This window comes from Eubacteriaceae bacterium ES3 (assembly GCA_030586155.1).
GTDB lineage: Bacteria > Bacillota > Clostridia > Eubacteriales > Eubacteriaceae > Acetobacterium.
Genome location: CP130741.1, coordinates 2,016,595 through 2,247,280, shown reverse-complemented (window position 1 = coordinate 2,247,280; position 230,686 = coordinate 2,016,595). Strand labels below are relative to the sequence as shown.

The 230,686-nt window shown below is 38.6% G+C and carries 204 protein-coding genes, 16 tRNA genes, 3 rRNA genes, 1 other RNA gene, 4 pseudogenes, 1 riboswitch and 1 other annotated feature (2 of these 230 running past the window's edge); of the genes and pseudogenes, 187 read left to right on the top strand and 41 right to left on the bottom strand.

What is annotated here, in order from left to right; translation table 11 throughout:
• The 13 genes and pseudogenes from dnaG to Q5O24_10235 all read left to right on the top strand — a co-directional run.
• Nucleotides 1-702, top strand: partial view of a DNA primase gene (dnaG, locus tag Q5O24_10295; protein WKY46746.1) — the 3' end only. Its footprint begins 1,047 nt before the window's first position; the window shows 702 of its 1,749 coding nt (coding positions 1,048-1,749); its start codon lies off the left edge, out of view; it ends in the stop codon at nucleotides 700-702.
• 2 nt (nucleotides 703-704) lie between these two features.
• Complete coding sequence (gene rpoD / locus Q5O24_10290) at nucleotides 705-1,868, top strand: RNA polymerase sigma factor RpoD (protein WKY46745.1); 1,164 nt, start codon at nucleotides 705-707, stop codon at nucleotides 1,866-1,868.
• A 1-nt stretch (nucleotide 1,869) separates the two neighbouring features.
• Nucleotides 1,870-2,583 carry a class I SAM-dependent methyltransferase gene (locus Q5O24_10285; protein ID WKY46744.1) on the top strand — a complete coding sequence of 238 codons (714 nt, stop codon included), beginning with the start codon at nucleotides 1,870-1,872 and terminating at the stop codon, nucleotides 2,581-2,583.
• Nucleotides 2,556-3,668, top strand: coding sequence for a Nif3-like dinuclear metal center hexameric protein (locus tag Q5O24_10280; protein ID WKY46743.1), 1,113 nt, complete (start codon nucleotides 2,556-2,558; stop codon nucleotides 3,666-3,668). The genes Q5O24_10285 and Q5O24_10280 overlap by 28 nt, the downstream gene beginning before the upstream one ends.
• Nucleotides 3,669-3,710: 42 nt before the next feature.
• Nucleotides 3,711-4,044: RNase P RNA component class A (gene rnpB / locus Q5O24_10275), an RNA gene on the top strand.
• A 59-nt stretch (nucleotides 4,045-4,103) separates the two neighbouring features.
• Complete coding sequence (locus tag Q5O24_10270) at nucleotides 4,104-5,690, top strand: phosphoenolpyruvate hydrolase family protein (protein WKY46742.1); 1,587 nt, start codon at nucleotides 4,104-4,106, stop codon at nucleotides 5,688-5,690.
• Between the two features lie 63 nt (nucleotides 5,691-5,753).
• Nucleotides 5,754-5,918, top strand: a complete 165-nt coding sequence (locus Q5O24_10265) for a helix-turn-helix domain-containing protein (GenBank protein ID WKY46741.1) — start codon at nucleotides 5,754-5,756, stop codon at nucleotides 5,916-5,918.
• 170 nt (nucleotides 5,919-6,088) lie between these two features.
• On the top strand, nucleotides 6,089-7,297 hold the full coding sequence (locus Q5O24_10260) for a Tm-1-like ATP-binding domain-containing protein (protein WKY46740.1): 1,209 nt from the start codon (nucleotides 6,089-6,091) through the stop codon (nucleotides 7,295-7,297).
• A gap of 71 nt (nucleotides 7,298-7,368) precedes the next feature.
• Nucleotides 7,369-8,188, top strand: a pseudogene (locus Q5O24_10255) (phosphoenolpyruvate hydrolase family protein).
• A 135-nt stretch (nucleotides 8,189-8,323) separates the two neighbouring features.
• Nucleotides 8,324-9,847 (top strand): FGGY-family carbohydrate kinase, encoded by a 1,524-nt coding sequence (locus tag Q5O24_10250; GenBank protein WKY46739.1) that lies wholly within the window; start codon nucleotides 8,324-8,326, stop codon nucleotides 9,845-9,847.
• A 119-nt stretch (nucleotides 9,848-9,966) separates the two neighbouring features.
• On the top strand, nucleotides 9,967-14,196 hold the full coding sequence (locus Q5O24_10245) for an acyl-CoA dehydratase activase-related protein (protein ID WKY46738.1): 4,230 nt from the start codon (nucleotides 9,967-9,969) through the stop codon (nucleotides 14,194-14,196).
• Between the two features lie 379 nt (nucleotides 14,197-14,575).
• Entirely contained in the window at nucleotides 14,576-15,268 is a 693-nt protein-coding gene (locus Q5O24_10240; protein WKY46737.1) for a response regulator transcription factor, read from the top strand.
• An 8-nt stretch (nucleotides 15,269-15,276) separates the two neighbouring features.
• Complete coding sequence (locus Q5O24_10235; GenBank protein ID WKY46736.1) at nucleotides 15,277-17,022, top strand: ATP-binding protein; 1,746 nt, start codon at nucleotides 15,277-15,279, stop codon at nucleotides 17,020-17,022.
• Here Q5O24_10235 and Q5O24_10230 read toward each other — a convergent pair.
• Entirely contained in the window at nucleotides 17,006-17,530 is a 525-nt protein-coding gene (locus Q5O24_10230) for a Gx transporter family protein (GenBank protein ID WKY46735.1), read from the bottom strand. The two genes, Q5O24_10235 and Q5O24_10230, sit on opposite strands and share 17 nt — an antisense overlap.
• A 1-nt stretch (nucleotide 17,531) precedes the next feature.
• Nucleotides 17,532-17,873 (bottom strand): NusG domain II-containing protein, encoded by a 342-nt coding sequence (locus Q5O24_10225; protein ID WKY46734.1) that lies wholly within the window; start codon nucleotides 17,871-17,873, stop codon nucleotides 17,532-17,534.
• 147 nt (nucleotides 17,874-18,020) lie between these two features.
• Between Q5O24_10225 and Q5O24_10220 the strand changes: the two genes are divergently transcribed.
• The 28 genes from Q5O24_10220 (at nucleotide 18,021) to Q5O24_10085 (ending at nucleotide 34,328) form a co-directional block, all read left to right on the top strand.
• Entirely contained in the window at nucleotides 18,021-19,082 is a 1,062-nt protein-coding gene (locus Q5O24_10220; GenBank protein ID WKY46733.1) for an FAD:protein FMN transferase, read from the top strand.
• A 20-nt stretch (nucleotides 19,083-19,102) separates the two neighbouring features.
• Nucleotides 19,103-20,260, top strand: a complete 1,158-nt coding sequence (locus Q5O24_10215) for an amidohydrolase (protein WKY46732.1) — start codon at nucleotides 19,103-19,105, stop codon at nucleotides 20,258-20,260.
• Nucleotides 20,261-20,272: 12 nt separating this feature from the next.
• On the top strand, nucleotides 20,273-21,016 hold the full coding sequence (locus tag Q5O24_10210) for a class I SAM-dependent methyltransferase (protein ID WKY46731.1): 744 nt from the start codon (nucleotides 20,273-20,275) through the stop codon (nucleotides 21,014-21,016).
• 63 nt (nucleotides 21,017-21,079) lie between these two features.
• Nucleotides 21,080-21,155, top strand: a tRNA-Val gene (locus tag Q5O24_10205).
• 13 nt (nucleotides 21,156-21,168) lie between these two features.
• Nucleotides 21,169-21,245 (top strand) — tRNA-Asp (locus tag Q5O24_10200).
• A gap of 164 nt (nucleotides 21,246-21,409) precedes the next feature.
• A tRNA-Phe gene (locus Q5O24_10195) sits at nucleotides 21,410-21,485 on the top strand.
• A gap of 5 nt (nucleotides 21,486-21,490) precedes the next feature.
• Nucleotides 21,491-21,565: transfer RNA gene (locus Q5O24_10190), tRNA-Gly, on the top strand.
• A 7-nt stretch (nucleotides 21,566-21,572) separates the two neighbouring features.
• Nucleotides 21,573-21,646, top strand: a tRNA-Cys gene (locus Q5O24_10185).
• A gap of 237 nt (nucleotides 21,647-21,883) precedes the next feature.
• Nucleotides 21,884-23,406, top strand: a 16S ribosomal RNA gene (locus Q5O24_10180).
• 149 nt (nucleotides 23,407-23,555) lie between these two features.
• Nucleotides 23,556-23,631 (top strand) — tRNA-Ala (locus Q5O24_10175).
• Between the two features lie 10 nt (nucleotides 23,632-23,641).
• Nucleotides 23,642-23,718 (top strand) — tRNA-Ile (locus tag Q5O24_10170).
• A gap of 190 nt (nucleotides 23,719-23,908) precedes the next feature.
• Nucleotides 23,909-26,772: ribosomal RNA gene (locus Q5O24_10165) — 23S ribosomal RNA — on the top strand.
• 69 nt (nucleotides 26,773-26,841) lie between these two features.
• Nucleotides 26,842-26,958: ribosomal RNA gene (rrf, locus tag Q5O24_10160) — 5S ribosomal RNA — on the top strand.
• Together the 16S, 23S and 5S rRNA genes with 13 tRNA genes alongside form the textbook arrangement of a ribosomal RNA operon.
• 8 nt (nucleotides 26,959-26,966) lie before the next feature.
• Nucleotides 26,967-27,041: transfer RNA gene (locus tag Q5O24_10155), tRNA-Asn, on the top strand.
• A 54-nt stretch (nucleotides 27,042-27,095) separates the two neighbouring features.
• Nucleotides 27,096-27,170: transfer RNA gene (locus Q5O24_10150), tRNA-Glu, on the top strand.
• 7 nt (nucleotides 27,171-27,177) lie between these two features.
• Nucleotides 27,178-27,254, top strand: a tRNA-Asp gene (locus Q5O24_10145).
• Nucleotides 27,255-27,290: 36 nt separating this feature from the next.
• Nucleotides 27,291-27,366 (top strand) — tRNA-Thr (locus Q5O24_10140).
• A gap of 20 nt (nucleotides 27,367-27,386) precedes the next feature.
• Nucleotides 27,387-27,471 (top strand) — tRNA-Tyr (locus tag Q5O24_10135).
• Nucleotides 27,472-27,624: 153 nt separating this feature from the next.
• Nucleotides 27,625-27,700 (top strand) — tRNA-Lys (locus tag Q5O24_10130).
• A gap of 229 nt (nucleotides 27,701-27,929) precedes the next feature.
• Nucleotides 27,930-28,289: a hypothetical protein gene (locus tag Q5O24_10125; protein WKY46730.1), complete on the top strand. Its 360-nt coding sequence runs from the start codon at nucleotides 27,930-27,932 to the stop codon at nucleotides 28,287-28,289.
• A gap of 3 nt (nucleotides 28,290-28,292) precedes the next feature.
• Complete coding sequence (gene tnpB, locus Q5O24_10120; protein ID WKY46729.1) at nucleotides 28,293-28,649, top strand: IS66 family insertion sequence element accessory protein TnpB; 357 nt, start codon at nucleotides 28,293-28,295, stop codon at nucleotides 28,647-28,649.
• Between the two features lie 99 nt (nucleotides 28,650-28,748).
• Complete coding sequence (locus Q5O24_10115; GenBank protein ID WKY46728.1) at nucleotides 28,749-30,404, top strand: IS66 family transposase; 1,656 nt, start codon at nucleotides 28,749-28,751, stop codon at nucleotides 30,402-30,404.
• Between the two features lie 102 nt (nucleotides 30,405-30,506).
• Nucleotides 30,507-30,582 (top strand) — tRNA-Thr (locus tag Q5O24_10110).
• A 20-nt stretch (nucleotides 30,583-30,602) separates the two neighbouring features.
• A tRNA-Tyr gene (locus tag Q5O24_10105) sits at nucleotides 30,603-30,687 on the top strand.
• Between the two features lie 12 nt (nucleotides 30,688-30,699).
• Nucleotides 30,700-30,775 (top strand) — tRNA-Lys (locus tag Q5O24_10100).
• Between the two features lie 183 nt (nucleotides 30,776-30,958).
• Complete coding sequence (locus Q5O24_10095) at nucleotides 30,959-32,209, top strand: glycosyltransferase (GenBank protein ID WKY46727.1); 1,251 nt, start codon at nucleotides 30,959-30,961, stop codon at nucleotides 32,207-32,209.
• Nucleotides 32,210-32,395: 186 nt separating this feature from the next.
• Nucleotides 32,396-33,913 (top strand): cardiolipin synthase, encoded by a 1,518-nt coding sequence (cls, locus tag Q5O24_10090; protein ID WKY46726.1) that lies wholly within the window; start codon nucleotides 32,396-32,398, stop codon nucleotides 33,911-33,913.
• A gap of 85 nt (nucleotides 33,914-33,998) precedes the next feature.
• Nucleotides 33,999-34,328, top strand: a complete 330-nt coding sequence (locus tag Q5O24_10085) for a hypothetical protein (GenBank protein ID WKY46725.1) — start codon at nucleotides 33,999-34,001, stop codon at nucleotides 34,326-34,328.
• 92 nt (nucleotides 34,329-34,420) lie between these two features.
• Here the strand turns inward: Q5O24_10085 and Q5O24_10080 are convergent, their stop codons facing one another.
• Both Q5O24_10080 and Q5O24_10075 read right to left on the bottom strand, forming a co-directional pair.
• Nucleotides 34,421-34,690: a metal-sensing transcriptional repressor gene (locus Q5O24_10080; protein WKY46724.1), complete on the bottom strand. Its 270-nt coding sequence runs from the start codon at nucleotides 34,688-34,690 to the stop codon at nucleotides 34,421-34,423.
• A 2-nt stretch (nucleotides 34,691-34,692) separates the two neighbouring features.
• The gene (locus tag Q5O24_10075) at nucleotides 34,693-37,272 is read right to left on the bottom strand and encodes a heavy metal translocating P-type ATPase (GenBank protein ID WKY46723.1); all 2,580 of its coding nucleotides are present in this window, start codon (nucleotides 37,270-37,272) and stop codon (nucleotides 34,693-34,695) included.
• Between the two features lie 233 nt (nucleotides 37,273-37,505).
• Between Q5O24_10075 and Q5O24_10070 the strand changes: the two genes are divergently transcribed.
• The 13 genes from Q5O24_10070 (at nucleotide 37,506) to Q5O24_10010 (ending at nucleotide 51,028) form a co-directional block, all read left to right on the top strand.
• Nucleotides 37,506-37,859 carry a hypothetical protein gene (locus tag Q5O24_10070; GenBank protein WKY46722.1) on the top strand — a complete coding sequence of 118 codons (354 nt, stop codon included), beginning with the start codon at nucleotides 37,506-37,508 and terminating at the stop codon, nucleotides 37,857-37,859.
• Nucleotides 37,860-37,882: 23 nt separating this feature from the next.
• On the top strand, nucleotides 37,883-38,929 hold the full coding sequence (locus tag Q5O24_10065) for a V-type ATPase subunit (GenBank protein ID WKY46721.1): 1,047 nt from the start codon (nucleotides 37,883-37,885) through the stop codon (nucleotides 38,927-38,929).
• Between the two features lie 20 nt (nucleotides 38,930-38,949).
• Entirely contained in the window at nucleotides 38,950-40,923 is a 1,974-nt protein-coding gene (locus Q5O24_10060; protein ID WKY46720.1) for a V-type ATPase 116kDa subunit family protein, read from the top strand.
• An 11-nt stretch (nucleotides 40,924-40,934) separates the two neighbouring features.
• The gene (locus Q5O24_10055; GenBank protein WKY46719.1) at nucleotides 40,935-41,375 is read left to right on the top strand and encodes an ATP synthase subunit C; all 441 of its coding nucleotides are present in this window, start codon (nucleotides 40,935-40,937) and stop codon (nucleotides 41,373-41,375) included.
• Nucleotide 41,376: 1 nt separating this feature from the next.
• Nucleotides 41,377-41,679 (top strand): V-type ATP synthase subunit F, encoded by a 303-nt coding sequence (locus tag Q5O24_10050; protein ID WKY46718.1) that lies wholly within the window; start codon nucleotides 41,377-41,379, stop codon nucleotides 41,677-41,679.
• Between the two features lie 12 nt (nucleotides 41,680-41,691).
• The gene (locus tag Q5O24_10045; protein WKY46717.1) at nucleotides 41,692-42,309 is read left to right on the top strand and encodes a V-type ATP synthase subunit E family protein; all 618 of its coding nucleotides are present in this window, start codon (nucleotides 41,692-41,694) and stop codon (nucleotides 42,307-42,309) included.
• Complete coding sequence (locus tag Q5O24_10040; protein WKY46716.1) at nucleotides 42,310-44,100, top strand: V-type ATP synthase subunit A; 1,791 nt, start codon at nucleotides 42,310-42,312, stop codon at nucleotides 44,098-44,100.
• Between the two features lie 9 nt (nucleotides 44,101-44,109).
• Nucleotides 44,110-45,495, top strand: a complete 1,386-nt coding sequence (locus Q5O24_10035; GenBank protein ID WKY46715.1) for a V-type ATP synthase subunit B — start codon at nucleotides 44,110-44,112, stop codon at nucleotides 45,493-45,495.
• A gap of 11 nt (nucleotides 45,496-45,506) precedes the next feature.
• The gene (locus Q5O24_10030) at nucleotides 45,507-46,124 is read left to right on the top strand and encodes a V-type ATP synthase subunit D (GenBank protein ID WKY46714.1); all 618 of its coding nucleotides are present in this window, start codon (nucleotides 45,507-45,509) and stop codon (nucleotides 46,122-46,124) included.
• 258 nt (nucleotides 46,125-46,382) lie between these two features.
• Nucleotides 46,383-47,171, top strand: coding sequence for an electron transfer flavoprotein subunit beta/FixA family protein (locus Q5O24_10025; protein WKY46713.1), 789 nt, complete (start codon nucleotides 46,383-46,385; stop codon nucleotides 47,169-47,171).
• A gap of 10 nt (nucleotides 47,172-47,181) precedes the next feature.
• A complete protein-coding gene (locus Q5O24_10020) occupies nucleotides 47,182-48,396 on the top strand; it encodes an electron transfer flavoprotein subunit alpha (GenBank protein WKY46712.1) in 1,215 nt (404 codons plus the stop codon).
• A complete protein-coding gene (locus Q5O24_10015) occupies nucleotides 48,377-49,801 on the top strand; it encodes an FAD-linked oxidase C-terminal domain-containing protein (GenBank protein ID WKY46711.1) in 1,425 nt (474 codons plus the stop codon). Before Q5O24_10020 ends, Q5O24_10015 begins: the two co-directional genes overlap by 20 nt.
• A 51-nt stretch (nucleotides 49,802-49,852) precedes the next feature.
• On the top strand, nucleotides 49,853-51,028 hold the full coding sequence (locus Q5O24_10010) for a hypothetical protein (protein ID WKY46710.1): 1,176 nt from the start codon (nucleotides 49,853-49,855) through the stop codon (nucleotides 51,026-51,028).
• A gap of 66 nt (nucleotides 51,029-51,094) precedes the next feature.
• On the opposite strand, the gene Q5O24_10005 is transcribed toward Q5O24_10010, so the two are convergent.
• The 4 genes from Q5O24_10005 to Q5O24_09990 form a co-directional block, all read right to left on the bottom strand.
• The gene (locus Q5O24_10005) at nucleotides 51,095-51,532 is read right to left on the bottom strand and encodes an amino acid-binding protein (protein WKY46709.1); all 438 of its coding nucleotides are present in this window, start codon (nucleotides 51,530-51,532) and stop codon (nucleotides 51,095-51,097) included.
• A gap of 12 nt (nucleotides 51,533-51,544) precedes the next feature.
• On the bottom strand, nucleotides 51,545-52,849 hold the full coding sequence (locus tag Q5O24_10000) for a phenylacetate--CoA ligase (protein ID WKY46708.1): 1,305 nt from the start codon (nucleotides 52,847-52,849) through the stop codon (nucleotides 51,545-51,547).
• 9 nt (nucleotides 52,850-52,858) lie between these two features.
• Nucleotides 52,859-54,532: a glutamine--tRNA ligase/YqeY domain fusion protein gene (locus tag Q5O24_09995; protein WKY46707.1), complete on the bottom strand. Its 1,674-nt coding sequence runs from the start codon at nucleotides 54,530-54,532 to the stop codon at nucleotides 52,859-52,861.
• A 128-nt stretch (nucleotides 54,533-54,660) separates the two neighbouring features.
• Nucleotides 54,661-55,764 carry an aminopeptidase gene (locus Q5O24_09990; GenBank protein ID WKY46706.1) on the bottom strand — a complete coding sequence of 368 codons (1,104 nt, stop codon included), beginning with the start codon at nucleotides 55,762-55,764 and terminating at the stop codon, nucleotides 54,661-54,663.
• A gap of 313 nt (nucleotides 55,765-56,077) precedes the next feature.
• Between Q5O24_09990 and Q5O24_09985 the strand changes: the two genes are divergently transcribed.
• The 13 genes from Q5O24_09985 (at nucleotide 56,078) to Q5O24_09925 (ending at nucleotide 68,888) form a co-directional block, all read left to right on the top strand.
• Nucleotides 56,078-56,245 carry a zinc-ribbon domain-containing protein gene (locus Q5O24_09985; protein ID WKY46705.1) on the top strand — a complete coding sequence of 56 codons (168 nt, stop codon included), beginning with the start codon at nucleotides 56,078-56,080 and terminating at the stop codon, nucleotides 56,243-56,245.
• An 86-nt stretch (nucleotides 56,246-56,331) separates the two neighbouring features.
• Entirely contained in the window at nucleotides 56,332-56,613 is a 282-nt protein-coding gene (locus Q5O24_09980; protein ID WKY46704.1) for a GIY-YIG nuclease family protein, read from the top strand.
• Nucleotides 56,614-56,684: 71 nt separating this feature from the next.
• Complete coding sequence (locus Q5O24_09975) at nucleotides 56,685-57,674, top strand: potassium channel family protein (GenBank protein ID WKY46703.1); 990 nt, start codon at nucleotides 56,685-56,687, stop codon at nucleotides 57,672-57,674.
• 31 nt (nucleotides 57,675-57,705) lie between these two features.
• Nucleotides 57,706-59,058, top strand: coding sequence for a MurT ligase domain-containing protein (locus Q5O24_09970; GenBank protein ID WKY46702.1), 1,353 nt, complete (start codon nucleotides 57,706-57,708; stop codon nucleotides 59,056-59,058).
• Nucleotides 59,058-59,828, top strand: coding sequence for a cobalamin biosynthesis protein CobQ (locus Q5O24_09965; GenBank protein ID WKY46701.1), 771 nt, complete (start codon nucleotides 59,058-59,060; stop codon nucleotides 59,826-59,828). The genes Q5O24_09970 and Q5O24_09965 overlap by 1 nt, the downstream gene beginning before the upstream one ends.
• Nucleotides 59,829-59,832: 4 nt before the next feature.
• The gene (gene mnmA / locus Q5O24_09960; GenBank protein ID WKY46700.1) at nucleotides 59,833-60,903 is read left to right on the top strand and encodes a tRNA 2-thiouridine(34) synthase MnmA; all 1,071 of its coding nucleotides are present in this window, start codon (nucleotides 59,833-59,835) and stop codon (nucleotides 60,901-60,903) included.
• Between the two features lie 149 nt (nucleotides 60,904-61,052).
• The gene (gene glmM / locus Q5O24_09955; GenBank protein ID WKY46699.1) at nucleotides 61,053-62,387 is read left to right on the top strand and encodes a phosphoglucosamine mutase; all 1,335 of its coding nucleotides are present in this window, start codon (nucleotides 61,053-61,055) and stop codon (nucleotides 62,385-62,387) included.
• A 243-nt stretch (nucleotides 62,388-62,630) separates the two neighbouring features.
• A complete protein-coding gene (glmS, locus tag Q5O24_09950; protein WKY46698.1) occupies nucleotides 62,631-64,454 on the top strand; it encodes a glutamine--fructose-6-phosphate transaminase (isomerizing) in 1,824 nt (607 codons plus the stop codon).
• Nucleotides 64,455-64,638: 184 nt separating this feature from the next.
• Nucleotides 64,639-65,301 (top strand): TnsA endonuclease N-terminal domain-containing protein, encoded by a 663-nt coding sequence (locus Q5O24_09945; GenBank protein WKY46697.1) that lies wholly within the window; start codon nucleotides 64,639-64,641, stop codon nucleotides 65,299-65,301.
• Between the two features lie 74 nt (nucleotides 65,302-65,375).
• On the top strand, nucleotides 65,376-65,660 hold the full coding sequence (locus Q5O24_09940; protein ID WKY46696.1) for a transposase: 285 nt from the start codon (nucleotides 65,376-65,378) through the stop codon (nucleotides 65,658-65,660).
• Entirely contained in the window at nucleotides 65,657-66,571 is a 915-nt protein-coding gene (locus Q5O24_09935; protein ID WKY49246.1) for an IS3 family transposase, read from the top strand. The genes Q5O24_09940 and Q5O24_09935 overlap by 4 nt, the downstream gene beginning before the upstream one ends.
• A 374-nt stretch (nucleotides 66,572-66,945) precedes the next feature.
• Nucleotides 66,946-68,469 (top strand): DNA methylase, encoded by a 1,524-nt coding sequence (locus Q5O24_09930; GenBank protein WKY46695.1) that lies wholly within the window; start codon nucleotides 66,946-66,948, stop codon nucleotides 68,467-68,469.
• The gene (locus Q5O24_09925) at nucleotides 68,466-68,888 is read left to right on the top strand and encodes a hypothetical protein (protein WKY49245.1); all 423 of its coding nucleotides are present in this window, start codon (nucleotides 68,466-68,468) and stop codon (nucleotides 68,886-68,888) included. The genes Q5O24_09930 and Q5O24_09925 overlap by 4 nt, the downstream gene beginning before the upstream one ends.
• Nucleotides 68,889-69,115: 227 nt before the next feature.
• On the opposite strand, the gene Q5O24_09920 is transcribed toward Q5O24_09925, so the two are convergent.
• The gene (locus tag Q5O24_09920; GenBank protein WKY46694.1) at nucleotides 69,116-70,027 is read right to left on the bottom strand and encodes a LysR family transcriptional regulator; all 912 of its coding nucleotides are present in this window, start codon (nucleotides 70,025-70,027) and stop codon (nucleotides 69,116-69,118) included.
• 293 nt (nucleotides 70,028-70,320) lie between these two features.
• Between Q5O24_09920 and Q5O24_09915 the strand changes: the two genes are divergently transcribed.
• The 11 genes from Q5O24_09915 to Q5O24_09865 all read left to right on the top strand — a co-directional run bounded on the left by Q5O24_09915 (nucleotide 70,321) and on the right by Q5O24_09865 (nucleotide 81,156).
• Nucleotides 70,321-70,710, top strand: coding sequence for a Rid family hydrolase (locus tag Q5O24_09915; protein WKY46693.1), 390 nt, complete (start codon nucleotides 70,321-70,323; stop codon nucleotides 70,708-70,710).
• Between the two features lie 11 nt (nucleotides 70,711-70,721).
• Entirely contained in the window at nucleotides 70,722-71,045 is a 324-nt protein-coding gene (locus tag Q5O24_09910) for a (2Fe-2S)-binding protein (protein WKY46692.1), read from the top strand.
• Nucleotides 71,042-72,619, top strand: coding sequence for an FAD-dependent oxidoreductase (locus Q5O24_09905; GenBank protein ID WKY46691.1), 1,578 nt, complete (start codon nucleotides 71,042-71,044; stop codon nucleotides 72,617-72,619). The genes Q5O24_09910 and Q5O24_09905 overlap by 4 nt, the downstream gene beginning before the upstream one ends.
• Nucleotides 72,620-72,634: 15 nt before the next feature.
• The gene (locus Q5O24_09900) at nucleotides 72,635-72,964 is read left to right on the top strand and encodes a (2Fe-2S)-binding protein (protein WKY46690.1); all 330 of its coding nucleotides are present in this window, start codon (nucleotides 72,635-72,637) and stop codon (nucleotides 72,962-72,964) included.
• Entirely contained in the window at nucleotides 72,964-74,091 is a 1,128-nt protein-coding gene (locus Q5O24_09895; protein WKY46689.1) for an FAD-binding oxidoreductase, read from the top strand. The genes Q5O24_09900 and Q5O24_09895 overlap by 1 nt, the downstream gene beginning before the upstream one ends.
• 152 nt (nucleotides 74,092-74,243) lie before the next feature.
• Entirely contained in the window at nucleotides 74,244-74,603 is a 360-nt protein-coding gene (locus tag Q5O24_09890) for a P-II family nitrogen regulator (GenBank protein ID WKY46688.1), read from the top strand.
• A gap of 59 nt (nucleotides 74,604-74,662) precedes the next feature.
• Nucleotides 74,663-76,105, top strand: a complete 1,443-nt coding sequence (locus tag Q5O24_09885; GenBank protein WKY46687.1) for an APC family permease — start codon at nucleotides 74,663-74,665, stop codon at nucleotides 76,103-76,105.
• A 13-nt stretch (nucleotides 76,106-76,118) separates the two neighbouring features.
• A complete protein-coding gene (locus Q5O24_09880) occupies nucleotides 76,119-77,258 on the top strand; it encodes a tyramine oxidase subunit B (protein ID WKY46686.1) in 1,140 nt (379 codons plus the stop codon).
• Nucleotides 77,259-77,428: 170 nt separating this feature from the next.
• A complete protein-coding gene (locus tag Q5O24_09875; GenBank protein ID WKY46685.1) occupies nucleotides 77,429-79,000 on the top strand; it encodes a DUF1566 domain-containing protein in 1,572 nt (523 codons plus the stop codon).
• Nucleotides 79,001-79,088: 88 nt separating this feature from the next.
• Complete coding sequence (locus Q5O24_09870) at nucleotides 79,089-79,757, top strand: response regulator transcription factor (GenBank protein ID WKY46684.1); 669 nt, start codon at nucleotides 79,089-79,091, stop codon at nucleotides 79,755-79,757.
• On the top strand, nucleotides 79,750-81,156 hold the full coding sequence (locus tag Q5O24_09865) for a HAMP domain-containing sensor histidine kinase (protein WKY46683.1): 1,407 nt from the start codon (nucleotides 79,750-79,752) through the stop codon (nucleotides 81,154-81,156). The genes Q5O24_09870 and Q5O24_09865 overlap by 8 nt, the downstream gene beginning before the upstream one ends.
• 891 nt (nucleotides 81,157-82,047) lie before the next feature.
• Here the strand turns inward: Q5O24_09865 and Q5O24_09860 are convergent.
• Nucleotides 82,048-83,991: an EAL domain-containing protein gene (locus Q5O24_09860; protein WKY46682.1), complete on the bottom strand. Its 1,944-nt coding sequence runs from the start codon at nucleotides 83,989-83,991 to the stop codon at nucleotides 82,048-82,050.
• 465 nt (nucleotides 83,992-84,456) lie between these two features.
• On the opposite strand from Q5O24_09860, the gene Q5O24_09855 reads away from it, so the two are divergent.
• The 10 genes from Q5O24_09855 to phoU all read left to right on the top strand — a co-directional run bounded on the left by Q5O24_09855 (nucleotide 84,457) and on the right by phoU (nucleotide 94,275).
• On the top strand, nucleotides 84,457-84,741 hold the full coding sequence (locus Q5O24_09855) for a hypothetical protein (GenBank protein ID WKY46681.1): 285 nt from the start codon (nucleotides 84,457-84,459) through the stop codon (nucleotides 84,739-84,741).
• 716 nt (nucleotides 84,742-85,457) lie between these two features.
• Nucleotides 85,458-87,008, top strand: coding sequence for a diguanylate cyclase (locus Q5O24_09850; GenBank protein ID WKY46680.1), 1,551 nt, complete (start codon nucleotides 85,458-85,460; stop codon nucleotides 87,006-87,008).
• 85 nt (nucleotides 87,009-87,093) lie between these two features.
• On the top strand, nucleotides 87,094-88,296 hold the full coding sequence (locus Q5O24_09845; protein WKY46679.1) for a C45 family peptidase: 1,203 nt from the start codon (nucleotides 87,094-87,096) through the stop codon (nucleotides 88,294-88,296).
• Nucleotides 88,297-88,361: 65 nt separating this feature from the next.
• The gene (locus tag Q5O24_09840) at nucleotides 88,362-88,925 is read left to right on the top strand and encodes an NUDIX hydrolase (protein ID WKY46678.1); all 564 of its coding nucleotides are present in this window, start codon (nucleotides 88,362-88,364) and stop codon (nucleotides 88,923-88,925) included.
• 126 nt (nucleotides 88,926-89,051) lie between these two features.
• A complete protein-coding gene (locus tag Q5O24_09835) occupies nucleotides 89,052-89,618 on the top strand; it encodes an HD domain-containing protein (protein ID WKY46677.1) in 567 nt (188 codons plus the stop codon).
• Between the two features lie 168 nt (nucleotides 89,619-89,786).
• Complete coding sequence (locus Q5O24_09830; protein ID WKY46676.1) at nucleotides 89,787-90,638, top strand: phosphate ABC transporter substrate-binding protein; 852 nt, start codon at nucleotides 89,787-89,789, stop codon at nucleotides 90,636-90,638.
• A 75-nt stretch (nucleotides 90,639-90,713) separates the two neighbouring features.
• The gene (gene pstC, locus Q5O24_09825; protein WKY46675.1) at nucleotides 90,714-91,595 is read left to right on the top strand and encodes a phosphate ABC transporter permease subunit PstC; all 882 of its coding nucleotides are present in this window, start codon (nucleotides 90,714-90,716) and stop codon (nucleotides 91,593-91,595) included.
• A 1-nt stretch (nucleotide 91,596) separates the two neighbouring features.
• The gene (pstA, locus tag Q5O24_09820) at nucleotides 91,597-92,802 is read left to right on the top strand and encodes a phosphate ABC transporter permease PstA (protein WKY46674.1); all 1,206 of its coding nucleotides are present in this window, start codon (nucleotides 91,597-91,599) and stop codon (nucleotides 92,800-92,802) included.
• An 8-nt stretch (nucleotides 92,803-92,810) separates the two neighbouring features.
• Nucleotides 92,811-93,569 carry a phosphate ABC transporter ATP-binding protein PstB gene (pstB, locus tag Q5O24_09815; protein ID WKY46673.1) on the top strand — a complete coding sequence of 253 codons (759 nt, stop codon included), beginning with the start codon at nucleotides 92,811-92,813 and terminating at the stop codon, nucleotides 93,567-93,569.
• 13 nt (nucleotides 93,570-93,582) lie between these two features.
• Entirely contained in the window at nucleotides 93,583-94,275 is a 693-nt protein-coding gene (gene phoU, locus Q5O24_09810; protein WKY46672.1) for a phosphate signaling complex protein PhoU, read from the top strand.
• A gap of 128 nt (nucleotides 94,276-94,403) precedes the next feature.
• Here phoU and Q5O24_09805 read toward each other — a convergent pair whose 3' ends face one another.
• The 5 genes from Q5O24_09805 to Q5O24_09785 form a co-directional block, all read right to left on the bottom strand.
• On the bottom strand, nucleotides 94,404-95,609 hold the full coding sequence (locus Q5O24_09805; protein ID WKY46671.1) for an aspartate kinase: 1,206 nt from the start codon (nucleotides 95,607-95,609) through the stop codon (nucleotides 94,404-94,406).
• A 144-nt stretch (nucleotides 95,610-95,753) separates the two neighbouring features.
• Nucleotides 95,754-96,506, bottom strand: a complete 753-nt coding sequence (dapB, locus tag Q5O24_09800) for a 4-hydroxy-tetrahydrodipicolinate reductase (GenBank protein WKY46670.1) — start codon at nucleotides 96,504-96,506, stop codon at nucleotides 95,754-95,756.
• An 8-nt stretch (nucleotides 96,507-96,514) separates the two neighbouring features.
• Nucleotides 96,515-97,393 carry a 4-hydroxy-tetrahydrodipicolinate synthase gene (gene dapA / locus Q5O24_09795; protein WKY46669.1) on the bottom strand — a complete coding sequence of 293 codons (879 nt, stop codon included), beginning with the start codon at nucleotides 97,391-97,393 and terminating at the stop codon, nucleotides 96,515-96,517.
• A gap of 11 nt (nucleotides 97,394-97,404) precedes the next feature.
• The gene (locus Q5O24_09790) at nucleotides 97,405-98,403 is read right to left on the bottom strand and encodes an aspartate-semialdehyde dehydrogenase (GenBank protein WKY46668.1); all 999 of its coding nucleotides are present in this window, start codon (nucleotides 98,401-98,403) and stop codon (nucleotides 97,405-97,407) included.
• 87 nt (nucleotides 98,404-98,490) lie between these two features.
• Nucleotides 98,491-98,664: riboswitch (Lysine riboswitch) on the bottom strand.
• A 106-nt stretch (nucleotides 98,665-98,770) separates the two neighbouring features.
• Nucleotides 98,771-98,968 (bottom strand): DUF1858 domain-containing protein, encoded by a 198-nt coding sequence (locus tag Q5O24_09785; GenBank protein ID WKY49244.1) that lies wholly within the window; start codon nucleotides 98,966-98,968, stop codon nucleotides 98,771-98,773.
• Nucleotides 98,969-99,163: 195 nt separating this feature from the next.
• Here Q5O24_09785 and Q5O24_09780 point away from each other — a divergent pair, with 195 nt between their 5' ends.
• The 7 genes from Q5O24_09780 (at nucleotide 99,164) to Q5O24_09750 (ending at nucleotide 105,157) form a co-directional block, all read left to right on the top strand.
• Nucleotides 99,164-99,445 carry an HPr family phosphocarrier protein gene (locus Q5O24_09780; protein WKY46667.1) on the top strand — a complete coding sequence of 94 codons (282 nt, stop codon included), beginning with the start codon at nucleotides 99,164-99,166 and terminating at the stop codon, nucleotides 99,443-99,445.
• A 159-nt stretch (nucleotides 99,446-99,604) separates the two neighbouring features.
• On the top strand, nucleotides 99,605-100,378 hold the full coding sequence (cobS, locus tag Q5O24_09775; protein ID WKY46666.1) for an adenosylcobinamide-GDP ribazoletransferase: 774 nt from the start codon (nucleotides 99,605-99,607) through the stop codon (nucleotides 100,376-100,378).
• Nucleotides 100,379-100,399: 21 nt separating this feature from the next.
• The gene (locus Q5O24_09770) at nucleotides 100,400-102,298 is read left to right on the top strand and encodes a YgiQ family radical SAM protein (GenBank protein ID WKY46665.1); all 1,899 of its coding nucleotides are present in this window, start codon (nucleotides 100,400-100,402) and stop codon (nucleotides 102,296-102,298) included.
• Entirely contained in the window at nucleotides 102,279-102,665 is a 387-nt protein-coding gene (locus tag Q5O24_09765; protein ID WKY46664.1) for a metal-dependent transcriptional regulator, read from the top strand. The genes Q5O24_09770 and Q5O24_09765 overlap by 20 nt, the downstream gene beginning before the upstream one ends.
• A gap of 99 nt (nucleotides 102,666-102,764) precedes the next feature.
• Nucleotides 102,765-104,135, top strand: coding sequence for a 23S rRNA (uracil(1939)-C(5))-methyltransferase RlmD (rlmD, locus tag Q5O24_09760; protein WKY46663.1), 1,371 nt, complete (start codon nucleotides 102,765-102,767; stop codon nucleotides 104,133-104,135).
• A gap of 357 nt (nucleotides 104,136-104,492) precedes the next feature.
• Entirely contained in the window at nucleotides 104,493-104,876 is a 384-nt protein-coding gene (locus Q5O24_09755; protein WKY46662.1) for a hypothetical protein, read from the top strand.
• A 29-nt stretch (nucleotides 104,877-104,905) separates the two neighbouring features.
• Entirely contained in the window at nucleotides 104,906-105,157 is a 252-nt protein-coding gene (locus Q5O24_09750; protein WKY46661.1) for a DUF4085 family protein, read from the top strand.
• A 256-nt stretch (nucleotides 105,158-105,413) separates the two neighbouring features.
• On the opposite strand, the gene Q5O24_09745 is transcribed toward Q5O24_09750, so the two are convergent.
• Nucleotides 105,414-106,292, bottom strand: a complete 879-nt coding sequence (locus tag Q5O24_09745; protein ID WKY46660.1) for a LysR family transcriptional regulator — start codon at nucleotides 106,290-106,292, stop codon at nucleotides 105,414-105,416.
• Between the two features lie 158 nt (nucleotides 106,293-106,450).
• Here Q5O24_09745 and Q5O24_09740 point away from each other — a divergent pair, with 158 nt between their 5' ends.
• Nucleotides 106,451-107,290, top strand: coding sequence for an aldo/keto reductase (locus Q5O24_09740; GenBank protein ID WKY46659.1), 840 nt, complete (start codon nucleotides 106,451-106,453; stop codon nucleotides 107,288-107,290).
• Nucleotides 107,291-107,463: 173 nt separating this feature from the next.
• Here the strand turns inward: Q5O24_09740 and Q5O24_09735 are convergent, their stop codons facing one another.
• The 3 genes from Q5O24_09735 to Q5O24_09725 all read right to left on the bottom strand — a co-directional run bounded on the left by Q5O24_09735 (nucleotide 107,464) and on the right by Q5O24_09725 (nucleotide 110,201).
• A complete protein-coding gene (locus Q5O24_09735) occupies nucleotides 107,464-108,264 on the bottom strand; it encodes an AAA family ATPase (protein ID WKY46658.1) in 801 nt (266 codons plus the stop codon).
• A complete protein-coding gene (locus tag Q5O24_09730) occupies nucleotides 108,257-109,516 on the bottom strand; it encodes a DDE-type integrase/transposase/recombinase (GenBank protein WKY46657.1) in 1,260 nt (419 codons plus the stop codon). Before Q5O24_09730 ends, Q5O24_09735 begins: the two co-directional genes overlap by 8 nt.
• 148 nt (nucleotides 109,517-109,664) lie before the next feature.
• Nucleotides 109,665-110,201 (bottom strand): transposase, encoded by a 537-nt coding sequence (locus tag Q5O24_09725; GenBank protein WKY46656.1) that lies wholly within the window; start codon nucleotides 110,199-110,201, stop codon nucleotides 109,665-109,667.
• A 489-nt stretch (nucleotides 110,202-110,690) separates the two neighbouring features.
• Here Q5O24_09725 and Q5O24_09720 point away from each other — a divergent pair, with 489 nt between their 5' ends.
• The 19 genes and pseudogenes from Q5O24_09720 (at nucleotide 110,691) to Q5O24_09630 (ending at nucleotide 135,067) form a co-directional block, all read left to right on the top strand.
• On the top strand, nucleotides 110,691-111,365 hold the full coding sequence (locus tag Q5O24_09720) for a hypothetical protein (protein ID WKY46655.1): 675 nt from the start codon (nucleotides 110,691-110,693) through the stop codon (nucleotides 111,363-111,365).
• A 75-nt stretch (nucleotides 111,366-111,440) separates the two neighbouring features.
• On the top strand, nucleotides 111,441-113,108 hold the full coding sequence (locus tag Q5O24_09715; protein WKY46654.1) for an antirestriction protein ArdA: 1,668 nt from the start codon (nucleotides 111,441-111,443) through the stop codon (nucleotides 113,106-113,108).
• Entirely contained in the window at nucleotides 113,105-113,386 is a 282-nt protein-coding gene (locus Q5O24_09710) for a DUF4314 domain-containing protein (protein ID WKY46653.1), read from the top strand. The genes Q5O24_09715 and Q5O24_09710 overlap by 4 nt, the downstream gene beginning before the upstream one ends.
• A gap of 108 nt (nucleotides 113,387-113,494) precedes the next feature.
• Complete coding sequence (locus Q5O24_09705) at nucleotides 113,495-113,824, top strand: hypothetical protein (GenBank protein ID WKY46652.1); 330 nt, start codon at nucleotides 113,495-113,497, stop codon at nucleotides 113,822-113,824.
• A 169-nt stretch (nucleotides 113,825-113,993) separates the two neighbouring features.
• Nucleotides 113,994-114,563: a restriction endonuclease subunit S gene (locus Q5O24_09700; protein ID WKY46651.1), complete on the top strand. Its 570-nt coding sequence runs from the start codon at nucleotides 113,994-113,996 to the stop codon at nucleotides 114,561-114,563.
• 47 nt (nucleotides 114,564-114,610) lie between these two features.
• Nucleotides 114,611-116,140 (top strand): type I restriction-modification system subunit M, encoded by a 1,530-nt coding sequence (locus Q5O24_09695; GenBank protein WKY46650.1) that lies wholly within the window; start codon nucleotides 114,611-114,613, stop codon nucleotides 116,138-116,140.
• Between the two features lie 13 nt (nucleotides 116,141-116,153).
• Complete coding sequence (locus Q5O24_09690) at nucleotides 116,154-117,422, top strand: restriction endonuclease subunit S (GenBank protein ID WKY46649.1); 1,269 nt, start codon at nucleotides 116,154-116,156, stop codon at nucleotides 117,420-117,422.
• A 22-nt stretch (nucleotides 117,423-117,444) separates the two neighbouring features.
• Nucleotides 117,445-120,600 (top strand): type I restriction endonuclease subunit R, encoded by a 3,156-nt coding sequence (locus Q5O24_09685; GenBank protein ID WKY46648.1) that lies wholly within the window; start codon nucleotides 117,445-117,447, stop codon nucleotides 120,598-120,600.
• Between the two features lie 9 nt (nucleotides 120,601-120,609).
• Nucleotides 120,610-121,335 carry a SprT family zinc-dependent metalloprotease gene (locus Q5O24_09680; GenBank protein WKY46647.1) on the top strand — a complete coding sequence of 242 codons (726 nt, stop codon included), beginning with the start codon at nucleotides 120,610-120,612 and terminating at the stop codon, nucleotides 121,333-121,335.
• Between the two features lie 24 nt (nucleotides 121,336-121,359).
• Nucleotides 121,360-122,121: a hypothetical protein gene (locus Q5O24_09675; protein WKY46646.1), complete on the top strand. Its 762-nt coding sequence runs from the start codon at nucleotides 121,360-121,362 to the stop codon at nucleotides 122,119-122,121.
• Nucleotides 122,118-122,912: a nucleotidyltransferase domain-containing protein gene (locus Q5O24_09670; protein ID WKY46645.1), complete on the top strand. Its 795-nt coding sequence runs from the start codon at nucleotides 122,118-122,120 to the stop codon at nucleotides 122,910-122,912. The genes Q5O24_09675 and Q5O24_09670 overlap by 4 nt, the downstream gene beginning before the upstream one ends.
• Nucleotides 122,913-122,965: 53 nt before the next feature.
• Nucleotides 122,966-123,187, top strand: coding sequence for a PC4/YdbC family ssDNA-binding protein (locus Q5O24_09665; GenBank protein ID WKY46644.1), 222 nt, complete (start codon nucleotides 122,966-122,968; stop codon nucleotides 123,185-123,187).
• A 118-nt stretch (nucleotides 123,188-123,305) separates the two neighbouring features.
• Nucleotides 123,306-124,313: a nucleotidyltransferase gene (locus Q5O24_09660; GenBank protein ID WKY46643.1), complete on the top strand. Its 1,008-nt coding sequence runs from the start codon at nucleotides 123,306-123,308 to the stop codon at nucleotides 124,311-124,313.
• 9 nt (nucleotides 124,314-124,322) lie between these two features.
• Complete coding sequence (locus Q5O24_09655; protein ID WKY46642.1) at nucleotides 124,323-126,059, top strand: ThiF family adenylyltransferase; 1,737 nt, start codon at nucleotides 124,323-124,325, stop codon at nucleotides 126,057-126,059.
• A 5-nt stretch (nucleotides 126,060-126,064) separates the two neighbouring features.
• Complete coding sequence (locus Q5O24_09650) at nucleotides 126,065-126,532, top strand: Mov34/MPN/PAD-1 family protein (GenBank protein ID WKY46641.1); 468 nt, start codon at nucleotides 126,065-126,067, stop codon at nucleotides 126,530-126,532.
• A gap of 64 nt (nucleotides 126,533-126,596) precedes the next feature.
• A complete protein-coding gene (locus tag Q5O24_09645) occupies nucleotides 126,597-128,282 on the top strand; it encodes an SAVED domain-containing protein (GenBank protein WKY46640.1) in 1,686 nt (561 codons plus the stop codon).
• Nucleotides 128,283-128,352: 70 nt separating this feature from the next.
• Nucleotides 128,353-133,410, top strand: a complete 5,058-nt coding sequence (locus tag Q5O24_09640) for a DUF4011 domain-containing protein (GenBank protein WKY46639.1) — start codon at nucleotides 128,353-128,355, stop codon at nucleotides 133,408-133,410.
• Between the two features lie 33 nt (nucleotides 133,411-133,443).
• The gene (locus tag Q5O24_09635; protein ID WKY46638.1) at nucleotides 133,444-134,568 is read left to right on the top strand and encodes a DUF4268 domain-containing protein; all 1,125 of its coding nucleotides are present in this window, start codon (nucleotides 133,444-133,446) and stop codon (nucleotides 134,566-134,568) included.
• A 91-nt stretch (nucleotides 134,569-134,659) separates the two neighbouring features.
• Nucleotides 134,660-135,067, top strand: a pseudogene (locus Q5O24_09630) (WYL domain-containing protein).
• A 135-nt stretch (nucleotides 135,068-135,202) separates the two neighbouring features.
• On the opposite strand, the gene istB reads toward Q5O24_09630, so the two are convergent.
• Together istB and istA are read right to left on the bottom strand one after the other, a co-directional pair.
• Entirely contained in the window at nucleotides 135,203-135,964 is a 762-nt protein-coding gene (istB, locus tag Q5O24_09625; GenBank protein WKY46637.1) for an IS21-like element helper ATPase IstB, read from the bottom strand.
• Nucleotides 135,957-137,480, bottom strand: coding sequence for an IS21 family transposase (gene istA, locus Q5O24_09620; protein ID WKY46636.1), 1,524 nt, complete (start codon nucleotides 137,478-137,480; stop codon nucleotides 135,957-135,959). Before istA ends, istB begins: the two co-directional genes overlap by 8 nt.
• Before the next feature lie 188 nt (nucleotides 137,481-137,668).
• Here istA and Q5O24_09615 point away from each other — a divergent pair, with 188 nt between their 5' ends.
• The 7 genes from Q5O24_09615 to Q5O24_09585 all read left to right on the top strand — a co-directional run bounded on the left by Q5O24_09615 (nucleotide 137,669) and on the right by Q5O24_09585 (nucleotide 148,957).
• A complete protein-coding gene (locus Q5O24_09615; GenBank protein WKY46635.1) occupies nucleotides 137,669-138,226 on the top strand; it encodes a WYL domain-containing protein in 558 nt (185 codons plus the stop codon).
• 36 nt (nucleotides 138,227-138,262) lie between these two features.
• Nucleotides 138,263-139,291 carry a DUF2220 family protein gene (locus tag Q5O24_09610; GenBank protein ID WKY46634.1) on the top strand — a complete coding sequence of 343 codons (1,029 nt, stop codon included), beginning with the start codon at nucleotides 138,263-138,265 and terminating at the stop codon, nucleotides 139,289-139,291.
• Nucleotides 139,266-140,843, top strand: a complete 1,578-nt coding sequence (locus Q5O24_09605) for a hypothetical protein (GenBank protein WKY46633.1) — start codon at nucleotides 139,266-139,268, stop codon at nucleotides 140,841-140,843. Before Q5O24_09610 ends, Q5O24_09605 begins: the two co-directional genes overlap by 26 nt.
• Nucleotides 140,836-141,570: a DUF6063 family protein gene (locus Q5O24_09600; GenBank protein ID WKY46632.1), complete on the top strand. Its 735-nt coding sequence runs from the start codon at nucleotides 140,836-140,838 to the stop codon at nucleotides 141,568-141,570. The genes Q5O24_09605 and Q5O24_09600 overlap by 8 nt, the downstream gene beginning before the upstream one ends.
• A gap of 31 nt (nucleotides 141,571-141,601) precedes the next feature.
• Complete coding sequence (locus Q5O24_09595) at nucleotides 141,602-146,014, top strand: hypothetical protein (GenBank protein WKY46631.1); 4,413 nt, start codon at nucleotides 141,602-141,604, stop codon at nucleotides 146,012-146,014.
• Nucleotides 146,015-146,046: 32 nt separating this feature from the next.
• Nucleotides 146,047-146,358 carry a hypothetical protein gene (locus Q5O24_09590; protein ID WKY46630.1) on the top strand — a complete coding sequence of 104 codons (312 nt, stop codon included), beginning with the start codon at nucleotides 146,047-146,049 and terminating at the stop codon, nucleotides 146,356-146,358.
• A gap of 517 nt (nucleotides 146,359-146,875) precedes the next feature.
• Nucleotides 146,876-148,957 carry a GTPase domain-containing protein gene (locus tag Q5O24_09585; GenBank protein WKY46629.1) on the top strand — a complete coding sequence of 694 codons (2,082 nt, stop codon included), beginning with the start codon at nucleotides 146,876-146,878 and terminating at the stop codon, nucleotides 148,955-148,957.
• Nucleotides 148,958-149,064: 107 nt separating this feature from the next.
• Here the strand turns inward: Q5O24_09585 and Q5O24_09580 are convergent, their stop codons facing one another.
• Both Q5O24_09580 and Q5O24_09575 read right to left on the bottom strand, forming a co-directional pair.
• A complete protein-coding gene (locus Q5O24_09580) occupies nucleotides 149,065-149,619 on the bottom strand; it encodes a recombinase family protein (GenBank protein WKY46628.1) in 555 nt (184 codons plus the stop codon).
• A gap of 95 nt (nucleotides 149,620-149,714) precedes the next feature.
• Nucleotides 149,715-150,968, bottom strand: coding sequence for an IS256 family transposase (locus Q5O24_09575; GenBank protein WKY49243.1), 1,254 nt, complete (start codon nucleotides 150,966-150,968; stop codon nucleotides 149,715-149,717).
• Nucleotides 150,969-151,552: 584 nt separating this feature from the next.
• Between Q5O24_09575 and Q5O24_09570 the strand changes: the two genes are divergently transcribed.
• The 4 genes and pseudogenes from Q5O24_09570 (at nucleotide 151,553) to Q5O24_09555 (ending at nucleotide 155,305) form a co-directional block, all read left to right on the top strand.
• Nucleotides 151,553-152,761 carry a hypothetical protein gene (locus Q5O24_09570; GenBank protein WKY46627.1) on the top strand — a complete coding sequence of 403 codons (1,209 nt, stop codon included), beginning with the start codon at nucleotides 151,553-151,555 and terminating at the stop codon, nucleotides 152,759-152,761.
• Nucleotides 152,762-152,841: 80 nt separating this feature from the next.
• A pseudogene (locus tag Q5O24_09565) lies at nucleotides 152,842-153,633 on the top strand (SAM-dependent methyltransferase).
• A 172-nt stretch (nucleotides 153,634-153,805) separates the two neighbouring features.
• The gene (locus Q5O24_09560; GenBank protein ID WKY46626.1) at nucleotides 153,806-154,261 is read left to right on the top strand and encodes a DUF3795 domain-containing protein; all 456 of its coding nucleotides are present in this window, start codon (nucleotides 153,806-153,808) and stop codon (nucleotides 154,259-154,261) included.
• A gap of 243 nt (nucleotides 154,262-154,504) precedes the next feature.
• Nucleotides 154,505-155,305: a cation transporter gene (locus tag Q5O24_09555; GenBank protein ID WKY46625.1), complete on the top strand. Its 801-nt coding sequence runs from the start codon at nucleotides 154,505-154,507 to the stop codon at nucleotides 155,303-155,305.
• A gap of 162 nt (nucleotides 155,306-155,467) precedes the next feature.
• On the opposite strand, the gene Q5O24_09550 is transcribed toward Q5O24_09555, so the two are convergent.
• Entirely contained in the window at nucleotides 155,468-155,863 is a 396-nt protein-coding gene (locus Q5O24_09550; GenBank protein ID WKY46624.1) for a hypothetical protein, read from the bottom strand.
• Between the two features lie 166 nt (nucleotides 155,864-156,029).
• Between Q5O24_09550 and Q5O24_09545 the strand changes: the two genes are divergently transcribed.
• The gene (locus Q5O24_09545) at nucleotides 156,030-156,413 is read left to right on the top strand and encodes a helix-turn-helix domain-containing protein (GenBank protein ID WKY46623.1); all 384 of its coding nucleotides are present in this window, start codon (nucleotides 156,030-156,032) and stop codon (nucleotides 156,411-156,413) included.
• A gap of 82 nt (nucleotides 156,414-156,495) precedes the next feature.
• On the opposite strand, the gene Q5O24_09540 is transcribed toward Q5O24_09545, so the two are convergent.
• Nucleotides 156,496-157,785 (bottom strand): APC family permease, encoded by a 1,290-nt coding sequence (locus Q5O24_09540; GenBank protein WKY46622.1) that lies wholly within the window; start codon nucleotides 157,783-157,785, stop codon nucleotides 156,496-156,498.
• 547 nt (nucleotides 157,786-158,332) lie between these two features.
• Here Q5O24_09540 and Q5O24_09535 point away from each other — a divergent pair.
• The 6 genes from Q5O24_09535 (at nucleotide 158,333) to Q5O24_09510 (ending at nucleotide 165,182) form a co-directional block, all read left to right on the top strand.
• On the top strand, nucleotides 158,333-160,222 hold the full coding sequence (locus Q5O24_09535; GenBank protein WKY46621.1) for a GGDEF domain-containing protein: 1,890 nt from the start codon (nucleotides 158,333-158,335) through the stop codon (nucleotides 160,220-160,222).
• Nucleotides 160,223-160,275: 53 nt separating this feature from the next.
• Nucleotides 160,276-161,295 carry a hypothetical protein gene (locus tag Q5O24_09530; protein ID WKY46620.1) on the top strand — a complete coding sequence of 340 codons (1,020 nt, stop codon included), beginning with the start codon at nucleotides 160,276-160,278 and terminating at the stop codon, nucleotides 161,293-161,295.
• Entirely contained in the window at nucleotides 161,288-162,187 is a 900-nt protein-coding gene (locus tag Q5O24_09525; GenBank protein ID WKY46619.1) for a hypothetical protein, read from the top strand. The genes Q5O24_09530 and Q5O24_09525 overlap by 8 nt, the downstream gene beginning before the upstream one ends.
• Before the next feature lie 49 nt (nucleotides 162,188-162,236).
• The gene (locus tag Q5O24_09520; protein WKY46618.1) at nucleotides 162,237-162,713 is read left to right on the top strand and encodes a pyridoxamine 5'-phosphate oxidase family protein; all 477 of its coding nucleotides are present in this window, start codon (nucleotides 162,237-162,239) and stop codon (nucleotides 162,711-162,713) included.
• 37 nt (nucleotides 162,714-162,750) lie between these two features.
• On the top strand, nucleotides 162,751-164,022 hold the full coding sequence (locus tag Q5O24_09515) for a 4Fe-4S dicluster domain-containing protein (GenBank protein ID WKY46617.1): 1,272 nt from the start codon (nucleotides 162,751-162,753) through the stop codon (nucleotides 164,020-164,022).
• A 284-nt stretch (nucleotides 164,023-164,306) separates the two neighbouring features.
• Nucleotides 164,307-165,182, top strand: coding sequence for an NAD(P)/FAD-dependent oxidoreductase (locus Q5O24_09510; GenBank protein WKY46616.1), 876 nt, complete (start codon nucleotides 164,307-164,309; stop codon nucleotides 165,180-165,182).
• Nucleotides 165,183-165,293: 111 nt separating this feature from the next.
• Here the strand turns inward: Q5O24_09510 and Q5O24_09505 are convergent, their stop codons facing one another.
• From Q5O24_09505 to Q5O24_09495, 3 genes are all read right to left on the bottom strand, one after another.
• Nucleotides 165,294-166,754: a hypothetical protein gene (locus tag Q5O24_09505; GenBank protein ID WKY49242.1), complete on the bottom strand. Its 1,461-nt coding sequence runs from the start codon at nucleotides 166,752-166,754 to the stop codon at nucleotides 165,294-165,296.
• Between the two features lie 165 nt (nucleotides 166,755-166,919).
• Nucleotides 166,920-167,465, bottom strand: a complete 546-nt coding sequence (locus Q5O24_09500; GenBank protein ID WKY46615.1) for a flavoprotein — start codon at nucleotides 167,463-167,465, stop codon at nucleotides 166,920-166,922.
• A gap of 211 nt (nucleotides 167,466-167,676) precedes the next feature.
• The gene (locus tag Q5O24_09495; protein WKY46614.1) at nucleotides 167,677-168,177 is read right to left on the bottom strand and encodes a hypothetical protein; all 501 of its coding nucleotides are present in this window, start codon (nucleotides 168,175-168,177) and stop codon (nucleotides 167,677-167,679) included.
• Between the two features lie 126 nt (nucleotides 168,178-168,303).
• On the opposite strand from Q5O24_09495, the gene Q5O24_09490 reads away from it, so the two are divergent.
• The 9 genes from Q5O24_09490 (at nucleotide 168,304) to Q5O24_09450 (ending at nucleotide 177,699) form a co-directional block, all read left to right on the top strand.
• Nucleotides 168,304-169,293 carry a guanosine polyphosphate pyrophosphohydrolase gene (locus Q5O24_09490; protein ID WKY46613.1) on the top strand — a complete coding sequence of 330 codons (990 nt, stop codon included), beginning with the start codon at nucleotides 168,304-168,306 and terminating at the stop codon, nucleotides 169,291-169,293.
• Between the two features lie 260 nt (nucleotides 169,294-169,553).
• Nucleotides 169,554-170,612: a bifunctional glycosyltransferase family 2/GtrA family protein gene (locus Q5O24_09485; GenBank protein ID WKY46612.1), complete on the top strand. Its 1,059-nt coding sequence runs from the start codon at nucleotides 169,554-169,556 to the stop codon at nucleotides 170,610-170,612.
• Entirely contained in the window at nucleotides 170,609-171,535 is a 927-nt protein-coding gene (locus Q5O24_09480) for a phosphodiester glycosidase family protein (GenBank protein WKY46611.1), read from the top strand. Before Q5O24_09485 ends, Q5O24_09480 begins: the two co-directional genes overlap by 4 nt.
• Nucleotides 171,525-171,977, top strand: coding sequence for a hypothetical protein (locus tag Q5O24_09475; protein ID WKY46610.1), 453 nt, complete (start codon nucleotides 171,525-171,527; stop codon nucleotides 171,975-171,977). Before Q5O24_09480 ends, Q5O24_09475 begins: the two co-directional genes overlap by 11 nt.
• A 198-nt stretch (nucleotides 171,978-172,175) precedes the next feature.
• Nucleotides 172,176-173,033, top strand: coding sequence for a DUF368 domain-containing protein (locus Q5O24_09470; GenBank protein WKY49241.1), 858 nt, complete (start codon nucleotides 172,176-172,178; stop codon nucleotides 173,031-173,033).
• 88 nt (nucleotides 173,034-173,121) lie between these two features.
• Nucleotides 173,122-173,354 (top strand) — a binding site (T-box leader).
• A 161-nt stretch (nucleotides 173,355-173,515) separates the two neighbouring features.
• Entirely contained in the window at nucleotides 173,516-173,875 is a 360-nt protein-coding gene (locus Q5O24_09465; GenBank protein ID WKY46609.1) for a hypothetical protein, read from the top strand.
• A gap of 3 nt (nucleotides 173,876-173,878) precedes the next feature.
• A complete protein-coding gene (tnpB, locus tag Q5O24_09460) occupies nucleotides 173,879-174,235 on the top strand; it encodes an IS66 family insertion sequence element accessory protein TnpB (GenBank protein ID WKY46608.1) in 357 nt (118 codons plus the stop codon).
• Between the two features lie 99 nt (nucleotides 174,236-174,334).
• The gene (locus Q5O24_09455) at nucleotides 174,335-175,990 is read left to right on the top strand and encodes an IS66 family transposase (GenBank protein ID WKY46607.1); all 1,656 of its coding nucleotides are present in this window, start codon (nucleotides 174,335-174,337) and stop codon (nucleotides 175,988-175,990) included.
• Nucleotides 175,991-176,172: 182 nt separating this feature from the next.
• Entirely contained in the window at nucleotides 176,173-177,699 is a 1,527-nt protein-coding gene (locus Q5O24_09450; protein WKY46606.1) for a 2-isopropylmalate synthase, read from the top strand.
• Nucleotides 177,700-177,821: 122 nt separating this feature from the next.
• Here Q5O24_09450 and zupT read toward each other — a convergent pair whose 3' ends face one another.
• Nucleotides 177,822-178,631, bottom strand: coding sequence for a zinc transporter ZupT (gene zupT / locus Q5O24_09445; GenBank protein WKY46605.1), 810 nt, complete (start codon nucleotides 178,629-178,631; stop codon nucleotides 177,822-177,824).
• A 265-nt stretch (nucleotides 178,632-178,896) separates the two neighbouring features.
• Here zupT and Q5O24_09440 point away from each other — a divergent pair, with 265 nt between their 5' ends.
• From Q5O24_09440 to Q5O24_09430, 3 genes are all read left to right on the top strand, one after another.
• On the top strand, nucleotides 178,897-179,709 hold the full coding sequence (locus tag Q5O24_09440) for an alpha/beta hydrolase (GenBank protein ID WKY46604.1): 813 nt from the start codon (nucleotides 178,897-178,899) through the stop codon (nucleotides 179,707-179,709).
• Nucleotides 179,710-179,775: 66 nt separating this feature from the next.
• The gene (locus tag Q5O24_09435) at nucleotides 179,776-180,906 is read left to right on the top strand and encodes a glycerate kinase (protein ID WKY46603.1); all 1,131 of its coding nucleotides are present in this window, start codon (nucleotides 179,776-179,778) and stop codon (nucleotides 180,904-180,906) included.
• A gap of 72 nt (nucleotides 180,907-180,978) precedes the next feature.
• The gene (locus Q5O24_09430) at nucleotides 180,979-182,178 is read left to right on the top strand and encodes a sugar diacid recognition domain-containing protein (protein WKY46602.1); all 1,200 of its coding nucleotides are present in this window, start codon (nucleotides 180,979-180,981) and stop codon (nucleotides 182,176-182,178) included.
• A gap of 79 nt (nucleotides 182,179-182,257) precedes the next feature.
• Here the strand turns inward: Q5O24_09430 and Q5O24_09425 are convergent, their stop codons facing one another.
• Both Q5O24_09425 and Q5O24_09420 read right to left on the bottom strand, forming a co-directional pair.
• Nucleotides 182,258-183,013: a flavodoxin family protein gene (locus Q5O24_09425; protein ID WKY46601.1), complete on the bottom strand. Its 756-nt coding sequence runs from the start codon at nucleotides 183,011-183,013 to the stop codon at nucleotides 182,258-182,260.
• 74 nt (nucleotides 183,014-183,087) lie between these two features.
• Nucleotides 183,088-183,750 (bottom strand): Crp/Fnr family transcriptional regulator, encoded by a 663-nt coding sequence (locus Q5O24_09420; GenBank protein ID WKY46600.1) that lies wholly within the window; start codon nucleotides 183,748-183,750, stop codon nucleotides 183,088-183,090.
• A gap of 333 nt (nucleotides 183,751-184,083) precedes the next feature.
• Between Q5O24_09420 and Q5O24_09415 the strand changes: the two genes are divergently transcribed.
• The 3 genes from Q5O24_09415 (at nucleotide 184,084) to Q5O24_09405 (ending at nucleotide 185,501) form a co-directional block, all read left to right on the top strand.
• On the top strand, nucleotides 184,084-184,575 hold the full coding sequence (locus tag Q5O24_09415) for a hypothetical protein (protein ID WKY46599.1): 492 nt from the start codon (nucleotides 184,084-184,086) through the stop codon (nucleotides 184,573-184,575).
• Between the two features lie 78 nt (nucleotides 184,576-184,653).
• A complete protein-coding gene (locus Q5O24_09410) occupies nucleotides 184,654-185,109 on the top strand; it encodes a DUF1801 domain-containing protein (GenBank protein WKY46598.1) in 456 nt (151 codons plus the stop codon).
• A gap of 35 nt (nucleotides 185,110-185,144) precedes the next feature.
• Nucleotides 185,145-185,501 (top strand): DUF2200 domain-containing protein, encoded by a 357-nt coding sequence (locus Q5O24_09405; GenBank protein ID WKY46597.1) that lies wholly within the window; start codon nucleotides 185,145-185,147, stop codon nucleotides 185,499-185,501.
• A 10-nt stretch (nucleotides 185,502-185,511) separates the two neighbouring features.
• On the opposite strand, the gene Q5O24_09400 is transcribed toward Q5O24_09405, so the two are convergent.
• The gene (locus Q5O24_09400; protein WKY46596.1) at nucleotides 185,512-185,793 is read right to left on the bottom strand and encodes a hypothetical protein; all 282 of its coding nucleotides are present in this window, start codon (nucleotides 185,791-185,793) and stop codon (nucleotides 185,512-185,514) included.
• A 171-nt stretch (nucleotides 185,794-185,964) separates the two neighbouring features.
• On the opposite strand from Q5O24_09400, the gene Q5O24_09395 reads away from it, so the two are divergent.
• From Q5O24_09395 to Q5O24_09365, 7 genes are all read left to right on the top strand, one after another.
• Nucleotides 185,965-186,396: a hypothetical protein gene (locus Q5O24_09395; protein ID WKY46595.1), complete on the top strand. Its 432-nt coding sequence runs from the start codon at nucleotides 185,965-185,967 to the stop codon at nucleotides 186,394-186,396.
• Nucleotides 186,397-186,405: 9 nt separating this feature from the next.
• Nucleotides 186,406-187,371, top strand: a complete 966-nt coding sequence (locus Q5O24_09390) for a bile acid:sodium symporter family protein (protein ID WKY46594.1) — start codon at nucleotides 186,406-186,408, stop codon at nucleotides 187,369-187,371.
• Between the two features lie 142 nt (nucleotides 187,372-187,513).
• Entirely contained in the window at nucleotides 187,514-188,416 is a 903-nt protein-coding gene (locus Q5O24_09385; protein WKY46593.1) for a YafY family protein, read from the top strand.
• Nucleotides 188,417-188,428: 12 nt separating this feature from the next.
• The gene (locus tag Q5O24_09380; GenBank protein WKY46592.1) at nucleotides 188,429-188,614 is read left to right on the top strand and encodes a hypothetical protein; all 186 of its coding nucleotides are present in this window, start codon (nucleotides 188,429-188,431) and stop codon (nucleotides 188,612-188,614) included.
• A gap of 21 nt (nucleotides 188,615-188,635) precedes the next feature.
• Nucleotides 188,636-188,959 (top strand): TfoX/Sxy family protein, encoded by a 324-nt coding sequence (locus tag Q5O24_09375; protein WKY46591.1) that lies wholly within the window; start codon nucleotides 188,636-188,638, stop codon nucleotides 188,957-188,959.
• Nucleotide 188,960: 1 nt separating this feature from the next.
• Entirely contained in the window at nucleotides 188,961-189,593 is a 633-nt protein-coding gene (locus Q5O24_09370; GenBank protein WKY46590.1) for a GyrI-like domain-containing protein, read from the top strand.
• 239 nt (nucleotides 189,594-189,832) lie between these two features.
• Nucleotides 189,833-190,798, top strand: a complete 966-nt coding sequence (locus tag Q5O24_09365) for an L-lactate dehydrogenase (GenBank protein WKY46589.1) — start codon at nucleotides 189,833-189,835, stop codon at nucleotides 190,796-190,798.
• A gap of 136 nt (nucleotides 190,799-190,934) precedes the next feature.
• On the opposite strand, the gene Q5O24_09360 is transcribed toward Q5O24_09365, so the two are convergent.
• Complete coding sequence (locus Q5O24_09360; GenBank protein WKY46588.1) at nucleotides 190,935-192,146, bottom strand: IS256 family transposase; 1,212 nt, start codon at nucleotides 192,144-192,146, stop codon at nucleotides 190,935-190,937.
• Nucleotides 192,147-192,229: 83 nt separating this feature from the next.
• Here Q5O24_09360 and Q5O24_09355 point away from each other — a divergent pair, with 83 nt between their 5' ends.
• The 12 genes and pseudogenes from Q5O24_09355 (at nucleotide 192,230) to Q5O24_09300 (ending at nucleotide 203,827) form a co-directional block, all read left to right on the top strand.
• Entirely contained in the window at nucleotides 192,230-192,835 is a 606-nt protein-coding gene (locus Q5O24_09355; GenBank protein WKY49240.1) for a flavodoxin family protein, read from the top strand.
• 369 nt (nucleotides 192,836-193,204) lie between these two features.
• Nucleotides 193,205-193,729, top strand: a complete 525-nt coding sequence (locus Q5O24_09350) for an FmdE family protein (GenBank protein WKY46587.1) — start codon at nucleotides 193,205-193,207, stop codon at nucleotides 193,727-193,729.
• A 48-nt stretch (nucleotides 193,730-193,777) separates the two neighbouring features.
• Nucleotides 193,778-194,872: an iron ABC transporter substrate-binding protein gene (locus tag Q5O24_09345; GenBank protein ID WKY46586.1), complete on the top strand. Its 1,095-nt coding sequence runs from the start codon at nucleotides 193,778-193,780 to the stop codon at nucleotides 194,870-194,872.
• Nucleotides 194,872-195,951 (top strand): iron ABC transporter permease, encoded by a 1,080-nt coding sequence (locus Q5O24_09340; protein WKY46585.1) that lies wholly within the window; start codon nucleotides 194,872-194,874, stop codon nucleotides 195,949-195,951. The genes Q5O24_09345 and Q5O24_09340 overlap by 1 nt, the downstream gene beginning before the upstream one ends.
• Complete coding sequence (locus Q5O24_09335) at nucleotides 195,938-196,693, top strand: ABC transporter ATP-binding protein (GenBank protein ID WKY46584.1); 756 nt, start codon at nucleotides 195,938-195,940, stop codon at nucleotides 196,691-196,693. Before Q5O24_09340 ends, Q5O24_09335 begins: the two co-directional genes overlap by 14 nt.
• Nucleotides 196,694-196,770: 77 nt before the next feature.
• Nucleotides 196,771-197,091, top strand: coding sequence for a hypothetical protein (locus Q5O24_09330; protein ID WKY46583.1), 321 nt, complete (start codon nucleotides 196,771-196,773; stop codon nucleotides 197,089-197,091).
• Between the two features lie 419 nt (nucleotides 197,092-197,510).
• A pseudogene (locus Q5O24_09325) lies at nucleotides 197,511-197,912 on the top strand (GNAT family N-acetyltransferase).
• A gap of 89 nt (nucleotides 197,913-198,001) precedes the next feature.
• A complete protein-coding gene (locus tag Q5O24_09320; protein ID WKY46582.1) occupies nucleotides 198,002-198,730 on the top strand; it encodes a DUF5131 family protein in 729 nt (242 codons plus the stop codon).
• Between the two features lie 102 nt (nucleotides 198,731-198,832).
• On the top strand, nucleotides 198,833-199,405 hold the full coding sequence (locus Q5O24_09315; GenBank protein WKY46581.1) for a DUF4256 domain-containing protein: 573 nt from the start codon (nucleotides 198,833-198,835) through the stop codon (nucleotides 199,403-199,405).
• 186 nt (nucleotides 199,406-199,591) lie between these two features.
• On the top strand, nucleotides 199,592-200,290 hold the full coding sequence (locus tag Q5O24_09310) for an ABC transporter ATP-binding protein (protein WKY46580.1): 699 nt from the start codon (nucleotides 199,592-199,594) through the stop codon (nucleotides 200,288-200,290).
• The gene (locus Q5O24_09305; GenBank protein WKY46579.1) at nucleotides 200,290-202,524 is read left to right on the top strand and encodes an FtsX-like permease family protein; all 2,235 of its coding nucleotides are present in this window, start codon (nucleotides 200,290-200,292) and stop codon (nucleotides 202,522-202,524) included. The genes Q5O24_09310 and Q5O24_09305 overlap by 1 nt, the downstream gene beginning before the upstream one ends.
• Before the next feature lie 121 nt (nucleotides 202,525-202,645).
• The gene (locus Q5O24_09300) at nucleotides 202,646-203,827 is read left to right on the top strand and encodes a serine hydrolase (protein ID WKY46578.1); all 1,182 of its coding nucleotides are present in this window, start codon (nucleotides 202,646-202,648) and stop codon (nucleotides 203,825-203,827) included.
• A gap of 238 nt (nucleotides 203,828-204,065) precedes the next feature.
• Here Q5O24_09300 and Q5O24_09295 read toward each other — a convergent pair whose 3' ends face one another.
• The 3 genes from Q5O24_09295 to Q5O24_09285 all read right to left on the bottom strand — a co-directional run bounded on the left by Q5O24_09295 (nucleotide 204,066) and on the right by Q5O24_09285 (nucleotide 205,557).
• Nucleotides 204,066-204,407 carry a phage holin family protein gene (locus tag Q5O24_09295; protein ID WKY46577.1) on the bottom strand — a complete coding sequence of 114 codons (342 nt, stop codon included), beginning with the start codon at nucleotides 204,405-204,407 and terminating at the stop codon, nucleotides 204,066-204,068.
• A 302-nt stretch (nucleotides 204,408-204,709) separates the two neighbouring features.
• Nucleotides 204,710-205,150, bottom strand: a complete 441-nt coding sequence (locus tag Q5O24_09290) for a hypothetical protein (protein ID WKY46576.1) — start codon at nucleotides 205,148-205,150, stop codon at nucleotides 204,710-204,712.
• A 17-nt stretch (nucleotides 205,151-205,167) separates the two neighbouring features.
• Nucleotides 205,168-205,557 carry a DUF2089 domain-containing protein gene (locus tag Q5O24_09285; protein ID WKY46575.1) on the bottom strand — a complete coding sequence of 130 codons (390 nt, stop codon included), beginning with the start codon at nucleotides 205,555-205,557 and terminating at the stop codon, nucleotides 205,168-205,170.
• Between the two features lie 320 nt (nucleotides 205,558-205,877).
• Between Q5O24_09285 and Q5O24_09280 the strand changes: the two genes are divergently transcribed.
• The gene (locus Q5O24_09280) at nucleotides 205,878-206,765 is read left to right on the top strand and encodes a fructose bisphosphate aldolase (GenBank protein ID WKY46574.1); all 888 of its coding nucleotides are present in this window, start codon (nucleotides 205,878-205,880) and stop codon (nucleotides 206,763-206,765) included.
• Between the two features lie 90 nt (nucleotides 206,766-206,855).
• Here Q5O24_09280 and Q5O24_09275 read toward each other — a convergent pair whose 3' ends face one another.
• The 3 genes from Q5O24_09275 to Q5O24_09265 form a co-directional block, all read right to left on the bottom strand.
• Nucleotides 206,856-208,442: a carbohydrate-binding domain-containing protein gene (locus Q5O24_09275; GenBank protein ID WKY46573.1), complete on the bottom strand. Its 1,587-nt coding sequence runs from the start codon at nucleotides 208,440-208,442 to the stop codon at nucleotides 206,856-206,858.
• Between the two features lie 142 nt (nucleotides 208,443-208,584).
• The gene (locus tag Q5O24_09270; protein WKY46572.1) at nucleotides 208,585-209,292 is read right to left on the bottom strand and encodes a TrkA C-terminal domain-containing protein; all 708 of its coding nucleotides are present in this window, start codon (nucleotides 209,290-209,292) and stop codon (nucleotides 208,585-208,587) included.
• A gap of 65 nt (nucleotides 209,293-209,357) precedes the next feature.
• Complete coding sequence (locus Q5O24_09265) at nucleotides 209,358-210,572, bottom strand: helix-turn-helix domain-containing protein (protein ID WKY46571.1); 1,215 nt, start codon at nucleotides 210,570-210,572, stop codon at nucleotides 209,358-209,360.
• Nucleotides 210,573-211,023: 451 nt separating this feature from the next.
• On the opposite strand from Q5O24_09265, the gene Q5O24_09260 reads away from it, so the two are divergent.
• On the top strand, nucleotides 211,024-212,100 hold the full coding sequence (locus Q5O24_09260; protein WKY46570.1) for a uroporphyrinogen decarboxylase family protein: 1,077 nt from the start codon (nucleotides 211,024-211,026) through the stop codon (nucleotides 212,098-212,100).
• A gap of 121 nt (nucleotides 212,101-212,221) precedes the next feature.
• Here Q5O24_09260 and Q5O24_09255 read toward each other — a convergent pair whose 3' ends face one another.
• Nucleotides 212,222-212,779 carry a DUF3793 family protein gene (locus Q5O24_09255; GenBank protein WKY46569.1) on the bottom strand — a complete coding sequence of 186 codons (558 nt, stop codon included), beginning with the start codon at nucleotides 212,777-212,779 and terminating at the stop codon, nucleotides 212,222-212,224.
• A 10-nt stretch (nucleotides 212,780-212,789) separates the two neighbouring features.
• Nucleotides 212,790-213,113 (bottom strand): DUF2325 domain-containing protein, encoded by a 324-nt coding sequence (locus Q5O24_09250; GenBank protein WKY46568.1) that lies wholly within the window; start codon nucleotides 213,111-213,113, stop codon nucleotides 212,790-212,792.
• A gap of 232 nt (nucleotides 213,114-213,345) precedes the next feature.
• On the opposite strand from Q5O24_09250, the gene dprA reads away from it, so the two are divergent.
• The 18 genes from dprA to Q5O24_09160 form a co-directional block, all read left to right on the top strand.
• Nucleotides 213,346-214,428: a DNA-processing protein DprA gene (gene dprA, locus Q5O24_09245; GenBank protein WKY46567.1), complete on the top strand. Its 1,083-nt coding sequence runs from the start codon at nucleotides 213,346-213,348 to the stop codon at nucleotides 214,426-214,428.
• Between the two features lie 94 nt (nucleotides 214,429-214,522).
• A complete protein-coding gene (gene topA / locus Q5O24_09240) occupies nucleotides 214,523-216,592 on the top strand; it encodes a type I DNA topoisomerase (GenBank protein WKY46566.1) in 2,070 nt (689 codons plus the stop codon).
• A gap of 39 nt (nucleotides 216,593-216,631) precedes the next feature.
• Nucleotides 216,632-217,174, top strand: coding sequence for an ATP-dependent protease subunit HslV (gene hslV, locus Q5O24_09235; protein ID WKY46565.1), 543 nt, complete (start codon nucleotides 216,632-216,634; stop codon nucleotides 217,172-217,174).
• On the top strand, nucleotides 217,175-218,569 hold the full coding sequence (gene hslU, locus Q5O24_09230; protein WKY46564.1) for an ATP-dependent protease ATPase subunit HslU: 1,395 nt from the start codon (nucleotides 217,175-217,177) through the stop codon (nucleotides 218,567-218,569).
• Nucleotides 218,570-218,713: 144 nt separating this feature from the next.
• On the top strand, nucleotides 218,714-219,487 hold the full coding sequence (rpsB, locus tag Q5O24_09225) for a 30S ribosomal protein S2 (protein WKY46563.1): 774 nt from the start codon (nucleotides 218,714-218,716) through the stop codon (nucleotides 219,485-219,487).
• A gap of 16 nt (nucleotides 219,488-219,503) precedes the next feature.
• Complete coding sequence (tsf, locus tag Q5O24_09220) at nucleotides 219,504-220,151, top strand: translation elongation factor Ts (protein ID WKY49239.1); 648 nt, start codon at nucleotides 219,504-219,506, stop codon at nucleotides 220,149-220,151.
• A 95-nt stretch (nucleotides 220,152-220,246) separates the two neighbouring features.
• Nucleotides 220,247-220,957: a UMP kinase gene (gene pyrH / locus Q5O24_09215; protein ID WKY46562.1), complete on the top strand. Its 711-nt coding sequence runs from the start codon at nucleotides 220,247-220,249 to the stop codon at nucleotides 220,955-220,957.
• 2 nt (nucleotides 220,958-220,959) lie between these two features.
• On the top strand, nucleotides 220,960-221,517 hold the full coding sequence (gene frr, locus Q5O24_09210) for a ribosome recycling factor (protein ID WKY46561.1): 558 nt from the start codon (nucleotides 220,960-220,962) through the stop codon (nucleotides 221,515-221,517).
• A gap of 103 nt (nucleotides 221,518-221,620) precedes the next feature.
• Nucleotides 221,621-222,124, top strand: a complete 504-nt coding sequence (gene rimP, locus Q5O24_09205) for a ribosome maturation factor RimP (protein WKY46560.1) — start codon at nucleotides 221,621-221,623, stop codon at nucleotides 222,122-222,124.
• 2 nt (nucleotides 222,125-222,126) lie between these two features.
• Complete coding sequence (gene nusA, locus Q5O24_09200) at nucleotides 222,127-223,290, top strand: transcription termination factor NusA (protein WKY46559.1); 1,164 nt, start codon at nucleotides 222,127-222,129, stop codon at nucleotides 223,288-223,290.
• Between the two features lie 56 nt (nucleotides 223,291-223,346).
• The gene (locus Q5O24_09195) at nucleotides 223,347-223,616 is read left to right on the top strand and encodes a YlxR family protein (protein WKY46558.1); all 270 of its coding nucleotides are present in this window, start codon (nucleotides 223,347-223,349) and stop codon (nucleotides 223,614-223,616) included.
• 25 nt (nucleotides 223,617-223,641) lie between these two features.
• A complete protein-coding gene (infB, locus tag Q5O24_09190) occupies nucleotides 223,642-225,948 on the top strand; it encodes a translation initiation factor IF-2 (protein WKY46557.1) in 2,307 nt (768 codons plus the stop codon).
• A 39-nt stretch (nucleotides 225,949-225,987) separates the two neighbouring features.
• On the top strand, nucleotides 225,988-226,371 hold the full coding sequence (rbfA, locus tag Q5O24_09185) for a 30S ribosome-binding factor RbfA (GenBank protein WKY46556.1): 384 nt from the start codon (nucleotides 225,988-225,990) through the stop codon (nucleotides 226,369-226,371).
• A complete protein-coding gene (locus Q5O24_09180; GenBank protein ID WKY46555.1) occupies nucleotides 226,352-227,317 on the top strand; it encodes a bifunctional oligoribonuclease/PAP phosphatase NrnA in 966 nt (321 codons plus the stop codon). Before rbfA ends, Q5O24_09180 begins: the two co-directional genes overlap by 20 nt.
• Nucleotides 227,310-228,212, top strand: coding sequence for a tRNA pseudouridine(55) synthase TruB (truB, locus tag Q5O24_09175; GenBank protein ID WKY49238.1), 903 nt, complete (start codon nucleotides 227,310-227,312; stop codon nucleotides 228,210-228,212). Before Q5O24_09180 ends, truB begins: the two co-directional genes overlap by 8 nt.
• 9 nt (nucleotides 228,213-228,221) lie before the next feature.
• Nucleotides 228,222-229,151: a bifunctional riboflavin kinase/FAD synthetase gene (locus Q5O24_09170; GenBank protein ID WKY46554.1), complete on the top strand. Its 930-nt coding sequence runs from the start codon at nucleotides 228,222-228,224 to the stop codon at nucleotides 229,149-229,151.
• Between the two features lie 146 nt (nucleotides 229,152-229,297).
• Complete coding sequence (gene rpsO / locus Q5O24_09165) at nucleotides 229,298-229,564, top strand: 30S ribosomal protein S15 (protein WKY46553.1); 267 nt, start codon at nucleotides 229,298-229,300, stop codon at nucleotides 229,562-229,564.
• Nucleotides 229,565-229,642: 78 nt separating this feature from the next.
• On the top strand, nucleotides 229,643-230,686 hold the 5' portion of the coding sequence (locus Q5O24_09160) for a polyribonucleotide nucleotidyltransferase (protein ID WKY46552.1). 1,038 nt of this gene lie beyond the right edge of the window; only the first 1,044 of its 2,082 coding nucleotides appear in the window; the start codon lies at nucleotides 229,643-229,645; its stop codon lies off the right edge, out of view.

Genomic DNA, 230,686 nt, shown 5'->3' with positions numbered 1-230,686 from the left:
GAGGCTTTTGAGGCGTTAACGAAAAATGCAATGACAGTGATAGAATATGAGTTGATGTTATTGAAAAAGCAATTTGATTTATCTCATACTGACGGGAAAATTAGTTATGGAACAGCAGCCATAAAAGTGCTGAAGGAGTGCTCCACAGCAGTCGAGATTGACTTTTACAGTCAAAGAATTGCACAAGAGACAGGCATCAACAAAAATGTAATCCGGTCAGAAATTATTAGGGCTCGATCGGGAAGAGAATCAGCAAATATAATTGAGACTGAAGTCAAAGGGGTAAGCGATAATGATATTCCGAAGGCCTATTATCTTGCTCAGGATTTGGTTGTCAGATATGTGCTTGAAAATCGTGAGGCAATTAATGAGTTTTCAACAGAAATCCTGACATTGAGTGAATATCGGGAATTTATCCGGGTACTAAAAGAAAATCCGGAAACTAAAGTGTCTGGAATATTGAGCCATTTTCCGGAGTCTTCAAAGATTAAAAGGCTGTCAGGTTTATTAATGGCTGAAGAATCAGTTTTACGAACTGATTTTGAAGATGCCTTAAAAATCTGCAGACGATTTTATAATGAGAGTCAATTGGAAAAGATTACTGGAGAAATCCAGATTGCAACACAAAATGGACAGGAAGAAAGAGTTGCAGAGCTTATGGAAGAGTTAATTAAATTGAAAAAGGAAAACGGGAGGCGTTAAGTATGGCCAATGAAAAAAATAAAAAAGCTGCTGAGGGGGAACAGGCAGCGGTTGAATCTGAAAAGTTTGATATAAAAGAACTGCCGGAGATCAAACTGCTTATGGAAGCGGCAAAAAAAGCCGGAACCCTTGACAATGCTGAAATGGAGAAAGTTGTTGAGAAGCTTGAAATAGAAGCGGAAGATATCGAAGTGATCTATGCTCAACTTCAAAAAGATGGCGTTGAAATTTCCTTGGCAGATCTTGATATGGATGATGATGATATTGATTTATCTGATGAAGAAATTGAAAAGCTGGAAGAAGAAAATCAAAAAGAGATTGACCTGGCTGATGCAGTGAGCGTTAATGATCCGGTTCGTTTATACCTGAAAGAAATTGGAAAGGTTCCCCTTTTAACCGGGGATCAAGAAATGAAACTGGCTAAGCGAATGGAAGAAGGCGATGAATCAGCAAAAAAAGAACTGGCAGAAGCTAACTTAAGACTGGTTGTCAGTATTGCTAAACGCTATGTTGGACGAGGTATGTCATTTCTTGATCTGATCCAGGAAGGGAATCTGGGGTTAATTAAAGCAGTAGAGAAGTTTGACTACACGAAAGGGTTTAAATTTTCTACCTATGCAACCTGGTGGATTCGTCAGGCAATTACCCGAGCCATTGCTGATCAGGCGCGAACTATCCGAATTCCTGTTCATATGGTAGAAACGATCAATAAACTGATTCGAGTATCTCGTCAGTTACTCCAGGAATTAGGGCGTGAACCTACTCCAGCCGAAATCGGCAAGGAAATGGATTTTTCAGAAGAAAAGGTCAGAGAGATTCAAAAAATTGCTCAGGATCCGGTATCATTGGAAACTCCGATTGGGGAGGAAGAAGACAGTCATCTGGGTGACTTTATCCCCGATGATGATGCACCAGCTCCAGCTGAAGCTGCGTCTTATGCGCTTCTAAAAGAGCAGCTGATTGAAGTATTAAACACCCTGACTGACCGTGAGGAAAAAGTGCTAAGACTTCGCTTTGGTTTGGATGATGGCAGAGCCCGAACGCTGGAGGAAGTCGGTAAGGAGTTCAATGTCACTAGAGAGCGAATTCGCCAGATTGAGGCCAAAGCGCTAAGAAAACTTCGACATCCTAGCCGCAGCAAAAAATTGAAAGACTATTTAACCTAAAATGAGCATAAAGTTGCCCCCTAGACTAAAAAGAATAGCGGAATGTGCAAGCGGTTTTCAGACGCTGGCTGATATCGGCACGGATCATGGATATATACCGGTTAAGATGATTCAGGAAGGCCGTGTTAAGGGCGCTATCGCCTGCGATATCAACAGAATGCCGCTTCAGAAAGCAGAAGATTTGATTCAGGCGAATCACTTGTCCGATAAAATTAAGACCCGACTTGGTTCGGGTCTTTCTGTGCTTGAAGAAAACGAAGCAGACCTGGTCGTTATTGCCGGAATGGGTGGGGTTCTGATTTCGGATATTCTTGAAGCTTCTGAAAAAGTCGCTAAATCGGTGAATACCCTGATTCTTCAACCGATGAATGCACAAAATGTTTTACGGCATTACCTTGAGGATAACGGATATAATATTGTTGGCGAAGCGCTGGCAAAAGAAGGAAAACGTGTTTATGAAATTCTGATTGTTCAGGTCGGAAAAATGAAGGTCAGAAATGAACTTGAATACGAACTTGGCATTGATTATCAAAAACGGTTAGATCCGCTACTGATTGATTTGATTGACAGAAAACTGGAACTTGAAATGCGGATTATTGCAGCAACAGAGGATAAAATTACTCCAGTTGCAAAAGAACAGTATAAAAAGAGCAAGGATTATATTGAAAAACTCAATGAGGTGAAGAGATGGCTGTCAGACTTGAACAAATTATAAAAGGGATTGAAACAGTTGCGCCGCGGTATCTTCAAGAATCATGGGATAACGTGGGATTGATGCTGGGTGAACGCAGTCAGATGATTGAGAAGATTATACTGACTCTTGATGTTACTGAAGCAGTGATTGAAGAAGCGATAGAAGAACAAGTCGACTTGATTATCAGTCATCATCCTTTTATTTTCAGCGGACTCAAAACGCTGTCTTGTGACACTTTAAAAGGCCGAATGATCAGAAGGTTAATTCAGAATAATATCAGTGTTTACTCAGCTCACACTAATCTGGATTTGGCAAGATTTGGTCTTAACGATTTTGTTGGCAATAAACTGGGATTAAAAAGCATGAAACCGCTGGAAAATTTTGTCGAAAATTATGTTAAATTGGCAGTATTTGTTCCTGCAACCCATGAAAAAGAAATACTAAATGCGTTGGGAAAAACTGGTGCCGGTGCAATTGGCAATTATGATTCATGCAGTTTTTCATGTTCTGGTACAGGACGTTTTCGTCCGCTGACGGGGGCAGATCCCTTTATCGGAACAGTTAACGAGTTTGAGGCTGTAAAAGAGCTACGCATTGAAGCAATAGTTCATGAAAGGTCACTTGAAAAAACTATTAATCAGGTTAAAAAAATGCATCCCTATGAAACCATGGCTTATGATGTTTATCCGCTAAAAACAAAAATGGAAGCGATCCACGGCCTGGGGAGGATTGGTGAACTCCAAGATTCCTGCAATTCTGATATATGGATTGAACAGCTAAAAAAAGCTTTGAACATTAAAATTTTACGTGAAGCGGGAAAAAGGCCAGCAAGAATCAAAAAAGTTGCCCTTTGTACTGGTGCTGGTGCTGATCTTTTATCGATAGCCAAAGCATTAAAAGCTGATGTGTTTGTGACCGGAGATCTCAAATATCACGACGGTCAAAGGGCTGAGGAATTGGGGATTTGGGTTCTGGATGCTGGTCATTTTGAAACAGAAAAATTCGCCCCGGACTGTTTAGAAAAAATATTAAATGAGCAACTTTCAGTGGATTGTCCGGCTATAATAAAGGCGAACAGTATGGAGGGTTTTCTGAAATTTATTTAAAGTGCTTTACTGTAAATTCAAAAAAGCGTATAATTAATTGATTTAGTAAATCATATAGTCGCAATCTTATGATTGAGGAAAGTCCGAGCTCCGCAGAGCAGGGTGCCGGGTAACGCCCGGTGGAGGCGACTCCAAGGCCAGTGCAACAGAAAGTATACCGCCAGCAATGGTAAGGATGAAAGGGTGAGGTAAGAGCTCACCAGCGGTATGGTAACATACCGGCTATGTAAACCCCACCTGGAGCAAGACCAAGAACGGATGTTAAAAGGCGATGGCTCGTCGCTGTCCTATGGTAGGTCGCTGGAATTTATTGGCGACAATAAATCGAGATAGATGACTATTTAAACAGAACTCGGCTTATAGATTTAGTAAATCGTTTTTGAAAACAAGGCATTGTGTTGGCACAATGCTTTTTTTTATAGGAGCAACCTTAAAATGAATAAACGGGAAAAGATTCTAAAAAAAATCAGAAACAGTTTGAAGATGAATAAACCGGTGATTGGTGTAGCAGTAGGATCAGGTCTCTTTGCCAATCAGGCAATTAAAGGAGGGGCAGATTTTCTGCTGGCCTTAAGTGCCGGAAGATTTCGGGTGGCTGGCCAGCCATCAATTGGCTGTATGCTTTCTTTTGTAAATAGTAATGAACTGGTCTTTGAATTTTCAGGTAAAGAAATTCTACCTCGCTTCAAGGAACAGTCAGTGATTGCCGGCATTAATGCTACTGATCCTAATTACACTCATGAGGAGCTACTTAAAAAAGTAGTTTCTAAAGGATTTGGCGGGGTAACTAACTTTCCCACAGTCGGTTTGATAGATGGTGTTTTCAGACAATATCTGGAAGAAAATGGATTTGGATATGAGCAAGAGATAGCATTTATGCAAAAAGCGGTGGCAGCTGACTTTTTTACAATTGCTTTTGTTTTTTCACGAGAACAGGCCAATAGAATGGCAAAAATTGGGGTCGATGTGATCTGCGCTCATTTTGGCTGGACAAGAGGAGGAGAAAAATCCGGAAAAGTATTTTCAAGCATAAATGAGTGTCTGGAAATGGCCGATGAAATATTTTTAGAAGCGGATCGTATCAATCCAAGCTGCTTTAAGATGATTTATGGTGGACCGATTAATTCACCCGAGGACGCCTATTATTTTTACAAGAATTCCCAAGCCATCGGATATATCGGTGGGTCAAGTTTTGAACGAATTCCCACTGAACTGGCAATTTCAGAGACCACCGATAAATTTAAAAACTATTATAAATTAAAACAGGAAAATAAGCATTTAAAAAAAGAATTACAGCGGAAAAGGGGCTTTGATGAAATTGTCGGCCAATCCAGCCTGATGCAAAATATGTATGAGGTTATCAATAAAGTTGCCAATAAGGATGTGAATGTCCTGGTTCAGGGGGAAAGTGGTACTGGCAAAGAATTAGTGGTGAAAGCCTTGCATTTTAACAGTAAACGTTACCTCGGGCCTTTAATTAAGGTAAATTGTGCGGCGCTTCCACCTAACCTTCTGGAAAGTGAATTATTTGGTCATGAGAAGGGGGCTTTCACAGGGGCTGATAAAAGAAGAATTGGGAAATTTGAATTAGCCAATCATGGAACGCTGTTTCTTGATGAGATCGGCGAAATGGAGCTTGAACTGCAGTCGAAAGTTTTAAGAATTATCCAACAGCAGGAATTTGAGCGGGTTGGCGGAGAAAAGACAATTTACGTTGATGTGCGTATTATCTGCGCAACTAACCTTGATTTAAAAACAGCAGTAGCACAAAATCATTTTCGTGAAGATCTGTATTATCGTCTGAATGTTATTGAAATCAATACTCCACCATTACGGCATCATCCGGAAGATATACCTTTGTTATGTCGGGAGTTTTTGAAAGAGTTTCAAGACAAATATCAGTCTGAAACTAAAAGACTGACACCTGATGCAGTAGATAATTTAATGTGCTACAATTGGCCGGGGAATGTAAGAGAACTTAAGCATATTATTGAACGGGCCTTTATTTTAAGTGATGGGTAGTTCATCAGACCGGAAGATCTTGAAATACAACAAACAGCGGTTCAGGCAAAGCCTAACAAAAATATGTCTCTGACAGAAGTTGTTGGCAGCAAAGAAGAGGTGGAATGTGCCTATATTATGGAGATTTTAGATGCCTGCCAGTGGAATAGGTCAATGGCTGCTAAGCGAATGGGAATATCTCGTCGTACTCTCTATAATAAGATTAAGAAATATGAACTGCAAAGCTAGCTAATTATATTTTCCCGTATTGGGAAAATATTACTCAGTGAGAAAGGCTTTGAGAAAACGTTTTCTCACTCATTCAATATCAATGTTATTAAATAGCCCTTTTGTAGTTCTGAGATGTTGGCATGGAACTTGCATTTATTGTTGTCATCAAAGGAACAGGGGGAATATTTATGAAAAATGTTGTACTTGTGGGAACTTTTGACACAAAAGGACAGGAATTTCAATTTGTCAAAGAGCTGATTGAAAAACAGGGTTTAACAACGACTACCGTAAATTGTGGAGTTATTGGTGAGCCTTATTTTACGCCAGATATTTCGGCTGAAGAAGTAGCTGAGGCAGGAGGATCTTCACTGGCGGCTTTGAATGAACAGCACGATCGTGGAATGGGTATCGATGTGATGATGGCCGGAGCCAGAAAAAAAGTGCTAAAACTTTTGGAAGAAAATAAAATTCAGGGAATTATCAGTCTTGGAGGTTCTGCAGGAACAACCATTGGAACCTATGTAATGCGGGCATTGCCAGTAGGATTTCCGAAGATAATGGTTTCAACAGTTGCATCTGGTGACACCAGATCCTATGTTGGCGAAAAAGATATCACAATGATGTATTCTGTGGTAGATATTTCTGGAATAAATGGGATTTCTAATCAAATACTTGCCAACGCAGCCCATGCGATTGCTGGAATGGTTTCTTTTGAAGTGCCGGAATTAAAAGAAGAAAAACCTTTATTGGCAGCAACGATGTTTGGTGTGACCACTCCATGTGTGACAGCAGCCAGAGAGTATCTGGAGTCTCAAGGTTATGAAGTACTGGTTTTTCATGCTACCGGAGCTGGTGGGATGGCAATGGAAAGTCTGGTAGAATCAGGCTTTATCAAGGGTGTCTTTGATGCAACAACGACAGAATGGTGTGATGAAGTTGCCGGTGGTGTATTTTCAGCGGGTCCTCACCGACTTGAGGCTGCGGGAAAAGCGGGCATTCCACAAGTCGTTTCAGTTGGCGCTTTGGATATGGTTAACTTTGGGGCGATTGAAACGGTACCGGAAAAATATAAAAATAGAAATCTCTATAAACATAATGCAAATGTAACTTTGATGAGAACAACTGTTCAAGAGTGTTCGGAAATGGGAAAAATCATTGCTGATAAACTGAGTTTGGCAACTGGTCCGACAGCCCTGTTTCTACCTTTAAAAGGAGTATCCGCTATTGACGTTGAAGGTGCACCTTTCTATGGCCCAAACGAAGATGCGGAACTTTTTAAACAACTTAAAGAAAATATTGCTTCTAATGTTGAACTGATTGAAATGGATACGGATATCAATGATGAATCGTTTGCTATTGCGATGGCAAAAAAATTATTAGACCTTCTGGAAAAATAGAATTATGTGGCTGCATAATTCAAAAGATATTAATATTTTAAATTTTAGGTCCAAATATAAAGGAGAAAAAGATGGCAATTAAACGTGAAGAAGTATTGAGACGACTAAAAGAACAGGCTGAAAAAGGCGTTTCTTGGCGCTGGGACTGGTATATCTGCTAAATGTGCAGAGGCTGGTGGAGTAGACCTGATAATTATTTATAATTCAGGACGTTATCGGATGGCTGGAAGAGGATCATTAGCAGGACTGCTTTCATATGGCGATGCTAACGCAATAGTAATGGATATGTCCAAAGAAGTGCTGACCATAGTTAAAGATACGCCAGTGATGGCGGGAGTTTGTGGAACTGATCCTTTCCGTGATATGGATGTATTTTTAAAACAGTTGAAAGAAGTAGGATTTTCAGGAGTACAGAATTTCCCGACAGTTGGTCTGATTGATGGCGTCTTCAGACAAAATCTTGAAGAAACCAATATGGGATATGATCTGGAAGTTGAAATGATTCGAAAAGCTCATGAGCTGGATATGGTGACGACTCCATACGTATTTAATGTGGAGGATGCAAAAAAAATGGCAGAAGCCGGTGCAGATGTTCTGGTTGCCCATATGGGGTTAACAACTAAAGGAAGTATTGGTGCAGAATCTGCTAAAACCCTTGATGACTGCGTTAAGCTTACACAGGAAATCTGCGATGCCGGAAAAGCAGTAAATCCTGATGTACTGGTCATTGTCCACGGTGGGCCGGTTGCTGAACCAGAGGATGCCGAATATGTATTGGATCGTACCACCGGCGTTTGCGGTTTCTTTGGTGCTTCAAGTATTGAACGTCTCCCAACAGAAGTCGCCATTACTAAACAGGTTGAAGATTTCAAAAAGATTAACATCAAATAAAATTCTATTAAATATTAAGACCTCCAAAACGGGGGTCTTTTTTTATTTAAAAATCGGTAAAGGATGATTTTTTAGATTTGCTTGTAAGTGATGTTTTGTTATAATAATGAAGACTTTGTGGACGGGAGAAACAAATTGGAAGAAAAGAAAGAACAGCTGGTACTAGCAATTGATTGCGGAACTGGTGGAATACGAGCAATAGTGTTTGATGCTTTAGGAAATGAACTAGGAAAGACAAATGCCATATTTTCTGGATACTATTCGCTAAAAGAAAGTTTCAGGGAAGCTGCACCAGATATGTTTTGGAATGCCCTGGTTTCAGTGGTTCGCCAAATGAAAGAAACTAAACCTGAAGCCTTTTCGAAAATCAAAGCGTTAACTATTGCCTGTCAGCGTGATGTTATCACCGTAGTTGATAAAACAGGCAGGCCGTTAAGGGATTTTATCAGTTGGCTTGATCGTCGGAAACTCACTAAGCCACTTCCTTTTCCCTGGCCTTATGCTCTGCTTTTTAAAGTGATTGGATTTACAGCTACAGCAAACTCTTTTAGTCGGACCTGTCATGCTCACTGGATTAAAGTATGCGAGCCTGAAATCTGGGAGAAAGCTGATAAACTTGTCTTTCTTTCTACTTATTTTATCAGCCGTTTAACTGGACGGATAGTTGAGAGCCGTTCATCCGTAGCTGGTCATGTTCCTTTTAATACCAAGAAAAAAGAATGGTGCAAAAAAACAGATGTTAAGGCAGCTATTCTCAATATTGAACCTGATATGCGCTTTGATCTGATTGATTCGTGTCAGGTTATCGGGCTTCTCACCGACGAAGTTTCAAAGGAACTGGGATTCGAAAAGCCTTGCCAAGTCATTGCCTCCGGCACCGATAAGGGGTGTGAAACCCTGGGGATTGGGGCACTAACACCGGAAACTGCCAGTGTTTCTCTCGGGACTCAGGCAACAATTGAAGTGACAACTGACCGCTACGTGGAAATTTATCCTTTTTACCCTTCCTTCCCGGCAGTTTCAAAACAAGCTTATAACCCTGAGGTTACCATCTATCACGGCTTTTGGATGGTTGACTGGTTTGTCAAAAACTTTTTATCTCATCTAAATCAGAAGGACGCTTTTGTGCAGCTTGAAGGGTATTTACAAGAGACGAAACCTGGAGCTGGGGGCATAATTCATCAACCCTATTGGGGTCGTGAGGCCTTTCATCCTGAAGCTAGAGGCGCACTGATTGGGATGACAGAGGGACATGACCGCAGGCATATTTATCGGGCAATTATTGAAGGCCTTGGCTTTGCCCTGCTGCAGGGAATTGAGCGAATTGAAGGAAAAACCAGGGTAGCTATTACTGAGATTGGGCTATCTGGCGGAGGCTCATCAAGTGATGAAATTATGCAGATTATGGCGAATATTTTTAATCGTCCGGTCTATCGGGTGCAGACTCGTGAAACAACGGGTTTGGGTGCTTCGATAGCGGCTTTTGTGGGTTTAGGTGTTTATAAAACACTAGATGAAGCATCTGCTGGAATGGTAAGAAAAAAAGATATTTTCTATCCCGATGCTAATATTAATGCATTATATGGTAAAATATATAATGATATTTATAAAAAAATGTACGGTCGTTTAAAACCGTTATTTAAATTGATAAAAATTTAAGAAAATAAGGGTATTATAGATTTTCGAGGAAAAGATCGAATCAGAAGCGTTAAACAAGAATTTATATTCATATACAAATAAGACGATGTGTCTTTCAATAAGAAGAGGTCATTTAATACATGAAAAATAATTATAAAATGGGTATTGATATTGGTTCCACAACGATTAAAATGGTAATTCTCAATAAAGAGGAAACAATTGTTTATCAAGCCTACAGACGACATTTGTCAAACATAAAAAACACTATAGTTGGACTTCTTAATGAAGCATATAAAGAAATGGGAGATTTATCGGCTCGAGTTTGCGTAACCGGTTCAGGCGGATTGATGATTTCCCAGTGGCTGGGAATAGAGTTTGTACAGGAAGTGGTAGCTGGAACTCGAGCAGTAGAGGAGCTGATTCCTCAGACTGATGTAGCCATTGAGCTTGGTGGAGAAGATGCCAAGATTACTTTTTTTAATGGCAATATCGAACAAAGAATGAATGGAACCTGTGCCGGAGGAACCGGAGCGTTTATCGATCAGATGGCAACACTTCTAAAAACAGATGCACAGGGTTTGAATGAGTTGGCAAAAACACATTCAACAATTTACCCGATCGCCTCTAGGTGTGGAGTTTTCTCTAAAACTGATATTCAGCCCTTAATCAATGAGGGGGCAGAGAAATCGGATATTGCTGCTTCAATTTTTCAGGCTGTGGTGAACCAGACGATTAGTGGACTCGCCTGTGGCAGGCCTATTCGCGGAAATATTGCCTTTCTTGGAGGCCCTCTCTATTTTCTTTCAGAACTACGTGAGCGGTTTATTAAAACACTTAAATTAACGGATAAAGAAGTTTTGTTTCCGGAAAATTCAAATTTGTTTGTTGCTATGGGTGCTGCTTTTCTGGCTAAGGATATTAATCCGACGGCTTTTTCGGATTTGGTATCGGCCGTGAGTCAGCTTGACGTAAGTATTGAAAATGAAGTGGACCGCCTGGAACCGCTTTTTTCTGACATTGATGACCTGGAAGCTTTTAAAGCGCGTCATGCATCTCGGGCAGTAAAACGAAAAGAATTGTCTGAATACCAGGGAATTGCTTTTCTGGGAATCGATGTTGGTTCGACAACGACAAAAGCGGTATTGATTGGTGAGAATGGAGAACTGTTATTCGATTATTATGGCAGCAATGAAGGAAGCCCATTAACACAATCCATTGTTATTCTCAAGAAACTTTATGAAATGTTGCCTTCTGACGTTAAAATCGGCAAGGCGACTGTGACTGGCTATGGTGAATCTTTGGTTAAGAAAGCCCTTAAAGTAGATATTGGAGAAATTGAAACCATTGCTCATTATAAAGGTGCACGTTTTTTCGAACCTGAGGTTGATTTTATTCTGGATATCGGTGGTCAGGATATGAAGTGTCTGAGGATTAAAAACGGTACAATTGATAGCATTATTCTCAATGAGGCATGTTCATCTGGCTGCGGTTCATTTCTAGAAACTTTTGCCAGATCACTGGACCTTTCCATGGATGAATTTGTGAATGAAGCATTAATGGCAAAACATCCGGTGGATTTAGGGACGCGTTGTACTGTTTTTATGAATTCAAAAGTCAAACAGTCTCAGAAAGAAGGGGCTGAGGTGGGAGAAATTTCCGCTGGCTTGTCCTACTCGGTGATTAAAAATGCGTTACAGAAAGTTATTAAAATTCATGATCCTAAGGAATTGGGACAATCGATTGTGGTCCAGGGAGGGACTTTTAATAATCAGGCGGTACTTAGAGCCTTTGAAAAAATAACGGGAAAAGAAGTAGTTCGTCCTGATATTGCCGGTTTGATGGGCGCTTTTGGTGCGGCACTGATTGCCAGAGAAGCTTATTTACCTGGCGAAACGACAAGCCTTTTGTCAAATAAACAGCTTGAGGGTTTTCAGGTAGATGTCAGTCATCGTCGTTGCGGTGGATGTACCAATAATTGTCTTTTAACCATAAACCGTTTTAATGATAAATCCCGCCACATTACTGGGAATCGTTGTGAAATTGGTGAAGGATCTGGGGCTAAAAATAAGGAATTACCCAATCTATTTGAATATAAGTATAAGCGTTTGTTTGATTACGTTTCATTAGACGAAAATATGGCTGAAAGAGGGAAAATTGGAATTCCTAGAGTTCTGAATCTCTACGAAAATTATCCTTTCTGGCATACTTTTTTCACAAAACTGGGTTATCAGGTGGTTTTATCACCAGAATCCAACCGACGGGTCTATGAAAAAGGAATGGAAAGCATTCCATCAGAATCCGTTTGCTATCCGGCTAAATTGGCTCATGGACATATTCAGGAATTGATTAATGCTGGTGTTTCGCTTATTTTCTATCCATGTATTCCTTATGAAGAGGAAGAATTTGAAAAAGCAGACAATACATATAATTGCCCTATTGTTATGTCTTATCCAGAGACAATAAAACATAATCAGGACGATTTAAACCGAGTTACCTATCTGAATCCTTTTCTGCCGCTTAATCATCCAGTCCGATTAGAAGAGCGTCTGATTGAGGTATTTAAGGATTTAGGTGTTGATAAGCAGGAGGTAGTTACCGCAATGGCGGTTGCTTTGGCAGAGAAAGAGCGGTTCAAAGAGGATATAAAAAGAAAAGGCGAAGAGACCATGGCTTTTCTAAAACAAACCGGTAAAAAAGGAATCGTTCTTGCTGGTCGCCCATATCATCTTGATCCTGAAGTCAATCATGGCCTTGATAATATCATCACGTCCCTGGGTATGGCGGTCCTGACAGAGGATTCCATCGCTCACCTGGCGCAAGAAGAAAAAGATGACCGTTTACGGGTGCTGGATCAGTGGAAATACCATAGCCGTCTATATCGGGCCGCAATGGTGGTGAATGACAGTCCTTTCCTGGAACTGGTTCAGCTGACTTCCTTTGGCTGTGGGCTGGATGCGGTTACCTCAGAACAAACTCAGGAAATTCTTGAGAGCAAAGGTAATATATATACCTTAATAAAAATTGATGAGGTTAATAATCTTGGGGCAATCAGAATAAGACTGCGTTCATTAAAAGCAGCAATGAGCGAAAGAGAAGTTAGTAATCATCCGGTTACCCCTAAAGCACTTCATAAACGGGTGATTTTCACCCGAAAAATGAAAAAAACCCATACCTTACTGGTCCCTCAGATGTCACCGGTGCATTTTGACCTGATTCAGGATGCCATGGAAAGCTCAGGATACAATGTCGAAATAATGCCCAGTGTTGACAACGCGGCTATTAATGAAGGGCTGATGTATGTCAACAATGATGCCTGTTATCCGACAATTATTACAACAGGTCAGATCATGGCGGCTTTAAAATCGGGTAATTACGATCTTGATCATGTTTCAGTTATGATGACCCAGACAGGTGGTCCCTGCCGGGCTTCCAATTATGTGTCCTTCATTAGAAAAGCATTGGATTCAGCAGGTATGTCCCAGGTGCCGGTGATTGCGCTTTCTGCTACCGGTATCGAAAAAAACCCTGGATTTAAGATTTCTTTACCTCTACTTAAAAAATTGCTGATTGGTGTCGTATATGGTGATTTGTTTCAGCGGGTTGTGAGCGCGACTCGTCCCTATGAACGATATAGTGGATCGACACTTGCGCTTTATCATTACTGGAGAAAGAAAGCAAAGAAAAATATTCAGGATGGGAATGTTAGTCGATTCAAAAGAAATGTTGTTCAGATAGTCGAAGAATTTGATCAACTCCCGAGAATCCCCAAAAATCTGCCTAAGGTGGCAATTGTTGGCGAAATTCTGGTTAAGTATCATCCGACCGCTAACAATAATCTTCAAAAAGTACTGGAAGATGAAGGGGCGGAAGTTATTATGCCGGAACTAATGGACTTCTTCTTGTATTGTGCTTATAATCAGGTTTTTAAATATGAGGAATTATCAGGTTCAAGACGTTCCATGAAAATCTCCCGCTTTGTTATTCACAGTTTGGAGCGCTTCCGTAAAGAAATGAAAAAAGCACTAAACAACAGTGAACATTTTTATGCACCATCAACAATTGAGAAGAAGGCTGCTAAAGCAAGTGAGTTGATTTCGCTTGGAAACCAGGGTGGTGAAGGTTGGTTCTTAACGGCTGAAATGATGGAACTGATTGAAGAAGGAGTTGAAAATATTGTCTGTGTTCAGCCTTTTGCCTGTCTGCCTAATCACGTAATGGGGAAGGGGATGATTAAGCCGATTCGGGAGAAATATCCGCGTTCGAACATAGCCCCCATCGATTATGATCCAGGTGCCAGCGAAGTGAATCAGCTAAATCGAATTAAGTTGATGATGGAAACCGCGAGGAAAAATCTGTCCAAAGAAAAATAAGGATTAATTATTCAAAAATTATCGATATAAAAAGAATTAAATAAATACAAAAGGCAGTGTCTATTGTTTCAAGAATACTTGAAAATCAGTGACACTGCTTTTTTAAATAGACCTAAATGCAGCAAAAAAAGAACCGTTACTAGACTCAGAAGTCCGGTAACGGTTCTTTTTTCTAAATGAAAAAGGGGAGTAATTCATTTAGGGATAAAGGATTATATGTGATATGTTTATTATAGAAAACGGACCTGAATAATACAATCATTATTTTTGCTTTAACGTTTGCAAATTTTAAAAAACGTTTACATTTTAATTTAAAATTAACATTTGCTTAACAGGACTTGTGTTATAATTATTAATTATATGAGAAAGAAGGCTGGGAATGAAGAAAATTCTGGTAATCGAAGATGAAGTAAATATATTTGAATTGATAAAATATAACCTTGAAGCGCAAGGGTTCGAGGTGTATGGTGTCCATGATGGTATGGAAGCAATGTCAAGAATTTTGGAGATTCAACCGACTTTGATTATTCTTGACCTGATGCTGCCAGGTAAGGATGGAATTAGCATCTGCCGGGAAATTAGGGAAAATTCAGCTGTATCTTATATTCCTATTGTGATGCTGACAGCTAAAAGTGAAGAGTTTGATAAGGTTTTAGGACTGGAAATTGGTGCGGATGATTATATTACAAAACCTTTCAGTGTAAAAGAATTATCAGCGCGGGTAAAAGCAGTATTGAGACGCACCGACCTGTTGCTTTCAAAAGATGAGGCGAGTATAGCAGTCGGAGATCTTTTAATCGAGCCAAAAGCATTTGAGGTCTATAAAAATGGAGAAAAATTAAGTTTGACTCTAAAAGAATATGAGTTGCTGGTGTTCATGGCTAAACATCGAGGTCAGGTTTTAACCAGAGACCAGCTATTGGATCAGATTTGGGGCTTTGATTATTATGGCGAAACCAGAACAGTAGATGTTCATATCAGATATCTGCGTAAAAAAATTGAAGACTCTGAGACCGATAAACACTATATTGAAACCGTACGAGGTGTTGGTTATCGGTTTATCGAGATTTAGGAGAAAATGTGAAAAAGCGATTAATTCTGGCGCTGACAATTGTCAGTGTTATCAGCATTCTAACCTGCGGAATTTTTGCGGCCATCAGTTATCGGGATAATTATTACGAGAATACTAAGCAAAGGTTAGTTCAGGATATCGATTATGTCAGCGGCAGCCTATTGTCTGATTTTTTGGAAACAGGAAAGACAGAGGAGCTGGAAGCCTTTTCGAATAGTACCTATATTCGAATGACGATTGTCGAAAGGGATGGCACGGTCTTGTATGACTCTCTTAAAGATGCCAGTGAGATGGAAAACCATCAGTATCGGCCGGAGATTATTGGTGCTTTTTCAGGGGAAATTTCTAGTGAAGCGCGTTACTCAAATACCCTTCTGGATGATATGCTCTACGTAGCGGCTCCTTATTATAATGATGTCGGTGAAATCAGTGGTGTAATTCGTTTGGCAATGCCTCTAAATGCTCTTGATACGGCTGTTTTTGAAATGATTAATAATATCATTTTTGTTTTACTGGCCACGATTATAGCAACACTGATATTGGTCACTTTTTTTGTCAATCGCGAATTAAGGCCGCTAGATGAAGTTTCAGTATTTGCCGAAGAAATTGCTGCTGGACAGTTTGGAAATGAAATGACCATGATTCGTGAGGATGAAATTGGAGAGCTGGTTGAGTCTTTGAATCAGATGTCCAGGCAGTTAAAAGGATTTTTTGAAGAAATGGACCATAAGAACTCTGAACTGACCTCGATATTGTCCAGTATGAATCACGGAGTTATTGCAATTGACGATGAGAATTATATCGTTCATTTAAATGATTCTGGGAAAAAACTTCTGAATATCAGGGATCAGGGAGATCTTACTGGTAAGAATATTCTGGAGGTGTATCGAGAATCATTTATGTATGAACTGATGGTAAAACTTGATGAAACCGGCACCGATAAAGTTCGATTTGAATCAAGGCTCAACGATAATCAGGTGATTCGTGTCAGCGTAAATCCGATGATAGAAAATAAAAGCGAGATTACTGGCCATATTATCGTTCTTGAAGATATTACCTTAATAAAAAACCTGGAAAAAATGAGACGGGACTTTGTGGCAAATGTCTCCCATGAGCTAAAAACTCCAATTACTACAATAAAGGGTTTTATCGAAACCATAAAAGAAAATGATATTAAAGATCAGGAGACGCTGGATCGGTTTTATAATATTATTTTTGAAGAAAGTAACCGCTTAAGTCGATTGGTGAGCGATATCCTGGTTTTATCTCAGCTGGAGAATAATTCAGGATTTGAAAAAGAAGAACAGCTGTTGAATATTCATGATGAAGTCCATCAGGTGTTTGATTTATTGGCTATTGGTGCCCGGGAAAAACAGATACAGTTGGAGCTGAGTGGGAATGCCAATACAAAAATTCGCTTTAAACCAGATGAGTTTAGGCAGATGATGATTAATCTGGTCGATAATGGGATTAAATATTCTGAAGCGAATGGAAAACTGGAAGTCTCTGTAGATGAATCAGAGAGTCAGATAGAGATATTAGTGAAAGATCAGGGTTTCGGAATTCCTGAAAAAGATATCGATCGCATTTTTGAGCGTTTTTATCGAGTTGATAAAAGCCGCTCAAAAGAAAAAGGCGGAACTGGTTTAGGTCTGGCCATTGTCAAACATATTATTATTAATAATAAAGGAACCGTGCGAGTAGAAAGCAGGGCCGGAAAAGGGACAACTTTTTTTATTAGTTTTCCTCTCTGATATTTTTGAAGTATGGTGTTTTTTTCAACAGGGACAGTAGCCCTCTGGCAGCTGTCCCTGTTACTATTCCTGTGGGAATGGCGATAAGCATTAGAACAGGAAAATAAGAAAAAATCAGATTTAGATTCTGGAGTACCAATGCAGCAACCAGAAGTTGACCAAAGTTATGGAATATCGATCCAAAAACACTGACAAGAATAATTGAAAATGAACGACGGTTCAATAAGGTCATAATAAGAAGACTAAGTAAACCGCCACACAGACTGTAAATAATAGAGAACATATTACCAAATAAAAAACCTGAGAGGATTACCCTGGCAATAACAAGAAGCAGCGTGAGCGGCCAGTTTAAAAGTATCAAAGAAATCATTGTTACAATATTAGGAAGACCTAGTTTGGCACCTGGTATGGGCAGCGGCATCGGAATAAAAGATTCAACATAGCTAAGTATCAGTGCAAGTGACAACAGAAGGCTTAAAAGCACGAGGCGGCTGGTTTTAGTATGCATTTTATTCACCGGATACTATTTCAACGATCAGCTTATGTGGAAGACAGACGATGGTTTCGCCTGGACTGGATATGGCATAGGTTCTTACACAAATCTGATCTGGACAATCGGCTTCGGTTATTTCGGCATGACCGCCGGAAATTGAAAGGGTATTAAATCCATTCTCCGTTTCAAAAATTTCGTTAATTTCAGAATTTAAGGGATATTTTGCGATTTCTTCGCCATTGACTGAGATGCGGACATAGAGGTCGGAATCAGTCATATTAAAAAGATAAAACAGGCCCATTCCGAGCAGAGAAATCAGAATAAGAGCGCCGATTATCAGCATTTCATTTTTTTTCATCAATTTTCCTCTTTTGAATAACAGAAGTTTGTTTAGTACAACCTATTTTATCGAAAAAACCAGTGATGGTAAAGGAAAAATATTTATGATTTTTTTAATGGAGTTTGGTATAATACTCTTATTTGTAACTTTAAATGGGGGTTTTTGATGAAGTTGGGAAAAAATAAAGCACTGGCAATAATTGCTACTGTCATAATACTACTGGTTATCACAATTGGCTTGTATCAGAACCGAACAGTAGAAACGGTGACGAAAAGCGGATTTTTGCTGGATACTTTCGTTAGCATCACCTTATTTGGTCAAACAGATGAAACACTTCTGCAGGAACCATTTGATCGCATTAAAGAGCTTAATGATGTATTGACTGCTTTCGAGGAGGGCAGTGACTGTCAGGAAATTAAAGAAAATGCGGGTGTGGCTCCGGTCGTAGTTTCTGATGAGACGATCGCGATTATTAAAGAAAGTCTACAGTTTTCACTGCTTTCTGATGGAAAGTTTGATGTAACAATTGGACCCCTTGTTGATCTTTGGGGGATAGAAAGTCCTGAAGTAAAAGAACCACCGACGGCGGAAGAGGTTGAAGCGGCAAAATCGCTGGTAGATTATCAGAAACTGTTTCTAAACGAAACTGACAAAACGGTTTATTTGGAAGAAGCTGGGATGGCTGTGAATTTCGGCGCAATTGCCAAAGGCTATATTGCTGATGAAATAATGGGAATGCTTCGTAATGAAGGCGTGCAACACGCGCTTATCGACCTGGGGGGCAATATACTGGTCATGGGTGGAAAAACTGATAGCCAGCCTTTTGGGATAGGTGTAGAAGATCCTTTAAACCCTGGTCAAGGATACATTGGCGTTATTTCTATTAGTGACGGGTCAGTAGTCACATCCGGGAATTATCAGCGCTATTTTACGGATTCAAGTGGGGTGCGCTATCATCACATTCTTGACCCGGATACTGGTTACCCGGCCGATTCAGGAGTTATACAGGTTAGTGTAATTGCTGAAAAATCGATTGATGCGGATGCCCTCAGCACGACATTATTTTTGCTGGGGACTAAACAAGGCCTTGAGCTAGTTGAGGGACTGGATCAGGTTGAAGCAATTTTTATAACAGATGATCATCAGATTGTCATGTCTTCAGGTGCAGAAAATTATTTCGTTTTTGATAAGGAGAATTATGGTGAAACTTATTCGATTAGTGAATAAGGCATAAAGAAAGGAAATCAATGTTAAAGGAAGCACTTAACGCTTATTTGAGCGAAGCAATAACTGTCCGAAGAGACTTGCATCAGATACCTGAAGAAGGATTTTCTCTTTTTAAGACCAGAGACTATATTTTAAAATATCTGAAAAACCTGGGCTTGTCGCCGGAAATCATCTGTGAATCAGGGGTAATTGTTTATATTAAAGGAAACAGCGATGAAGAAAATGCCATTGCTTTTCGTGCGGATATGGATGCACTGTGTATTGATGAAGAAAATGAAAAAGACTATTGTTCAAAACATCCGGGAATGATGCACGCCTGTGGTCACGATGGACATATGACTATGAATCTATTACTGGCAAAATATTTAGTTGATAATAGTGGAAGTATTCAGAGAAGTGTACTGCTGATCTTCCAGCCTGCGGAAGAGGGACCGGGAGGGGCAAAGCCGATGATTGAAGCTGGGATTCTTGAAAAGTATCCTGTAAAAGCGATTTTTGGATATCATCTGTTTCCCTTTATAAAAGAAGGCGTTTTAGGCACCCGACCAGGACCAATGATGGCGATGAACAGTGAATTTTTTATTCGAGTTCATGGTGTTAGTGGTCACGGTGCTGAACCACACCTGGCCAAAGATGTTATGATTGCCGGTGGGCAACTGATTATGGCTATGCAAAGTATTGTAAGTCGAGATGTCGATCCTAAAAAAAGTGCCGTGATTACTATTGGTATGATATCAGGAGGAACTAGAATCAACGTGATTGCGGATGAATTGAAACTATGCGGAACGATTAGGTCATTTAATTCTACAATTCATGCGATGATGCATAAAAGGATTACTGAGATGGTACGAGGCTGCGAGCTTACTAGCGGCTGCAGATTTGATCTTGAGTTTGTAGATATGTATCCGGAAGTATACAATGACGAGACGTTATTTGAAATTTTTAAAGAAGTTAATAAACCAGAAAAAACAAAAGTGATTGAAAAAATGATGTTGTCAGAGGATTTTTCTTTTTATCAGAAAGAAATTCCAGGCCTTTTCATTGGGATTGGTAGCGGAAATTCTAAAAAAGGTTTTGATAAAAATCTGCATACTAAAGAATTTAATTTTGATGAAAAAGTTTTGCTGACAGGCTTATCTTCTTCAATCCGTTTTGTTGAGTATAAAAATCTATATTAGTGGGAGAAAAATATGTATCAGGAATTTTCACAAGTTTACGATGAGTTGATGAAAGAAATAAATTATTCTGAATGGACAGATTATTTAAAACGTATTTTTTATAATAGTAAAAATGAAATAAATGAAGTACTGGAATTTGGATGTGGTTCAGGTAATATTACTCTAAAATTGGCGGAAAGCGGTTATCAGATGACAGCAATTGATATATCAGAAGATATGCTGACAGTTGCTGATGAAAAAGCTAATCAAAAGGGTATCAATAATATTTCATTCTATCTTGGAGATATGACAAATTTCATGCTTGACTATCAGTATGACGCTGTTATTGCTTGTTGTGACACAGTCAATTATTTAAAGGATATGGATGAGATACAGAGTTTTCTTATATGCAGTAGAGATTGTCTCAAAGAAGAGGGGTTACTCATGTTTGACATTAATACCTCCACCAAATACAAAAAAGTCATTAAGGATAACACTTTTATTTATAATTTAGATGATGTTTATTGTGTATGGGAAAATGAACCAGACTCAGATAACAACTGTGTTCATTTCAACTTGACATTTTTTGCGAAAAATTCTGACGGAACCTATAATCGTTATGAAGAAAATCAGACCCAATACTATTTTTCGCTGGAAGATATTCATCATTGCCTCCTTAACCTTGGGTATAAAAATATCAAATATTTTAACTTTGGAACTTTTCTTCAAGGGAGTAATGATGCCGATCGAGTCCAGATAGTCGCGGAAAAAAAATAAATTTGGAAAACTGTTGACAATGGGTTTGAATCCATGTATAATAACGTTCGTACCTTAAGTGCTGGTCGCATAGCTCAGCTGGGAGAGCATCTGCCTTACAAGCAGAGGGTCACAGGTTCGAGCCCTGTTGCGACCACCATTTTTACTAGGTTGGCCTGGTAGTTCAGTTGGTTAGAATGCCAGCCTGTCACGCTGGAGGTCGAGAGTTCGAGTCTCTTCCAGGTCGCCATTTGTGATTTGTTCAATTAAATGCCTTAGTATGATTATGGGCTTCGCGATATCAGATGTAATAATCTGCAGGAGTGGAGTCGTTAATAATGTTCGGGGGTTTAAACGATTACTTTCACCGGTACTATTTCTAACATCAAGAAATATTAAAACAAGCATTTAGTTGCCCAGATAGCTCAGTCGGTAGAGCAGAGGACTGAAAATCCTCGTGTCGGTGGTTCGATTCCGCCTCTGGGCACCATCTATGCGGAAGTGGCTCAGTGGTAGAGCATCGCCTTGCCAAGGCGAGGGTCGCGGGTTCAAATCCCGTCTTCCGCTCCAATTATCTGGCGCCATAGCCAAGTGGTAAGGCACGGGTCTGCAACACCCTCACCCCCAGTTCAAGTCTGGGTGGCGCCTCCAAATTTATTTCAAAATAAGCTTGACATTCGATAAATATGACGGTATAATAGAAAAGCTTCTTAAGAGAGGCGGCGGAAACTTAAACGTTTACGCAGGGTCATAGAAAAGAGAATAGTACCATAAAACCTGTAAATCAGTTGACTTAGGTCAACAACAATAAGAGCGGCACTCTTTAAAAAATGTCAACACGTGAAATCACGTTAAAAATGAGCTTAAGCCGAAAGGCTTTACAAACTTTTTATAGAGAGTTTGATCCTGGCTCAGGACGAACGCTGGCGGTATGCTTAACACATGCAAGTCGAACGAGAAGATTATGATTGAGCCTTCGGGTGAGAGAATAATCGGAAAGTGGCGAACGGGTGAGTAACGCGTGGGTAACCTGCCCTATGGAAAGGAATAGCCTCGGGAAACTGGGTGTAATGCCTTATAATATGCAGAAGTCGCATGGCTTTTGCATCAAAACTCCGGTGCCATAGGATGGACCCGCGTCCCATTAGTTAGTTGGTGAGGTAACGGCTCACCAAGACGACGATGGGTAACCGGTCTGAGAGGGCGAACGGTCACACTGGAACTGAGACACGGTCCAGACTCCTACGGGAGGCAGCAGTGGGGAATATTGCGCAATGGGGGAAACCCTGACGCAGCAATACCGCGTGAATGAAGAAGGTCTTCGGATCGTAAAGTTCTGTTATTGGGGAAGAACAAAGACGGTACCCAAGGAGAAAGTCCCGGCTAACTACGTGCCAGCAGCCGCGGTAATACGTAGGGGACAAGCGTTGTCCGGATTTACTGGGCGTAAAGGGCACGCAGGCGGTTTTTTAAGTCAGATGTGAAAGGTCCCGGCTCAACCGGGGAAATGCATTTGAAACTGGAGAACTTGAGTATTGGAGAGGCAAGTGGAATTCCTAGTGTAGCGGTGAAATGCGTAGAGATTAGGAGGAACACCAGTGGCGAAGGCGGCTTGCTGGACAAATACTGACGCTGAGGTGCGAAAGCGTGGGGAGCAAACAGGATTAGATACCCTGGTAGTCCACGCCGTAAACGATGAGTGCTAGGTGTTGGGGGAACTCAGTGCCGCAGTTAACACAATAAGCACTCCGCCTGGGGAGTACGACCGCAAGGTTGAAACTCAAAGGAATTGACGGGGACCCGCACAAGCAGCGGAGCATGTGGTTTAATTCGAAGCAACGCGAAGAACCTTACCAGGTCTTGACATCCTCTGACAATCCTAGAGATAGGACTTTCCCTTCGGGGACAGAGAGACAGGTGGTGCATGGTTGTCGTCAGCTCGTGTCGTGAGATGTTGGGTTAAGTCCCGCAACGAGCGCAACCCCTGTGGTTAGTTGCCATCATTAAGTTGGGCACTCTAAGCAGACTGCCGTGGATAACACGGAGGAAGGTGGGGACGACGTCAAATCATCATGCCCCTTATGACCTGGGCTACACACGTGCTACAATGGTCTGAACAGAGGGCTGCGAAGCCGCGAGGTGAAGCTAATCCCTTAAAACAGATCTCAGTTCGGATTGCAGGCTGCAACTCGCCTGCATGAAGTTGGAGTTGCTAGTAATCGCGGATCAGAATGCCGCGGTGAATGCGTTCCCGGGTCTTGTACACACCGCCCGTCACACCACGAGAGTTGGCAACACCCGAAGTCAGTGAGGTAACCGCAAGGAACCAGCTGCCGAAGGTGGGGTCAGTAATTGGGGTGAAGTCGTAACAAGGTAGCCGTATCGGAAGGTGCGGCTGGATCACCTCCTTTCTAAGGAAAACAGGGAGTCATGGTACTATTTTCTTTTGTATGACCTATGGTTATACAAATACATAAGCAATCAGCATAATAAGGAACGTAGTTTTTGTCAATTTACCTTGTTAATATAAGGGATGAAAGTTGTCATAAACGTCAAAAGTGGGGGTGTAGCTCAGTTGGGAGAGCACCTGCCTTGCAAGCAGGGGGTCAGGAGTTCAAGTCTCCTCATCTCCACCATTTTTTTACCGGGCTTGTAGCTCAGGTGGTTAGAGCGCACGCCTGATAAGCGTGAGGTCGGAGGTTCAAGTCCTCCCAAGCCCACCAGAATAACTTTTCAGGATGTTCTGTTTTATTTGAACGGAATGTCATTGGAAGCATGGTCATTGAAAACAGCATAGTGTATAAAAGAAAACATACAATTTCAGATGTAACAACATGAAAAACGTAAGTTTAAAGGATCGTAGTCTTTAGGGACTACAAGACTATTGACGAAGTTCTACTGTCAGTAGTTAAGGATCAAGAAATGAAGGGCACAGGGCGGATGCCTTGGCACTCAGAGCCGATGAAGGACGCGACAAGCTGCGAAAAGCTGCGTGAAGGTGCACATAACCGTTGAAGCGCAGATATCCGAATGGGGAAACCCGGCTGACAGAAGGTCAGTCACCATGGACTGAATACATAGGTTCATGGAGGGAACCCGGGGAACTGAAACATCTCATTACCCGGAGGAAAAGAAAGAAACATCGATTCCTTGAGTAGCGGCGAGCGAAAGAGGAAGAGCCCGGATTACAACAAATTTCTATTTTTAGCCGAACGGCCTGGGAAGGCCGGACGAAGAGGGTGAGATCCCCGTAGGCGAAAGGAATAGGAGTGGGTAATCGACGAGTACCACGGGACACGTGAAACCCTGTGGGAATATGGGGGGCCCACCCCCCAAGGCTAAATACTACTGAGTGACCGATAGCGAACAGTACCGTGAGGGAAAGGTGAAAAGAACCCCGGAAGGGGAGTGAAATAGAAACTGAAACCCTGTGCCTACAAGCAGCCGGAGCGCAAGTGACGGTGTGCTTTTTGTAGAACGGGCCAACGAGTTACGGTATGCAGCAAGGTTAAGTGCTTCAGGCACGGAGCCGCAGGGAAACCGAGTCTTAACAGGGCGACTAGTTGTATGCCGTAGACCCGAAACCGTGTGATCTATCCATGACCAGGATGAAGCTTGGGTAAAACCAAGTGGAGGTCCGAACCAGTGTCTGTTGAAAAAGGCTTGGATGAGTTGTGGATAGGGGTGAAATTCCAATCGAACACGGAGATAGCTGGTTCTCCCCGAAATAGCTTTAGGGCTAGCGTTGTAGAGAGAGTGATGGAGGTAGAGCACTGAATTGGCTAGGGGGCGTAGAGCTTACTGAACCATATCAAACTCCGAATGCCATACACTTATATACGGCAGTCAGACTATGGGAGATAAGTTTCATAGTCGAAAGGGAAACAGCCCAGACCATCCGCTAAGGTCCCGAAGTCCAGATTAAGTGGGAAAGGATGTGCAACTGCATAAACAACCAGGATGTTGGCTTAGAAGCAGCCATACATTTAAAGAGTGCGTAATAGCTCACTGGTCGAGTGGTTGTGCGCCGAAAATAAACGGGGCTAAAATCTGGCACCGAAGCGATGGATTATGGTACTACCATAGTGGTAGGGGAGCAATGTCTGCGGGGCGAAGCTTATTCGTAAGGATAGGTGGACTTCAGACAAGAGAGAATGTTGGCATGAGTAGCGAAAGTGAAGTGAGAATCTTCACCATCGAAAGCCCAAGGTTTCCTGAGGAAGGCTCGTCCGCTCAGGGTAAGTCGGGGCCTAAGCCGAGGCTGGATAGCGTAGGCGATGGACAACAGGTTGAAATTCCTGTACCACCTTTAATTGTTTGAGAGATGGAGTGACACAGAAGGATAAGCGAACCCGGCGATTGGAAGAGCCGGGCCAAGCGTCGAGGCTTACAGAGGAGGCAAATCCCCTTTGTTATAAGGCTGAGGCGTGATGGGGAACGAAAAACAAGTAGGGAAGTCGCTGATTTCACGCTGTCGAGAAAAGCTTCTATTGAGAGAGAAGGTGCCCGTACCGTAAACCGACACAGGTAGGCGAGGAGAGAATCCTAAGATGAGCGGGAGAAGTGTTGTTAAGGAACTCGGCAAAATGACTCCGTAACTTCGGGAGAAGGAGTGCCCCTTTAGGGGGGCCGCAGAGAAGAGGCTCAAGCGACTGTTTAGCAAAAACACAGGTCTCTGCTAAATCGAAAGATGACGTATAGGGGCTGACGCCTGCCCGGTGCTGGAAGGTTAAGAGGAGTGCTTAGCGGTAACGCGAAGGTGCGAATTTAAGCCCCAGTAAACGGCGGCCGTAACTATAACGGTCCTAAGGTAGCGAAATTCCTTGTCAGGTAAGTTCTGACCCGCACGAAAGGCGTAACGATTTGAGCGCTGTCTCGACAACACACCCGGTGAAATTGTAGTACTCGTGAAGATGCGAGTTACCCGCGACAGGACGGAAAGACCCCGTAGAGCTTTACTGCAATCTGGCATTGGATTCTGGTAGTAGACGTACAGGATAGGTGGGAGGCATTGAGTTTGGGACGCCAGTCTCGAAGGAGCCGCTGTTGGGATACCACCCTTGTACTATTGGAATTCTAACAAGTGTCCGTAATCCGGACATTGGACCGTGTCAGATGGGCAGTTTGACTGGGGCGGTCGCCTCCAAAAATGTATCGGAGGCGCCCAAAGTTACCCTCAGGATGGTTGGAAACCATCTGTTAGAGTGCAAAGGCAAAAGGGTGATTGACTGCGAGAGAGACATCTCGAGCAGGGACGAAAGTCGGGCTTAGTGATCCGGTGGTACCGAGTGGAAGGGCCATCGCTCAACGGATAAAAGCTACCTCGGGGATAACAGGCTTATCTCCCCCAAGAGTCCACATCGACGGGGAGGTTTGGCACCTCGATGTCGGCTCGTCTCATCCTGGGGCTGAAGCAGGTCCCAAGGGTTGGGCTGTTCGCCCATTAAAGAGGCACGCGAGCTGGGTTCAGAACGTCGTGAGACAGTTCGGTCCCTATCCGTCGTGGGCGTTAGATATTTGAGAGGAGCTGTTCCTAGTACGAGAGGACCGGAATGGACAAACCACTGGTGCACCAGTTGTCCCGCCAGGGGCATAGCTGGGTAGCTAAGTTTGGAAGGGATAAGTGCTGAAGGCATCTAAGCACGAAGCCCCCCTCAAGATAAGATATCTCACCGCAAGGTTAAGGCTCCTGGTAGACGACCAGGTCGATAGGCTGGAAGTGGAAGTATGGCAACATATGGAGCGGACCAGTACTAATCAGCCGAGGTCTTGATCCAAAAGAATTTATACACTGTGCTGTTTCGAGTGACCATGTCACTGGAAAGAAAAATAAATAAGCTAATTTGCTCCGTAACGATAGCAGAGGGGTCACACCTGTTCCCATACCGAACACAGAAGTAAAGTCCTCTAGCGCCTAAAGTACTTGGTGGGTGACTGCCTGGGAGGATAGGACGTTGCGGGGCATGAATATTCCTCAGTAGCTCAACGGTGGAGCACTCGGCTGTTAACCGATAGGCTGCTGGTTCGAATCCAGCCTGGGGAGCCATTTAGTCAAACAAGCGGGTGTGAGACACCGTTTCAGATCCGCTAAATTTAATAAGGCCCCTTGGTCAAGCGGTTAAGACACCGCCCTTTCACGGCGGTAACAGGAGTTCGATTCTCCTAGGGGTCACCAATAATGCGGCCTGGTAGTTCAGTTGGTTAGAATGCCAGCCTGTCACGCTGGAGGTCGAGAGTTCGAGTCTCTTCCAGGTCGCCATTTCTCAACAGAAGAATAGCAACACTATATATTTAAGCTGATGTGGCTCAATTGGCAGAGCAGCTGATTTGTAATCAGCAGGTTAACGGTTCAAGTCCGTTCATCAGCTCCATTTTTTTGTTTAAATATCGTGGGAGAATGCCCGAGTGGCTAAAGGGGGCGGACTGTAAATCCGTTGACAACGTCTACGATGGTTCGAATCCATCTTCTCCCACCATTTTTAATATATGACCCATTAGCTCAGTTGGTATAAGCAGAGAACCAAAAATGCACGACGACAGGAGTGAACATTTTTGTGTGAATCGCTAAGTCAGGCAGACAAAGTGCTTGTGCGTCCGGCTGAAGACGATCAAAAATTAAATACATTCATGACCCATTAGCTCAGTTGGTAGAGCATCTGACTTTTAATCAGGGTGTCGGGCGTTCAAGTCGCCCATGGGTCACCATTTCAATATAAAACGAGTTTAGCGCTCGATTAAGAAAGCAAGGAATTGTCTGTGACTGATTCCTTGCTTTTGTTTTTTTGTTTTAGTAGACCATTGACACAAAATAATCCCTTAATTTCCTGACTAAATCTGGCATTTATTTGTAAGCGTCAATTACAGACCACATACCAACCAAATAAAAAAACTGATACAATTCTTTCAAACTATTAAAGGAAGGATTGTATTTTTTATGGAGAAAAGTGAAAATCGGATACTCTGGGAAGAGCGGATCAAAGCACAATTGGCAAGTGGACTGACGCAGCGGCAGTGGTGCGAAAAGAATAATCTTGCTTTGAGTGCATTCCGATACTGGAAACTGAGAATCAGCAAAGCAAACCGGGATCTAAATGATCTGGAACCCCAGGAGTTTGCCGAAGAAACAGTCAACTTTGCCGGAATTGTTATTGCGCCGGAAATATCATTTAAAAAACCTTTATCTGGAACCCCAAAAGTAATAGAAATCCGGATTTCAGATGTGGTTGTTATGATACCGCCTGAATTTTCAGAGAATCATCTTACAAATATAATTAGCGCAATCAGAAAGGCCTGATCCATGTTGACAGGCCTCAACTCCGGAAATGTGCATATAGCTCTGGGAGCCACCGATCTCAGAAAAAGTATCGATGGACTGTCCCTGATTGTCAGGGAAGTTCTGAAAGAAGATCCCTTTTCCATGCACCTGTTTGCATTCTGCAATAAACGCAGGAATCTGATTAAAATCCTGGTATGGGATCAGACCGGCTTCTGGATTCATTATAAACGTCTGGAAAACGGCTGTTTCCAGTGGCCGGAAAAAAGTGGCGCCCCTTCCATTGTTGTGACTGAAAGAAGTTTCCGGTGGTTGCTGGATGGACTGACCCTTGATGAAAAACAGGCGCATCCGCCAGTGAAACAGCGGATTTTAATCTGAAAAATAAGGTTGAAAAAGCTTTTTTTGTCAGCTGATCTATGGTATAATAGCATCATAAAACGGCGATATTATGCCAATCATAAGTAATTGGAGTGGATAATGACAGGAAAGCGGTATAAGCATCAGATGGGTAAAGAAAACAGTTTAACAGAAACAGAAACACAAGATCCGGCACTGGATTTTTTATCTGTCATCACTGAACTTCAGAGTGAAAACACTCGGCTGAATTCAGAACTTGAAGAAGCGCAGGCAAAAATTAAATGGTACGAAGAACAGTTGCGTCTGAATGCCCAGAAGCGCTTCGGCAAATCCGCTGACACTGTCATAATTGAAAACCAGATCTCTTTTTTTAATGAGCCGGAGGTGACGAAACGCCCTGAGCAGGAAGAACCATCCATCGAAGTGGCTACCCACCGCCGTAAAAAGCGGGGACTGAACCGGGATTCTTTTGATGATCTGCCGGTTGAACGCATTGTTTATGATCTTAATGAAGATGAGAAAGTATGCCCTGTGTGTGACCATTCACTGCATCAGATGAAGGAGGAAGTGCGCCAGGAGCTCAAAGTGATTCCCGCCAAAGTGGTGCGGGTGGAACATGTCAGAAAAGTGTATGCCTGCCGACACTGTCAGGATCATGAGATCAAAACGCCGATTATTACAGCTAAAGCGCCCAATCCGGTTATTTCGGGCAGCTTTGTTTCGCCAAGTCTGCTTGCTTATATTCTATACCAGAAATTTGCGGCAGCCCTGCCTCTTTACCGGCAGGAGCAGACCTTTAAACACTTTGGCATTGAACTGTCCCGCGCGACGATGTCCAACTGGATCATCAAAGGCAGTGAGCGTTACCTTGAACCCCTCTACCGGCTGATGAAAAAACATCTGGAAAAAGAAAGCTTTCTGATGGCTGATGAGACATCACTGAAAGTTCTGACTAAAGATGGGGAAGCCTGTACCAGCAAGGCCTATATGTGGCTGTATCGTCCCGGGAAATACGGAAAACCCATGGCGTTGTTTGAATATCAGCCGTCCCGGAGTGGCAAACACCCCAAAAATTTCCTTGAAAATTTCAAAGGAATCCTTCAAACGGACGGTTATGACGGCTATAACAGCGTAACCGATATTACCCGGGTCTGCTGCTTTGCCCATGCCAGACGTCAATACACTGATGCGCTAAAAGCATTGCCAAAAGGGACTATAAAAACCGAAACCGAAGCCTGGCAGGCCGTTCAGATGATAGGTGAAATGTTTGTCTTTGAGAAAGCGCTGTTAAAAGAAGACCTGACCCCGAAAGAGCGTAAGGAGCGACGGGAAAAAGAGCTTAAACCGCTGATGACAGCTTATTTCGCATGGGTAAAATTAATGTCGCAGAATACCCTTCCCAAAAGCGCCTTTGGAAAAGCGCTCAACTACAGTCTCAAACACCAGACTGTACTGGAAAACATTTTGCTTGACGGCCAATGTGAACTTTCCACCAACATTGCCGAACAACAGATCAAGCCTTTTGTTGTGGCCAGAAAAAACTTTCTTTTCTGTAAAACAGCCAATGGTGCCAAAGCTTCCGCCACTGCCTTCAGCCTGATCCAGAGTGCCAAACTTAATGAGCTCAACCCTTATGAATATCTCAAATTTCTCTTTGAACGTCTGCCGGATATAAACTGCGATGACGAGGTCGCACTGGAACCTTTTCTTCCCTGGTCCGATCAGCTGCCCGAGATCTGCCGCCAGTCCTTGGCCCAAACTAATCAGCATCAATAAACCAATAAAGAAGTTCGACTTGCGAGATGATTTTTATCATTATCTCATATGTCGAGCTTCTTTTCTATGTGGTTTGTATTTGACGCTTACCTATATATTTAAGCTGATGTGGCTCAATTGGCAGAGCAGCTGATTTGTAATCAGCAGGTTAACGGTTCAAGTCCGTTCATCAGCTCCATTTTTTTGTTTAAATATCGTGGGAGAATGCCCGAGTGGCTAAAGGGGGCGGACTGTAAATCCGTTGACAACGTCTACGATGGTTCGAATCCATCTTCTCCCACCATTTTTAATATATGACCCATTAGCTCAGTTGGTAGAGCATCTGACTTTTAATCAGGGTGTCGGGCGTTCAAGTCGCCCATGGGTCACCATTTCAATATAAAACGAGTTTAGCGCTCGATTAAGAAAGCAAGGAATTGTCTGTGACTGATTCCTTGCTTTTGTTTTTTTGTTTTAGTAGACCATTGACACAAAATAATCCCTTAATTTCCTGACTAAATCTGGCATTTATTTGATATAATTAAATAAAACGAAAGGAAATAATTAGAGTATACATGAAAATTCTAATGCTTTCTATAGGTTCAAGGGGAGACTGTGAGCCTTTTCTTGGTGTTGGCGAAATGTTGCGTTCTTTTGGAGAAGACGTTATATGCGCCTTTCCTGAACAATACAGAAGTTTGGCAGAAGAATCCGGATTTTCATTCTATTCTCTGGATTCAGAGTTTATTGATTTATTAAATACAGACGTTGGCAGAGAGGCAATGGGCGGAGGCGGCAGTGGTTTAAGAAAAGCCAAAACGCTAATGGACTTGTCGAAAAAGTCCATGCCGATTCAGAAGAAATTGATAGATTTGCAGTTTGAAATTATTAAGCATGTTAAACCGGATTGTATTATATTTCATCCTAAGGTGACAGTGGCACTACCCTGGCATCTTAAAACTGGAGGAAAAATAGCAATGCTCTCGCCAGTGCCCTGTATGATTCATGAAGTCAAGGGCCACTCAAATGTTGGAATTAATAAAAACTTAGGGAGGCTATTTAACCCTTTAACTTATAAACTGGCGAATTATGGTACTGCAACCGCAGTCATGATGGCAGTAAAGAAATACTTTCCTAAAGAGTATTCGAAGAAACAGATTAATCGTGAATTGCTTAAAATGAAAATATTTTATACAGTATCCTCATCCTTGTTTAAAAAGCCTGTCTATTGGCCGGAAAATGCAATGGTCGCAGGTTTTTGGGAACGTAATAAATCTCATGTCTGGGAGCCTCCTAAAGACCTGTTAACTTTTTTTGAGCAGCACGAAAAAATCATATTTATCACTTTTGGCAGCATGGTGAATCCTAATCCAATAAAAATTACAGAATTATTTCTAGACGTATTAAATGAATGTGGCCTATCAGCTATTATAAATACAAATGGGGGTGGTTTAGTTCGTATTGAAAGTAAAAATCTCAAGAATGTATATTTTGTAGACGGGATTCCATACGACTGGGCATTTTCACATATGTATGCAGTAGTTCACCATGGCGGGGCGGGTACGACACATTCGGCAATTAAAGCGGGTTGTGCAACAATGACGATCCCACATACGGCAGACCAGCCTATGTGGGATGAAATAATCTTTACTTCGGGTGCAGGTCCTAAGGGAATTCCGATTGGAAAGCTCAACAAGAATAATCTAAAGTCAAATTTACTTGACTTGGCTAATAATCCTTCATACAAATTAAAAGCAGAAGAATTAGCAGAGGAGATGAAAAAAGAGAATTTTGATGATGAATTATACCAGTTTATAAAATCATGAGAATATTGGCTAATTCTTAAGAGGATGATATAGCTTTGTAATAATTATTACTTCATATAAAAAATATAAAATAATGGATTAGGCTTACATAAAGTATATTTTTAGTCTTATAGTTTAAAGTACCATATTAAAATTTAGCAAATATATTATTTTTTTCTGAAATTATATCATTGATAAGGAGAAGAAATGGGAAGAGAGTCTAACAACTATATTCGAAATATTATTAACATTATTTTAATTTTACTTCAACTGGCCATTTTTGGATTTGTTTTTATTCGGATTCTTGATTATGCATATCAGGTAATTTGGGTCATACAAGTATTAGCAATTTTATTGGTTTTAAGTATTGTCTACAAAAGAAATATTACATCATTCAAAATCTCTTGGATTATTTTTATTTTGACACTACCGGTATTGGGGATAATTTTATATTTATTATGGGGCAACAAACATATAACAAGAAAAAATAGAGAGACCTGGGAGAAAAACAATGAAAATACAATAAATCAACTAAAACAAAATCGGGAACTTTATACATCAATTAATAATCCCGGTTTTATTAAAGAAATCAACTTGATCAATCATTTAACAGGATTGCCAGTCTGGACAAATACCAAATCTACCTATTTGAAGCTTGGCGAAATCATGCATGAAGAGCATCTTAAACTGATTAATTCTGCAAAAAAGTATATATTCACTGAGTACTTTATCATGGCTCGCGGTAAAATGTATGATGAGATGATGGGTGCTTTAATCAAAAAAGCTCATGAAGGTCTTGAAGTTAGGATGATGGTCGATGAGATGGGAAGTTTTGGAGTTCTACCTAAAGATTTCTATAAAGTATGTTCTGAAAATGGAATCACAGTAATTCCTTTCAACCCTCTCTCTCGTTCCATATATAAATTTATCAGTTTTCGCGATCATCGAAAAATTACGATAGCCGATGGTAATAGAGCAATTGTTGGTGGTATAAACATTGGAGATGAATATATCAATGCAATAGTCAAACATGGACATTGGAAAGATATGGCAGTAAAATTAGAAGGGGATGCTGTCAATTCACTAGTTGCCCTCTATCTGAATATGTGGGATAATCTTTCCGGCCAACCCAGTGTTTTAGAAAGATATAGGGGTGAGTCTTTAAATATTGAAACTGATGACCTGGTTATGCCTTTTGGCGATGGACCAATGAATGAGAAAAATCCTGCTGAAAATATGTACATGAGTCTATTTGCCAATGCTAAAGAATATATTTATATTTCTACACCATATCTGATTTTAAATTCGGATATGATTAATTGCATTCAGATGGCTGCACGTGCTGGAGTTGATGTTAGAATTATGACACCTGGTATAGCAGATAAAGCGATTGTTCACAAAACAACCCGTTCATTCTATGGTGACCTGCTGGCTGAGGGTGTAAAAATATATGAATATACTCCGGGTTTCCTGCATGGAAAAGTATTGGTCAGCGATGATGAAGTCTGTATGATTGGTTCGATAAACATGGATTATCGCAGCCTTACATGGAACTATGAATCAGCAGCTTGGATTAATAGTCCCAGCACGGTATCAGATGTAAAACAAGACTTTTTCTCAATTATGGATGAGTGTAAAGAAATTAAGCTTGAAGATTGGGAAAACAGTTCATTTTTCACCCATTTGGGTCAAGCAATGTTACGGATCGTTGCACCGTTGATGTAATTATTTATTGTATAAATAATTACTTTTAAAGTCAGTGTTTGCGTGGGAAGCGGGAAGACGATTTATTTAAAACTAGGAGGATAAAATGAAAAAAAGAATTGGTTTAAGTCTTATCGTGTTATTGGCTTTTGGGTTACTAACAGGCTGTGCCTCTGATAGCAGCACAGAAACCACTGACTTGGCTGTAGATGGTATATCCTTTACTGCAGAGATTGATGAAGTCAGCGATACTGAACTTTTAGTAACGGTACTTGATGATGAAAACTATGATCAGGCGCGTATAAATTTGGATGGTTTAGAAGGTTTAGACTTTGAACCTGAAGTAGGGCAAACGATTGCCGTCACTGTAAAAAATCAGATGGGTATGAGTATGCCGCCCTTTATGAATCCCATTTCAATCGAACTAAAAAAATAAAAATAGTCCAGACGTTGATATGATCCCCTAAAGTAGAACGATAAACACAATCTACTTAAATGGGGGTCATATCATTGATTTCTGGACTGTTTTTATTTTTGGTAATATTTGTCTAGAATCAGCATGATTTCATCGATTTTTTCATCACCTTTTCCTTCTACAAAAGCTTCTTTCACACAGTTTTGCAAATGTTTTTCTAGAATTTCCAGATTTGCTTTTTTAAGAATCGCTGTTACTGCTAAAATTTGTTTAGAAATGTCGATACAATAACGGTCATCTTCAAGCATTTTAAGAATACCATCAATCTGGCCGCGGGCAGTTTTCAGGAGATTTGTTTCTTTAGTCCGGTCGATTTTTGACATTGCTATTCCTTTATAGTTGCGGGATATCCAGCGTCATTAATAGCTTTAACCAGTGGTGACAGGTCAGTATCCTCAGCTGCCATAAATTTTGCTTCTGCCTGTTCAAGTAAAACCTCAGGATTTTTGACATAGTCAAATTCCTGTAAAATTCCCATTACCCGTTTTACACAATGTTGACAGCTCATTTCTTTAACTTCAAGTACAAAATTTTTCATTTTTATTCCTTCTTTCTTCATTTCTGCCATTTCAGCATTTACCATTATGGCTGGAGGAACATCCTCTTTTTTTACAATTTCTGCTTTGGTTACAAACTTAGGTTTAAAAGCTTTAAGGGATAAAGCATTAAGGACGACTGAGACTGAGCTTAAACTCATAGCAGCCGCGGCGATCATCGGATTGAGCGTCAAACCGAGAGGGATATAAAGCAAACCCGCAGCGACTGGGATTCCAATGGTATTATAAATCAGAGCCCAAAAAAGATTTTGTTTGATGTTTTTCAAAGTTGCCCGGCTGAGTTGAACAGCAGAGACAATATTCAAAAGATCATCTTGCATCAAGACGACATCTGCAGATTCAATTGCAATATCAGTTCCGTTACCGATAGCAATTCCTACATCGCTTTGTGCAAGAGCAGGTGCATCATTGATTCCGTCACCAACCATGATGACTTGCTGTCCCTTGTTTTGTAAGGCCATAATGACTCCAGACTTTTCATCAGGCAGGACATTTGCTTTGACATGTTCAATACTGAACTTTTTGGCAATTGCTTCTGCAGTCCTTTCATTATCACCGGTTAACATATGTATATCAAGCCCCATGTTTTTGAGTTCTGCGATAGCCTGCCGACTGTTTGCTTTGATAGTATCGGCAACCGCTACAATCCCTTTTATCTCGCGATCCCAGGCAACTAAGAGCGGTGTTTTACCAGCATCGGAAAATTGATTATAAGCAGCAATAATTTCTTCATTTAAACTTAGATCATCATTTTGCATCATTTTTGGATTACCTATTAAGACAATCGTTTTATTGATTTCTCCAGAAATACCCATTCCCGGAATCGCTAAGAATTTTTCTACTGCGAGCAAAGGAAGATCGTTAGCATATTTTAAAATAGCTTCGCTTAGTGGATGTTCTGACATTTTTTCAATAGAAGCCATTTTAGTAATTAGTTCATTATCGGAAATATCTTTATCAAAAATCAATAAATCTGTAACTGAGGGCTTTCCTTCTGTTAAAGTTCCAGTCTTATCGAAGACAATCGCTTTAGACTTACCAAGTATTTCAAGAGCAGGTCCGTTTTTAAATAGGATACCTTTTTCGGCGCCCTTTCCGGTTCCAACCATAATGGCGGTTGGAGTGGCCAGTCCTAAAGCGCAAGGACAGGAAATAACCAGAACAGTAATACCAATACCAAGTGCGAATGAAAAACCATAGCCCAGCAATAACCAAATAAGAAAACTTAAAAGAGAAACGCCCATCACTGCTGGCACAAAATAGCGACTCACCTCATCAGCAATTCTGGCAATAGGTGCTTTTGAAGATTGCGCTTCTTCGACTAGTTTGATGATACGGTTTAAAGTTGTATCCTGACCGATTTTTTCAGCTTTAAATTTGAAAGCGCCGGTTTTATTGATGCTTCCGGCAATTACCTGATCACCTACCTTTTTTTCTACAGGAATACTCTCACCGGTCAGTAAAGACTCATCGATACTTGAACTTCCTGAGATAATTTTACCGTCAACAGGAATACGATCGCCTGGACGAATAATAATGGTATCGCCAACCTGTAGCGTTTCAAGAGTGACTTCGACTTCCTCACCGTTTTTTAGAATACGTGCAGAATCTGGTACCAGTTCAATTAGTTTTTCGATGGCTGATGAAGTACGTCCTTTTGCTCTCGTTTCAAAATATTTTCCTAAAGTGATCAAGGTCAGAATGACTGCTGTTGATTCAAAGTAAAGCGAGTGAGCATACTGGTGAATGAGTTCAGTATTCTGATAAGAAAAGCCATAAGAAAGTGCATATAATACTATCATCCCATAACCGAATGAAGCAGTGGTACCAACAGCGACCAAAGAATCCATGTTGGGAATTCTTTTAATCAGTGCCTTGAACCCATTTGTGTAAAATTGACGATTTATAATCATAACGGGAATCGTTAAAAACATTTGCGTCAGAGCATTGATTAAAAGGTTTTTTTGTCCAGACAAAAAGCCAAAAATTGGAAGACCGATCATTGGTCCCATGGCCAGATAAAAAAGCGGAACTGTGAATATAATTGAGTAGATTAGTCGCCTTTTTACCTCCATTAATTGCTGATTAACGTCTTGAGTTCTGGACTTAGGAGGCGGACCGTTTTCCTTTTTTTCCTGATTTAAAAGTGTCGCACCATAACCAAGCATAATAATGGCATCAATAATCTGTTCATAAGACACTTTACTTTCATCATATTCGACAACAAGGTTTTCGGTTGAGAAATTGATGACGGCGGTTGATACCCCTTCCATTGAAGAAACTTTTCTTTCAATAGCTGCCGCACAGGCGGTACAGGTCATGCCGTCTATTTTAAATTGTTGTTTCATATACAGTGCTCCTTTCCTACCCCTGGTAGGGAGGGGCAATTCAATAATACACCTATTTCTTATTGTTGTCAAGTTACTAAATCTTATTAATAATTCTTAAAGATAATTTAACTACAGCCATTATAGTAAATTTAAATTTGTGATTGATAGAAATATTATTAGTGCTATAATGAAATGAAGGAGTTTGGGTATAAATTTCTATAGTTAAAGGATCTGACAGAAAGGAGGCTTATATGTTACATAGTGATGATGCAGATATCAATAAAGTGATTCGCGAAATTATCGATCTTGATTCTAAAGCGGTTCGGATTAAGCAAAATGTAACGGCTCGAGCTGAGACTATTGTAACTCGTACAAAAGCTCAAGTAAAAGAACATGAAAAAACAGAACTTGAACAGGCGCATTTAATAGCAGATCAGAATTATCAGTCGCAGATTGAAAGTGCCAGACAAGAGCGTGAGTCCATTGTCAACGAAATGAAAGAAGAAATTAAAAGACTTCATGAAAGTTATGATGAGAAAAAAGACGAAAAAGCTGTTGAAGTACTGGAAAAACTGTTTAATATTTCACTGAGTAGCGAATTATAATTCTTAAGGAAAAGTGTGAAGATATGTCAAATAGTAAATTTTCCTGTGTCAATACGAAAGTTCTGGCTATGACAGCCAGAAAAATAAGAGAAGATCAGTATCAGGAACTGATCAAAATGAAAAGCCTAAGCGATGTATTTATCTATTTACGTGATCATACCTATTATGGCGAGTTTTTAAAAAATATGGACCCTCAGACGCTTCATCGAACTGAAATAGAAGCACATCTTAATGATCTGAAAATAAGTCAAATTGAGAAACTCATGCATTATCTTTCCGGAAATGACAAGCTATTTCTAAAAACTTTTCTGATTAGATCAGAGGTCGAGTCCTTAAGGGTTTTGATTCGCGGTTTGTCAAGAAATGAGGATCTGGAAAAGTTAAGCCCGTTAATGATTTATTCAAAAATTCATACAAAGCTCCCTTTTGATCGACTATTGAAAGCAAAAGATTGGGAAAGTTTTAAAAAGCTTACTATCGGGACTGACTATTATCGGGTATTGGAAATTTATAAAAATATTACCGATAATGAAGAGCTGATAATGATTGAAAAAAATCTTGACCGATATTATTATGATTTGTTAAAAAATCACCTACTTAAAATTGATCAAAAAGCAAATAAGGCTTTAATTCAAGTTCAAAGGAGAAATATTGATCTTTTAAATCTGATTTGGGTTTATCGTGGTAAAAAATTCTACGGATTATCCAGGGAGGAATTGATTGCCTATTCGCTGCGTGGGGGATATGAGCTGAATGAAGAAAAATTGAATGCGCTAATTACCGCGAAAAATGTTTCCGAAATGAAAACGCTGCTTGAGAATTCAGCCTATTATTTTCTTTTGAATCATGAAAAAACGATAGATCTGTTTATGGAAAGACGTCGCGAACGTTTTATGTACTATCAGTATATGAATCTTTTTGCAAAACGGGGCGACGGAATTTCTCTGGTGATCGCGTATATTCGATTACTTGATTTCGAAGTGGAAGATATTACGTCGCTTATCGAAAGCAAGCGATACAAAATGGAACCGGAGGAAACAAAAAAATATTTAATCAGATTCTTTGAATAGAATGTGAAAGGAAGAGTTTTATGGCAATTGAAAATGTAATTATGATGGATGTTGTTGGTAAGATTTCCTATGTGGATGATTTTGCCAGAGACATGTTTCTTTTCAATGACATACAAGTTGTAGATGCCATGCACGAAATTGATATCGGACGATTTATACTTCCGATTCGTGAAGAAAACATTGGTGAGTTATTGGGTTTTGCTCAGCTGATGTCTGGCGAAGCAATGATGGATGAAAAGAATTTTCTCAAAATAATTGATAAAATGGATAAACTTTATCAAAATAGTCTGAAACTGGATATGCTTGCCATTGCCGAGAAGCCTTGTGATTTGAAAGCGGCAATGGAAAATCTGAATCGATTTGAAGCTGTTTTGGGAAAAGAATATGCAGAACTTCAGGAAATGGAAAAACAATTGAAGTCCCTGGAAAAAAGCTGGACAGCATATTCCTATCTTGACGGTCTTGAAGTAGACATGGCTGAGCTTGATGGGATGGAGAACTTTTCATATCAGATTGGATCGGTATCAAAGGATAATGCATCCCGTTTAAAAAGCATTTATAATAGCGTGACTTCTATTGTTTTTCATGTTGGAAACACCAAGGACGGTAATGAAGAAGTATTTGTGATAATTTCTCCTAAGGATTTGGAAATTGAATCAGATAGAATTTTAAAAGCCTTGAACTTTAAAACAATCGAAGGTTTTAATGAAAAGTACAGTCGCTCCCCGATAGAAAATCTCAAACTGATCAAATCGGAAATCAGTGAGTTGGAAATCAAATACCGCAAACTTTCAAGCAGTTTTTCTAAACAACTCGAAGAAAATAGGGAAGCCGCTGTCGAGACTTACAATACCATTGGACTTTTTGCCAATTTAAGTGTTATTAAGAAAAGTATGGCATTTAGCGAAGAAAATTTTTATTTTTCAGGTTGGATTTCGGCAAAAGAGAAGCAGAAAATGGAAAAAATTCTATCTCGTTACCCTGATATAATTATCATGTTTTCAGATCCCAAAGACCGTACAGGAAAAACACCAACTAAGTTGAAAAATAACTGGATGATCAAACCCTTTGAAAATCTGGTAAAGATGTATGGGGTTCCCTCTTATAATGAGCTTGATCCGACCCCGTTTCTAAGTATTTCATATCTGCTTTGCTTCGGATTTATGTTTGGGGATGTAGGGCAGGGGATGGTAATGGCATTGGCAGGTTTTATTTTAGGAAGAAAAGGTGTTGAACTTGGAAAAGTGCTGATTCGTTTAGGACTGATAGCCTCTTTTTTCGGCTTTATGTATGGCAGTATCTTTGGAAACGAAGAGTTATTAACCCCTCTTTGGGTTTCTCCTTTTCACGATGAAAATACAGTATTGATTACCGGGGTAATAATTGGTATTGGTATGCTACTGATAGCGTATATTTACAGTATTGCCAACAAATTAAAAATAAAAGATTACAAAGAAGGACTTTTTGGAAAGAACGGTCTCTGCGGATTCTTCTTATATAGTTCAATTCTGGCACTGGCTGGTTTGAATTTGACAGGTATGTCATTCGCTTCAGTACTAAATCCAGTCCTGATCTTTACGGCATGTATTTTAGTCTTTATTGTATTAATCAGAGAACCCCTGGTTAACGCATTTATTTATCATAAACCATTATATGATGAAGGTGCATCTGATTATTATGTGGAAAGTGGGTTTGAATTATTTGAAATGTTGTTGGCAATGCTCAGCAATACTTTGTCTTTCATCCGAGTTGGTGCATTTGCTCTGACCCATGTTGGTTTATTTATGGCTTTTCAGACTCTGGCTATTATGGTTCATAATGAACTAATTGGAGCTGGAATTCTGATTTTTGCCAACGTTCTTATAATTGCACTGGAAGGTTTAATTGTCTTTATTCAGGCACTGCGTCTTCAATTCTATGAATTATTCAGTAAATATTATACCGGAGATGGTGTAGAATTTATTCCGGTAAGACTTCAGATTAATTTATTTTAAGGAGAATGAACATGAGTTTATTAACATTAATTACTATTGGAACAGGTTTGCTGGTGTTGGGAACCATTGCCTGCGGAATTTATTTTTTAGCTGCTGATTGTGATGCCCGTAAAGCAAAGCTGAAACGTTTTTTAAAGTTTAATCTGTCAACTTTTGTCCCCTTAGTAGCATTTGCCCTGATCATACTGGCACCAAATGCAGTATCAGCTGCTACAACTGGTGCGGCCGGTGGTTTTTCTGATGCAGGCTTTGGTTACCTGGCTGCTGCATTATCAACTGGACTTGCCTGTGTCGGTGCCGGTTATGCGGTAGGTGTTGTTGGTTCTGCAGCATTGGGAGCTGTTTCTGAAGATCAGAAAATTCTTGGGAAAACTCTGATCTTTGTTGGTCTTGCTGAAGGTGTTGCTATCTATGGTCTGATTATTGCTATTATGATTCTTGGTAGTCTTTAAAATGAAGTCTTTTTTAATCAGCGAAAACAGAGATTCTTTTTTAGGAATGCAACTTGCAGGAGTTGAAGGTGTTTATATCAAAACAAAACCGGAAATCGAGCAAGCGTTTAAAAATGCTCTGCAAAATAAGGATATTGGTATTGTTTATCTGACTGAAAAAGCATTTTTGATGATTGAAACGATGGTCATGGAAGCAAAAGCGAAAAATTTTGTCCCGTTGATTTCAGTGATACCGGATCGACACGGTTATCAGCGTGATCAGGGAATGATTACCCGATACATAAAAGAATCGGTGGGACTGTAAGGATGTGATGTGATGATTTCAGTAGAAGAGAAACTTCGGGTTTTTACCCAATATTTAATCAAAAAAGAACGGACCTGGGGCAAAGACATTATTCAGGAGGCCAGAAATAAACAAAAAGAACTCCTTGAGCAATCAGAGGCATTTTTAAAAAAGGAAAAACATGCCATTGAAGAACGAAGTTATCGCGTTATTTATCGTGATAAGAACAAAATTATTGCACAGGGAAAAAATAAAGCTAAGAATTTGGAACTGGCTGAAAAAAATATCATTCTCAAAGATTTTAACGAGCTGATCCTAAAAAAAGCTAATCAATTGATTAAAGGTGATGCCTATAAACAGTATCTGGAGTCTTGCTTAAAAGAGGTTCCGGAAGTGTTTAAAAATACTGATAAATTGCGAATCAGCTGCAATCAGAAGGATCATGAGCTGATAAAGGAGATTGCTCAGGATAAGCTACCAGCCTACGAAATAGAATACCAGATGGAAGACCATGAATGCTGTATTGGCGGTCTGATGGTGGAAGATGGCGAAGGCAGAATACAGATTAATTTTAGTATCGAAAATCTGATTCAGGGCAATTACAAAACCATTGGAATGACATTAAACGGATTTATGAAGAAGGTGAACTAAATGGCAGTAATTGAAGAAAAACAGTTTGAAGGGATCATCTCTGCCATTAACGGCCCGGTTATCAAAGGAAAAAATATGTCCTCCTTTAAAATGCGGGAAATGGTAATGGTTGGAGATTTGCGCTTGATTGGTGAGGTTATTGTCCTGGAAGGCGATATCGGAACCATTCAGGTCTATGAGGAAACTGAAGGTTTAAAAATTGGCGAGAAAATCATGGCGACAGGCCGTCCGTTGAGTTTGAAGCTGGGGCCGGGTATGCTAAAAAATATGTTTGATGGGATTCAAAGACCTCTTAAAAGAATACAGAATCTGTCACCGATTTTTATTCCTGAAGGAATAGGGCTTTTATCCATTGATGAAGAAAAAAAATGGGACACATCTTTAACCGTATCAGTGGGCGATGAACTGATGGAAGGGGCCATATTTGGGACTGTTCAGGAAACAGATGTTATTGAAAATCGGCTTCTGGTTCCGCCGGGGATTTCCGGAACGGTTTCTGAAGTTGTTCCCAATGGCAGTTATACCATTGAAGATGTACTGGTTAAAGTTTCAACTTTCGATGGACAAATGATTGATTTAAAAATGGCTCACGATTGGCCCGTCAGAACACCCAGACCGACAGCCTACCGAAGCGAAACACTTGTTCCTCTTATTACCGGGCAAAGGGTTATAGATATCTTTTTCCCCATTGCTAAAGGTGGTACTGCAGCTATTCCCGGAGGATTTGGAACCGGAAAAACAATGACACAGCATCAGCTGGCAAAATGGTCAGATGCAGATATTATTGTTTATATCGGTTGTGGGGAACGTGGAAATGAAATGACAGAAGTTATCGAAGATTTCCCTAACCTGGTAGACCCTCGTTCTGGAAAATCAATTATGGAGAGAACTGTACTGATAGCCAATACCTCTAATATGCCGGTTGCAGCCCGAGAAGCCAGTATCTATACCGGAATTACTATTGCAGAATATTTTAGAGATATGGGTTATGCGGTAGCGATGATGGCAGATTCAACTTCACGTTGGGCGGAGGCACTAAGAGAAATTTCCGGACGACTTGAAGAAATGCCTGCTGAAGAAGGCTATCCAGCTTATCTGCCCTCCCGAATTGCTGAGTTTTATGAGCGGGCTGGGAGCGTAGAAACCCTTTCCGGTGCAGATGCCTCCATTACCATTATTGGTGCTGTTTCACCGGCAGGTGGGGACTTTTCCGAGCCGGTTACTGAAAATACCAAGCGCTTTGTAAATGTCTTTTTAGCGCTTGATAAAAGTCTTGCTTACGCCAGACATTATCCGGCCATTAACTGGCTGGAAAGCTATAGCGGTTATATAAAAATATTGACCGAATGGTATGAGGATAATGTCGCCGACGATTGTATGCTTTTGCGTAACAAAATGATGGAACTATTATTTGAAGAAAATAAACTTCAGGAAATGGTTATGCTGGTTGGTGAAGATGTTTTGCCTGATGATCAGCGCTGGGTTTTAGAAATTGCCCGAATAATTAAAGTCGGCTATCTGCAGCAAAATGCTTATAATAAGGATGATACTTATGTTCCGTTGGAAAAACAGTATCGAATGCTTAAGATAATTGACCATTTATATGAAAAGGGGAAAGAAGGACTGTCACTGGGAGTTCCGACTTCGCAGCTGAAGAATGCAGAACTGGTTGGTCAGTTTATCAAGATGAAATATAATATTCCCAACGATGATTTATCAGGACTGGATCAATTGCAGGAAGATGTGGATACTTTCTACGATTCATTGTATGCGCGTTACGGGAAAAATTAGGGGGATGCTATGAAAAAAGAGTATTTGAGAATTGATAAAGTAGTGGGACCCCTAATTGAAATCTCCGATGTGGACGTTGTATTTTACGGGGAAGTTGTTAATATTGTTGATGCCCAAAGCGGTTCTGTTAAAAAAGGCAAAGTCATTAAGATTGAAGAAGACAAGGTGACGATTCAGGTGTTCCAAAATACCTCAGGTCTTGCCGCTGGAAACAGTGTCATTAAATTTACCGGGGAAGCCTTTAATCTTCCAGTTTCACTTGATTTGCAGGGCCGGATTTTTAACGGTATTGGCGAACCAATTGATGATGGTGCTGATGTATTTAGCGAGATTGAAGCGAACATAAATGGTCGTCCGATCAATCCTATGTCTCGGGAATACCCGCGAAATTTTATTCAGACCGGTATTTCTTCAATTGACACTCTGGCGACATTGATTCGAGGCCAGAAGCTTCCTATCTTTTCCGGTAATGGACTGCCGCACAATGAACTGGCAGCACAGATTGTTAGACAGGCCCGCTTAGGTGAAGGGGTAAAAGAGGATTTTGCTATTGTGTTTGCTGCGATCGGGGTAAAACATGACGATGAAAAGTTCTTTAGAAAAAGTTTTGATGAAGCCAATGTAATGGATCGGGTTGTCATGTTTGTAAACTACGCGGATGACCCTATTGCCGAACGTATCACAACACCCCGATGTGCATTGACAGCGGCTGAGTATCTGGCTTTTGAAAAAAATATGCATATACTGGTTGTTATGACGGATATCACCTCTTATTGTGAAGCCTTGCGTGAGATTTCATCCGCCCGTGAGGAAGTACCGAGCCGTAAAGGTTATCCAGGTTATATGTATTCAGATTTAGCGGCTCTTTATGAACGAGCAGGAATGCTTTCATCTCAGGAAGGTTCAATTACTTTCCTGCCGATTCTGACCATGCCCAATGATGATATAACCCATCCAATTCCTGACCTGACCGGTTATATTACAGAAGGACAGATAGTAATGGGCCGGGATTTATTCCAAAGAAGTCTTTATCCACCAATTTCAGTACTTCCTTCATTGTCACGTCTGATGAAGGATGGTATCGGCGAAGGCTATACCCGTGAAGACCATGCTGAAGTTGCTAACCAGCTGTTTGCATCTTATTCCAAAGTGCAGGAAGTTAGGGATCTTTCGCAGATTATTGGTGAAGAGGATTTGAGCGATACGGATAAACAATATATGGCATTTGGTCGTGAATTTGAGGCCAGATTTATCAACCAGGGTTTTGAAGAGAGCCGGACTATTATGGAAAGTCTGAATTTAGGCTGGGAGCTATTATCCCTCTTACCGGTTGCCGAACTGGATCGTCTCAGTCCGGAAAACATTGAGAAATATTTGCCTGAAGATATAGAATAGGAAGTGATTGTATGGCTCTAAAAATTACACCAACCAAAGCCAACTTAATCAAAGCTAAAGGGACTCTCAGTTTTTCGGAGAAAGGTTATGACCTGCTCGATAAAAAAAGAACAATTCTGATTCAGGAAATTATGCAGTTAGTTACTGAAGCGGAGTCCATCGAAAAAGAAATTGGAATATTGTTTAATGAAGCCTATGAAGCTTTACAGCAGGCAAGTATCAGCATGGGACTTAACCATCTTGAGGAATTTGCATTATCGGTAAAAAAAGAAGAGCCCTTTGATATTCTGGCAAAAAGTGTAATGGGAGTGGATATCCCGGAAATAAATTATAAAAAGGAATGTGAACTGACTTTACCTTACGGTTTTTATGAAAATAATCCGGCCCTGGATGTGGCAATCAGAAAATTTGACAATGTTCGATGTTTATCATATCATTTGGCTCAGGTTGAATCTACGGCTTATAAGCTTTCGTTAGAGATTAAGAAAACCCAGAAAAGTGCCAATGCCCTTGATAAGATTCAGATACCCAGGCTAAAGTCGCAGATAAAATACATTCAGGAAACGATAGAAGAAAAGGAGAGGGAAGAATTCTTTCGCCTTAAAAAAGTAAAAAGCAAAAAAAAATAAAATGATTAGAGATTGGTTATAGATGTCATCATAATCTGAAATTTGATTTTGCAGTAAAAATACACTAAAAAGTAGGGGAGATACCCCTTCTTTTTTTTATGCAGAAAAATAATTTAAAATAAAAAAATCAAGTTAAAAACGATGATTCTGCAATAAAAGATCAATTTTTTTATATACCCATAATATGTTACAATATGTAGTGCTGGCATACATTATTGTGCTAAAGTGAAGTATGAATGAGTGAGAAAGGTAAAATGAATGAAGATTATTGTTTGTATAAAACAGGTTCCGGATTCAACTAAAGTGGAAATAGATCCCGAAAGCGGAACTCTGATTCGAATGGGGCAAAGCTCAAAAATCAATCCTTATGATTTGTATGCGGTTGAAACAGCTCTAAGGCTTCGAGATAAAGTAGGAGGAACAGTAACTGCAATTACTATGGGTCCTTCTCAGGCTGAAGAAATGATGAAAGATGTATATATGATGGGGGTTGATGAAGCCGTGATTATGTCTGATCGAAAATTTGCTGGTTCAGATGTTTTGGCGACTTCCTATACTCTTGCTCAGGGAATAACACAACTTGAAAATGCAGACCTGATAATTTGTGGAAAGCAAACGACTGATGGAGATACTGCCCAAATTGGACCAGCTATGGCTGAACACCTGGGGATCCCCCATGTGGCATGGGTCTCAGGTATAAAAGCTATTGACGAGTCAAAGATTTCGGTTGAACATAAACTGACGGGGTATGTACAGGTGTCGGAAATGTCTTATCCTTGTCTGATTACTGTCGATAAGGACATTTATGTCTCCAGACTGCCATCATACCGACTGAAACTGGCAACAAAAGACAGGGAAGTAAAAGTCGTGTCTTTTTCCGATTTGCGAGACAAAAATCTGTCCCGATTTGGAATCATTGGTTCGCCCACTCAGGTTGACAAAATGTTTTCTCCTGAAGGAAATGCCGAAAGGGTTTTTATTGAGGGTGATAGTCAGACAAAAGCCAATCAGCTGGTAGATCTGCTGACTGGCCAGAAGATACTGTAGGAGGAAACCGATGAATTTTATACATTTTGATGTTGAAAAATGCACGCTATGCCGTTTGTGTATTGAAAAATGTCCATTTGAAGCGCTAAGTATGGGTAAAGAAGGCATTGAAGTTAACGAATCCTGTCGGATGTGCAATGTTTGTGTTAAAGTTTGCCCAGAAGGAGCGATCTTTTTTGAACAGAAAGCGGGACAGGTAGATAAAGGTCAGTGGAGTGGAATTCTTGTTTTTGCTCAACAGCAGCAGGGAGAAATTCACCCGGTAACTTTTGAACTGATTGGAGAAGCGCAACGACTATCCAGAAAAAACAGCTATCAAGTCAATGTAGTTTTGGTTGGTGGTCAAAAAACAGCTGAATGTGCTGAGGTTTTTAGATACTATGGTGTAGACAAAGTATTTGTTTACGAACACGAAGCCTTAACTGACTTTAGAGCCGATAATTATACAAATGCAATAGCTGATTGTATAACCAGAATGCATCCTTCAGTAGTTTTAATTGGAGCAACTGCACTAGGTCGTTCGCTGGCACCGAGATTGTCAACTCGTTTCCATACTGGGCTTACAGCAGATTGTACCAAATTGGAAATGAAAGAAAATACTGATCTTGTTCAGATTCGACCGGCATTCGGTGGAAACGTTATGGCTCAAATCTTAACAACCGATTCCCGTCCACAGTTTGCAACTGTTCGTTATAAGGTCATGGATGCGCCAGAAGTGGCAGAGGAAGCGGCAGGTGAAATAATTATCAGTCAGGTAACAGAGGAAATTATTACATCAGGCATCACGATTAAAGAAGTTTCAGCAATTGAAAAATCCCATAATATCGAAGACGAGGAAATTTTGGTAGTGGCAGGCCGTGGTGTTAAAGATGAAAAAGGAATTAAAATGGTTGAACAATTGGCTGAGGTCTTAGGGGGCCAACTTTGTTTTACACGACCGATGGTTGAAGAAGGTCATGGAGATCCCACCCATCAGATTGGTTTATCCGGTAGAACAGTTAAACCAAAACTTATCATAACATGTGGAGTATCCGGTGCCATTCAGTTTACCGCAAGTATGAATCAGGCTGACCATATTGTGGCGATTGATTCCAATCCTGATGCTCAGATTTTCAATTTAGCACACTATTGTATCAATGATGACTTGTATGAAGTCATTCCACCGTTAATTACACGATTAAAAGAGCAAAAGGAGGAGAAAGCCAATGTCTTTTCCCTATCATAAGATAAATGAACAGGATTTAGCGCATTTTAAAACATTTATCGATCCAGTACGAATCGTCGAAAAAGAAGATATTAAGAGCGAATATTATCATGATGAAATGCCAGAGTATGGCGTTTTTGCACCAGATCTTTTTATTGAAGCGATTAATAAAGAAGAAATCTCCAAGGTCATGAAATATGCCTATGATAATAATATACCTGTAACAGCAAGAGGTGCAGGTACCGGTTTAGCTGGTGGTGCAACCTGTAAGTACGGCGGAATTCTACTGTCGGTTATGAAAATGAATAAAATTTTTGATATCGATATGGATAATCTGACAATCACAGCAGAACCGGGAGCTCTTTTAAATGAGGTTGCGGCTGAGGCAGATAAAGTGGGATTGTTCTATCCGCCTGATCCAGGTGAAAGAACCGCATCGATTGGTGGAACAGTTGTAACCAATGCCGGTGGCATGCGGGCTGTAAAATATGGGGTAACAAGGGACTATGTCAGAGAAATTGAAGCTGTTCTTCCAGATGGGGAGATAGTAAATTTTTCGTCAAATGTTGTAAAGAACACCACCGGTTATGACTTGAAAGACCTGATCATTGGGTCCGAAGGAACTTTGTGTATTCTAACAAAGGTCACTTTAAAACTGATAGCTAAACCGGAAATGACCTGGTCCTTAGTGGTACCCTTTGAAACTGTTGAGGATTGTATCCATACAGTACCTAAACTTTTAAAAATGTCTTTTGTACCAACAGCCATTGAGCTGACAGAATCAGACGTATTAGATATGGTTGAAAAGCATTTACATAAGCCTTTTCCCGATCGTTCTGCTGACACCTATCTGATTGTTATGATCGATGCCAGCAATAAAGAGGATATGGAAAATATGGTGGAAGAGGCATCGGAAGTTTGTCTTGAATCCGGTGCGAAAGACGTATTGATTGCTAATTCAGCAGAACGTAGTGCTTCTGTCTGGTCAGTCAGAGCAGCGACCTTAGAAGGCTTAAAAGCAGATAGTGTATCCCAGGAAGAATGCGATGTGGTGGTACCCCGTTCTAAGATTGCTGAATATGTCATGGAAGCAAAAAAAATCAGTCAAAGGCACGGGATTCGAATTGTTACTGTGGGCCACGCTGGAGATGGAAATATTCATACAGAATTGCTTAGAGATTCCCATCTGACTGATGAATTCTGGAAAGAAAATACCCAGGCTTGTCTGGAAGAGCTTTATGCTGTATCAAAACGATTAGGTGGACAGCTTTCTGGAGAACATGGAATCGGAATTGGAAGAATCGAATTTATGCGGGCATTTATTGGTGAGCCCATGTACCGTTTATTCAAATCCATAAAACTGGTATTTGATGATAAAAATATTTTAAACCCTGGAAAAGTTGTTGCAGTTGAAGAAGTAAACTAGACAATGATTCCCAAAAATATAAAGCTAGAAGGGATATGAGGAGGAAAATTAATGGTTAACAAGGAGAAAATGCCGCTAGCAGTCGGCATAGCATTTGTCGCGTTTACGACACAGTTTGGAGGCGGTTTTGCCTCGGGAGCCCAGATTTATCAGTATTTTATCAATTATGGTATCTGGACATTGATTATGCCATTCGTGGCACAGGGATTACTGGCTATGTTTTTTTGGTATGGACTTCGGTATGCTTATGAAAACAAAACCTATGATTATCGAAGCTTTTCAGATAAGTTCTATGGAAGATATAAGAATATTTTTTCAAATCTTTATGAATTCATTTATTTATTCCTGATTTGTCTGGCGCCGGCAGTCGCTTTTGCAACTGGTGGGTCAACCTTGAATATGTTGACAGGAATACCTTATATGGTTTGTACTTTGATTATCGGCTTGGGAATATTTGTGATCGTCCTTTTTGGAACCGGGATGGTTAGAAAAGCGGCAGCGACAATTTCAGTTTTAATTATCTTGGGATTGGTGGTTGTACTTTTACCTAATATCATTTCTCAATGGGATCAGATTATGCTGGCAATCGACAATCTGAGTCAGGGAATTATGCCAGTTGCATCAACCCAGGACGGCAGTTTTGGAAGTGCGTTATGGCGTGCAATAGTTTATGCGCTTTTTCAATTGGCATCTGTTGGGTTAATGTATCAGCATGTGAAACCGGCAACGGACAAAAAGCAGATCAATATGAGTGTAATCTACATGTTTATAATCAATGCAGCATGTATGATGCTGGCAGTATTTGGCCTTTTGGCGATTGCCTATTTACCGGAACTTAAAGAAGCCACAGTGCCGATGGTGCTTCTGGTTCAGACTGGGGTAGGTTCATCAGTACTGACACCGATAATTTCAATTCTGATTATTCTAGGAGCGGTTTCAACGGGAGTAAATATGATTGCCGGTTTGGTAACTCGTATCGTAGATGCCCTTGAACGGCGCGATGAGAATGTGGAAAAATCTGATGCCAATCGGATGAAACGAAATACTATTCTTGCACTAGTAGTAACGCTATTTACTTTTGGGATTGCCCAATTTGGACTATTACCGCTGATTTCAAAAGGCTACGCTTATCTTGGCTATGGGACCCTGATTGCAGTAGGGATTCCGTTTATTATTCATTTTGTTTATCATAAATTTGTGAAAAAAGGCGACGAATTGGATGCCTAGGATAAAGATTGCATTAAAAAACCGGCTTATGCCGGTTTTTTAGATTGAAACAATAAACCTTATGGCCTATTTTTGTTGATAGACATTCTCACTTGGAATTAGAATAGCATCTGAAGTCTTTAGGACTTCAATAGCACGTTCCTGATCATCTGTTTTAAGAATAATTAGAGGAGCCCCATTATTGTTGGGCATTACAAAGGAATAGACATATTCAACGTTGATGTTTTGTTCATAAAGCAGACAAAATACATCATTTAAAGAGCCGATCTTATCGGTGGGATCAACAGCGAGAACCTGAGCAAGTTTAACCACATGGCCTGAATTGCGCAAAACTTCAGCCCCAATTTCAGGCTGATCCACAACCATTCTAAGAATTCCGAATTCAGAGCTTTCAAAGACTGAAATGGCTCGGATGTCAACACTGGCTTCCTTCAAGGTGTTTGTAATATCACAGAGACGCCCTTTTTTATTTTCGATAAATACAGATAACTGATTAATAAGCATTTTTGGCCTCCCTTATTTTTCGTTTCTCAGATCGATGACCCGTTTCGCTTTACCTTCAGAACGAGTCAATGATTTTGGTTCAACCAGATGGATACCGGCATGAATACCTAATACCGTCCGCAGTTTATTGGAAATTTCATTGTATAGGGCATCCAAAAGCGTTACAGAATCTAAAAGATCACTGTTGGCAACCTCAACATCAATTTCGATTTTATCAAGATAGCCTTTTTTAAGTACCCGAATTTGATAATTGCTGCCAATACCCTCGATTCCCAGAAGAACACCCTCGATCTGGGAAGGAAAGACATTGACACCGCCAATGATGAGCATATCATCGGTGCGTCCGGAAAGTTTTGCAATTCTAGTTGTTGTTCGACCACAGGAACAGGGCTTAGAATCTAATCGGGTAATATCTTTGGTTCGGTATCGAATTAAGGGTAGTGCTTCTTTGCTGATTGGGGTTATGATCAGCTCGCCAACTGAGCCTTCCGGAAGAACTTCCAGGGTATTGGGGTCAATAATTTCGGCAATAAAATGATCTTCACATAAATGCATTCCCGTAAGTGCCTGACATTCGCCAGCGACACCAGGACCGATTAGTTCGCTCATACCGTAATTTTCAGTGGCAAAAATTCCCCAGGCTTCATTTAATTTATTACGCATTTCTTCTGTTGACCCTTCTCCACCAAAAAGGCCATATTTAAGAAACAAATCATTTTTGGGATCAATACCCATCTCATAGGCTATTTCAGCCAGATGCAGGGCGTAAGAGGGGGTACCGATAAGGGTAGTGGTTTGAAAATCCTGCATGATCATGATCTGCTTTTGCGTGTTTCCTGAAGACATGGGAATAACACCAGCTCCTACTTTTTCAAGGCCTTGTTGAAGACCAAAGGCACCGGTAAAAAGACCGAAACCAAAGGTGATCTGCGCGGTATCAGCATCGGTAACGCCAGCCATGGTTACCAGGCGGGCAATAACTTCTGTCCAGACTTCCATATCTTTTCTGGTATAACCGACAACCGTTGGTTTTCCTGTCGTACCTGATGAGGCATGATAGCGGACAATTTCATTTTTAGGTTTGGCAAACAGACCAAAGGGGTAGTTTTTTCGAAGATCATCCTTAGTCGTTAAAGGAAGCAGATGCATATCTTCAAGACATTTTATATCATCGGGATGGACGCTATTATCAATAAACATTTGCTTATAATAAGGGACATTATCGTATACTCGGTGCAATGTTTCTTTTAATCGTGAAAATTGGATTGCCTTAATTTCATCACGGGATAAGGTTTCTTTATCTGACCAGATTTTCATAACGCCTCCTTAATTTTGTGGTTTCCAGGAGCTTTTAAGCGGTACGATCTGGTTAAAGACCGGAGCTTCTGGTTTTGAGTATTTGGGATCAGCCGAGAAATAACCGTTTCTTATAAACTGAAATTTTTCATAGACATTTGCAGCAAGAACAGCTGGTTCAGCCAGAGCTTTGACAATTTTTAAAGAGTCATGATTAATGGCAGAGAGAAAGGTTTCCTTAGTGATAGTTTCAGCATCGTCAAGAAGATAATCGTACTCATGAATTTCGACAGGCTTAGCGTGTGTTTTAGAAACCCAATGAATAGTACCCTTCACTTTACGTTCAGTAAAACCACTGCCTGATTTAGTAGCTGGATCATAAGTGCAATGAAGTTCTAAAATATTGTCATTTTCGTCTTTAATTACGTTGGTACAGGTAACAAAATAGCCACCTCTTAGCCGTACTTCGTTGCCTGGATAGAGGCGATAGTATTTTTTAGGAGGGTTTTCCATAAAGTCAGATCGTTCCACATAAATCTGTCGACTGAAGGGCGTCTGATAATCTCCCATTTCAGGGTTTTCCTGGTTTAGTGGGACAGACAGCCATTCTACTTCATCTTCAGGATAATTGGTGATGGTAACAAGAAGAGGATCCATAACAGCCATTAAACGTGGTGCTTTTAACTTTAGGTCATCGCGGATAAAATGTTCGAGCATGGCAATATCTACGGTCGAGTTGGTTTTGGCCACACCAATGGCTTCGCAGAAAGCCTGAATGGCTTCTGGTGTGTAGCCTCGTCGACGTAGTCCGGAAATGGTTGAAAGTCTAGGGTCATCCCAGCCGTCGACAATTTTTTCGTCAACTAACTGTTTTAGATAGCGCTTTCCAACGATGGTTTTAGTCAGGTTAAGTTTGGCAAATTCAATCTGACGGGGTGGTTCATTTTTAAAATCATCTATGTTGTTTAATACCCATTCATAAAATGGGCGGTGATCTTCAAATTCTAAAGTACACAAAGAATGAGTAATACCTTCGATGGCATCCTCAATAGGGTGAGCATAATCGTACATCGGATAAATATACCAGTCTTCTTCTGTCGAATGGTGTTTGGTGTGAAGAATTCTGTAAATAGCCGGATCACGCATATTCATATTAGGGCTTTTCATATCGATTTTTGCCCGCAGGACCCTGGATCCTTCCGGTAATTGGCCAGCTTTCATTTTTTCGAACAGCTCAAGATTTTCTTCGATGCCACGGTTTCTATAGGGACTTTCAGTTCCTGGCTCGGTTAAAGTACCGCGTTGCGTTCGCATTTCTTCAGCCGTTGAATCATCAACAAAGGCCAGACCCTTTTTGATTAGTTCTACGGCATATGATGCCATTTTGTCGAAATAACCGGAGGCATAGAAAAGCCGATCTTCCCAGTCGATTCCCAACCAGGAAAGATCTTCGATGATCGAATCAATGTATTCTGTATCCTCTTTTACGGGATTAGTATCGTCAAATCGCAAATTAAATTGTCCCTTATATTGTTTTGCAATTCGGAAATTAAGGAGTGAGGCCTTGGCATGGCCTATGTGTAGATAGCCATTAGGTTCTGGAGGAAAACGGGTATGAACCCGGTCGTCTGCATAGACTTTATTTTTGATGTCCTGATCGATGGCACTGGTTATAAAATTTGTGTTTTTTTCTGTAGATTCCATTAAATCCCTCCTGATTTCATATCGAATCATGATACCATAGAAACGGCGTTTTTTCAATCGAATGCGCCAAAAAGGCATCAAGGAAAAGGAATGACTAAATTGCCTTAACTTGATGCCCTGCAATAAAATTATTTGAGAAACTGACCGTTTCGATAGAAGCACTCACCATCAGCAAAAAGCTCGCCGCCGTTTTTCATGTCACAAAGCATATCCCAGTGCAGCAGGGATTCATTAACTGGACCGCACTCGGGGTAAGAACTACCTAAGGCAATATGGATTGTTCCACCAATTTTTTCGTCAAAGAGCATATTTCTGGTGAAGCGGTCGATTCCGTAATTTGTGCCAATGGCAAACTCACCGGCATAACGGGAACCTTCATCCGTATCCAAAAGTGATAAAAGCAGATCTTCACCTCTGCCGGCAGAGGCATCTGTTACTTTTCCGTCTTTAAATGTGAGACGGATGTCTTCAATTTCTTTACCACTGTAAATGCCGGGAAAAGAAAAACGAATATGGCCATCCAAACTTTCTCGAACGGGGGCGGTGAAGACCTCACCACTGGGGAAATTATGATGACCATCTGAGTTAACCCAAATGCGGTTTGCGCAACTAAGAGTCAGATCGGTGTCGACGGCAATAATTCGAAAATCACTTTTTTTACTTAGGAAGTCTGCCATTTTTTGTTGTTCATCGTGAAGTTTTTTCCAGGATTCAATCGGACTGGAGTGATTTAAAAAGCAGGCATCGTAAACAAAATCTTCATATTCTGAAAGAGACATTCCAGCTTCTTGAGCGCCGCTTTGAGTTGGAAAAAGACAAAGTGTCCAGTCCATTTCTCCTTGTGCAACCCGTTCTTTATAAATGGTATTAATAGGAGCTGAGGCTTTTTTCTGAAAAGTAATTCGCTCACCCGGGATGGAAGACAGTGCTTTTAAGTTCTGACTGCCTAGAATTGTCAGGACTTTGTCGGCCTTTCGATAGGCTTCCAGCATAATTGGTGAATTGAAACGCAGTTGTTCATCACTGCCTTCCTTTAAAAGTATTTCCGTTAAGCCTTCGGGTGTTAACATGACCGTTGGGTGACCGCCAGCCAATAAGACTTCCCGATATACTTCAGTAATCAGGGGCATGGTTATTTCTGAACCGCGGATGATTACCCATTCGTCTTTTTGAACATAGAGTGAATAATGAATCAGTGTTTTTGCGTACTGTTTAAGTCTGATATCTTGCATTTGTTTCTCCTTTTTGTGCCTTAAATATATTACAAAGATTAATGTGAATATGTTGTTAACAGTTTTTTTCTTGAACCTTTGAATTACTAATTTTGTTAATAGTAAGGTCTGTTTTTAATATATACGAAAGTTTAACTGAACTCAATAAAAAAGATAAAAAAATGATGACAAAATTTATGTAATCGTGTATAATGCTGTTAGTATAGAAATTGATTAAAAATTCGTAAATGGGAACTACATTAAGACTACTATGTCCATGCTCCATTTTAACAGAAATAATCAGCCCTGTACACAAATCTAATGGAGGTAACTCATGGAAGACAAGACTCTAATCTGTCAGGATTGCGGCGAAGAATTCGTTTTCACTGTTGGAGAACAGGAATTCTACAAAGAAAAAGGTTTTGATAATGAACCTAAAAGATGTCGCGAATGTCGAACAAAGAGAAAACAGACCAGACGACCAAGAAATAGTAGTTTCTAATTGATGTGAGAGAACAAGATCCCTGTGCTGGGGATCTTTTTTTAATGCAATTTCGTAAAATATTGTAGAAAAAGGAATTAAGAAAGATGGACAAAGCCTATGTATATATCGTAAAATGTAGTGACAGAAGTTTTTATACTGGATATACTACTGATTTAAAAGCCAGGCTTATAAAACATAATCAGGGACTAGGCGCTAAATATACTCGTGGTCGTTTGCCGGTAACACTTGTTTATTTTGAAGAACTTTCTGGAAAAAGTGAGGCTATGAGCCGCGAGGCTGCGATAAAAAAGAAGAGTCGAACTCAAAAAGTTAAACTAATTGAAACAATTAAGAACCAGTCAATTCTTGAAATATTAAGAGATTAGTAATCTCAAATTCAAGAAAGGAAATGTGTCATGAAGGTATTCTTGATATATTTAGAAAAGAGAGGGTAGAAATGGAAAACCTGATTACAGATCTGCCGGCAGATCAAAACTTAGCCAGTGGAAATGCTATCATTATTGCTTATGATATTTTCATTCTATGTCTTTTTTTATTTGAGATGTATCTTTTCAAAAACAGAAACCATTATAAAGAAAAGCTGAAGAACGATCCAAAATTAAAGTTGGGACCGGTACGAATGTTTTTTTTGCGGTTGGCAACCTCCTACCATCGTCGGGGAATGATAACAGCTGCAGCTATTTTATTTGTAATTTCGATGATTGTAATTAATAAGCATAAGTTGATAACGGCTTCCCAACTGGTTGGAATTGGTTTAAGCTATCTGATTTTTCTGACCATTGTTTTCTTCACACAGAAATTTTTCGTCCGTCTGGATCAGTTCCAGGATGACATTGTGTCAAGGCACGTGGACCTGATTAACTATCTCATTTTAGGTCATTGTTTTGTGCTGTTTTCAGGAATGGTAATCCCCCCCACTTTGCCCATCGGTTTAATAGGTCTGGTTTTTGCGTTGGGACTGATCTTTTCAGTGATGATTAGGGCAATCGCAAATCCGCACAGTATCAGAAGTTCGGTATCCATGCGCCGGAAAAATCAGGAGACAGCCAGTATTTTAAAGGGAATGCTTATTTTAGTGCTTTGTCAGCTGATTATTCTCTATCTGATGGTATATAATTGTTATAGAATTGAACCTGGATTTTATTATTCTGATATTAATCGTAGTCTTGGTGCCTTTGATATGTTATATTATCTGATAGTGAGTTTTTCAACGATAGGGTATGGTGATATATTTCCAGTTGCTGTTAATGGACAAGTTTATTCTCAGATTGTTGCAATGATCATCGGACTCTCCAGTCTCTTTAGTACAGCCTGCTTTGTGGGAGCTGTGGTGTCAGGGGCTGCGGAAGTTGCCCGTAACGTTTCTGAAGAAGATGAAATTAGTCTGGAAAAAATAAGATCCCGGCTCTATAATAAGAAAGAATAATATGTAAATGTGAAAGGAATAATAATTTAAAATGAAATTTTATTTGGCATTATGGCTGGCAAAAATAATAAATGTATTAATCAGCCTGGTCAGTAGGGATCGGGGAACAAATCTTCCCGGTGAAAAAGCATTAATATTTGATCCTATGTTTGTGAAACATTTTAAAAATATCGATTGTAATAATGTGATTTTTGTCACTGGAACGAATGGGAAATCATCAAGTACTAATCTGATTGTTCATATCCTGAGAAAAAGCGGAAAAAAAGTGATTTCCAACCTGGAGGGTGCTAATCTTTTAGCAGGGATTGCGACTAGTCTGGCAAAAGAAGCTAGTTTGACAGGCCGTTTGAATGCCGATTATTTCGTATTTGAAACAGACGAGCGTTATTTGCCGCTGATTTATGCCCAATTGCCGGCAAAAAATTTGATGATTACGAATTTGCAAAAGGATCAGGTGCAAAGAAATGGCGACCCTGATTTCATTGTGAGAAAACTAAAAGAAATAATTAATCCCCAAATGAGGCTGATTTTAAATAATGAAGAACCAAGATCCCGAGCATTTGATCAGATATCTAAAGATGTCATTTATTATGGTGTGGATCACCATCAGGAATCTTTTAAAAAGTCAGATGATTATCCAAGTATGGCTTGTCCGATCTGTTTTCATGACATTGAGTTTAAAGAATTTCATGTTGATAACGTAGGTCCTTTTATTTGTCACCACTGTGGCTACAAGAGCATGGAAAAGCCAGCTTATTATTTAGAGAATATTGATTACGGGAATAAAACATTTGCCATGGGAGATATTTCTTTTAAAATGCCCTATGATCTGCCCTTTATGCTTTATAATTATTCGGCAGCAGTTGCGGTTTGTGAAGGTGTATGTGGGGTTTCCAAAGAAAAGCAAACAAAAGCATTTGACAGCTTTAAAAATATTGGCGGACGTTTTGAAATTCTTCATTACAAAGGCAAGACAATTAAGTATATGCGAATTAAGCAGGAAAATCCTGATACCCTTCAAAGTGCACTAAATATTGTTGCATCAGATTCACAAGACAAAATGCTTGCACTGGGACTGTATAAACTATGTGATTTTGTTCCAGATTATGCCAATACTTTTTATGCTTTTGACTGCGATTTTGGTCCTCTGGTTAAATCCAGCGTGGAGCGTTATCTTTGTTTTTCAGAGCATGTTGCTTTTGACACGGCAAACCGCCTGATTTATGAAGGAGTGGACAGAAGGGCAATTACGATAATGAACAGTGATGTTATTCCGGAGATTTTTGCCGAGATTGAAAAAGCTAAAACGGATAATGTTTATCTGATCACCTGGCTGTCTACCTTTGAAAAAATGAAAAAATTTATTGAAGGGGGAGCATTCTAATGGCAACTATTATAAAAATTGGCTGGCTCTTTCCCAATACGTTTAATCTTCATGGTGATCGGGGTAACATGCTAGCCCTGGAGTTTGAATGTCGACGACGTGGATATGAACCTCAAATTGATAAAATAACCCTGGATACAAAAGATTTTCATCCATTGGAATATGATGTTCTTTTTTGCCCACCTGGTGAAATGATATATTTTGAAACAATCATTGAATACTTGAAACCGGTGCGAGAAGAGTTTTTGAGTTTTATGGAAAAGCGGCCTTTGCTGGTAACAGGGACCTCGATTAGTTTATTTGGAAGACTCATTAAAAGAGATGACGGCACTAATATTGAAGGGCTTCATCTGATCGATATTGAAGTAGAGGAGAAGGACCATGTTTACGGAGATGATCTTTATTTTTCATGCCGGTATCACGGGAAAGAAATGAAAATCATTGGCAATCAGATTCAGATGATGAATGTGGTTTTACGTGATGAGTCTCCTTTTGGTCTACTTCATTATGGATATGGAAATACTGGTGAAACACGCTTTGAAGGAGTAGCTCATGGTCAGGCTATTTTCACCAACACACTCGGGCCGATCCTGGTGGGAAATCCCTGGTTGACCTGTGAAATCGTAAATCTGATAGAAGAGAACAAAAATCTGCTAGCGTTTGATATAGAACGAGATAACCAATTGGAGATGGCTTCCATGAGAACTAAAACCGATCTGATCGAGAAAAAAGAATCCCACCTTATACCAGTCGCGGGGCGAATCAGGTAAAGCTGTGAAAAAAAGCGTTCTATTGGGAATGAGCGGTGGAATTGATTCCACCTGTTGTGCACTAAGACTCATGAGACAAGGTTATCGTGTGATTGGTATTACCTTTGATTTTCTTGGTAATCCGGAAATAGGTGATAAAGCGGCAAGTATTGCCAAAATATTGGGAATTGAGCATTACTATATTGACTGCTACGAAAGTTTTGAAGAAGAAGTCATAACACCTTTTATTGCGGGATATAAAAATAATGAAACACCGAACCCTTGTCTAATCTGCAATCAGAAGATGAAATTTCCTCTGCTTTTTAAGTGGGCTAAAAAGCTTAACTGCGAATATATCGCCACAGGCCACTATGCCCGACTTATACGAGATGGGAGAGTAACCCATCTGCTAAAAAGTCTGGACCTATCGAAGGATCAGAGTTATTTTTTATATCATTTATCCCAGGCAGAACTAAAAAAACTCTTGCTGCCATTGGAAGATTTTGAAAATAAATGGGCTGTAAGACAAGAAATAAAAGCACTTTTCCCGCAAATTGCTGATGGTGATGAGAGTCAGGGTATCTGTTTTATTCCTGACAATAATCATAACAGATTTTTAAAGGAACGATGTCTTGGCCCTGGTCCGGTAAAAAAAGGGGCATTTCTTGATCGAATAGGGAATCGATTAGGAGCGCATCGAGGGGCTTTAGGCTATACGCGTGGCCAAAGTGTCAGGCTTTCATTAGGTAATCAGCATAAAGATTATTTTGTGTTTTCGGTGGATACAGAAAATAATCGGGTTATTTTGGGTGGCGAGCAGGATTTATTGAAGTATAAAATCTCGATAAAAAACTTGTCGTTAAACGAAATTTCACTGGCTCAATTAGAAAAACTGGAAGATTTGTCCTTTGTGGTTTGTTGCAAGGGAGAAACTTATCAGGGCAAGATAAGTTTCGAAGATGAAATAATGTCAGTAAAACAGGAAAGCTTTCAAGTCATTGGTGAGACCCCTGTTAGAGCACCGGCAACTGGTCAGGCACTGGTTTTTTACCAGGGACAGAGATTGCTTGGTGGTGGGATGATTATTGATGATTAGGTAATTTGTTTAGATTGGAATTACCCTTTTAATAAGTTGGGTTAGGTTGGGGTTATTCTGTCTAAAAGAGAATAGTGCTGTATAATTTAAAAATATTTAAGAAGCTGCTGACATAAGTGAATTATGTTGTATTAGACTAAGGAGTTAGAATGGGAAAATTATTTGGAACAGATGGGGTTCGGGGTGTTTTTGAAGAAGAACTGACATTGGAACTGGCGAATAAGTTGGGACAAGCCGGCGCCAAAGTGCTCGGAAACAATGCTCATCAGCCAAGAATTGTGATTGGAATGGATACGCGTTCATCGGGACCATTACTTGAAAACGCGCTGATTGAAGGCATTATTGCAGTTGGCGGAGAGGCTATCTCTGTGGGAGTGATGCCAACACCGGCTGTGGCAGTCTTAACCAGAGAACTCGGTGCCGATGCGGGTATTGTTATCTCAGCTTCGCATAATCCGGCCAAATACAATGGAATTAAGTTCTTTAATCAATTTGGTTATAAGCTTGCTGACGAAGTAGAGGATGAAATTGAGAGACTGGTTCTCGAGAACATTCAGATGGAGAAAAAAGAAACTGGCAGACAGGTGTCGTATGAAAATCCAGAACAAATCTATGTCAATCATCTAAAAAAAGCAAACAGTGGGGAATTAACAGGATTAAAGTTGGTTTTGGATTGTGCAAATGGTGCAGCATCCCAAATAGGTCCGGAATTTTTTCGTTCTTTGGGGGCAGAAGTGGTTACTTTAGGTGATCAGCCCGATGGTCAGAATATAAATCATAATTGTGGTTCCACCCACCTTGAAGCGCTGACAAAAATGGTGCTGGAAACAGGTGCTGATATTGGTATTGCTCTGGATGGTGATGCTGACCGTTGTCTGGCGGTTGATAATGATGGCAATAATATTGATGGTGATCAGATCCTTAACCTGATTGCCGGCCAATTAAAACGCGATAATCGTCTTAAACAGGATACTGCGGTTGTTACTGTAATGAGTAATATCGGACTTGATCTGGCTTTTGAAAAACAGGGGCTCAAAACTGTTAAAACTGATGTGGGGGATCGTTATGTACTGGAACGAATGCAGGCTGATGATTACAATTTGGGCGGCGAACAATCAGGACATTTAATCTTACTGGATTATAATACAACTGGTGATGGAATGCTGACAGCATTAGTACTGTTAGAGATCCTAAAAAATGAAGTTCGCGATATGAAAGAGCTGGGACAGATGATGACGGTTTTTCCTCAGGTTCTGGTTAATGCCCGGGTCCCAAGTAGTCGAAAAAAAGATTATCTGACCGATGCAGTTATTCAGCAGGAAATTAAGGTTGTGGAAGAGCATTTTCATGGTAAAGGACGGGTTCTAATTAGACCTTCTGGTACTGAACCGCTGGTACGGGTGATGATTGAAGGAGAAAACCAGGCAGAGCTTAATCAGATTGCCAGTGATTTGGCAGCTTTAATTGAATCGCGTTTAAATTAACGTTGCTTAAAGCAACGTTTTTTTTTCGAAAAATTTTGAGTTTTGGCCGGGTTTGTGTTAAAATTTATCGAATGATTTTGGACCGGTTTTTAAGCGCCAGAACTCATGTGAGGTCCACACAGATTGAGTTGACGAGGTCAGGGAGTATCGAAAATTCGGCGGATGCCCTGGAGGTGTGATGTGCAAAACCAAAAAGTGATTTTTGGGACAAAGGCATCATATAGAAAACGTAAGGAGAAGCGTATGTGTGGAATTGTAGGTTATATCGGAGACAAACAGGCTCAGGAAGTACTTTTATACGGTCTGTCTAGACTGGAATACCGGGGGTATGATTCAGCAGGTATTGCAGTTAGTGAAAGGGACGGCTTAAAAATTAAAAAAAAAGCAGGGCGACTTGCCAATCTATCAGAAATGCTCGAATTAGCGCCCTTAAAAGGAAATCTGGGGATAGGACATACCCGTTGGGCTACCCACGGGGAACCTAGTGATAAAAATGCCCATCCGCATTTTTCCAGTAATCAAAAGATTGCTGTAGTTCACAACGGGATTATTGAGAATTATCGCGAGCTGCGGGAGATGTTAAAGGCTAAGGGACATCACTTTTTGTCTGACACTGATACTGAGGTAGTTGCCCATTTAATGGCAGAACTTTATACTGGCGACCTGGCAGAAACTTTGCGCTTGGCAATTAAGGAGATGGATGGATCTTATGCCTTGGGGATTCTTTCGGAAGATGAACCTGATCGTCTGGTAGCTGCCCGTAAAGACAGTCCCCTAATTGTTGGTCTGGGACAAGGTGAGAATTTTATTGCTTCAGATATTCCGGCAGTGCTTTCCTACACCCGAAAAATTTACCTGCTAGATAACGGGGAAATGGCAGTACTTTCAAAAGAACAGGTAGAAATTTTTGATGAAGCTGGGAATCCAGTCGAAAAAGAAATCTTTAACGTTGATTGGGATGCTGGAGATGCGGAAAAAGGCGGCTATGATCATTTTATGATGAAAGAGATTATGGAGCAACCCAAAGCAATTAAAGATGTTTTAACCGGTCGTTGTACAAAACAGGAAGTGGTCTTTGATGGGATCAACCTGGGTGAGAAAGTTATGAAAGGAATTAATCGGATCCAGATAGTCGCTTGCGGAACGGCTTTTCATGCCGGCATGGTCGGTAAATACTATTTTGAAAAGCTGGCCCGTATTACCGTTGAGGCCGAGGTGGCTTCAGAATACCGTTATAAAAATCCGATTATTGATGAAAATACGCTTTTAATTGTTATCAGTCAGTCCGGAGAAACAGCAGATACTCTAGCAGCTATCCGTCTGGCCAAACAACATAATGCTCATATTTTAGCCATCACAAATGTGGTGGGATCTTCTATTTCCAGGGAAGCAGACGACGTTATTTATACTAATGCAGGACCGGAAATAGCAGTGGCTTCCACCAAAGCTTATGTTACCCAGGTTGCATGTATGCTGATGCTGGCTGTTTATCTGGGTAAAATGAATGGTCAGCAGGCCGAGGATTGCCTGTCAGAATTTTGTGACAATCTTTCTGAAACGGCCAACCAGATTGAAGCCGCTTTTTCTTATAAAGAGGTGATTGAAGCCTTTGCCAATGAAAAGAAAAATACTGAAGATGTCTTTTTCATTGGACGTGGTTTGGATTATTATACCTGTCTGGAAGGCTCACTTAAATTAAAAGAGATTTCTTATATTCACTCGGAAGCCTATGCCGCTGGTGAATTAAAGCATGGTCCGATTGCACTGATTGAAGAAGGGACCTTAATTATTGCGGTCTGTACCCAGAAAAACGTTTTTGAAAAAATGCTCAGCAATATCAAAGAAGTCAAGGCCCGGGGTGCTTATGTTTTAGCGGTAGTTCAGGAGAAAAATAAAAGTATCGAATCGGAAGTGGATGCAGTCTGGACAATTCCAGATATGGATGATGTGATGACACCAATCCCAACAATTGTATATTTGCAGTTAATGGCATACTATCTGGCTGTGGCTAGAGACTGTGACGTGGATAAGCCGAAGAATCTGGCAAAAAGTGTAACGGTGGAGTAGTATATTTTGAATCCGGCAGAATGTTGTAGTTTTAAAACAAAGATTGATAATTTTAAACAAAGTTTGATAATCAAAAACAAAGTTTGATAAAAGAAACCGTTTAGTGAATTATATAACTAAACGGTATTTTTTTAACTTTAATCACATATGCATGTTAGATAATAAACTTTCTGGAGGAAAAATATTGGCGAAACGAAGTAGAAAAAATTCTATAGATAAAAAGTTAAAGGACGGCAGAGGAATTGGTGCGGGGATAGATTATAAACCTTGGCTTGTTATTCAAGATGTTTCTTCTTTAGGTAGATCAACCCGTTTAAAAGGGATAAAAATACCTAGACAATATGAATTTTTATCTGATTTGGAAAAAAATTATTTTTACTTGTTGGAATTTTCTGACTACGTAATAGATATACGAGAACAATATCCGCTTCTACCGCTTGAGGATACATTATTAATCGCAGATGAATTAGGTATTATACATCCTCGTAATCCACATACCAATGAACCAATTGTTATGTCAACAGATTTTGTTGTTACAAAGAAAAATGATGGAAGTATTAAAGATCATGCGAGAACAGTAAAAATGAAGAAAGAATTATCAAATGAGAGAATATTGGAAAAGTTCGAAATAGAACGTGTTTATTGGGATCGGCACCAGATTGATTGGGGAATTGTTACAGAGGAAGAAATTAATAAAACAACAGCACAAAATATTGGTTTTGTTCATTCGTATAAAGAGTTAACAAATTTAGATGATTTTAAAGCGTGCCCAGAAATTGAAATGGAGGACTTTTTAACGGATTATATTAACAGGATGTTAAACGAATTGCTGTTAGAATATAAATAGTACAAGTCAAAATGAGAAAGTCCAAAATAGAAAAACATGATAAAATAAACTATCAGTAAACGGAGGATCTCATTATGGCAAAACACTTTGAAAAACAGTTTAAGCTCGATGCAGTTCAATACTATCAGGATCACAAGGATCTTGGATTGCAGGGATGTGCATCGAATCTTTGTATCAGTCAGCAGACGCTTTCCAGATGGAAGAAAGAGCTGAAAGATACTGGCGACATTGAATGTCGGGGATCTGGTAATTATGCTTCTGATGAAGAAAAAGAAATTGCCCGATTAAAGCGTGAATTACGTGATACCCAGGATGCGCTTGATGTATTAAAAAAAGCCATCGGCATTCTGGGAGAATAACAGAAGCCATCTATCTGGAGGTTTCTGAAAAGGCAGAAATTACCCATCAGGAAGACCGCCGAGTTTCTGTCTCCGGAGTGCTGAAAATTTTAGGCGTTTCCCGGTCCGGATACCGGGCCTGGCTTACCCATGTGCCTTCTGATTTACAGAAACGTAAGGAAGCCGTAAAAAGTAAAATCAAAGAAATCTATCATGACTCCCATCAGAATTATGGTGCGCCTAAAATCAGGATAGAGCTGCAAAAGGGCGGTGAAACCATTTCAGAACGAACTGTCGGTAAATATATGAAAGAAATGGGCATCAGAGCTCAATGGATCAAACCATGGACAACGACAACCAGAGATTCAGATTTCAGTCATGAACTTCAGAATATCCTTGATGAACGCTTCAATCCTGAACGCCCAAATGCCGTATGGTGCAGCGACATCACCTATATTTGGACAACCAATGGTTTTGTCTATCTGACAAGTATTATGGATCTTTACTCCCGAAAAATCATCCCTTGGACGCTTTCAAAAACGATGGAAGTATCTTGTGTTATCGATACGATTAATAAAGCAAAAGCACGGCGTTATACTGAACTGCCACTGATTATCCATTCAGATCGCGGCAGTCAATTTGTTTCGAAAGAGTACCGAAAGGCAACTGCTAAAATGCAGCGAAGCTACTCTAAAAAAGCATTTCCGTGGGACAATGCATGTATTGAATCTTTTCATTCCCTGCTTAAACGGGAATGGATAAAGCGCTTTAAAATCTGCGATTTCAAGCATGCCTATCGGCTTGTATTTGAATATATTGAATCCTTTTATAGCACAAAACGGATTCACAGTCATTGCGATTTTATGTCGCCCGATGATTTTGAAAAACTATTTGCAAAATTGAACAAATCAGATTTGCAATTAGCTGGTTAAGATGAGGATAAACTTCTCATTTTAATTTGTACTAAATCTTGACAGAAGACCATCTATATTAAATTATTATTTGAGAGATACAAAATTTCCCGACTTTAATACATCTTAACAAATGTTGTTAAAATGAATTAAGGTTGAGAAACTAAATAGAGTTATACAAAAAATTACCGCTTGAAAAGAGTGGTAATTTTTTGTATTTAAAAGACCGGGCTCTATCAATTGCTTTTCTATTCGCCATTCAAAATAGAAATCAAATTTGCTCCTGCGGTGCTAGCATCAAGAAGCGGAACGAATGCATCACTCTCAGCGCTATAATATAGAAGCAAAATATGGTATAATATGTAACCTAAAACAAGTATAAGAGGGGTGTAGAAGTGAAAAACAGAACATATATTGCCATCGATCTGAAAAGTTTTTACGCTTCTGTGGAGTGTATCGAACGTCAGCTCGATCCTCTAACCACAAACCTGGTGGTGGCCGATACTGCGCGAACAGAGAAAACCATTTGCCTGGCGGTTTCGCCAAGCCTGAAAAGCTACGGTATTTCTGGGCGTGCAAGATTGTTTGAGGTGGTGCAGAAAGTGAAAGAAGCGAATGTCAAACGCAAGCGAAAAGCACCAAATCACATTTTTACTGGCGCCTCTTTTAATAACGCTCAACTTAAATCATCATCGGAACTGGAACTGAATTACATTGTTGCTCCGCCACGCATGGAGCTTTATGTTGATTATAGCACACGAATTTATAGTGTTTATCTCAAATACATCGCGCCTGAAGATATGCATGTGTATTCCATCGATGAGGTTTTCATGGATGTGACAAATTATCTGAGCACCTACAAACTAACAGCCCGTGAACTGACCATGAAAATCATTTTAGATGTACTAAAAACCACGGGAATCACAGCGGCAGCGGGCATCGGTACAAATTTATATCTCGCCAAGATAGCAATGGACATTGGCGCCAAGCATGTCAAACCTGACAAAAACGCTGTACGGATTGCAGAGCTTACCGAGATGAGTTATCGTCGTTCCTTGTGGGGCCATCGACCCCTAACTGATTTCTGGCGAGTAGGCAAGGCCACTGCCAAAAAGCTTGAGGCTTATGGACTCTTTACAATGGGAGATGTGGCCAGATGCTCCCTTGGAAAAGAAAGGGATTTTTATAATGAAGACCTGCTCTACAAGCTATTTGGAGTAAATGCGGAGCTACTTATCGACCATGCCTGGGGCTGGGAACCCTGTACGATCGCGGATGTTAAAGCATATAAACCAACCACTAACTGTATTAGCTCCGGCCAGGTCTTACAGTCCCCTTATCCTGTCGATAAAGCCAGGCTCATCGTACGGGAGATGGCCGACCTATTAGCCTTAAATTTGGTCGACAAACAAATGGTAACGGATCAATTGGTGCTAACGGTTGGTTATGACATCCAAAATTTGCAGGACCCGGAGCTCAGGCGATCTTATAAGGGTCAAGTCACTACAGACCACTATGGCCGACAATTGCCTAAACATGCGCACGGAACTGAGAATCTCGGCAGGCATACGGCTTCGACTAAGCACATAATTGATGCGGTTACCGTGCTCTTCGACCGTATTATAGATGCTCAACTTCTGGTACGTCGGGTGAACATAAGCGCAAACCATGTGATCTCCGAAGTATCTGTACCCAAAGCTGCTTCAGACGAACAACTCAATCTTTTTACTGATTATGAAGCCCTGGAAAAGCAGCAGGCAGCGGAAGAAACAGAGCTTAAAAGAGAGAAAGAAATGCAAAAGTCTATCCTCAAGATTAAGAAAAAATTTGGCAAGAACGCAATCCTCAAGGGAATGAATCTGGAAGAAGGGGCAACAACAAGGGAGCGAAATGCTCAGATCGGAGGACATAAAGCATAATGAGTTCATATGATGACATTATCCACCTGCCTCATCACGTTTCAGCTACACGGTCGCAAATGCCAATTACCGATCGGGCGGCGCAGTTTTCGCCCTTTGCAGCACTTACCAGACATGGGGCTGCTATCGTGGAAACAGAACGGCTCACTCAGGAACGCAAGGAGTTGACTGAAGATGCAAAAGTAGATATCGAGCAGAGGTTAAATCTGCTGGCCGAACAGATTGCCAGCCAGCCCAAAGTCTCCATCACCTACTTTCAGCCGGACGAAATGAAGGATGGTGGCAAGTATATCACCGTTACAGGTGCGGTCAAAAAAATTGATGTTTACGACCATCTAGTTGTGATGCTGGACAAAACCCAAATTCCCACAGTGAATATCTTTGAAATAAATGGGGCCTTGTTTGCGGGACTGGACTGACTTATAGGCCTTGCAGGTCTGGCTAGATTGAGAAAATCTGACTTCATATAGGCAGACAAACATTTACTCATATTTCATCAATGAAAAGTCAAAGTCGATGTAAGTTTTTTATGTGACATATGTAAAAATTAATACAACTAAAGAACAACGGAATGTGAGAAGGAGAAAAATGACCGTACGACTGAATATCGATAATTAATGCAAACATATTACGAATACATTATTATTTAAGGCCAACGAAAGAGCTGGTCCTTGTGTTCGTTCAACCAGTCAAGCAAAAAACGTCTGAATTTTTGAGCTTCAGCTCCAGGCGTTTTTTTGTTTTTTTGCACGACATAGAAGGTTTTCATCATTGTTTCACCGTCGAAAGGTAAAATCACTGTATTGGGGCGGGGGTCAGAAAAGGCAATGTAATCAAGCGATGAACCGATACATAAATTAGCTTCAGCCATATGGTGGATAATTGAATAATTGGAGGCTTCGATGGTTTGAATCGGAACAATCCCCCTTTCAGACAAAAGATTCTGATGGATGCCATAAAGTGAATATTCACGACCTCTGATGGCCAGGGGCTCTTTATGCAGGTCTTCCAGCCTGATACTGCTTTTTTGCGAGAGATAATGCGAGGTATTTATGACAAAACAATAATGACAGGAAAAAATGTATTCAGTTGAAAAAATTTCTGGATCCAGGGGACCAGGTAAAATGGCGATTTCAACCTCTTCGTCCTGCAGGATCTGCTGAGCGATTTTGTCGGTGGTTTCGTTGAAGATCGGAAGAATATCCGGGTGGGCTTTCTGAAAATCTTCTATAAATGCGACGGTTAGATAGCTTAGAACGTCACATGAAGTCAAAATTTTCAAGGGGATTTTTCGACTGGGGGACAAAAATTGGCGGGATTGAATTAGCTCATATTCGTCCAGGATCTTTTGGGCATGGTGTTTTAACACTGTTGCGGCTGGAGTGGGAGTCAATGATTTGCCTTTGCGATCAAATAGGACTTCACCCACTTCTTCCTCCAGAGACAGAATGGTTTTACTGATACCCTGAGGGGAAATATGAAGGGCTTCAGCAGCTTTACTGATACTTTTATATTGATAGACTTTAAGAAAATATTCCAGATGTCTTTGATTTATCATTTTTCGCATCCTTTTTTGAATTATTATATTCAACCATTTGGTTGATGTCAACAACTATCTTTCTGTTTTACAATTTTACGAAATTGCTTTATCATAGTGTCAAGTTAAGAAAAGGCAAGGGCGCCGAGATTATTCTCAGGCGCCCTTGTTTTCTTTTTTAGACATAGTATAAATAATAGAAGCATACAGAACAATTTTTCAAAGATAAGTGACGTTTTGTAAATACGAGAAAATCCAAAAATTGTTTTTTATAGGTCATTTAAATGTAATGGAAATATAAAAGGAGCAGGTTTATGAGCAGAATCAATTTTTCATCAGGCGCACCACTGGAAGATGTGGTGGGATATTCAAGAATGGTTAAAGTAGGCAATACAATTATGATTGGTGGAACGACTGCAGTGCAATTGGATGGCAGTGTCTATGGCGAGGATAGTCCCTACCAACAGGCCAGATACATTTTTGAAAAACAGGTTAAGCTCCTAAAGGAGGCTGGTGCAACGGCAGCTGATGTGGTGAAAATCGATGCCTATCTGACTAACATGAAGGATGCTGCAGAAGTAGGAAGAGCATACACTGAAATCTTTTATGATATACGACCATTGTTTACGGCGTTTGGTATCAACGAACTAAATCGGCCATCACAGCTTTGTGAAATTGAAATGATGGCAATTATAGATCAATAGGAGGGACTACTATGGAACGAATCGAAAAACATCCAATACTGGGAGAAACACAAAAAGGCGAATTAGTTAATTTTACCTTTGATGGTCAGACTTTATCGGGATACGCTGGTGAACCAGTTGCGGTTGCCTTAAAAGCTGCTGGGGTGATGGTTCACCGTTTTACAAAAAAAGAACATGAACCTCGGGGAATATTTTGTGCTATCGGTCGATGCACCGATTGTGTCATGGTGGTAGATGGCAAACCAAACGTAAGAACCTGCATTACACCACTGGTAGCAGGTATGACAGTAGCGACACAGGACGGCGTGGTGGCGAAAGAGGAGAGTGCATCATGAAACGGGCAGATCTAATTGTAGTCGGTGCCGGACCGGCGGGTCTGTCAGCAGCGATTGAAGCAGCCCGTCGCGGACTTTCGGTTATCGTTTTTGATGAGAATGAAAAGCCGGGTGGCCAACTGTTTAAACAGATCCATAAATTTTTCGGTTCAAAAGAGCATCGGGCTAAAATAAGAGGGATTCAGATAGGTAGTGAACTCCTGGCTGAAGCACATGAGTTGGGTGTTGAGGTCATGTTGGGAGCAACTGTAATTGGTCTTTATCAGGATAAGGAAATTGCTGTCCGTTTTGGCGAAGAAGTTGATTATTTCAAGGGAGATGCCATCGTGATGGCGACCGGTGCTTCTGAAAACATGGCTACTTTTAAAGGATGGACCCTTCCCGGTGTTATCGGGGCCGGAGCGGCTCAGACGATGATGAACCTACACGGGATTAAACCGGGACAAAAGGTTGTAATGCTGGGCAGCGGAAATGTTGGGCTGGTTGTCAGTTTTCAGTTGATGCAGGCAGGGTGCCAAGTTGTAGCAATAGTGGATGCGGCGCCTAAGATTGGCGGCTACGGAGTACATGCTGCGAAGCTAGCCAGGTGCGGTGTTCCCTTTTATCTTTCCCATGTCATTAAACAGGCAAAAGGTGAAGAGCAGGTTGAGGAGGTAATCATCACACAAGTGGACGCCTCATTTAAACCAATTGCTGGAAGCGAAAAGAAATTTGATTGTGATACCATCTGTATTGCAGTGGGACTATCGCCAATGTCCCAACTGTTAAAAATGGCTGGTTGTGAAATGATTGATGATCCTTCAAAAGGCGGAGAAGTGCCAGTGATTGATCAGGACGGGGAAACATCCATTAAAGGAGTTTTTGCTGCAGGGGATGTATCCGGTATTGAAGAAGCAAGTTCGGCGATGATCGAAGGGAGCATGGCTGGTATATGTGTAGCCAGTCGCCTTGGTTTTATAGGTTTAGAAGAGAAAGATACTGAATTGAAACGCCGGAAAAAAGATCTTGAATCGCTAAGACAGGGGATGTTTGCACCGGAGAACCGGGGCAAAATAATTGAAAAGACGGATGAGGGACATTTTGTTTCTTCTTCACTGCTGCAAAACGGTTATATTTCAGATGAAGAAATTGGTCGTTATCCTGGTGTGAGCAATGGTGCGGCTATTCATCCGGTGATGGAGTGTACACAGAATATCCCGTGCAATCCCTGTCAGGATGCCTGCTCTAGAAACTGTATTAAAATTGGGGAGAACATCACTGCTTTACCGGTTGTTAACGATGAATCCAAGTGTTCGGGCTGTGGCCTTTGTGTGGCTGCCTGTTCCGGACAGGCGATCTTTCTGGTTTCAGAAAATGCTGAAGAAGGTTTTGCGGAAGTAACTCTTCCCTATGAGTTCTTACCTTTGCCCCAAAAAGGTCACAAGGGCATCGCGCTGACAAGAAGTGGAGAAAGCTGCTGTGAAGCTGAGGTCGTTGCTATCAAAAGTTTGGCGGCTTATGACCATACCAATCTGTTGACTATTAAAGTACCACTTGAATATTCCATGAATGCCCGGTTTTTCAAGGCTATTTAAGAAGAGGAGTCGGATATGAAAAAAATAAAAGATCGCTCAGTCGAGCTCAAAGCATTCACCGCAGAGCCTGATGATGATATGCTGATTTGCCGTTGTGAGGAAATTACCAAAGGTGAAATCAGAAGAGCTGTTCATGACGGAATGTATACACTTACTGAAATCAAAAGATATTTGCGAGCCGGAATGGGCTTGTGCCAGGGACAGACCTGTCAGAAACTGGTTAAAAGAATTGTTGCCGAAGAACTTCAGATATCACCGGGTATGGTGGCACCGGGTACCAGTCGAGCTCCTATCAGACCCACAGAAATGAATGTTTTAGGCAATGAGAAAGGACGGAGTCGTTGATGAAGAATACAGCTGATGTGATTATTGTCGGAGCTGGGATTATTGGTTGTGGAACAGCTTATTATCTGGCTAAAAAAGGAGTTTCCGTCATCGTTCTTGAAGCTGCTGACCATATTGGTAACGGTGGTTCTTCGAGAAATGGTGGAGGTGTACGCCAGTCAGGACGTGATCCCCGGGAACTGCCGATGGTCATGTGGGGAATTAAAAACCTTTGGCCAGGACTTTCAGAAGAACTGGGCGTGGAGGTTGAATATACCCAGAAGGGTAACCTGCGACTGGGAAAAACTGAACAGCATCTAAAAATACTGCAGGGATTGACCGAACGAGCTGTTGCTTGTGGACTGGATGTTAAAATGATCGATGGTGGAGAAGTAAGGTCAATTAATCCCCATTTATCAAATGAAGTAGTCGGTGCCTCCTGGTGCCCTACCGATGGACATGCAAACCCCTTAACAGCAACCCTAGGCTATTACAAGAAAGCCAGAGAGCTTGGGGTCCGTTTTATCACCGGTGAGCAGGTTATCGGCTTGACAAAGATGAAGGGTCGGCTTCAGAAAGTGATAACCGAGGGAGATGTTTATGAGGCAAATAAGGTACTGATTGCTGCTGGTGCAGCAAGCCGCAAGATAACGGCTGATGTGGGAATAGACATTCCCATGCATCCAATCAAAATGGAATGTCTTGTAACGGAAGCCGAACCCTATATGTTCGAGCAGATGTTAGGTACTGCTGAAGCAGACTTCTATGGCCATCAGTCAACCCATGGTTCTTTCGTCTTTGGCGGATCGACCGGGCTGGAAGCCTATAATCGGGATAATGACAACCGGATGCTTTCCAGTATTGGTGCTTCCTGTACTTGTCGGGCCGTTATGGGATATTTTCCGGCTCTGGCCAACACCAAGATTGTCAGAAGCTGGGCAGGATATATTGATGAATGTGCGGATAAGATTCCGGTCATTTCAGAAATTGATGAAGTTCCGGGCCTTTATGTGGCATGTGGATTCTCAGGTCATGGATTTGGAATTGCGCCAGGTGCGGCTTATAATATCGCGCAAATGATAAATGGTGACGAGACTACGGTTGCAATGGATGACTTCAGGTATGACCGGTTTAAAGCAAAAATATGATCTGCTGAAAAGGACAAGGATGTCCGTGGAGAAGAATAAAATGATGATTAACAAGACAAAGGCGTCTGACCGGTTTGTTCCGGCGGCGCTTTGCGTCGTTTAAAGATAAAAATAAAATATAAAGATAAAAATAAAATATAAGGAGAAAAATGATGGAATTATCAAAGGTGGAAATTATTACAAGTATGGCAAAAGTAACGGCTCTGCAGGAAGCTTTCGGGCAGTTTGGAATAACTGGAATGACGGTTATGCAGGTAATGGGATGTGGCGTCCAACTGGGAACTCAGGAATATGAAGTTGACAAAAAATCATGCCCCAGCCTTTTACCCAAACAGATGGTAATGGTAGTTCTGCCGACAAAAGAAGTGGATCATTTCATGGAATTTGTCAAAAAGGAGCTTTATACTGGGCATATTGGCGACGGTAAAATTTTCATCTCACCGGTGACTAATGCGGTTCGGGTAAGAACAGGTGAAGAGGGAGAAGAAGCGCTCATCGAAGGGGATTTATAAAAAGTAAAACTTGTGTTAAAACATGAAAAAATGAATTGAAGAAAAGGAGGGTGAAGAAATTGAAAGAAAAAAATCTTGGATTGGGTAGCGTTATTGCAACTGGCGTAGGACTTATTGTGGCAACCAGCTGTCTCTTATCGCTGGGACAGGGCTCTGCGGCAATTGGCGAAACAATTATTATTTCTATGGCCATTGCCTGTGTGTTAAATATTTTAACAGCTTTGTCCATTTCAGAACTTAATGCCATCATGCCTAATTTGACCGGTGGTCTGGCACAGTACACTTTAGCCGGACTGGGGCCTTTTGTAACTGTTATCGCCATGGTAGGAGGTTATCTGGTTTGTAATACGATTGTTGGCAGCGCTGAGGTTGCGATGTTTGGAAATACCTTGAGCACAGTACTGCCGGATTTGAATATATCAGGAACAGCCTATTGTATTGGCCTGCTGGTTATTTTAATGATTGTCAATTTAAATGGCGTTGATATGTTTGCAAAAATTCAGAATCTGGTAGCCTATGGGCTGATTATTTCTCTGGGTATTATGGGTGTCATTGGGGCCTTAAAACTTGGTTCAGGTCAGGTGATCGAACAGCCGGCTGTTTTATCTTACGATTTTTCGGATATTGCTGCCCTTTGCGGCTTGACATTTTTCCTCTTCATTGGTTGTGAGTTTATTGTGCCGATTTCCAATCAGGTAAAAAATCCCCGTAAAAATGTCCCCCTGGGGATGATTTTGAGTCTGGTTATCGTAATGGTTATGCAGACCTTCCTCGTTTTTGGTTTCAAAAATTATACTGACTGGGCTGAGCTGGGAGCCAGCACGACACCACATGTTTTATATGGAACCCTGCTTATAGGCAACGTCGGAACCTTGTGGATGGCACTAGTATCGATTCTGGCAGTAACCAGCAGTATTAACACAATTATTGCTTCCCTGGCATATATTTGTGTAGGTATGGCAAAAATCAAGCTGCTGCCAGCGGTCTTTATGAAAACCAATAAAAAAGGTGCTCCCTATGTCGGTATTCTGACAGTTGGCGGCAGTATCCTTTTAATTGTGGCAACCGGCTTATCCACCACAGAACAGCTCTCATTTCTAATTCTAACCGGTTGTGTTTTCTGGATGGTAGCATATATTATTGCTCATGTTGATGTACTGGTTTTAAGAAAGCGTATGCCTAAGGTGCCAAGAACATTTAAGGTGCCGTTGGGTCCAGTCTTGCCGATTATCGGAATTGCAGGAATCTTATGGATGATTTACAATATAGCTTTTGATCCTTCAATCAGAGTAGAGATTTACAAGACAACTTCGATTATCTTCTCAGCACTCGCGGTTTATGCGGTGGTATGGATCAAACTGGTGATGAAGGTGAAACTCTTCAAACCCTTTGCGATAAAGGATGTCATGGCTATGGAGAATGAACTCTATCATGCTGTCCGGGACAAAAATTTTATTTCTGATGAAACTGAAAAAATTGCTGCTGATTCAGCAACTGAATAAAAAGGAGAAAAAAATGAATACACAACTTGATTTTATTTACTTAAGTGAAGCGGATATGTTAAAGGCAAAAGTAGATGATGTGGTGCGATGCACGGACTGCATGGAAGAAATGCTGAAGATTTTAGACAATGGTGACTATCGAATGGGAGGAGATAATGGAAACTCCCATGGATGCATGATTACCTTCCCTGATGAACCGGAATTTCCCAATATGCCTCGAAACACTCCTGATCGCCGCTTTATGGCAATGCCGGCCTATGTTGGCGGTAAATACGATGTAGCGGGAATGAAATGGTATGGATCCAATACAGATAACCGAAATAAAGAACTGCCCCGTTCAATTTTAATGGCCATGCTCAATGATAAAGACACTGGGGCTCCTCTGGCTTTGATGTCAGCAAATCTGTTAAGTTCATATCGGACAGCTGGCGTTCCCGGTGTAGGTGTCAAAAATCTGGCGGTGGAAAATGCCAAGGTGCTGGGGATTGTTGGCCCAGGTGTCATCAACCGGACTGCTATTGAAACATTTGCGGCCCTGCGTCCAAGTCTGGATACCTTAAAAATCAAAGGTCGCGGTCAGGCTTCTATCGATCGATGTATTGAATTTGTTCAGGAAAAATGTCCGCAGTTCACAACAATTATTGTCTGTGATACCCTTGAAGAATGCGTTAGAGACTCAGATATTATCAGTTTTGCTACATCAACGTCGATGGGGGTTGGCGTAAGTGCTTATCCTCATGTTGAGACAGAATGGATTAAACCTGGTGCACTTTTCTGCCTTCCAGGTGCAGCAGATTTTGATGATGATTTTCTTTTAAGCGGAAAAGCAAAATTGGTTGTAGACAATATTGAACTGTATGAAGCATGGGCAGAAGAATATCCCTATCCAACCTATGATATCGTCTATATTTTAGGATCCAAATTTATGGATCTGGCTCATGAAGGTCGTCTCGATAAATCAAAAATTCATGACTTGGGTGCCATCTTAAACGGCAAAGTTCCTGGCCGCGAAAGTGACGAGCAAATTATATTGTATTCAGTTGGTGGAATGCCGGTAGAAGATGTGGCCTGGGGTAAAGAAATTTATGACTACGCCATCGCTAATGACATTGGAACTAAGCTACCACTCTGGGATAAGCCAGCACTTTTCTAAAATATCAGAGCCGCGAAAGCGGCTTTTTTTGCGTTAGCGGCTTTTAGATCTAAGCGGGAATGACTGCTTACAAATGAAACGCTCATTACCTAAATGATAAAAGCTTCACAAGTATTTCACACAAATAAGTTAGTATATCATTATAGAAATCTTCAGGGAGGTTGAGGTTAATGAAAAGAAATGGATCAAGAATTTCAGTATTGATGATGGCTTTTATTCTGCTCTTATCACTGTTGACGTTCAATGATATTTTGGGCATAACTGTTGTAGAAGGGGGAACGCAGACTCAAATTAAGCAGGCAGCACCAAAGCTTGACTTACCAGTTAAGTCTCAGCAGGTTGAAACACTAAAAAGTGCGATTGATCAGTTAGTCGAGCAAGGAAAGATGACAGAAGCGCAAATGCTGAAATTTCTTTCCTATATAAAAGAACAGCCTGGAAAGGAGCCGATCCGAATGGCTGTTGAAGAAGGGGTAATTACAAAAAAGCAGGCTAGGGCATTGGCTGAGCTGCTCGGTGTAGGACCAGAGGAAAATGAAGAGAATCTGCCAGATGAGGAGAATACGGATGATGTCAATACGGCTTCAAGCTATCCAATTGTTGATACAGGGCAAACCGAATTCTATAATAATTCAGCCAAGACCATAACGCAGGAAACAGGTGATCTGTTTTATGGACAGGATGCCAATTATTCTGGCTTTCAGGCCAGTTACACAGATAATGGCGACGGAACAATTACCGACAATGTCACCGGCCTGATGTGGGAGCAGGGATTCTCCTTGTGTAATTTTGATGAAGTCCAAAGTTATGCCAATGCCTGCACGACAGGTGGATATGACGATTGGCGAATACCGACTATCAAAGAGCTCTATTCCCTTATCGATTTTTCCGGCAACCAGGGCACAGGTGAACAATCAGCTAAAACAACACCAGAGGATGCCGTGCCTTTTATCGACACGGGCTACTTCGAATTTGAATATCCCGATGATGGAGTGAAACGCTACATTGATGCACAATATATTTCTGCAACAGAATATGTCAGCACCACCATGAATGGAACGGCAACATTTTTCGGTGTTAATTTCGCCGACGGAAGAATCAAAGGCTACCCGCAGGAGCCCGGCAATAGGGGTTCATCAGGTCAGTACTATATCAGGCTGGTACGGGGCGATACTGATTACGGCATCAATCTCTTTGTTGATAACGGTGACGGAACCGTAACCGATGAAGCTACGGAATTGATGTGGTCGCAGGTTGATAGCGGTGATGATGGATTTGACATGAGTGCTTTCACAAACGATAATGGCAGCCTTAACTGGCAGGAAGCGCTGGAATTTGCTGAGAATGCCGAATATGCCGGATATGACGACTGGCGTCTCCCAAACGCCAAAGAACTTCAGAGTATCCTGGATTACGCCAGGAGTCCTGACACTACAAACAGCGCCGCCATCGATCCGGTGTTTGAATGCAGCCAGATATTTAATGAAGCCTCACAAGTGGACTATCCCTTCTTTTGGACCAGTACCAGTTTTAACCCGGGAAAAGATGCGGCAATCCTGTGTTTTGGCAGAGCGCTGGGGTATTTTAGTATTCAGGGTAATGACGCTGAATTCATGGATGTTCACGGAGCCGGATGCCAGAGAACCGATCCTAAAATAGGGAGCGCATCTTATGGAAACGGACCTCAGGGAGATGTCAGGCGGGTTTACAACTATGTACGTCTGGTGAGAGATGCAAATTAATCACACTGATGTGTTATAATAATGATAATTAATTCAGGTCAGAATCATTTATACTGATCAAGTTACATCAGGATGGGGAGTAATTTTTATGCCAAAGGTTTTAGTGATTGATGACGAACCGAATATCCGAAGAATTATTAGAGATTTTCTGGAGCATGAAGGATTTTCTGTTCTTGAAGGAGAGAGCGGGGAAGCGGGGATTCAAGAGGCGCTTGAAAACAGGGATCTGGATTTGATCCTCCTGGATATTAGAATGCCCGGGATGGATGGTTTTGAAGTTCTGGAAGCGTTAAGAGATTTTATTGAAGTGCCGATTGTATTTTTAACGGCACTGAGTGACGATTATCACGAAATCAAGGGCCTTAACCTTGGGGCGGATGACTATATTTCCAAACCATTCAATTACAATGTCCTGATGGCTCGAATTAAATCTATTCTCAGAAAAAATTCAAATAAAGACTTACCAGTCGAATTGGGCCCGGTGACGATCGAACGCTCATCCAGAACCGTTTGGGTTAGCAAAGAGATTTGCGAGCTGACAATGAAAGAGTATGAACTTCTCAATTACCTGTTTGATAACCGAGGAATCAGTCTTGACAGATTAAGGTTACTGGATAGAATCTGGGGATACGACTATGATGGGGATCCGCGGACGATAGACACACATATAAAAACATTAAGAGCTAAATTGGGTGAAGCGGGCAAATTAATAAAAACAGTCAGAGGAGTAGGGTACAGGTTGGATGAAAATGAATAGCATACGAGTCAGACTAATGCTTATTTTTTCGGTTACTTTCCTTTTGCTCCTGTGTTTGCTTCTGGCAGTTACAAAGATGTTCTTTTATGAATACTATATATCAATGAATGAGAAGACTATGTCCACTAATGTGGAAGGTTTTAGAGATAGGCTGATGACAGAGGAACAGCAGAAACTACTGGCGGAATTAAAACAGAAAACGGGTGCATCAATTTTTATCTATGACAGTGAGCTTAATCCTATTGGTCCACAAACGAATCCGCTATTGGATAGGCTGGGAGAAGATTATTTAAACGATATCGAGCATATAGTAATGGCAGGAGAAGAAGAAAGCTATTTTAATGTTACTTCTGATGGACATGGCAGTTTGATGGTATTTGCTGAAAGACTTCCTAAGGATGAATTGATAATACTTACCAAGCGTACAGGCCTAGCTGACGAGGCTGTCAAAATATTTTTTAGATTCGTCAGTATTACTGCGGTGGTAATCTTTTTAACTGGTATCGTAGTTACATATTTCATTACCCGGCGTTTAACGCGGCCGATCATTAAAATGGAATCAGTAACAAGAAAAATGGCTGGACAGGATTTTTCTGAAAAGCTGGATGTGAAAGGCAGCGATGAAATCAATGCGTTGATGGGTAGTATAAACAGGATGGCTGAACATTTGTCATCTTCCATAGCTTCGCTTAATATGGCAAATGAGAAACTGGCACAGGAACTTTCAAAAGAACAAAGGCTGGAAACGATGCGGCGCCAGTTTGTATCGGATGTCTCTCATGAACTAAAAAATCCATTGGCTATGATTATTGCCTACACGGACGGATTGAATAAGGAAATCCCCAAAACGGATGAGCAGCGAAAGGACTATTACAACATTATCTTTTCTGAAGCAAATCGTATGAATACTTTGGTTAAAGATTTACTTGATCTTTCGGGGTATGAATCCGGTACGTTCACGATAGAAAAAAGTAACTTTATAATAAACGATCTGATACAGGAAAGTATTGAACGTTTCAGCTATATAACAGAGAATAAAAAAATTAAGGTTGATTTTGAACCTTTAATTAATATTGAAGTGTTTGCTGACAGAATACGGCTCCACCAGGTCATTATCAACCTTTTAAACAATGCTTTTAAATATGTAGATGATGGTGGAATCATTCAAATCGAGATAAGTAAATTTGATGATAAAATGAAACTGCTAGTTGCAAATTCCGGAAAATTATTGCCGGATTCAGCGTTTGATAAGGTCTGGAACAGTTTTTATCAAGTGAATACCGAGAACAAAGGAAACGGCCTGGGATTGGCAATTGTAAGAAGCATAGTACAACTTCATGGAGGACGTTGTCAGGCTTATACAAGCAATATGATGAATTGTTTTGAGATTATTTTCTAGCAAGGCATAAAATAGATCGTTATCGTTGAGAATAACACAAAACTAAAAACGTTTACAATTATATTACGACAATCATATAAAATAAATACAAACGTTTACAAGAAATCTATTTACTTTTTTCAAGGAAGTGCTATAATTATCTTACATCAAAGATAAACAAATTTTTCAGAAAAATAACCACCAAATAATTATTGAAACAGCAGATCAGTTAAAAGCTGAAACAGTCACTCAAATTGTATTTGGTAAAGAATCCGAAAGAATTCAAAGAATTAAGAAAAGAAGGCAAGTAAAAAAGCTTCACGAAAAAGTTTAAGATTGCAAGAAAATTATCGAAAAACTTCCGAGCATTATTAAAGGAAGTTAAACTCAATAAAATTCGCTCACTTCTCCAAAAGAAAAGAGATTAAAAATCATTAAACTTTGAAGCAAAATGAAAACCAGAAAATCTTAAATAAAAAGGTTAACAATTAACTGAAAAAGAAAACAATCTTTGATAAAAAATCAATAGGAGGAATCCAAACGGATGACAACTGAAGAGATTTTGGACTAAGCCGGTTCAGCAATAAAAAAATGCAGAACCGGCTAAAGTCTTTTTTGCGCGAAACAACGAGCCATGCGGCTCTGAAAATATAAAAAGAACTTAAAGCAAACTCGTTTGTTTTAAGTTCTTTTTATATTTTCAGAAGGAAGGAGCCATAAGGCGACTGACGCGACGAGGTGAAGCGTCAGCGGAACCGAGTGCCGCAAGGTTCGTTTTTTCGCTGTAGTAGGTTCTAAGAGTCTAGTTGACTATGGGTATTAGAAAAATCTGTTAGCCAGCCAGTAAAGAGCGCAGGTCAGCGAACCGACTGCAGGGTTTAACTGCAGGGTTTAATTAAAGCTAGTACAGAATTAAGATGCAGTTTCTTCTTGAAGTGGATGGTTTTTTAAGAATTCAAGAAAAGCATCCTCGGAAATGGGCTTTGAGAAATAGTAACCTTGCAGGTAAGTAATATTCTGTTCTTCCAGAAAATCACACATTTCTTTTGTTTCAATACCCTCGGCTACAATTTTGACATTGAGTTCCAAGAGCATATTAATCATATTTTTAAGAATAGCCAATGACTTTTGGTTATTATCATTAGTAAAGCACGGCCAGATCAGGCTTTTATCGATTTTAACCAGATCATACACCACTTCACTCATTTTAGAAAGGTTGGAATAGCCGGTTCCGAAATCGTCCATAGAAAAACTGCATCCCAGATTTCTCAGGTCAACCATATTTCGATCTAGCATTTCACCGGACTCTACTGAAGCCGTTTCAGTTATTTCAAGATTTAAAAAGGCTGGCGGAATATGGTGTTCTTTCATAATTGACTCAAGTTGTCGAGGCAGGTCAGGGTGAACACATTGAATTCCTGATAAATTGACTTCAATATAGTCAAATTCTCCCTCATAGAGCTTGTTTTTCGACGCAAAAGTACAAACTTTTTCAAAGACAATCCGTCCCAGATCCATAATCAGCCCCTTACGTTCAGCAATAACGATAAATTCTTCCGGAGAAATAAATCCAATAGTTTGGTTATCAGTGAGCCGAACCAGTGCTTCAGCTGAACGAAAACCTTTTTTATGGACATCGAATATGGGCTGATAGACAACGGTAAAGCCATCGTGTTCAATGGCATGATGTAATAGTTTGTCGATTGTAGTATAACGTTGTTTTTGGGCAATAATTTCATCGTCCAGCAAATAAACTTTTTTGCCGCGAATTGCCTGATGGTGGGCGGTCATATAGTTCATCAATTCATAAACTTCATCACAGGATTCCTTAACAACTTCTGTATTGATTATGTCGATATGAAAGCGTGGCAATACACTGAATTGACCGACATTGAACATCTGGTCAAGATAGGCTTCCATTTCAAGCAATCTGATTTCTACTAAATTTTGTGGTTGATGCAAAATAACACTTAAGACATTGCTGCGGGAATGAAAGACATAGGTTGAAAAAATGGTTTGCATTTTATTTGCAATGACTTCCAGCAGTTGATTGACATTACTGTGGCCAATAGTAGATTGAATTTGCAAAAGATCATCTATGACTACCGAAACTAGGAGGATATTTTTTTTTGCATCATACTGATCATTTAGCATCAGATGAAAGGCTCTTTTATTGAGGGTACGGGTTTCCACATCAAAATGTTCTTTAGGGTTTTCAAATGAGAGATAGATAAAGAGCGTCATCAAGGCAACTGCCATGGATGAAATTAGTATATCCCTGTTAAAAAACTGAACGATAGAAGCAATAACCCAAATCATAGTTCCAGTGATCAGCGAAATCTTTCGTTCATGATGGATCGTATTTCCAGCAGTTACAATTCGAATGACGGTCAGGCTAATGTAAAACACGACTGAAAAATAGGTTATGATACTTACTGGACCAGTAGTGTAGGTACTTGTGCTATCGACATGATAATCGAGCGGCCCGAAAAAGACAAATGTTATCATTAAAATTAGGGGTGCAAAGGTAAATAACAGTCGCTTTTTAGATAGTTTTTTATGGTTATTGGCTAAGATTTGAACATAAAGATATAAAAGCATCAGGATAATAATGGTAGTGGAAATAAAAAGCTGATGGATCGTTCTAAGCAGTAGCGGAGAAACAGTATCCATATTAAGCCTTGTATAGACACCGGTAATATCCAGGATAAGATAAAGTCCAGTAAAAAAAAGCATGGCAGAGAATACTTTATTGGATAAGAGCGGTAACTTTAAATTTTTGAAGAAATCATAAACAATGATAGTAAAAAAGAGAATGGCAGCAATCTGAAATCGAGTATTTAATAAGAATATCAATGGAACCCTCCTGAAAAAAATGAATAAATTTTTAAGTGATTTTTCTGATAGATTGTTCTTATTATACACATAAATATAAGAAAAATTCATAAAAGATACTAAAATATTTTGAAAATATATGATTTGAGGCCTTTTAGAAAGATTATCAGAATTAAAATCAGAAATAGTGTTAAGACTGTGTAAGATAAATTAAAAATTATACATAAGCCTTGGTAAAGGTTAATAGCTTATGACTATAGATATCAAAAATAAAACTTTTGAGGTTAAAGCAAAAGTTCTGTTTTATTTGGATTTTGACATCAGTATGTTAGCAGACAGGAAAGCTGGGAAGGTCTGGAAGCAGCATAATCGAAAACAATTGTTATTTGAATTGATTTGGTGGTATATAAGTAAAACTAAATAATTATTTTGGACAGCGTTATGTAGTGTTCTAATTAAAAATATCGAAAGGTAAAGGAGAAGGAGATGAAGAATTTTAAATGGCTGCTCCTGGCGATTTTTTTCACAGTTAGTTTATTTTTTTCTACAGGCTGTGAATCACTAGGCCGTGATATTAAAACGACTCAGTCAGAATGGACTGGTGGATTAGATCGGCATATTTCTGTTTATTCTCAAAGTGGTACGCTATTAGCAGAATACGATGGAAAAGTTGATATTGAGGACACTGAGTATGGTAATAAGGTTCTGTTTGATCTAGAAGGTAAACGAACAATTGTATATAATGCAGTAGTAATCATTCAGGAAAAATGATAGATAACGTTTACAACAAAAATACAAACGTTTACAAAAAATCTATTTACTTATTTTTTAAAGGTGCTATAATTACTTTAAATCAAAGATCAACCAAAACTTTTTAGAAAAGAAAAATTGCTATCCAAATAGTCTAACAGAAGAAAACTCAGAGTAAAAAACTGAAAGCTCTTTTGAACAAAGATTAAGGGAAAAGAGTAAAAGTCATCAGAACCTATAAAACAAAAAGTGAAAGAGATAGATTTAAAGAAAATCTAAAGCACAAAAGAAACAAGTGTATAGAAAATCTGAAAGTCAAAATCGAGTAAAGTATAATAGGTGACGGAGACTAAAGTATTAAAAATAGCAATATGTAAACTAAAAAGGAGAAAATGATTTTTGATAAAACTCAATAGGAGGAATCCAAACGGATGACAACTGAAGAGATTTTAGACTGAGCCGGTTCTACAGATGAAAATGTGGGATCGGCTTAAGTCTGTTAAAAATAAAATTTAAAAAGAGAAAGCAGCAAGCGAAAATGAAGAAAAGCAAGCATTTTCTCTCGCTGTTTTTTTTGTATTTTGATAAAATTGCCTTGTTCCTTATATGGAGTTACTGTAAAATTAAGTTTAGGCTTTAAAGAATGATGGTTTTTAGTGAATTTATTATAATTTTGGCTATATATATAAATAAAAAGGATTTAAACCCAATCAAAATTATATTTAGCAGGAGCGGGTATGAAGAACCGGTATCGGAAAAACAAAACAATTATCGCAATGGGAATCATTATCTCCGTAATCTGGCTGAGTCTTAGCGGTTTTTTAAATCAAATCTATGAAAACCGCACTCAGGAATATTTAGACCATCAAAGTGAAATGTTCACAAATGGGATCGAATCGCTCATCAGCACTTATTCATCATATGCTGATTTTATTTTTCAGTCAATGTTAAATACACCGGATATTAGAGCTATTATTTCAGAAGCAAAAGATGCTGATGCTGAAACAAAAGCTTTTTTAAGAGCTGAGTTGAGTCAGAAACTCGCTGAGAACTATAAAATTCTACAGGACCATAATTTTCGACATCTGCAGTTTCATCTTTCTGATGGCGAGAGTTTTTTACGTCTACATAAACCCGAAAATTATGGGGATAATCTTTTATCAGTGCGTGAATCAATCAGACAGATAACTGTTTATCATCAATTTGTCGCCGGTTTTGAAGAAGGGCGAGCTTCCAATGGCTACCGTTATATTTATCCCTTATTTGATGGTGTAGATTACATCGGCAGTGTGGAAGTATCCCTATCACCGGGAACAGTGATTGAAGGGCTATACAACATGACTGAAAACCAGGGATTTGGTTATTTACTGAGAAAAGATATCATGAAAAATGTGGATTTTTCAGAAGAGCAGGATCATTACCGGGATAGTCTGACTTCAGATCTGTATGTTGTTGATCTTGACGTTTATCAGGTAATGATTAATCAGACCGGTATACCAGCCCTTTTTTTCGAGAATAATTTTGTCAGGGAGGTTAAAAAGGGCGTAGAAGATGATCTGGCCAGTGGGGATTCTTTTGTTTATACGTTTCTTTATCAGGACAGCTATTATTTAGTCCAATACAATCAGATTAGAGATATTTCCGGCCAGAAGATGGGCTATTTTTTCTCGATTAGCGAAGACGACCAGATTGAAAATTTAATACGAGCCAGGGATATTAGTCTGGTATTGGTTTCAACGATCTATTTTATGCTACTGCTGGTGATTTACTATGTCAGCCTTCGGGATAAAGAAATTATTCAGGTGGCGATGTATGATCAGCTGACCGAAATATTTAATCGCAGGGCTTTTTTTGAGCTGGCCAATATCGAAGTTGCCAAAGCAAAAAGAAATGACCAGCCAATGTCTTTAGCAATTTTTGATATTGATCATTTTAAACATGTTAATGATCATTTTGGGCACCATGTTGGAGATCAGGTGCTTAGAGAATTGGCACAAATTGTAAAAGCATCTATTCGTGGTTCTGATATTCTTGCCCGTCATGGCGGTGAAGAGTTTATTGTTTTGATGCCAGAAACTGACTTGAAGGCAGGATTTCAGGTTATGGAACGCTTACGTTGTGAGATTTCAGATCATATCTTTGAAATAGCTGGCAAAATTACTATCAGTATTGGACTTGTTGAAAAAACACTGGAAGAGAGTTTGAATGCCGCAATTATTCGTGGTGATTCAGCGATGTATACTGCAAAGAAAAATGGGCGTAATCGAACGGAAGTTTTAGAAGAATAAATAGAGTTTTTGAACAGGGAGTAATTTTGTTTTTAGTGAAAATTATGATATAATAGTTGGCATTAGGTAGATAAAGGAGATATGAATGAAGAAAAGAGAACGTTTAATAGTACTTTTTATCAGTTTATTAGTTGTCTTCACAAGTGCCTGTGCAAAAAATCAGGAAGTTGATGTAGCTAGCACTTTTGAAGGCGGCAGTGCAACGATGACTGAAGATCAGGTCTACTGGGTTCTTTCATTACAAGGGAGCTGGCAGGAAATGGGGCGACAGTACGGAAAATTGGCAAAAGAACCGCTCAATTCATTTTTTTCTGAAATTACCGCAGATATAGAAGAGCGTGGTATGTCTTTGGAAGAACAGTTAAATGAGGCTAAGAATATAGCCGAAAATTTAAGCCCGGAATTAAATGATCTGCTGACTGGTATGGCTGAAACCAGTGGTCTAACCAATGATGAAGTTTTACTATTGAATGCCGGGATGATCAATCTTACAGGAACGCTCATTTCCTTTGACCATGCTGATGCCTGCAGTGGAATTGCCGCCTGGGATGATTATACTCCAGATGGACAGCTTATTTTTGGCCGAAACTGGGATATTGATCGTGAGAATATGGCGGATTATATGAAATATCTTTCTGTTGTTGTTTTTCATCCAGAGGAAGGACATGCGTTTGCAAATGTACATCCACTGGGAAATGTTTATTTAGAAACTGGAATGAATGATACGGGTCTTTTTATTGAACTTGATAATGGTGAAGGTTCTGATCCAAATTTCAATCCCGAAGCCCAGGATACGGCTTCAGTTCTGGTTGATGTTTTAAATCAAGCCAATACACTTGATGAGGCAACGACCATGTTAATGGATACGCCTGCAGATTTATCTTATATTATTCAAGTTGCAGATACAGATTCCAGCGTTTCAGTTGAAAGGGCAACTCAGTATCCTCGAATTCGAACAGGTGTTTATGACGGCCTCTTAGTAGCTTACAACAACTTTATTGAACCCTATCCAGCTGAATGGGAAGGATTTGTCAACGCACCACCAGATGCTTCAATTGATCCGCGATATGTAAATCTGATTGAAACAGCGAATTCAGAAACCTTTTATGGTAATCTCGACCTGGAGGGAATGAAAGAACTAATGGCGCTGGACGTGACAGAAGGCGGGGCGGTACATGGTGGTACAGTATTTCAGTATATTGCAATTCCAGAGACTAAGGAATTGTATATTCATGGAATAGGTTATAGTGATTGGCAAAAAGTTGATTTAAATGAATATTTTTATTAGAATAATTTAATTTAATGGATATGGGCAATGTAGTAGATTACGCCCGTATTTCGGGAACGAAGCTTATGAAATATGATAAAGCAATTAAACTTTTTTCTTCAAACATAGAAGAAGAGATGAAAAATCGAGATGTTATACTTGATTTTATAAATGATCACTCAGATGTATTAACACGGAAAAATAATATTGCTCATTTAACTGGTTCAGCGATGATATTCAATCAGGATTATACCAAAACTTTGATGATTCATCATAACATTTATAAATCCTGGGGCTGGACAGGCGGTCACGCCGACGGAGAAGAAGATCTGCTAAAAGTGGCGATTAAAGAAGCTCAGGAAGAAACAGGTTTAAAAAAACTTGCACTTTTATCAGAGCATATCATTTCGCTGGATATTTTGCCGGTTTTTGGGCATTATAAAAATGGTAAGTATGTTTCGCCGCATTTGCATTTTTCGCTATCGTATGCATTACAGGCTAATGATCAGGAGCAGGTTTTTATTAAACCGGATGAAAACAGTGGTGTCTTGTGGATTCCTTTGGACGAAATAAAAACATATGTAAATGAGCGCCACATGCTGCCTGTTTATGATAAAATAGTCAGTAAAGTAAAGAGTACCCTTCAGTAAGCATGTTGAAAATCAGGAAGTGAAAATAATTGGTTTTACGCTTTGGTCCCTAGATAAAGGATTTTCTATGTTCTTTTGTACTAGCTTATATTAAACTTTTAAACCAAACAGAAATCAGGAGGATTTATGTCGATCTTAAAAGCGATTGAAATTGCAGCTAATGCCCATTTGGGATACTATCGAAAGGGTTCAAAAGTACCTTATATTACCCATCCCTTTGAAGTGGCAAAAATACTATCAACAGCAGTTGATACTGAGACTCATGAAGATCTGATATGTGCAGGTATTTTGCATGATACAGTAGAGGACACAGACACTTCCCTTGTGGAAATACGACGTGAATTTGGTGATCATGTGGCCGAACTGGTCTTATCGGATTCCGAAGATAAAAGCCTTCCCTGGGAAGCCAGAAAAGAGCATACCATTAACTTTCTAAAAAATGAAGCCAGTCACGAAATGCGATTGTTGGCTTGTGCTGACAAGCTTTCAAATATGCGCAGCATTCGAGACGATTATAAAAAAATGGGTGACGATGTTTTTGATATTTTTGTCAGGGGTAAAAATAAGCAAGCCTGGTATTATCGGGGAATTGTTGAAGCCTTGTCTTCTTTAGCCAATTATGAGATGTATCAGGAGTTAAAAAGTTTGACCGAAGAAATTTTTAAAGATACAAAAATTGCCCGTTGGCAATAATAGGAAAAGCCTTTGAAAACGCTATTATATAGCGTTTTTTTGTTACCTTATATAACTCGATTTAACATGTTCTTAACATAATCTTTACCTGTTTAAAACCAAAGGAAGCATTAGATTTGCTAAGATAAGTCTGTCAAACACATACTATTGAAAATTAAGGAGAGAACAATGACAAGAAAATTAAAAACGGTTTTAGTGAGCCTGCTCGTAGGAGCTTCGGTAATGGCTTTTGCAGGATGTGGATCTTCATCTTCAACAGATTCTTCATCTTCTGATTCAGCAGGAATTGCTGGTGAAATCAACGGTGGGGGTTCAACCTCAGTACAGCATATTATCGATGCAGCAGGATCAGAGTTTTCTGCTTTAAATCCAGATGTAACTTTCACTTATAGTGGAACAGGTTCTTCAGATGGTGTTAAAGGGGCTACAGAAGGAACATATTCTTTTGGATGTGCTTCTCGTGAATTGAAAGCCGAAGAAGAAATGGATAACTTAACAGCCATAGAATTTGCTTATGACGGTATTGCTGTTGTTGTCAATCCTGCTAACGGTGTTACAGCTTTAACTTCTGAACAGATTACAAGCATTTACAAAGGCGAAATTACTAACTGGTCTGAAGTCGGTGGAGCTGATGCACCAATCGTTGTTGTTTCTCGTGAGGATGGTTCAGGTACACGTGGTGCTTTCGAAGAACTGATGGGCTTTGAAGATCAGTTAAAAGCTGATGCTACAGTTAAAGAAGGTAATGGTAATGTTCAGACAACTGTTGCTGGTAACGAAAATGCAATTGGCTATGTATCTTTAACTTATGTTGATGATACAATTAATGCTGTGACTGTTGATGGAACTGAATGTACTGTAGACAATATCAAGAGTGGCACATATCCAGTAGCTCGTCCTTTCCTGATTATGTATCTGGAAGATTCTGTAGACGATGCTACACTGGCCTTCATTGATTACTTAATGACTGAAGAAGGACAGGCAATTGTTGAAGAAAATGGGGCAATCTCAGTACTTTAATTAAACTTAAGGCTCCTGCCGAAAGTCAGGAGCCTTTCTTTTTGTTTGAGAAATTCTTTTTAAGGAGCGATAGCTTTGGAAGAAACAAAAGTTAGTAAATTTAGAGAAAGAGTGATTGAAAGTTTTTTTCTGATATGCGCCTTTGTGGCAGTAATCAGTGTACTGGCAATTACTTTTTATGTGTTTTATAACGGACTCGCACCATTCGTGAGCGGATCTTATCCAATTTGGGATTTTATTTCAGGCGTTGAGTGGCGACCTGGTAACAATCAGTATGGTGTTTTTTATATGATCGTTGGATCGATCTTTGCGACCTTCGGAGCAATTCTAATTGGTGTACCCATTGCTATTTTAACTGCTGTATTTATTTCACAGATGGCTAAAGGATGGGCAGGTAAAATAATCAGATTTGCTGTCGAATTACTTGCTGGGATTCCCTCGGTATTATACGGTATTTTTGGATTAGGGATCATCGTTCCATATGTGCTAAAAATTTCGCCGATGGCACAGGGAGAATCTCTGCTGGCAACCATTCTGGTTTTGACAATCATGATTTTACCTACCGTTGTAAGTATTTCAGAAACTTCTATTTCGGCAGTTCCTCGGGAATACAAAGAAGGCTCATTGGCTCTGGGTGCAACAGAGATGCAGACAATTTTTAAAGTTATTATACCAGCCGGAAAATCTGGGATTATCACAGGAGTGATTTTGGGGATTGGACGAGCAATTGGTGAAACTATGGCCGTTATGCTGGTTTGTGGTAACCCCATCGCAGGTATTCCGACCAGTTTATTTGATCAGGTTCGACCGCTGACAACCAATATTGCTTTGGAAATGGGGTATGCATCAGGTGTTCACCAGCAGCTGCTGTATTCAACTGGGGTCGTATTATTTGTATTTATTATGATTATCAATGTAGTTGTAAACAGAGTTGTAAAATCTAAGGTAGGTAGCTGATATGAGCCAGAAACTAAAAGATAATATTTTAAAATCGCTGATCTACACAGCAACAGGCTTGACGCTGGCAGTTCTACTGTTTATAATTGGTTTTATATTTGTACAAGGGATTGGCCTTGTTAATCTTGATTTTTTAACGCGAGATTTTAATGAAAAAGTTTCCTATGTGTTTGTTGATTCCGCTGATATTCCGGCTACCGTTGATATTGAGGATATCAATGCCGAAAAAGAACTGGATTCACGCTATGAAACTTTGCTCGATGGACCAATCTATGTAGAGAATTTGGGGATTGCCATCTCACAGGTACACTACAAAAATCATACTACAGAGCGGGAACAATTTGTCATCTCTTACATTGAAGATAATTCACCAATGCTTGATGCAGTTATTTCCAATGGTGAGGCGGTTAAAATTGGAACAGACTATATTCTAAAGAGTATTAATGATGAAGATTTCGACGATTTAAGCCTGGAAGAAGTTGCCAGCGTTATAGAAAGTCAGTCCGGCGAATTGAAAATAAAAATTATTCAGCCAGGTGGCGGGATTTACTCTAACATTATTACCACTTTGTATATGGTACTACTAGCTTTAGCGATTGCATTGCCGATTGGAATCTTTGGGGCAATCTATTTAACGGAATATGCCAAGCCTGGAAAACTGGTTAATACGATCCGATTTGCGGCGGAAACTCTTTCGGGTATACCATCAATTATTTTTGGTCTATTCGGGATGGCATTTTTCGTAGTAGCTCTTAAAATGCAGATTTCATTGTTATCTGGTAGTTTAACCGTTGCTATTATTCTTTTGCCTGTCATAATCAGAAGTACAGAGGAAGCTTTAAAAACTGTTCCGATGTCATTCAGAGAAGGATCGTTGGCGCTTGGCGCAACTAAACTTCAGACTATTTTCAAAGTAGTTTTGCCTTGTGCTGTTCCGGGGATTGCCACAGCAGTACTTTTAAGCATTGGTCGTGTTATTGGCGAGTCTGCAGCGCTCTTACTGACTGCCGGAACAGTTGCTCAAATTCCTGAATCTTTGTTCTCCCCAGGTTCCACATTGACTGTTCAGGCTTATTATGTAGCGAAAGAATCTGGCAACATCAAACTTTCCTGCGCTATCGGAGTGATAATCATTCTGGTTGTTATTGTCCTGAATATCCTTTCCCGACTGGCAACAGATAAACTTGATGTATTCAATAAAAAATAAGGTGTAAAATGGAAAAAAAAATAAAGTTTAGCACGAGAAATCTTGATCTTTTTTATGGAGATTTTCAGGCACTCAAATCTATCAATATGGATGTTATTGAAAATGAAGTGACGGCATTTATCGGACCTTCCGGCTGTGGAAAATCCACTTATCTCAGATGTCTAAATCGGATGAACGACCTGATCGACTCAGTGAGAATTCAGGGCGAAATTATTTTTGATGGACAGGATATCAATGGAGACGTAGATGTCATTAATTTAAGAACAAGAGTGGGAATGGTATTTCAAAAACCTAATCCATTTCCAATGAGTATTTATGATAATATTGCTTATGGACCTCGCTGTCAGGGGATGAAAGACAAGAAAAAACTTGATGTGATTGTTAAAGATTCACTGGTTAAAGCGGCCATCTGGGATGAGGTGAAAGATCGATTGGATAAATCAGCACTCGGTCTTTCTGGAGGCCAGCAGCAGCGACTTTGCATTGCCCGAACTATAGCTATGAATCCCGAAGTTATACTGATGGATGAACCAACATCGGCACTTGACCCAATTGCTACGGCTAAAATAGAAGAATTAATGGCAGAGCTTAAAAAGGACTATACTATTATTATTGTAACCCACTCCATGCAACAAGCTGGGCGAATTTCCGATAAAACCGCCTTCTTCTTAATGGGTGAAGTGATAGAATTTGATGAAACACCGAAAATATTTACTAACCCTGAAGATAAGCGAACTGAAGATTACATTACTGGACGATTTGGTTGAGAGGAGTTGTTATATGCGTAAAAATTATGATAATGAGTTAACAATGGTCAAAGAAGATATTTTATTGATGACAACAGTAGTTGAAAAAATGGTCTCAGACTCAGTTCATGCACTGAAAAATAAAGAAATTGAATTGGCTGAGGACGTTATTAATCGGGACGATCTTGTTGATCAAAAAGAAATTGAACTGACCATGATGGTAGGAGAGATTATTGCCCGTCAAGGACCAGTAGCTACAGATTTAAGACGCCTGTCTTCCAGCTATAAAATTATCACTAATCTTGAGCGAGTTGCCGATTTATCAGTCAATATCTCTCAGAAAGTCCTTGAGTTGAAAAATACAACTTATATGAAAGAGCTGGTTGATATCCCTAAAGCTGCTGATTTGGCTAAGGAACTTTTAAAGATTTGTATTCAGGCCTATATTAATGAAGATATCTCACAGATCAAAAAGGTCATCGATCTGGAAAATGAATTGGATCAGGTTAATTACTTGATTCAGTCAGAATGTACAGAATATATGATTAAAGACCGACAAAACGTCGACCAGGGGTCTAAATTTATTTTTATCGGGAGCTATCTGGAGCGAATCGGCGATCATGCTACTAATATTTTTGAAACTGTTTTCTACATCAACACTGGAAAAATGATCGATTTTAATGATCTTGATGAAGAAGTGGTAAAGGGTGCTCTCCATATTGATTAAATGATTATCTTATAAATAGAAAAATTAAACCGGATATAAGTTAAGGAACAAATTATATTTCCTGAAACTTTTATCCGGTTTTTTATTAAAAAGATTTTTAACTATTATTAAGTAATCAGTTGTGAAAGTTATAGATTAAAAGCTTTTGAAGTTTCAGTCACTGCAAGATCACGGTCTTTTTTAGGAATAATGCAGCTGATTCTAATTTCTGAAGTGGTAATCATTAACATCTGGATAGAATTTTCAGATAACAACTTGAAAAACTGTGCAGCTACTCCTGACTGCGAACGCATACCAACACCGACAACAGACAGTTTTGAAATATCTTCATTTACAATGACGCCTATACCAGGATGTTTTGTCTGAAAAGCTGCAAGAATTTCTTTGCCTTCTTCCAAGTCTTCAGAAGGGGCAGTAAAAGAGATATTAATCAGTCCATCTATTGGTGCTGTCTGACTAATCATATCGATATTTATATTGTTTTCAGCAAATCGATTAAAGAACTGTGCGGTTATAGTGGTATCAAAAGGTATATTTTGAATTGTGATCATGATCTGGTCATTATCAATGGCCAGTCCAGTAATACTTTGTCCTTCCATGGGTTTCACTCCTTTTTTTATGATTGTTCCGGGTTTTTCAGTCATACTAGAAGATACGACCAATTTTGTATCATACTTACTGCCTAGTTCAATGGCTCGGCTATGCATGACACCAGCTCCTAAACTGGCCATTTCCAGCATTTCTTCATAAGATACTGAATCGAGTTTGCGGGCTTGGGGATAAAGCCTGGGATCTACTCCGTAAATGCCTTCTACATCAGTATAAATTTCACAGGGAGCATCCAGAACACAGGCTAATGCAACAGCACTGGTGTCAGAGCCACCTCGGCCCAGTGTAGTGACATCGTCAAATTCATTGACCCCCTGAAATCCGGCAACAATAACAATCATGTCATCATTAAGTGCTTCCAAAATTTTGCTAGTATCGATTCCTTCAATTCGAGATTTTGTATGCATTCCGGAGGTCATAATTCCAACCTGAGGACCGGTAAAGGAAATGGCTTTGTAACCCATTGATTGAAGGGTCATGGACAACAAAGAGATTGAAATTTGTTCTCCTGTTGATAAAAGACGATCCATTTCTCGCTTGGGTGGAGAGGGATTGATGTCATAAGCAAGTTTTACCAGCTCATCGGTTGTTTTTCCCATTGCGGAAACAACAACTACGATCTGGTGACCGTCATTATGTTTTTTAATTATGCGTTTAGCGACATTTTTGATACGTTCTACAGAGCCTACCGAGGTGCCGCCGTATTTTTGTACAACGATATTCATAGTTACCTCTTAATAAAAATATTTATAGTATAGATATGTAAAAAAGTGTATTTTAAAGAATTTTTAACAGTTAAAGCAGTTCTGACATTTGCCGGAACTGCTTCGAGATAGCGAAGATAGATGACTCAATTTTAAATAAAGCAATTATCCAATAACCATTGACATATCATAGAGTCCAGGTTGTTGTGAAACCAGAAATCTGGCAGCTTTAACAGCACCTTCAGCGAAGACATTTTTACTCATGGCAGTGTGTTTGATTTCAATAATTTCATCATTACCGGCAAAGATCACCGAATGCTCACCGGGGATCGTACCGCCGCGAATAGCATGAATACCAAGTTCATCATTAGTTCGTTTGGCTTCACGGCCATAACGGCCGTAAGTGTAGGTTTTCTTGTCAGCTAGACCATCGTTGACGGCATCTGCCAGTAATAAAGCGGTGCCACTGGGGGCGTCAGCTTTTTTATTATGATGTTTTTCAATGATTTCAATATCAAAACCTGATTCAAGGGTAGCTGCCATTTCTTTGAGTGCTTTCGCTAAAAGATTGATACCGACAGACATATTGGCGGTTTTAAACACTGGGATGATTTTTGAAGCCTCTTTTAAGGTGTTCTGATCATCCTCAGATAGACCAGTTGTAGCAATTACAATTGGAATTTTTTTCTCAGTTGCAAAGCTTATAATCGCTGGAAACGCAGAAAAATGAGAAAAATCAATGATTGCATCTATTTCTGTTGGACAGTTTTTAAGATCAGTATAGACCGGGAAAGGCAAGCTGCTATTTTCAACATGGTCAAAACCGGCAACAATTTCGGCATCGTCAGCCTGACCAATAATGGTCTGTAATTTTTGCCCCATGGCACCGGAAACACCGGTAATCATAATTTTCAACATCATTGCACCTATAAAAGCCCGTAAGCCTGTAGGGCAGCAATCAGCTTTTCCTTGTTGTCTTCATCCATTTCAACGAGTGGCAGCCTCATTTCCCCAGAATCCATCCCCATTAGACCCATGGCAGTTTTAACCGGAATCGGATTAGTTTCGTAAAACATAGCCAGGTTGATCAGGTTGGTTTTAAACTGAAGTTCGCGTGATTTTAAATAATCGCCTGATAAGAAGGAATCAACCAGGTCATGCATATCCTGTGGGATAATATTGGCTGAAACAGAAATAACCCCTTTCCCGCCAACAGAAAGAACAGGCAACACATGATCGTCATTTCCACTATAGATATCCAGATCATCTCCGCATACCCGGGCAATTTCAGTGATTTGACTGATATTGCCACTGGCTTCCTTAACAGCTGCCACATTTGGGATTTTACTGAGTGTTTTCATGGTATCGATTGAAATATTCATGCCTGTTCTACTTGGAACGTTGTAGATGATAACAGGGATGGTAATAGCTTCAGCAATTTTTTGAATATGTGTGATAATACCCTTTTGTGTTGATTTATTATAGTAAGGATTAATGATTAGTGCTGCATCGGCACCGGCTTTTTCAGCCTCAATTGAAAGCCAGATAGAATAAGCGGTGTCATTACTTCCGGTTCCGGCGATGTAGGGAACTCGACCATTGATGTATTTGCCGGCATCTCTTATTAATGCTAAATGCTCTTCGTCAGTAAGGGTGGAGGTTTCACCTGTTGTACCGGCAATTAATAAGGCATCGGTACCATTATCGATTTGAAAATCGATCAGCTGATGAAATCTGTCAAAATCTATTTTTCCATCTTTAAAAGGGGTGATCAGGGCTACGCAAGAGCCTGTAAAAATACTCATTTTTTTCTCCTTTATATTAAGTTTCTGTTGATCAATTCAAAAGCTATCTGGACAGCATTAGAGGCTGCTCCTTTTCTGATATTGTCGGCGACAACCCACATATTAAGCCCGTGATCAACACTGAAATCCCGTCTGATACGTCCGACATAAACTTCGTCATGATTTTCTGCTGTTCTGGCCAGAGGATAGACATTGTTTTCAGGATCATCCTGTAAAATAATTCCAGGTGATTTTTCCATAAGTGCCTGAACTTCAGGAACTTCAAAGTCTTTTTTTAATTCCACGTTGATGCTTTCGCTATGACTGTAATAAACTGGAATTCGAACAGTTGTAGCAGTAATGCGAAGACTATCATCATGTAGTATTTTTCTGGTTTCATTAACCATTTTCATTTCTTCTTTGGTGTAACCATTATCGAGAAAAACATCGATATGGGGAAGGGCATTATAGGCAATAGGATGTGGATAAAAACTGTTTTCTTCACCTTTTATGCCTCTTTCCAGATCCGCGTAGCCTTTAACACCAGATCCAGATACAGCCTGATAGGTTGAGTAAACGATTCGGTCAATACCATAAACATCATGGAGCGGTTTTAAGGCAACGACAGCCTGGATAGTAGAGCAGTTGGGATTGGCAATTATGTTTTTATGCCAATCTAGGTCTTCTGGATTGACTTCTGGTACAACCAGAGGAACTTCCGGATCCATTCTCCAGGCACTGCTGTTGTCAATAACGATAACGCCTTTTTTTGCTGCAACTGGAGAGAATTTTTCACTGGTGCTTCCGCCGGCTGAGAAGAGAGCGATATCAATATCTTTATCAAAAGCTTCATCGCAGAGTTCTTCAACCACATATTTTTTACCATTAAATGAAATTTCTTTACCGGCTGATCGGCTTGAAGCCATGGGATAAAGATTGTTTACTGGAAATTTGAGCTCTTCCAGGACTTGAAGCATTTTTTGACCAACCATGCCGGTTGCACCGACGACAGCAACATTATAAGTTTTCATAATTCCTCCAATATTTTGTTCAGATAATAAAAAAAGCCAGTACCATATGACTAGCTAAAATTAAAAAGAAATCTCTATAGAGATTAAACTTTAGATAGCACCCCATCATAATTATGATGACAGTCCGATTGTTATTTACAATCGGCCCAGGAAAATAGGCGGCAACATAAATTCCTTCGGCGAACTTTCCTTTTATCTACCGTCATCCCATTTGCCATGGTCAGGTAAATGACTGATAAAGTCCGCACCTCTATCGAAATGATTATTTATTTTTTAGTATTGTATCAGTAAACGTCTGTTAATACAAGTTGTTTTGTGAAAAAATTACATAAAAAACGCACTGGGACAGTGCGTTTTAAAAACAAACTTAAGCTTTTGTAGCATCGATTGCGTCAAGCGCATCATTAACAGATTTAATTAAAGCGTCCGGATCGATTCCGTGAGCCAAAGCACCTTCTTCGATACTTTCAAAGCGAGCTGCCATACAGCCGAAACAATGCATTCCATAGGCCTGAAAAACATTGACTGAATCCGGATATGCATTAACGGCATCAAGTATACCCATATCTTTAGTAACTTTCATTTTGTTCACCTCCCAAAAGAGTTCTATTGAATTAGTAATATCTTACATTATAAAGCTTAAATTTATATTTGACAAGAAAAAGTTGAGTTGAGTTTAATAAATGCATGGTTCAGCTTGATAAAAATGCATTATACCATTATAATATATAAATAGGGGAAATCTATTGAAAGGGAGTGGATGAGTGTGATTGTGGACAAAGTAGTGATCCAGAATAAAGCTGGGTTACACGCAAAACCGGCGTCATTGTTTGTGCAGCGAGCTAACGATTTCAAGAGCGAAATTTACATTAAAAAAGAAGCCACCAGAGTGAATGCTAAAAGCATAATGGGTGTGATGATTCTTGCTGTCCAAAAAGGCGATGAGATTGAAATTGAAGCTGTTGGTGATGATGAAATGAAAGCCGTCGAAGCATTGAAAGAAATGATTGAAAACCGGTTTGATTTTGTAGATGAGATGTAAACATTAACAATCTATAGTTTATAAACAAAAATTCAGGTTGTACGTTTGTACAGCCTGAATTTTTGCCGCTTTTTATGTTTTAAATAGGAGGTCTATTTTAAACCTGCTGTTTTTATGATATAGTTTAATCTGCAGTTTTGGATAATTAAAGGAGGGGTAATGAGAAAATTACTGATAGCAATATCTTTTTATACAAGAATTCCTATTAAATTAAAAGATGTTAGTGAAGAAGAATTTTATAATTCGATGATTTTAATGCCGTTTGTTGGGGTATTTATAGGAATAGTACTGTACGCGGCTTCATTTTTACTTTCGATGATTCATTTTAAGGAACTGGAAGCACTTCTTTTAATGATTGCCTATATCTGGCTGACAGGTGGTCTTCACCTTGATGGATTTGCGGATACAACGGATGCGCTATTTTCTTCCCGGGATCGTGAAAAGATGATGGTGATCATGAAAGATAGCCGACTAGGCGCTTTTGGCGCCATTGGACTGATTTTATTATTGCTGACAAATTGGCTGTCCATGACACTAATTGTATCACAATATACACAGGCACTTCTAATTATGCCTTTGTTTGGGCGGACCGCTGCTATTATGTCTACCTGTTTTTGTACTTATGCGCGTGGCGGTGGAGGTCTTGGAAAGAGGCTGGTTGAGATGACCAAGCCAATCCATTTTATTGAGTATTTTGTGATGCTTTTAGTCTATTCGACACTGATGATGGGTGTAGCAGGGCTATTAGTGGTGATGCTGAGTTTTATACCTGGGATATTACTGATGCTTAACCTGCAACGCAAAATTGGCGGGATGACAGGGGATACCATTGGGATGACCATTGAATTGAATCAGACTTTTTTTATGGTGATCTTTACAATATTACTGATTAATCTGCCTTCCTATTTTTCATTTTTTACCGGCTTTTTTTAAAATTCCAATGAAAGGGATTGAATGGATTTAAAGAACGAAACAAATAATAAACAATCTGATTTCAAAGACTATCTACCGATGTTCAAAAAGGATTTAAAGGCTAAAGGTTTGTCAGAGTGTGACTTTATAATTGTGACCGGAGATGCTTATGTTGATCACCCTTCTTTCGGGGCTGCGATCATTGGCAGACTTTTGGAGCGTCATGGATATAGTGTAGGGATAATTGCCCAGCCAAACTGGAAAATAGATGATGATTTCAGACGTTTAGGAAAACCACGTTTGGGATTTTTGATAAGCGCGGGCAACCTGGACTCCATGGTTAGTCATTATTCGGTCAACAAAAAAAGCCGACGAGAAGATGTTTATTCTCCAGGTGGTAAAACCGGAAAAAGACCTGACCGGGCGGTGATTGTTTATTGTCAGAAGATCAGAGCTATCTTTGGTGATATACCTATTATTATCGGTGGAATTGAAGCCAGTCTTAGACGATTTGCTCATTATGATTATTGGGAAGATTGTGTTCGAAAGCCAATTTTAGTGGAGTCACAGGCTGATTTACTGGTTTTCGGAATGGGTGAAAAAGCGATTGTTGAGATAGCAGAAGCATTGGCTTCCGGAATTCCAGCCAAGTTTTTGACTTATGTTAGGGGAGCCGCTTTTATCACGAATGAACTGGATTTTGATCAGGTAGTAAAGCTGCCATCCTGTGAAGAAGTTGCCAAAGACAAAGAAGCATATGCTCTGGCAACAAAGGCATTGAAAGGGGCTAACAATCCATTTGATGAAAGGGTGTTTATTCAAGCCTGTGGAGATGTTTGGGTGGTACAAAATCCTCCTCAATTGCCGCTTACACAGTTGGAGTTTGATGATCTTTATGATTTACCTTTCACCTACAATTGGCATCCATCCTATGATGCGATGGGCGGTATACCAGCCCTAGCTGAGGTGAAATTTAGTATTATGGCTAATCGCGGCTGTTTTGGTAATTGCAATTTTTGTGCAATTACCATCCATCAAGGTAAACTGATTCAGATGAGAAGCAAGGAGTCAATCGTTAGAGAAGCCAAAAGGATGATTAACGATCCGGATTTTAAAGGTTATATCCATGATATTGGTGGACCAACAGCGAATTTTTCCCATTTAGGATGTGAACGGCAGAAAACCAAAGGAACTTGTAGTAACAGAGAGTGCCTGACGCCAGAGCCCTGCAAGAATCTGAATGGCAATCATCAACCCTATCTTGATATTCTAAGGGCAGTTAGAAAACTTCCAGGGGTCAAAAAAGTGTTTATTCGTTCGGGGATACGCTATGATTACCTTAAACTTGACAAAAATCGTCAATTTTTAAAAGAGTTGGTTGAATATCATATCAGCGGGCAGCTCCGGGTAGCTCCGGAACATATTTCTGATGAGGCGCTTCAAATAATGGGAAAACCGTCCTTTGAAACCTATAAGGAATTCCTGAGATCTTTTAAGAAAGAAAATGATAGGTTAGGTAAGAACCAGTATGTATTACCCTATTTTATAACAGGTCATCCAGGAACAAATCTCCAGGATGCGATTAAACTGGCGGAATATATCCGTGATATGGGTTTTATGCCGGAGCAAATACAGGATTTTTATCCAACGCCGGGAAGCATGGCAACAGCAATGTACTATACAGGACTCGATCCACTGACAATGGAACCTGTTTATGTTCCAAAAGGACGAGAAAAGGCAATGCAACGGGCATTGGGGCAGTTTAAAAAGAGAGAAAACTATAAACTTGTAAAAGAAGCTTTATGTCTTTCTTATCGGGAAGATTTGATTGGAACTGGGAAAAAAGCGCTGATTGCCGGGGAAGCCAATAGGTCTAAGAATCAGAAAACACAAAATATCAAAAGAAAGAGCAGGAAAACTCATGGAAAAAAAGTTAACTGAATCAGTTGAAGATTATATTGAAGCTATTTATCTGGAGTATCAGAAAAACAGCGGAGGCGTACGAATTACCGATTTAGCGGCAACAATGAATGTGAGTAAGGCCAGTGCCAATGATGCAGTTCGAAAACTGAAAGAAATGGGTTATGTGGAACATGAGCGTTATGGACAGATTTATTTAACTGAATCCGGAAAGAAGCTGGCTACTGATATTTATGAAAAACACCGTCTGCTTAAACGTTTTTTACAGGAAGTACTGGGTGTTTCCTGCCGGGTTGCTGAAGAGGATGCCTGCGGTATTGAGCATGTGATTAGTCAAGAAACCTTTGATAAAATGAAGTCTTTTTTGGAAAATAGTATTGAAGAATAACTGGTAGTGATGGTGTCAAGTTGTTAAGTAAATATACTTTTTATCTGAGCATTGATGAATAATCAATGCTTTTAATCATTAAGAACTAAGGAGAATAAGATGAATAATAGCATAAAGTTAGGATCGCAACATCAGGTTGAAATAATTGACCTTACTCATACGGGCGAAGGTGTAGCCCGAATTGATAATATGATCGTTTTTGTGGAAGGTGGTCTGCCCGGCGATTTGGCTGAAATAAAAATTAATCAGATAAAAAAAACATACGCATTGGGACAAATGGTTGAATTGATCAGCGCATCGAAAGATCGAGTCGAAGCGCCCTGTCAATATGCTCTAAAATGCGGTGGATGTCAGTTGCAGGAGATGAGTTATGAAGGGCAGTTAGTAATTAAAGAGAAAAAAGTCAGAGATGCCCTGACACGAATCGGCGGGATGGAATCTTTAACGATTGAGCCTATTTCAGGAATGAAAAGTCATCAGCGCTATAGAAATAAGGCACAGTTTAAAGTCAGCAAAAAAGGTTGCGGCTTTTACGCCAGAAAATCACATGATTTGGTAATGATTAATGATTGTCTGAATCAGACTTCAGATACAGAAGCTGTGATAAAAAGTATTAATCAAATGATCGACCTCTTAGGTTTAAGTATCTACAACGAAAAAAGTCATAAGGGCTATCTGCGTGGGGTTTTATGGCGGACAAATCTATTAGGAGATCAGATGATTGTCCTAATTGTAAACGGAAGAAAACTCAGTCAGAAGGATGCAGTCATCGATATTTTAAGAGAGGGTATTCCAAATCTGAAAAGTATATTTGTCAATCTTAATGAGAAAAAAGGAAATACCGTGATGGGGAACGAAAGCCGTCATGTTTGGGGACATAAACGATTGGTCGAAAAAATAGGAGATCTGAAGTTTGCGATTTCGCCGAATTCATTTTTTCAGGTTAATTCCAGTCAGACTGAAGTTCTTTACAATGTGGTCAAAGATTTTGCCGGGCTCGATGGCAGTCAGTCAGTAGCCGATCTTTATTGTGGAACAGGCACGATTGGTCTCTATCTTGCAGGACAGGCTAAGGATGTTATAGGAATCGAAGTAGTAAGAGATGCAATTTTTGATGCCCGTGAAAATGCTGGACTTAACCAGATTGAAAATGCCCGTTTTATTGAGGGAAAATCAGAAATTGTTTTACAGGAACTTGCTCAAAATGAAGGTTATAATCCTGATCTGATTATCCTAGATCCGCCTCGTAAAGGCTGTGAAGGAGAATTGCTTGAAAAAATTATAGAACTTAAAACGAAAAAGGTGATCTATGTTTCCTGTAACCCGGCGACCTTGGCCAGAGATTTGAAAATACTGACGGATTCTGGTTATCAGGTTGAGAAAGTGCAGCCAGTTGACCTGTTCCCTAATACGACGCACGTTGAAACGATAATTCTGATGACAAATAGTGGTTCGAAGGCGAAAAAATAGAGTTTGACCACAAGATGTTGTGGTTTTGGAGTGATTCTGGGGTCGAAAAACGCACGGAAAATGACGTTTTTTGACCCTTAAAAATAGGGCAAAATATAGATGACATAGGGTGAATCACAAAATAATACGAAAAATGAGAGTCACCAATGAGGGATGAGACATGAGATATCTTACTAAAGAGTGGTGCAATTTATCTCAACTTACAGGATTGCATTTCGGCCTTCGGGCACATAAAGATGCAAGTGAATTGAATGAAAATACTTATCTGCGACTGAAAAAGAATAAAGAAAAGCCTTTCTAAAACAGGAAAAAGAAATATACGATATTGACCCTCGAGAATTATTTGAGGATGATGGTATGACTTTTGTTCGGGCTGACAAGTTTATATCCGGCGAAGAAATTCAAGATGAAGATATGATTGTATATGAAATGCCGGAAGAACAGAAGGAACATATTCGGAAACTTGTTGAGGCATACGATAATAGAGATCCTTTTGATATTCAAAAATGCAAGATTGAATTTGCGGATAGGCAAAAGTTGTTGATGAAAGAAAATGGAAAGAAAATACCTGAGGATATATATAAGCAAATTGCTGATCCAAGAGTGTTTGCTTTGGGATATAGTACGAAGGATATCATTCAGAAGCTTAAACAAATTAGTAGGAGAAATGAAATCAAAGTAGAGCAGCAACTTGTTGATTTTCAGCAGCACAACAAGCAGAAAATATTCCCGAGAACTTAAGAAAGCACTTTGGATTTCATGATTGCAAAGTGCTAAGCGTGGAGAAAACGAATGATATCACGATTCTCTTGGATCCCAGCGGAGGTTTTACAGAGGAAAACAGACTAAGATTTCATGATGCAAAAGTTATTCAAGAGGACAAGTCAGTTGATGGTTGCTGGTGGATTTATGAAGAGCTTTATAAAACACAAGATGGATATGAAGCACACATGATGTTCGCAGATGAAACCAATTCGTATATTGAATTAACGATAGTAGCAAAAGATATAGCGGTTGATTAAGTTTAAATATTGGGGTTATAAATTAAATAAAAAGCGGCAAGTTTATCGGTCAATTATTTGACCAATGACCTTGCCGTTTTTATATACCCAAAAAGAAGAGAAAGATAGGTTAAATAAAATGTCAAAAGTATTTATGTATGATTCTGAGAGCTAAGAGATTGAGCAACTGATGATGCTGGTACCAAATGATTTGCCAAAGAAAAGCGGGGTAATTGTAGTGTAGAGAATAAGAACTGAACTTGAGTGTTGAAGATATTTATTTGCTTCGTAACAATGTAGAACGAACAGAATTAAATACGGAGCTGTATTTATACTTTTCGGACGCAAGGCAAGCTATGTAATAGGTTACATGCGATTTATCATCATTGATTGGTATAGAAATACGATCAGGGATATCATAGCCACGCTTAAGCATCTGATCAGAGTTGAAAATAGGAAGTGATGAAGCTTCAACAAGTTCTGTCAAAGCATCCATATTGCTTTGAACAAGAAGATCTGAGGATGATAGTTTTTCTTTGCACACATTCATCCAAAAGCCCACACCGCCACTTACTAAGATACGAATTCCCAGAAGATCTTGGAATGAAACGTAGTCTTGTGTTGCAAGCGGATGGTCCTCTGGTATAGAAATATAAAGTTGTTCTTCAAGATACCGTTGTATAAACAATGTTTTATCTTCTGGCTTTTCATGTAATATGACCAATTGGTAAAGATTGTTTTTTAAGCCTGAAATAAGTATAGGATCATTTTCAATTTCGGAGGAAATAGTTTTTCCGATAAATTGCTCCTGCAAGACAGGGATTAACTCATTCAACGGAAATGGTGTACATGCACCGATATGAATGGTCCGAAGACTTCGGTCATAAGAAAGCACTCGCTGAATAAGTTCTTGATTGGATGCCAGAACTCTTACTGCATATTCTACTGCTACCTTTCCGGTTTCGTTTAATGATATTTTACTATTTTCCCTATGAAAAAGAGAAACCCCGAATTCTTGCTCGATTTTCTTCATGGATCTGCTTAGAGCAGGTTGAGATATATGTAATTCTTCGGATGCTTTTAAGAGCGTTCCACATCTTGCAAAAGTAACCAATTGCTCTAACAAATATATTTCAATCAATTTCACACCTCCCATTGTATAACTGCTGTTTATACCATTATAAATGAAAGGCAGTAGACCTACAAGATATAAACATTTAAAATGTAGAAGTAAAGAAGAAATAGGTATAATAAAAATGAAATGCATATATGAACTATAATTATATGAATTTAAGATTTAAAGGAGCGTAGACAATGGAATACTTTATTTTGAGTAATGGAAACAGAATGCCAAAGGCAGGAATTGGTGTGTTTACATTATCACCTGATGAAGCAGAAGTGGCAGTGGAAAGTGCGCTAAGAGGCGGTGTTCGCTTGATTGATACTGCTAATGGCTATATGAATGAAAGTGCTACAGGAAGGGGGATTAAAAACAGTGGGGTATCACGTGAGGATATTTTTGTTGTAACAAAACTCTGGCCGACAGTGTACAAAAAGAAAAATGCTATTGATGAAACCTTAAAAAGGTTAGGCACGGATTATTTAGATCTTCTGTTTTTACATCAGCCAACTGATAATTGGAGAGAAGGTTACAAGGCAATAGAAGAAGCCTATAAAGAGGGCAAAGTGAAGGCAATCGGTCTTTCTAACTTTCCTAATGAACTGTTAAAAGAAGCAATCGAAACGATGGAGATTAAACCGCACATGGTTCAGGATGAAGCGCATCCTTATTATCCAGCAACGATGATTAAAGAGATACTGGAAGAAAACCATATGGGGCTAATGGCATGGTTCCCGCTGGGGCACGGAGATAAAGCATTGATTGAAGAACCGGTATTTACTGAACTAGCCAAGAAATATACTAAGAGCAATGTACAGATTATTCTGAGATGGCATGTACAGAGGGGCAATATTGTGATTCCGGGATCAAAAAATCCTGAGCATATCCGTGACAACTTTAACATTTTTGATTTTGAACTGACGAGCGAAGAAATGGATGAAATATCTAAAATTAATAAAGAAATTCGTTATTATCAAGCATCACCGGAGTTATTGACAAGTTATGCAACCATGGAATTAAAAGAGGATATATGAGGTGATTAGTGTAAATTTTCACATTATTTCGGACTGAATTAGTCACAATAAATCGGATGAAAAAGGAAGAAATAATGCGAAAATAATGGCTTATTAAGAATATAAATCTCGTTTTTAATCACATAATCACGTTCCATTTTTCCAGAAAAAAAGGGAGATAACGCTGTCAGGCGTTAAATCCCGGCTTCTGCCGAAGCGGCAAAAACAATCTCTTCATCGATGAGATCAGTTTGCTTTTGAAAGGCGAGAATCAGACATTGGGTAACGAGATTGCCGACTAATCGAGGATAACCGCCAGTCGAAGACGAAATAGCTGCATAAGCATTCTCGTTGATCAGATTTCGTGAAACACCGGCATGTTTAAAGCGGTGTTTGATATAGTCTCTGACCTCATCCGGTGTCAGTGGTGAAAAATGAAAACGGGTCACCAGCCGCTGATCCAGCGAACGGTTCTGGTTTAAAGCCAGGCGGTTGGCCAGCGTTGGTAAACCGGTGAGTATCAGAATAAAAGGATTGCGTTTGTCCATGTCAAAGTTAAAAATGATGCTCAGATCGTGAAGAAACTGAGCTGAAGCCGACTGCATCTCATCGAGGATAAAGACAGGCGTGATGCGGCGCTTATCATAAAGATCGATAATCGCGTTCTGAATCTGAAAGAACAGCTCCACTTTGCGGAATTTCGGCTGTTCCCCGAGCGAAAAGGCCAGACCCCGGTAAAAGTCCATAGTTGTTCCGGAAGACATCGGGAAATACATGACCTTATATAAGGACGGATTCAAATTGTCGGCAAAGACCCGCAGGGTCGATGTTTTACCAACCCCGGGGTCACCGGTAATCAGACCAAAACCTTTGGTGGTTTTGAGATAATCCAGTCGGGCCAGAACTTCCCTGTAAGCTTCGGACTGAAAGAGCATCGATGAATCAATGCTTTTGTCAAAGGGTGCCTGCCGGAACCCGAAAAATGATTTATACATGAGGAACACCGCCTAACGTGCTGTAGCTGATAACATTGTTATTGCGTTTGGCAATGGCATTGTCCGCCATGATGACTTTTTTGCAGGTAAGAATCCGGACACTGTTTTCATAAAGATAGATCTCATCAGGGCATTCATTGGGATAGCGGATATCCACGCTCTTGCCGATAAACATTGGCGAAGCTTCGAAAAGGGCGTTGTGCAGCGAAATGGTGGCATCCGACTTGACCTTTCTGGTTGCCCGGATCAGAAAGGCTTCATCAATGATCCGGGGATCAGAGAAATGTTTGATTCGGTCGCTCCCCCGCATATAAAAGACCATCGGTGCTTCATTGAGACTTGAATGAAGCTTATGATGATAATCCCGGGCCAGCCAGGCCTCAAAGCGCTGGTTGAGGACATCCAGATCCATCAGGTCGGAATCCGTCAAAAGCGGATAAAAACGACTGCGGACGGTTTTGAAAAAGCGCTCGATTTTGCCTTTGCTTTTGGGATCGTAAGGTCTGGTATTGACCAGTGCAATGCCCAGAGTGGCACAGGAAGTATTCAGTTGGTGAGAACGGAAAATCTTGCCATTATCAGCATAAAGCATGGTGGGCTTGCCACAGGTAAGTAAAGCAGATTTAAGGACATGAAGGAGATCTTCATTCTTTTCAGCCAGCATGAACTGAGCCCCGGTAATTCGCCGGGAAGCATCATCGATAAAAGCGATCAGATAGGTTTTGCGCTTTTTACCGTTAAGAGTCAGATATGGGCCGTGGGAAACATCGGTCTGCCACAGGGTGTTGATATCAACATGGGCAAAACGGCGGCGGTCAGCCGTATCCGTCTGGGATGGCTTTAACAGCTGATGTTTTTTCAGCAGCCGATACACTGTGGAATAGGAACAGTCAGAGCTGGTGAAGTGCCCTTCATGAATGAGCCACTCATGGAACAACTTCACCGATAAATGGATGTTTTCCGTTCGTAACGTAAGGAGCAGTTTAGTCGATTCCGCTGATAAAGCCCGGGAAGAACCCTTGTCTGTCCGAACCTTGGGCTTGAGCGCATCAAAACCATGACGCCGGTACAGACGGAGCCATTCCAGCAGGGTTTTGCGGTTGTAGGTGCGCGTGCCATAATGCGGAACATCATGGGTTTTGGCACTGATCTCATCCAGATAAGCGGCGTGGGACGAGACGGTATCCGTAAGCAATGGCGCAATCAGGCCATAGCGAAATAAAGCAATCAGTTCTTTGTCTTTTTCAGTCATTGTAAAAAAACCTCCGTTTTTAAAGAATTGAGGTTTTAAGGATCCATAAAACTCAGTAAATAGAGCATAACGGATCAATGGATAAAAGGCAAAGCAAAAGCTCTGTGGGCTAAATAGTTCTTCAAAAAAATGCGGAAGGATGGTACAATTAATGTGCCATAAATCCTTTCTTAAAATGATCGTGATATCTTTTGCCGAAGATGGGGGGCTTGCCCACCGAGTAGACCATTTCAAGAAGCTTTATGGCTTTTTTATGCCAAAAATCAGGAAAGTCGATTAAAGGATCATGGCAGATGCGAAAAAATTCAATCAGCCGGTTCAGACAAAGTAAAAAACGCCGGGTGATAAAGCGACGATGCTGATGCGCTAAAGTATTGGCATAATGAGCCCCGTTAAAGAAGGCCCAAAGCAGTTCCAGCAGAAATGGAAGCGCCAGCTGAAATCCTGGATGACAGAAAGAAGGCAGGACACTGACTGTCTTACCGCAATGAATACAGTAATGACGTTGGACCGGAATGGAGAAGACATCCTCATACCAGATCACATGCCGGTGATAGATACCATGAAGATGAAGTCGATGGCGGGTGTAACAATGTGGACAGCTGTCAATACGAACTCTTTCAGTGGTGTAGAATTCGGTGATATAATCCAGCGGGTGGTCAGAAAAGTGTTCCAGATGAACCATGGTTTGTGCTTCCTTAAAGTGACTAATGATTAATCATTATACCATAATTGAAAAGCCAGGTTTGCCGGAATAATTTGATTAGTTCAGGGCTCTTTTGACATTTATAATTTGCTAATTAACAGTATATAATAAAGGAAACATAGTTGTATTCGCACCAGAACCTTACAGTGGATAACAGATTAAGATTTCATGATGCAAAAGGTACTCAATAGGACAAGTTAGTCAAAGGTTACTGGTGGGTTTATGAAGAGCTTTATAAGACACAAAATGGATATGAAGCACACAATGGGGTTCGTAGATGAAACCAATTCGTATATTGAATTAACGATAGTAACAAAAGAGATTATGGTAGATAAAGTTTAAAAATTGGTGTCATAAATTTAATAAAAAAGCGGCAAGTTTATCGGTCAACTATTTGACCAATGAGCTTGCCGCTTTTTTATACCAAAAACAGAGAAAGAGAGGACAAATGAAATGTCAAAACTATTTATGTATGGCTCAGAGCTCCAAGAGCTTGAGCAACTGATGATGCTAGTACCAAATTTTTTACCAAGAAGAAGCGGGGTGATTGTGGTGCAGAGAATAAGAAATGAACCTGAGTTTTTGCAACATGGAAATTGTAGAAAACGAATCACTGACTATTGTGCCACAAATAAAAGCTACACAATGTCAGAACAAATAACTGCCGGAGATATTTCCTATGAAGAATTACTTGCAAGATGCTTTGAGAATAGTGATTCGTATTCACTTAAGAAAAGGCTTGCTGATTTGATCAGAAAGAATGATGGAGAATTTTTTCTTAATCCGATTCATGAATCCAGATTCAATACCATCTGCCGATTCCAAAATCAGCCTATTGAAAGCCGGACAACGACGTATCTCGCAACACTGTTTCTTCTAACTGCCGATGATAAATTGTGGTGTGCCGCCAAGGATTATGTTTATCTCGATAGCTTTGACTTCAAGAGGATGCACCTGAATGGTATCAATACCGATGGCTATGCCCTATTTCAAATGGCAAAGACCTTGCAACGAGGACAAGAATATATCAAGTTGAATGAAATCTCTGATAAACATCTCATTGGAGACCGTGCCTTTAAAGCAATCATACATTCAGTCCTGATAACAAAATACGGAGCAGTAGTGCTTCAAATGAAATCCTAAAGAGTTACTCAATCTTTTAATGAAGACAGAGTAGCTCTTTTTTTGTGCCCGAAAACGAGAATGGAGGAATGAGAATTGTATTTTACAATCAGAAAAGAAAAGGATACCCATGAAAATCAGGTAGAAGCTTGGTTACCATTAGATGACCTGCAACTCATTAATATTTGTGATGATTTGGGAATCGGATTAAAGCTTACGGAGAAGATTCATATCGTTGATTCCAGCGATGCTGATTTAAGTATGCTAATCAAAGAAAAGTTCTGCAACATTGATGAATTGAACTTTCTGGCAAAACGGTTGGACAGCTTTGATGCAAAAGAGAAGCTTACTTTTTTTGCTTCTGCTGCTGCGACCGAGGCTGGTAATGTAAAAGATCTTATTAACCTGACCTATAATACACATTGCTATAGTGTCATCAGTGACTTCAAAAACCTGGATTCAATCGGTAGAGATCTCTATCTGAATGAAACGGGCGGTGCAACGATGGATGAACTTAATGCTGTCGATGGCAGAGTCATAGTTGAAGACCTGATGAACCATAGCCCGATGCAGGTGGTGACACCTTACGGTGTTGTTTATCAGAACAGAAATGAACCGGAAATGTTCTATGATGGTAATCATTTCCCAAGATATCATTGGAAGCCAGACGTCGCAACGATTACACTTGAGCATGATGGGAATCATGAATTTATTTATATGCCATGTCCAGATACTACCATCGCGAGAGTAGTTAGCAGATTGGATACTGAGAGTTTATCCGATTGTGTCATGACCATTGACAGTGATTATCTGCCTGAACAACTGATCCAATGGATTGCAGCTAAAGAATCGCCGGAAGAGAAAGTAATCCTTCTGAATGAATTCTCTAATAAATTCAAAGAAATGGGGGCTAGAGAAAGCAACTATTTTGAGAAGCTCATGGATTATGTACCGACAAAAAGCCTTGAAGAAGTCGAGGTATTACTGGATCATTTGTATGAATTTCAACTGTTCGATGATATTAGGTCACCAGAAGCCTATGGTCATTTTATGATTTGTGAGTCCGGTCACTTCGAATATGATGAAAACTTGGAAGAATACATCGACTTCAAAAGATATGGCGAACAAAGAATCCAAAATGAGAGTGGTGCGTTTACAAACAGGGGCTATATTGTCTATCGTGGTTTTGATCCTGTGGTACAAAACTTGTTGTCTGAGAAACTGGGAATGAAAGCAGACACAAGGCATTCAGTGACGGAGTTGAAACTTTATATGCCGCTAAGAGCCATCACGTATGATGTTGAAAATGACTATGGCTACATGGAACAGTCTGATTATGAAGAAGAGATACCTGCCCATGAACTTCTTACTTATGAAGATGATATCGTCGAAGCTCTCGAAAAATTCAAGATGCCCAATGAAGCGAAACGTGGCTTGATGGCTTATTACGATGAATGTGACAGTGTCAATGCAAAGGTTGCCAAATATGAATTCTCAGTTGAAGAAGTTGAAGGTGAGTTGATGGGTGTGGCAATTCTTACATTGAATGCACCACTGAATGAAATGGAAATGAATCAGATCAAAGAAGTAATAACCGGGCAGGCGTCTGACGGCGCTGGAGAAAGTTTTGAACAAAGAGAGATCAAGACAGCAGATCGCAGTATATACGTGTGTTTTTGGAATCCTACAGACTGGTCTATCATGATAGCTGAGGAACTGGGAATTACAAATCATGCACAAACAATGGGAAGAATGAAGCTATGAACGATTTTATGTCAAGGCAGCAGGTTGAAAGAATCAAACAACAGTATCCGATGGGTACAAGAATCGAACTTATCCATATGGATGATCCTTATGCGCCAATAGAATCCGGTACCAAAGGAACCGTGGAATGCGCGGATGACGCAGGGAACATTCATCTTCTTTGGGATAACGGCAGAACGTTAGCTCTTGTACCCGGCGAAGATCAATTTAAAATCATCAAGGGCACACCTGATGAATCCATGGACAACGAACAAAATATAGGAGGTTTAGGGATGTGATTACCACTATCCAATGGGGCCGGTTGAAAGCTGCTACATGCAGTAATCAGCCGGCCTTTTTTTATTTCCCAAAGTAATCAAGCAGAAAAAGAGAAGGAGGTCGAGGTGATGGAGCATGTAGATATCAATGAAAGATTACTGAACTATCTAAGAAATAATCACAGAGGTGCCAGAAAGGCAATACAAAGTAAAAGTCTGGCGTTGCGTCTTCAAATCAGCGGACGCAAAATACGAGACATTGTCAATACACTCAGGTGTGAGGGATACCCAATCTGCAGTGATGATGGCGGCTATTATTACGCTGCCAATAGGCAGGAGGTCATGAGAAGCATCCGACAATTAAGCGGCCGGATTGAAAAGATTGCGGAAGCAAAGGATGGACTGACAAAATCGCTTGTCTACTTGCCACGATTTAGCAGTAGTTTTGATAGACTGTAAAGTAAGAGCGTGGGCTGATATGCACAACTTGAAAAGTTATTTTTGAACTACGACAAAAAATATCGTGAAAATGATTGACAATTTTTGACGAGAGGTTTAAACTAAAAAAGAAATATTGTTGTAGGTTAAAAATGACAAAGGGGTGATGCGTGTTGTGAAATTAGATAACATGAAGTTAAATGATATCGCTTCAATAAATTCCGGGCTGGTCGTAAGGCGAAAGCAAGCTGAGCAAGAAGAAGAAATAGTAAAAGAATATCAGATGCTCACTTTGAAGAGTTTTGATTCTGGAGGTTGGCTAAATAAGGATGAGCTGGAATTATTCGTTAGTGCTGAGGATCTGGATAAAAAGTATTTAACTCGAGCTGGAGATATTATCATTAGGCTTAGTAGTCCCAATACAGCAATCACTATAAGTGAAGATGATGAAGGTTATCTTGTACCATCTTTATTTGCAATAGTACGTGTTGAATCAGATCTTTTTCATCAGGAGTATTTAGGAATATACCTGAATAGCCAGTATATCAAGAAAGTTTATGCTAGGAGCGCCGTTGGATCTACAATTCAAATAATCAAAACAAGTATGCTAAGAGAATTGGAGATCCCAATGCAAGAAGTAGAAAAACAAAGGCAGATCATAAAGGTGAGTAAGCTGATTATGAGAGAAAAGCACTTATTACAGTTATTGGTAGAAGAAAAGAATAGGTACCACGATGCAATCATGAAAAACCTGTTTTGATTAACAAATGTTGAACTAAAATGTGATATGAATTTGGAGGATTAGAAATGACTATTAATAAATTATCTCAGGAAGAAGTCAATGGAACACTTTGGAAAGCATGCGACACTTTCAGAGGAAAGATTGATTCATCAATATACAAAGACTATGTTCTGGTAATGCTATTTATTAAGTATGTAAGTGATATCTATAAAGAACATAGAGAAGCTATGATGGAAAAGTACGAGGGTGATGTTGAAATGGTTGAAAGACAAATGCGATACGAACGATTTGTCCTCGATGAAAGATCAACATTTGATTATATTTACGATAAAAGAAATCAAACCAATGTCGGTGAAATAATCAATATGGCACTAGAGCATGTAGAAGAAGAAAACAAGACGAAGCTGAGAGGTGTGTTCAAAAATATTGACTTTAACTCTGAAGCAGTACTTGGTAGTACAAAAGAACGTAATACAATGCTTAAAAATCTTTTGGAAGACTTTAAAGATCTCGATTTAAGACCCTCAAGACTGATAGGTGATGATGTCATAGGCAATGCCTATGAATACATGATTGGAAACTTTGCATCAGATGCTGGTAAGAAAGGCGGCGAATTTTTTACGCCAGCTGAAGTATCAGAACTTCTGTCAAGATTGGTAAAACCTGAAGAAAATGATCGTATTTATGACCCGACTTGTGGTTCGGGATCGTTGTTGATAAAGGCATTTGCAAAAGTTCCAAATGGTAAAGCGCAGATATATGGTCAAGAAAGAAATGGACAAACACATTCGCTTTGTAGAATGAACATGTTCTTGCATAAAATTGATGATGCGAAGATTGAATGGGGAGATACGTTATCTAATCCAAAACATTTGGAAAACGACAAGTTGATGAAATTCCAAGTGGTTGTTGCAAACCCACCGTTTTCACTGGATAAATGGGCAACTGGATTTGCCGGAGATGGTGATAGCAAAGAATTCAGTATGACCGAAGCAGCAGATCAATACAAGCGCTTCAGTTGGGGGGTACCACCAAAATCAAAAGGTGATTATGCATTTGTTCTACACATGCTTCATTCTCTGGCTGAAGGCGGAAGAATGGGCGTTGTATTACCTCATGGTGTTCTTTTTAGAGGAGCCAGTGAAAGTAAAATTAGACAGCAAATTATTGAAATGAATTTATTGGATGCAGTAATAGGACTGCCGTCTAACTTATTTTTTGGAACAGGTATACCTGCATGTATTTTAGTCTTTAAGCAAAATCGTGATAGAAAAGATATTTTATTTGTAGATGCTTCTGGCGAAGAATATTATGAAAAAGGAAAAAATCAGAATAAACTTCGTGAAGAAGATATACAGCGAATTGTCCATATATATGAAAACTATCAAGTGCTTGATAAATTATCTCATGTTGCTTCATATAGTGAAATAATAAAAAATAATTATGACTTGAATATACCCAAATATGTAGATACATTTGATGAGGTTGAGATTGGGGATATCGATGAAATAAATGAAAATATTAGAAAAACTAAAATTGAGTTAGATGAAGTTGAAAAACAAATCGATGATTTTTTAAAAAAACTAGAACTGTAATGGAGGGGTTGGTTTGTCAGAAAAATTGAAACACCTAATAAGAAAGTTTAATGAAAAAGATATTCCTACAGGTTATAAGCGGTACAGGGGTGTTATATATCCATCCGCTTGGAAACTTGTGAAATTAAAAGATGTTCTTGAAAAAGTGAATAATAGAGTTGAAGTTAAGGAGGAACAAATTTATTATCAGATTGGAATACGGTCGCATGGAAAAGGTATTTTCTTCAAAGATGCTGTCACTGGTAGGGAAATTGGAAGTAAGTCAATATTCTGGGTAGAACCAGATTGCTTTATAGTAAATATTGTTTTTGCATGGGAACAAGCTGTAGCTTCTACTTCTGGGATAGATAAGGGATTCGTAGCATCACATCGCTTTCCAATGTTCAAGTCAAAGGATTCAGTAATTAGTACAGCATATTTGACGTTATTCTTTAGAACAGAAATGGGGGTAAACCTACTAAAACTTGCTTCACCTGGAGGAGCAGGACGTAATAAAACATTAAACCAAGAAGAATTTTTGAATCTAAGAATTCCATTACCAGAAATCAATATACAAAGAGAAATCGTAGATATTCTCAAATTACTTGAACAAAGAATAGAATTAAAAAAGAAAATGTTAAACCTAAAGCATGAAAAGAAAAGGTGGTTGATACATAGTCTGTATAGTGGAAAGAAAAGAGTTTGTAGTTATAATGAAAAATGGAGATTGACGAAACTTAAAGATATTTTAGTTGAGCATAAAGAAAAAAACAGTGGTGAATACGAGGTTTTTTCAGTTACAGTTAATAATGGATTGGTTAATCAGATAGAGCATTTAGGGAAGAGTTATGCAGCAGAAGACACTTCGAAATACAATAAGGTCAAACCAGATGATATTGTTTATACAAAGAGTCCGACAGGTAAGTATCCGTTTGGAATAATTAAGCAAAGTATGTTGGAATCCGAAGTTATTGTGTCACCATTATATGGCGTTTTCTCACCAGCAAACAAAGATTTGGGAAGGTTTATCCATCACTATTTTAGTTTGGCGGAAAATGCAGATAGATATTTAAAACCACTTGCTACGAAGGGGGCAAAAAATACAATTAATATTTCAAACACTAAATTTCTATCTGGAAAACTATTGATTCCTAGTAATAAAGACGAACTCAAAACCCTTGTTAGATTAATGGATAAATTGAGCCTTGAAGAGAAAATAAGAACTAATGAGATAAACGAATTAGAAAATCAATATGAGACGTATAAGAGAATATTGATAAATGGGATATGTCGTATTGATTAGTGTTCTATAGGGAGGAATAAAAGTGTTGAAATTTAATGAATATGATGAATTGAATATATCGCAGATTCCCGCGCTTGAGGTATTGAATACGATAGGTTATACCATTATTCCACCTGAAAAAGCAGAACAAATGCGTGGGAATCTATACAATGTTATTCTAAAAGAAGTGCTTTATGATCGATTGAATGAAATAAATGGCTTTGAATTCAAAGGCAAGAAGTACAAATTTTCTGAGAAGAACATTCAGCAAGCGATGTTAGATATTGATGAAGCCCTGACGGATGGTTTGATCAAAACTAATGAGAAGATTTTTGACTCATTGGTTTTGGGGCGAAGTTATCCAGAGAATCTTTCAGAAATGGATGGTACGAAATCATTTAACTTGAATTATATTGATTGGGAACATCCTGAAAATAATGTATTCCATGTTGTTGAAGAATTTTCTGTTGAGCGGGAAGATGGGCAAGGTACAGTTAGACCGGATATCGTGACCTTTATCAATGGTATACCCTTCGGTGTAATTGAATGTAAGAAAGCCAGTATTTCTATAGCACAGGGCATCAGTCAAATGCTAAGAAATCAGGGGAAAGAATTTGTTCCACAACTCTTTAAGTTTGTTCAGATTGTAATGGCAACCAATAAAAATGAGACGCAATATTCTACTACAGGTACACCAAAGAAATTCTGGTCTGTATGGAAAGAAGATGAAGAATCAGATGAGTACAAATGGTTTGAAGAGACGCTTTCCAATGCTGTAAATGGCAGAATCCCAACGACTCAAGACAAGAACATTGTTTCAATATTTCATCCTAAGCGTATAGTTGAACTAATAAAATTCTTCACCTTGTATGATAAGAACATAAAAAAAATTGCTCGTTATCAGCAGTACTTTGCTATAAAGGAAATCATAAAGACAATACAAGAATCTGATAAAAATGGTAACCGCCAATCTGGTGTTGTTTGGCATACGCAGGGTTCTGGAAAGTCACTTACCATGGTGATGTTGGCAAGATATATTTTATCAGAGCTTGCTGCCGTACATCCTCAAGTTCTTGTTATAACAGATAGGATTGAGCTGGATAGTCAAATTCATCAAACCTTCAATCATTCTAGACTTAGAGCTGAAAAAGCAACAAGTGGAAGGAATCTGGTCGATCTGATTAATAGCAATGGAGCGGATATCATTACATCTTTAGTTCACAAATTTGATACTGCCTCGAAACACCAAGAACCGGTTAAGTCGAAAGATATCTTTGTATTAATAGATGAATCCCATAGAACACAATATGGAGAACTTCATATTAAAATGAAGAAAGTCTTTCCAAACGCATGTTATCTGGGCTTTACCGGAACACCGTTGATGAAAAAAGATAAAAGTACTATGTCTAAATTCGGTAGTCGTATGATTCACAAGTACACTATCAAAGATGGTGTTGAAGATGGTGCGATAGTGCCCTTGTTATATGAAGGTAGACTTGTCGAACAAACCGTAAACAGAAATGCCATAGATAAACGTATCGAAATGATTACACGTAATATATCAGAGAAGCAAGCAGAAGAACTCAAGAAAAAATGGAGTAAATTTGAAGCGATTGCTTCATCAGAGCAAAGAATAAGACTGATTGCAGATGATATATATGTGCATTATACAAAGTTTTACAAAGATACTTATGCTAAGGCCATGTTGGCAACAGCTTCAAAGTTTGATGCTATTCGCTATAAAGAGTCATTTGACGAATTTGGTGATTTGAAAACAGCAATCGTTATTTCACCTCCGGACCAGCGAGAAGGATACGATGAAGTTGACGAAGAGCCGAAAGATCGTGTGCTTAAATTCTGGAATAAAATGACGGAAGCGTATAATGATCCACAGAAGTATGAAGAGCATATGAAAAGCGAATTCATAGATGGCGACGAACTTGAGATATTAATTGTCGTTGATAAGCTTCTTACAGGATTTGATGCACCAAGAGCATCTGTGCTATATGTCGATAAGCCAATGAAAGAACATACTTTATTACAGGCAATAGCAAGGGTGAATCGTCTTTATGAAGGTAAAGACTTTGGTTTGATTGTTGATTACAGAGGATTGATTGAAGAACTGGATTCAGCTATGAGAACATATTCTGGTGCTGGTCTTGAGAATTTTGATGGCAAAGACCTTGAGGGGGCATTAGTTGATGTAATTAGTATTGTAGGGAAGTTAAGGGAGTCATATTCTAATGCGGTTGCTATCTTCAAAGGCATTAAGAATAAGCAAGATAAGGAAGAATATGAATTGTTACTTGCCGATGAAGCTATCCGCAATGATTTTTATGGTGAGCTTAGTAATTTTGGGAAGTATTTTGGTATAGCGCTTGAGTCTGAGCATGTTTACAATGCCCTTGGCGAAGAGGATATCAAGTTATATAAGCGTGAACTTAAGTTTTATCAAGAACTTAGAGCGTCTGTTAAGCTTAGATATTCGGATACGATTGATCATAAAGAGTATGAAGCAAAAATGAGAAATCTGATGGATACCTATATTGCAGCAGAGGATATAATTCAAATTACTGCACCAGTAGATATCTTAAACGAGAAAGAATTTGAAGATGAGTTAATGCGCCTTGGATCACCGAGATCAAAAGCAGATGCAATAAGAACGAGGATGACCAAGCGAATCAGTGAAAAGTGGGATGAAAACCCAACCTATTACAAAAAGTTCTCGGAACGTATCGAAGAGATCATCGAACAGTATAAAGAAAAGAGAATTTCTGAGGCTGAGTACCTTGAAAAGATGCGTTCAGTCATGAATGATTTCAGAAAAGGTTATTCAGGTACGACATATCCGGAAAAAATCAAACACAATATTCATGCTCAGGCATTTTATGGGGTGATCAAAGAGGTTTTAGAAGACAACTCTTATCAGGAAAATGAACAGGCTAATATGGCAGCGGAAGATAGTCCTATTTACAATTACGAAGGCATTTTAGCGGATATTGCGACAGATGTGGACATGATCATTGAAAGACATAGTAAAGTTGATTGGCATGACAATCCTGATGTGCATAAAAAGATTTCTCAAGAGATTGACGGATTGCTATATTTGGTGAAAAAGAAACATTTTCCTAAAATGACCTTTGGTCAAATCGATGCAATGATTGAGAATATTAAAACTGTTGCACTCAGAAGGTATTAGGTGACGGTTATGGAAAGGCATTCAATCATCTATGGTGGGAAAATCATTGAATTTGATTTAGAACGAAAAAATGTCAAGAACATCAATCTCAATGTGAAGCCAGATATGACCGTGGTTGTATCAGCTAATGAAAAAGTTCCCATTGATTATATTATTAGTTTTGTAAAATCAAAAGCTTCGTGGATTATCAAAAATATTGGTTACTTTAAGGATGTGCAATCGGAACATGCTGAAGAGAAGGTATATTTAAGTGGCGAAACATTTAAGTATTTGGGAAAACAGTACCGTTTAAAAGTTGAAGAAACTTCTGAAAGTGAAGGGGTTAAATACTACAGAGGTTACCTTTATTTAACCGTTAAGGACAAACAGGATTACAACCGAAAAGAAAAACTGATTAATGCTTGGTACAGAGAAAAGGCAATAGAGAAATTTTCGGAAAGTCTTCAAAGAGTGTATTCAGCAGTTGAAAAATATGGGATCGAAAAACCTGAGATTCTTATTAGAACTATGAAAGCTCGCTGGGGGTCCTGTACCCCGGAAAAAAAGTCAATTCTTCTGAATAGTGAACTGATTAAAGCACCGAAGCTATGCATTGACTACGTGGTACTTCATGAGTTGGCTCACTTTAAATACAGATATCATGACAACGACTTTTATGATTTCATTACATCTCTAATGCCGGATTGGAAACAGAGAAAAGAGATACTGGATGAGGAAATTGTAAGGGAATTATAACATTTAAAAGAAAGGGGTAATGTAATGGCAAAGTTTTCGCCGCAAACCAATTATTTTGAAACAGAACAGATATTATCAAAGGTGTATGATATTTCTTATTGGTTGATTTTTCTATTATCAATTGTGGCTACAGTCTTTAAGCTTGATGGCGTTGTCGATTATTTGGCCGTTATTTCAATAGTCTTCTTAGCCGTTTTAGAGGGCGTTGCACAAGATTTTAAGCTGCGTGCTGAAAAGATCAGAAGAAAAGATTTTATCGATAATTCTTTTGGGACGAAATTTGTACATGACTCATCAGATGAATATTATGATAATGATGAAATGGACATCGGCATGAAGAAAACTGTAGCAAACCTTTTTGAGAACACGTTTTTTTCCTTCAATGTATCAAAAGCTATGTTCAAAAAGTGCCTACCTGTGAATTTGATATTTCTTATCGTTATAATATTATTATCAGTTTATGGAATCAATAGGAATCAGTTCGCGATACCTATTCTCCAGTTGTTTCTGTCCAGATATTTTCTGTTAGATATTATCAACACATATCGCTTCAGAAACGAGGTTGAAAAAACGTTTGACGAGTTAAAGGACATAAGCAGCCACATTACAAATAGTTGCAAGTTAAATGAAAATGAAGTGAAATTTATTAAAACGTGGCTAGAATACGAAGTGTTAATTGCAGATACAAATATTAGGCTGGATTCGAAAATATTCAATCAGCTAAATCAGGAACTTACAACGGAGTGGAATATTCTAAGGAAAAAATACATGGAGGGAAATGAATGAGTGTAAATAGTTATGCTGAAACTTTATCGAGTAATTTGGTCTTAAGTGAAACCGAAAAGCAAAGTATTAGAACATCTATATCAACTTTGAGATCAAGATTAAGTGCCTATTTTGAAGATATCGAAGAAATGTTTGAGTTCGGATCATATACGCGTGGAACAATACTTCCAAGAAAAGCTGATAGTAACTCAGATATTGATTTTATGATTGTCTTCAAGAATGGTAGCGCTTATAAACCACAGACGCATCTTAATAGATTGAAGAAGTTTGCTGAAAAGTATTATTCAACTTCAGAGATATTCCAGTCATCTCCGACAATAGTATTGAGCTTGAATCATATAAAATTTGAATTGCTACCTGCTTATTCTGAGAATTTGCTATGGACAAAATCATATTATATTCCGGCTCCACAAAACGTGTATGAAGAATGGATCCTTACGAAGCCAAATGAGTTTAATACGGCATTGACAAATAAGAATGTCAATGAAAACAGTAAGATTAAGCCTATGATTAGATTAGCGAAATATTGGAATGCAAGGCAAAATCATCTTTATGCGTCCTATCTTTTAGAAGAGTATATAGTGAATAAAAGTTATGGCTATTATACCAGTTCGGTGTTTGATTATTTTGCAGAATTTGCATTAAGCTTGCCAACTGGCCATTTAAATCAAACTGATAGAACAAAGGTGGAGAGTTTGCAAAATAATATCGCTGAAATCAAGAATTTAAGAACTCAGGGATATGAATCTTCAGCAGAAGAGAAGTTGAAGAAGCTTTTGCCAACTGTGTAAATCATCAATTACGTTGCATTAATGGAAAATGAATAAAGAGTGGAGGTATTGAAATGGCAGAAATAAAATATGAAATCAAAGAAAATATTGGTGTATTGTCGGAATCAGCGAAAGGCTGGACTAAAGAATTAAATCTTGTGAGCTGGAATGACAAAGAAGCGAAATATGACTTAAGAGAATGGGATCCTACGCATCAAAAAATGGGTAAAGGGATTACATTGACTCATGATGAGCTGAAATTGTTAAAGGAAACTCTGATTAACTTGGAACTGTGATTTTTTATTCAAAACAGGGCAATGATTAAGGAATAGAGTTGACGGTCAGCGTAAACAGTTGAATATATGAAAATGAAACTAATAAATTTATTCTAACATGAAAGTGGTGAGGTGTAGAATGGTTAATTTACAAAAGGAATTTATTGATTTTCATAACAAAATCAAATTGGATGATGAAAATGCTACTTTGCGAGAAAAGAGAGATATTTTGTTGAAAAAGCTTAAAGACAATATATCTAAAGATGCAGCTGCATATACGACCTTTAATCAAGGAAGCTATGCTATGGGCACTGGGATCATTCCCGAAGATGAAGATTATGATATTGATGTTGGCATTAAGTTCAACATTAATAAAGAGGATTATTCAGATCCACTCGTGGCAAAGAAATGGGTTAGAGATGCCTTGAAAGGTCATACAAAGAGTGTTGAAATTCGTAGATCCTGTGTCACTGTTACATACCAAAAAGAAGGTGAGTCAGTTTTTCATGTAGACTTTGCAATATATGCGGCAGATAATGTTGATGGAAAACTGTATATAGCCAAAGGTAAAGAGTATTCTACGACTGAAAACAAAAAATGGGAATTATCCGATCCTCAAGGATTAATTACGACAATTAAAGGAAAACACAGTGGAGATGACGCAGCTCAATTTCGAAGAGTGATTCGATATATGAAAAAGTGGAGAACGCATCAATTCTCTTCAAACGGGAATGAAGCACCGACAGGAATAAGTCTTACGGTACTTGCATATCATTTGTTTTCAGTTAGTAAACAGTATGATTGGTCAACCAAAAAGTACGTGTATGATGATTTTTCAGCACTTGATAATATGGTAAAGAATATTGAAAATGAATTCACATTATCATGGAACAGTCAGGACGAAAAATACTATCATATTATTGCTACTGCCTTGCCGGTAGAACCCGGTAATGATTTGTTTGAAAAGATGACAGATAAGCAGATGGAGAACTTTTACCAGAAGGTTGCATCGATGAGTACAAAGCTTGATGACGTAAAAACAAAAGAAAAGAAGGCTGATGCATGTTCGACTTTGGTCAATTTATTCGGTGCAGATTTTCCTGTTACTGTTGACAAGAGCATGGTCGGTACATCTGAATCAGCGTAAGTGATGCCTATGACAAATGAGGATATAGTAGGTATCATTGATTATCTTAATATTCATCGCGATGTTTGTTTCAAACAAATTGAAAACTGCAATAAGAAATATATTGCAGAGTACAGCGGGAACATCCTACTTGAAAATTGCGATAAGATTGAGATGATAATCTCGTTTTCCACAGACTTCCCACTAACTTTGCCGGATATTTTTGTTGCCGATAATAATAAATTTCGGGCACATGTGGGGACAGAGGGGAAGATATGCCTTTTTGACTCTAGTGCAATATTAATCAAACAAGCTATGGCTGATCAGTTAGTACTTGATTGCTTTGATCAAGCTGTGAAGATTCTAAATATACAACCTGGAAGTAAAACGTATAATAATGAGGTTTGTAGAGAATTTGATTCGTATTGGCTTTCAATTCGAAATAAAATGGCATATTCTTGTCTTGATACAAAGGACATTAAATATGCTGAAATACCGATTGTCATATCACATGGAACTAGTATCATAGGCAATACAAAAGACGAAGCGGAGGTTATTCTGCGTAATAATTTTGGCCTTGCTCCGGATAAAAACGATTTCGAAAGAACCTGTCTGGTTATCAAAATTAGAGCAGGAAGTTCTATGATACCACTGGCAAAACAATTTAAGTGGAGCGTGGTTCGAAGGTACATTGTTGAGAATACCAGTTCATCTGTAAGGCGTCAGTTTAAAAAGTTCCTTGATAAGAAAGTTAAGCATTATATGCGATATATAATCCTTGCTTACCCGGCTGAAGAGGGGGATATATTATTTGGTTTCCGTATAGAATTTAATAATTCAAGGTATTTGAAGATTGGTTGTAACCAGATGTGCAGAGTAGAAAATGTTTTTGTAGAAAGAATTGATTTTGAGTATTTAACTATGCGGGGCGGTGCAATGTCAGAACTGAAAGAGAAACGAGTACTTTTGCTTGGATGCGGTTCAATCGGGGGCTTTATTGCCAATAATCTTTGCCAAGCGGGAATTATGAATATTGATATTTTAGATAATGATCTTTTCCAGCCAGAGAATGTACATAGACATTGGCTTGGTTTTGATGCAATAAGCCCTAAAAAGTATGGATATAAAGCTGATCTTGTTAAGGAAAAACTAGAAGCGATGTATCCTTATGCAGATATTGATCCATTAAATTATACAGATAGAAGTGCTCAAAAATTTATTTCCGATGAAAAACGATTAGGACAATATGATCTCATAATTTCAGCACTTGGTGAGCCAACGATTAACCTTGAGATAAACAGAATCTTAAATGACAATAATATTGAAACACCATTTGTATGTTGCTTCAATGAACCCTATGGTGTCGGAGGCCATGTGATATCAATAAATATTGACAAAAAATCATGCTTGCAGTGCCTGTATACAGATGTGATTTCAAGTGACTTGGTTCAATTTAGAGGTAGCTTTGTTGCTCCAGAACAGAATTTCAAGAAAAATCTATCGGGATGTAGTGGGGCTTTTGTTCCATATAGTTGCCTGGACTCTCAACAAACAGCGTTGTTGGCTGCAAGACAGTCTATTGGTATTTTGAATGGCACATATACTAATAATTCTGTGTCTTCTTGGATAGGAGAATCGGAAGAACTACTTGGACAAGGATTTTACTTATCGGAATGGTATTTGGCCAATATAAATAATCGTAATATTACCATAGAAGCGATTACAAACCAGAATTGTAGCATATGTAATCGAAGAGATAAGGAGTAAATCACATGGACTATTATTGTGAGAAGTCTATGGTTTTTTCTATAGATGAAGTTGTTTATCAAAAATGGACCAGTTATATCGACAATTATAATTTTGCAATTGAAAGCGGTGGAATTATCGTTGGAAAGCTAAATCCTGCAGAAAAACAAGTAATCGCTACTGATATAACAGTACCTCAAAAAAAAGATAAGTGTACCAAGAATAGGTATATACGTGCAGAGCTTGGACATCAAGAAATAATGGATAATTTGTGGAAAGAATCTGGATTTATAAAAACCTATATTGGAGAGTGGCATACCCATAATCAACGTGTGCCTCAACCATCTTGGATAGATCGAAGAAACTGGTTGCAGATATCAAAAAGAAAACAAAATTCGGTATGGCTTTTTTTTGTGATTGTTGGTACTGAGCAGATTGGTGTGTGGAGTGTATTGGACGGAAAAATAGTAAAAATGGAAACTCATAATACGTAGGAATGGTTTGCGTAACTAAAAAGTTTTATTATAGCTTTTATTTCGCTTGGATGGAGGGTTTTATATGAGATATAGATGGTTACATTTATCAGATTTACATTCGATAGCTTCAGGAATTAAAACCACTATTATGCGAGAAGCATTAATCGCAGAGATTCAAGACATTAGTCGACAGAGCTCGTTTGATTTTATTATTATTACAGGCGATGTAAGTGATAAAAATTGTGGATATCAAGATGCTGAGTCACTGATTAATAGGATTATTGCAGTTACTGATGTTCCATTACAGAAGGTTTTTATGATTCCGGGGAATCATGATTTGAATAGAAGTATACCTGACGATAGAAAACAAATCATTCGAAAAGCCTGGGAAATTGAATTATTTGATGAAGATGAATGTGTATATTATGACAAACTAAACAAGGCTCAATACGATTTTTTTGACACGTATGAAACTATACTGGGGAGAACATATCCTAAAGATAAAATCCATTTTGTTGAAAGTTTAGATGAAAATATTGGAATAATTCACCTTAATACTGCTTGGATGTGTTACGATTCAGAAAACGAATCAGGCAAATTGCATGTTGGGCTCAATAGCCTATTTAAATGTATTTCGGATCCGATAATACAGAAAAAACCAATTAAGATCGCAATTGGACATCATCGAATGAGTGATTTTAACAACTGTGTAGAGGCACATATAAAGAGTCTGTTTAAGACGATGGATATTGATTTATATTTAGGTGGTCACTGTCATGATGCCACCGTGGTTTTTGATCCATCTATTGATACAGAATTTTGCTCTTGTAGACAGGGAAGGGCTGAAGATAAAGATTATCCTGCAGGGTTCATCGTTGGAGAAATAAATACTGAAACAGATCAAAGTCATTTTCAATTTTATAATTGGGAAATTAGTCTTGCTAAATGGACATATGATTATAGAGTCACTCCAGCTAAACATGGTAAATACTATCTTCATGGAGAAAAATTTACGAAGATGCCAGAAGCCAGTAGAAACATTATTGTTGATTTTAAATTGTTTGGAGTTTCATTAAATTATGATTCCATAATGAAAGCTTTTAATATTGAAAATTCTGCGATCTATAAATCATCTATTCAAAATATAAGGCCTAAATCAACTGAAGAATGGAATGCATGTTTGAATGAAGTTATCAATATCTATGAGAGCATAATAAAGAATTCAAATAACGCAGTACATATATTCCCAATAGCAGCGATTCCATTACTTGTTGCTTTTGGATATTTGCTTCAAAATGATAATCCGAATATTAATATATACCAGTATTTTGAAAATGAAGATAAATGGGTTTATAATGAACAAGATGACTACATAAAAATTGTTTTAAATTCGAAAACAAACGGTTCAAAAATATTAGCAGTATCCGTCAATATAAGCGCACCTATTGATATTGTTGACATAGAGTCTGCTTTAAATGGTGAGTTTGACCTTCTGTCTATTGGAGTAGAAAAGCCGCAGTTATCATACTTAAATTATTATGCAGACGTTCAAAGATTAAAGAAAGCATTGAAGATTGAGTTGGATAGGATTTATTATAAATATGACGAGATACATCTTTTCTTAGCGGCTCCTGCGGGAGTATGTATTGAAGTTGGAAGAATAATACGTGAAAATATGTACCCGAGCACATTTGTATATAATTATCAAAGGGTATTGAAAGGAAATCAATACACAAGAATATATGATTTGAAGGCAATTCGTAATTGATGTTGATGACAATTTAGTAATTACAAAATAAATAACAGAATGTAATCATTCGTAGATAGGGAGTGGAGATATGGCTGTCATAGATTTAAAATTGGAAGCTTGGAAAAACAAACTACTTGACCTTGGAAAAAGAAACCGATTAATCAATTACAAAGAGACCAAAAGATCAAGTTTAAAGATTGTAAAACCTGATATTTTAAATCTATGGCAGGATTTTGTTGTGAACGAAAGGGCGATAGAATTTCCTTTTTTTGACGAAGAATTAGCAGATACAAGCGGTGGGCAATTAAGCCTAATTGATGAGGATGAATCAATTGACCTTCAAAGCTATATTCAGACCAATCAAACACTCAAAGAACAGCAAAAGACATTAAGATCTCTGAGAGAAAAGGCTAAAACAGCCATGGAAGAGCTTGGCGTAAACATTTTCTATTTATCCTTCGGCTTCTTAAAATGGACAGAGTCAGGAAAATCAGAACAGTACTTGATGTCTCCGCTTGTGTTAGTGCCGGCATCATTAACAATAGAATCCATTAATGATCCCTATATTCTCAATATTCATGAAGATGAAATTGTTATTAACCCAACATTGAAATACAAATTGGAAAATGATTTTGGTATTGTTTTGCCAGAGATAGATGAAGATCAAGACTTGAGAGCGTACTTTAATCAAATCAGAGAACTGATATCAAAGAACAAGTGGGAACTTGTTGAAGATGCCAGTTTTAGCTTACTGTCCTTTTTGAAAATCAACATGTACAGAGATATCGATAAGCATAAGGATAAAATTAAAGCGCATACTGTCATACGCACTATTTCAGGAGAAGCAGGTGCAACTAATTATGATGTCGATAGTATCAATAATTTTGATCATGATAAGCAAACAAAGCCCGTGGATGTTTTTCAAGTGGTTGATGCGGATTCCAGTCAACAGGACGCAATTGTAAGCGCCAAAAAAGGAATGAGTTTTGTATTGCAGGGTCCTCCTGGAACAGGCAAAAGTCAAACAATAACGAATATCATTGCGGAAAGCATTGCAGATGGGAAAAAGGTTCTTTTTGTATCAGAAAAAATGGCCGCACTGGAAGTTGTACATAGAAGATTATCCATGTCAGGCTTGGAAGATTTTTGCCTTACTTTGCATAGCCATAAAGCGAATAAAAAGGAAGTTCTGGAACAACTCAGAACCGTTCTTGAGTTTACCCAAAATACTGTTAAATTAAGCGATGAAGCGTTTCAAAAACTGGATCTATTACAGACGGATAAAGAAAAATTGAATGCATATATCGATGCAATCCATACAAAAATAATGCCTCTGGAAAAAACAATCTATGAGGTCAATGGCATATTGGCAAACTTAAATGGATATGAAGACATTATTTTTAACGTACCTAATGTGAATGAGATAACTTCTCAAAAATACAATCGATTTATAAATCTATTAAATCAGTTTGTTCATACACTAGGGAAAATGACAGATGACTATAAGGCGAATCCTTGGAATAGTGCAAATGTTCAAACCGTGACGAATGAGTTGCGACACGACATAGGCTCGAATCTGAACAAATTGATGCCAAAGCTTACAAAAGCAATCGAATTATTCAACACCATTGAAAGCACACTTGACATACAAGGGTTTCATTCATATGCAGATTTAAGAAATCTGTCTGATATTCTGGAAATTTCTTCATATTCACCCTTAGTTCCAGTTAGCTGGATCATCAGTGATGATTTGGCAGGGCTGTATAAAGAGATTGATGAATTTTCAGCACTCAAAAGAAAGTATCTTGAGACGAAGGAAGTACTCTTTGCTATTTATCTGAAGATCGAAAACATGGAATCTAATCTGCTTAATATCGAAGATCGAGAACTGCTTACTTCAAGTCAGATAGATTATGTTATTAAGAAACTGAATGACTATATTGGTAAAAAACAGTCTTATTCAACATGGAATAAGACAGGAAGCATTGAAAAAGCTAAAAATTTATATAGTACATTAAACAATAAATTAAATGACTATCGCACATTAAAAGAGGATTTGCTGAGTAGATTTGAGAATGAAATTTTCGCGGTTGACTATCAGGCTATGCTGCTTAGATTTAAGACAGAATATACATCCTTCTTCAAAATTTTTAAGAAGCAGTATAAATTGGATAAGAAAGAGATTTTGGGTAAATACAAAACCATTGTCAAAAAGATTGATGATGAAACGGTTGTACAAACCCTCATGATATTGAAGCAAATGGCAGAAATATCCGATTGGATGTCTGAGAATACATCGGAATACCAAGCTCAGTTTCATGAAGCATTTGAAAGAGAAAATACAGATTTGTCTGTTTTGGCTTCAATGTTGGAAATGTATTCAAATCTTGAATTTGGACTTGGCTCTTTGAATACCTTGAAAGAAATGACAAACTTGATCGAATTCAATGGTATTAAGCTTAAAAATCACTATGAAGGCTTGTATTTAGGACTGAATACGGATTGGGATCAAGTTAGAGAAACATTGGAATGGGCCAGTGAGTTTAGAAAAACAACTGAAATGTACAGTGTTAACCAGGAATTTATAGAAAACATTTGCAGGAAGAGTGACAAGGTAAGTTTATGCAATGGATTCTTAATAAATGTAAAAGATGCTTTACAGCAAATAGATCAAGAATTCAGTTGGTTTTTAAATCTTTTTGATGAGAAGGATGTCCTCCAGAAGTGTACCGTTAGTGCTTTGCTTGATAGAGTTGATAAATGCAAGAACGGTCTTGCAAGTCTAGAAGAATGGATCGATTTCAGAACCGCACAGGAAAACTGTATCAAGGAAGGCCTTGAAGATTATATTAGCAAGATGAAGGAAATACAGATCGAAACCAATAAAATTATACCAGTCTTTAGGAAACGGTTCTATCGTTTATGGCTGGACGCGATACTGCCCCAATATCCAGAGGTTATGAACTTCAGAAGAAAAAATCAGGACTTCATAATAAATGAATTTTCAACGTTAGATAAAGAACAGCTGGATATCGCTAAAGCTAGAATAAAGAAAAAATTGATAGAGAATTTGCCGTCGCTTAATAGGTTTACCAATGGTGCAGACGAAATAAGCATCCTTAAAAGAGAATTAAGCAAACAAAGAAGAATTATGCCTATTAGAAAGTTGTTTGCTCAAATTCCTAATCTGTTACTGACATTAAAGCCGTGTTTAATGATGTCACCGCTGTCGGTAAGTATCTTCCTTGAATCTGAAAGCTACGAATTTGACATGGTTATCTTTGATGAGGCATCACAAATTAATACAGAAAACGCTATTGGAGCAATTTCAAGGGCAAAGCAGGTTATTATTGCTGGAGACAGCAAGCAGCTTCCTCCGACAAATTTTTTCGCTGCGTCTGTTTCTGACGAAGACTTTGATAATGATGAAGATGATGAGCTTGATGATGTGAATGCATATGAGTCGATTTTGGATGAGGCTAACTTGTTGCCGGAAAGAACACTTTTATGGCATTATAGAAGTCGACATGAACATCTGATCGCTTTTTCGAACGCAAAGATTTATAAGAATAAGTTGGTTACTTTCCCGTCTAATACAGAAAAAGTTAATGACCATGGTGTTGAGTATATCCATGTGAAAGAAGGCTTTTATGACCGTGGCGGGAAAAAAGGAAACGTTGTTGAAGCACAAAAAATCGCTGAGATGGTATTTGATCATTTCAGAAAATTCCCTAATCGCTCATTAGGTGTCATTGCGTTTGGTGAGGTGCAGCAACAAGCCATAGATGGAGCAGTAAGACACCTTAGAATGAAAGAACCGTCATTTGAACACTTCTTTAAAGAAGATTCGGTTGAGGCATTCTTCATCAAGAATCTAGAAAATGTCCAAGGGGATGAAAGAGATACAATAATCTTCAGCATCGGTTATGCTAAACCACCTCAGGGTGGACAGATGCATATGAATTTCGGTCCGTTAAGTAAATCGGGTGGTGAAAGGCGTTTAAATGTAGCAATCACAAGAGCAAAGCATAATGTAAAACTTGTAGGATCTATCATGCCGACAGATATTGATCTAAATAGAGTATCATCGGAAGGTCCAAAGTTATTAAGAGGTTATATTGATTTTGCAATTCATGGTCCTTCTGTATTGCTTTCAGAAACTACGGAGAGTAATATCATCGAACATGATTCAGCGTTTGAGGAAGCTGTGTTCAATTACCTGGATAGAAAAGGGTATCAAGTGGGAACTCAAATCGGCTGTTCCGGATACCGTATCGATTTAGCCATAAAACATCCAACTCATAGTGGTAAATACGTACTGGGGATTGAATGTGATGGTGCTGCATATCATTCCGCTAGGACTGCAAGAGAAAGAGATCGACTGAGACAATCCGTATTGGAAGATATGGGATGGAAGATATACAGAATATGGTCTACTGACTGGATTAAAGATCCTGTGACGGAAGGCGAGAAATTGATTGAAGCAATTGAATACGCATTTTTGGAGTATGAGGTAGGAGAGGACGAGCCAGCTGTGGTTAATAATTCTGAAAATGAGGACGATAATTTGCTGCAGACATACTTAACCATCGATACTAAAGAATTGGACTTGGAAGACAATGAGAATCCATATCAATTTGAAATAAGGGATGAAACGGACTTTAATAGTCTTCCAAGAAATTCAGGTGGTTATTTAGAACTTGCCGATTGTATTGTTGAAGTTGTCAATAAAGAATATCCTGTTCATTATGACCTGTTATGTAAACGAATCGCTCCTCTGTTTGGACTGGAGAAAGTATCTTCGACCGTAAGGAAAGAGGTAGATTATAAGCTGCCTCATTTGAAAAATCATATCATTAAGCAAGGTGATTTCTTAATACCTAATAAAGAAGTTGCTATTAAACCAATGCATAATAACATCAGACCAATTCAGCATATTAGTACGGAAGAGCTTGCTGTTGCGATGTATCATGTAGCCAAAGTATGTGTGGGAGCGACTGTAGATTCAATTTGTTCAGAGACAGCGAGAGCCTATGGATTTAAAAGAAAAACCGAGAAAATTAACAGCTCTATGTTGGAGGCTTATGAACAATTAAAAGAAAGTCAAAAAGTCAAAGAGATTGATGGCAAAGTGATCGTCATTTAAAACATTACAGGACCATTTGAAAAGAGGTGGCATATGTATATTATTGATACAGACAACAAACAATCTAGGAAAATTGAAGCAATCACTTTCTCGTCCCTTGGATTAAAGGAACGAGATGATTTGCAAGAATGGATCGTCAAGGAACCGGCTATTCTAGGTGAAGAACTACTCATCATACAGAAGGAATTCAGTGGCTTCTTAGATACCAATGAGCGTCTGGATTTGCTAGCCATTGACCGTAAGGGAAACCTTGTCATTATTGAAAATAAGCTGGATGACTCAGGCAAAGATGTGACTTGGCAAGCAATGAAATATGCATCCTATTGTTCGACTCTTGGTAAAGACGGTATTCGAAAGATTTATCAGGATTACTTGAACAAAACGGAGCCTGGTATTATTGCTGAAGATAAAATATGCGATTTCTTGAACAAATCGGACTTTGATGAGGTGCAATTGAATCACGATTTATCACAGCGAATCATTCTGGTTGCTAGAGAATTCCGAAAGGAAGTCACGTCGACAGTTTTGTGGGCAAGAAAGTTCAGAATACAGATACAGTGCATCAAGGTCACGCCATATCTGTTTGAAGGACATCTGCTTCTTGATACTGAGCAAATTATACCGGTAAAGGATGTTGCAGATATTACAATATCTCTTGATGAAAAGGCTCATGATGAAGTGGCAACAGGCGCTCAAATTGCAGAAAGAGAATTAATCAGAGATCGTTTCTGGAAAGAACTGCTGCCTAAAATGAATGCAAAGTCTCAGCTGTATAGTGGTATCAGCACCGATTCCACTCATTATGATCACTGGCTTACAGCCGGAGCTGGCATGAGTGGCTTGGGTTACAGTTTTGTTATTACCAAAAAATATGCAGCAGTCGAGCTTGGAATCAATAAACCGGTTAAAGAGGATAACAAAGCAATCTATGACGAACTTATAAAGCACAAGGACGAGATCGAACAGATTTTCGGTAAAGAGTTGACATGGCAAAGGCTGGATGATAAAAAAATGTCCAGAATTACTTCTATTCTTGAAGGCGTCAATGTATTCAATGATGAAGATTGGCCGGAGATGCAGACATTCTTGGTTGAACATATGATTCGTTTAAATGAGGCACTGAAGAAGAGTATCAGCAAATTGAAACAAACATTATAGTCACTATCCGTTTTATCGTACACCTCTTCTGGTATTATGTTATCATTAGAGGTGTTATTTGTTTATGAAATCAATCTCTGAGGTGAAAACTATGGCCAAAAGCTCGAATCAAAAACTGAAGCTGTTATATTTGCTCAAAATGCTAAACGAAAAAACAGATGAAAATAATACAATGACCATCAATGATATGATTGCAGAGCTGGAACTTTACGGTATCACGGCAGAACGCAAATCCATTTATGATGACCTGGAAGCATTGAGGCACTATGGTCTTGATATTGGAATGCGGAAGACCAAGACGACAGACTATTATGTCGCCAGCAGAGTTTTTGAGTTGCCGGAGCTGAAACTGCTTGTAGATGCGGTGCAGTGTTCAAAGTTTGTTACCCATAAGAAAAGCAATGATCTGATTAAAAAAATTGAAAGCCTTGCCAGCCGTAAACAAGCACAATCATTGCAACGGCAAGTCTTTGTAACAAATCGAGTCAAGACTATCAATTGTTTTTTGCAAGTTCTTTTTGCAGAAAGTTGCAAGTGAAAAATACAGAATGTTGCATTCTGGAAAATCCATAGTTTTGCAAACTGAAATACAAAGCAATTTCAGCAGAAATTACCGCATTGCAGGCAATGTTTGTCAGTTTTTCGGCTGATTCTCCGAAATCGATCGATATAAGTCATTAATGCTGGATTCTCGCATCCGGTTACTGGGACCCGGGAATAAAATCAGATGACAGTGATGCAGCAACCGATCCAGCATGGCAGCCGTCATCTGTTCATCATAAAGGACATTGACCCATCGGGAAAATTCCAGATTGGTATTAAGAATAATACTTCTGTTCTGATAACAGTCGGAGATAATCTCAAACAGCAGCTGGGAGCCCGTCCGATCCAGCGGCACATAGCCATATTCATCGAGAATAAGCAACTCAGCTTTATTCAGTTTTTTAAGAAAAGCAGTCAATGTTCCGGCTGCTTTTGCTTCAGAAAGCTTATTGACCAGTGCCGCTGTTCGAAAAAATTTAACTGGTATACCCTGAAGGCAGGCTGCCACACCAAGGGCGGTTGACAACATGGTTTTACCGGTTCCGGTACCGCCGTACATGATGATATTTTTGTGGTCATTAATAAAAGCAAGTGATTTCAGGCTTTCAGGGGTCAGATCCGCAGGCAGCGTGATTTCGTCAAAGCGGTAGCCTTCAAAAGTCTGACGGCTGTAGAATCCGGCACTGTTGACCAGCTTTTCAGTCCGGGAGATCTCCCGATACTGGAGTTCCTCGCTGAGAATCCGGTACAGATATTCCTGATGACTGTCACCTTCGGCAGTCTGAGCCAATTCGGCCAGGTTCCGGCTGAGACGCAGTTTCCGGCAGCATTCAGAGATTTCATTGTCAAGCATGGGGGCTAACCTCCTTCTGATTAAGTAGCCGGTCATAAGCATCCAGATTCGGCATCAGCGGCTGCATTTGAGGAATTCCGGGCTGCAGATTCATGGCCGGAAGTTCAGGAACATCGGCATACAGCCTCCGGTAGAGACTTGCAAGACTGTCAGCATCCTTTACCTGACAGGCAATGGCATGATCGACTGTATTCAGAGCGCTCTCAAAACCGGATCGATTGGTCAGTTCTGAAAGCAGTCTGATGACCTGAGCGGTTTCACTGTCTGAGCAGGAGGCCAAAAAAGACCGCATGGTTTCGGGCATCATTTCATAAATTCCCGAATATTTGACCGCTCGTGGTCGCTGAGATAACTGCTTCAGATAGGGCAGCCAGTCCATCTGTTCCTGTTTGCTGTCACCGTATAATCGTCGATGGCGGACGATTTCTCTAAAGTTTTCATCCTGAATGATAACAGCAGCTGACGTCAGTACCAGATGAACCGAACACTGGGCATATTTAGGGGCCACTGAATAGGCATGCCTGCCTTTATTCAGATAAACCTTTGCCCATTTGTCGGCTTTCAGGGTCTTATGCCCATTAAGATTAAAAGGAACAGACGGCAATTCGCGCGATGCCTTCAGATCAGCCTGAAAACGCGATTCAATCGTCTCATCGTACCGGTAATGATCCCGCTGTGCATCCTCCTCGCATTGATTAAACAAACCACGATTATAATCCGGCAGTGACAGAAAGTGCGGAACCGGCACCAGAAAGTTACGGCGCTGATAGCCGACCTTGTTCTCAACATTGCCTTTTTCATGGCCTTCGTTTGGATTCATGAAGACTGCCTTGAAACCGTAATGTTCCCGGAAACGCTCGAATTTTTCGGTGAGTTTACGCCCACCGCCACGGATAATGTCCGTAACAATAACTTTTGTGTTGTCAAACCAGAGTTCAGCCGGAACACACCCGATATGCCGAAAGATGGCATCAAGTCCTTCCAGCAGGCATTCCATGTTTTCGCCGTAGAACAGCTGAAGATAACCTTTGTTGCTGTACGGAAAAGAGACCTCCAGGTATTTTCCGGTCAGCTTGCGGCCATTTTCATAAAATTCAGCAGTGCCAAAATCGACCTGCGCTTCGCCTGGTTGATGTACCAGTGGCAGAAATGCTTTTGGGTTCTGTTTAAAAATTTCTTTGTGTTTTTCTGCATAATAACTGGCAACGGTCCGATAGGAACAGTCAAAACCGGGTGTTTCTTTCTGCAGACGTTCAAACACCCGTTTGGCGGTATGACGCTGTTTTCTGGGAGCAGATTTGTCATTGAGCAGCCATTCATCGATGATCGCTTTATAAGGTTCTAACTTGGGACAGAATTTTTTTTCAACTGCCGGCCTGGGTGCCGGTTCGTTGAAATCCGTCTGATCAATATATTTGCGGACAGTCCGCCAGTCCATGTGCAGTGCTTCAGCGATTTGTGAAATATTTTCCCCTTTCTCATAAAACCGAAATCTGATATCATGTATTTGATCCATTGTGAGCATTCTCCATTTCCTCCTTGTTCTTTGGTCAGATACAAGGATATTTGATTTGAGTTTTGCCCGCAATGGATTTTTGCATTATTCTGGATTTTGCAGCTTGCAATACTCTGGATTTTGCTTTTGCAACTTTCTGTATTTATAGCTTACACTAAACAACTATCAATGAAAGTATCTATTACAACGTGGATAGCTTGCACTTGGCTATTGCGCAGAACAAGAAGGTTACTTTTAAGTATTTTGACTACGACATCAGAAAAGAAAAAGTGTTTAGAAAAAACGGCGGTAAGTATACAGTCAGTCCTTATGGATTATCTTGGGATGATGAAAATTATTACCTGATTACTTTTTCAACGAAATATAACGGATTTACCCATTATAGAGTAGACCGAATGAGCGACATTGATTTGACAGAAGAGGAAAGAGATCCTTTACCGGATAAAGAACACTTTGACATTGCTGAATATACCAAGAAGGTCTTCAATATGTTCAACGGCGAAGAGGTTATGGTAAATCTGCAGCTGGATAATTCTCTTGTGAATGCTGTTGTAGATCGGTTTGGAAAAGATATTCAGATTGGTAAAGTGGATGAGGATAATTTTAATATATGGATTAAGGTAGCAGTTAGTTCGACTTTCTTTGCTTGGATCACGCAGTTTGGGAATAAGGTGAAGATATTGTCGCCGGAATCTGTAAAAGAACAATATAAAGCGCACATGAGTGAAATTCTTGACTTGTATTAGAAAAGCTCACTAAGTGCCGTAATGGGAGCGGAGTACATGATAGAAATATTAAAGAGAAGCAGAAAGAAAACGATTGATATATATGACTTAGCTTACGAATATAGGAAAAAAGCATTTTATACTTGGTCGCATGAAGAGGTTCGTGAGTTCATACAGCAACTGCAAGAATTGAATGACAATAAAATAATTCAAATCACGCGTAGTAAAAAAGGTGAAGTGAACCTTGATGGCATACAAAGAAGAATTGTCATAAACACATGGAATTTTGCTGGGCAATCAGAGAATATGTCCTTCGATTTGATTAGTCGTGATTTAGGAATGGATGCATCCTTTTATTTGAAGAATCCGGATGAATATGAGAAAGACAGAAACCATATCAAAAGGCTTAGAGATTATTTGAAGAACAAATCAGGAAAATTGACGATCAATGAGATAGCCTATAAGATTTTTAAAGATGAAAAGGCACTAACTCAGATAGAGAAATCTTCGGTTGATGGTAAAAAAATATTAAATAAACTGTGTTTAGACATAGTTAGCCTTGATGGTGTTGATACGATAGCACCCTTTTATTTTCCAGTTTCTTCAAAAGGGGATACTGTATTAGTTGTTGAGAATAAAGATACATGCTTTTCATTGTTGCGGCTGTTAAATAACAGTCAGACCAATATTAAAGGCATAATATTTGGTGAAGGTAGGGCGGTAAACAAAATCTTTAACTTTTTGCATATATACGATCTGGAGCACGTCGGGTCATTCTTATATTATGGCGACGTTGATCAAGAGGGCTTTGATATTGCAAGATCTTTGATTGAACGTTATCCAGAGTATAATATTTCACTCTCAAAAGTGCTATATCATCACCTTGTGAAAGATGAAGGTAGAGCTTTAAATTTCAAAAGACAAATCGACACAACAAAGGCAGAAGGTATTCTTTCAAGTTTATATGATGAAGATAAGACGGTTGTTATGTCTATCTTATACAATGATGGTTGCATACCTCAAGAAGCTCTAAATTATGATGATATGAAGGTGATTATGGATGGACTACAGTATAGATTATTCTGATGCAAGTAACAGACAAGAAATTATAGGCATTTATTCCCTCTATTTTTATATTGTGACCACAACGGCATATGCATTTGAAGTAGGAAATCTGGTCATCTCTCTTTTGATATACATGGTTGAGGAAGGCCGGCTAAATGCATATGCAATGAAAGTATATGAAATAAAGACATTCATATATGAGTACTTAAAAGGGATTGATTTTGAAGAAGAATATAACCTTGATGAAATAGCAGAAAATTTGATATCCAAGCTTCAAGGGGCAAAACCCAATGGTGATCCAATAAAATTCGAATACTATGATCATGAAATAAGAACTAGAAAATCTGTAAAGATAGCATATATTGATTATAGTTTGAAGGATGAAGGTTTTAAGATTACAGATAAAGGTCTGGAATTTCTCATTTCATCTAAGGAAATTCCTCAAGAAGCGAAGCTGACAGTAGCACTATATCTGTTCAAACTTCAGCTGGAGAAGAAAAAGTACAGGGCTGCTTTGAATACAATCAAAAACATTAATCTGGAGACAATGAGACAACTGGATGTAAAAAACGAGATCTTGTCAATGAACAGATATGGACGTGATGAAGCAAGCCGCTTATATAAGAAATACTGGGGCGATTTCTTTGAGCTGCGAAACGAAGAAACAAGTCATTACGAAGGCGCTAAAGAACGATTAGAATTGTATAAAGAAACTGAATACCTGGAAAACAACAATATCAAATTGACACCTGAAGATATTGAAGTACTAAAAGCGATCGAAATGGAACTTGGAAAAAGTTCGAATCTTCAGGCGGTCTATACTAATGAGATTTCAAAAATGCCAGTGGAGATGCTTGAAATTGACAAATCATCAATGATCAATATTTTTCTGACACTGTTCAATTTAAAAGAGCATTTTGAAGAATTATCAAAAGTAGATACGCCGATTGAAGCATTTTTGAATTCGATACAACCCTTGTTATTGCCTAAGCGAAGTAAACGATTTGGTTTAACGACAGCATTATCGGGACAAAAGGTTTCAAGGCATATCGATATTCCCCCGGCAGAAGAGATCAATATTAAAACTCAAAAGCATGAAGATTATGAGATGATTTTTGAGGGACGAATGAAAAATAATTATTTGAAGCTGTTTGAAATATTGATTGAATATTTAATAAGAATCAATCAAGAGATTGAGGATATATCAGAATTCGTGACCTATGTAGAACAAGGAAAAGGCAACGCAGCGATTACATCGATAGACTTATTAAGCTTTTTATTAAGCTTGAGTTATTTGCCGGATGCACAGATAGAAAATACCTACGGAGCTGAAAACACTCAAGTGATTTCATTGAATGAAAAAAGATGGATTAAGGATAAGCCGATTGAGGTATTTCAAGTTCAAGAATTGTTGACTTTTTTTTGGTTTGATAAATTGAAAATGAACTATAATGCGGAGATTCATGTATCAACTGAACCAAAGAAAAAGATACAAATTAATGGGGATGTGGACAGGAGCATTGGTAATATAAGAATACGTCTGATTGAGAAAGGAAGTATGCAATATGGCTAAAAATATGGAAGCAGTAGGTAATGCGTTAAAAATACTCATTGAAAAAGGCAGCCTTTCTCGAGATGAATTCCCGGTTATTCATGAAAGAATCATAAGTGACGGAGATATTCTTAGTGATTTGGAGAAAATATGTCAAACAACAGGCCTTTTTCTTAATGAAAGGTCAGGGACCTTTTATGTATCTCCGGTACCTGGAATGCGGACATTTGGATATACAAATGCAGAATTGAGGAAAGAAATCTATTACCACTTTAGAAACGAAGATCTGTATACGGCGCTTTTTATCATTGCTAATGTTATAACTGAATTTTTTCCTGAAGCTAGTCCATCACCTATGAAGTCATTTCTTAAGAGCAATGATTTGATGGATGTAATTGATAAAAAGATCGAGATACTTTCGGAGCAAGTAAATCTCGATGAAATATCCTATGAAAAATCATATAACTTTGAAGTGATCGTTAAAAAGTGGATGGATTTACCGCGTGTAAAACTTGATAAGGGTGAAGGTGATAGTAAAAGGGAAGTTGGAAAAGCCTCAAAAATTCAAATTCTTAATACTACACTTAAATTCATGGAAAATCAGGAGTTGATCAAACTGGTTGAAATGAATGGAGACAAAGCCATCTATATTACAGAACGTTTTAATGCCACGATTCTCAATGCTTATAATGATGATGAAATACAAAACGAAATCTACGACTATCTGGATAATCTGATTCCGGAATAAAATGATAAAATCGGTGAAGGAAGGGTGAAGTATGGCAAGACTGCAAGGGTTCAGATTGGTTAATATACATGCAAATCATAATTCGATTATTTATCCCAATGAAAGTTTTTATGTAGATGGCAAAAATGCCTTGCTTGATATGAAGAATGGCGGTGGGAAGACGTTAGCAGCACAGATGCTGTTTCAGACAGTCTTGCCAAATTCATATTTTTCAGATAAGAATCAAGTAGTCAATTTATTTGATGGAGTCTCAAGTGGCTCTACGATACATACGGTATCGCATTTTAGCATAGAGGGTCAGCAATTCAATAATTTGTATCTGGGGTTTGCTGCGATGGCAGAGCCAAGAAACAGCGATGATAATCCGGATTCTGTTGATAATACGGATCTTGGGGTTAAATATATGAATTATGTCATTGCTGGCAATAATTTAGAGACAGATTCCTTGTCAATGGATATGCTACCACTATGTAAAAATGAAGGTGAGAACATTACCCCGCTAAGTTATAAAGGTTTAAAAGATTTCTTACAAGGAAAAATAAAAAGCGACAAGCATGGCCGGTTTTTCTATATCCAGATGTTTGAAAATGAAAAGGGAAAATATTATCAAGAATTGAAACGGTTCGGTATCAATTCTGAGGTTTTTGAATTCTTAAGAGAAATCAATAAGGATGAAAACTATATCAAACAGTTTTTTGAAGAAAAATGTAGGAAGCCTAAAGACCTACTGATGAACTTCATTGTTCCAAATACAGAGAAAGCGCTTGATTCAAGGGCTTTCGTTATGAAGTTGGAAAAGGTTGACAGATCTGGTCAATTAGCAGAATCTCTTTTTGAGAAATCACAGAGTCTAAATGAACTCAATAAGTTTCAAGCAGATAAAGCGGAATATGAAAGATTACGTGATGAAATCTCAATGTTCATTGAATTTGTGAACGGAAAAGTTCACTCCCTCGAAGCATATGATAAGCACCTGAGTGAATATCCGAATCAGGTAGCAGCGTACACATTTGCACTTAGACAATTAGAAGAGCTTCACAGAATTCATGAGGCAGAACGCATTAAGCTGGAAGAACAAAAAGATGGTCTGGATAATGACCTTGAGAATATTGAGATTCGAAAGCTTCAAATCGAACTTGAAAGATTAGAAAAGATTTTTTCACAAAAGAAGGATTTGCTGAATCAAATAAATGAAGAAATCGAAGAAAAGAACCTTGAAAGAATAAGGTTTGAGGCAATCAACCTTGTCATTGATTATAAGCAACATGAATCAGATAAAATTGGTATAGATGAAAGGCTTGAAAAGCTCACCAGTGCAAATTACGATGAGAAAAAAATCACAGCAGAACTTGCCAATACGATTTGCAAACTTGCTGAAAGTGAAAAAACCAACCTTACAGCTGAAGAAAAAAGTAATAAAGAAGGTCGAGATAAAAACGACAATTTGTTGGGTGATTTGAAAAATGCGGAAGGAAGATTGGAAAGTCAACTTGATCAATGTAAGAAAAGTCTTTTGGAATTTGAGCATAAAAAATATGAGACTGAGCGAGAATGGACCGATATTGAAAAGGAGCTAAGAGTATACCCAAATTACAGTAATTCTCTTTTCGATGAAGAGGAGCTTAATATTTTAGATGGCCTGAAAGTTAGCATTGAAGAAGATTTGATGAAGTTGAAAGAAGAATTGATTCAGAATAATACGGATCGTATTTCAGCTGATAAAGATAAGGAAAATACAGGGTCATTTATAACAGAAAAAGAAAAAAATCTAAAAGAAAAAACTGATTGGCTTGCTGACTTCAACGCTTCAGTAAAGGAAATTGTTCTTAAAACAACGGCAAGTGAATCAAATATTCAAGAATCATTTGATCAATTGAGATCACAACAGGAACAGCTAATTAAAGATGAAGTCCAAATCAATGAAATTATTGAAGATCGAGAAAATGAAATCTCAATACTAGAAGATTATGGCTTTCTCAGGGCTAGGTCTAAATATGATGCTTTGAATTCTATAATTGGTGACTGGAAGTTTGCCAGATTCGGTTCAGATTTGTTGAAAGAAATGGAAGAGGACAAGGTCAGAAGAATATTAGATCGATTCCCTGGATTTGCTGAAGTTCTAGTTGTATCTGATGATGAATTCAGCCGAGTTTCCATGGGTAAAAAATCTGTAAGTGTAACAGTTGCTAAAGAGAATTTTGTACTTATGCCTTGGTCTGTAATTAATAAAATTGATGATGGCATTAATTTCGAATCAATGTACCTTCTTACGCGTGATGGTGAGTATTATAAAAACCTTTTAAATCCAAATGAAGCCATCGAGTCCAGAAAAAGAGAAGTTGGCAAGCTGTTAGAAAAGATTAAAACATTAAAAGAGGATAAACAAATCATTGATTCTCAAAGTGAGTTAATGGGTGCACATCTTCACAAGTACCCTGTAAGGTTGGTGTCCAAATATTGCGAAGAAATAAAGAAACAAGAGAAAGAAATCTCAGATTTAAAAGCAAAAAAGCTTCAACAAGAACAACTGATAAGAGCATTGGAGCTGAAGTTTGAAACGATTAAAAGTCAACAAGAACAACTTGAACAGGAAAAGACTGAAGTTTTTGAAAAGTATGAATTATTGAGTAAAAAAATAGTTTTGGATAATAATATCAAAACTATCGCTGCTCAAATAAAAGGACTGCTAGAAGAAAAAGATGACCTTGAGTATGAATTTGATAATAATAAGGCTGATATTAGCAAAGCACAAAAAGGCAAGGAGCATTTTGAAGAAGTTCTTGAAAGGATCAAGGAATATATTCGCAAATTTGATGATTACATTAAAGAGGCTGAAGGATATAAAGGTGAGAGATTTAATTTTGTAGCAGATGAAGACATTACAACATTATATAGCAGGTTTAAAGAAGCAAAACGTTCCTTTGATATAAAAGTACAGGATTATGATGATTTAGTTGAACAACAGCGGAAATTGGATAGTTATATGAATGGTATACGAGATGATTACCGATTTTCCAAGATAGAATTCGTAGAGATATATGGACTTAATAATGTTGAAAAGATAGGTTCAAGAGAATTTGAACTCATAGAAACAAAAGTGAAGGAATTATTGGATGAAAAAGGTCACCTTGAAGATGAAAAAAATACTGCTGAAGTGGAAATGAAATCTTGTAAGAAAAATTATGAAAACCTAGAAGAAAAGATTGCGGTGTATTTTGAAAAATTTCTGGCAATGGATTTAACCGAATTAGAAGATCTTGAAAGAACATGTAACGATTCACTCTTCAAAATAATGGATCTACTTAAGGCGAACTACCAATCTATCTTAGAAGTAGAAGAGCAGCAGAGAAAAGATGATGGAGAACTAAAGCAATTTACTGTATTTTGTAATACGAACTCATTAAAATGGCAAACTGCTGAACAAGCTGATATCAAGTTTTCATATGAACAAATGTACGAGAGCTATGCCGTGATTAAATCTGATTATGATAAAGCCATAAGCAAAATCAATACAGAAATTAAAAAGCTTGATCTTACAATACAGAAACTGAATGTCAGCGAGCAACTAAAATCTAAGTTGAAAGAATACCTTAACATTAAACAGTCATTCAATGAAACAACACAGTTAATCAAGCTTCTCGATCAAACGTCAGATATAATCCGATCGACAATAAAGAATCTTGAGACATCAATAGACAATATTGGTCGGCTTGATGAAGAGATTGCAGAACAGGTATTCAGAATGCTAAAAACTATACTGGATGAAATTGCAAAAATTCCAGAATATTCAAAGTTTAAGTACGGAGAATATACAAGGGAGTCATTTAGAATTAACTTGAGCGAAGAGAACAGTTGCAGGATAGAAAATGATATTGCTTTAAACCAGCTAAAAGCTTACGTGTATGAATTAGCCAATTCTGTTCAAAACGAGGGGATGACAAAAAGAGATATTAAAAATCGATTGAGCATAAACAATATTATGCATTATGGAATCGATTTTGAGAAGCTTAATATTCAAATCCTAAAAATTGAGCAGGATAAGCCTAAGTACTACCGATGGGGTCAGCTTTCAGCGTCATCTGGTCAAAGCTATGTAACATACGTCATGTTTGCAATAACCATGATTAAATATTTTAATAACGTAACGATCATCAGTGATAAAATGAAAGCGCCGATTTTTATCTTTTTAGATAATCCCTTTGCATCTGCGTCTTCGATTGAACTTTGGGAACCAGTAAGGCGATTTCTTGATAAGAGCAATGCGCAATTACTTTGTGTTGCTCATAATGTGCCAAGTTCGGCGCAGATACTCTTTGATAAGCATATGATCATAGAACAAACCAAGAATGCAAAAGGTCAGTTTATCAATACGATACGAAATGAAAAAACGGAATCTAAAGAGATTATCCAGATGCAGTTGTTTGATCATATGGAGATTGAATGATTGTAAATTAGCAGATTATGGAGGATATAACGATGAGATTTACATTAGTATTTGAAAATCAGCAAGAAGGAATAGGTGCTTCTTATGATTTGCTTTTTGCACCATGTCCAATTTGGGATGCAGCTGGCACAGAAATAATAAACCTGAATCCACAGGATCCATACTTAAACCCTGGATGTGTTACAAGACTAATTGAGCACGAGCATCTTCAAGGTGTTGAAAAATGTATTATTGTTATCCATGCTGTTGGGCATGGAGATGAAAACAGCTTAGCAGTTATAAAAGCTGATTTAGAAGATCTGAATATCAAATATCGAGTCATTGATTTTATTGAGATAAAATAAATGCAATAGAGACAGTTGTGTTGAAGGAAAGGTGGAGATGTGTAACAAGGTAAATAGTTTTATTTACATGAATTTGCATGAAAATGGCAAATTGTAATACCGGGATTAAAAATAACAGAACTTCAAGTTATGAAAAATCTCGCTAATGAGTGTTTTCATCTTTGATACGAATTGGATTGGGAACTATCCCTTGAACACGCTTAATCAATCAATGCAGAATCCAATTTAATGATTATCCATGGATAAGTTCTCGTATTAAGGAATTAGATAAAATCAAAATTGTCAAGAGAATAAATTTAAATATAAAACGTGATTGACATTTCTTGGACAAGCAAATATAATTTACTTAACTGAATACGGTGTGTATTGCGAACTTCGAAAACGCAAATTTTGCACCCATATTAGTCTTTTCGTACAGACTACCGCATAGAATTTTTGGGATTTTAGGTATAATCTGTATTGGATTATACCTTTTTTTATTGTACGGGGAAATATAGAAAATTGGAGGATAAGTCATATGGAACAAAGCTATTTTGAAGGATTAAAAATGGATGAACATAAGGTAATTGCATTTTTGAACAAGCAAAAAAGTGCAGCAACGATTACCTTGATGGGGCCAACAAGTAGTGCAAAATCAACTCTCATTACAGAACTGTTGGAAGCATTAAGTAATAAGTTATTGGGATATAATGTGGGGGATACCGCACAGACTACGTTACTACGAACTTGTTTAATGCTTAATAGTAGGTTCAACAAGCATGAGGTGATTATTCAATGTATTCCTCACGAGAATGATGAGACTATACTTCTAAACTTCATATCTACATTAAAGAAGATACTAGCTGGGGCATTTTACGAACAGAGAGATGAACTTGATGTTTTTGATGTTGATGAGAGTGTTGTTAGAAATATATTGAATCCTATTGACCGAAGTTATCATGCATTTGAGTTTGTAAAAGAACAAGGACTTCTTGAAAACTTACGAGAAATGCTAAATAAAATTTCCAAAGAACTTGTAGACAACCCAATTCCATTTGATGAAGAAGCGAATAGGGCATTCAAGGAACGAAGAAAAGAACATAATGGCATTAAGAAAAGTGATATTTATGAAGAACTGTTCGATAGAAGATTTAATGAAATTTCTTCTCATAGAGAAATTTTAAAAGAATGGTTTATAGGATTACAAGAAAAAATATATGTTGATCTACAAGGGTTATGGTCGATTTCTAGTGAGGGTAATTTTATTTTGTGTGATTCGATACTTGAAAGAGGTAATGTTCATGAGTTAATGGCGAAGTTGTATAGCAAGAGTAGCGCATGTTCCTTAATATTTGAGGAAATTTGTTATGCAACAAGTCCTTCTGAAAAATTTGTGGAAGCATTTGTAAATCGCGGGCTTAATGTCTCCGGTCGCAAGTTAAAACTAAATATTCTTGACACGGTAGGACTCACGCAATCATCACAGGAAAAGGATGATATCAGTGACGCAATGGATAAGATATTCCAAAGGCAAACAGACGCAATATTATTTCTATGTGCTTCTGATGAGCAGCCGCTAGTATATGAAACGAGTATAATGTTATTGGACGAAAAGAAGCAAAAGTTTGAGTTTAAACCTATGGTGATTTGTAGAACAAAGGCAGATATAGTATTAAGAAACATTATGATTAATAAATGGAGAAAAGATACCGGTGTGAATGAAATCTCTGATGAAGATAATTATGCTCAATATTTACGTTATGCATTCGAAATGTTTAAAGAGGAGTTTTTATTAAGTAATTCTAATCATGAGGATAAGCTGTGTAAAGGATTGCCATTAGAGTTTATTTCAATGGCGCCAGATTATACTAAGGATATGAATAAAGTTTTAAATAATGTATTGAGCTCTGCAAAGGTGTTTGATATTTTATTAAACATTACAAATGAAATAGATAAACAATATTCAAACGATGGAAGTCGTCCATGGCTTTATAGTGACGATATTAATAGTTTGCCGCTATCATTGACCTGTAAAGCACACATGCTAAATAATACAATTGGCGTAGCTTTGGCGGCATATAACATACAACAAAGAAAGCAGTATATTCAGTATATTGATAGTAAAATTAAGTTTCATTGGAAATCAGTGGATTGTTTTCGATATAAGTTAAGTTATGGAGAAGGACATGAAACAAGAGCATATGTGTATGGAAGCTTTAAGCTGTTTATAAAGAATATGGTGGCGAAATGGCTACGAGCACTTGTTCCTATGGAAGATATGATTAATGATTTTGATATTTCGTACGTGCATTTACAAGGTGACTCAGAAATTATTGAAACGGTTAAGAACACATTTCCTATGCAATTTGATCAACTGATAAGAACCCGATGGGGAAGTATAATTGATAGTGTGGCAAAAAAATTGACATATGATTGTTTGCAGCCGGATTTGAATCAAATATTTTACAATTATTCGTGGGATAGTGCATTCAGAATAGGTTTGACATATATTGATAAGCAATTTAGCTCTGATAATTACTGGCAAGTAAATCTTTTGCCGCTTATAGAAAAGGAATTTGATGAGCTTCTTCAGAAGATGTATGTATATGATGAAGTATAAAATTTAATACTGTAACAATTTAGCAATTCACGAACTTCGAAAACGTGAGAAACGCTAATTGTGACATAAGTCGGCCTTGTCAACTGAAGTGTGTAAGTTAGGTTTTCCTACCCCAGTTTTTGCTTAGCTCGATAGATAGTACTGACCGATATTCCAGTCATTTTTGATACCTGGGAGTAGGAGTTGGTTGCAAGTAAATGTAAAGCATGTTCCAGCTGTTCACGCCCATATTTCAAGGGTCTACCGCCATAGTTGCCTGACAGTTTTCGTCCTTCTTGCGTACGTTCAACGATCATATCACGTTCGAACTCTGCAAAGGCAAAGAGAATTGTCCGAATCAGCTTGCCGGTGGGAGTGTTATCCATAAGTCCCATGTTTAGAACATGGACCTTGATTCCGTGACCAAGCAGCTGATCGATGAACAGTATACCCTGATGAGCAGACCGGGCCAAACGGTCCAATTTAGTGACCATAAGTGTATCGCCAGGTTCCAAAGCATGTACAAGTTCGTTGAGTTTTGGCCTGTCCAGCGTGGCTCCGGAGCATGATTCTTTATAGACGATTCTTGAACCGGAATCCCTTAGCAGTTCTTCTTGTGAGTCCAAACTGTTGCCATTTTTCTCCTGGATTTTTGTGCTTACACGAGCGTATCCACATACCATTTTCAGCCTCCTTTTTTTGACCATAAGATATGACCAAAGCTAAAGTATTGATTTTCCGTTTGTTGGAAAATCTAGTCAGAACTTATAAGTTTTGACTACTCGAATTGCTGGTAGTAGAGAACTCGATCCGATAGATCCTCGATCAGAATCATTTGGTTCAAGATATCTGCCCAGTGGGATACGGATCGTCTGGACCACTTTTCATAAAGCTCAAGAATTCGTAAATATAAGACTTTGAGGACTGCATTCTCATTTGGGAAAGTGCCTTTGTGTGTTACTTTTCTAAAGCTTGAGTTGACGCTTTCAATGGCGTTGGTGGTATACATGACTTTACGAATGGCTGCGGTGTAGTTATAAAGCTGTTCGACATGCTTCCAATTCATATCCCATACTCTGATAGCACCCGGGTAATCGGCCCATTGTTCTTTGAATTTTTCGAATTCAAGAAGAGCCACCTTTTTATTAGGAGCTTTATAAATCAGCTTCAAATGCGTTGTAAAAGCCTTGTATTTCTTTTGCGGGATATACTTTATCGAGTTACGGATCATATGAACGATGCAGCGTTGAATAACCGCTTTAGGGAAGATGGTTGATGCACCATCTTCAAGGCCAGGAAGGCCATCCATCGAGATAAAGCCAATGTCTTCTACACCACGGACTTTTAATTCATCGAAGATTTGCATCCATTGTGACTTGTTTTCTGATTCAGCGATCCATAAACCGAGGATATCCTTTTTACCACTCAGATCGTAGGCCAGAATAGTATAGATTGCATGATTTTTTGTTTCATATTCAGTGCGGATATTTACATAAAGACAATCTACGAAAAGAAAGGGATAGAACTTTTTCAAGGATCGAGATTGCCATGTTGCAAGTTCATCCAGGACACTGTCAGTAATGACGGAGATCTTTTGATGAGAGATACGAAATCCATAGATATCTTCAATGATATCAGCGATATCACGTTGACTTAAACCTTTAGCATACATAGAAAGAACCTTGCTTTCGATGTCGCTGACATCGGTGGTTCGCTTGGGGATTGCTTCTGGTTCAAAGGAAGCATCACGGTCTCTGGGGGTCTTTATGTTGATATCACCCATAGATGTTTTGAGTGTTTTCTTGCCGTGACCGTTACGGCGATTAGATGAATCTTTCTTGGAACGATCATTAGAAGCATAACCTAAATGATGTTCCATTTCACCATCAAGCATGCTTTCAAAGATTGGACCAAAGATAGATTTTAAAGCATCCTGAATATCGTCAGTTGTTTTAGGGTCATAAGTATCCATGATTGATTTGGCGATTGCCTCGCCAGGAGTTGGGTCTTTCTTTTTAGCCATTTGTGTAATTCCTTCCATGATGTAATCCTTTCATAAATCATAGTCAAAACTCATTGATTTTTAAAGAGTTTTTTGGAACTTACACACTTTATATTACAATGCCGATTTTTTAAGATTAATTGATGATTTTATTTCTACCGAAGAACATATATGTAAGTTTATTAACACTCACATTCAGAGTTAATTGATTTTAATAATTGTGCCGAATAAAGCTTTCAAGTAAGGCACAATTAATTGAAAGTTTTATTGCGCACAGTTTTACTGACTGGTAAAGTTGTAGCAGCACTATAGGTGCCGAACAGAAATGGCGTCCCGTTTGATCTTAAAAGGGTGGAAGTTAGGACTTGAAAAAACGGATGGTTTTAAGCCGTTTTCGAGAAAAATACTCCTCCGCCAAGGAACCAATGGGTCTTCACGACATCATTTTTGTCTACTCAAGGCATGTTGAGACGGTGGTATTGATGACACAAGTAGAAAAGTAGGAACGTGAAAAGTCCAGTAATACTGGGCTTTTTTATTTTTTGTGTTATAATTTTAATAAGTAAAAATAGACGAAATATGTATTTAACGTGAACTGTTTTTGGAGGAATAACATGGGTGAAATTGTTAACATTTATCATTCTAATGAAGTAGATAAAAAAGAAAAAGACTTAATAGAACTGACAGAAGAGATGCTATTAGATGCGCGTTCTACGATAAATAGTAAGAATACATTAAGCGTACCAATTGCAGAGTTATCGACGCTAGGGGCTGGGGTGGCATCACTAATTCCAGCATTGAATACAGTCACACAGACAACTACATTTGCCACTGAGGGGTTATATCAATTAGCAAATGCTGGTGTTGGCGATGTTCTCAAGGTTGCGAAAAATGGAAATTTTTGGGGAGCCTTCAAGACTGCTGATGGTGCATCAAAATTTGCACAGCTTCAAGCAGCAGGCCCATTATCTGCAACAACTACAACAGCGGCTGCAATTAACCCAGCCATAATGTTAATGTCAGTAGCACTTTTCTCGATTGAAAAAGAGCTTGGTAAAATTGCAGAAATAGAAGAGCAGATTTTACTATTCCTTGAAGTTGAAAAGGAATCAGAAATCGAAGCTGATATAGAAACACTGATGAATATTGTCACAAAATATAAGCTTAACTGGGATAATGTGAATTTTGTTGCGAGTAACCATAAGCTGGTATTAGATATTCAAAGAACTGCAAGAAAGAATATGAACGCGTATCAGAAGAAGATTAATGAAGCTGTTAAAGCGAAACAGTTCATCGTCGTTCAGAATAAGGTTAATTCGACATTGGCTGACTTAGAGAAGAAGTTTAAATATTTTAGATTATCGCTTTTCACATTCTCTTTGGCATCTCTGATGGAAATAATGCTATGCGGTAATTTTAAAGAAGAATACATTTTAGGAATTAAAGATGAGATAAGCTTTATGTCACAAACCTATAGAGATTTATTTGAAAAGTGTTCTGTTCGTCTTGAGAAGATGGGTAACTCCGCACTGGAATCAAATGTTATAAAAGGATTAGGCTCTGCGGGTAAAGCTGTTGGAAAGTTCATCGGAAATATTCCTCTTGCGAAAGAAGGGGTAGTTGATGAGTTTCTTCAAGATAAAGGCGATTATTTAAAAAGCAATGCTATCGAAATGGAAAAGAAATACGTTGGAGCTTTTGCGGCAATAGGTGATCCAGGTACAGGAATGCTTGTTGAAAAAATGAATGACATGGTTCAGATCTATAATCATACAACAGGGATATGCTTTGATAAAGAAAAGATTTATTTAATGACTAATTAGTAAAGGGTCAAATAATCAGTGTCGAAATATCAGACGAATAATAAACATGGAAACAGTATTATCCAGAGGCTCAAAGAGGTGTAAAGGATGAAATCGCAGAGCAAATTCTTCCTTTCGGAATGAAACTTTTCGTGAAAACTATGAAATACGATTTCATGAGGAATTGGATGGTGAATTCCAGTGAAAAGGGCCTTCCGGGTATTTGGGCAGGGATGATTTGTCGAAAAAAGTATTTTGATGACAAGGTGACTGAGTATAAGGATGATGTTGAGAGTATCGTCAATCTGGGAGCTGGGTATGACACAAGATTTTTGAGACTTTCAGGCCTTGATGCATTGAAACTGTTTGAGGTGGACCAGCCCAACAATGTCAGAAATAAGGTTAAATTGCTCGAACAACGTCTTGGCAGCATGAAAGAAAATATCCAATATGTCTCTGTGGACTTTGATCATCAAAATACACTTGATTGTTTGATTGAATGCGGATTAGACATAAGCAGACCGACTCTTTTTCTTTTGGAAGGCGTTAGCCAGTATTTGACCAAAGAGGGATTTTTGGATATATTAAAGATGATATCCAGTATGCCAGTAGGCAGTGGTCTGGTTTTTACGTATGTTCTGAGAGATCTAATCGAAGGTAAGGTCATGCACGGATGGGAAAAAGGTTACCAAAAATATGTACAAGAAGATAAAATTTGGCTTCTCGGATACAATCCGGAGGAGTTGCCAGAATTATTGTCAGTATATGGGTTGAAACTTGCAGAAGACAAGAGCTTCGAGGATTTAGCTCCCCAATATGTGGATGGTCTTAAGCGGAACCTTGCATCAACGGTTATTGAGAGAGTCGCTTATGCTGTCAGAGTTGACGATTAGTCTTTCAAGCATGGATCTAATGATTCGGCCTTTTAAAAAGAGTTTCATTAAAGGCTGGATATGGGATTGGTTTACAATTTTGCGGTCTCACCAATGTCCTTACATCGAGAGGAACAGACCTTAAAAGAAAATCGTGACGAAAGCGTCGCTAAATTTTGAGGAGGTGTATTTAATGGATGAAAATTTGATCGCCCCTTGCGGGATGAACTGTGCTTTATGTATCGCTTATCAATTTGGCCAAAATGATTTTAATAAACGGGGATTTCATAAAAAATATTGCCCTGGTTGTATTCCCCGTGGAGAAAATTGCAGGCACATGGCAGATGCATGCCAATTGCTGGCACAAGGAAGCGTTAGGTTTTGCTTTGAATGTGACAGATTTCCATGTAAGAGGTTGAAAGCTTTAGATAAGCGCTATCGCACAAAATATCATATGAGTATGATAGAGAATCTCAATTTCATTAAAGAATTTGGAATAGAGGAATTTTTAAAGCAGGAACAAGTCAAATGGGCGTGTAAAGATTGTGGAATGACTATTTGCTGTCATAACGGATTATGTTTGAATTGTAATATTGATAAGCTGATCATGAATAAGAAATACCACTGGGAAGATGAAAATGATTGTTAGGGATTTTTATTAAGAGTAGTTAAATTAAATAATGAAGAGCGATCAAACATATCTATGCAGGCGCTAAAGTAAATGATTGACGAAACGTTTGTTCCCTGTCAGTACTAATAATTTAAGCTAATATTACTGAAGAAATAAGAAGACGAGCTAAATGAATCTGATCTTAAGGCCCGGACACTATGCCTGAAACGTATTCGTGCTTTTTAAACAGAAATTGGAAAATATAAATAATGGAGAATATGGATGTTTAGAACAGAATTTCATATCAAAGAGATGGATTGTCAAGCTGAAGAGCAGTTGATTAGAATGAAGCTTGCGGATTTTTCATCGATAAAAAAGTTGTTATTTGAGATTGAAAATCGCAAGTTGATAGTTGTTCATACAACAGATATTGAGGAAATAAATGAGGCCATCAATTCTCTTGATTTGGGCTCAAGTCTGGTTGAAACGATTGAGATTTCTGATGGGGAACTTTATGAGGATAATGATTCAATCGACGCAAAACTGCTTTGGCTTGTCCTGGGAATTAACTTCAGTTTTTTTGTCGTTGAAATACTGTTTGGTTTATTATCGAATTCGATGGGCCTGGTAGCTGATTCACTGGATATGCTGGCCGATGCTTTTGTTTATGGCTTAAGTTTATATGCGATTTCTGGGACTTTGATTGTTAAAAAGAGAATTGCTGGAATCAGTGGTATTTTTCAAATGATCTTAGCCTTTTTAGGATTTGTAGAGGTTGTTCGACGATTTATCGGTATGGAAACGGTACCTGACCCACTGATCATGATCGTGGTATCTGTTTTTGCCCTGATTGCTAATTCTATTTCATTAGTGATTTTAAATCGTTCCAAAAGTAAAGAGGTTCATATTAAATCCAGTCAGATTTTCACTTCAAATGATGTTATTGTAAATATTGGTGTAATTATTGCGGGTATCCTTGTTTTTGTATTTAAATCAGGAATCCCTGATTTAATAGTGGGGATTATTGTTTTTTCTCTAGTTTTAAGAGGTGCAATCAGAATTATAACATTAGCAAAAGCATAATAAATTTTTAAAGCGACTGAAGCCGTCGCTTTTTGTGTGCAGAAGAATAAGCGAATTTTTCTCACCAAAATACAAACCCGGCACAGATTTAATGGTCTGCAACCGGGTTTGTATGAACGTTCAATAGCAATTATCATGATAGTTGCTATTTTTTTATAGTTTTTAGCAAATTTGGCTTCCAGCTTCAGGATTAGCACTTTGATTGAAAATAGCAGTCGGTTTAAATACCCATAATCCACTCATTGGTAAACCAATTTTTGCAAGTTCAGCTTTTACGCCTTCAAACATTTCACCTTCTGTTTGCTTTTCAATAACTTCTGCCTCGATTAAATAGGCTTCCATATCTTTTGTAACTAACACGGCTACATTTTTGTTTTCAGCTAAATTAGCAGATGATTTTTTCATCATGACTTCACCACAGCAGACAACTTCACCGTTAGGTGACATACTACTACCTACAACAATAGAATGCGGCATACCATTTTTACCTACTGATGATAATACTTTAGTAGCAGCTTGATCATTTAATAAATTTAATACATTTTGTGGAATACTCATAATTTTTCTCCTTTACATAATTAGTTTTTTGTCAATTGACTTTGAATTAATAACATTATATAATCGAAGTACGAAATTGACTAGTACAAATTTAAAACGTGTATAGCATAAAAAATCATACTGTGAGATTTTATAGTAATTATTTGCAATGTTAGGAGGGCATGATTTGGGACAATATATGCAAATGTGTGAAGAGGAGTGTAAAATAGAGGATAGTTTAAAACCGGATATTTGCACGGTCTGTATTACACAAAGATTAATGAATGGAAAATGGAAATGGTTAATCATTTATTTATTAAAAGATAAGAGGATGAGATTTTCTGAAATTAAAAGAGCTATTCCCAAAGTGACGCAAGCCTATTTAAGTAGTCAGTTAAAAGAGCTTGTTGAGGATAGCATACTGGAGCGATATTCATATAATGTTGTACCGCCAAAAGTAGAATATTATCTTTCAGAAGAAGGAAAACAATTCGTTGATGTTATTGAGGGGATGGGAATCTGGGGTGCTGGCTATTTGGATAAACATCTTATAATGAACAAAGAAGATTAAACGAATGATTTTGGGTTATGTTCAATTGCATAATAATAAATACTGACGAAGCGGTCATTTTTCCAGAATCGTTTCATTGTGATTAAGTCTTTTGCTTTTCCCAAAATTTATATAAAAATTCGATTAAAAAACTTAGTAGTATCATACCTATAGCAAAAATAACACCGCTTTTATTAGAAGCCCATTGTTGGTATAAAAGTCCCAGGAAAGCACTTCCGCATAAAAAAGTTGCCAAAGCAGAAATAAATGGGTTCGCTTTTAATTCCTTGTGTTTGCGAAAGACGACAAGATTAACAAACATAAAGATTAGCAGAAAACCGGCGCTTCCTGAGGTGGAAATACTTGACAGATCCAAAAGGTTTACGAGTATCAATGTCAGAATAGAAGTGATAAATAGGCCAATTGGCTCATTCCAGAACATTTTAGTGAATTCTCTTGGCATTTCATCATCCTTTGCTTCTTCATAATTCACTCTGGAGCCACCGTAAACAGTGGCGTTTATTGCTGAAAAAGTTGAGATTAAAGCGGCAACTGCAATAACCGTAAAGCCGATGTTTCCAAATACTGGTTTGGCAGCTTCAGCCAGAACATAGTCCTGAGCGTTTGTAATATCTGAAAATGCCAATCCGCCAACAGTTATGACCGCAATTAGAACATATAACAGAATAACCGCTATGGTTGAAATCAGGTAGGCGCGCATAATATTTTTATTTGGATTTTGAATCTCTGGAGAAACATTGGCGATCAGTTCAAAACCTTCATAAGCAACAAATATTACCATTCCACCGATACTTAAATTCCATAGATTGGGCCAGTTTTGAACAGACAGTTGAGAAAGATAATTTGATGATGTCAGTCCATAGAATCCGGCGCCAACAAAAATCAGTAAAATAATCATTTTTATGCCTACTGCAAAAGTCTCAATTTCACTGACGACCTTTACACTGTAGTAGTTAATGGCTGTGGCAATAACGATGATCATCGTAGCATATATATGATAATCAATAGCGGAACTTCCACTTACAGAAAAAAGGGTTGAGGCATAGGTTCCAAATGCGCTGGCATATAAAGACAGCATAATGATATAACTGATCCAAAGTAGGTTATTGATCCCTCCGCTAAAGATTCCGTTACCAAACCCCTTATTAATAAATTTGACGGTACCGCCACTACTGGGATACTCCAGAGATAGTTTACCGTAGCTGTAAGCAGTTAAAAATGCTATAAAACCGGCTATAGCAAAGGATAAAGGGGCACCGCCTTTTGATAATGAGATTGATAGGCCTAAAACAGCAAAGATTCCTCCTCCAACCATACCACCGATACCAATGCCAATTGCTCCAATAAGTGAAACTCTAGTTTTTTTCTTCAATTAATCCCCCTATAAATCAGTGCTATAATCCATAAGAAATATAATTTATTATATCCTTAATCATTTTAGTCCGCAACTTAATGAAATGGCCGCTATTTCAACTGTTCTGATGAAATTTTTAATAATGTTGTGGCAATAACTAAAAAAGCTGGAAATGTTATTAAAGATGAAAGCAGGATATATATAAAAGTAGCTTTTTAGAAGCATAAAATATTAGATACAATGAATTACAACTTCTAAATTATTTTTAAGTCGGCTGATCAATTAGTTAAAACGTAGATATTGAAATCTATTGATTGCGTTAAATTTTGTAGAAGAAGTATTGACCTGGTTTGTCTGAATATAGATTTTTTGTTATTAAATACTAATAATTTATAATAGGTTATCATTTAATTATATTGTAAATAATAATGAATTTTGCTATGATATACGATAATTTTTAAAGATTCAATATTCTGATGATTGAAATTGTAGATGGATTATCTTAAAATTATGGTAGTTCTCTGGCAGCAATTTCAAATTCTTCACGACGAAAAGAGGAAAGACAATGATTAATAAGAACCTGATCTTACATGAGATAGAAACATTAAATCATTGGATCAAAGAAAAGGAAATTACAACACTTATCAATGATTCTCGTTCTGTAATAGTTCAAATATTTTCTGCAAAGAACGAGCCTGAGTGGTTTTTGGAAATTGATTCAATCATCAGAACTGTTGTCCCCCAAGCAACCATTGTTGGCGCAAGTTCTATGGGAGAAATCTTAGAAGGTCGTTTATTGACAAATACCACAATTCTTTCCTTTTTATTTTTGGAAAGAACTCAAGTGCAGAGTTATTTCATTGAAACAGAAGCTCAGAATGAAAAAACATTAGGAAAAAAACTCGCGGAAGAAATTGAAACGGACTGTGATAAGATTGCCGGAATATTAGTCATGTCTACTCCTGCTACAACAAATGTTGCTGATTTTTTATATGGTTTTACGGTTGGAAGAAACGGCAGCTATCCAGTTTTCGGAGGAGGTGCAGGGGTTTATGATACTGGTCAAAAACCACTGGTTACTCTAAATCAGCAATTCTCTTCCAATGCAGTTGTTGCCTTAGTCTTTTCAGGAGATGAGATTTTTATCAAAGTCCATACTTATTTGGGTTGGGAGTCGCTTAGTAAAGAATTGACTTTGACAGAAACAGATGGTTTGTGGTTAAAAACAATTGATGATCAGCCAGCATTTGATGTCTATCACCGTTATTTGAATATTCATGATGATGAAAACTTTTTTTTAAATGTTCTGGAATTTCCGCTTCTTGTTGAAAGAAACGGAATTACTTATGCTAAAACCCCTATTTCTGTTAATGAGGACAAAGCAATAAAATTTTTGGCAGACATCAGACAGGGAGAATCAGCACGGATCGGTTATGGAAATCCGGCAGTGATAATTGAAAATGCCAGGGATATCCAAGAACGGGTTCAGTCTTTCAACCCACAAGCGATTTTTATTTTTTCCTGTACCTGTCGTCGTTTTTTACTGCAGAGTGAAGTAGAACTCGAAACTAAAGCATTCGAGAAAATTGCACCAACGTCGGGATTTTATACGCACGGTGAGATTTATTCTCCTGATAGAAATGTGATGATTCTTAATGCGACAATGGTGGCGGTGAGTATGAAAGAAAACATTTCCGAATCGTCGATGAGTACGTTGAAGGGTGGACATGCTCAGGAGGCTAGGGAGGCTTTCAAAAATAATAATGTTGAATCGCATCAGCTTTCATTTTCAAAGACAAAAACTAATGCAGCTAACGGCGGGGAACAAGTCATTGAAAAGGTAAAGGAAGAACAAATTTCTAGTGATCCATTTATTTATCAGAACAATCTGATTATTTCCCGTCTGGTTAATTTTATCAAAGCAGTTACTGACGAACTTGAGGTGGCTAACCAGACAACAATACGATTGGCTGAAAGAGATTATTTAACTCAGGTCTATAATCGTATGAAAGGACATAAGCTCCTAGTCCGTGAAGTGAGTAAATGTAATCAGCAAAATCTGAGATTATCTATTTTAATGATTGATGCAGATAGCTTTAAGAAAGTTAACGATACTTTTGGTCATAATGTTGGTGACGAAATATTGATTCAGTTAACAAGGGTTTTGAGTAATAATATCCGAAATGTTGATATTTTAAGTCGCTGGGGTGGTGAAGAATTTTTGATCATAATGCCGAACCTTGAAAGTGACGACGCCATCAGAGCTGGGGAAAGATTAAGAGCAGCATTAGAACAGACTTTGTTTACACATGATATTAAACAAACAGCCAGCTTTGGTGTAGCTACCTATAAAATAGGAGAATCCCCTGATGAATTGATTGATCGGGCAGATAAGGCTCTTTATGAAGCAAAAAAAATGGGGCGAAATCGTGTCGTTTTCAAAAGTGTAGAATAAGCATAGCTGAAATAATTCAAAGTTAGACAATAAAATATGAAAGGATTAATCATATGAAGACAAAAAATGTTTTTACCCTTGGAATTATTTGTTCGGTTCTTTTCACACTAATCATTGCATGGTTCGGAACTGGCTTAGGAGCTTTTCGCGAGACTTTATTACCAGATCAGGGGGCGGCTTGGTATTACTGGAAATTACCTGAGATTAGCCTTTGGGCTACCGTGACGATGTGGCTCTGTTATGGAATTCATCAGATTTTAGTATGGTTTTTTATCTACAAACTTCAGCATGAAAAACATAATCTTCAAAAAGACACAATTGGAAAATATAATGTAGCTCTACTGATTGCCAATGGTGTTTTTATTATTCTGCACGTATTTCAAACGCAATTCTTTTATGATGGTCTGGCGCAATTTGTCCCAGTAGCATCTTCTCAATATTCCGTTATTGTCATGCTTGTTTTTATGCTGATTTTACTAAATGGGCGACGCGGCTTATTCTTTGGTAAAAAGGTACCTTTGTCTGCAATTGCTGTTTCTGGTATAGCAAAAACCCATGGTTATTTTATTGCCTGGGCAGCAATTTATACCTTCTGGTTTCATCCGATGGAAAATACATGGGGCCATTTGCTTGGCTTTTTCTATATGTTTCTGCTGATGTTGCAAATGTCTTTTGCATATACAAAAATTCATATTAATATAAAATGGGTCACAATACTCGAGGTTTTTGTCACATTGCATGGGACTGTTATAGCACTCCAAGCCGGTCAAACGCTGTGGAGTATGTTTCTGTTTGGCTTTGCCATGATGTTCATTGTTACCCAAATGTATGGGGTTGTAAGATGGAAGTCATTGCGGATTGGATTTACCCTGGCTTATTTAGCCGTTGCAATTATTGTTTATAGTGGTATATTAGGAACAGGACAGCAAATATCCCAAATCCACCAAATTTTTTGGATTCCGGTTATTCTCTATGGCCTCGTTTTTGTAATAGTTGGCTCATACCATATAGCGATGAAAGTGTTTTTGAAAAAGCAAAAGGCCACCAAACAAGGAGCGTATTCACATGAATAAAGAGACCCTTCAATTTATTAAATATACTGAGAAAAAGATTACACCTAATGGCATAGCGGAGACTTCCAATAATGCAAAAAAATTATTGAAGTTGCCGAAATTTCTGCAAAATTTTATTATTAATCTGAATATCAAAAATAATGATTATATGGGATTTGTCGTAGAACCGTACAGCTTTTTTCTGGCATACGAAATAACTGAGGAAATGGTTAAAGATTACCTGCCGGATAATTACGAGCTGGTACCTATCTCGATATTTGATCATTCGGAAAGAAAAAATTGTGCCATTATAGGGTGTTTCAATGTACATACCAGTGTTTTTTGGGGCTCTCGATTTGAGTTGTATATCATTGCCAGGAATAAGGATAACGGCTTAATATCCTGGTTGATTGGTGATTACGAATCCAATACTTTTCATTATGATCCGGGAAAAGGGTTTTTACCGGAAACACTTAACAAATCAGTATTTACGACTTCTTATGACGGAAATATTATCTGTGACATAGAAAGTAAAAAAAGCAGTACTAAAATCGATTTAGTCGTTGATGTGAATAGAAGCAATTGTATCTTTTTGAATCAAAAGCTTTGGATTGAAGGGAATTTATCTATTGATTATTCCGGAGAACTTAATAATAGTGGAAAAGATCCCTTTGGACTTATTTTTGATCCGATGGAAATGAAGTGTGCACAACATATTCATCCAGATCAGATTCAAATCAATCATCTTGAATTTGGTTTTATTAAACCTGGTATGAAGCCTTATGAATCGTGCTGTTTTCCATTTGCACAGCATTATCTCACAACAATTTTTCCAGAAGGTCATATGATGAAAGATGAAAATGACCTGAATAATAAAATCAAAGAGATTGTAGCTGAGGATAAAGAAAAATAAATCTATATAAAAGAATGGTTAAGCGTATTATTTTTTAGGAGGCGAGAAAATGTTTCATAAAATGAGAAGATTTAAACAGGCTGTATCAGAGTCTGAATGCAGGAAGATCTTATTAGAGGAAAAAAGAGGAACTTTTTCAGTCATAGGGACTAATGGTTATCCATACGCACTGCCCATTAATTTTTACTATGATGAAAAAGATAATCGTATTTATTTTCATGGCGCTAAAGAAGGACATAAGTTTGAGGCGATAAAAAAATGTGATAAGGTCTGTTTTACCACTTGGGATAGCGGCTTTAAAAAAGAGGGGGCCTGGGAATGGAATGTTACCAGCGTCATCGTTTTTGGTCGAGCAAAGCTTATTGAAGATAGTGAAATCAAGGAAGATAAAGTTCGCAAGCTTGCTTTGAAGTACTATCCGACTCGTGAAGAGGTTGAAGAAGGAATCGCTCATGCTCTTGATCGCACACAGCTTTTTGCCATTGAAATTGAGCATATGACTGGCAAGCTGGTAAATGAAAAGTAAATAAGAAAGAGAGTTCGGGTATTGGAAAGGAAATTTAATGGGACATATAACGAGTAAAGATGCATATAAGAATCTTGAAGAAAGAATTAACTGGTTTACCCAGGGCGCCCCACCCACAGAAAGCTTGTATAAAATATTGCAGGTTTTGTATACACAAGAGGAAGCAAAAAAAGTTGCATTGTTGCCTGTTCGTCCATTTACGGCAAAGAAAGCTGGCAAAATCTGGAATATCAGTGAGCTGGAAGCCGAAGTGTTTTTGGAGCGTCTGTGCGAGAAAGCACTGCTGGTAGATTCCTTTTATGAAGGCCAACGGCAATTTGTAATGCCACCTCCGATGGCTGGTTTTATTGAGTTTGCTTTGATGCGTACAAGAGGAGATATAAATCAGAAGTATTTAAGTGAGTTATATTATCAGTATATGAATGTTGAAGAAGACTTTGTTAAAGATCTTTTTTACGCAACTGAAACATTTCTTGGTCGGGTTTATGTTCAGGAACCTGTTCTGACAACGGAACACACCATTCATATTTTAGATTATGAAAAGGCCAGTCATATAGTTGAAGAAGCCACTCATATTGGACTCGGAACTTGTTACTGTCGACATAAAATGTTACACACAGGACATTCATGTGAGATTGATGCTCCCTTAGATGTTTGTCTTACTTTTGGGAATGTTGCCCGCTCTCTGGCAGATAATGGTCAGCATGCCAGGTTAATTGACAAAGTTGAGGCAATGGATGTGCTGGAACGTTCTTATGCTGCCAATCTGGTACAAATGGGAGAAAATGTGCGGGAACATCCAGCATTTATCTGCAATTGTTGTGGTTGTTGCTGTGAAGCCTTACAGGCCGCAAGAAAGTTTAGTCCCATGCAGCCTGTGGCCACTACCAATTATATACCTGTTATTTCAGAGGAGTGTATCGGGTGTGGTAAATGCGAAAAAGTCTGTCCAGTGTTGGCAATTGCCATGAAGAATAAGCAAGAGGGGAAGGATATAGCTGAGGTAGATCAAGGTATTTGTTTAGGTTGCGGCATTTGTGTCAGAAGTTGTCCGAAAAAGGCTATTCATTTAGAACGAAGAGAGATACAAGTTATCACCCCTGTCAACAGCACGCATCGGTTTGTGCTACAGGCCATTGAAAAAGGAACACTTCAAAATCTTATTTTTGATAATCAGGCGTTTGCCAGCCATCGTGCAATGGCAGCAGTATTTGGTGTGATTCTAAAATTGCCTCCCATCAAACAGATTTTGGCCAGTAAACAGTTCAAATCAATTTATTTGGATAAGTTATTATGGTCAAAAAAGTAAATAAAAAAAAATGAAGCAGTATCTGATCTTTTCGGAAGCAACGAATAAAACTATTGCTCCGTTCTCAATTCCTATTTTTCTAAGGAGCGAAATTCTCCTTTTTCTTTCTTCAATGTTTTCTCCTCTTGGTTCCAAGTTAGTGATAATATTTAAGTGATTTTATACGGAATTCTAAGAAGTTTTAACTCTAGCTGCCTTTTAGCTCTGTGACATCATCACAGAATACAAATTAATGAATTGTTATACTATCAATATTAAATACATTTAAAAAGGTGGTAATCAATATGTCAAATGTTATCATAATAGGAAATGGACCAGCCGGTATTTCAGCAGGTCTCTATACTACAAGAGCGGGAATTGATACAACGATTATCGGAAAAGACTTCGGGGCATTGGAAAAGGCAACAGAAATAGAAAACTACTATGGTTTTGGAGAGCCAGTTGCTGGAAAAACTCTGGTCAATAATGGGATAAAAAATATTAAAAGGCTTGGAGCTCAGGTGATAACTGATGAGGTGCTTAGTTTTACATATGGAAGTAAAAAAATCGTTCAAACCAAAAATAATGAATATGCTGCAGACAGTATTATTCTGGCAACTGGTTCATCGAGAGCAAAGCCAAGAGTAGAGAATTTATTGGAATTTGAAGGCCGGGGAGTAAGTTATTGTGCTGCCTGTGATGGTTTTTTTCATCGGGGAAATGACGTTGCTGTTTTAGGAACAGGCGATTATGCGGTGCACGAAGCATTGGAACTTGTTTCTGTTGCCCGCTCGGTTACTATTCTAACAAACGGAAAAGAACCGACTACAATAATTCCTGACAATATTAAAATCAACAAAAGAAAGATAAGTTTTCTGGAGGGCGATGTGTCGCTTGAATCGGTTGTTTTTGATGATGGAACGTCGCTTTCACTATCAGGCTTTTTCGTTGCTCTTGGTGTAGCAGGAAGTGCTGATCTGGCTGTTAAACTTGGGGTTGCAACCGCGGACAGACTAGTTTTGACTGATGAAAATATGGCAACTAATATTCCAGGAGTATTTGCAGCCGGTGATTGTACTGGCGGTTTGCTTCAAATTTCAAAAGCGGTATACGAAGGTGCAAAGGCTGGAACAGAGGCAATTGAATATATTCGCAGTTTATCGGTGCAAAAAAGTGCCTGAATAAAATAATAAAAAGAATATAACCCGTATGTTTTATCAGCTCATTCGCTGATAATTAGCATACGGGTTAAACAATTTATTTTGTAGCCTTAGTTGTCCAATCTGGATGTATCAGCCGACCGGAGCATAGTTAAGTTTGATGTTGCCATTGTTATAAACAACATATTCGTAGGCATCATGAAGAACACCATTTCGCTCTTGGCTTCCGTAAATAACACGTCCGGATTCAGACTCCCAACCGATACATTTAGTCGTAATTCCTGGTACATATTCATAACAGGATTTTAAATAGGCGTTTAAATATTCAATGCGGTCCTGATCGGTTTCAAGTGAGACGGTTTGTCCCGTAGCGATATAATAAACAAAGCGGTTGTGTGTTATATCAAAGATACTTCCAATGGGAGAAACATAGTAAAGATGTTCTTCGTCAGCATTTTTCGCCAGAATAACATATCCATTGGATTCGTCATAACTCTGATAAGAAAATGACTCATAAGTGGAGTCATTAAAAAAATCGCTGAGGTACTGTACTGCTTCAGTTGAGTCAACTATTGCAGGTAAAGTTTCGTCGCCAACAATTGCAACGATGTATTCATTTTTGAATCCATCATAAATGCTGCCAGCAGGAGATACATAATAAGGTCTTTCTTGAGCCCCAGTTATGATTCCCAAAAAGCTGTAACCTTTGCTTTCATCATATCCCTGATAAGTAAATTCTTCGTAAGTGCCGTCACTGTAAGATGACAAAAATTCTGCCAGATAAATACTTGCTTCGTCGCTGCTGCAAACATAAGGCAGTGTTTCATCGCCAACTATTTTCACACGATAATATTTGCCTAGGGGATCATAAACGCTACCTTTGGGTGATACGACGAATGAATGTGGTTGTGAGCCGGTTGATTGACAGACAAATTCATAGCCTTTTGATGAATCGTATCCCTGGTAAGTATACTCTTCATAGCTTGAGTTGGTCATTTGTTTTAAATAGGTCTGAGCTTCTTCCATGTCTGTAAATTCGCGTCGCACATAGGCATTTTCGGTGTCACCAGGTGCATCAGAGCCAGAAGGTAAGATTAGAATTCTTATACCTTCTAAACGGTATCCAAATGCTGAGGTTCCAGCTGGTTGGCCGTTTTTAGCCCAGCCGAGCCAGCCGAAGTTTTGAGCATGGACCTCATAATAAACATCATATTGATCGGCATTTTCACCAGACAGATTAATCATAATGGCTTCAAGACGAAGACCTTCACCCTCGGTACCGGATACGTCACCATTAGAAATGATTGATGTTCCGTATTCTGATTCCCAGCCTAAATTTTGAATATGAGTTTCATAGTTTATGTCAACACCCTCAATGCTACTTTCAATCGTAATAGCTTCGAGGCGAAGACTCTCGCCAACGGTGCCAGAAATTGCACCATCGGTGACAGCATTTTGCCAGCCAGAATTCTCGATATGAGTTGCGTAAGTAACATTGGGGGACGAACTTTCTTCGTTAGTATCGATAGCCCAAACGGTTGAACCGGAAAAGATCATTAAAAGTGCTAAAACAGAAATAGATAACGTTCTCATAAAATTCACTTAATTCCTCCTTTTTAATCATAAACAAAGACCGCAGATATAGTTGATTGACGACCAGTTGGTCCACTACTAAATATAACTGTATTCCATTCTCCTTTCAAAATAAAGATTGTTAATCAAGCAAAAATAATTAAGCAATTAATTTATAGCTTACTTTTATAATTGAGTTTGGGGAGACAATTCATTGACGACTGCTTTGATGATTGCTTCAACCCCGGGAAATAAACTCTCGTATTTGATATTTTCATCAGGATGTTCGACAAAGATAAAGCCGTCCTCTTTTAACTGAGTTACGTTTCGTTGGACACTTTTTTTGCTGTACATGGCAGGGTTGATGTGGGTTGCAATCATAATCGGTGATTTAGCAGAAAGAACCTTACTTGAAAGCAAATTATCGGCTATACCATTAGCCGCTTTACCGAGAATATTTGCTGAAGCAGGTGCAATCAAAAATAAGTTGGATTGAGCGGCTATTGATTGATGATTAGAATCATAAACTTTTGGGAGTTCAAACTGTTCGATTAATACGGGTGTCCCGGCTTCTCGCTGAATAAGCAGCGGCGAGACAAAATTAACGGCATTTGGAGTCATAATTACATGAACACAAGCCCCAAGTTTCCGTAATTCTGTAATTAGGTCAAGTGCTTTTATAGCCGGACTGCAGGCGGTGATACCGAGTGTGATGGTTTTATATTTTAACATAAATATCTCCTTAAATAAAAATAAGAGTTAGTTGTATAATAATCATTTTAACCGATTAATATTGAAATTGCGAGTCCTTTATCCTAATGGATACCTGCTTACATTGCTTCCCAGAAAAGAATCGGAACTGAATATATGGTATCGTCATGTAAAATAATGTGATATACTGCTAGGGAATGCTCAATTATACTAAATTTTCTTAAAGTGAAAGCTAGAATTTCCGGGAATCATAAGCCCAGTGAAGGAGGACTTGTCGTTGTTTTTTACGACAATTCATATCAAAAGGAACACAGTTTTTGCGAATTGCACCGGCGTGACGACGGATGGCCTTCCAGCGCTTAATTTGTCTTAGGTCCTCTTCGGGAAAGCGTCTTCCCAGATAATAGCGACAGTACCATTGAAACCAGCCGCGGGGATCAGCTGGGTGAATCCAGCCCTTTTTTTGCCAGACACTTAATGGGAGTGAAGCATCGACACCAAAGTAATTCAATGAGATATTTTTAAAAGCGGGTGAAAGTTTAGCTTTAGAAAACCAGTCATCAGGAAATTCACGCTGGCAGTCTGTCATGTATTTTCCCCCGAAGATTCCAAGTTCTAAGAGTTCCTTTGGGGTTAGCTCAGGTTTAAACTCTGGATGGAAATTTTTACCGCAAGGTTCGGTCAGGTAGTAGTGGCCTCTTTGCATCAGGTCGTTAATGATTATTTTTTCCATAAATATCTTCTTTCTAAATTGAAAAATATCTTGTTTAGACTATAATTATAGCATGAAAAATGACAATATGTAACGTAGACATAAGACATGAAAGGATAGCATCAATAATTTGATGCAATAAGTTAAATGAAAAAATTAAATGATTATTTATATTCAGGTGATACAGTCCTAAGGATTTTACAAAGGTATTCCGAAGATTTGAAACATTCTGCAAAGGAGACTCATAATCAGATCGATCTGGTGCACTGTAATTTTTTACTTCAAATTGCTGAGCTTCTCCAACATAACGATTTCTTGACTTCTCAATCGCAGCGAATAAGGGAGTTTTATAAACTAATGGCTACCGATTACGATTTTCTGGCTTTTACTTTTAAAGGACGAATAAAGTCGTTAATCCGTGCCGAGTCGAAATTTAATGGTTATATAGTCGAATATATTTATGAGTATTATATTAAACATGGCAATTATCCGTCATTACCGGAATTAAAAAGTGCCTTGGGTTGTTTTCGCGATCTGATCGCCTACAGAATTGTGATATCTTTACCAAAATGTCATCTTAAAGAAGGGCAGAATATTAGTGAAGAAGAATTAAAGTATTTATATAAAGTCGCTAACCAATTGCCTGGATTTTTGGAAGAAAGAGGTTTTTCAGCTGAGTTAGCAGCACTATCGGGACAGGAAAATTCACATTTATTGGATGAGTCGGTTAGGCCATATTATCGAGACTATATTGTCAATTCCGAGTCGAACGGTTATCAGTCTTTGCATATAACTTTTTATGATATTATTGCTCGTTGCTATGTGGAAGTTCAACTGCGGACTAAAGAAATGGATGATTTTGCCGAAATTGGACCAGCAAATCATTTGGGTTATGAAAAACGTCAGGAAAGTGAAAGAGCTAGACGGGATGCCATTCCTGTAGGGGAAAATATTTATTTTGATGATGCCTATGAAAGAGGAATCGCCTTACAGCAGCTGGAATTGTCTAAATTAGATGTCAATATGTTTTCGGCTATGAATAACTCTCTGATTAATGATGGTTGCGGACTTTTTCGAGGTCGGCAAATTCTGCCTTTTGAGCATTTGTCAAGATTCCAAAATGACATTGTTGATTAAGTTAAGGCTGATTTTCAAGGATACATATTGCATATTGAATGCTAAATTTTAGACAGGTTAATATTTCGAGGAGGCAATGAGAGACGTTGTGTTTACTTAACAAAACGTAGCTCATTGTTTTTTTAGGTTCATTTTAAAGGTAATACGAACTAGGAAACTTAATACTTTCTTCAACCGGAACAAATTCAAGATACAATCACTTATCAGTCACATTATGGAGCTATGATGTTAATAATAAAAAATACCAGGAGGTCGTAATAATGAGACCGATAGTGATTATTCCTGCCTATAAACCCGATAAACGCCTAGTTATATTAGTTGATGAATTAATAGAAAAAAATTTTAATATGGTCGTTGTGGATGATGGTAGTGGAGTCGAAAGTGAAGTCATCTTTGATATAATCAAGAAAAAAGTCCATGTTAATTTTTGTCAGCATCTGGAAAATAGGGGAAAAGGGGCAGCTCTAAAAACAGGGATTGCTTTTGCTATGCAAAAGTATCCAGAAACTTGCGGTGTTGTAACGGCTGATTCTGACGGACAGCATAAACCGGATGATATCGAAAAAATCGCTGATGAACTTGTGAAGAGCGGTGACCAGATTATTTTGGGGTCACGAAATTTTAGCGGAAAACAGGTGCCGTTTAAAAGTCGATGGGGCAATCGAATTACTTCACTGGCATATCTTTTGAGCACTGGTCGAAAATGTAGGGATACCCAGACGGGACTAAGAGGAATTCCAGCCAAAATGGCAAAAATTGCATTAGCTGTACCAGGAGATCGTTATGAATATGAAATGAATTTTCTGATGGAAGCTGGCAGAGCCCAATATGAAATAAGAGAAGTTCCCATTGAAACAGTCTATATCGATGAAAACAAATCTTCACATTTTCATGCAATCAAGGACTCTGCAAGAATTTATTTTAATATTTTAAAATTCAGTTTATCTTCGCTGATTTCAGCAATCATTGATAATTCGCTATTTGCATTGTTTATGGTTTTCGCATTTACGACGTCGTCAACTGGCATTTTGGCTGCAACAATTATGGCACGAATTATTTCTGGAGGTATTAATTTTTTGATAAATAAGCACTGGGTTTTTAGGTCAGCAGAACACAAAGGAAAAGAATTGCTGAAGTATATGATTCTCTTTACTTCACAAATGTTTTTGAGCTGGTTTTTTGTCAGCAGTTTGAGTATTTTCACGATACATTTGAGTATTCTAAAAATATTCGTGGATAGCAGTTTATTTATTATTAGTTATTTTGTTCAGAGAAATCTGATTTTTACTGAAAAAAGAAAGGAGATCCGCTTCCATTGAAAAAAAATCTTTCAAAACCCTACTGGTGGGCGATTATTTACAGCGTTCTTTTAACGGGGTGTTTTATATTTGTAATGTTAGATAGCTTTGTAATAGAAAAGGCTTATGCTGTCGTAGATACAAACATTGACACGGGAGTTTCTACAGAAACTCTGGATTCAGCGACTTTAAATGAGACAAGTGGTGCAGTGATTACAGAAAATTCTTATCAGGATGAAGAAATCAGCATTACTATTAGTGTAATTGAAGAGTATGATTCAACTATTTATATTGCCGACATTGAACTTGAAGATCCAAGTCTTTTGAAAACTGCCTTAGCAGGAAATACCTATGGACGTAATATTAAAGCGACAACTTCTGAAATAGCTGACAGTGTGGATGCGATCTTTGCCATCAACGGTGATTACTATGGATTTAGAGATGACGGATATGTCCTAAGAAACGGAGTTGTCTATCGCGACGTGGCCAGAGAATCAGGCGATGATCAGGCACTTGTAGTAGATGATGATGGAAATCTTTCGATCATCAATGAAAGTGAAATCTCTATAGATTCATTTGATACAGACAGTATCAGCCAGATCCTTTCATTTGGTCCAGCACTGATTGAGAACGGTGTAATTGTCGTTGATCAAAACAGTGAAGTTGACAAAGCGATGACCAGTAATCCGAGAACGGCAATCGGTCAGATTTCCGAGGGGCATTATATCATCATTGTATCAGATGGCCGAACTGATGAAAGTGCGGGTTTGTCACTAGAAGAACTGGCAACTGTTATGCAGGAACAGGGATGCACAGTGGCTTACAATCTTGATGGTGGTGGCTCTTCAACAATGGTCTTTAACGGAGAAGTGATTAATCAGCCAACGAGCGGGAAAACGATTGAAGAAAGGGAGGTCAGCGACATTGTTTACATTGGATATTAAGAATCAGATGGTTAAAACATCTCTGGTATATGCCATTATTTCAGCGCTGCTGATCGGAATAAACTGCATATATGGTTTGTTTGGTCATGGTGTGCATTCTCCATATATGACATACATGTTTCTCTATACATTGTTGGGGGGATCACTGTTTTATATAGGGTTATATAAATCACTACCCAGTTTAATTAAGTCAAAGGCATACCGTTTGCTCAATAATCTCTATAATTCCGGGATTGCAACCTTAACAGTTGGCAGTTTTTTATCCGGTATTCTAGAGATTGCCGGTACAGGTTCTGACTATCAGAAGTATTTTTTCATAGTTGGCTTTAGTATGGTTGGACTTTCTGTTATCGTGATGTCAGTGGCAATTATTATGCAGCGTAATTCTCAGAAACAGGTTGAAAAAGTAAGATCAAGAGATATAGTACGAGATAAATCATAAATAAAAAGATATCGAATGACACAGTTACTTAAATGAAATTGGCTCATTTTGATATCTTTTCTTTTTAAGATTTTCAAAATCACTCAATCGGTTTAATTTCAATTGTTTATATTATTGCGGCTGAGTTAAAAGAGTACTTTGTAAATAGATAGAACGGAGGAATAAATAGTGGTCAGACAAATTATTAATGGCGTCTGCATGGCTTTGGCAGACAGTGTGCCTGGTGTATCGGGCGGGACAATTGCATTTGTTCTGGGATTTTATGACAAGTTTATTGGCAGTATCAATGATCTCTTCTATGAAAAAGGTAATAAAAGAAAAGAAGCAATTATTTTTCTTTTAAAGCTTGGAATCGGCTGGGTAACAGGAATGATTGGTGCAGTATTGGTGATTTCAAATGCCTTTGAAGAGCATATTTATCTGACATCTTCATTGTTTTTAGGGTTGATCGTAGCATCGATTCCGATTGTTATCAGAGAAGAAAAAGACGCATTGATAGAACGAAAAAGCAATCTGATTTTCACTTTGGTCGGAGCATTGCTGGTTATTGGGATTACTGTCTTTAATAATACAAGTTTTATGACGGAGATCAACTTAAATAGCCTAAACATTTTTCTAATCGTCTATATTTTTATCTGCGGCATGATTGCAATATCAGCCATGTTTTTACCAGGTATTTCAGGTTCTTCCTTATTGTTGATTTTAGGTTTGTATGTACCGATAATGAACGCGCTTAATGAAAGTCTGCATTTTAATAGCTCATATCTTCCGGGGTTTCTTTTGTTTGGAGCAGGTATTGTCACAGGTGCCTTTACAGTGGTAAAAGGCATAAAGTTGTGTCTGGAAAGGTATCGCTCAAAAACAATGTACTCTGTCATTGGTTTAATGATTGGTTCATTGTATGCAGTTGTAATGGGACCAACAACTCTGGAAATTCCGTCAGCCGCCATGTCATTAAGTACTTTTCATTTAAGTGCTTTTGTGATGGGCGGCTTACTGGTAAGCATATTACAGAGTTCTGGAAAGAAAAAAGCAAAAATTGCAGGTAACATATAAAATTATTGATGTTGAGAAAAGAAGATTTTATTTTTAATTTAGTAAACAGGTTGACAAATAAAAAGAATTCATTTATTATAAGCTAAATATTAAAACGTTGATGAGAAGTAGTAGTTATCAGATGATTTTCAGAGATCTGCTGGGTGGTGTGAAGCAGAAGTTAGAAGATGATGAACTGATCTCGGAGTTGCTTGCTGAAATAGTCAGAGTAGGTTAAGTCGGAAGCCCACCGTTATAGGGGATAGATATCGGTTTTGTTAAACCCGTATTGAAGTTGCTGTAAAATAGAGTGGTATAGCAGATTTATCGTCTGTCTCGTTTGAGACAGGCGTTTTTTTATACAGCGAATTCATCGGGACAATAAAGGGTATTGAATGAGTGCATACATTTTGTATGTAAGCGTCAATTACAGACCACATACCAACCAAATAAAAAAACTGATACAATTCTTTCAAACTATTAAAGGAAGGATTGTATTTTTTATGGAGAAAAGTGAAAATCGGATACTCTGGGAAGAGCGGATCAAAGCACAATTGGCAAGTGGACTGACGCAGCGGCAGTGGTGCGAAAAGAATAATCTTGCTTTGAGTGCATTCCGATACTGGAAACTGAGAATCAGCAAAGCAAACCGGGATCTAAATGATCTGGAACCCCAGGAGTTTGCCGAAGAAACAGTCAACTTTGCCGGAATTGTTATTGCGCCGGAAATATCATTTAAAAAACCTTTATCTGGAACCCCAAAAGTAATAGAAATCCGGATTTCAGATGTGGTTGTTATGATACCGCCTGAATTTTCAGAGAATCATCTTACAAATATAATTAGCGCAATCAGAAAGGCCTGATCCATGTTGACAGGCCTCAACTCCGGAAATGTGCATATAGCTCTGGGAGCCACCGATCTCAGAAAAAGTATCGATGGACTGTCCCTGATTGTCAGGGAAGTTCTGAAAGAAGATCCCTTTTCCATGCACCTGTTTGCATTCTGCAATAAACGCAGGAATCTGATTAAAATCCTGGTATGGGATCAGACCGGCTTCTGGATTCATTATAAACGTCTGGAAAACGGCTGTTTCCAGTGGCCGGAAAAAAGTGGCGCCCCTTCCATTGTTGTGACTGAAAGAAGTTTCCGGTGGTTGCTGGATGGACTGACCCTTGATGAAAAACAGGCGCATCCGCCAGTGAAACAGCGGATTTTAATCTGAAAAATAAGGTTGAAAAAGCTTTTTTTGTCAGCTGATCTATGGTATAATAGCATCATAAAACGGCGATATTATGCCAATCATAAGTAATTGGAGTGGATAATGACAGGAAAGCGGTATAAGCATCAGATGGGTAAAGAAAACAGTTTAACAGAAACAGAAACACAAGATCCGGCACTGGATTTTTTATCTGTCATCACTGAACTTCAGAGTGAAAACACTCGGCTGAATTCAGAACTTGAAGAAGCGCAGGCAAAAATTAAATGGTACGAAGAACAGTTGCGTCTGAATGCCCAGAAGCGCTTCGGCAAATCCGCTGACACTGTCATAATTGAAAACCAGATCTCTTTTTTTAATGAGCCGGAGGTGACGAAACGCCCTGAGCAGGAAGAACCATCCATCGAAGTGGCTACCCACCGCCGTAAAAAGCGGGGACTGAACCGGGATTCTTTTGATGATCTGCCGGTTGAACGCATTGTTTATGATCTTAATGAAGATGAGAAAGTATGCCCTGTGTGTGACCATTCACTGCATCAGATGAAGGAGGAAGTGCGCCAGGAGCTCAAAGTGATTCCCGCCAAAGTGGTGCGGGTGGAACATGTCAGAAAAGTGTATGCCTGCCGACACTGTCAGGATCATGAGATCAAAACGCCGATTATTACAGCTAAAGCGCCCAATCCGGTTATTTCGGGCAGCTTTGTTTCGCCAAGTCTGCTTGCTTATATTCTATACCAGAAATTTGCGGCAGCCCTGCCTCTTTACCGGCAGGAGCAGACCTTTAAACACTTTGGCATTGAACTGTCCCGCGCGACGATGTCCAACTGGATCATCAAAGGCAGTGAGCGTTACCTTGAACCCCTCTACCGGCTGATGAAAAAACATCTGGAAAAAGAAAGCTTTCTGATGGCTGATGAGACATCACTGAAAGTTCTGACTAAAGATGGGGAAGCCTGTACCAGCAAGGCCTATATGTGGCTGTATCGTCCCGGGAAATACGGAAAACCCATGGCGTTGTTTGAATATCAGCCGTCCCGGAGTGGCAAACACCCCAAAAATTTCCTTGAAAATTTCAAAGGAATCCTTCAAACGGACGGTTATGACGGCTATAACAGCGTAACCGATATTACCCGGGTCTGCTGCTTTGCCCATGCCAGACGTCAATACACTGATGCGCTAAAAGCATTGCCAAAAGGGACTATAAAAACCGAAACCGAAGCCTGGCAGGCCGTTCAGATGATAGGTGAAATGTTTGTCTTTGAGAAAGCGCTGTTAAAAGAAGACCTGACCCCGAAAGAGCGTAAGGAGCGACGGGAAAAAGAGCTTAAACCGCTGATGACAGCTTATTTCGCATGGGTAAAATTAATGTCGCAGAATACCCTTCCCAAAAGCGCCTTTGGAAAAGCGCTCAACTACAGTCTCAAACACCAGACTGTACTGGAAAACATTTTGCTTGACGGCCAATGTGAACTTTCCACCAACATTGCCGAACAACAGATCAAGCCTTTTGTTGTGGCCAGAAAAAACTTTCTTTTCTGTAAAACAGCCAATGGTGCCAAAGCTTCCGCCACTGCCTTCAGCCTGATCCAGAGTGCCAAACTTAATGAGCTCAACCCTTATGAATATCTCAAATTTCTCTTTGAACGTCTGCCGGATATAAACTGCGATGACGAGGTCGCACTGGAACCTTTTCTTCCCTGGTCCGATCAGCTGCCCGAGATCTGCCGCCAGTCCTTGGCCCAAACTAATCAGCATCAATAAACCAATAAAGAAGTTCGACTTGCGAGATGATTTTTATCATTATCTCATATGTCGAGCTTCTTTTCTATGTGGTTTGTATTTGACGCTTACTTTTGTATGAATAAGAGTGGTACCGCGGAAAGCTCCCTTTTCGTCTCTAACAGAGATGAAAAGGGAGTATTTTTAATTAAAGGAGAAGAAAGATGTCAAGAAAAATTTATGTGTTGGATACGACTTTAAGAGATGGCGAACAGGTACCCGGAGCAAAACTTAACTTAAAAGAAAAGCTTATTGTAGCTCAACAGCTGGCTAAAATGAAAGTTGATATGATGGAAGTAGGATTTCCGTCTTCATCCCAGGGCGATTTTGAGGCTGTTCGGGCGATCAGCAGAAAAATTGGTAAAGATGTTGGTATAGCAGCTCTCGGCCGAGCAGTGCAAGGTGATATTGATAGTATTTATAGCAGCATTAAAGAGGCTGAAAATCCACTCATTCATATTGTTCTCGGGGCCTCTGATGTTCATGTGGGTAAAAAACTCAGAAAGTCACCCCAAGACGTTATTGAGATGGGGGTTAGAGCTGTTAAGTATGCCAGCAGTCTGATTCCAAATGTGCAATATTCCTTAGAAGACGCCAGCCGTGGAGATTTTGAATATTTATGGCGGACTATTGAAGCGGTTGTTGAAGCGGGAGCTACGATCATTAATGTGCCTGATACCGTTGGATTTGCCATTCCAGAAGAATATGGTCGTTTAATCGGACGAATTGATGAGCGTCTGAAAAACCTGGCGCCTGAAGTATTGCTAAGTGTACATTGCCACAATGATACAGGTTTGGCAACGGCGAATACTTTAGCAGCTGTGAAAAATGGTGCCAATAAAGTAGAATGTACAATAAATGGTATTGGCGAGAGAGCTGGCAATACTTCACTAGAAGAAGTTACGATGGGGATTTTATTACATCCAGATTATTATAATGGCTATACAACGATTGACACAAGTCAGATTTATGAAAGCTCGCGGGTGGTCAGTGCAACGATGGGACTTGATATTCAGGTCAACAAGGCAATCACTGGAGAAAATGCTTTTGCCCATTCTTCGGGGATTCATCAGGACGGATTGCTTAAATCCAAAGATGTATATGAGATCATGGACCCTGTTACAATTGGTGCACCTGAGATGGAAATTGTTCTAACCGCCCGTTCTGGTCGTCATGCCTTCAGATATGTTAGTCAGCGCTTGGGTTTTGAATTATCGGAAGAATCTTTTGAGAGTATTTATCAGCAGTTTTTAGCGATGGCAGATAGTAAAAAGGAAATTTATGATAATGATGTTCTAACTTTATTGAAAAACAGAGCAACATTTTCCGGTAAGTCTTGTCCTGAACTCTGGCAGTTAAATGATTACGAGTTAAACGCTAAAGGAGGCGTCGTGTTGGCAACTATCACATTGTCAAAAGGTGAGCAGGAGTTTGTTTCCAGCGCAAGTGATAATGGGGTTGTGGCAGCGCTTTATGGTAGTATTATTAAGGCCTGTGATATTCCCGTTGAACTGATTGATTACCGGATTAACAGCCTTGGCCGAGGTCGGGGAAGTATGGGAAAAGTGTCTGTTCAGATTCGCCATAATGATGAGGTATTCTCAGGAAAAGCGATTGAGAAGGATGTAATGCAGGCAAGTGCATTAGCTTTGGTAAATGCTATCAATAAGACTTATCTTTCTGGTGAATAACTAGGAGTAGCATGGTGTTAAGCATTCTGCTTCTAGAGAAAGTTTTCAAGTAAACAAAAGTCTTTATTGGGAAACAAACTGCTAAAGACTTTTAAATTTTTTGTTTGCTGGTTAAAAAGCATTTAACCGATCAAGATCAAGCTTATGGCCATCAGAATCATCCCGCCAATCAGTCCATAGATGGATAAATGATGTTCACCATATTCCCTGGCGGTTGGCAATAGTTCGTCGAAGGATATAAATACCATAATACCGGCGATTATTCCAAAGAGGATACCGAACACTGTATCATTTAGAATTGGAACAAGCAGTAAGTAAGCAACTATGGCACCGACCGGCTCAGCCATCCCAGAAAAAAACGACCATCTCAGAGCTTTACGACGGTCTCCAGTAGCACAGAATACAGGAATTGCCACAGACATCCCTTCTGGGATGTTATGAATGGCAACTGCGATAGCAATAGCAATTCCCAATTGTGGATTTTGAATGGTAGATACAAATGTCGCCATCCCCTCTGGGAAATTGTGGATAGCAATGATCAGGGCGGTCATCATACCAACCCGCAAGAGTTTCTGGCTACCATCAGCTGGGCAGCTAGTTGCTTCTTCAACCAAATGTGCTTCGTGGGGATTTTCATATGAGGGGACCAGTTTATCGATAATGGCAATCAAGAGCATTCCGCCAAAAAAAGAAATAATATTGACCCAAGTTCCACTTGTATGCCCCAGATTGGCGGTGAGTAATTGTCGGGATTCATAAAACAATTCTACGAAGGAAACGTAAATCATTACGCCAGCGGAGAAGCCCAAGGCGATCGATAAAAGTTTGGTATTAGTTTTTTCAAAAGTAAGAACTATCAGGCCGCCAATACCGGTGGATAAGCCGGCTAGTAGAGTCAGTAAGATAGCAATACCAATATTGGAAAAATGCATAATTTTAACCTCTTTGAGTTAGTGTCGATTTAGTGCTTAATGCTATTACTATATCATGTTACTGCAAAAATTGAAATAGAAAAGACAGGGGATTGAAGTGTTAACTAGCAAATGAATAATTAAATTGTACTATCGCATAATCAATTGAAAAATGTTTAGTATAAAATCCATTGAAAACTATTACATATTGTATATAATGATAATTGAGAATTCAATTGTTATCGATGAAGACGGTGGCTGAAAATAATAAATACAGGAGGAAAAAATGGCATCTTTTTATACTAATGATCAAGTTGAATTATATTATGAGGTAATAGGACGTGGCAAACCATTGCTTATGTTACCTGGGTGGACGTGTACGACACGTTTTTTTGAAAAAAATAGCAGTGTTTTGGCTGAAGACTTTCAGGTGATTTTGTTAGATTTTCGTGGACATGGAGAGTCAGAAAAAGTAATGCATAGTCATCGTATTTCTCGTTATGCAATGGACATCAAAGAACTGCTTGATCATCTGGACGTGAGTGATGTAACCGTGTTAGGGTGGTCGATGGGGGCAGCTGTTTTATGGAGCTATCTGGAATTATTTGGAAATCATAGGGTTGGCAAATTAATCGTTGTTGATCAGGCTCCGCTTCAATATACAGGTCCTGATTGGTCATGGGGTCAGAATGGTTGCTATGATGTGGAGATGTTTATTCGAACCTGTTATGATATTAAATATGCCCCGCGCGAAGCGGCTGAAGGATTGGCTTATGGTTGCTTGTATCATGAACCGAGTTCTGATGAAGTAAAGTTTATTGCTGATGAAATCTCTAAATGTCCGCCTTATATTCGGATAGAAATTATGCGCGATCATACAAATTTAGATTGGCGGGATTTTCTGCCTTGTATCAGTGTTCCAACTCTAGTTTGTGTTGCTCGTAACAGTGCAGTTTTTGATTGGCAGGGAAGTGCCTACGTGGCAGAAACCATTCCTGGTGCAAAAGTAGAGTTTTTTGAAGATTCCGGGCATATGCTTTTCTGGGAAGAACCTGAAAAATTCAATCGGACAGTTAAAGATTTTATCAATCAGAAGTAAGAATCTTGCATTTCACATAAATAAGAAAGACATTTTAAGGCGCTCAGCTAATGGAGGATAAATAATATGAAAATTGTTATCTCACCGGATTCATATAAAGGGTCATTAACGGCTATTGAGGTCTGTGATATAATCGAAACAGCGATTATCAATGTCATTCCGGATGCAAAAATTAAAAAAATTCCGATTTCCGATGGTGGTGAAGGAATGGTTTCAGCTCTAATGCAGGGAGGCATCGGTGAGCGTATCAGTTTGCAGGTGCATGATCCCTTATATAGAAATATCCAGGCTGAATATGGAATTATTGATAATCAGACTGCTGTTATTGAGATGGCAGCAGCATCTGGCTTGACACTGATTAAAAAGGAAGAGCAAAATCCTCTAAATACAACAACTTTTGGTACGGGTGAAATGATTTATGATGCTATTGTTCGGCGTGGCTTGAAAAAAGTTATATTAGGCTTGGGTGGCAGTGCAACCAATGACGGCGGAACTGGTCTTGCTACAGCTCTTGGAGTAAGATTTCTAAATGAAGACGATCAACCGATATTACCTTTTGGTAAAAATCTGGCGGAGATAAAAAAAATCGATTTAGATGCTGTTGATCCTCAAATCTTTGAGGCTGACTTCTTAATTGCCTGTGACGTTTCTAATCCGCTTTGCGGTAAAAATGGAGCCGCAGCTATTTATGGTCCCCAGAAAGGCGCTACATCTGAAATAGTAGCTATTCTTGATAAGGGGCTGGAGCACCTGGGGGATTTGTTTGAAAAAAACTCAGGGAAAACTTTGCTTTCTTTGGTAGGAATGGGTGCAGCTGGTGGTACGGCTTTACCGCTGGTTACATATTTTGGCGCTCAGTTACAATCTGGACTTGAGATTGTTCTTAACGAAATCCAGTTTGACAGGCAAATTCAAGGAGCAGATTTAGTTATTACAGGCGAAGGTAAAACTGACATTCAAAGTACTATGGGCAAAGTTGTCAGTGGCGTTGGAAAGCGGGCACATAAGCAGAAGGTTCCGGCAATTATTATTTCTGGAGCGCTTGAACCAGGTTATGAAAAAGTCTTTGAACAAGGGATTATTGCCGCTTTTGCGCTATGCAATAATACCCGTGGACTTGATTGGCAGATGGCCCATGCCAGAGAACTGTTACAGGCCCAAGTAGAAAACCTGATGAAGCTGGTTTCGGCAATCTGATGATTTTAATATTGAAACGTAAATTTATTGGTGTTAGTTTAGTGATTCGGAATATAAAAAAAGGTACTATGGATGCTTGATAAAAAAATTGCTCAAAAAATTGCGGATGAAGTGATGAATAACCTTGGTTATAATATTAATGTGATGAATAAAGAAGCATTTATCATTGGCAGTGGTTCACCGGAACGAATTGGTACTTTTCACGAAACCGCAATGAAGGCAATCAGGCAAGCAATTATTTGTGAGGTAACAGAGTCACAAGCGAAGAATCTGATGGGGGTGCGACCAGGTATTAATCTTCCTATTGTTGATAAGAATAATAAAGTAATCGGAGTGGTTGGTATTACTGGCGATTCCAACGAAGTTCGTAATATTGGAAAACTGGTAAAAATGACAGCTGAATTAATCATTGAGCAACAGGAATCAATGATACGATTTTACAGTCATCGTAATGATAAAAGTAATTTCTTAAATACCCTGATCTATGATCCTATGTCAATAGGTGAAAACGAGCTTAGAGATTGGGGGCGAAGAATTGGATATCAGATGGATCAGCCAAGAGTGGCTTTACTGCTTACTTATTATACTGGAAAATTAGAGGCCAAAAAATCTGTTCTGGAAAGTGAGCTGAATCAGATAAAAACCTCAGACCGACATTTAAAGAATGATATGTCAGCCTTGTTGTCCGAAGATTATTTAGTGATTTTTAAAACAATAGAGAAAACTGAACCGTGGGAGTTAGAGAAATCTATTAATGATTATCTTGCCGGTGCAGTTGGTTTGAAATCTTTACATGAATGGACTGCATATGTTGGCGGTTTTTATTCAGGTCTTAGCGGATATCAGAAATCTTATCGAGAAGCTTATAACATGTTTAGAAGTGTGACACTGACTGCTTCCCAATCTGTCTATTTTGCCCATCATTATTATGATTTAAAACTTTACTGGCAGCTGGACCGAGAAATCAGGACGGGAGTTTTAGAACCATATTTAAAAAAAATCCAATCATATTTTGGCAAAGGAACTGAAGATGCAATAATGACGATGCAAAAGCTTTATGATTATGATTTCCAATATAAAAAAGTGGCAATGGAACTCTTTATTCATCGTAATACAGTAATATTTAGAAAAAAGAAAATGGAAGAGTGCCTTGGTTTTACAATTAATGGGAGCGGAAATGAACGGATTTTATTTCAACTGTTGTTGATTCATTATGAAAGATTAAAACTGGAAAAAAACCTGGAACATGATATTTTAATGAGGTTTGAGTAACAAAAGTCTTACCAGAATAAATTTAATTTTAATCTCGTAAGACTTTTTTAAAATTTTTAATGAATCATTTTTTTATGTATTAACTTTCTATAGCAGATGTAAGTACCTCTTCGCGCCATTGTCGAATGCCCTTATCCATTACCGGCATCATCATGTCCATCATTTCAGCAATGTTTTTCTGATGACTTGCAAGATCAAATTTTTGCTCACCGCGCAGATAAGCCCCCAATAATTTGCCTAATTTTGTGCCTTCTTCATACACTTTCTGATTTTCAACATCAAAACAGCTTGAGGTGGAAACAGCACCGTTTTCTCCGACCTGCATTTGCGCGAAAGAATTTTTGCAGTCTTCGCCATAACCGCAGCTTAAGCAGGGAACGCTACCATTAACCACCAGTTGGTTGAGTAAGATGAAGCCCTCCATTACCATCTCCATGGCAATTTCCTGATTGACTTGTGCTGCAACATCGCGATTTAATGAGGTGACAACGGTGATTGCATATTTACCGGCGTTTAAACTGTTCATGTGTCGCATTGACCATAACCGCTCAAAAAACGCTTTTGAAAAAGCATCGATCATTCCATATGGTGTGTATGAACCGATGATTACCGCATCTGCAGCTGCAATCATTTCGCTGATTTCCTGAAAATCGTCTTCTTGAATACATTTGTTTGTACTTACACATGCCTTGCAGGCTAGGCATGGCTTAACAGTATAGCTGCTTAATTTGATGAATTCATATTCTAAACCAGTTTCATTTGCGATGCCTTTTAGCATTCTATCTGTATTACTGTTTTTAACAGGCGAACCGCTGATACATACTATCTTTTCCATTTTTGCCTCCTGAAAATTATTCTATTCCGATTATATCGAGACCGATGAATAACTTCTGTATAGCAGGCTACAATTTATAGAGAAATAATGTAATGTCGGTTTTTTTTACCAAGTTTTCCCATTTCAATCAATTCGTTAATTGAACGGGTTACAGTTACTCTTGAAGCGTTTACTAGAAAGCCAATATCTTCGTGGCTTAAATAACAATCGATTTCTAAACCGTCTTTGGTTTTTCGCCCGTGACGGTCAGCGATTAATTTAAGTGTCGTATAGATTTTGCTCTGAACATCTTTAATCGCATGGGTAGTCATTCTTTCGGTATAAGCTAACATTTTATTGTTGATGCTCATGAAAATTTTTTCAAGTATCAGTGGATCCTTTATTAACGTATTCATTTCATTTTTTGAACATGCGCAGATGTAGCTGTTTTCTAATGCAACACCGCTAAAGGGATAATTGATTTCTTCGAAAATGATATTTTCACATATTAAATCCCCCGGTTTTAATATGTCGATGACAATTTTTGTCCCCTCTTCAGTATATTTTTGCAACATGATTTTGCCAGTCTGAATTAAAAAAACCTTATGACCTTCATCACCCTGATTAAAAAGAAACTCACCTTTTTTGAGCAAATTACCTCTAGCCAGGTCGTGAATTGCCAGCTTTTCGTTTGCTGTTAGAATATCAAAAATCTCCAATTCTTTCATGCAATTATATTTTTTAGTATTAATGTTCATCGTTTTTCTCATTTCTTTTTTCTCTGTATAATCATATCTGTTTTTGAGTGGGCCGGCAATAAAAAATTAAGCTTTCACACGAAAAGAAGCTTCATGATCTTTTAATATGAGAAATGATGGGTAAGATTGTTCATATGAATGAATAAATGCTCTTTCTAAAGATAAAAATTTATTAGAATGTGCTGCGATAGATTATTTTCGTCCTTCCAATTTAAAAAAATGTTATGATATATTTCTAATAAAATGTCGGTAGACAATGAAACTGGGTATAATGAATTAACAGGTATTTTCTGAAAATTCCTCAAACAGAGATATAAGTATGGAAGGATAGAAATGATGAAAAGTATCAATCAATTGATAAAAAGCTACACACTAAGCCTACAAAATGGAGAGATAAAGGCTGCTTACAAAGGGATTTTAGAATTTATCGGTAAATTAAGAGTAGATTTAATAAGAAAATATCCGGCTGCAAACATCAGCGGCATATATCATGGTTATCTTGATATGAGTTATTTCTCGGTAAGTACAGAAGAATTAAAAGAAAGTGGGCTTAAAATAGCGATAGTCTATCTGCATGAAAAAGCTGTCTTTGAAGTATGGCTATCTGCTCGCAATCGAGAGATTGCAAATAAATTTAAATTGTTGGTTACTAAGGACCATGAATATGAGATAGAAATCTTTCATGAAGAAACAAATAGAGACGCGATCATTGAATCCATTTTGCTGTCTGAGCTTGATTTTGAAGATCCGACCCTGATGATTGCGCATATTGAATTAGGTATTGAAAAATTCTTTGCTTCAATTAGTTCAATATTAAAAAGTTAGAAGTTAGGATTTAATAATTCAGAAATATTTTGACAAGTCGTGATTATTTTGTTAATAATACTTTTAGAAGGGGAAATTATGATTTATGATGTCAAAAGTGTGGAAGAATATTTAGCAGCACTGCCTGCTAATAGAAAAGAGCCGATGGAACATTTAAGAACAGTTGTCAAGGCCAATTTACCAGATGGATTTTCTGAGCAGATATCATATGGAATGCTCGGATATGTCGTTCCACTCGCCATCTATCCTAAAGGATATCATACCAAAAAAGGAGAACCACTGCCTTTTTTATCACTTGCTTCGCAAAAGAATTATATCGCCCTATATCATTTCGGACTATATGCGAATAAAGACATTGAAACATGGTTTATTAAAGAATATCAGCTTCAGGTACCAACAAAACTGGACATGGGCAAAAGCTGTATACGCTTTAAAAATACGTCGTTGATACCTTATGATTTAATTGCCGAGCTTTGTAAAAAGATGACTGTTCAAGAGTATATCAATATCTACGAACAATCAAGAAAAAAGTAGTTTAATTTAATATTGAAATTTGAAAGGATAAAAAAATGGCCAATGATAAAATTTATTCAATGAGTTTTGCAAAAGTCTACCCACTTTACATTAAAAAAGCTGAGAAAAAGGGTCGCAGTAAGGCAGAAGTTGACGAAACTATATGCTGGATGACCGGGTATGATCAAGCGATGCTCGATCGTCAAGTGGATGAAGAAATCAGTTTTGAAGGTTTTTTCAGAGAAGCACCTCTTATGAATCCAAACAGAAGGTTGATAAAAGGTGTTATTTGTGGAATAAGGGTTGAAGAGATAAAAGAGCCGCTGATGCAAGAGATCAGATATCTTGATAAACTGATCGATGAGCTGGCAAAAGGCAAGGCAATGGAAAAGATTCTCCGTGCGGAAAAGTAGACAGATAATATCAGGACTTCTTTTTTCCGTCATCGATTATTTCAATTTCAAAATAATCAAACCAGATTGATTCCATAAATTGGTCTTCTCTAAAGCTGGTTTTTGAAAAGTTAGAAAGCTCCTTTGTGTTTTTGTCAAACCAGATTGGTTTTTCCAGATCAAATTGTTGGCAGAAGTTTTCCAGTGCTGTTTCAACTTTTTCATCTATACTAGTCGTATGGTCATCAATTTCAACCACGCTTTCTTTAATAAATTTGTTGCGTTTAATAAGTTTCCCCCAAATTCTAAACATTTGTTTCCTCCAGTTTTTATATAGCTAGTTTTTTGCCCTAAAAAAGACATATGTAGAGTATAAGTGTAAATGTGAAAATTGTAAAGAATTGCAATCATTTGCGCTTATTTTTTTCTTATAATTTTATGGTATACTACTCATATAAATTTTAAATGTTAGGAGTGGAAGGCGATGACAAATTATGAAACAAACGAAGTGATGGCGCAGGAAATAGCGGAAATGTTAAGAAAATTCGATATATTTAACGAAACACAAATTTTTTATAATCAAAAAATGATGACATATGACAATGAAAAACAGGAATTTATTACAAAAGAAAATATTGAAGTATCTGAATATGCTGATCACGGCAATCCTGATATGATTACGATTCAGTATCAGGGCGAGAACTCTCTATATATGATTGTAAATGGTTTTGCAGAAAGCTTAGAGGAAGTCAAACGCTGTAACAGAATAGTTTTAGAGTTGATTAAACTTGGCGAAAAATATAACCGCTGGTATGAGTTGGGATCTAAGATTAATCTCTATTACGTATCAGATGAAGATGATGTGTATACAACCAGTCGGTTTGATTTTACAAAAACCTCCGAATTACTTAATTAAGAGGATAATGTGATATTTAAAATAGCAAAGGGAATCTCAAAATACTTTGGACTGATTATTATAATTTGTATGCTGTTAGGCTTCATGAAACCGGAAGTTTTTTCTTGGGTGACCATAAAGTTGATGGGCCAGTCGGTTATTACCCTACTTTTAGGTCTGATTATGTTTGGTATGGGTATGACCTTAAAACTGGAAGATTTTAAAGTAGTGATTAAAAAACCACTGGATATTCTGAAAGGGACAGCAGCACAATTTTTGATTATGCCATTATTAGCGGTTATTCTGTCAAAATTATTTGGACTGCAAGAAGGACTGATGGTGGGGGTTGTGTTAGTGGGAACCTGTCCTGGTGGTACATCTTCAAATGTTATTGCTTATATGGCTGGCGGAGATGTGGCCTTTTCAGTTGCGATGACAACAGTATCTACACTTTTGGCACCGATTCTAACGCCGGCCATCACTTATTTCTTAATCCGACAAACGGTTTCATTTGATCCTGTCAGTATGTTTGTCAGCATTATTGAAGTTGTGATAGTTCCAATTGCATTAGGTCTTTTAATAAAATCGCTGCTAAAAGAAAGAGCAGATTTTGTTAACGAATTTATGCCGGCAGTTTCAGCTCTGGCAATTGCCTGTATTGTTGGGGGTGTAATTGGGGCTAATTCTGAAAATATTCTCAGTTCTTTAGGTATAATTGTCATTGTCATAATACTGCACAACTTATTAGGGTATGCACTTGGTTATTTTGTTGGCAGACTATCTGGGATGAGCAGAAAGAAATGTATTACCATGGCTGTTGAAGTGGGAATGCAGAATTCAGGTCTTGCGGCCTCGCTGGCGACGAGTCAGTTTGCAGCTGTTCCGATTGCGGCAGTCCCAGCTGCACTTTTTAGTGCGTGGCATAATGTTTCAGGAGCTATATTTGCAGCAATCATTAAATCTCGGGAACAAAGCATAGCGGCAGATAAATTTTAAGAAAAAATGGATGGATATAACGCTGCTTTAAACGGGCTAATATTTTTTCTTGGTCAAAATAAAATAATTCTGATATGATAAAACACGACGTACAGATGTCGTGTTTTATTTGTTATGATGATAATATCTTGAAAGGAATGTTATGAAAATTGATAGACTGATAGGTATTTTAACCCACTTATTGCAAAAAGATACTGTAACAGCGCCTGAGTTGGCTGAAAAATTTGAAGTCTCCAGGAGAACGATAAATCGTGACATTGAAGATTTATGTAAAGCTGGAATTCCTATTGTGACAAAACAAGGTATTGGTGGTGGGATTTCAATTATGAAAGAGTTCAAGTTGGAACGTACCCTGTTAACAAAGTCAGAAATGCAGGACATCCTGGCTGGTATTAGAAGTCTTGACAGCGCCAATGGCAGTAATCAATATGGACAACTGATGGAAAAATTATCTCTGGGTTCATCCGATTTTTTAACTGGAGATCAGAGTATTTTGATTGATCTATCTTCATGGTACAAAGAAAGTCTGGCACCTAAAATTGAGCTGATTCGAACAGCGATAGATGACCAAAAAATTTTGAGATTCAGGTATTTCTCTATGAGCGGTGAAAGTGACCGCGAAATTGAACCATATTTTTTAATTTTCCAGTGGGCTAACTGGTATTTATGGGGATGGTGCTTAACTAGGGAAGATTTTCGCTTGTTCAAGCTTAACCGAATGGAAGAATTAATAATATCGCAGGAAATGTTCAAAAAAAGGAAAGTTGAAATTCCAGATTTAAGCAGTGAAAATGTTTTTAAACCGAACATCAGAGTGAAAGCATTATTTGATGCCAATTGCAAGTGGCGGCTGATTGAAGAATTTGGTACCCAAAGTTTTATCGAACAGAATGATGGCAACCTCTTGTTTCATTTTAATTATTCAGACAAAGACAATTTGATTTCCTGGTTGATGACTTTTCAGGACAAAGTGGTATTGTTAGAGCCCCTGTCTATAAGAGATGAAATGAAAGAAATTTTAGCAAGGATGCAAACAAATTATTGAGGAGAGTAACAGATGGATTATATTAAGCTGACTGAGGAAAATCTTGAAAATGAACACATCTGCTGTGCTATTTCCAGGAAGAGTGCCCCCCAGGTTGATTCTAAAAAGAGGTGGCTGCGAGACCGTATGGAGGAATGGCTGGTTTTCCTGAAAGGGGAATGGTTACGCAAACGATCTTTTAAAAGGGTGTATAGATGATGCCAAAGAAAAGGGGAAAAAATGAGTAATAATGAATTTGCAGATTACATGATGGAGCAGCTCGAACCCCTTGGTCATGTACGGTCTCGAGCAATGATGGGCGGTTATATCTTTTATTATCGTGAAAAGATAATTGGCGGGATTTATGAACCTGGTTTTATGCTAAAAATTACAGAAGCCAGTAAAAAATATTTTGCTGACGCAAGGATTATGCCACCCTATCAGGGCGCAAAAGAAATGATTCTGGTTGATGATGTCGATAATCAGGATTTGTTATGCCAGGCAGTCACTGAAATGTTTGATGAACTGCCCATGCCAAAAGTAAAAAAGAAAGGAAAGAAATAAGATGGCTTTTGATTACAAAAAAGAGTATAAAGAATTTTATATGCCTAAAAATAAGCCAGCCATAGTAGACATCCCAACTATGAATTATCTGGCGGTACGCGGCCAGGGTGATCCAAACGCTGACGGTGGTGAATACAAGCAGTCAATAGAGCTTTTATATGGAATCGCTTATACAATCAAGATGAGCAAAAATAGTGAACACCAGATCAATGGTTATTTTGATTTTGTTGTTCCACCTCTGGAAGGTTTCTGGTGGCAGGATGGTGTCCAGGGTGTTGATTATGCGCACAAAGAAGATTTCATTTTCATCTCATTAATTCGCTTGCCGGATTTTGTCAGCAAAGAAGATTTTGATTGGGCGATTTCAGAAGCGACACGTAAGAAAAAAAGAGATTTTTCAAAGGTTGAATTTTTCAACTATTCGGAAGGTTTATGCGTCCAGAGTATGCACCTCGGCCCTTATGATAATGAACCAGTGACGGTTGAAGCCATGCATGCTTTTATTGCCGACCAGGGCTATGAGCTGGATATTTCGGATACCCGTTACCACCATGAGATTTATCTCAGCGATGCTCGTAAAGTAGCGTCGGAAAAACTTAAGACGGTGGTCAGGCATCCAATAAAAAAATTATAGCCAGATAATAGAACTTTCGGGTAGAATTAAAAATTTTTAAGACAAAAACTGTTGCTTATTTAGCTGGCAGTTTTTTTCGGTTTCAGAAGCAGTTGGATAGGGGGTATAAACGAATATTATATTAATTGTTCAGAAAGAATGGAACAAAATTGAATTTAAGTGTTTTTTCTTTCTTTTTCAGGTAATAAAATAAATAACGATTGGTATTATTTGATACTAAAGAGAACGAGGAGTGAAATATGATCATAAAAAAATCGAAAATTGCGATTGTTGGCTGTGGACTGGTCGGCTCAACGACCGCTTTCAGTTTGGTAACTCAGGGAGTCTGTGATGAAGTTATGATGATTGATATTAACAAGGAAAAAGCATTGGGGGAGGTTCTGGATTTAAGGAATACTATAAAGTATCTGGAAAGAAATGTGAAAATTGTTTGCGGTGACTATGAGGACTGTTCAGATGTTGATATAATTGTCGTGACTGCAGGAGCACCGCCAAAACCGGGACAGTCAAGACTGGATAGCCTGGATTTAAGTGCCCGAATCGCTGTTTCGATAGTTGAACCAATCATGAAAAGTGGCTTTCAGGGGATTTTTGTAGTTGTTTCGAATCCTGTTGACATTATTGCCTATTTGATTTATAGACTTTCCGGTTTACCTAAGAATCAGGTAATTGGAACTGGAACATCATTAGATACTGCGCGGCTGCAGAATTTTCTTGCAGATATGGTCAGAGTAGATCCAAGAAGTGTCTATGCTTATTCTATGGGTGAACATGGTGATTCTCAGATGGTACCCTGGTCAATTGTGACCGTCGCGGGAAAATCATTTCAGGATATTATTACTGATAATCCAGAGATAGTGGGTGAGGTAGATTTAGATGAGATCGTATTAAAAACCGCAAAAGAAGGCTGGGAAATTTATAATCGTAAGGGTACGACTTATTATGGCATAGCTGCAGCTTGTGTGGGAATTATTAAGGCTATTCTACATGATGAGAACAAAATTATCCCGATCTCAACTTTACTTGAAGGAGAGTATGGTCAAGCTGATGTTTATGCTGGTGTACCCGGGATTCTTAATCGTACCGGTGTATCTGATATTCTGGAAATACATATGACTGAGGACGAACAGGAAAAGTTTAAGCAGTCAGCAGATGTCATTCGTCAGAATATAAAAAGGATAGAATCATTCTATAAAATCTGTTAACATAATCTGAATAAATATGATATGATTATAAAAAATATATAAAAGGAAGCAATGATGAAAGTACTATTAATTAACGGCAGTCCCCATGAAAAAGAGTCAAGTCCAAAATAGTGTGTAAAAACCTCGGTGGGTTTAACTAGGCTGCTGATGAAACAGCAGCCGTCTGTTCTTTTAAAAATTCATAGTAATCCTGCATATCCAGATATTTTCTGCCGGAAGACCATTTTTCATCCTGTTCCATAAGCAGCGCACCCAGTAAACGGATAACCGATTTTTCGTTGGGATAAATGCGGATCACGCGATCACGACGCCTGATTTCCTCGTTGAGTCGTTCGATACTGTTGGTTGTGCGCAGTCTTTTCCGGTATTTCTCAGGAAGACTCATTACAGCCATCACATCATCAAAACCTTCTTCGAGTATTTCAATCGCTTTTGGTGCTTTGGATTCAAAATGTCTCAGTGTGTCTTTCAGCAGGTTGCGGGCATCTTCAATATTTACTGCATTGTAGATGCGTTTCAGATAGGATTTCAATTCGGACTGCTGATTTTTGGGCGTTTTATCCAGTACATTTCTTGAGAAATGTGTCTGGCATCTCTGCCAGGTGGATCCCTGAAAATGTTTTTTAATCGCATTTACAAGTCCTTTGTGATTATCGGATACTATCAGATCAACGGCTGTCAGACCACGCTCTTTGAGATTTTGAAAAAAATCTCCCCAGCTTGATTCTGTTTCGGTATCATTCAGCTGAAAACCAATTACTTCACGATTGCCATTTTCGTTGACTGCGGTTGCTACCAATAGACCTTTTGACCGGACTCTGCTGTCTTCGCGAACTTTGAGATATAAAGCATCCACAATTATAAATGGATAATGCTTTTCAAGCGTTCGGTTACGAAAACCGTTTACTACCGGATCCAGATTTTCACACAGCTTTGAAACTGTTGATTTTGAAAAGCTCTGGCCACAAAGTTCTTCTGTAATGTTTTCGATTTTGCGGGTTGAAACCCCATTAATGACCATTTCGATCATTGCCAGCATCAGAGCCTGCTCGCTCCGCTGGTAGCGCTGAAACATCGTCGTGCTGAATTCGCCGTTACGATGACGAGGGATCCGCAGGGTGATACCACCGATTCGCGTTGTTAATTCACGATCCCTAAAACCGTTACGGTAAGCTGTCCGATCCTCGCATCGCTCATAGCGTTCAGCACCAAGTTGCTCAGCCGATTGCGCTACAAGCACCTGGTTAAGAATTGTTTCCAGAAGCTTTGAAAAAGCCTCATCCCGGGAATCTTTTGTAAAAAGTCCGTGCAAAAGTTCTGTGTCCAGTGTAATATTTAATTGAGCCATTTGTTCATCTCCTCGATTAGGTATTGGGTGGTACTTTTATTTTAACCGAGGTTTGAGCTCTTGGCTCATTTTCTTTTTACACCATTATACGGACTTTATCCGAAAAAGGCTGTACCTTTACAGCCCTTAGTGAAGTGGCAACAGTACTAAAGAAATATGAAATTGACGTAGAGATTCTTTATTTGGGTAAAACACCACTTAACGATTGCATTGCCTGCGGGAAATGCCATGAAACCGGTAGCTGTGTTTTCGATGATTTGGTCAATGAAATGGCTCAAAGGCTTTCAGAAATTGACGGCATTATCGTCGGTTCACCCGTTTATTATGCTGGCCCGACTGGTCGGGTAACTTCTTTTCTCGATCGCCTGTTTTATTCGTCTACTAAAAAACTTGCAGGAAAACCTGGAGCTTGTGTAGTTTCTTGTCGCAGAGGGGGAGCAAGCGCAACATTTGATCGGCTTAATAAATATTTTACGATTGCTAAAATGCCAGTCGTTTCCTCTCAATACTGGAATCAGGTACATGGAAATTCGCCGGAAGAGGTTTTAAAAGATGCAGAAGGCTTGCAGATTATGAGAACTCTTGGAGAAAATATGTCCTGGCTTTTAAAGTCCATAGAAGCTGGTAAAAAAGCGGGAATAAGCTTGCCGGAATATGAAAAACCTACAATGACCAACTTTATCAGGTAATTATATTTGTATGAGAGTTGAGCATGCGGAGAATTAAAAAAAGTTTTACTGATGGTATATACAAGCATTGACAAGTCTTTAAAAATAGTTTATGATTACTAATGTTACAAACATATAACATTTAAGTAAATGAATTTACCGTAATAATCGATGTTCTGCTGAAGCAGGGATTGGTTTTTGCGGTTTCTTTTTTGTTAACAATTTAATCCATAATATCGTCATGAAGATGGTAAGTATTGATATAAAATGTCTGAAGACTCATTAATTGGGTCTTTTTCTTTTGGTTAAATTGTATTTAAAACTCGCGATGAAGATCACTTGTTGGTCTGAGCGAATATGATCTATTTTAAAATTTTGAGGAGAGAAAAGATGAACAAAGAATTATGGGAGAAATCGGTAGCATTTCATGGACATCATTGCCCAGGACTGGCAATTGGGGTTAGAGCCTCGGAAGAAGCCATTAAGGCGCTAAACATTCAGTTTTCTGAGGATGAAGAAGTAGTTTGTATAACTGAAAACGATGCTTGCGGTGTTGACGGAGTTCAGGTGATTATGGGCTGTAGTGCAGGCAAAGGTAATTTGATTTTTAGAAATCGCGGTAAGCAGGCTTTTACCTTTTTTAACCGCAAAACGGGTGAGAAGATCCGGCTAGTTTTAAAAGACCTGCCTGATATGGAACGCGATGAAATGGAAAACTATATTTTAAGCGAACCGGATGCCACAAAAGTTTTCGATTTTAAAGAACCATCTTATGATTTACCGGAACCGGCTCGAATTTTTAACAGTATTATCTGTGAAGAGTGTGGTGAAAAAACAGCAGAGCATATGATTCGCCTGGAAAATGGCAGAAAAGTCTGTGTTGATTGTTCAAACCCTTATAGTCGCGGAATTTAATCGCTGGTGACAAAAGGAATGTGATTTATTTAATTAAGAGGAGTTATGATGAAAAAGGTTAGTGTTTTTTTTCTTTGTTTAGTAATAATGATTTCAATGGCAGCCTGTACAAGCTCACAGGTTACAGATTCTGAGGGGGATCAAGCAGCATCAACCCAAGTTATAACTGACAGCCTGGGCCGTCAGGTGGAAGTACCGACAGAAATCAACAGCATTGGGTCTTTAGGGGTTATGCGTTTACTTACTTATATGGGTGCTGCAGATCTGGTTACAGGTGTAACTGATATGGATAACGTTCAGGTCTTGACCAGACCTTATACCCTGGTAAATCCAAACTATGAATCGCTGGCACAAATTGGTCAGGGTGGAGCTGGTGGAATTGTTCCCTTTGATGAAGAAATTATTAATCTAATGCCGGATGTGATTTTTGTGGTCTCTGATTATAATCAGGCCGATGAACTGCAGGAAAAAACTGGTATTCCAGTAGTTGCAGTGGCCAACCCAGGTCTTTTTGACGGGATTATGAATGATTCGATCAATTTGATTGGTCAAGTTTTAGGCGAAGAAGAGCGAGCTCAAGAAATTAATGACTACATGGATGCAGCACAGGAAGATTTGAACGAACGGACACAGGATATTCCCGATGAAAGCAAACCGTCGGTTTATAATGGTGGATTAAACTTTAAAGGTAAACATGGTTTTGATGGAACCAGTGCTAATTATGGTCCATTTGTTGCCATTAACGCAAATAATGTTACGGATGTAACGGGTCAAAGTGGTGCATTTACAGTAGATCTTGAACAGGTGCTGGTATGGAATCCGGATATCATCTTTTTAAATCCAGAAAATATGGATCTTGTAAATATGCAGTATGCAGAAAATCCAGACTTCTTTAATTCTTTGCAGGCGGTTCAGAATAATCAGGTTTATTCTCAGCTGGCATATAACAATAATTATACCAATATTGAGATTGCTTTAGCTGATGCTTATTATGCAGGGACGGTTATCTATCCAGAAGCTTTCTCTGATATTACTATTGATGAAAAGGCTGATGAAATATTTGAATTTCTGCTGGGTGAAAAAATCTATTCCCAATATGTTGAAGCTAATCAGGGTTTTGGACCGTTGACCATTGGTGAATAATGGAAATGATAAAAAAGACCGCCTGTGGGACGGACTATGATAAATATGTTCATAAAAAGATTATTACATTAATAGTTCTGACACTATTAACTCTGGCAACGGCATTATTTGCAATTACAGCTGGTTCAGCAGATATTCCTGTGACCGATGTATTGAAAGCGTTAGTTGGGATTGGCGTTGAAAAAAGTGTTCTGGTAACTGTCAACATCAGGCTTCCCCGAATTTTGATGGCGCTGGTATCTGGAATTGGCCTGGCCTCAGCTGGTTGCGTGATGCAGAGTATTCTGAAAAACCCCCTGGCTTCGGCATCGACTTTAGGGATATCACAGGGCGCATCATTTGGAGCGGCTATTGCCATCACGTTTTTAGGGGGGGGTACCGTGATGGGCAACACTGCTGATGCTGTTACGGTCTCGAATCCGTATTTAACCAGCATTTGCGCCTTTATAACATCGATGTTAGTAACACTGGTGATTCTGGGTTTGTCTAAAATGCGTAATGCTTCGCCAGAAACAATGATTTTGGCTGGAGTGGCATTAAGTTCTTTGTTTGCTGGGGGAACAGCCCTGATCCAGTATTTTTCCTCTGATGTTCAGATGGCGGCTATCGTATTCTGGACTTTCGGAGATCTGGGTAGAGCAAGCATGGATAATATTCAGGCAGCGGCGATTGTCTCATTTGCAGCATTGATCTACTTCATGTTCAATCGTTGGAACTATAATGCCCTTGAGTGTGGTGAGCATACAGCCATCGGTCTGGGTGTTAATGTCTCACGGGTTCGCCTGCTTGGAATGACGATTTCATCTCTGACAGCAGCTACTATTGTTTCATTTGTTGGAATAATCAATTTTATTGGCCTGATTGCACCTCATATTATGCGGAGATTTGTGGGAAATGACTATCGTTATCTGCTTCCCGCATCTGCTTTAATGGGGGCACTCATGCTATTAATCAGCGATACATTTGCCAGACTTATAATTTCGCCGGTTATTCTGCCTATTGGAGCCATTACTTCGTTTTTAGGTGCCCCACTATTTTTATATCTTATTTTTAAAGGAGTCAATCATGTTAAAAATTGATAACCTGGAATTTGGCTATCGCTCAAACCGAAGAATTCTGAATCAGGTTGAGTTTGATGTGTCAAATGGTGAATTTGTAGCGATACTAGGCAATAATGGTGCTGGTAAAAGCACCATGCTTAAATGCATCAATAAAATTATTGCCCCGCAAAATGGAAGTGTTTTGATCAATGAAAGAGATATATTAAAAATGAACAGGCTTGAAATTGCTCAAAATACTGCTTATGTTGCACAGAAAAGTGAAGGCAGTAGAATAACCGTTTATGATACAGTACTTTTAGGAAGAAAACCACATATCAAAATGGCACCAAAAAAGGAAGATTATGATTTGGTTGAAGAAATTATTGAAACGATGGGACTCCAGGATTTTTCCTTGCGTTATATAGACGAGCTAAGTGGTGGTGAAATGCAGAAAGTTATGATCGCCCGGGCATTAGCCCAGGAGCCAAAAGTTTTACTTTTGGATGAGCCGACTTCGTGTCTGGATCTTAAAAATCAGCTTGAAGTGCTAAAGCTGATTTCCAATATAACTCGAGAAAAAAATATTGCGGTGGTGATTGTCATCCATGATCTCAATTTAGCATTGCGTTATTGTGACAGGTTTTTATTTTTAAAAGACAGTGAGGTTTTCTGTTACGGGGGATTAGACGTTATGACACCGGAAACAATTAATGCTGTGTATCAGGTGCCGGTAGCCGTGGAATCCTATCAGGACAAGAAAGTGGTGATTCCGTTAACGTGATGCTGTTAAATTTGTCACATAAATGACACAAATCAGGTTTAAAATGAAGCCATCAAAGAGAGAAGGAGTTACTTTTTATGAAAAGAAATCTGATTTTAGCCGGAACTCTGGCACTGTTATTGGTAACAGGCGGAACAGCTATGGCTTCATCGAATCATGGTTATGGCAGTGGTGATGGAACGAGATACCAAAGTGAATATTGCGACCAAACTGGCGATGGCATTTGTGATGGTACAGGCGGTGGTTACCAGAACGGAACTTGTGATTACAATGCGGATGGCATTTGTGATGGTTCGGGTAGCTTTATTGATGCTGATGGTGATGGACTTTGCGATAATTGTGATGGAACTCAGGCTCAGGATGGCAGTGGATCTATGCATCGAGGACGTCATAGATAAGAAATTTTGAATTAAAGAGTGAAGCCAGGTTGATAACTGGATTTGCTCTTTTTTAGTATCATAAAAGTGTAAGTGTTAAGCACACCATTAGTGCAGAAACATTTACACTTATTTTTATGCAAAAATATGAAGGATAATTAAATTTGAATAAAGATTAGCATGTAATGGATTCAAATAAAGTAATTTTGTTAGATAAGTTAAAATATTTGCAACTGAATGGTATTTCAAAATGTCTAGCTGGCAGAAACCACATTAAATTTTTAATGATATCACATTCCTAGAAAAGGCAGTAAATTGACGAAAACATCTGAGAATGATATTATCAATTAATAGTTTCGTTATTAAATGTTAGCAGACAATTGCACATAAGTATTGTCCTGCTGATGTAGATTAGAAAAATACAAAAATGTGAGGAAAAAATGGCATTAACGTTTAGATATGCAGAAGAAAAAGACACACCATTAATTTTAGAATTTGTTAGAGCCCTGGCAGATTATGAAAATCTGCTGAATCAGGTCGTAGCAACTGAAGAACTTATTAAAGAGTGGGTATTTAAAAAGAATATTGCCGAAGTAATTTTTGCTGTTGTTGAGGAGCAGGAAGTTGGTTTTGTGATGTTCTTCCATAATTTTTCAACATTTCAGGGAAAAGGCGGAATCTATCTCGAAGATTTGTTTGTTAAACCGGAGTTTAGAGGCAAGGGCTATGGTAAAGCATTGCTTAAAAAAGCGGCACAGATTGCTGTGGAACGGGGTTGCGGACGAATGGAATGGGTGTGTCTTGACTGGAATCAACCAAGTATTGATGTCTATCTGTCTTTGTGAGCCAGACCAATGGATGATTGGACGGTTTATCGGCTGTCAGAAGAAAAGTTAATAGATTTTGCAGAAGAAAAAATAGGGAGCTAGACATGGCAATGTGGAATCCCTGGCGGGGGTGTCATAAGTATAGTGAAGGCTGTCAATTTTGTTATATTCATAAAGGCGATCAAAGACGGGGAATTGATACTAATAAAATTCTTAAAACTGATAAATTTATGACTCCGATTGAAAAGAATAAAAAAGGGGAATATAAATTAAAATCAGGTCAAGTGGTCTATCTGTGTTTTTCTTCGGATTTTCTTTTGGCGGATGCAGATATGTGGCGAAACGAATGCTGGCAGATGATTAAAGAAAGATCAGATCTGCAGTTTATTTTTCTGACCAAGCGGATTGAGCGGTTTGAAGCGTGCATACCTGATGACTGGGGCAGTGGATATGAAAATGTGACAGTTGGATGCACAATCGAAAACCAGAGTCGAGCTGATGAACGTTTATCCATTTTTAAACATTTGCCAATTATTCATAAAAACGTAATCTGTCAACCCTTAATCGAAGAAATTGATATTGCAAAATATTTGGATGATGTGGAATTAGTTGTGGTCGGCGGTGAATCGGATTTCAACGCCCGACCACTCAATTTCAATTGGGTTTTGTCGCTCAGGCAACAATGTATTCAAACTAATACAAATTTTGAATTCCGTCAATGCGGGACACATTTTATTAAAGATGGTAAACAGTTTAAACTAAATGTGAGGCAGCTTTGTGCCCAAGCGAGAAAAGCAGGGATTGATTATCAAGTAGAAAAGAATGGAGATTAAGCATTCCCGAAATAATTGAAATCTTCACAAGATGATTAGGGTAGTAATACGATGATATAGGATGTTTGAAGATATATTCTATTTTTAAAAACGGAGGATGAGATGGTAAAAATCAATAAGCTGACAATGGATCAACAAAATGAATTGTTGGAAGTTTTAGAAAAGCGTTTTAACAATAACATGAACCGCCATCCTAAAGCTAAATGGTCAGAGATTTTAGCAATAATTAGCATGGATGCGGCAAAACTGCAGATTCTTTTTAAAATGGAAGAAAGCGGAGGAGAACCTGATCTGGTAAAATTTACAGAAGTTGAAGAGCAATATTACTTTGTTGATTGTTGTACTCAAAGTCCGGAAGGACGCAGAAACCTCTGTTACGATCGGGAAGCTCTCGACAAACGGAAGAAAAATAAACCTTTAAGCAGCGTTCTGGATGTGGCAGAAGAAATTGGCATTGAGCTGCTGACTGAAGCTCAGTATCGAGACCTTCAAAAATTTGGTGAGTTTGATACTAAAACATCTTCCTGGGTTAAAACACCAGATAAAATCCGAAAACTTGACGGCGCGATCTTTTGTGATCGTCGTTATGATACGGTATTTATGTATCATAATGGGGCTGATTCTTATTATTCGGCAAGAGGATTTCGCGGTTGTCTGAAAATAGAATTAAATTAAGTTGGAGATTTCCTTGGGTGATCAAAAGCGAAATGATTCGAGGTCAGAAATAATGTAAGTAGGGATAATCGTAAGATATATTTTGTTGTATCTCCACCAGGCTTCTATAGGATAAATGGAAGTCTTTGTGATTTATCAATTTAAATAATAACTGTAAGAACGTTAATATTGACTAAGGAGGACTCAATGCTAATTGAAGTAAAGAACCTAAATAAAATATACAAAAGTGCTGCATTGGAATTCCATGCTTTAAAAGACGTGACTTTTTCGATGGAAAAAGGCCAGATTGCAGTCATTCTTGGGCCATCCGGGTCGGGCAAGTCGACGCTTTTAAATATTTTGGGTGGTATTGATTTTGCAAACAGCGGAACGGCAGATATTGATGGACAAAAGATTACTGAATTTAATAGTAAAAAGCTGCAGGAATACCGTCGGGAAAAGATCGGTTTTGTCTTTCAATTTTACAATCTGATTCCTAATCTGACAGTTTATGAAAATATTTGTGTGGCAGAAGATATCAGTCAGAATCCACTTGATATTGACGCGTTGATTAAGGATATCGGCCTGTTTGAATTAAGGGACCGTTATCCCCAGGAGTTAAGCGGAGGCCAGCAGCAACGGGTTTCTGTAGCCAGAGCACTGGTGAAAAATCCTAAGCTTTTGTTTTGTGATGAACCTACTGGAGCGCTGGATTATGAATCGTCAAAAGAGATACTTGATTTAATTGAAAAAATTACCAGAAAATATCAGATGACAACATTGATTATTACCCATAACGCAGCGATTGCAGGGATGGCGGATAAGGTTATTAAACTTAGAAGCGGTGAAATTGTTGAAGATATTATTCAGAAGAATCCGATCCATGCTAATGAGGTGGAGTGGTAATGAAGATCAATCGAAAAATATTTAGAACGATCTTTAAACACAAATCCCAATATTTTGGTGCATCGTTGTTAGTGGCTCTCAGTTGTATGATTTTCACGATGTTTGGCATCTTTGGGGTAAATATTCTGGATAATCTGGAACAATTTAAAGAAGAATATCATCAACAAGATGCCTTTTTTATTCCTTTAGGAAAATTATCCGAACCTACGAAATTTGAAGATGAATACCATGTTAAACTGGAAGAGCGCTACTATCAGGATTTGGAGTATAGCGATACGGCCAAGATCCGTCTTTTATCTGCGGCGGAAGAAATTGACCAATACTATGTAATGGAAGGAAAAAAACTGTCAGCAGATGATGAAATCCTGATCGACCCAGGCTTTGCCGCTGCCCACGATATTCAGGTTGATGATCATGTTACTTTTGCTGACATAGATTATCATGTGGTCGGCTTTTTTACAGAACCAGATTATATTTATGCCCTTAAAAATGAAGGCGAAATGATTAAGAATGCCAATACTTTTGGGGTTGGCCTTGTTAACAAGCATGTCCTTAGTGATACAACAGATTCAACTTTGTTTTACAGCGTGGAATACTCAGACCAAACTGACGCTACAGACCTTAAAAAAAGCATTAGTAGTGAAATGGTTGTTTTGAAGTGGGTGGATCGTGATGATAATCTGCGAATAACTTTTCCGGAAAATGATCTTAAAGCAGTTGAGCCGATCGGGCGAGTCATTCCGCTGGCAATTATGATTGTTTCCGGAGTAATGATAGCTGTGATTCTGGGTCGGCTTTTAAAACAGGAATATGTCCAGATTGGGGCTTTATTCGCCCTGGGCTACAAGAAAAGTGAAATCATTTTTCATTATTTGCGGTATGCCCTGCTGATTGGACTATTCGGCAGTATTATTGGAACCATCGCTGGTATATTCATGGTTAACCCATTTCTAAATCTGACCGCCAGTATGTATAATATTCCGGTTATTACGATAAGGTATTATCCGTTTTATCTAATTTTAAGTCTGATCATGCCCTTTTTCTTTCTGATCCCGGCAACACTTTTAGTAACCTTGAAAGCGCTGAGTTTATCACCACTTGAGCTGCTGAAAAACGGCAATAAAAAAGTGCGGGTTAACTGGGTCGAAAAAAGAATCAAGTTGAAGCACTTCAAGTTTAAAACAGTTTTTAAAATTCGGGAAATACTCAAAAATTACAGTCGTATTCTGTTTTTGATGCTTGGTGTTATTGTAGCAGCTTCTCTGGTTCTGATGGGTTTTATGATGAAAAGCTCGATGGATTATTTGGTCGTCAATGGTATCGAAAATGGCTTTTCCTATGAGTATATGTATACCTTCAAGGATTTTCAGACCGAATCTATTGAGGGGACTGAAAGCTTTACGTTAGGCTCATTTACTGCAAAAAAATCGAACGGAGATGAAATGAGCATACTTGCTTACGGGATCACTCCGGATTCTACTATGGTTCATCTGAGTGATAAGTCAGGAAATATACTTGATTTCAATCAAGTTATTGTTTCTTCTGTGCTGGCTAATCGAACTGGTCTGGCAGTGGGAGATGACCTGGTGATAAAAAACTCTGCCACTGAAAAGGAAACTAACCTTACTATTGATGAAATCGCTGATTACAGCCTGGGTACTTATGTCTTTTTGCCTCTTGAAAAGTTAAATGAGATTTGTGATTATGAATCAGGTAGCTATTTGGGCCTATACTCGGACAGAGTACTTGATATTGATGAAAACAAACTACTTTCCCAATCATCACGGGCAGAGATGCTGGAAGGCTATCAGCTGATGATGGCACCCTTACAGACTATTTCATTATCGATTGGCGCCTTGTCTTTCATGGTTGGTCTGGTCGTATTATATGTTGTTATTTCTATGATTATTATGGAAAATGCCGAGAGTATTTCTCTTCTTAAAATCTTAGGATATCGCAAAAAAGAAATTTATAAAATAACCTTAAGCGGATTGACATTTTTTGTTGTGATTAGCTATCTGATAGCTGTGCCGATAATATTTGCTGCTTTAGATCAGCTATTTATGACTATGACAGCCGATATGACCATGGATATCCCCGTCATCATTGACTGGGCTTATGTCGTCTATGGGTTTGTATTGGTTATGGTTATTTATGCCGTTGCACGATTTCTTAACAGGAGAAAAATTGAACACGCCTCAATGGCTGATAGCCTCAAAAGCAAAAGTGAGTAAAATGCTCAATCAGGTAAGGTTTAGGTCCTGCTGCTTAAGCAGATAATGTAAAAATTATGTTAGCAAAGTATTTTAGCAAAATATTTTGTTTTAATAGTATAAAAAATTAGGTGGTGATTAATTGGATTTACCAATACAAATAGATGAAAAGGAACTTTTTTCTGAGAACTATTACTTAAAAAGATATTTTCAGTATGCCTTTAAAAACAATTTTCGTCAAAATGTTTATGATTTTACTCATTTCCCGACAAAAGAGATTTTACCGGCTGCTGATGCTTATCGCTTTGTTGAAGATAAAAAACCGGAGTTATTTAAAAGCATTCGCTATCATAATAAGGGAAGCCTCATTGAGTCAGAATTTATTCCATTCATGGAGTCTTCTGATACTACAGCTTTTATTGTGATCAAAGACGATAAATTAATCTTTGAAGAATATTTTAATGGTCATAGCAGGGAATCCTTGAGCAGAGTTTTTTCAATCACAAAGTCATTCACCTCAGCATTGATTGGAATAGCCATTGATCAAGGGCTGATTAAAAGTGTTGATGATCCGATAAAAAAATATTTACCGGAAATTAAAGATGAAAAAACTGGGAGCCTGACAATCAGAAACCTTTTGTTAATGCAGTCTGGAATCACCTTTAAGGAAGGGGTTGAGCCTTGGACTGATGATGTTAAACAGTATTTTTCGACTGATATCAAAAAGCGGGTACTCAATTTAAAGACAAGCGATCCGGTGGGTGAATATTTTCACTATAATGATTATTATCTGCAGTTTCTAACCATGATCCTGGAGCGGGTCAGTAATAAAAAGGCTGGTGTTTTATTGCAGGAGAAAATATGGACCGAGTTGGGAATGGAGTATCCCGCACTTATGGTTGTAGATTCTCAAAAATGTAATTTTGAAAAAATGGAAAGTGGGCTCTGTGCGACAGCTATTGACCTGGCAAAGTTCGGACGATTGTATTTAAATGATGGTCTCTGGAATGATAAATCGATCCTTTCCGATCGTTGGATAAAAGAATCAGTTGTGAGTGATAGTATTAAGGCCAAATCCTATTACAAATATTATCAAGATAAGCCGTGGGGACGCTGGTTTGATACTGGAAAAGGTTATTATAAATATTTGTGGTGGGGCTACAGAGCTGATGAAGAAACTGATGACTATTTTGCAATGGGGATTTTAGGTCAGTTTATCTATATCAGCCCCCGAAAAAAGACTATTGTTGTGAGATTGGGGAAACAATGGGGGATATCTGGCTGGTGGCCGACAATTATTAAGGAACTGATTGATGGAATATAAGTATGGTTGAAGTCTTTAGTGATATTTTTTTGGCATACTAGATTGATCTTTCGGGTGGTAATATGAATTACCGGATGGTTTTATCCTTAAGAGTAGTGAATAAAAATCCTATATGGATACTTTACAGGATGATTTAAAAGTTATAATTTTGCCCTGCTTCCCCCAAATGTTAGATTAAATGTCTAACTTTTGAGGGGATTTTAATTCTCGCCTGGTAATACTTTTTTAAATAAACAAACTATGAATAACTTCTTTTAAGCACTAGATGGTTTAGAATCGCTATCATAAAGCCTGTCGGCAGCGCGTTTATAAAGCTACCCATATCGACCCCAGGCACTAAAGAATCGGCAATGGAAATCAGTAGGGCATTGACGACCAGGCTGAATAAGCCTACGGTCAATAGATTAAGCGGCAGGGAAATAATCAGTAAAATGGGTTTTAAAATCAGACTAACCAGTAAAATTGTCAGACTCATGACCAGAAGACCCAGTCCTGTTTCAATCTTAATTGAATCAATCAATAAAGACATAATAAAGAGGGCCAATAAAATAATAAAAAATTGTGTAAATAGTCTTTTCATTTTCCCTCCTTTATCTAATTTTGATAGACATTTTGACTTTATCAGTGGAAACATCCAAAAGGTCAAAGGATTCACCGAAATTAAGTGTGTTTAGAAGCTTTAGACTATCATTGACCAGCTTTTTAATCGAATGGATAGAATAGGGCTCAGATTGATGTTTTTTAGTGAATAAGCTGAGGATATTGAGAATATCTATAAAGCTGAACAGCAATTCCTCTAAAACGTTTATTGAGACCGGGAAGGGAAACCCGATAAAGCGTCGATCTTCAATTTTCAGGCGAATCCACAGAGAGCGAAATCCCCTAATCCACATACACTTTCACCTTAATCATCGATTGACTGGCTTCATCCCAGGCCTCCACATCGATAATATTGGGGTCATCAAGCATGCCACTGACTAAATCGTCGATGACTTTCTTAAAATCAATATTTGACAGATCAACGCCTTTCTCGGCCATTTCTCTTCTGGCATCGGGTGGAATAACACCCGTCATATTATCAGCGATTTCACCGATGGTAGTCAGGAGACTAATGGGGATATTGACATTGACATTGACGGTGTTATTATCAGAGGTGACTCTTACGCGAAAAAAGCGGTAGGTATGATTGGGAGAAGATACGACATCTGTGACTTGAATCGGAAGCTCTGGTGTTTTAAGCGCTTCAAGCAACTCCATTCCTTCGGCAGCAGTAATTTGCCCTTTTTCGATCATTTCAAGAATTTTTAACTGTTCTTCGTTCATTTGTTTTTCCTCCATAATTATAAACTATTAATACGTTTGGTGGCTTCGGCTGCAGAAATTTCACCTTCTGCAAGTTGATTAAGAATTTCGTTACGGGCAGTTTTTTTGTCTTCGTCTTCTTTGATGTTTTCTTTAGAAGGACTATCAAAGCCCAACGCTTTTATTACATTGTCGAGTTTTCCGCGTACCGTGGGATAAGAAATTCCCAATTCTTTTTCCACATCTTTTATGTTTCCCCGACATTTTATAAATATTTTTATAAAGTTTAGATCTTCATCAGGAAGACGACAGAATTCACAGGGGTGGAAGTGTCCTTCAATTGTTGTCGAGCATTTTGGGCAGTTAAGTCTCGTGATCGAGAGTTTTTCACCACAGACGGGACATTTTCCTGGGGCTTTGTATTTCATTGTGGACCTCCTTGATTTATTTGATAACAATATACACCTCGCAATTCAAAAAGTCAACAATATAATTAATATAATTAATAATAATATTAAATATATTAATACATCTGATAAATAAATTAATGATATGAATATATAATATGCTAAATGGATTTGTTTGATAGAAACCATTTATTGAGACGAAAAGAAGCTCGAATAAAAAAATAACAATAAAAAGCAATGGGACAAATATGTCCCGTTATAAATATATTATTTTAAAGGCTTTCAAAATGATGTAAAAAGTGTATAATACTGATAAGAACAAATTATTTGGAGGTATTTTAATGGATTTAATAAAATTGGCACGGATGGAGAATGACAATGGTTTTATAGCAGCATTGGATCAAAGTGGTGGGTCAACCCCAAAAGCACTTGCCAGTTACGGAATTCCAAAAGATTCTTACGATAATGATGAAGAAATGTTTCAACTAGTTCACGAAATGCGTACAAGAATAATTGAAAGTCCGGCATTTACAAAAGAACGGATTCTTGCCGCCATTCTTTTTGAAAAAACGATGGATATGGAAATTGATGGTATTTTAAGTGCCGATTATCTTTGGGATAAAAAAGGCATCCTGCCCATCCTGAAAGTTGATAAAGGATTGATGGATCTGGAAAATGGTGTTCAATTGATGAAGCCTATTCCAGGGCTCGATGAATTACTGGTTCGGGCCAAAGACCGTCATATTTTTGGGACTAAAATGCGTTCAGTTATAAAAGAAAATAACGAAGCAGGAATAAAAGCGATTGTAGCTCAGCAATTTGAGTTAGGTCTTAAAATTTACGCAGCTGGATTTATTCCAATTTTAGAGCCTGAAGTAGATATCAATGCTTCTGATAAAGTTGAGATTGAAGCAAGTCTTAAAAAAGAAATACTTGAACAGTTAGATAAATTGGACAAAGACATTAAACTGATGTTTAAATTGACGATTCCGGAAATTGATAATTTCTACGGAGAAATTATTGCAAGTCCTAATGTATTACGGGTGGTAGCGCTTTCTGGTGGGTATTCGAGGGAATTGGCAAATGAAAAGCTGGCTAAAAACCCGAAATTGATCGCCAGTTTCTCAAGAGCTTTAACTGAAGGTTTAAGTAAAAGTCTAAGTGATGAGGAATTTAATGCTATTCTTGATAAATCAATTCAGTCTATCTATAATGCATCAATAAAGTAGAAAATGTGCTAATAACAGTAAAACGAAAAAGAGCCTGGAAAGAAGATGTTTACTTCTTTTCAGGCTCTTAATGTTCAGTTAAAAAAGGGTTTATACCTGTTCCTGGTAGGATTCGGCTTGAGTACTGTTATCGTCATTAGGGGTTGCTCGAGTTGTGCCATCTGTAGGCATAGTGCCACCGTCAGTAGGCATATTTCCTCCATCAGAAGGCATATCGCCACCGCGGTCTCCGCCTTTGCCACCGCCACCCATACCGCCACCCATACCGGTCTGACCATTACTGGTTACAATTCCGCTTAAAGTGATTTCAGCAGATTGGCTGCCGGCGGACAGTGTATAGGTTTGACCATCAGAAAGTTCAGGGGTGCTGATTACTACAGACTGATAGGTTTTATCAGGCGTAAATGAAGCAAGCACATTTCCGCTAGAATCAGTCAGTTTGATTTCTCCCGTGGTACTTGAAGCAAAATTATAGAGTAGTGAATACTGAGTTGACGATTCTGAAAAACTTTGAGCCATACCAGTGCTGCCGGCAATAACAACAGTTCCGCCGGAAATATCAGCTGTGCCGTTATAATCAAGGGCACCATTGCCGCTATTAGTCGGGCCACTGACATAAACAGTACCACCGGAAATATATAGTGAGCCGTTACTATCAATTCCATCACCTGAAGCATTGATATTAAGTGTTCCACCAGAAATGGAAATATAGACGTTGCTGTCAGCACCCATTTCTCCGCCAGGGTTCCCGCTGTTGCCACTATTCTCAGTTGCACCGTTTAAACCATCATCGGAAGATACTATATTAATGTTACCGTCAGCAATCACAATAGCGACTGCTTCGATTCCTTCATAGCTGCTGCTTATATCAACGTTACCACCAGCTATATAGACATAGCCTTTAGTATCATCGTCTTCATTTTGTGACTTAATGCCTTTTCCGTTCGGGGCACTGATAGAAAATGTACCATCAGCAATTTTTACAGCGTCTTTTCCACTCAGTGCATTATTGACAGTCGTAATCTGAAAATTTCCACCTGTGATCACCAGATCATCTTTTGAGACAATACCATTTTTGTAATTGGAGTTGATGGTTAGTGAGCCAGTTCCGTTAATAGTCAGATCTGCTTTACTAAAGATTACACCATCTACATTATTATCGTCAATCTGCGTATAGGAGCTGCCGTCAGTTAGGGTGTTTTCGGTATTTTCACTTAAGGTAATAAAGACTTTATCAGCACTTTTGACATAAATTGGTGCAAATGATGAACTGCTGATATCAACTCCATTTAGAACAATTTGAATTTTGTCGGTATCAGCTGCATCAATAATAATTTGTCCATCGTTAAGTGTTCCAGACAGGATATAAACTCCTTCAGAGCCGATGGTTAAAGTAGAACCGTCTGCGGTTGCGCCGTTTCCACTAACGCTGATGGAGCTACCGTTTAAAGTAACTGAAACAGCGGTGTTTTCATCATAAGTGGGATCAAGATCCCGGTCAGTAAACTCGGTATCGATTTCGACCGAAGAGCTGGTAAATATTGATGTGGTAGTGACCTGGGTTTGACTATCTGTTTGAGCAGGTTCTTGTGCAGTACTCTCCTGTGACGAGCTGCATCCGGCCATTACCAACATTGTTGTGATGAGTAACGGGATAATCAGTTTTTTTCTTTTCATTTCATTGATTCCTTCCTGGTATTGTTGAATACTTGTTAAATATTGAATGAATCAATGATAATGCTTCTATGTGAAAACTGAATGAACATAGCAAAAACTACTGAAAAATTTAAGATTTGTTTAATAAAAAGAAACACCGAACTTAAATACTATCTTCCTCTATATTCGCTTTAAAAAGTTTTAAAATATGTTTTTTAGATCCGTAGATCAGGACCCGATCACCTTTTTTCAGTTGGTCTGAAGAAGTGACATGATCAATGATTTGATTTCCCCGTTTTATCAAAAGTACATTAAGAATATAGGTATCACGAAAATTGGATTCTTCTAGATTCTTACCAGCCAGTTCAGTTGGCAGCTGGGTGATCATCACTTCAGCTATGAGTTTGTCATGAACCATTTCTAGAATTCGGATATTATTGCAAAAGATTCCGTCGTCTTTTCTTTGAGCCAGATATTCGACCAATCTGTCAAAATGCCGGATCAGCCACTTGGAACGGGTGATGGCGATAATAATAAGTAAAAATAACAGCGAGTAAAGAATTGAATGCCAATTAAATTGGGTTTCACCAGCCCGAATAAAAAGGTTAACCAATAGAGACACTCCCGAAACGGCAAAGATATAACCAAAGAGCATCATGATGGTCGCCAGATTTTTACGGATTGTGGAGTTCATAACGAGTTCGCTTTCTTTTGTTGTATAACCGCTGTTAGTCATACAGGAGATGGCCTGAAAGCGGGCTTTGTCTTCGCGAAGGCCGGTAAGACGAAATAAAACAGTGAAAATCTCTACAATGACCAGGTAGGCAATAATCAGAAGAAAAAAACTGATCAGCGAAAAATTAAAACTCATAATAGTACCTCCAGTTTTTTCCATTATGGCTGAAACCACCTCTAAAATCAAGAAGCTTTGTTATTTCAAGTTTTTTCTTCAAGAATAAATAAGGATAAACCGATCCAAAAAATTGTTCTGGGATCTGCCAGATTTAATCCAGATAGCTTTTCAATTCGTTCCAGACGTCTGATAAAAGTTGTTCGGTGAATAAAAAGAGATTCTGCCGCGGCAGAAATATTATTGCCTTTTTCAAGATACGCAGACAGAGTTTTTACATATTCTGAATGATTTTTAAAATCGGAAATTAAAAGCGTTTGAAAACCTGGAGGCATTAACATCTCAGCCGAGAAATCTTCCGTCAGTTTATGGCGTAAATATGATAATTTAAAATCTGAGAATTGATAACACCAAAAGTCAGGATGAAGTTTATGGCCAATATGGAGTGCCTTAAGGGCTTGCTTATGATAGCTCTTTAAGTGTAGTAAAGAATTAAATGAATCACTTATCCCTGCCTTGCAGGTATAATCCCGTATCAAGGGACTTAAATGCGATAGGAAGTTTTTATTGGCATTTGGTTCTGTTAGGGTCAGATTATTGATCAAGAGGATATCATTGTCAAATCGCACTGCACAGGAGTGGGGAAAGGATGCTTCAAGCTGATTGCAGACGTAAGAAATCGAGGTATCCCATGTTGAGCCTTCAAAAAATTGCAGGCATACCAGTTGATATAGATGATCGGGTTTCCAGTAAAAAGGATTTAAGATTTGACAAACGGTTTCACTGTTATATGAACCAGTTTCATATAACAGTTTATTGATTAGCAGGTGTAATTGATCATCCTGATGGCGTCTGACAGAGATGCCAGAAGGCACATTAAAAGCTTTTTCTAAAGATTGCGAAAAGATTCTAAAAAGTTGGACTAAACCGGGTGATGGGGCATCAGGTGAATCTGTTATCTGCAGTAGAAGTCGCAAGGTAAGATTTGATTTGTCAAAAATATTAAAACAAAGAAAGCGTTCCTTAAATGGTTTTTGCGGAAAGAGATAGACGTCTTTATGGCTAATCATTGCTCTGTATTCGGGATCTTCGAGAAGTTCCGAAACCCGTTTGTGAAGATGTGTATCCTTGTATTCGAGCAGATTATTTTTTTTACTGCTTAAACGGATTTGATTATTATCATCAAACAGGAAATATGGCATATTGATTAGATCAGAGAGATGGGAAAAAAATGTTTCTAAATCTTTTCCAGAGTGCAGCATTTCTTTTAAATCATTGTTCCAAATGGTTAGATGTTCCATGATATCGAGTGTTTCTTCAAAAATATCGTCGCTGCTACTGTTATCAAAAATTGTTAAATAGTGGTGATCTTGCGATAATAGCTCCGCATTATTTTGATGATAATCAATCAGAATATAAAAAGAATCAGTGTTAAAATGATTTTTATTTGCGGATAAATAAGTGTTAGAGTCAATGATATATAGACAAGCTGGATCAGTTCTTTTGTAGCGAAAAAAACGCAATTTATCGAATGTTAAAGGATTGTCATTTAAGTTGACTATTGAATTTTTGTGGTTTTTTGAAATCAAGTAATAAATTATGGACACATGAAAATTCATAATATTCACCTCGCTACATATTGTAGCATAAGAAAAACAACAATTCAATGAAATGCGTATTTTACGAAAAATAATTAACTGATATAATCAGCATAGAGAAAACGTTAACAAATACAATTCAGGAGGAAAGATTATGAATCCTTTTATGAAAGTGGCAGCTGAACGCGATTATTCCAAAGAGTGGCAGGAACCAGGTAGTTTCCCATGGATTTTCCAACGGCCTAAACCGCCAATTGAAACCCGTCCAATCAGTGTCAAAGATAACTATGTGCGATGTGTGAAAGGCGAAAAACCTTATTGGATGCCAGCATATTTTTATGAAGCGGATATTGTCTGGCCTGATGCGATGGAAGAACATCCAGTACCGGAAGTTGATGGTTATGACTGGTGGGGTGTTTACTGGCAGATGGTAGAGACTGCCGGGGGAATGATTACCAAACCAGGGACTAGAGTCATTAATGATTTTGCCAATTGGCAAAATGAGGTGCCCTGGCCGGACTTATCGCTGGTTGATTTTGAGACTGATGGACTAAAAATTCAAAAAATGCAGGATCCAGAGCGGGCGCATATTTACGAATGTGTGGAAGGGTTATTTGAAAGGCTTCACGAAATGATGCCATTTGAAGAAACACTAATGGCATTTTATGAAGAACCGGAACAACTGGAAGCCTTTTTCCAGAAAATGACAGACTATAAGATTGAATCCTGTGAAAAGATTTTTAAATATTATGGCCGAGTCGATGGTGTATTATATCATGATGATTGGGGAACGCAGCGCGCTGGCTTTTTCTCAAATGAAATGTTTAGAGAACAGATTATGCCAGCAACAAAACGTCTGTTTGACTATATCAAAGGTGAAGGAAAATTTATTGAACTGCATTCGTGTGGTAAAAATATTCAGTATGTTCCGATGATGATTGAAATGGGTATTGATATGTGGACGCCCCAGCTGTTTATAAATGAACCTGATTTTCTTTATGAAACGTATGGGACCCAGTTGACATTTACTATTCCGCTCATGCTTGCACCAGGATGGAGCGAAAGAGAAATTAGAAACGCTGTCCAGGGGTATGTAGATCGTTATGGCGAAACCGGACGGGTTATGTGCTGGATTATGACCGAAAACAACGATCAGGAAGCTGAAGCGATTGCCCGTGATGAGTTGTATCATTATTCTTTAGATGTATATAAAACTCGATTTGGTTTATAGAAGCTTCTCCCTTAGAATAACTAATCTGCTAAACAGCCAGTTTGACACATTTTGATTTATGTGTCCTGGCTGTTTGCGTTATTAAAATCTTTTAATTTTGTCTTTTCCATGCAATCGTTGATTATGCAGCGACTGTTAGTTTTTTAAGAGTAATACCATTTCTGAAACATTCTTCATATTTTCTTGAACACTTTTTATATTTCTCGAAAAGGTTTCTTGCTTCATCTTCGTTGCTATAGACTTTCCAATAGCCGCATAGTTTACATTTTTCACCGCGATTTTTAATAAATCCTTCAACATCTTCGACAGGATAGCTTAGAAAAAGACCGATTTCATGGGGGAATCCATGGCTTTTTCTGATACGCTGTTTCAAAAAGCATAAACAAGATTCATGATTATTGGTATTATAACCGAGTGTTTCCAGGAAATCTCGTATTCTTGGCTGATTGAGATCAATAATAAGTTTACTTTTGCGATAGACATAAATTAAGGCTCGCCTTTTTGTGAGGCGTAGTAGCTTCAAAGTGACACCTTTCGAATAGAGTTGCGAATTAATATGATTTATAGCATATTTGAGTTGTTTATGGCAGCTGAAAGAAATATTGATCATACTACCTGTTTTAAAACCTGCCAATGTAGGGGCGCAGTGGCGAATTAAAGCTGTTTCAAGATTTTTCATAGTTACCCTCCTAATGGTTCTGATAATTTGAACAAAAATCCTTATTTGGACATGAGACACAATAGATTTCAAGAATTTCTCTCAAGGCGTTCAGGCTACAGGTATGCGAGCGGGCAATCGAAGCTTCACAGCGTTTTGCTTCAGAGATGGCACAGTTTACCATTTTATGTGATACTGTGCCGGTAAATAAAACAAAGAGGTCGGGAGAACCTAATTTTTTCTTTAGCGGGCCTTTCATTTGAGTGAAGACTTTTGCCCGACACTGATATTTATTACAAAGATCCTTGTACTGTGTAACCATTCGATCATGTCCTCCAATTATAACAATGCTCACTGATTGGCTCCTTCCAGAAAAAATATAATTTTTAAAATAAGCATTCACATAGTTAAATGAAACTAACATAAAAATGTTAGCACCACTTTACAATTTAGTCAAGTACAAAGAGTCAAATTTAAGTTTTATAAAGTAAAGTTTTTAAAAGCATTAGCTGAATGAAATGGGATGTGGTCAATTTTGCTAATTTCGTATAAAATAGACTTATAATAAATAAAGCTCGAGGTTGATGATGAAAGAGATAGAGTACTGGTTATGGCTGACACAACTAAAGGGAATTTCTAATCTACAGAAAAACAAAATCCTCAATTATTATAAGAATCCTAAATCGGCTTTTTTAGCGGATGAGAAAGAATTTATAAAAGCGGCAGGTTTTAGGAACAAAAAACAGCTTGAAAACTTTAAAAAGACGACTTCCCTCTCAGCAGTTAACACTGATTTAGAAAGGATGCAAAAAGAAGGAATTGAATACATCTGTTTGGAAGATGAAAGATTTCCTTCAAGATTAAAAGAAATTTATAACCCTCCAATTAGTCTTTTTTTAATAGGTGATTTAGATTTGCTGAATAAGGAGCCTGCAATAGCTGTAGTTGGGTCAAGAAATGCTTCGACTTCAGCACTTCGGTATGCAAAAGCATTTTCAAAATCGATAGCTTCTATGGGAATCCCGGTGATTAGTGGACTGGCTGAGGGCGTTGATGGATCGGCCCATTGGGGTGCGCTTGAAGAACCAGGTAAAACTGTAGCTGTGTTAGGGACCGGAGTAGATCTCTGCTATCCTGATTTCAATGAAAAGCTATATTTAAAAATTGCCGAGAAAGGTCTTTTGATCTCTGAATTTAATATAGGCGAAAAACCTCTGGCTTATCATTTCCCCTTGCGAAATAGATTAATAAGTGGATTGACGAATGGTGTTCTGCTAGTAGAAGCTGGTTTGAAAAGTGGCTCTATGATAACAGTAAACCATGCACTTGATCAGGGAAAGAATATTTATGTAATTCCAGGTGAAATAAGTAATCCGCGTTGGTCAGGCGGTAACGCCTTATTAAAAGAAGGGGCAAAGCTGGTTACGGAACCGCAAGATGTCCTGGAAGATTTTATTATAAAACCTGAAATAGAGTCTGCTAAAAAAGTAATTATTAATATTGAACCTGAATACAGAGAAATGGCGGAATTGATAAGTAGAGGATATGATACCGTAGATGAGTTGACAAAGGCGAGCGGTCTGGAAGTTTTTCAGGTAAATCAGCATCTGACAATGATGGAACTTGAAGAAATTATCGGAATTAGACATGGGAAAATTACCCTGATGTAGGAGATTTTTTCTTAAACTCGTAATCCCCGGATTGTATTTAATGTATTGTTTTGCTATAATGTGCCTGTTTACGGAGTTTAGCAAGGAGGACTTTATGGGTAAGAATTTGGTGATCGTTGAATCACCGGCAAAAGCAAAGACAATAAAAAAATACCTTCCAAAAGGCTTTGAAGTGGAAGCGACAATGGGGCATGTGATTGATTTGCCTAAAAGTCGTCTGGCCATAGATATAGAAAATGATTTTCAACCGGAATACATAAAAATCCGGGGGAAAGGGGAGCTTCTAAAAAAGCTCAAAAAAGCGGCAAATAAAGCAGATGAAATATATCTTGCAACTGACCCTGATCGCGAAGGTGAAGCAATATCATGGCATATGGCCAATTTTTTAGAAATTGACTTAAAGAAACAGTGTCGGATTGAGTTCCATGAGATTACTAAACGGGCAGTGAATGCAGCGATTGAAAACAAACGGAGTATCGATATCGATTTGGTCAACTCTCAGCAGGCCAGGCGGATTCTTGATCGTCTGGTTGGTTATTCTTTGAGTCCTTTTCTATGGAAAAAAGTAAAAAAGGGGCTCAGTGGCGGACGTGTTCAATCTGTTGTGACTCGAATTATTGTAGATCGAGAACAGGAAATTGAGGCTTTTATACCGGAAGAGTACTGGAATCTTGATTTGACGCTAAAGAAAAACGATGATCCGCTTCAGTTTTTAGCTAAATTTCATTCTGAGGACGGGAAAAAGAAGACGATTGCAAATGAAGAGGAAGCAATTCGGCTATCTAAAATAGTTGAAGAAAGCAGTATCCAAGTCGCAAAGGTTAGTAAAAGAACCAGAAAACAAAAGCCGCCCTTGCCATTTACAACGAGTACCCTGCAGCAGGAAGCCTACAAGATTTTGGGATATTCCACACAGCGGACTATGCGGGTTGCGCAGCAGCTTTATGAAGGGATTGATATTAAGGGGCGCGGACTGACCGGGTTGATTACCTATTTAAGAACGGATTCTACACGTATTGCTGAGGAGGCCGTTCGTGACAGCGCCAGTTTCATCGAACAGAAATACGGTAAAGAGTACCTGGGCGGGAATCATGAAGCAGGAAAAAAGAAGAACGTCCAGGACGCTCATGAAGCGATTAGGCCTTCATTGATTGATTTAACGCCAGAAGAGGCAAAAGGTTCACTGGAATCTGATCAGCATCGCTTATATAAACTAATATGGGAACGATTGATCGCCAGTCAGATGTCGCCTGCTGAATATTATGTTACCAGTGTTGATATTACGGCCCAAAATCTTTTATTTAAGACAAAAGGCGAAATACAGAAATTTGATGGTTTTACCAGAGTATTAAAAGCATCTGGGAAGACAGAGGATTCAACTTTACCGGAACTAGCTGTGGGTGATGAGCTGGTGCGTATAAAAACTTTGACAGAACAGAAATTTACCAAGCCGCCAGCCCGTTATACAGAGGCTTCGCTGGTTAAGATTCTGGAAGAAAAGGGGATTGGACGGCCAAGTACTTATGCACCAACAATTTCTACTATCAAAAATCGTGATTATGTAGTGGTAGAGGATAAACACTTTAAACCAACAGAGTTGGGTGTTACGGTGACTGAAATGATGAAAGAATATTTTAGTGATGTCGTTAATATTTCCTTTACGGCTGAAATGGAAGACCGGCTGGATAAGGTGGCTGATGGAGAAGTCAATTGGGTGGAAGTGCTTCGTGATTTTTACACCGGTTTTGAAAAATCTTTGAGTACAGCGACTGAAAAAGCCGAATCGGTCACTATTATGGACCCGGAATCAGATGTTGACTGTGAACTTTGCGGTCGCCGGATGGTAATTAAGAAAGGTCGGTATGGGCGCTTTCTTGCCTGTCCAGGTTTTCCTGAGTGCAAGAATACAAAACCTTATTATGAAAAAACCGGTGGTGTTTGTTCGAAATGTGGAGGTGATCTGGTTAAGCGGACTTCAAAAACCGGTAGAACTTTTTATTCCTGTAGTAATTATCCAGACTGCGACTATATGAACTGGGATATGCCAGTCCCTGAAAAATGTCCGCAATGTGGCTCGACCATGTTTCAGAAGGGCTTAGGTAAACGAAAAACGATTTATTGTGACAAAAAAGATTGCGGTTTTATTAAGCCCAATGAAGCATAATGGAGATAGACGATAAATTTTAGAAAGCGAGATTAAAAGATGTTTCATGCAACGACGATTATTGGAGTCAGACACAAGGGGCAGGTAGCCATTGCCGGTGACGGACAGGTAACTGCCGGAAATTCGGTCATTATGAAAAACAATGCGGTTAAGATCAGAAAACTATATAAAGATCAGATATTAGCTGGATTTGCCGGGTCAGTGGCTGATGCATTTTCTTTGATTGATAAATTCGAACAAAAGATTGAAGCCTATAACGGGAATCTTAAGCGGGCTTCCATCGAGCTGGCAAAGGATTGGCGATCTGATAAAATTCTTAGAAAACTGGAAGCGATGCTGATTGTGATGGATAGAGAGCAGACTTTAGTCTTATCGGGAAACGGCGAAGTGATTGAGCCTGATGATGATATTGCCGCGATTGGTTCAGGCGGCAATTATGCTCTGGCAGCTGCACGAGCATTAAAAGAGAATTCGGACTTGTCAGCCAAAGAAATAGTAGAAAAATCTCTGCAGATAGCTGCAGGCATTTGTGTTTTTACAAATGGGCATATCACAGTAGAAGAAATTCAGGAAGGAGAGTAAATGAAAGAATTAACCCCTAAAAAAATTGTAACTGAATTAAACCGATACATTATTGGTCAGGATAACGCGAAAAAAGCGGTGGCAATTGCACTTAGAAACCGTTATCGAAGAAGTCTCCTCTCTGAAGAATTTAAAGATGAGTTTACCCCCAAGAATATTATTCTTATGGGACCGACAGGAGTTGGAAAAACTGAAATCGCCAGAAGAATGGCTAAACTGGTAAATGCGCCTTTTATTAAAGTGGAAGCGACGAAATTCACTGAGGTTGGCTATGTGGGCCGGGACGTGGAATCCATGGTTCGGGATTTAGTGACAACATCAATTAGAAATGTCCAGCAGGAAAAGATGAAAGAGGTTTACGAAGAAGCTGCCGGCAATGTCGATGAGTTAATCCTCGATGCGCTGGTCCCTCGTAAAAAAGTAAAAGACGCGGTCAAGTCTCCTTTTGACGCCTTTTTAAAACCCAATCAGCCGGAAACGGAAGTGATCGAAGACCCACAAAAGGAAATGACTCGTAAAGAAAAACGCGAGGCTTTTCGGAAAGATCTTCTCGACGGAAAGCTGGAAGAAAATATCATTGAGATCGAGGTTGATGAGGACAGTGCCAAAGCAATTGGTGTAATGCCAGGGATGGGTGCTGACGATATGTTTATCAATATGAACGAAATTTTAGGTGACTTTTTTCCTTCTAAAAAAACTAAGAAAAAATTGCCGATTAAAGATGCCCGTAAAATTCTAATCAATCAGGAAGCACAAAAACTGATTGATATGGAAGTGGTAAAGGAACGGGGAATCCGAGAAGCTGAGCAGAATGGCATTATTTTTATCGATGAAATTGACAAAATTGTTGGCAATGGTTCTTCACACGGACCTGATGTTTCACGAGAAGGTGTTCAGCGTGATATTTTACCAATAGTTGAAGGGTGTACAGTGAACACTAAGTATGGTCCAATTCAGACTGATTACATCCTATTCGTTGGAGCCGGAGCTTTCCATGTAGCAAAAATTGAAGACATGATTCCAGAATTGCAGGGGCGTTTTCCAGTCAGTGTTTCACTGGATAGTTTATCAGAATCTGATTTTGTCCAGATTTTAGAGAGCACAGATAATTCAGTGATAAAGCAATATCAGGCACTGCTAAAAACAGAAGATGTCAATTTGATTTTTGGCGAAGGCACTCTTGAAGCCATAGCACGGATTGCATATCTTAAAAATGAAGAAGAAGAAAATATTGGGGCCAGAAGGCTTCATACTGTTTTAGAGAAACTGCTTGAAGAAATTTCATTTTATGCTTCTGACTATGAACAGGAAGATTTTATCATTGATGTAGACTATGTGAATAATCAGTTTAAACTTTCGGATACCAGAAAAAACTACGATCGTTATTTATTGTAAAAAAAACTTGAAATAATTTTACGCCTGTGTTATAGTTCATGGGTATGTATTACACACATCTTCTGAAAAGCTGGAGGTGCCGGAAACGGTTTGCCAGATTTTTAATGACGAAGGTGGAGGTTAAAACCAAGGAGGAATAGTAATATGGCATGTGTTTCTATGAAACAGTTATTGGAAGCGGGGGTGCATTTTGGACACCAGACAAGAAGATGGAATCCTAAAATGGCACCATACATCTTTACTGAGAGAAATGGTATTTATATCATTGATTTACAGCAGACAGTAAAGAGAATTGAAAAAGCTTTTGAATTTGTTAAAGATCTTGCTGCTAACGGAGAAGATATTCTTTTTGTTGGAACAAAAAAGCAGGCGCAGACAAGTATTGAAAAAGAAGCTAAAAGATCTGGCAGTTTTTGTGTAAATCACCGTTGGTTAGGTGGTACTTTAACTAACTTTGAAACAATCAGCAAACGAACTGAAAAACTACATGAACTGGAAGCAATGGAGGAAGATGGTACCTTTGATCTTTTACCTAAAAAAGAAGTTATTCGTTTAAAAAGACAACGTGATCGTCTGCAGAAATTCCTGGGTGGAATCAAAGACATGAAGGGTATGCCAGGCGCGATTTTCGTTATCGATTCTAAAAAAGAGCGAATTGCTATTGCAGAAGCTAAAAAATTAGGTATTCCAATTATTGGGATTGTTGATACAAACTGTGATCCAGACGAACTTGATTATATTATTCCTGGAAATGATGATGCTATTCGTGCTGTTGCACTGATTCTGTCAGTAATGGCTGATGCTATCATTGAAGGTCGACAGGGTGAACAGGCTGAAATTGCTGAAGCGATTGAAGCTGAAGCGTCTTCTGAAGCTGCAGATGCAGTTGAAGCTGGCGATGATATGGATGTAGAATAATAAACTTTGGAGGATTATCGTGGACGCTAAATTAGTAAAAGAATTACGAGAAAAAACCGGTTCAGGAATGCTGGACTGTAAAAAGGCATTAGTTGAAACTGACGGTGATATTGAAAAAGCAATCGCTTTTTTACGAGAAAAAGGACTAGCTGCAACAAGTAAAAAGTCTGGTCGACTGGCTGCTGAAGGTGTTGTTGAATCCTATATCCATATGGGCGGAAAAATCGGTGTTCTGGTTGAAGTAAACTGTGAAACTGACTTTGTTGCTAAAAACGAAGGTTTTATGAATTTTGTAAAAGACGTTGCTATGCACATTGCAGCCAGCAATCCGCTTTACGTTACTAAAGAAGAAGTTCCTACCGATGCACTGGATAAAGAAAAGGAAATTCTTCGTAACCAGGCATTAAATGAAGGAAAGCCGGAAAAAATTGTAGACAAAATGGTTGAAGGCCGAATCAGCAAGTATTACAAAGAAATCTGTCTGATGGAACAACCATTTGTAAAAAATCCTGACTTAACGATCGAAGAACTGGTTAAAGAACAGATTATGACAATCGGCGAAAACATTAAAATTCGACGATTTGCACGATTCGAAATGGGTGAAGGCCTCGAGAAAAAAGAGGAAAACTTTGCTGAAGAAGTTGCAAAACAGATGAATGCATAATTCTTTGAAAAGAACACTAAAGTGTTCTTTTTTTAAAGCGTTGTAAAACATCATTGATTAAGATATAATATTATATTAGGAAAGGGGGAGATTTTATGGAACCGAAATACAAACGTGTTATCATTAAACTTAGTGGTGAAGCCCTTGCAGGCGGATTGAATCATGGCATTGATACCCCTACGGTAGAAAGAATTTGCAAGCAAATCAAAGAAGTTTTTGATTTAGGTGTCGAAATCGCAATTGTTGTTGGGGGTGGAAACTTCTGGCGTGGCCGCAGCGGTGAAGGTATGGATAAGTCTACCGCTGATTATATGGGGATGCTGGCGACGGTTATTAATGCTTTGGGCCTTCAGGATGTACTGGAGGAGATTGGTGTTCCTGTCCGGGTGCAGACAGCTATCGAAATGAAGCAGATCGCTGAACCCTATATCCGACGAAAAGCCGTGAGGCATCTTGAAAAAAGACGGATCGTTATTTTTGCTTCTGGAACCGGGAATCCCTTCTTTACAACGGATACGACTGCAGCTTTGCGTGCAGCAGAAATCGATGCAGAAATTATCCTGCTGGCTAAAAGCATTGATGCTGTTTATGATTCGGACCCATTGCTTAACCCTGATGCCAAACGATATTCAGAATTAACCTATATCGACGTGCTGAATAAAGGCTTAAAGGTAATGGATTCCACAGCGACATCACTTTGTATGGATAATCATATACCGATTCTTGTGTTTGGACTTGATGAACCCAAAAATATTTTACGCGCCATTATGGGCGAACAAATTGGAACAATTATTAAGGAGGCATAGAGATGGTTAAAGAAATCGAAATGAAAGCAAATGAGAAGATGGAGAAAGCCCTCAATAATCTGCATGAGGGATTAGCAGGTCTTCGGGCTGGACGGGCAAATCCTCGAATGCTTGATAAAGTGACTGTTGATTATTACGGAGCCGAGACACCACTTAATCAATTAGCCAATATCAGTACCCCAGAACCGCGAATGATTGCAGTGCAGCCTTATGATGCAACAGCAATTCCTGCTATTGAAAAAGGCATCTTGAAAGCAGATCTTGGCTTCAACCCATCTAACGATGGTAAATTGATCCGATTGTTGATTCCTCAGTTAACTGAAGAACGTCGTAAAGAACTGGTTAAACTGGTTAAAAAATATGGCGAGGAATGCAAGGTAGCCATTCGAAATATCAGACGACATGCCATTCAGGAAATGAAGGATGGACAAAAAGAAGGTCTGGTAACGGAAGATGATCTGAAACAGGGTGAAAAAGAGATCCAGAAGATTACTGATGACGAAATTAAAAATGTCGATCAGATTCTTAAGGATAAGGAAGCGGAAATTTTAGAAGTTTAGTCTGTTTGTTTTGTATTGATGTAAATAGAATTTCACTAAGAGTGGGGTGACCCACTCTTAAGTGTTTTATAAATAAAGAAGTGTGATTGAAATTGGAGTAAAAATGAAAAAACAATCCAAAGAAGAATATTTGGAAGAGCTTTTAGAACCGATTGTGACAGAAGCAGGATATCAGCTTTATGATCTGACTTTTGAGAAAAAAGGGAAGGATTGGGTACTCGTATTATATATTGATGCAGAACAGTTGATCTCTTTAAATGATTGCGAAACAGTCAGCAGAATTGTCAGTGATTTTCTGGATGAAAAAGATCCTATTGAACAGTCATATTTTCTGGAAGTTTCATCTCCTGGGCTTGATCGTACGATCAAGAAGGAAAAACATTATCTCAGTAATATAGATAAAAGAATTTCTGTGAATCTCTTTGCACCGATCAATGGAAAAAAAGAAATGAGTGGACTTTTAAAGAAATATCAGCCAGATACAATCACGATCTTGTTGGATGATGGTGAATTGATAAATCTGGAAATCGAAAAAATATCAAAAGCCAATAGAGTGGATGAAATTGATTTCAGTCCGCAACAGAAACAGAATAAGGAAGGTGTATAAGAATGAATGCGGAGTTTTTAACAGCTCTCGATGTTATCCAGGAAGAAAAATCTATTGATAAGGAAGAGCTGATTCAAGCTATCGAAGCGGCAATTTCGACTGCATATAAAAAGCATTATGGTAATGCCCAGAATGTAGACATTAAGATCAATCGAATAGATGGAGATATACAGGTTTTTGCAATGCTTGAAATTGTTGAGATTCCGGAAAGTGATCAGTATGAAATTTCGCTTGATAAAGCTAGAGAGCAGGATCCATCATATGAGTTGGGAGATTTCTACAGAAAAGAAGTGCGACCAAAAGATTTTGGAAGAATTGCAGCACAGAATGCCAAGCAGCTAATAATTCAGCGAATCAAAGAAGCAGAACGAAATATTATCTTTAATACTTTCCTGGAAAAGCAGGATGAAGTTTTAACGGGTATTGTCAAGCGAATCGATAAAGGTATCGTTTATGTTGATATTGGTAAACTTGAAGCCGCTATGCTTCCATCAGAACAGGCTTCAGGTGAAGAATATTTCATGAATCAACGGCTTAAAGTTTATGTCCTTGCAGTTAAGAAAACGACAAAAGGAACTCAGGTGAATGTCTCCAGAACTCATCCTGGCCTAGTTAAACGCCTATTTGAATCCGAGGTGCCAGAGATTTTCGAAGGACTCGTAGATATTGTTTCTATCTCACGAGAAGCCGGTTCACGAACAAAAATTGCTGTAAAAGCCAATAGTGAGGAGATCGATCCGGTCGGAGCTTGTGTAGGCCAAAAAGGAATGCGAGTTCAGAATATTATTAATGAACTTAACGGTGAAAAAATTGATGTCATTAAGTATAGTGATGATATTGAGGAGTACCTTACTAATTCATTGAGTCCTGCAAAAGTCATGAGGATTATTCCCAATAAGGATGATAAAACGGCAATTGCGATTGTTGATGATTACCAGCTTTCATTGGCAATCGGAAAAGAAGGTCAAAATGTGCGACTGGCAGCAAAACTGACAAGCTGGAAAATTGACATTAAAAGTCAGTCTAACTTTGATGAATCGGCAATAGCAGAAGATAGCGTTTTAGAGGATGTCTTAAGCGACTTCACTGAGGAAGAAGATCCGCTGGACGAACTTTTTACTGAAGATATTCTGATGGAACTAAAGGATGACCTGGAGAATCTCTAAGATGGATCTTAGTGGTTTGCTATGGTATAATAAATAATTGACTAAAGAGGCGGAAAATGAAAAAAATTCCTCAACGAACCTGTGTTATTTGCCAACAAAAGTTTGATAAGCGGGATTTAATGAGAATTGTTGCGGATAAGTCTGGAAGAATCTTCTACGATCCTACCGGAAAAGCAAATGGCCGGGGTGCTTATATTTGTCAGTCGCCGGCATGCCAGGAACAATTTTTAAATAAGAATTACTTGGAACGCACATTTAAACGGAAGGTTGAGAAAGATGTTGTCGATGAAGTTCGACAGCAGATTTCAGAAAAAACGATGAAATGATAAATTAAATGAAGGGAGGAATAATATGTCAAAATTAAGAGTATACGATTTAGCTAAAAAACATAATATTGCCAGCAAAGAATTCGTAGTTATTTTAAATGAGTATAATATTCCTGTAAAAAATCACATGAGCGCTTTAACAGACCGTCAGGTCGAAGAATTTGAGAGCAAGTTCGATATGAAAAAATATGAGGAACAAAAAGCTCAGAAAGAGAAAAGCGGCGAACTGAAAAGAGAATTGGAACCGGAAGAGACGGACGATTATAAAAGCAAGAAAAATCGAAAGGGGGAGGTTTCCAAACAGCAAAATCGAGAAAGCCGACCCAAAGGAAAACCTGATAATCAGGAATCAAAAACTGATTCTAAAAGACCGCCTAAGACAGACAAATCCAATCATACGGAAGAGAAGCAGAGTCCTAAAAAGGCAGTCCCTGCCGAACAAGCTCGGAAAAAGAATGGAAATAAAAAACCCACTGCTCCTCAAAATCCTCCAAAAATGAGAGACCACAGTAAAAAGGAAAAAACTTCTCGTAGCGTTTACAAGCGAATGAAGGATGAGAAAAAGAAGTCTGCTCAAGAAAATCTGGTTTATGAAATTCAGGAAGTTTTGACAGTCGGAGAATTGGCAGATACGCTGGATGTAGGTGCAACTGAGATTATAAAAATTCTGATGATGGCCGGAACCATGGCTACAATAAATCAGGAAATAGATTTTGAAACAGCATCACTAGTTGCCGCAGAGCTAGGGAAAGAAGTTGAAGCCATTAAAGTTGAGGATGTGGTTTCAAAAATTCTTGAAGAATATGATGAAGAAGAAAGTGAAAATGCTGTTAAAAGACCTCCAGTTGTAACAGTCATGGGTCATGTTGATCATGGTAAAACTTCTTTATTGGATCGAATTCGAAAAACAAACGTGATCTCCAATGAGGCCGGTGGAATTACTCAACATATTGGTGCATATACAGTAAGCATTAATCATGAAAACATTGCTTTTATCGATACACCGGGGCATGAAGCCTTTACTGCAATGCGTTCACGAGGAGCACAAATTACTGATATTGCAATTCTTGTAGTTGCAGCAGATGATGGGGTTATGCCTCAGACAATCGAAGCAATAAATCATGCGAAAGCAGCTGGTGTACCAATTATTGTTGCCATCAACAAAATTGATAAACCAGGTGCCAATCCGGATCGTGTTAAACAGGAGCTGACAGAACATCAGCTGGTGGTCGAAGAGTGGGGTGGTTCAACCATCGCAGTACCGGTTTCAGCTAAAACAGGTGAGAACATTGATACATTACTGGAAATGATTCTGCTGGTTGCTGAAATGGAAGAACTGAAAGCTGATCCTTCAAGAGAAGCTCGCGGAACGGTTATAGAAGCTCAGGTTAAACGCGGAAAAGGTCCAGTTGCAACACTTTTGGTTCAGGAAGGAACTCTTCATGTGGGGGATTCCATAATTTCTGGAACAACCTGTGGTAAGGTAAGAACGATGATCGATGATAAAGGAAAACGCGTAAAAAAGGCGGGGCCATCTACTCCGGTAGAAATTTCCGGTTTATCAGAAATTCCCGAAGCTGGGGATGATTTTATTGTTCTGGAAAATGAAAAAGAAGCTCGACAGCTTGCAGAACAGAGAAAAGAACAGCAAAAAGGTGAACGACAACGCCGTTCTAATGTTTCTCTGGACGATCTGTTTACACAAATTCAGGATGGTAACATTCAGGATGTAAATATTATCATTAAAGCTGATGTACAAGGATCAATTGAAGCGATTAAACAGTCATTGGAAAAACTTGACAATGAATCAGTTCGTATCAATGTTATTCATGGCGCTGTTGGTGCTGTTAATGAGACAGATGTTATGCTGGCGGCAACTTCAAACGCAATTGTCATCGGATTCAATGTCAGACCGGATAAAAATGCAACGAAATTGGCGGAAACTGAAGAAGTAGATGTCAGACTTTACAGAGTTATTTACGATGCTGTCGAAGACATTAAAAAAGCTATGGAAGGAATGCTCGAACCTGAATTCGTTGAAAAAGTTGTTGGAAATGCTGAAGTTCGCGAGACTTTCAAAATCCCAACTGGTGCGGTTATAGCTGGATCATATGTAACAGATGGGAAAATGACCCGTCATGATGAAGTACGAATCATCCGTGATGGTATAGTTATTTTTGAAGGACATCTGGCTTCTCTAAGACGATTCAAAGACGATGTTAAAGAAGTTAACACTGGTTATGAATGTGGAATCGGAATTGAAAAATACAATGATCTGAAAGTCGGAGATGTAATAGAAGCATTCAGAATGGAAAAAATTGAGCGGTCGTAATCATATTATTAATAAATGCGACCGATTTAGGAGAAAAAAATGGGATCACATCGTATAGAAAGAATCAACGGACAAATTCAGCGGGAGTTAAGCCTGCTTGTTCTCCAGAAAATCAAGGATTCTCGAATTCGCGATAAAAATGTGAGCATTACCCAGGTGAAGGCGACCCCTGATTTAAAAACAGCGACCGTATATGTGAGTATTTTGGGAGATGAGGAAGAAAAGGAAAATGTACTGGAAGTGCTTAATCATGCCAGTAGCTTTTTACGTTCTAATCTGGGCCATACAATTAAATTGCATTCAGTACCGGCGCTAACCTTTGTGATGGATAATTCTGTGGAATATGGTATGCATATCGAATCCATTTTGAATGACATCAAAAAAAAGAAGGAGATCCAGGGAAATGATGAAGAGAATTCCTGAAGATGTTCTTCTTTGCCTCAATGAAAATCATCGTTTTCTGATACTTCTCCATCAGAAACCCGATGGTGATGCAATTGGTTCAGCGATTACCATGGGAAAAGGACTTAAAAGCTTAGGCAAAGAGGTTGATTATTATATAGAAACACCAGTCGAGGAAAAACTTCAATTTTTCGATGAGGTGAAGTTTTTTAACGAAAAACTGGATGATCATTACGACGTGGTGCTCATCCTTGATTGTTCGACGATGGCATATTGCTATCTTCCTGAGTTAATGCCAACTTACAAGACGCTATTGGTCATTGATCATCATAAAAGTAATCTTGGTTACGGAGATCTGAATTTTCTGGAAATAACTGGTGCGACAGCGGAACTTGTTTTCCGGGTTGTTAAAGCGCTTGACGCGAATTTTGACGAAGAGATGGCAGATGCTACATTTACCGGGATTTCTACGGATACAGGTAGTTTTCAGTTTTCGAATGTTACCTCAGAAACACATTTGATTTTAAGCTATCTTTATGAGCTCAAAGATAATTATTCAGCACTTTCAAAAATACTTCACCATGAGAAGAATATTGATCAGATGAAGATGACAGGTGCGGCGATCAAGTCGCTGGAAATTCTTGATGGTCTGCCCATCGCCTTTATGTTGTTAGATTATAATACCATTAGTCGTTACGGTGGTCTTATTAACATCAGTGATGATATTGCCAATATTGGTCAAAATACCATTGGCGTTGCGATGACCGCCCTTTTAAAAGAGGTGAAGCCTGGGGAGTACCGAGTTTCGCTGCGGGCCAGATATCCTTATGATATTCATGAAATAGCAGTGAAATATGGAGGCGGCGGACACGAACGGGCAGCAGGTTTTAACTATAATGGCGATATTCAGAACATTAAACAGGAATTGATGGTCATGTATCAGTCACAGTGTGATAAAGATGTATAATAATGGCTATTTGAATGTATACAAAGAAAAAGGAATGACATCACATGACGTGGTGTATAAAGCAAGAAAAATTCTGGGTACAAAAAAAATTGGACATACAGGAACTCTGGATCCGGAAGCTGAAGGAGTTCTTGTTTTATGTGTCGGCAAAGCTACAAAACTAGTTGAATATATTACTGGTCTTGATAAAATTTATGAGGCTGAGATTATCTTTGGCACTGAAACTGATTCCTGCGATCTGTCGGGTCAAATTATAAAAACCAGTCAATCTCGGGTAACAGAAGCTCAGTTACAATCGGTCGTACAGCAATTTATCGGAAATATTCGTCAAAAACCTCCAATATATTCGGCTATTAAAGTCAATGGCCGTAAGTTGTATGAGTATGCCAGGGCAGGGATTCCAGTAGAAATTCCTGAACGAACAGTTTTGATTAAAGAGATTAAGACTAAAAATTTTGACGAAAAAAAACAGTGTGCTGTGATTGAAGTTCATTGCTCAAAGGGGACGTATATCAGGTCATTATGCCGAGATATTGGACGTTCACTGTCAACTGTGGCAGTTATGGGAAGTCTGTTACGTAAAAAAGTTGGGGAATTCAGCCTTAATGACGCTTTAACGCTTTCTGAAGTTCAGGAAAAAATGGAACATGAACAACTGTCTTTACAGTCAATGGAGTTTGGGATGGAACACTTTAAAAAGGTTACAGCTACCGAACAGGGTGAAAGGTTTCTGGCAAACGGCAACAAATTAATAGCCAGAAATATTCAAGAGTCATTTGATGCTTTTGATGAAAATGAACTGATTCGATTATATATAAAAAATGATTTTACTGGAATTGGACAAGTTATTATGACGGCGGAAGAATCCTATATAAAACCACTAAAATTATTGTGAGGGTGAATTATGAACATTGAATATCAGGGGGAACCAATCATTTTGGCTTTAGGTTTTTTTGATGGGGTTCATCTGGGACATCTTGCCTTGCTTCAGGAGGCAATCAGAATCGGACAGAAAAACCAATACAAGACAGGCGTGATGACATTCTCAGAACATCCACTGGAGTTGATATTTCCGAATTATACACCGTGGTTAATTACTGATAATGAAGAAAAACGCAAAATCATAACTGAAGCAGGGATTGATTATGTTTTTTTAAACTCCTTTAATGAACGATTAATGCAATTGACACCAGAAAAATTTATTACAGATTATCTCTTAAAGCGTTATAATATTAAAGGCCTGGTAGTTGGCTATAATTATAATTTTGGATATAAGGCAGCTGGAACAACTAATACTTTAAAAGAGCTGGGCCGGATTTATGATTTTTCGGTGGATATTGTAGCACCCTGTATTGTTGAAAAACACCCGGTTAGTTCTACCTTTATCAGAGAGCTTATCAGCTGCGGTCAGGTTGAGGAAGTGAAACCTTATCTGGGCAGATGTTATCAGCTTTCCGGCGAGGTGATCAGAGGCAAAGGTCTTGGTCATCAGTATGGAATACCTACAGCTAACCTCAAGCTTGATAAAAAGAGAATTTTACCAAGCACGGGTGTTTATTATACACATGTGATGGTTAAGGGACGGACTTATGATGGTTTAACCAATTTAGGCTTTAATCCAACCTTTGAAAAACACCCTTTTAGTATAGAAACATATATTTTTGATTTTGAAGAAGAAATTTATGGTCAGGAGATTCAAATAGAATTTATTGAAAAAATTCGTAATGAGATTAAATTTGAAAATATTGAAGATCTCATTTTACAGATCAAGTCAGATATTGACTTAATTAATAAACGATTCCGAAAAAAGACACATGTCATAACTTTATCTTAAAAAAATCAGGTAACTGAGAGATTTTCATTTACTAAAGTTTTTAAGTATGCTAAAATAATTAAGTTAGTAGCCGTTTACTGGGTTTTTTGAAACTCCAACAAATTACGCGGTTTACGGTCATTAAAATAAAGAACAGGAGATAAAAAATGATTACAAAAGAACAAAAAGCAGAAATCATCAAGAAGTTTCAGATTAAAGAAGGAGATTGCGGTTCCACAGAAGTGCAGATTGCTCTACTTACCGCACGTATTAATGATTTGAATGGTCATTTAAAAACCCATAAAAAGGATCATCATTCAAATCGAGGTTTGCTTAAATTAGTTGGACAGCGTAGAAGATTATTGGCATACTTGAAAGATAAAGATATTTTCAAATATCGTGAACTAATTAAAGAACTAAACTTAAGAAAATAAAAGAAGGCGGAGTATTCCGCCTCTTTTTTTTAGAATATTTGGTGTAGATAAAAAAGTCTTATAGAAAGTGAGATGCCCATGAACGTATTTGAAACAGAAATTGCAGGTCGATCGTTTAAAGTGGAAATTGGTGAAGTTGCACAACTTGCAAAAGGTTCGGCAATGATCCGATATGGTGAAACAGAAATTTTGGCGGTTGCGTCCGCCTCAAAAAAACCCCGAGAAGGGATGGATTTTTTTCCGCTAAGCGTGGATTATGAAGAAAAACAATATTCTGTTGGTAAAATCCCTGGAGGTTTTATAAAAAGAGAGGGGCGTCCAACAGAAAGAGCAATTTTAAATTCCCGATTAATTGACCGACCAATAAGACCTTTATTTCCAAAAGGATTTAGAAATGATGTTCAGGTAGTGGCAACTGTTATGTCGGTTGATCAGAATAATGCGCCTGAAATTGCGGCAATGATTGGTTCATCAATTGCGCTAAGTATATCCGACATTCCATTTAATGGTCCTACAGGAGCAGTGGCAGTGGGGTACATTGATGGTCAGTTTATCATTAACCCGGATGAAGAACAACGGAATATAAGTGAACTGAGCCTTGTTGTATCCGGGACAAAAGATGCAATTATGATGGTGGAAGCAGGCGCTGAGGAGATACCTGAAGATGTAATGCTTGAAGCGATCCTGACGGCCCATGAAGAAATCAAAAAAATTGTCGCTTTTCAGGAAGAAATCATTGAGGCTGTTGGAGTAGAAAAAAAAGAATATACCCTCTACCTGCCAACAGAAGAACTTAAAGCCGAGATTGAAACTTTTGCTGGAGAGCGGATTAAAGTTGCAGTAAATACCGCTGATAAGCTGGAACGTCTGGAAAACATTGACATTCAAAAAGCTGAAATAAAAGAACATTTTATTGAGATCTATCCTGAACAGGGTGGCGATATTGATGAAGTATTAAATTCTTTAGTTAAAAAAGAAATCAGACGACTGATATTAATTGACCGAATTCGTCCGGATAATCGGCAAATGCATGAAATTCGTCCGATTACTGCGAAGGTTGATTATTTATCGCGCCCCCATGGTTCAGGTCTTTTTACACGAGGTGAAACTCAGGTTTTATCA

Bases quoted from the DNA above. Each gene is read 5' to 3' on its own strand.
- Q5O24_09865 (WKY46683.1), top strand. From the start codon at position 79,750: ATGAATAGCATACGAGTCAGACTAATGCTTATTTTTTCGGTTACTTTC.
- Q5O24_09650 (WKY46641.1), top strand. From the start codon at position 126,065: ATGGACTATTATTGTGAGAAGTCTATGGTTTTTTCTATAGATGAAGTT.
- Q5O24_09580 (WKY46628.1), bottom strand. From the start codon at position 149,619: ATGGTATGTGGATACGCTCGTGTAAGCACAAAAATCCAGGAGAAAAAT.
- Q5O24_09785 (WKY49244.1), bottom strand. From the start codon at position 98,968: ATGGGTATACTTGATGCCGTTAATGCATATCCGGATTCAGTCAATGTT.
- Q5O24_09340 (WKY46585.1), top strand. From the start codon at position 194,872: ATGGAAATGATAAAAAAGACCGCCTGTGGGACGGACTATGATAAATAT.
- Q5O24_09720 (WKY46655.1), top strand. From the start codon at position 110,691: ATGTATGGCTCAGAGCTCCAAGAGCTTGAGCAACTGATGATGCTAGTA.
- hslU (WKY46564.1), top strand. From the start codon at position 217,175: ATGAAAGAATTAACCCCTAAAAAAATTGTAACTGAATTAAACCGATAC.
- Q5O24_09365 (WKY46589.1), top strand. From the start codon at position 189,833: ATGATCATAAAAAAATCGAAAATTGCGATTGTTGGCTGTGGACTGGTC.
- Q5O24_09980 (WKY46704.1), top strand. From the start codon at position 56,332: ATGGACAAAGCCTATGTATATATCGTAAAATGTAGTGACAGAAGTTTT.
- hslV (WKY46565.1), top strand. From the start codon at position 216,632: ATGTTTCATGCAACGACGATTATTGGAGTCAGACACAAGGGGCAGGTA.
- Q5O24_09605 (WKY46633.1), top strand. From the start codon at position 139,266: ATGGACTACAGTATAGATTATTCTGATGCAAGTAACAGACAAGAAATT.
- Q5O24_10010 (WKY46710.1), top strand. From the start codon at position 49,853: ATGGTTAACAAGGAGAAAATGCCGCTAGCAGTCGGCATAGCATTTGTC.
- Q5O24_10030 (WKY46714.1), top strand. From the start codon at position 45,507: ATGGCTCTAAAAATTACACCAACCAAAGCCAACTTAATCAAAGCTAAA.
- Q5O24_09725 (WKY46656.1), bottom strand. From the start codon at position 110,201: ATGGTTCATCTGGAACACTTTTCTGACCACCCGCTGGATTATATCACC.
- Q5O24_10015 (WKY46711.1), top strand. From the start codon at position 48,377: ATGTCTTTTCCCTATCATAAGATAAATGAACAGGATTTAGCGCATTTT.
- Q5O24_09830 (WKY46676.1), top strand. From the start codon at position 89,787: ATGACAAGAAAATTAAAAACGGTTTTAGTGAGCCTGCTCGTAGGAGCT.
- istA (WKY46636.1), bottom strand. From the start codon at position 137,480: ATGGATCAAATACATGATATCAGATTTCGGTTTTATGAGAAAGGGGAA.
- Q5O24_10065 (WKY46721.1), top strand. From the start codon at position 37,883: ATGTCAAATAGTAAATTTTCCTGTGTCAATACGAAAGTTCTGGCTATG.
- Q5O24_10040 (WKY46716.1), top strand. From the start codon at position 42,310: ATGGCAGTAATTGAAGAAAAACAGTTTGAAGGGATCATCTCTGCCATT.
- Q5O24_10080 (WKY46724.1), bottom strand. From the start codon at position 34,690: ATGTCAAAAATCGACCGGACTAAAGAAACAAATCTCCTGAAAACTGCC.
- Q5O24_09740 (WKY46659.1), top strand. From the start codon at position 106,451: ATGGAATACTTTATTTTGAGTAATGGAAACAGAATGCCAAAGGCAGGA.
- Q5O24_09700 (WKY46651.1), top strand. From the start codon at position 113,994: ATGAAGTTAAATGATATCGCTTCAATAAATTCCGGGCTGGTCGTAAGG.
- Q5O24_09385 (WKY46593.1), top strand. From the start codon at position 187,514: ATGAAAATTGATAGACTGATAGGTATTTTAACCCACTTATTGCAAAAA.
- Q5O24_09640 (WKY46639.1), top strand. From the start codon at position 128,353: ATGGCTGTCATAGATTTAAAATTGGAAGCTTGGAAAAACAAACTACTT.
- Q5O24_09730 (WKY46657.1), bottom strand. From the start codon at position 109,516: ATGACTGAAAAAGACAAAGAACTGATTGCTTTATTTCGCTATGGCCTG.
- Q5O24_09695 (WKY46650.1), top strand. From the start codon at position 114,611: ATGACTATTAATAAATTATCTCAGGAAGAAGTCAATGGAACACTTTGG.
- Q5O24_10215 (WKY46732.1), top strand. From the start codon at position 19,103: ATGTTAAAGGAAGCACTTAACGCTTATTTGAGCGAAGCAATAACTGTC.
- tnpB (WKY46729.1), top strand. From the start codon at position 28,293: ATGTTGACAGGCCTCAACTCCGGAAATGTGCATATAGCTCTGGGAGCC.
- Q5O24_09550 (WKY46624.1), bottom strand. From the start codon at position 155,863: ATGAGTATTCCACAAAATGTATTAAATTTATTAAATGATCAAGCTGCT.
- Q5O24_09870 (WKY46684.1), top strand. From the start codon at position 79,089: ATGCCAAAGGTTTTAGTGATTGATGACGAACCGAATATCCGAAGAATT.
- Q5O24_09270 (WKY46572.1), bottom strand. From the start codon at position 209,292: ATGAGTTTTAATTTTTCGCTGATCAGTTTTTTTCTTCTGATTATTGCC.
- rpsO (WKY46553.1), top strand. From the start codon at position 229,298: ATGATTACAAAAGAACAAAAAGCAGAAATCATCAAGAAGTTTCAGATT.
- Q5O24_09405 (WKY46597.1), top strand. From the start codon at position 185,145: ATGGCCAATGATAAAATTTATTCAATGAGTTTTGCAAAAGTCTACCCA.
- istB (WKY46637.1), bottom strand. From the start codon at position 135,964: ATGCTTGACAATGAAATCTCTGAATGCTGCCGGAAACTGCGTCTCAGC.
- Q5O24_09485 (WKY46612.1), top strand. From the start codon at position 169,554: ATGAGACCGATAGTGATTATTCCTGCCTATAAACCCGATAAACGCCTA.
- Q5O24_09595 (WKY46631.1), top strand. From the start codon at position 141,602: ATGGCAAGACTGCAAGGGTTCAGATTGGTTAATATACATGCAAATCAT.
- Q5O24_09290 (WKY46576.1), bottom strand. From the start codon at position 205,150: ATGAACGAAGAACAGTTAAAAATTCTTGAAATGATCGAAAAAGGGCAA.
- Q5O24_09170 (WKY46554.1), top strand. From the start codon at position 228,222: ATGAACATTGAATATCAGGGGGAACCAATCATTTTGGCTTTAGGTTTT.
- Q5O24_10260 (WKY46740.1), top strand. From the start codon at position 6,089: ATGAAAAATGTTGTACTTGTGGGAACTTTTGACACAAAAGGACAGGAA.
- Q5O24_09510 (WKY46616.1), top strand. From the start codon at position 164,307: ATGTCAAATGTTATCATAATAGGAAATGGACCAGCCGGTATTTCAGCA.
- Q5O24_10280 (WKY46743.1), top strand. From the start codon at position 2,556: ATGGCTGTCAGACTTGAACAAATTATAAAAGGGATTGAAACAGTTGCG.
- frr (WKY46561.1), top strand. From the start codon at position 220,960: ATGGTTAAAGAAATCGAAATGAAAGCAAATGAGAAGATGGAGAAAGCC.
- Q5O24_09455 (WKY46607.1), top strand. From the start codon at position 174,335: ATGACAGGAAAGCGGTATAAGCATCAGATGGGTAAAGAAAACAGTTTA.
- Q5O24_09770 (WKY46665.1), top strand. From the start codon at position 100,400: ATGGATTTAAAGAACGAAACAAATAATAAACAATCTGATTTCAAAGAC.
- Q5O24_09410 (WKY46598.1), top strand. From the start codon at position 184,654: ATGATTTATGATGTCAAAAGTGTGGAAGAATATTTAGCAGCACTGCCT.
- Q5O24_09440 (WKY46604.1), top strand. From the start codon at position 178,897: ATGGCATCTTTTTATACTAATGATCAAGTTGAATTATATTATGAGGTA.
- Q5O24_09260 (WKY46570.1), top strand. From the start codon at position 211,024: ATGAATCCTTTTATGAAAGTGGCAGCTGAACGCGATTATTCCAAAGAG.
- Q5O24_09400 (WKY46596.1), bottom strand. From the start codon at position 185,793: ATGTTTAGAATTTGGGGGAAACTTATTAAACGCAACAAATTTATTAAA.
- Q5O24_10230 (WKY46735.1), bottom strand. From the start codon at position 17,530: ATGCATACTAAAACCAGCCGCCTCGTGCTTTTAAGCCTTCTGTTGTCA.
- Q5O24_09295 (WKY46577.1), bottom strand. From the start codon at position 204,407: ATGAAAAGACTATTTACACAATTTTTTATTATTTTATTGGCCCTCTTT.
- Q5O24_09590 (WKY46630.1), top strand. From the start codon at position 146,047: ATGAGATTTACATTAGTATTTGAAAATCAGCAAGAAGGAATAGGTGCT.
- Q5O24_10070 (WKY46722.1), top strand. From the start codon at position 37,506: ATGTTACATAGTGATGATGCAGATATCAATAAAGTGATTCGCGAAATT.
- tnpB (WKY46608.1), top strand. From the start codon at position 173,879: ATGTTGACAGGCCTCAACTCCGGAAATGTGCATATAGCTCTGGGAGCC.
- dapA (WKY46669.1), bottom strand. From the start codon at position 97,393: ATGAGTATTTTTACAGGCTCTTGCGTAGCCCTGATCACCCCTTTTAAA.
- Q5O24_09850 (WKY46680.1), top strand. From the start codon at position 85,458: ATGAAGAACCGGTATCGGAAAAACAAAACAATTATCGCAATGGGAATC.
- Q5O24_09645 (WKY46640.1), top strand. From the start codon at position 126,597: ATGAGATATAGATGGTTACATTTATCAGATTTACATTCGATAGCTTCA.
- Q5O24_09520 (WKY46618.1), top strand. From the start codon at position 162,237: ATGTTTCATAAAATGAGAAGATTTAAACAGGCTGTATCAGAGTCTGAA.
- Q5O24_09280 (WKY46574.1), top strand. From the start codon at position 205,878: ATGGATTTAATAAAATTGGCACGGATGGAGAATGACAATGGTTTTATA.
- Q5O24_10075 (WKY46723.1), bottom strand. From the start codon at position 37,272: ATGAAACAACAATTTAAAATAGACGGCATGACCTGTACCGCCTGTGCG.
- Q5O24_09915 (WKY46693.1), top strand. From the start codon at position 70,321: ATGAGCAGAATCAATTTTTCATCAGGCGCACCACTGGAAGATGTGGTG.
- Q5O24_09765 (WKY46664.1), top strand. From the start codon at position 102,279: ATGGAAAAAAAGTTAACTGAATCAGTTGAAGATTATATTGAAGCTATT.
- Q5O24_09330 (WKY46583.1), top strand. From the start codon at position 196,771: ATGAAAAGAAATCTGATTTTAGCCGGAACTCTGGCACTGTTATTGGTA.
- Q5O24_09600 (WKY46632.1), top strand. From the start codon at position 140,836: ATGGCTAAAAATATGGAAGCAGTAGGTAATGCGTTAAAAATACTCATT.
- Q5O24_10270 (WKY46742.1), top strand. From the start codon at position 4,104: ATGAATAAACGGGAAAAGATTCTAAAAAAAATCAGAAACAGTTTGAAG.
- Q5O24_09670 (WKY46645.1), top strand. From the start codon at position 122,118: ATGAGTGTAAATAGTTATGCTGAAACTTTATCGAGTAATTTGGTCTTA.
- Q5O24_09515 (WKY46617.1), top strand. From the start codon at position 162,751: ATGGGACATATAACGAGTAAAGATGCATATAAGAATCTTGAAGAAAGA.
- Q5O24_09360 (WKY46588.1), bottom strand. From the start codon at position 192,146: ATGGCTCAATTAAATATTACACTGGACACAGAACTTTTGCACGGACTT.
- truB (WKY49238.1), top strand. From the start codon at position 227,310: ATGTATAATAATGGCTATTTGAATGTATACAAAGAAAAAGGAATGACA.
- Q5O24_09895 (WKY46689.1), top strand. From the start codon at position 72,964: ATGAAGAATACAGCTGATGTGATTATTGTCGGAGCTGGGATTATTGGT.
- Q5O24_09855 (WKY46681.1), top strand. From the start codon at position 84,457: ATGAAGAATTTTAAATGGCTGCTCCTGGCGATTTTTTTCACAGTTAGT.
- glmS (WKY46698.1), top strand. From the start codon at position 62,631: ATGTGTGGAATTGTAGGTTATATCGGAGACAAACAGGCTCAGGAAGTA.
- Q5O24_09195 (WKY46558.1), top strand. From the start codon at position 223,347: ATGAAAAAAATTCCTCAACGAACCTGTGTTATTTGCCAACAAAAGTTT.
- Q5O24_09415 (WKY46599.1), top strand. From the start codon at position 184,084: ATGATGAAAAGTATCAATCAATTGATAAAAAGCTACACACTAAGCCTA.
- Q5O24_09275 (WKY46573.1), bottom strand. From the start codon at position 208,442: ATGAAAAGAAAAAAACTGATTATCCCGTTACTCATCACAACAATGTTG.
- Q5O24_09965 (WKY46701.1), top strand. From the start codon at position 59,058: ATGGCAACTATTATAAAAATTGGCTGGCTCTTTCCCAATACGTTTAAT.
- Q5O24_09465 (WKY46609.1), top strand. From the start codon at position 173,516: ATGGAGAAAAGTGAAAATCGGATACTCTGGGAAGAGCGGATCAAAGCA.
- Q5O24_09310 (WKY46580.1), top strand. From the start codon at position 199,592: ATGCTAATTGAAGTAAAGAACCTAAATAAAATATACAAAAGTGCTGCA.
- Q5O24_09905 (WKY46691.1), top strand. From the start codon at position 71,042: ATGAAACGGGCAGATCTAATTGTAGTCGGTGCCGGACCGGCGGGTCTG.
- Q5O24_09320 (WKY46582.1), top strand. From the start codon at position 198,002: ATGGCAATGTGGAATCCCTGGCGGGGGTGTCATAAGTATAGTGAAGGC.
- Q5O24_09315 (WKY46581.1), top strand. From the start codon at position 198,833: ATGGTAAAAATCAATAAGCTGACAATGGATCAACAAAATGAATTGTTG.
- Q5O24_10125 (WKY46730.1), top strand. From the start codon at position 27,930: ATGGAGAAAAGTGAAAATCGGATACTCTGGGAAGAGCGGATCAAAGCA.
- Q5O24_09180 (WKY46555.1), top strand. From the start codon at position 226,352: ATGATGAAGAGAATTCCTGAAGATGTTCTTCTTTGCCTCAATGAAAAT.
- Q5O24_10285 (WKY46744.1), top strand. From the start codon at position 1,870: ATGAGCATAAAGTTGCCCCCTAGACTAAAAAGAATAGCGGAATGTGCA.
- Q5O24_09350 (WKY46587.1), top strand. From the start codon at position 193,205: ATGAACAAAGAATTATGGGAGAAATCGGTAGCATTTCATGGACATCAT.
- Q5O24_09675 (WKY46646.1), top strand. From the start codon at position 121,360: ATGGCAAAGTTTTCGCCGCAAACCAATTATTTTGAAACAGAACAGATA.
- Q5O24_09660 (WKY46643.1), top strand. From the start codon at position 123,306: ATGGTTAATTTACAAAAGGAATTTATTGATTTTCATAACAAAATCAAA.
- pstA (WKY46674.1), top strand. From the start codon at position 91,597: ATGAGCCAGAAACTAAAAGATAATATTTTAAAATCGCTGATCTACACA.
- Q5O24_09570 (WKY46627.1), top strand. From the start codon at position 151,553: ATGGGTGAAATTGTTAACATTTATCATTCTAATGAAGTAGATAAAAAA.
- Q5O24_09490 (WKY46613.1), top strand. From the start codon at position 168,304: ATGAAAAAATTAAATGATTATTTATATTCAGGTGATACAGTCCTAAGG.
- Q5O24_09920 (WKY46694.1), bottom strand. From the start codon at position 70,027: ATGATAAATCAAAGACATCTGGAATATTTTCTTAAAGTCTATCAATAT.
- phoU (WKY46672.1), top strand. From the start codon at position 93,583: ATGCGTAAAAATTATGATAATGAGTTAACAATGGTCAAAGAAGATATT.
- Q5O24_09535 (WKY46621.1), top strand. From the start codon at position 158,333: ATGATTAATAAGAACCTGATCTTACATGAGATAGAAACATTAAATCAT.
- Q5O24_09705 (WKY46652.1), top strand. From the start codon at position 113,495: ATGGAGCATGTAGATATCAATGAAAGATTACTGAACTATCTAAGAAAT.
- Q5O24_10025 (WKY46713.1), top strand. From the start codon at position 46,383: ATGAAGATTATTGTTTGTATAAAACAGGTTCCGGATTCAACTAAAGTG.
- Q5O24_09430 (WKY46602.1), top strand. From the start codon at position 180,979: ATGCTTGATAAAAAAATTGCTCAAAAAATTGCGGATGAAGTGATGAAT.
- Q5O24_09335 (WKY46584.1), top strand. From the start codon at position 195,938: ATGTTAAAAATTGATAACCTGGAATTTGGCTATCGCTCAAACCGAAGA.
- Q5O24_09665 (WKY46644.1), top strand. From the start codon at position 122,966: ATGGCAGAAATAAAATATGAAATCAAAGAAAATATTGGTGTATTGTCG.
- Q5O24_09875 (WKY46685.1), top strand. From the start codon at position 77,429: ATGAAAAGAAATGGATCAAGAATTTCAGTATTGATGATGGCTTTTATT.
- Q5O24_10045 (WKY46717.1), top strand. From the start codon at position 41,692: ATGATTTCAGTAGAAGAGAAACTTCGGGTTTTTACCCAATATTTAATC.
- Q5O24_09840 (WKY46678.1), top strand. From the start codon at position 88,362: ATGAAATATGATAAAGCAATTAAACTTTTTTCTTCAAACATAGAAGAA.
- Q5O24_09610 (WKY46634.1), top strand. From the start codon at position 138,263: ATGATAGAAATATTAAAGAGAAGCAGAAAGAAAACGATTGATATATAT.
- Q5O24_09755 (WKY46662.1), top strand. From the start codon at position 104,493: ATGACTTTTGTTCGGGCTGACAAGTTTATATCCGGCGAAGAAATTCAA.
- cobS (WKY46666.1), top strand. From the start codon at position 99,605: ATGAGAAAATTACTGATAGCAATATCTTTTTATACAAGAATTCCTATT.
- Q5O24_09890 (WKY46688.1), top strand. From the start codon at position 74,244: ATGGAATTATCAAAGGTGGAAATTATTACAAGTATGGCAAAAGTAACG.
- Q5O24_09380 (WKY46592.1), top strand. From the start codon at position 188,429: ATGGATTATATTAAGCTGACTGAGGAAAATCTTGAAAATGAACACATC.
- Q5O24_09285 (WKY46575.1), bottom strand. From the start codon at position 205,557: ATGAAATACAAAGCCCCAGGAAAATGTCCCGTCTGTGGTGAAAAACTC.
- dprA (WKY46567.1), top strand. From the start codon at position 213,346: ATGAAAGAGATAGAGTACTGGTTATGGCTGACACAACTAAAGGGAATT.
- Q5O24_09635 (WKY46638.1), top strand. From the start codon at position 133,444: ATGTATATTATTGATACAGACAACAAACAATCTAGGAAAATTGAAGCA.
- Q5O24_09375 (WKY46591.1), top strand. From the start codon at position 188,636: ATGAGTAATAATGAATTTGCAGATTACATGATGGAGCAGCTCGAACCC.
- Q5O24_10265 (WKY46741.1), top strand. From the start codon at position 5,754: ATGTCTCTGACAGAAGTTGTTGGCAGCAAAGAAGAGGTGGAATGTGCC.
- Q5O24_10085 (WKY46725.1), top strand. From the start codon at position 33,999: ATGAAAAAAAGAATTGGTTTAAGTCTTATCGTGTTATTGGCTTTTGGG.
- Q5O24_09370 (WKY46590.1), top strand. From the start codon at position 188,961: ATGGCTTTTGATTACAAAAAAGAGTATAAAGAATTTTATATGCCTAAA.
- Q5O24_09735 (WKY46658.1), bottom strand. From the start codon at position 108,264: ATGTATAAATCATTTTTCGGGTTCCGGCAGGCACCCTTTGACAAAAGC.
- Q5O24_09495 (WKY46614.1), bottom strand. From the start codon at position 168,177: ATGGAAAAAATAATCATTAACGACCTGATGCAAAGAGGCCACTACTAC.
- Q5O24_09435 (WKY46603.1), top strand. From the start codon at position 179,776: ATGAAAATTGTTATCTCACCGGATTCATATAAAGGGTCATTAACGGCT.
- Q5O24_09835 (WKY46677.1), top strand. From the start codon at position 89,052: ATGTCGATCTTAAAAGCGATTGAAATTGCAGCTAATGCCCATTTGGGA.
- dapB (WKY46670.1), bottom strand. From the start codon at position 96,506: ATGTTGAAAATTATGATTACCGGTGTTTCCGGTGCCATGGGGCAAAAA.
- Q5O24_09530 (WKY46620.1), top strand. From the start codon at position 160,276: ATGAAGACAAAAAATGTTTTTACCCTTGGAATTATTTGTTCGGTTCTT.
- Q5O24_10220 (WKY46733.1), top strand. From the start codon at position 18,021: ATGAAGTTGGGAAAAAATAAAGCACTGGCAATAATTGCTACTGTCATA.
- Q5O24_10020 (WKY46712.1), top strand. From the start codon at position 47,182: ATGAATTTTATACATTTTGATGTTGAAAAATGCACGCTATGCCGTTTG.
- zupT (WKY46605.1), bottom strand. From the start codon at position 178,631: ATGCATTTTTCCAATATTGGTATTGCTATCTTACTGACTCTACTAGCC.
- glmM (WKY46699.1), top strand. From the start codon at position 61,053: ATGGGAAAATTATTTGGAACAGATGGGGTTCGGGGTGTTTTTGAAGAA.
- Q5O24_09745 (WKY46660.1), bottom strand. From the start codon at position 106,292: ATGGGAGGTGTGAAATTGATTGAAATATATTTGTTAGAGCAATTGGTT.
- infB (WKY46557.1), top strand. From the start codon at position 223,642: ATGTCAAAATTAAGAGTATACGATTTAGCTAAAAAACATAATATTGCC.
- Q5O24_09680 (WKY46647.1), top strand. From the start codon at position 120,610: ATGGAAAGGCATTCAATCATCTATGGTGGGAAAATCATTGAATTTGAT.
- rimP (WKY46560.1), top strand. From the start codon at position 221,621: ATGAAAAAACAATCCAAAGAAGAATATTTGGAAGAGCTTTTAGAACCG.
- pstB (WKY46673.1), top strand. From the start codon at position 92,811: ATGGAAAAAAAAATAAAGTTTAGCACGAGAAATCTTGATCTTTTTTAT.
- Q5O24_09525 (WKY46619.1), top strand. From the start codon at position 161,288: ATGAATAAAGAGACCCTTCAATTTATTAAATATACTGAGAAAAAGATT.
- rpoD (WKY46745.1), top strand. From the start codon at position 705: ATGGCCAATGAAAAAAATAAAAAAGCTGCTGAGGGGGAACAGGCAGCG.
- Q5O24_09450 (WKY46606.1), top strand. From the start codon at position 176,173: ATGTCAAGAAAAATTTATGTGTTGGATACGACTTTAAGAGATGGCGAA.
- rpsB (WKY46563.1), top strand. From the start codon at position 218,714: ATGGCATGTGTTTCTATGAAACAGTTATTGGAAGCGGGGGTGCATTTT.
- nusA (WKY46559.1), top strand. From the start codon at position 222,127: ATGAATGCGGAGTTTTTAACAGCTCTCGATGTTATCCAGGAAGAAAAA.
- Q5O24_09985 (WKY46705.1), top strand. From the start codon at position 56,078: ATGGAAGACAAGACTCTAATCTGTCAGGATTGCGGCGAAGAATTCGTT.
- Q5O24_09900 (WKY46690.1), top strand. From the start codon at position 72,635: ATGAAAAAAATAAAAGATCGCTCAGTCGAGCTCAAAGCATTCACCGCA.
- Q5O24_09470 (WKY49241.1), top strand. From the start codon at position 172,176: ATGGCTTTGGCAGACAGTGTGCCTGGTGTATCGGGCGGGACAATTGCA.
- rbfA (WKY46556.1), top strand. From the start codon at position 225,988: ATGGGATCACATCGTATAGAAAGAATCAACGGACAAATTCAGCGGGAG.
- Q5O24_09395 (WKY46595.1), top strand. From the start codon at position 185,965: ATGACAAATTATGAAACAAACGAAGTGATGGCGCAGGAAATAGCGGAA.
- Q5O24_09910 (WKY46692.1), top strand. From the start codon at position 70,722: ATGGAACGAATCGAAAAACATCCAATACTGGGAGAAACACAAAAAGGC.
- Q5O24_09710 (WKY46653.1), top strand. From the start codon at position 113,105: ATGAACGATTTTATGTCAAGGCAGCAGGTTGAAAGAATCAAACAACAG.
- pyrH (WKY46562.1), top strand. From the start codon at position 220,247: ATGGAACCGAAATACAAACGTGTTATCATTAAACTTAGTGGTGAAGCC.
- Q5O24_10225 (WKY46734.1), bottom strand. From the start codon at position 17,873: ATGAAAAAAAATGAAATGCTGATAATCGGCGCTCTTATTCTGATTTCT.
- Q5O24_09780 (WKY46667.1), top strand. From the start codon at position 99,164: ATGAGTGTGATTGTGGACAAAGTAGTGATCCAGAATAAAGCTGGGTTA.
- Q5O24_09345 (WKY46586.1), top strand. From the start codon at position 193,778: ATGAAAAAGGTTAGTGTTTTTTTTCTTTGTTTAGTAATAATGATTTCA.
- Q5O24_10055 (WKY46719.1), top strand. From the start codon at position 40,935: ATGAGTTTATTAACATTAATTACTATTGGAACAGGTTTGCTGGTGTTG.
- Q5O24_09790 (WKY46668.1), bottom strand. From the start codon at position 98,403: ATGAAAACTTATAATGTTGCTGTCGTCGGTGCAACCGGCATGGTTGGT.
- Q5O24_09940 (WKY46696.1), top strand. From the start codon at position 65,376: ATGGCAAAACACTTTGAAAAACAGTTTAAGCTCGATGCAGTTCAATAC.
- Q5O24_09995 (WKY46707.1), bottom strand. From the start codon at position 54,532: ATGGAATCTACAGAAAAAAACACAAATTTTATAACCAGTGCCATCGAT.
- Q5O24_09585 (WKY46629.1), top strand. From the start codon at position 146,876: ATGGAACAAAGCTATTTTGAAGGATTAAAAATGGATGAACATAAGGTA.
- Q5O24_09505 (WKY49242.1), bottom strand. From the start codon at position 166,754: ATGAGAACGTTATCTATTTCTGTTTTAGCACTTTTAATGATCTTTTCC.
- Q5O24_09420 (WKY46600.1), bottom strand. From the start codon at position 183,750: ATGAACATTAATACTAAAAAATATAATTGCATGAAAGAATTGGAGATT.
- Q5O24_09425 (WKY46601.1), bottom strand. From the start codon at position 183,013: ATGGAAAAGATAGTATGTATCAGCGGTTCGCCTGTTAAAAACAGTAAT.
- Q5O24_09805 (WKY46671.1), bottom strand. From the start codon at position 95,609: ATGAATATCGTTGTACAAAAATACGGCGGCACCTCGGTAGGCTCTGTA.
- Q5O24_10245 (WKY46738.1), top strand. From the start codon at position 9,967: ATGAAAAATAATTATAAAATGGGTATTGATATTGGTTCCACAACGATT.
- Q5O24_10240 (WKY46737.1), top strand. From the start codon at position 14,576: ATGAAGAAAATTCTGGTAATCGAAGATGAAGTAAATATATTTGAATTG.
- Q5O24_09305 (WKY46579.1), top strand. From the start codon at position 200,290: ATGAAGATCAATCGAAAAATATTTAGAACGATCTTTAAACACAAATCC.
- Q5O24_09265 (WKY46571.1), bottom strand. From the start codon at position 210,572: ATGGAACATCTAACCATTTGGAACAATGATTTAAAAGAAATGCTGCAC.
- Q5O24_10000 (WKY46708.1), bottom strand. From the start codon at position 52,849: ATGAAAATCTGGTCAGATAAAGAAACCTTATCCCGTGATGAAATTAAG.
- Q5O24_09500 (WKY46615.1), bottom strand. From the start codon at position 167,465: ATGTTAAAATATAAAACCATCACACTCGGTATCACCGCCTGCAGTCCG.
- Q5O24_09555 (WKY46625.1), top strand. From the start codon at position 154,505: ATGTTTAGAACAGAATTTCATATCAAAGAGATGGATTGTCAAGCTGAA.
- Q5O24_09655 (WKY46642.1), top strand. From the start codon at position 124,323: ATGACAAATGAGGATATAGTAGGTATCATTGATTATCTTAATATTCAT.
- cls (WKY46726.1), top strand. From the start codon at position 32,396: ATGGGAAGAGAGTCTAACAACTATATTCGAAATATTATTAACATTATT.
- Q5O24_10115 (WKY46728.1), top strand. From the start codon at position 28,749: ATGACAGGAAAGCGGTATAAGCATCAGATGGGTAAAGAAAACAGTTTA.
- topA (WKY46566.1), top strand. From the start codon at position 214,523: ATGGGTAAGAATTTGGTGATCGTTGAATCACCGGCAAAAGCAAAGACA.
- Q5O24_09880 (WKY46686.1), top strand. From the start codon at position 76,119: ATGAATACACAACTTGATTTTATTTACTTAAGTGAAGCGGATATGTTA.
- Q5O24_10210 (WKY46731.1), top strand. From the start codon at position 20,273: ATGTATCAGGAATTTTCACAAGTTTACGATGAGTTGATGAAAGAAATA.
- Q5O24_09845 (WKY46679.1), top strand. From the start codon at position 87,094: ATGAAGAAAAGAGAACGTTTAATAGTACTTTTTATCAGTTTATTAGTT.
- Q5O24_10005 (WKY46709.1), bottom strand. From the start codon at position 51,532: ATGCTTATTAATCAGTTATCTGTATTTATCGAAAATAAAAAAGGGCGT.
- Q5O24_09255 (WKY46569.1), bottom strand. From the start codon at position 212,779: ATGAAAAATCTTGAAACAGCTTTAATTCGCCACTGCGCCCCTACATTG.
- Q5O24_09560 (WKY46626.1), top strand. From the start codon at position 153,806: ATGGATGAAAATTTGATCGCCCCTTGCGGGATGAACTGTGCTTTATGT.
- Q5O24_10050 (WKY46718.1), top strand. From the start codon at position 41,377: ATGAAGTCTTTTTTAATCAGCGAAAACAGAGATTCTTTTTTAGGAATG.
- Q5O24_10060 (WKY46720.1), top strand. From the start codon at position 38,950: ATGGCAATTGAAAATGTAATTATGATGGATGTTGTTGGTAAGATTTCC.
- Q5O24_09975 (WKY46703.1), top strand. From the start codon at position 56,685: ATGGAAAACCTGATTACAGATCTGCCGGCAGATCAAAACTTAGCCAGT.
- Q5O24_10035 (WKY46715.1), top strand. From the start codon at position 44,110: ATGAAAAAAGAGTATTTGAGAATTGATAAAGTAGTGGGACCCCTAATT.
- Q5O24_09970 (WKY46702.1), top strand. From the start codon at position 57,706: ATGAAATTTTATTTGGCATTATGGCTGGCAAAAATAATAAATGTATTA.
- Q5O24_10095 (WKY46727.1), top strand. From the start codon at position 30,959: ATGAAAATTCTAATGCTTTCTATAGGTTCAAGGGGAGACTGTGAGCCT.
- rlmD (WKY46663.1), top strand. From the start codon at position 102,765: ATGAATAATAGCATAAAGTTAGGATCGCAACATCAGGTTGAAATAATT.
- Q5O24_09990 (WKY46706.1), bottom strand. From the start codon at position 55,764: ATGCAAGATATCAGACTTAAACAGTACGCAAAAACACTGATTCATTAT.